This is a genomic window from Paenibacillus sp. J22P15, assembly GCF_056269345.1.
In genome coordinates, this window is sequence record NZ_JBWDNT010000002.1 from 519,043 (window position 1) to 749,728 (window position 230,686).

Annotated in this window: 181 protein-coding genes, 7 tRNA genes and 1 pseudogene (1 of these 189 cut by a window edge); 142 read left to right on the forward strand and 47 right to left on the reverse strand. The window is 43.3% G+C overall.

Annotation, left to right across the window (positions count from 1 at the left end):
* Window positions 1–688, reverse strand: the beginning of a protein-coding gene (locus tag AC0YN6_RS06980) for a response regulator (RefSeq protein WP_475745930.1). The gene continues 2,060 nt to the left of window position 1, outside the view; only the first 688 of its 2,748 coding nucleotides appear in the window; the start codon lies at window positions 686–688; its stop codon lies off the left edge, out of view.
* Between the two features lie 165 nt (window positions 689–853).
* On the opposite strand from AC0YN6_RS06980, the gene AC0YN6_RS06985 reads away from it, so the two are divergent.
* The 3 genes from AC0YN6_RS06985 to AC0YN6_RS06995 are packed head-to-tail and all read left to right on the forward strand — an operon-like array spanning window position 854 to window position 2,540.
* Complete coding sequence (locus tag AC0YN6_RS06985) at window positions 854–1,282, forward strand: DUF948 domain-containing protein (protein ID WP_475745932.1); 429 nt, start codon at window positions 854–856, stop codon at window positions 1,280–1,282.
* A 38-nt stretch (window positions 1,283–1,320) separates the two neighbouring features.
* Window positions 1,321–1,761: an anti-sigma B factor RsbW gene (gene rsbW, locus AC0YN6_RS06990; protein WP_475745933.1), complete on the forward strand. Its 441-nt coding sequence runs from the start codon at window positions 1,321–1,323 to the stop codon at window positions 1,759–1,761.
* Window positions 1,758–2,540: a sigma-70 family RNA polymerase sigma factor gene (locus tag AC0YN6_RS06995; protein ID WP_475745934.1), complete on the forward strand. Its 783-nt coding sequence runs from the start codon at window positions 1,758–1,760 to the stop codon at window positions 2,538–2,540. The genes rsbW and AC0YN6_RS06995 overlap by 4 nt, the downstream gene beginning before the upstream one ends.
* 496 nt (window positions 2,541–3,036) lie before the next feature.
* Here AC0YN6_RS06995 and AC0YN6_RS07000 read toward each other — a convergent pair whose 3' ends face one another.
* A complete protein-coding gene (locus AC0YN6_RS07000; protein ID WP_475745935.1) occupies window positions 3,037–3,393 on the reverse strand; it encodes a YtxH domain-containing protein in 357 nt (118 codons plus the stop codon).
* Window positions 3,394–3,751: 358 nt separating this feature from the next.
* On the opposite strand from AC0YN6_RS07000, the gene AC0YN6_RS07005 reads away from it, so the two are divergent.
* The 3 genes from AC0YN6_RS07005 (at window position 3,752) to AC0YN6_RS07015 (ending at window position 6,997) form a co-directional block, all read left to right on the forward strand.
* A complete protein-coding gene (locus AC0YN6_RS07005; protein ID WP_475745936.1) occupies window positions 3,752–4,333 on the forward strand; it encodes a GNAT family N-acetyltransferase in 582 nt (193 codons plus the stop codon).
* A 42-nt stretch (window positions 4,334–4,375) separates the two neighbouring features.
* On the forward strand, window positions 4,376–5,857 hold the full coding sequence (locus AC0YN6_RS07010) for a methyl-accepting chemotaxis protein (protein ID WP_475745937.1): 1,482 nt from the start codon (window positions 4,376–4,378) through the stop codon (window positions 5,855–5,857).
* Window positions 5,858–6,109: 252 nt separating this feature from the next.
* A complete protein-coding gene (locus tag AC0YN6_RS07015; RefSeq protein WP_475745938.1) occupies window positions 6,110–6,997 on the forward strand; it encodes a cation diffusion facilitator family transporter in 888 nt (295 codons plus the stop codon).
* Window positions 6,998–7,053: 56 nt separating this feature from the next.
* Here AC0YN6_RS07015 and AC0YN6_RS07020 read toward each other — a convergent pair whose 3' ends face one another.
* The 4 genes from AC0YN6_RS07020 to AC0YN6_RS07035 form a co-directional block, all read right to left on the reverse strand.
* Window positions 7,054–7,815, reverse strand: a complete 762-nt coding sequence (locus AC0YN6_RS07020) for an anti-sigma factor (protein ID WP_475745939.1) — start codon at window positions 7,813–7,815, stop codon at window positions 7,054–7,056.
* Complete coding sequence (locus AC0YN6_RS07025; RefSeq protein WP_475745940.1) at window positions 7,816–8,385, reverse strand: RNA polymerase sigma factor; 570 nt, start codon at window positions 8,383–8,385, stop codon at window positions 7,816–7,818.
* Between the two features lie 94 nt (window positions 8,386–8,479).
* On the reverse strand, window positions 8,480–9,145 hold the full coding sequence (locus tag AC0YN6_RS07030) for a cupredoxin domain-containing protein (RefSeq protein WP_475745941.1): 666 nt from the start codon (window positions 9,143–9,145) through the stop codon (window positions 8,480–8,482).
* Between the two features lie 10 nt (window positions 9,146–9,155).
* Window positions 9,156–10,775: a plastocyanin/azurin family copper-binding protein gene (locus AC0YN6_RS07035; RefSeq protein WP_475745942.1), complete on the reverse strand. Its 1,620-nt coding sequence runs from the start codon at window positions 10,773–10,775 to the stop codon at window positions 9,156–9,158.
* Between the two features lie 138 nt (window positions 10,776–10,913).
* On the opposite strand from AC0YN6_RS07035, the gene AC0YN6_RS07040 reads away from it, so the two are divergent.
* The 4 genes from AC0YN6_RS07040 to AC0YN6_RS07055 all read left to right on the forward strand — a co-directional run bounded on the left by AC0YN6_RS07040 (window position 10,914) and on the right by AC0YN6_RS07055 (window position 14,056).
* Window positions 10,914–12,038 (forward strand): NAD(P)/FAD-dependent oxidoreductase, encoded by a 1,125-nt coding sequence (locus tag AC0YN6_RS07040; RefSeq protein WP_475746289.1) that lies wholly within the window; start codon window positions 10,914–10,916, stop codon window positions 12,036–12,038.
* Between the two features lie 52 nt (window positions 12,039–12,090).
* Window positions 12,091–13,053 (forward strand): helix-turn-helix transcriptional regulator, encoded by a 963-nt coding sequence (locus tag AC0YN6_RS07045; RefSeq protein WP_475745943.1) that lies wholly within the window; start codon window positions 12,091–12,093, stop codon window positions 13,051–13,053.
* 78 nt (window positions 13,054–13,131) lie between these two features.
* Complete coding sequence (locus AC0YN6_RS07050; protein ID WP_475745944.1) at window positions 13,132–13,761, forward strand: type 1 glutamine amidotransferase family protein; 630 nt, start codon at window positions 13,132–13,134, stop codon at window positions 13,759–13,761.
* Window positions 13,762–13,876: 115 nt separating this feature from the next.
* Window positions 13,877–14,056: a hypothetical protein gene (locus AC0YN6_RS07055; protein ID WP_475745945.1), complete on the forward strand. Its 180-nt coding sequence runs from the start codon at window positions 13,877–13,879 to the stop codon at window positions 14,054–14,056.
* Between the two features lie 84 nt (window positions 14,057–14,140).
* Here the strand turns inward: AC0YN6_RS07055 and AC0YN6_RS07060 are convergent, their stop codons facing one another.
* Both AC0YN6_RS07060 and AC0YN6_RS07065 read right to left on the reverse strand, forming a co-directional pair.
* Complete coding sequence (locus tag AC0YN6_RS07060) at window positions 14,141–14,329, reverse strand: hypothetical protein (RefSeq protein WP_475745946.1); 189 nt, start codon at window positions 14,327–14,329, stop codon at window positions 14,141–14,143.
* Window positions 14,330–14,377: 48 nt separating this feature from the next.
* The gene (locus tag AC0YN6_RS07065; RefSeq protein ID WP_475745947.1) at window positions 14,378–15,016 is read right to left on the reverse strand and encodes a cell wall hydrolase; all 639 of its coding nucleotides are present in this window, start codon (window positions 15,014–15,016) and stop codon (window positions 14,378–14,380) included.
* A 211-nt stretch (window positions 15,017–15,227) separates the two neighbouring features.
* Here AC0YN6_RS07065 and AC0YN6_RS07070 point away from each other — a divergent pair, with 211 nt between their 5' ends.
* Window positions 15,228–15,455 carry a hypothetical protein gene (locus AC0YN6_RS07070; protein ID WP_102711598.1) on the forward strand — a complete coding sequence of 76 codons (228 nt, stop codon included), beginning with the start codon at window positions 15,228–15,230 and terminating at the stop codon, window positions 15,453–15,455.
* A gap of 287 nt (window positions 15,456–15,742) precedes the next feature.
* A complete protein-coding gene (locus tag AC0YN6_RS07075; protein ID WP_475745948.1) occupies window positions 15,743–16,450 on the forward strand; it encodes a hypothetical protein in 708 nt (235 codons plus the stop codon).
* Between the two features lie 456 nt (window positions 16,451–16,906).
* On the opposite strand, the gene AC0YN6_RS07080 is transcribed toward AC0YN6_RS07075, so the two are convergent.
* Complete coding sequence (locus AC0YN6_RS07080) at window positions 16,907–18,310, reverse strand: right-handed parallel beta-helix repeat-containing protein (protein WP_475745949.1); 1,404 nt, start codon at window positions 18,308–18,310, stop codon at window positions 16,907–16,909.
* 825 nt (window positions 18,311–19,135) lie between these two features.
* Entirely contained in the window at window positions 19,136–19,270 is a 135-nt protein-coding gene (locus AC0YN6_RS07085; RefSeq protein ID WP_475745950.1) for a hypothetical protein, read from the reverse strand.
* Between the two features lie 326 nt (window positions 19,271–19,596).
* Here AC0YN6_RS07085 and AC0YN6_RS07090 point away from each other — a divergent pair, with 326 nt between their 5' ends.
* The 4 genes and pseudogenes from AC0YN6_RS07090 (at window position 19,597) to AC0YN6_RS07105 (ending at window position 24,827) form a co-directional block, all read left to right on the forward strand.
* Complete coding sequence (locus AC0YN6_RS07090) at window positions 19,597–20,109, forward strand: hypothetical protein (protein ID WP_475745951.1); 513 nt, start codon at window positions 19,597–19,599, stop codon at window positions 20,107–20,109.
* A 217-nt stretch (window positions 20,110–20,326) separates the two neighbouring features.
* On the forward strand, window positions 20,327–20,791 hold the full coding sequence (locus AC0YN6_RS07095) for an NUDIX domain-containing protein (protein ID WP_475745952.1): 465 nt from the start codon (window positions 20,327–20,329) through the stop codon (window positions 20,789–20,791).
* 109 nt (window positions 20,792–20,900) lie between these two features.
* Window positions 20,901–21,608: pseudogene (locus tag AC0YN6_RS07100) on the forward strand (IS3 family transposase); the annotation flags it as partial.
* 597 nt (window positions 21,609–22,205) lie between these two features.
* Complete coding sequence (locus AC0YN6_RS07105) at window positions 22,206–24,827, forward strand: glycoside hydrolase family 3 protein (protein WP_475745953.1); 2,622 nt, start codon at window positions 22,206–22,208, stop codon at window positions 24,825–24,827.
* A 321-nt stretch (window positions 24,828–25,148) separates the two neighbouring features.
* On the opposite strand, the gene AC0YN6_RS07110 is transcribed toward AC0YN6_RS07105, so the two are convergent.
* Window positions 25,149–25,418: a hypothetical protein gene (locus AC0YN6_RS07110; RefSeq protein ID WP_475745954.1), complete on the reverse strand. Its 270-nt coding sequence runs from the start codon at window positions 25,416–25,418 to the stop codon at window positions 25,149–25,151.
* A gap of 48 nt (window positions 25,419–25,466) precedes the next feature.
* Window positions 25,467–25,763, reverse strand: a complete 297-nt coding sequence (locus tag AC0YN6_RS07115; RefSeq protein ID WP_475745955.1) for a hypothetical protein — start codon at window positions 25,761–25,763, stop codon at window positions 25,467–25,469.
* A gap of 335 nt (window positions 25,764–26,098) precedes the next feature.
* Here AC0YN6_RS07115 and AC0YN6_RS07120 point away from each other — a divergent pair, with 335 nt between their 5' ends.
* The 4 genes from AC0YN6_RS07120 to AC0YN6_RS07135 all read left to right on the forward strand — a co-directional run bounded on the left by AC0YN6_RS07120 (window position 26,099) and on the right by AC0YN6_RS07135 (window position 36,556).
* Window positions 26,099–30,319, forward strand: a complete 4,221-nt coding sequence (locus tag AC0YN6_RS07120; RefSeq protein ID WP_475745956.1) for a discoidin domain-containing protein — start codon at window positions 26,099–26,101, stop codon at window positions 30,317–30,319.
* A gap of 72 nt (window positions 30,320–30,391) precedes the next feature.
* Entirely contained in the window at window positions 30,392–35,221 is a 4,830-nt protein-coding gene (locus AC0YN6_RS07125; RefSeq protein ID WP_475745957.1) for a discoidin domain-containing protein, read from the forward strand.
* A 246-nt stretch (window positions 35,222–35,467) separates the two neighbouring features.
* Complete coding sequence (locus AC0YN6_RS07130) at window positions 35,468–35,773, forward strand: hypothetical protein (protein ID WP_475745958.1); 306 nt, start codon at window positions 35,468–35,470, stop codon at window positions 35,771–35,773.
* 84 nt (window positions 35,774–35,857) lie between these two features.
* On the forward strand, window positions 35,858–36,556 hold the full coding sequence (locus AC0YN6_RS07135; RefSeq protein WP_475746290.1) for an aspartate/glutamate racemase family protein: 699 nt from the start codon (window positions 35,858–35,860) through the stop codon (window positions 36,554–36,556).
* A gap of 87 nt (window positions 36,557–36,643) precedes the next feature.
* On the opposite strand, the gene AC0YN6_RS07140 is transcribed toward AC0YN6_RS07135, so the two are convergent.
* Complete coding sequence (locus tag AC0YN6_RS07140) at window positions 36,644–36,787, reverse strand: hypothetical protein (RefSeq protein ID WP_475745959.1); 144 nt, start codon at window positions 36,785–36,787, stop codon at window positions 36,644–36,646.
* A 372-nt stretch (window positions 36,788–37,159) separates the two neighbouring features.
* Here AC0YN6_RS07140 and csaA point away from each other — a divergent pair, with 372 nt between their 5' ends.
* The 4 genes from csaA (at window position 37,160) to AC0YN6_RS07160 (ending at window position 39,647) form a co-directional block, all read left to right on the forward strand.
* Window positions 37,160–37,489: a chaperone CsaA gene (gene csaA, locus AC0YN6_RS07145; protein ID WP_475745960.1), complete on the forward strand. Its 330-nt coding sequence runs from the start codon at window positions 37,160–37,162 to the stop codon at window positions 37,487–37,489.
* Between the two features lie 103 nt (window positions 37,490–37,592).
* Window positions 37,593–38,591, forward strand: a complete 999-nt coding sequence (locus AC0YN6_RS07150) for a phosphotransferase (RefSeq protein ID WP_475745961.1) — start codon at window positions 37,593–37,595, stop codon at window positions 38,589–38,591.
* Window positions 38,592–38,683: 92 nt separating this feature from the next.
* Window positions 38,684–39,046 (forward strand): nuclear transport factor 2 family protein, encoded by a 363-nt coding sequence (locus tag AC0YN6_RS07155; protein WP_475745962.1) that lies wholly within the window; start codon window positions 38,684–38,686, stop codon window positions 39,044–39,046.
* Between the two features lie 49 nt (window positions 39,047–39,095).
* Entirely contained in the window at window positions 39,096–39,647 is a 552-nt protein-coding gene (locus tag AC0YN6_RS07160) for a nucleoside-triphosphatase (RefSeq protein ID WP_475745964.1), read from the forward strand.
* 125 nt (window positions 39,648–39,772) lie between these two features.
* Here AC0YN6_RS07160 and AC0YN6_RS07165 read toward each other — a convergent pair whose 3' ends face one another.
* Window positions 39,773–40,888, reverse strand: coding sequence for a Gfo/Idh/MocA family protein (locus AC0YN6_RS07165; protein ID WP_475745966.1), 1,116 nt, complete (start codon window positions 40,886–40,888; stop codon window positions 39,773–39,775).
* A 172-nt stretch (window positions 40,889–41,060) separates the two neighbouring features.
* Here AC0YN6_RS07165 and AC0YN6_RS07170 point away from each other — a divergent pair, with 172 nt between their 5' ends.
* The 27 genes from AC0YN6_RS07170 to AC0YN6_RS07300 all read left to right on the forward strand — a co-directional run bounded on the left by AC0YN6_RS07170 (window position 41,061) and on the right by AC0YN6_RS07300 (window position 85,966).
* Window positions 41,061–41,906 (forward strand): helix-turn-helix transcriptional regulator, encoded by an 846-nt coding sequence (locus AC0YN6_RS07170; RefSeq protein ID WP_475745968.1) that lies wholly within the window; start codon window positions 41,061–41,063, stop codon window positions 41,904–41,906.
* Window positions 41,907–42,018: 112 nt separating this feature from the next.
* The gene (locus AC0YN6_RS07175) at window positions 42,019–42,777 is read left to right on the forward strand and encodes a sugar phosphate isomerase/epimerase family protein (protein WP_475745970.1); all 759 of its coding nucleotides are present in this window, start codon (window positions 42,019–42,021) and stop codon (window positions 42,775–42,777) included.
* A gap of 209 nt (window positions 42,778–42,986) precedes the next feature.
* Window positions 42,987–43,577 carry a PadR family transcriptional regulator gene (locus AC0YN6_RS07180; RefSeq protein ID WP_475745972.1) on the forward strand — a complete coding sequence of 197 codons (591 nt, stop codon included), beginning with the start codon at window positions 42,987–42,989 and terminating at the stop codon, window positions 43,575–43,577.
* Window positions 43,574–45,415 carry an ABC transporter ATP-binding protein gene (locus AC0YN6_RS07185; RefSeq protein WP_475745974.1) on the forward strand — a complete coding sequence of 614 codons (1,842 nt, stop codon included), beginning with the start codon at window positions 43,574–43,576 and terminating at the stop codon, window positions 45,413–45,415. Before AC0YN6_RS07180 ends, AC0YN6_RS07185 begins: the two co-directional genes overlap by 4 nt.
* 27 nt (window positions 45,416–45,442) lie before the next feature.
* A complete protein-coding gene (locus tag AC0YN6_RS07190; RefSeq protein ID WP_475745976.1) occupies window positions 45,443–47,206 on the forward strand; it encodes an ABC transporter ATP-binding protein in 1,764 nt (587 codons plus the stop codon).
* Window positions 47,181–49,064, forward strand: coding sequence for an ABC transporter ATP-binding protein (locus AC0YN6_RS07195; protein ID WP_475745977.1), 1,884 nt, complete (start codon window positions 47,181–47,183; stop codon window positions 49,062–49,064). The genes AC0YN6_RS07190 and AC0YN6_RS07195 overlap by 26 nt, the downstream gene beginning before the upstream one ends.
* Window positions 49,065–49,475: 411 nt before the next feature.
* On the forward strand, window positions 49,476–50,408 hold the full coding sequence (locus AC0YN6_RS07200; protein WP_475745978.1) for an AEC family transporter: 933 nt from the start codon (window positions 49,476–49,478) through the stop codon (window positions 50,406–50,408).
* A gap of 137 nt (window positions 50,409–50,545) precedes the next feature.
* Window positions 50,546–51,238, forward strand: coding sequence for an ABC transporter ATP-binding protein (locus tag AC0YN6_RS07205; protein ID WP_475745979.1), 693 nt, complete (start codon window positions 50,546–50,548; stop codon window positions 51,236–51,238).
* The gene (locus AC0YN6_RS07210) at window positions 51,222–52,247 is read left to right on the forward strand and encodes an efflux RND transporter periplasmic adaptor subunit (protein WP_475745980.1); all 1,026 of its coding nucleotides are present in this window, start codon (window positions 51,222–51,224) and stop codon (window positions 52,245–52,247) included. Before AC0YN6_RS07205 ends, AC0YN6_RS07210 begins: the two co-directional genes overlap by 17 nt.
* Before the next feature lie 90 nt (window positions 52,248–52,337).
* A complete protein-coding gene (locus tag AC0YN6_RS07215) occupies window positions 52,338–55,211 on the forward strand; it encodes an ABC transporter permease (RefSeq protein WP_475745981.1) in 2,874 nt (957 codons plus the stop codon).
* Window positions 55,212–55,214: 3 nt separating this feature from the next.
* Window positions 55,215–56,096 carry an ABC transporter ATP-binding protein gene (locus AC0YN6_RS07220; RefSeq protein ID WP_475745982.1) on the forward strand — a complete coding sequence of 294 codons (882 nt, stop codon included), beginning with the start codon at window positions 55,215–55,217 and terminating at the stop codon, window positions 56,094–56,096.
* Window positions 56,097–56,343: 247 nt separating this feature from the next.
* Window positions 56,344–57,984 carry an extracellular solute-binding protein gene (locus AC0YN6_RS07225; RefSeq protein WP_475745983.1) on the forward strand — a complete coding sequence of 547 codons (1,641 nt, stop codon included), beginning with the start codon at window positions 56,344–56,346 and terminating at the stop codon, window positions 57,982–57,984.
* Between the two features lie 75 nt (window positions 57,985–58,059).
* Window positions 58,060–58,965, forward strand: a complete 906-nt coding sequence (locus AC0YN6_RS07230) for an ABC transporter permease (RefSeq protein ID WP_475745984.1) — start codon at window positions 58,060–58,062, stop codon at window positions 58,963–58,965.
* A 93-nt stretch (window positions 58,966–59,058) separates the two neighbouring features.
* Window positions 59,059–59,883 carry a carbohydrate ABC transporter permease gene (locus tag AC0YN6_RS07235; RefSeq protein ID WP_475746291.1) on the forward strand — a complete coding sequence of 275 codons (825 nt, stop codon included), beginning with the start codon at window positions 59,059–59,061 and terminating at the stop codon, window positions 59,881–59,883.
* A 39-nt stretch (window positions 59,884–59,922) separates the two neighbouring features.
* Window positions 59,923–61,656, forward strand: a complete 1,734-nt coding sequence (locus tag AC0YN6_RS07240; protein WP_475745985.1) for a sensor histidine kinase — start codon at window positions 59,923–59,925, stop codon at window positions 61,654–61,656.
* A 13-nt stretch (window positions 61,657–61,669) separates the two neighbouring features.
* On the forward strand, window positions 61,670–63,361 hold the full coding sequence (locus tag AC0YN6_RS07245; RefSeq protein ID WP_475745986.1) for a response regulator transcription factor: 1,692 nt from the start codon (window positions 61,670–61,672) through the stop codon (window positions 63,359–63,361).
* 89 nt (window positions 63,362–63,450) lie between these two features.
* Entirely contained in the window at window positions 63,451–64,725 is a 1,275-nt protein-coding gene (locus AC0YN6_RS07250) for a Gfo/Idh/MocA family protein (RefSeq protein ID WP_475745987.1), read from the forward strand.
* 301 nt (window positions 64,726–65,026) lie between these two features.
* On the forward strand, window positions 65,027–69,442 hold the full coding sequence (locus tag AC0YN6_RS07255) for a DUF4855 domain-containing protein (protein ID WP_475745988.1): 4,416 nt from the start codon (window positions 65,027–65,029) through the stop codon (window positions 69,440–69,442).
* A gap of 520 nt (window positions 69,443–69,962) precedes the next feature.
* Complete coding sequence (locus AC0YN6_RS07260; protein WP_475745990.1) at window positions 69,963–70,724, forward strand: SDR family NAD(P)-dependent oxidoreductase; 762 nt, start codon at window positions 69,963–69,965, stop codon at window positions 70,722–70,724.
* Between the two features lie 351 nt (window positions 70,725–71,075).
* Entirely contained in the window at window positions 71,076–72,242 is a 1,167-nt protein-coding gene (locus AC0YN6_RS07265) for a GntR family transcriptional regulator (RefSeq protein ID WP_475745991.1), read from the forward strand.
* A gap of 259 nt (window positions 72,243–72,501) precedes the next feature.
* Window positions 72,502–75,600: an alpha-mannosidase gene (locus AC0YN6_RS07270; protein ID WP_475745992.1), complete on the forward strand. Its 3,099-nt coding sequence runs from the start codon at window positions 72,502–72,504 to the stop codon at window positions 75,598–75,600.
* Complete coding sequence (locus AC0YN6_RS07275) at window positions 75,597–76,508, forward strand: ABC transporter permease (protein WP_475745994.1); 912 nt, start codon at window positions 75,597–75,599, stop codon at window positions 76,506–76,508. The genes AC0YN6_RS07270 and AC0YN6_RS07275 overlap by 4 nt, the downstream gene beginning before the upstream one ends.
* A gap of 13 nt (window positions 76,509–76,521) precedes the next feature.
* The gene (locus AC0YN6_RS07280) at window positions 76,522–77,418 is read left to right on the forward strand and encodes a carbohydrate ABC transporter permease (protein ID WP_475745996.1); all 897 of its coding nucleotides are present in this window, start codon (window positions 76,522–76,524) and stop codon (window positions 77,416–77,418) included.
* Between the two features lie 59 nt (window positions 77,419–77,477).
* On the forward strand, window positions 77,478–79,157 hold the full coding sequence (locus AC0YN6_RS07285) for an extracellular solute-binding protein (protein ID WP_475745997.1): 1,680 nt from the start codon (window positions 77,478–77,480) through the stop codon (window positions 79,155–79,157).
* Between the two features lie 15 nt (window positions 79,158–79,172).
* Window positions 79,173–81,359: a hypothetical protein gene (locus AC0YN6_RS07290; RefSeq protein WP_475745998.1), complete on the forward strand. Its 2,187-nt coding sequence runs from the start codon at window positions 79,173–79,175 to the stop codon at window positions 81,357–81,359.
* A 79-nt stretch (window positions 81,360–81,438) separates the two neighbouring features.
* A complete protein-coding gene (locus AC0YN6_RS07295; protein ID WP_475745999.1) occupies window positions 81,439–84,564 on the forward strand; it encodes a GxGYxYP domain-containing protein in 3,126 nt (1,041 codons plus the stop codon).
* 199 nt (window positions 84,565–84,763) lie between these two features.
* A complete protein-coding gene (locus AC0YN6_RS07300; RefSeq protein ID WP_475746001.1) occupies window positions 84,764–85,966 on the forward strand; it encodes a benzoate/H(+) symporter BenE family transporter in 1,203 nt (400 codons plus the stop codon).
* Window positions 85,967–85,971: 5 nt separating this feature from the next.
* Here the strand turns inward: AC0YN6_RS07300 and AC0YN6_RS07305 are convergent, their stop codons facing one another.
* Window positions 85,972–86,484: an acyl-CoA thioesterase gene (locus AC0YN6_RS07305; protein ID WP_475746002.1), complete on the reverse strand. Its 513-nt coding sequence runs from the start codon at window positions 86,482–86,484 to the stop codon at window positions 85,972–85,974.
* Between the two features lie 452 nt (window positions 86,485–86,936).
* Between AC0YN6_RS07305 and AC0YN6_RS07310 the strand changes: the two genes are divergently transcribed.
* Together AC0YN6_RS07310 and lacZ are read left to right on the forward strand one after the other, a co-directional pair.
* Window positions 86,937–88,742, forward strand: coding sequence for an ABC transporter ATP-binding protein (locus AC0YN6_RS07310; RefSeq protein ID WP_475746003.1), 1,806 nt, complete (start codon window positions 86,937–86,939; stop codon window positions 88,740–88,742).
* 190 nt (window positions 88,743–88,932) lie between these two features.
* The gene (lacZ, locus tag AC0YN6_RS07315; RefSeq protein ID WP_475746005.1) at window positions 88,933–92,040 is read left to right on the forward strand and encodes a beta-galactosidase, LacZ type; all 3,108 of its coding nucleotides are present in this window, start codon (window positions 88,933–88,935) and stop codon (window positions 92,038–92,040) included.
* A gap of 49 nt (window positions 92,041–92,089) precedes the next feature.
* Here lacZ and AC0YN6_RS07320 read toward each other — a convergent pair whose 3' ends face one another.
* The 4 genes from AC0YN6_RS07320 to AC0YN6_RS07335 all read right to left on the reverse strand — a co-directional run bounded on the left by AC0YN6_RS07320 (window position 92,090) and on the right by AC0YN6_RS07335 (window position 94,899).
* Complete coding sequence (locus AC0YN6_RS07320; RefSeq protein ID WP_475746006.1) at window positions 92,090–92,779, reverse strand: AIM24 family protein; 690 nt, start codon at window positions 92,777–92,779, stop codon at window positions 92,090–92,092.
* Entirely contained in the window at window positions 92,776–93,240 is a 465-nt protein-coding gene (locus tag AC0YN6_RS07325) for a hypothetical protein (RefSeq protein WP_475746008.1), read from the reverse strand. The genes AC0YN6_RS07320 and AC0YN6_RS07325 overlap by 4 nt, the downstream gene beginning before the upstream one ends.
* Before the next feature lie 152 nt (window positions 93,241–93,392).
* Window positions 93,393–94,391 (reverse strand): aldose epimerase family protein, encoded by a 999-nt coding sequence (locus AC0YN6_RS07330; RefSeq protein ID WP_475746009.1) that lies wholly within the window; start codon window positions 94,389–94,391, stop codon window positions 93,393–93,395.
* Between the two features lie 145 nt (window positions 94,392–94,536).
* Window positions 94,537–94,899: a LytTR family transcriptional regulator DNA-binding domain-containing protein gene (locus AC0YN6_RS07335; protein WP_475746010.1), complete on the reverse strand. Its 363-nt coding sequence runs from the start codon at window positions 94,897–94,899 to the stop codon at window positions 94,537–94,539.
* Between the two features lie 166 nt (window positions 94,900–95,065).
* Here AC0YN6_RS07335 and AC0YN6_RS07340 point away from each other — a divergent pair, with 166 nt between their 5' ends.
* From AC0YN6_RS07340 to AC0YN6_RS07365, 6 genes are all read left to right on the forward strand, one after another.
* Window positions 95,066–96,157, forward strand: a complete 1,092-nt coding sequence (locus AC0YN6_RS07340) for a lactonase family protein (RefSeq protein WP_475746012.1) — start codon at window positions 95,066–95,068, stop codon at window positions 96,155–96,157.
* A 69-nt stretch (window positions 96,158–96,226) separates the two neighbouring features.
* On the forward strand, window positions 96,227–97,456 hold the full coding sequence (locus tag AC0YN6_RS07345) for an MFS transporter (protein WP_475746013.1): 1,230 nt from the start codon (window positions 96,227–96,229) through the stop codon (window positions 97,454–97,456).
* A 136-nt stretch (window positions 97,457–97,592) separates the two neighbouring features.
* Window positions 97,593–98,954 (forward strand): DUF2087 domain-containing protein, encoded by a 1,362-nt coding sequence (locus AC0YN6_RS07350; protein WP_475746015.1) that lies wholly within the window; start codon window positions 97,593–97,595, stop codon window positions 98,952–98,954.
* A gap of 35 nt (window positions 98,955–98,989) precedes the next feature.
* Window positions 98,990–100,234 carry an MFS transporter gene (locus tag AC0YN6_RS07355; RefSeq protein WP_475746017.1) on the forward strand — a complete coding sequence of 415 codons (1,245 nt, stop codon included), beginning with the start codon at window positions 98,990–98,992 and terminating at the stop codon, window positions 100,232–100,234.
* 331 nt (window positions 100,235–100,565) lie between these two features.
* Entirely contained in the window at window positions 100,566–101,543 is a 978-nt protein-coding gene (locus tag AC0YN6_RS07360; RefSeq protein ID WP_475746020.1) for an S-layer homology domain-containing protein, read from the forward strand.
* Between the two features lie 4 nt (window positions 101,544–101,547).
* Window positions 101,548–108,012, forward strand: coding sequence for an Athe_2463 domain-containing protein (locus tag AC0YN6_RS07365; RefSeq protein ID WP_475746022.1), 6,465 nt, complete (start codon window positions 101,548–101,550; stop codon window positions 108,010–108,012).
* Between the two features lie 69 nt (window positions 108,013–108,081).
* Here the strand turns inward: AC0YN6_RS07365 and AC0YN6_RS07370 are convergent, their stop codons facing one another.
* The gene (locus AC0YN6_RS07370; protein ID WP_475746023.1) at window positions 108,082–109,830 is read right to left on the reverse strand and encodes a glycoside hydrolase family 2 protein; all 1,749 of its coding nucleotides are present in this window, start codon (window positions 109,828–109,830) and stop codon (window positions 108,082–108,084) included.
* Window positions 109,831–110,223: 393 nt separating this feature from the next.
* Here AC0YN6_RS07370 and AC0YN6_RS07375 point away from each other — a divergent pair, with 393 nt between their 5' ends.
* Window positions 110,224–110,694: a hypothetical protein gene (locus AC0YN6_RS07375; RefSeq protein WP_475746024.1), complete on the forward strand. Its 471-nt coding sequence runs from the start codon at window positions 110,224–110,226 to the stop codon at window positions 110,692–110,694.
* A 156-nt stretch (window positions 110,695–110,850) separates the two neighbouring features.
* On the opposite strand, the gene AC0YN6_RS07380 is transcribed toward AC0YN6_RS07375, so the two are convergent.
* Window positions 110,851–112,011: an ROK family protein gene (locus AC0YN6_RS07380; RefSeq protein WP_475746292.1), complete on the reverse strand. Its 1,161-nt coding sequence runs from the start codon at window positions 112,009–112,011 to the stop codon at window positions 110,851–110,853.
* A 183-nt stretch (window positions 112,012–112,194) separates the two neighbouring features.
* Between AC0YN6_RS07380 and xylA the strand changes: the two genes are divergently transcribed.
* Both xylA and xylB read left to right on the forward strand, forming a co-directional pair.
* Entirely contained in the window at window positions 112,195–113,508 is a 1,314-nt protein-coding gene (xylA, locus tag AC0YN6_RS07385) for a xylose isomerase (RefSeq protein ID WP_475746026.1), read from the forward strand.
* A gap of 20 nt (window positions 113,509–113,528) precedes the next feature.
* On the forward strand, window positions 113,529–115,025 hold the full coding sequence (gene xylB, locus AC0YN6_RS07390) for a xylulokinase (protein WP_475746027.1): 1,497 nt from the start codon (window positions 113,529–113,531) through the stop codon (window positions 115,023–115,025).
* A gap of 83 nt (window positions 115,026–115,108) precedes the next feature.
* Here xylB and AC0YN6_RS07395 read toward each other — a convergent pair whose 3' ends face one another.
* A complete protein-coding gene (locus tag AC0YN6_RS07395) occupies window positions 115,109–116,014 on the reverse strand; it encodes a helix-turn-helix domain-containing protein (RefSeq protein ID WP_475746028.1) in 906 nt (301 codons plus the stop codon).
* Window positions 116,015–116,197: 183 nt separating this feature from the next.
* Here AC0YN6_RS07395 and AC0YN6_RS07400 point away from each other — a divergent pair, with 183 nt between their 5' ends.
* Window positions 116,198–116,608: a hypothetical protein gene (locus AC0YN6_RS07400; RefSeq protein WP_475746029.1), complete on the forward strand. Its 411-nt coding sequence runs from the start codon at window positions 116,198–116,200 to the stop codon at window positions 116,606–116,608.
* Between the two features lie 74 nt (window positions 116,609–116,682).
* On the opposite strand, the gene AC0YN6_RS07405 is transcribed toward AC0YN6_RS07400, so the two are convergent.
* Window positions 116,683–117,939, reverse strand: a complete 1,257-nt coding sequence (locus AC0YN6_RS07405) for a BaiN/RdsA family NAD(P)/FAD-dependent oxidoreductase (protein WP_475746030.1) — start codon at window positions 117,937–117,939, stop codon at window positions 116,683–116,685.
* A gap of 62 nt (window positions 117,940–118,001) precedes the next feature.
* Here AC0YN6_RS07405 and AC0YN6_RS07410 point away from each other — a divergent pair, with 62 nt between their 5' ends.
* The 10 genes from AC0YN6_RS07410 to AC0YN6_RS07455 all read left to right on the forward strand — a co-directional run bounded on the left by AC0YN6_RS07410 (window position 118,002) and on the right by AC0YN6_RS07455 (window position 125,594).
* Entirely contained in the window at window positions 118,002–118,838 is an 837-nt protein-coding gene (locus tag AC0YN6_RS07410) for a lysophospholipase (RefSeq protein WP_475746031.1), read from the forward strand.
* A gap of 118 nt (window positions 118,839–118,956) precedes the next feature.
* The gene (locus AC0YN6_RS07415; RefSeq protein WP_475746032.1) at window positions 118,957–120,621 is read left to right on the forward strand and encodes a two-component system sensor histidine kinase NtrB; all 1,665 of its coding nucleotides are present in this window, start codon (window positions 118,957–118,959) and stop codon (window positions 120,619–120,621) included.
* Between the two features lie 122 nt (window positions 120,622–120,743).
* Window positions 120,744–120,884 (forward strand): hypothetical protein, encoded by a 141-nt coding sequence (locus AC0YN6_RS07420; RefSeq protein WP_475746033.1) that lies wholly within the window; start codon window positions 120,744–120,746, stop codon window positions 120,882–120,884.
* A 15-nt stretch (window positions 120,885–120,899) separates the two neighbouring features.
* Entirely contained in the window at window positions 120,900–121,277 is a 378-nt protein-coding gene (locus tag AC0YN6_RS07425) for a DUF3905 domain-containing protein (protein ID WP_475746034.1), read from the forward strand.
* A gap of 103 nt (window positions 121,278–121,380) precedes the next feature.
* Window positions 121,381–121,815 carry a BrxA/BrxB family bacilliredoxin gene (locus tag AC0YN6_RS07430; RefSeq protein WP_054023327.1) on the forward strand — a complete coding sequence of 145 codons (435 nt, stop codon included), beginning with the start codon at window positions 121,381–121,383 and terminating at the stop codon, window positions 121,813–121,815.
* Between the two features lie 16 nt (window positions 121,816–121,831).
* Window positions 121,832–122,641: an ammonia-dependent NAD(+) synthetase gene (gene nadE / locus AC0YN6_RS07435; protein ID WP_475746035.1), complete on the forward strand. Its 810-nt coding sequence runs from the start codon at window positions 121,832–121,834 to the stop codon at window positions 122,639–122,641.
* Between the two features lie 103 nt (window positions 122,642–122,744).
* Window positions 122,745–123,146 carry a ribosomal maturation YjgA family protein gene (locus tag AC0YN6_RS07440; protein WP_475746036.1) on the forward strand — a complete coding sequence of 134 codons (402 nt, stop codon included), beginning with the start codon at window positions 122,745–122,747 and terminating at the stop codon, window positions 123,144–123,146.
* 55 nt (window positions 123,147–123,201) lie between these two features.
* Complete coding sequence (locus AC0YN6_RS07445) at window positions 123,202–124,836, forward strand: hypothetical protein (RefSeq protein WP_475746037.1); 1,635 nt, start codon at window positions 123,202–123,204, stop codon at window positions 124,834–124,836.
* Between the two features lie 70 nt (window positions 124,837–124,906).
* On the forward strand, window positions 124,907–125,305 hold the full coding sequence (acpS, locus tag AC0YN6_RS07450) for a holo-ACP synthase (RefSeq protein ID WP_475746038.1): 399 nt from the start codon (window positions 124,907–124,909) through the stop codon (window positions 125,303–125,305).
* 61 nt (window positions 125,306–125,366) lie between these two features.
* On the forward strand, window positions 125,367–125,594 hold the full coding sequence (locus tag AC0YN6_RS07455) for a hypothetical protein (RefSeq protein WP_475746040.1): 228 nt from the start codon (window positions 125,367–125,369) through the stop codon (window positions 125,592–125,594).
* Between the two features lie 71 nt (window positions 125,595–125,665).
* Here the strand turns inward: AC0YN6_RS07455 and AC0YN6_RS07460 are convergent, their stop codons facing one another.
* Window positions 125,666–126,022 (reverse strand): c-type cytochrome, encoded by a 357-nt coding sequence (locus AC0YN6_RS07460; RefSeq protein WP_475746041.1) that lies wholly within the window; start codon window positions 126,020–126,022, stop codon window positions 125,666–125,668.
* A gap of 168 nt (window positions 126,023–126,190) precedes the next feature.
* On the opposite strand from AC0YN6_RS07460, the gene AC0YN6_RS07465 reads away from it, so the two are divergent.
* The 5 genes from AC0YN6_RS07465 (at window position 126,191) to AC0YN6_RS07485 (ending at window position 131,267) form a co-directional block, all read left to right on the forward strand.
* A complete protein-coding gene (locus tag AC0YN6_RS07465) occupies window positions 126,191–127,072 on the forward strand; it encodes a helix-turn-helix domain-containing protein (protein WP_475746042.1) in 882 nt (293 codons plus the stop codon).
* Complete coding sequence (gene mutY / locus AC0YN6_RS07470; protein WP_475746043.1) at window positions 127,072–128,313, forward strand: A/G-specific adenine glycosylase; 1,242 nt, start codon at window positions 127,072–127,074, stop codon at window positions 128,311–128,313. The genes AC0YN6_RS07465 and mutY overlap by 1 nt, the downstream gene beginning before the upstream one ends.
* Window positions 128,314–128,341: 28 nt before the next feature.
* Window positions 128,342–128,974, forward strand: a complete 633-nt coding sequence (locus tag AC0YN6_RS07475) for a bifunctional 4-hydroxy-2-oxoglutarate aldolase/2-dehydro-3-deoxy-phosphogluconate aldolase (protein WP_475746044.1) — start codon at window positions 128,342–128,344, stop codon at window positions 128,972–128,974.
* Between the two features lie 17 nt (window positions 128,975–128,991).
* Window positions 128,992–129,918, forward strand: a complete 927-nt coding sequence (locus AC0YN6_RS07480; protein ID WP_475746045.1) for an alpha/beta hydrolase — start codon at window positions 128,992–128,994, stop codon at window positions 129,916–129,918.
* Between the two features lie 164 nt (window positions 129,919–130,082).
* Complete coding sequence (locus AC0YN6_RS07485; protein ID WP_475746047.1) at window positions 130,083–131,267, forward strand: transglutaminase domain-containing protein; 1,185 nt, start codon at window positions 130,083–130,085, stop codon at window positions 131,265–131,267.
* A gap of 77 nt (window positions 131,268–131,344) precedes the next feature.
* Here AC0YN6_RS07485 and AC0YN6_RS07490 read toward each other — a convergent pair whose 3' ends face one another.
* Window positions 131,345–132,493 carry a virulence factor gene (locus tag AC0YN6_RS07490; RefSeq protein ID WP_475746048.1) on the reverse strand — a complete coding sequence of 383 codons (1,149 nt, stop codon included), beginning with the start codon at window positions 132,491–132,493 and terminating at the stop codon, window positions 131,345–131,347.
* Between the two features lie 291 nt (window positions 132,494–132,784).
* Here AC0YN6_RS07490 and AC0YN6_RS07495 point away from each other — a divergent pair, with 291 nt between their 5' ends.
* The 3 genes from AC0YN6_RS07495 (at window position 132,785) to AC0YN6_RS07505 (ending at window position 137,041) form a co-directional block, all read left to right on the forward strand.
* The gene (locus AC0YN6_RS07495) at window positions 132,785–133,891 is read left to right on the forward strand and encodes an MBL fold metallo-hydrolase (RefSeq protein WP_475746049.1); all 1,107 of its coding nucleotides are present in this window, start codon (window positions 132,785–132,787) and stop codon (window positions 133,889–133,891) included.
* Between the two features lie 217 nt (window positions 133,892–134,108).
* Window positions 134,109–135,176: a Gfo/Idh/MocA family protein gene (locus AC0YN6_RS07500; RefSeq protein WP_475746050.1), complete on the forward strand. Its 1,068-nt coding sequence runs from the start codon at window positions 134,109–134,111 to the stop codon at window positions 135,174–135,176.
* A gap of 245 nt (window positions 135,177–135,421) precedes the next feature.
* On the forward strand, window positions 135,422–137,041 hold the full coding sequence (locus tag AC0YN6_RS07505; protein ID WP_475746052.1) for an ABC-F family ATP-binding cassette domain-containing protein: 1,620 nt from the start codon (window positions 135,422–135,424) through the stop codon (window positions 137,039–137,041).
* Between the two features lie 135 nt (window positions 137,042–137,176).
* Here the strand turns inward: AC0YN6_RS07505 and AC0YN6_RS07510 are convergent, their stop codons facing one another.
* From AC0YN6_RS07510 to AC0YN6_RS07520, 3 genes are read right to left on the reverse strand one after another with little or no spacing between them, the layout of a single operon-like run.
* On the reverse strand, window positions 137,177–137,989 hold the full coding sequence (locus AC0YN6_RS07510; RefSeq protein WP_475746053.1) for an ABC transporter ATP-binding protein: 813 nt from the start codon (window positions 137,987–137,989) through the stop codon (window positions 137,177–137,179).
* 40 nt (window positions 137,990–138,029) lie between these two features.
* The gene (locus AC0YN6_RS07515; protein WP_475746054.1) at window positions 138,030–139,076 is read right to left on the reverse strand and encodes a FecCD family ABC transporter permease; all 1,047 of its coding nucleotides are present in this window, start codon (window positions 139,074–139,076) and stop codon (window positions 138,030–138,032) included.
* A gap of 1 nt (window position 139,077) precedes the next feature.
* On the reverse strand, window positions 139,078–140,085 hold the full coding sequence (locus AC0YN6_RS07520) for a FecCD family ABC transporter permease (RefSeq protein ID WP_475746055.1): 1,008 nt from the start codon (window positions 140,083–140,085) through the stop codon (window positions 139,078–139,080).
* Between the two features lie 199 nt (window positions 140,086–140,284).
* Here AC0YN6_RS07520 and AC0YN6_RS07525 point away from each other — a divergent pair, with 199 nt between their 5' ends.
* The 3 genes from AC0YN6_RS07525 to AC0YN6_RS07535 all read left to right on the forward strand — a co-directional run bounded on the left by AC0YN6_RS07525 (window position 140,285) and on the right by AC0YN6_RS07535 (window position 143,842).
* Complete coding sequence (locus AC0YN6_RS07525; protein WP_475746057.1) at window positions 140,285–141,274, forward strand: ABC transporter substrate-binding protein; 990 nt, start codon at window positions 140,285–140,287, stop codon at window positions 141,272–141,274.
* 268 nt (window positions 141,275–141,542) lie between these two features.
* The gene (locus AC0YN6_RS07530; RefSeq protein ID WP_475746293.1) at window positions 141,543–142,445 is read left to right on the forward strand and encodes a cation diffusion facilitator family transporter; all 903 of its coding nucleotides are present in this window, start codon (window positions 141,543–141,545) and stop codon (window positions 142,443–142,445) included.
* A 338-nt stretch (window positions 142,446–142,783) separates the two neighbouring features.
* Window positions 142,784–143,842 (forward strand): C40 family peptidase, encoded by a 1,059-nt coding sequence (locus AC0YN6_RS07535; protein WP_475746058.1) that lies wholly within the window; start codon window positions 142,784–142,786, stop codon window positions 143,840–143,842.
* 343 nt (window positions 143,843–144,185) lie between these two features.
* Here the strand turns inward: AC0YN6_RS07535 and AC0YN6_RS07540 are convergent, their stop codons facing one another.
* From AC0YN6_RS07540 to AC0YN6_RS07550, 3 genes are all read right to left on the reverse strand, one after another.
* A complete protein-coding gene (locus tag AC0YN6_RS07540; protein ID WP_475746059.1) occupies window positions 144,186–144,830 on the reverse strand; it encodes a YqaA family protein in 645 nt (214 codons plus the stop codon).
* Window positions 144,831–145,225: 395 nt separating this feature from the next.
* Window positions 145,226–146,641, reverse strand: coding sequence for an NAD-dependent malic enzyme (locus AC0YN6_RS07545; RefSeq protein ID WP_475746060.1), 1,416 nt, complete (start codon window positions 146,639–146,641; stop codon window positions 145,226–145,228).
* An 83-nt stretch (window positions 146,642–146,724) separates the two neighbouring features.
* Complete coding sequence (locus AC0YN6_RS07550) at window positions 146,725–147,840, reverse strand: MGDG synthase family glycosyltransferase (protein WP_475746061.1); 1,116 nt, start codon at window positions 147,838–147,840, stop codon at window positions 146,725–146,727.
* Between the two features lie 204 nt (window positions 147,841–148,044).
* On the opposite strand from AC0YN6_RS07550, the gene kapB reads away from it, so the two are divergent.
* The 7 genes from kapB to AC0YN6_RS07585 all read left to right on the forward strand — a co-directional run bounded on the left by kapB (window position 148,045) and on the right by AC0YN6_RS07585 (window position 158,032).
* A complete protein-coding gene (gene kapB / locus AC0YN6_RS07555) occupies window positions 148,045–148,440 on the forward strand; it encodes a kinase-associated lipoprotein KapB (protein WP_475746062.1) in 396 nt (131 codons plus the stop codon).
* Window positions 148,441–149,117: 677 nt separating this feature from the next.
* Complete coding sequence (gene gltB, locus AC0YN6_RS07560; protein ID WP_475746063.1) at window positions 149,118–153,722, forward strand: glutamate synthase large subunit; 4,605 nt, start codon at window positions 149,118–149,120, stop codon at window positions 153,720–153,722.
* Between the two features lie 222 nt (window positions 153,723–153,944).
* Window positions 153,945–154,385, forward strand: coding sequence for a PilZ domain-containing protein (locus AC0YN6_RS07565; protein ID WP_475746064.1), 441 nt, complete (start codon window positions 153,945–153,947; stop codon window positions 154,383–154,385).
* Between the two features lie 48 nt (window positions 154,386–154,433).
* Window positions 154,434–155,816: a sugar phosphate nucleotidyltransferase gene (locus tag AC0YN6_RS07570; protein ID WP_475746065.1), complete on the forward strand. Its 1,383-nt coding sequence runs from the start codon at window positions 154,434–154,436 to the stop codon at window positions 155,814–155,816.
* 197 nt (window positions 155,817–156,013) lie between these two features.
* Window positions 156,014–156,229, forward strand: coding sequence for a hypothetical protein (locus AC0YN6_RS07575; RefSeq protein WP_475746066.1), 216 nt, complete (start codon window positions 156,014–156,016; stop codon window positions 156,227–156,229).
* Between the two features lie 95 nt (window positions 156,230–156,324).
* Window positions 156,325–157,245: an ABC transporter ATP-binding protein gene (locus AC0YN6_RS07580; RefSeq protein ID WP_475746067.1), complete on the forward strand. Its 921-nt coding sequence runs from the start codon at window positions 156,325–156,327 to the stop codon at window positions 157,243–157,245.
* Window positions 157,238–158,032: an ABC transporter permease gene (locus tag AC0YN6_RS07585; protein WP_475746068.1), complete on the forward strand. Its 795-nt coding sequence runs from the start codon at window positions 157,238–157,240 to the stop codon at window positions 158,030–158,032. The genes AC0YN6_RS07580 and AC0YN6_RS07585 overlap by 8 nt, the downstream gene beginning before the upstream one ends.
* Before the next feature lie 192 nt (window positions 158,033–158,224).
* On the opposite strand, the gene AC0YN6_RS07590 is transcribed toward AC0YN6_RS07585, so the two are convergent.
* Window positions 158,225–160,486: an O-antigen ligase family protein gene (locus AC0YN6_RS07590; protein ID WP_475746069.1), complete on the reverse strand. Its 2,262-nt coding sequence runs from the start codon at window positions 160,484–160,486 to the stop codon at window positions 158,225–158,227.
* A 351-nt stretch (window positions 160,487–160,837) separates the two neighbouring features.
* Between AC0YN6_RS07590 and AC0YN6_RS07595 the strand changes: the two genes are divergently transcribed.
* The 9 genes from AC0YN6_RS07595 to AC0YN6_RS07635 all read left to right on the forward strand — a co-directional run bounded on the left by AC0YN6_RS07595 (window position 160,838) and on the right by AC0YN6_RS07635 (window position 174,003).
* Window positions 160,838–161,767: an NAD-dependent epimerase/dehydratase family protein gene (locus AC0YN6_RS07595; RefSeq protein WP_475746070.1), complete on the forward strand. Its 930-nt coding sequence runs from the start codon at window positions 160,838–160,840 to the stop codon at window positions 161,765–161,767.
* Between the two features lie 24 nt (window positions 161,768–161,791).
* Window positions 161,792–162,574 carry an ABC transporter permease gene (locus AC0YN6_RS07600; RefSeq protein ID WP_475746071.1) on the forward strand — a complete coding sequence of 261 codons (783 nt, stop codon included), beginning with the start codon at window positions 161,792–161,794 and terminating at the stop codon, window positions 162,572–162,574.
* A gap of 11 nt (window positions 162,575–162,585) precedes the next feature.
* Entirely contained in the window at window positions 162,586–163,866 is a 1,281-nt protein-coding gene (locus AC0YN6_RS07605; RefSeq protein ID WP_475746072.1) for an ABC transporter ATP-binding protein, read from the forward strand.
* 20 nt (window positions 163,867–163,886) lie between these two features.
* The gene (locus AC0YN6_RS07610) at window positions 163,887–164,921 is read left to right on the forward strand and encodes a class I SAM-dependent methyltransferase (RefSeq protein WP_475746073.1); all 1,035 of its coding nucleotides are present in this window, start codon (window positions 163,887–163,889) and stop codon (window positions 164,919–164,921) included.
* 15 nt (window positions 164,922–164,936) lie between these two features.
* Window positions 164,937–167,171 (forward strand): HAD family hydrolase, encoded by a 2,235-nt coding sequence (locus AC0YN6_RS07615; protein ID WP_475746075.1) that lies wholly within the window; start codon window positions 164,937–164,939, stop codon window positions 167,169–167,171.
* 54 nt (window positions 167,172–167,225) lie between these two features.
* Entirely contained in the window at window positions 167,226–168,440 is a 1,215-nt protein-coding gene (locus AC0YN6_RS07620; protein ID WP_475746076.1) for a glycosyltransferase, read from the forward strand.
* Window positions 168,440–169,369 carry a glycosyltransferase family 2 protein gene (locus AC0YN6_RS07625; RefSeq protein WP_475746077.1) on the forward strand — a complete coding sequence of 310 codons (930 nt, stop codon included), beginning with the start codon at window positions 168,440–168,442 and terminating at the stop codon, window positions 169,367–169,369. The genes AC0YN6_RS07620 and AC0YN6_RS07625 overlap by 1 nt, the downstream gene beginning before the upstream one ends.
* Window positions 169,370–169,495: 126 nt before the next feature.
* Entirely contained in the window at window positions 169,496–171,901 is a 2,406-nt protein-coding gene (locus AC0YN6_RS07630; RefSeq protein WP_475746078.1) for a glycosyltransferase family protein, read from the forward strand.
* 951 nt (window positions 171,902–172,852) lie between these two features.
* Window positions 172,853–174,003 (forward strand): IS3 family transposase gene (locus AC0YN6_RS07635; RefSeq protein WP_475746080.1). Its coding sequence is split into 2 segments (ribosomal slippage): window positions 172,853–173,173 and window positions 173,176–174,003, totalling 1,149 coding nucleotides; the frame shifts between segments, so codons are not numbered across the junction.
* Between the two features lie 119 nt (window positions 174,004–174,122).
* On the opposite strand, the gene AC0YN6_RS07640 is transcribed toward AC0YN6_RS07635, so the two are convergent.
* The 9 genes from AC0YN6_RS07640 to AC0YN6_RS07680 all read right to left on the reverse strand — a co-directional run bounded on the left by AC0YN6_RS07640 (window position 174,123) and on the right by AC0YN6_RS07680 (window position 183,408).
* The gene (locus AC0YN6_RS07640) at window positions 174,123–174,269 is read right to left on the reverse strand and encodes an ATP-binding protein (protein WP_475746294.1); all 147 of its coding nucleotides are present in this window, start codon (window positions 174,267–174,269) and stop codon (window positions 174,123–174,125) included.
* A gap of 127 nt (window positions 174,270–174,396) precedes the next feature.
* Window positions 174,397–176,160: a hypothetical protein gene (locus AC0YN6_RS07645; RefSeq protein ID WP_475746081.1), complete on the reverse strand. Its 1,764-nt coding sequence runs from the start codon at window positions 176,158–176,160 to the stop codon at window positions 174,397–174,399.
* A gap of 94 nt (window positions 176,161–176,254) precedes the next feature.
* A complete protein-coding gene (locus AC0YN6_RS07650) occupies window positions 176,255–176,863 on the reverse strand; it encodes a phosphatidylinositol-specific phospholipase C/glycerophosphodiester phosphodiesterase family protein (RefSeq protein WP_475746082.1) in 609 nt (202 codons plus the stop codon).
* On the reverse strand, window positions 176,844–177,566 hold the full coding sequence (locus AC0YN6_RS07655) for a glycosyltransferase family 2 protein (RefSeq protein WP_475746083.1): 723 nt from the start codon (window positions 177,564–177,566) through the stop codon (window positions 176,844–176,846). The genes AC0YN6_RS07650 and AC0YN6_RS07655 overlap by 20 nt, the downstream gene beginning before the upstream one ends.
* The gene (locus AC0YN6_RS07660) at window positions 177,563–177,931 is read right to left on the reverse strand and encodes a GtrA family protein (RefSeq protein WP_475746084.1); all 369 of its coding nucleotides are present in this window, start codon (window positions 177,929–177,931) and stop codon (window positions 177,563–177,565) included. Before AC0YN6_RS07660 ends, AC0YN6_RS07655 begins: the two co-directional genes overlap by 4 nt.
* 2 nt (window positions 177,932–177,933) lie before the next feature.
* Entirely contained in the window at window positions 177,934–179,580 is a 1,647-nt protein-coding gene (locus AC0YN6_RS07665; protein WP_475746085.1) for an NTP transferase domain-containing protein, read from the reverse strand.
* A 21-nt stretch (window positions 179,581–179,601) separates the two neighbouring features.
* Entirely contained in the window at window positions 179,602–180,681 is a 1,080-nt protein-coding gene (locus tag AC0YN6_RS07670) for a class II aldolase/adducin family protein (protein ID WP_475746086.1), read from the reverse strand.
* The gene (locus AC0YN6_RS07675) at window positions 180,678–181,376 is read right to left on the reverse strand and encodes an HAD family hydrolase (RefSeq protein WP_475746087.1); all 699 of its coding nucleotides are present in this window, start codon (window positions 181,374–181,376) and stop codon (window positions 180,678–180,680) included. Before AC0YN6_RS07675 ends, AC0YN6_RS07670 begins: the two co-directional genes overlap by 4 nt.
* On the reverse strand, window positions 181,366–183,408 hold the full coding sequence (locus tag AC0YN6_RS07680; RefSeq protein WP_475746088.1) for a glycosyltransferase 87 family protein: 2,043 nt from the start codon (window positions 183,406–183,408) through the stop codon (window positions 181,366–181,368). The genes AC0YN6_RS07675 and AC0YN6_RS07680 overlap by 11 nt, the downstream gene beginning before the upstream one ends.
* A gap of 148 nt (window positions 183,409–183,556) precedes the next feature.
* Here AC0YN6_RS07680 and AC0YN6_RS07685 point away from each other — a divergent pair, with 148 nt between their 5' ends.
* From AC0YN6_RS07685 to AC0YN6_RS07730, 10 genes are all read left to right on the forward strand, one after another.
* Window positions 183,557–184,300: a sugar phosphate nucleotidyltransferase gene (locus AC0YN6_RS07685; RefSeq protein ID WP_475746295.1), complete on the forward strand. Its 744-nt coding sequence runs from the start codon at window positions 183,557–183,559 to the stop codon at window positions 184,298–184,300.
* 14 nt (window positions 184,301–184,314) lie between these two features.
* A complete protein-coding gene (gene rfbC / locus AC0YN6_RS07690) occupies window positions 184,315–184,872 on the forward strand; it encodes a dTDP-4-dehydrorhamnose 3,5-epimerase (protein WP_475746089.1) in 558 nt (185 codons plus the stop codon).
* A gap of 9 nt (window positions 184,873–184,881) precedes the next feature.
* Window positions 184,882–185,904, forward strand: coding sequence for a dTDP-glucose 4,6-dehydratase (rfbB, locus tag AC0YN6_RS07695; RefSeq protein ID WP_475746090.1), 1,023 nt, complete (start codon window positions 184,882–184,884; stop codon window positions 185,902–185,904).
* Window positions 185,897–186,754, forward strand: a complete 858-nt coding sequence (rfbD, locus tag AC0YN6_RS07700; protein ID WP_475746092.1) for a dTDP-4-dehydrorhamnose reductase — start codon at window positions 185,897–185,899, stop codon at window positions 186,752–186,754. Before rfbB ends, rfbD begins: the two co-directional genes overlap by 8 nt.
* Before the next feature lie 8 nt (window positions 186,755–186,762).
* On the forward strand, window positions 186,763–187,689 hold the full coding sequence (locus tag AC0YN6_RS07705; RefSeq protein WP_475746093.1) for a glycosyltransferase family 2 protein: 927 nt from the start codon (window positions 186,763–186,765) through the stop codon (window positions 187,687–187,689).
* A 113-nt stretch (window positions 187,690–187,802) separates the two neighbouring features.
* Window positions 187,803–189,209 carry an undecaprenyl-phosphate glucose phosphotransferase gene (locus AC0YN6_RS07710; protein ID WP_475746094.1) on the forward strand — a complete coding sequence of 469 codons (1,407 nt, stop codon included), beginning with the start codon at window positions 187,803–187,805 and terminating at the stop codon, window positions 189,207–189,209.
* Window positions 189,199–190,170: a glycosyltransferase family 2 protein gene (locus tag AC0YN6_RS07715; protein ID WP_475746095.1), complete on the forward strand. Its 972-nt coding sequence runs from the start codon at window positions 189,199–189,201 to the stop codon at window positions 190,168–190,170. Before AC0YN6_RS07710 ends, AC0YN6_RS07715 begins: the two co-directional genes overlap by 11 nt.
* Window positions 190,171–190,327: 157 nt before the next feature.
* Window positions 190,328–191,758: a cardiolipin synthase gene (cls, locus tag AC0YN6_RS07720; RefSeq protein ID WP_475746096.1), complete on the forward strand. Its 1,431-nt coding sequence runs from the start codon at window positions 190,328–190,330 to the stop codon at window positions 191,756–191,758.
* A gap of 130 nt (window positions 191,759–191,888) precedes the next feature.
* Window positions 191,889–192,071 carry a hypothetical protein gene (locus AC0YN6_RS07725; RefSeq protein ID WP_475746097.1) on the forward strand — a complete coding sequence of 61 codons (183 nt, stop codon included), beginning with the start codon at window positions 191,889–191,891 and terminating at the stop codon, window positions 192,069–192,071.
* Between the two features lie 53 nt (window positions 192,072–192,124).
* Window positions 192,125–192,307 carry an H-type small acid-soluble spore protein gene (locus AC0YN6_RS07730; RefSeq protein WP_475746098.1) on the forward strand — a complete coding sequence of 61 codons (183 nt, stop codon included), beginning with the start codon at window positions 192,125–192,127 and terminating at the stop codon, window positions 192,305–192,307.
* Between the two features lie 100 nt (window positions 192,308–192,407).
* On the opposite strand, the gene AC0YN6_RS07735 is transcribed toward AC0YN6_RS07730, so the two are convergent.
* Together AC0YN6_RS07735 and AC0YN6_RS07740 are read right to left on the reverse strand one after the other, a co-directional pair.
* Complete coding sequence (locus AC0YN6_RS07735; RefSeq protein WP_475746099.1) at window positions 192,408–192,719, reverse strand: dehydrogenase; 312 nt, start codon at window positions 192,717–192,719, stop codon at window positions 192,408–192,410.
* Between the two features lie 84 nt (window positions 192,720–192,803).
* Entirely contained in the window at window positions 192,804–193,250 is a 447-nt protein-coding gene (locus AC0YN6_RS07740) for a cupredoxin domain-containing protein (RefSeq protein ID WP_475746100.1), read from the reverse strand.
* A gap of 165 nt (window positions 193,251–193,415) precedes the next feature.
* Between AC0YN6_RS07740 and uptA the strand changes: the two genes are divergently transcribed.
* The 6 genes from uptA to AC0YN6_RS07770 all read left to right on the forward strand — a co-directional run bounded on the left by uptA (window position 193,416) and on the right by AC0YN6_RS07770 (window position 199,002).
* Window positions 193,416–194,024, forward strand: a complete 609-nt coding sequence (gene uptA, locus AC0YN6_RS07745; RefSeq protein ID WP_475746296.1) for an undecaprenyl phosphate transporter UptA — start codon at window positions 193,416–193,418, stop codon at window positions 194,022–194,024.
* Window positions 194,025–194,089: 65 nt separating this feature from the next.
* Entirely contained in the window at window positions 194,090–194,656 is a 567-nt protein-coding gene (locus tag AC0YN6_RS07750; RefSeq protein WP_475746101.1) for a thioredoxin family protein, read from the forward strand.
* A gap of 17 nt (window positions 194,657–194,673) precedes the next feature.
* Entirely contained in the window at window positions 194,674–195,327 is a 654-nt protein-coding gene (locus tag AC0YN6_RS07755) for an MBL fold metallo-hydrolase (RefSeq protein ID WP_475746297.1), read from the forward strand.
* Between the two features lie 23 nt (window positions 195,328–195,350).
* A complete protein-coding gene (locus tag AC0YN6_RS07760; RefSeq protein WP_475746102.1) occupies window positions 195,351–197,609 on the forward strand; it encodes a Tex family protein in 2,259 nt (752 codons plus the stop codon).
* Window positions 197,610–197,711: 102 nt separating this feature from the next.
* Window positions 197,712–198,158, forward strand: coding sequence for an RrF2 family transcriptional regulator (locus tag AC0YN6_RS07765; RefSeq protein WP_475746103.1), 447 nt, complete (start codon window positions 197,712–197,714; stop codon window positions 198,156–198,158).
* Window positions 198,159–198,327: 169 nt separating this feature from the next.
* On the forward strand, window positions 198,328–199,002 hold the full coding sequence (locus AC0YN6_RS07770; protein WP_475746104.1) for a nitroreductase family protein: 675 nt from the start codon (window positions 198,328–198,330) through the stop codon (window positions 199,000–199,002).
* Window positions 199,003–199,189: 187 nt separating this feature from the next.
* Here the strand turns inward: AC0YN6_RS07770 and cmpA are convergent, their stop codons facing one another.
* Window positions 199,190–199,336, reverse strand: a complete 147-nt coding sequence (gene cmpA / locus AC0YN6_RS07775; RefSeq protein ID WP_475746105.1) for a cortex morphogenetic protein CmpA — start codon at window positions 199,334–199,336, stop codon at window positions 199,190–199,192.
* Window positions 199,337–199,415: 79 nt separating this feature from the next.
* Window positions 199,416–199,778, reverse strand: a complete 363-nt coding sequence (locus AC0YN6_RS07780) for a hydrolase/acyltransferase (protein ID WP_475746106.1) — start codon at window positions 199,776–199,778, stop codon at window positions 199,416–199,418.
* Between the two features lie 131 nt (window positions 199,779–199,909).
* On the opposite strand from AC0YN6_RS07780, the gene AC0YN6_RS07785 reads away from it, so the two are divergent.
* From AC0YN6_RS07785 to AC0YN6_RS07830, 10 genes are all read left to right on the forward strand, one after another.
* The gene (locus AC0YN6_RS07785) at window positions 199,910–200,389 is read left to right on the forward strand and encodes a SprT family protein (protein ID WP_475746107.1); all 480 of its coding nucleotides are present in this window, start codon (window positions 199,910–199,912) and stop codon (window positions 200,387–200,389) included.
* Between the two features lie 27 nt (window positions 200,390–200,416).
* Window positions 200,417–200,492: transfer RNA gene (locus AC0YN6_RS07790), tRNA-Asn, on the forward strand.
* 5 nt (window positions 200,493–200,497) lie between these two features.
* A tRNA-Ser gene (locus AC0YN6_RS07795) sits at window positions 200,498–200,588 on the forward strand.
* Window positions 200,589–200,692: 104 nt separating this feature from the next.
* Window positions 200,693–200,767: transfer RNA gene (locus AC0YN6_RS07800), tRNA-Glu, on the forward strand.
* Between the two features lie 49 nt (window positions 200,768–200,816).
* Window positions 200,817–200,892: transfer RNA gene (locus AC0YN6_RS07805), tRNA-Lys, on the forward strand.
* Window positions 200,893–200,938: 46 nt separating this feature from the next.
* Window positions 200,939–201,023, forward strand: a tRNA-Leu gene (locus AC0YN6_RS07810).
* 179 nt (window positions 201,024–201,202) lie between these two features.
* A complete protein-coding gene (locus AC0YN6_RS07815) occupies window positions 201,203–201,520 on the forward strand; it encodes a hypothetical protein (RefSeq protein WP_475746108.1) in 318 nt (105 codons plus the stop codon).
* Between the two features lie 110 nt (window positions 201,521–201,630).
* Window positions 201,631–201,705: transfer RNA gene (locus AC0YN6_RS07820), tRNA-Glu, on the forward strand.
* 110 nt (window positions 201,706–201,815) lie between these two features.
* Window positions 201,816–201,900, forward strand: a tRNA-Leu gene (locus AC0YN6_RS07825).
* Between the two features lie 233 nt (window positions 201,901–202,133).
* Complete coding sequence (locus AC0YN6_RS07830; protein WP_475746109.1) at window positions 202,134–203,147, forward strand: Gfo/Idh/MocA family protein; 1,014 nt, start codon at window positions 202,134–202,136, stop codon at window positions 203,145–203,147.
* 187 nt (window positions 203,148–203,334) lie between these two features.
* Here the strand turns inward: AC0YN6_RS07830 and AC0YN6_RS07835 are convergent, their stop codons facing one another.
* Complete coding sequence (locus tag AC0YN6_RS07835; RefSeq protein ID WP_475746110.1) at window positions 203,335–203,673, reverse strand: L,D-transpeptidase; 339 nt, start codon at window positions 203,671–203,673, stop codon at window positions 203,335–203,337.
* A 305-nt stretch (window positions 203,674–203,978) separates the two neighbouring features.
* Window positions 203,979–205,277, reverse strand: coding sequence for a uracil permease (gene uraA / locus AC0YN6_RS07840; RefSeq protein WP_475746111.1), 1,299 nt, complete (start codon window positions 205,275–205,277; stop codon window positions 203,979–203,981).
* A gap of 141 nt (window positions 205,278–205,418) precedes the next feature.
* Between uraA and AC0YN6_RS07845 the strand changes: the two genes are divergently transcribed.
* From AC0YN6_RS07845 to AC0YN6_RS07920, 16 genes are all read left to right on the forward strand, one after another.
* Window positions 205,419–205,841: an NfeD family protein gene (locus tag AC0YN6_RS07845; RefSeq protein ID WP_475746112.1), complete on the forward strand. Its 423-nt coding sequence runs from the start codon at window positions 205,419–205,421 to the stop codon at window positions 205,839–205,841.
* Between the two features lie 12 nt (window positions 205,842–205,853).
* On the forward strand, window positions 205,854–206,780 hold the full coding sequence (locus tag AC0YN6_RS07850) for an SPFH domain-containing protein (RefSeq protein WP_475746113.1): 927 nt from the start codon (window positions 205,854–205,856) through the stop codon (window positions 206,778–206,780).
* Window positions 206,781–206,934: 154 nt separating this feature from the next.
* Window positions 206,935–207,228 (forward strand): hypothetical protein, encoded by a 294-nt coding sequence (locus AC0YN6_RS07855; RefSeq protein WP_475746114.1) that lies wholly within the window; start codon window positions 206,935–206,937, stop codon window positions 207,226–207,228.
* A 1,451-nt stretch (window positions 207,229–208,679) separates the two neighbouring features.
* Window positions 208,680–209,789, forward strand: a complete 1,110-nt coding sequence (locus tag AC0YN6_RS07860; protein ID WP_475746115.1) for a GntR family transcriptional regulator — start codon at window positions 208,680–208,682, stop codon at window positions 209,787–209,789.
* 366 nt (window positions 209,790–210,155) lie between these two features.
* Entirely contained in the window at window positions 210,156–211,538 is a 1,383-nt protein-coding gene (locus AC0YN6_RS07865) for an ABC transporter substrate-binding protein (RefSeq protein ID WP_475746116.1), read from the forward strand.
* A gap of 90 nt (window positions 211,539–211,628) precedes the next feature.
* Entirely contained in the window at window positions 211,629–214,547 is a 2,919-nt protein-coding gene (locus tag AC0YN6_RS07870; protein WP_475746118.1) for an extracellular solute-binding protein, read from the forward strand.
* 46 nt (window positions 214,548–214,593) lie between these two features.
* Window positions 214,594–215,514, forward strand: coding sequence for a carbohydrate ABC transporter permease (locus AC0YN6_RS07875; protein WP_475746298.1), 921 nt, complete (start codon window positions 214,594–214,596; stop codon window positions 215,512–215,514).
* A gap of 5 nt (window positions 215,515–215,519) precedes the next feature.
* Complete coding sequence (locus AC0YN6_RS07880; protein ID WP_475746119.1) at window positions 215,520–216,389, forward strand: carbohydrate ABC transporter permease; 870 nt, start codon at window positions 215,520–215,522, stop codon at window positions 216,387–216,389.
* An 18-nt stretch (window positions 216,390–216,407) separates the two neighbouring features.
* Window positions 216,408–218,471, forward strand: a complete 2,064-nt coding sequence (locus AC0YN6_RS07885; RefSeq protein ID WP_475746120.1) for a YIP1 family protein — start codon at window positions 216,408–216,410, stop codon at window positions 218,469–218,471.
* A 14-nt stretch (window positions 218,472–218,485) separates the two neighbouring features.
* A complete protein-coding gene (locus AC0YN6_RS07890; protein WP_475746122.1) occupies window positions 218,486–221,020 on the forward strand; it encodes a DUF5696 domain-containing protein in 2,535 nt (844 codons plus the stop codon).
* The gene (locus AC0YN6_RS07895; protein WP_475746123.1) at window positions 221,013–221,918 is read left to right on the forward strand and encodes a carbohydrate ABC transporter permease; all 906 of its coding nucleotides are present in this window, start codon (window positions 221,013–221,015) and stop codon (window positions 221,916–221,918) included. Before AC0YN6_RS07890 ends, AC0YN6_RS07895 begins: the two co-directional genes overlap by 8 nt.
* Before the next feature lie 21 nt (window positions 221,919–221,939).
* Window positions 221,940–222,896 carry a carbohydrate ABC transporter permease gene (locus AC0YN6_RS07900; protein WP_475746124.1) on the forward strand — a complete coding sequence of 319 codons (957 nt, stop codon included), beginning with the start codon at window positions 221,940–221,942 and terminating at the stop codon, window positions 222,894–222,896.
* A 94-nt stretch (window positions 222,897–222,990) separates the two neighbouring features.
* On the forward strand, window positions 222,991–225,762 hold the full coding sequence (locus AC0YN6_RS07905; protein ID WP_475746125.1) for an alpha-mannosidase: 2,772 nt from the start codon (window positions 222,991–222,993) through the stop codon (window positions 225,760–225,762).
* A 285-nt stretch (window positions 225,763–226,047) separates the two neighbouring features.
* Window positions 226,048–227,115, forward strand: coding sequence for an FtsH protease activity modulator HflK (gene hflK / locus AC0YN6_RS07910; RefSeq protein WP_475746126.1), 1,068 nt, complete (start codon window positions 226,048–226,050; stop codon window positions 227,113–227,115).
* Entirely contained in the window at window positions 227,112–227,978 is an 867-nt protein-coding gene (gene hflC, locus AC0YN6_RS07915) for a protease modulator HflC (RefSeq protein WP_475746127.1), read from the forward strand. Before hflK ends, hflC begins: the two co-directional genes overlap by 4 nt.
* A gap of 200 nt (window positions 227,979–228,178) precedes the next feature.
* Window positions 228,179–230,404 (forward strand): helix-turn-helix domain-containing protein, encoded by a 2,226-nt coding sequence (locus tag AC0YN6_RS07920; protein ID WP_475746128.1) that lies wholly within the window; start codon window positions 228,179–228,181, stop codon window positions 230,402–230,404.
* Window positions 230,405–230,686: the final 282 nt, after the last annotated feature.

Consider the following 230,686-nt stretch of genomic DNA (forward strand, 5'->3'; position numbering starts at 1 on the left):
CGGATGCGATATCATTGATTGATTTGACAACTTGATTAATCGTTTTGACAATCGCACCGGAAACGAATGACACGATGATGAAAGCGACAATAGAAACGATGAGCAGCATGAGATACAAGCTGATAATGAGAATGTCATTGCGACTTTTTAAATCCGCAATATGGTCTTTGGTTGAAGCAATTTCATTTTGACGCAAAGTTTCCAATTGCACGCGAAGCGAATCCATATCTTTTTTCCCTAGGTCATCATTAAAAAAATCGATAATCGCTTGGGTGTTGTTGCTTTTGCGCATTTCTACAGTAGGGTCTCCGGCGACATTAATCCAATTCTGAATGGTTAGTTTTATTTCCTCTAAATTTTTAATGGTTACTGGATCATCGGAAAGATACTGATAGAGCGCGTTATAATTTGCTTCCCATTCTGATTTTCCATGGAGATAGGGCTCCAAATAAATTTCATTTCCCGTAATGACATAGCCGCGTTGGCTTGTCTCCATGTTAACGGCATTATATCGGATGGTAGTAATCAAATTATGCACTTCGATGTCTCGGCTTGTGATCGTTTCAATCTCTGTTTGCAAGGATGAAATCCTCTCACTGACGATCAGGATAGATAAACCCAAGCAGCAAATGATAAGAAAATAGCCGAGTAAAATCTTTGATCGGATCTTGAAACGTAAATTTTGCAATATAATAAACTCCTTTATATTAAACAATTCTAGTAAAAGGTTATCTCTATTATAGCATGAACACTTCTAGGATAATTTTGGAACACTGAAATGTAGAAATGATTGTACTTGATTGTTTCAAATGATGAGCCAGCGGGTAACTAATGAAAAAAGGAAGTGATCACAATGGATTTGTTCATGCAAATTGGTATTACTGTTATAGCAATTGCTTTCCTTGTTCTCTTGTATTCACTTATTCAAACGTTGAAAGTTTTGCAAGGCGCTCTCGATGAGATGCGGAAAACAGTGGGTTCACTGCGGACTGAGGTTACACAAATAAGCGTCGAGGTGAAGGAGGCTATTCATAATACGAATGCGATGACGCTTGATGTAAGAACGAAGCTAAGCTCTCTAGATGTGTTATTCGCATCGGTCAACGATATTGGTCATGCCCTACACTCTTTTACTGGAGCGGCGAAGGAATCAGCGGCGAGTGTAGCAGCTTCTATTAAGAAGGAAAGCAATAAGCCTGCCGAAGAACCTGGGTTACTTAGTACGCTATATAACGGTGCAATCGCTACGATCAGGATTTGGAATAAAGTTAAAAAAATATGAGCTATAATAGGAACATATAAGAGAGGACAGAAGCGACTATGAACTCATTGATTCGTTTATCGATTCCAGCGAAAGCAGAATTTATTGATATCGTTAGACTTACATTGTTCGGTATTGCGAATAAAGCAGGTTTTTCCTATGAGGAAATTGAAGATATGAAGGTAGCGGTAACGGAAGCCTGCACGAACGTTGTGCTTCATGCTTACCGCAATGAGCGGCCTGGAATGGTAGACGTAACCTTTGAACTTGAGGATAAAGGACTGTTAATTCGAATTAAGGATGAAGGAACAAGCTTTAAATATGAGCCGTCTGCAAGCAAAAACGATTCGCTGCATAACAAAGAGCTAAGCGATGTGACTGCGGGGGGGCTTGGTCTATTTATGATGCACGCCCTAATGGATAAAGTTGAAGTGTTCTCTGAGAGGGGCACAGAGGTGATTTTGACCAAGTTCATTGGTAGGAAAGAGGAGATGGCATGAACGCTAATTCATCCTTCCTGACTCCACAAGAATTGATTGAACAAATGAAAATATATCAGGAATCGAATGACAATGAAATTGCAACGGTATTACTGCAGCACTTTGAGCCTATCGTAAAGATGGCTGCCGCAAAGATGTCTCGGAGCAGGCCGGATCTCTATGAAGATTTGTATCAGGTCGGTCAGCTGTCTATGCTGCGTTTATTTAGACAATATGACAGCTCCCGAGAAATCCCATTTGAGGGTTATGCCATGAAGAGCATCATTGGTCATCTGAAAAACTATTTGCGTGATAAGTCCTGGTATATTCAGGTGCCAAGGCGAATCAAAGAGAAGGGCTTGCTCATCCAGCAGGCTATTGATCACTTGACGGTAGAATTGGGGCATTCGCCAAAAATAGAAGAGATTGCAGTGCATCTAGGACTCTCTGTGGAAGAAACGATTGAGGTGCTTTCATGCAGAGAATCTTATCACTATGTTTCGCTGGATACACCATTATCCAGCGAAGGGGACAGTGCTGCTACCATAGGTGATCTCATTGGTTCAGACAAGGACGATTATCAGAATGTGGATAATCGTCTCGATTTGGAGGAAGCAATGGATCAATTGAAAGCGGAGGAGAAGAAAGTGCTGATGCTTGCTTATCATAATGGCAAATCTCAGCGTGACATAGCCGACCAGCTTGGAGTATCCCAAATGAGCGTTTCCCGCATACAGAAGCGGGCGATTGAGAAGCTGAAGGTGCTGTTAGCAGAGCATAGCGCGGATTATGGTACGTGAAGATGTTCCGGCGCTTTAGAGGCACATTGGCGGAATAGGCAGCATAATAGATCTAGTTTCTAGATCTATTTGTGTAGAATTAGTCGTTTTCAGAGAAATAAGTCTAGTTTCTAGACTTATTACTGATAATCCGGCGCTTTAGAGTCACATTGGCGGAATAGGCAGCATGATAGATCTAGTTTCTAGATCTATTTGTGTAGAATTGGTCGTTTTCAGAGAAATAAGTCTAGTTTCTAGACTTACTGATAATGTTCAAGGTTCAACCAAACGGAGCAGGTCGAATGATTCTGGAGAAGCGCCAGCGGTCGCCTTTGTTCGCGGATTCCTTCCTCGGCCCATTCATTCCAGGAATCCGATAACAACAGCGATCGGAAGAACATTCGACTGCGTAGTGAATTTAGGAACCACATTTGTTCTGAATAGAAGGGGCTATCCCATCGTCATCTTTGATGACTTATGGAACAGCCCCTTTTTTCGTCGTTCGGTTTTCTTAGCATTACCTCCCAGTGGAAGCAAGTCCATCCTTAACATCATCCTTAGCTGAGGTAATGGATTCCATAATATTGTTGTTCGATTTTTTAGCGTGATCGACGAGGTCGCCGGCTTCTTCTTTGATATTGTGGGCAATATCTTTTGTGTTTTCACTAACAGTTGAAGCAAATTCTTTTGTATTATTCCCTACCGTATGTGCGAGGTTCTTTGTTTTCTCACTGATGGTCTTGAACTTGTTGGAGAGATCTTCCCGAAGGCTAGCACCTGTTTTTGGCGCAAATAGCAGAGCTGAAATCGCACCGATAGCACCTCCTACAATTGCTCCAACCAATACGCCATTACTAGAGTTTTCTCGTGACATTTGACATCTCTCCTCATTTTTAATGTGTTGATCATGTGGACCAACGTTTTTTGTTTTCTTAGTTATATGTAAACGAAAACAGCTCATTTGAAACAAATGAATAAGGAAACTAGGAATTATGAGTTTTGAGAACGAGATAATCGATAAATTGGATAAATTTATAAAAAATCGACAAAGGAAGACTTTTACACCTCACAAATGAGTGATGTGAATGAAGTAATGGGAAAATATTTTGAAAATCGTAATAAATATTCTCTTAAAATGGTTAACAATTGAGTTAATTATTCCGATAAAATAATGCCTACTTATTTCACCTATGCAGAAAATAGAAAAAATAGAGAAATAGAGGAGAGGAATTATGTTTAAAAGAGTGGAGAATGAACTGGAACTGGCCATGTTTAATGGAATTTGGACTACGGTATGGATGGAGAAAGGATTTGAACTTGAGTTTTCGGAACAGGCTCTTGAGAGATTTGTCATTGTGACAGAGGAAGGACATTATGTAGGGACATCTGAAATTAAGCCCTACTCCTTAGTCTCAAGCTCAATTAATGATGCGGGCCCTTTTCGAGAGCATCCCAAAGTCATAGAAGCAGGCGACGCTGTGGCCGAGATTGACAAAATAGCTCTGCTCAAATCATATAGGGGACGACATATTTCGGATTTGCTCACGTCGGCTGTCTATATTGCGGAAAAGCTGCAAATGAAATACTTTGTTTCACTGCTGGAGCCTATTTTTTTGAGGGCGCTTCGAATTTCGTATCAAGTACCACTCGAAAAAGTAGGTGAGAAAGTATTTTATAAGGGGGATGATGTTGTACCTGTATTGTTCGATATGGAGCAAATGTATCGGAATAAGAGTCGATATGAATGGCTGATCTATCCGAACGAAGCGGTTCTAGCCACAACTGGAGCGGTAGGTACTGGACGAAACGTCTAAGCGATAGAAAATATTAGTTTACTCAGAAAAGGCGGAAATGTCATGAAAAAAGAATTAACAGAACTAGACAAACGAAATCGATTGTTAATAAAAATACTTTGGGGCCTTCTAGCTCTTGGGATCGCAACAGATCTTGCTATTGGACTTAGCATGGAGATGATTTTACTTCTTGCGGGTGTTGGTAGTTTTTTGTGCGGGGCAGCTACTTTCATGACATACCGGGGAATTTTTACGGGATACGTTAAGTTTGTCGTACCATTTATTTTGACAATCATCGTTACATTATTAATTGTATCCGATCCGAATCCTATTGTGAGTACGTATTTCTTAGTTTACGTTAATCTTGCTATCATTACCTTGTACGCAGATCATAGACCCATTATCGTTACGGGTATTTTGGGTGCAGCATTAAGCACTTATTTATTTTTTGATCCAGTACTTCAGCCGAAGCTATTTCCGAATGAATCACTTGTTTACTTATTTTTGTACCTAACGTTTGCGACGGTCGCGCTTGCGTTCTCAGCAGGCTTCAGCGGCAAGCTTCAGCGTCAGGTTGTGGACAAGCAGCTAGAAGCATTAGCTTCCAAGGATATGGCAGAAGGAATGCTAGTGAAACTGAATTCTTCTATTAGGGTTTTATCGGAGTTCAGCAGCAGCCAGCAGTTAAACGTACGCTCTACTGGAGATATCTCGAAAGAGGTAACAGCGACATTCTCTGAAATGTCGGCGGCAATTGAGAAGCAGTCAGGAACGATTATGAACATTAGCGAATCGTCGCAGGTCATTGATGCTTCTGTTAAGCAGCTTCTTGATGGGACAGCGCTTCTACAGCAATATTCTGCTGACAATGCAAATTTAACGGTTAAAAACCGCGAACAAATGACGACCTTATCGACAGAGGTGGAAAGTGTTCGCTCCATTATTGCACATACTGTGGAAATGATGATTGAGCTTAATAAACAAAATGATCGCGTCAGCTCCATCGTTGATACGATTAGCAGCATTGCTGAGCAAACGAATCTGCTCGCGTTAAATGCTGCTATTGAAGCGGCTCGTGCTGGTGAGCATGGCAGAGGTTTTGCTGTCGTGTCGGGCGAGGTTCGTAAGCTAGCGGATCATTCAAGATTGGCGACAAATGAAATTACACAAATTTTATCAGGAATTCGCTCACAAATCAGTGCTGTTCACGCGCAAGTAGAAAACGGCCAAACAGCCGTGACGACTAGCAGAGATGTATCTCGTCAGGTACAGCAGCTTATCGAACAGATCAATGAGAATACGGAGCTTGTAAAAAGGCATTCCGATTCAGTAGGCAGCTCAGCAAATGAACTGCATCTTCGTTATACGAGTATGTCAAATGAAATGCTAAATATAGCAGCTACAACACAGCAAAATATGGCCTCTGTTGAAGAGGTTCATGCCAGCATGGAAACACAGGATATTAAGATTCATACGATGGTTGAGGAATACGCACAGCTCGATCAATTACTTACAGAGCTCAAACAAATGGCTTCGAAAAACTAAGCCCATGTTGTATGAATAGGATGTTTTAGAAATAGGCATGGGGGTGGAGTTTATCCCTCATGCCTATTTTGCGCACGAGCAACATTATTAGTTGATTCAAACTCTATTGGTGTTCAATAAGAATTCTTACTTAAGGCAAGACTGTTTCTCTAGACCCACACGATTTTCATTTTGTATAATGTCACGGTACCTTTAAAGCTTATAGCAAATAAGGTCGTATATTAGGGAATGAGATGAGGACTAACTAATTTTATGGAATCAACAAGTAAACAATCAGCTATCGCGATTTGGTCAAGTCTGATTAGCAATATTCTTTTAACGGCCATGAAGCTAATTATTGGATTTCTTTTCAGCAGTCAGGTGCTTATCGCAGATGGCGTTCATAATGCTGGAGACGTTTTTGCAACAGCAGCCGCATTAATATCGATGATGATTTCAAAACGGCCGCCCGATAAAGACCATCCCTATGGACACGGCAAAGCAGAGGTTATCGGTGCTGGCATTGTAGCTGTTGTACTCGTATTAGCAGCTATCTACATGGGGTATCACTCGGTAATGGCTCTAATGGAGCCGCCTCATAAAGCAACGGTACTTGTTCTGTTCGCAGCTGGAATCTCATTAGTGTGGAAACAGTGGCTTTATGTGTATACCATGCGTATTGGCAAAAAAACGAATAGCAGCGGCTTGATCGCAACCGCTTATGACCATTTAGCTGATGTATACGCGTCCCTCGCTGCAGTGATTGGTATCGCTCTTGCTATGCTTGGAGAACATTACAATATTCATTTTCTAAAATATGGCGATCCCTTTGCAGGAATCATCGTAGCATATTTTGTCCTCAAATTAGCAATCCACATGGGACGAACCTCAATCGACGTATTGATGGAGAAAAATATAGATGAAGATAGAATGGACGAAATGCTAGAGCTGGTCAAAACGATACCGGAAGTGAAAAGAATTGATCGAATACGCGCTAGAGAGCACGGTCATTACATGATTGTTGATGTACGGGTGGGGATTCCTGCTGAATTAAGCGTTCAAGAGGGCCATGACATTAGCAGAAAAATAAAGAAGGTTATTATGGATCAAAATCCTATTGTTGAAGAGGTATTGATTCATTTGAATCCTTGGTACAAGTAGAAAAATAAATAGCGACAGCCATGGATGATGAAGTTGGCTGTCGCTGTTATCTAAAGCTAAAGTGTTTTTACCGAATAAGGAGCGCCATCCATTCCGAAAGCTTTAGTCCCGCGCGGCTGATCACCCTTCTCATCGGGCTCCAGAGTAATACCGATGCTATCAAAGGTTAATTGGTCTGACTCTATTCCCATGGCGAGCAGTCCTACTCCGGACTTGTCAACGCGGAACGTGCCTGCGCTCGTACGACTGCCATCTCGGAGAAGCCAGACCTGATAAGCTTCCTCGTTTTTCGTTTCTTGGGCTCCGAACACATAAACTACAAACTGCTTGCTCTTTCCATTGTCAACAATGCATGCGATGCCATATGCATGCTCCTTCTCAGTGGATTCCGCCTTTAGCCTCGAAATTTGTACAATCTCGGATGCTGGAGCAAATAGAGCTTTTTCAATGGTCTCTAATCGTGTATCCTGTTTTTTAATTAAAGGATTATCCCATAACGAGCCGCTGACAAAAATAAGCGCTGCCGCTGCTACGGCAATTGCTGGCTTCCATAGCTTTGTTTTACTCCGTGCTTTATGGCGTTTAGGCGATGCTTTGGCAGCAGACAAAATTTGCTCCTTCAAATCCTCTGGAGGTTCAATTCGTTCCATATCCAAGGGAAGCTCCTCCCATACGATTTGTAATTCGGCCAGCTCTTGCTTGCAAGAATCACAATAAGTCAAATGACGCTCGAATGCTTCCTTTTCCTCTTCGGAGCATGCACTAGAAAGATAATCGAGTATGAAATCGCAATCGCTGCTGTATGCTTCGTCATTCATTTAAAGATCCCCCTTTGCCACAAGATGCCTTCGCAATATTTTTAAAGTTTGATGAAGTCTGTTTTTGACCGTTCCGAGCGGCTGATCATACAGCTGTGCCAGCTCTCTTAAGCTATAGCCTTGCCAATAAAAATGCTCGATCAGCGTTTTCTGTGATTGAGATAAATGCTTGCATGCTTGCTGAATTTGTTCCCTTAAGGAATGCCTTTCAACATGTTCCTCGGGTGACAGGCTCAATTGATCTGGCAATTCATTGAACAGCCCCTCTGTTAGTTGTACAAGGCCGGAAGCGTCTCTTTTTTGTTTTCGAATATGATCCATCGTTATATTGCGGGTAACGGTAAGCAGCCAGCTTGTAAAACGTCCCTTATCCGGGTCGTATTCCGATTCTGTAGTCCATAAACGCATAAATACCGCCTGAGAAATATCTCTAGCGGTTGGCTCATCTCGAACTGCCTTGATGGCGAAGGAATACACCAAAGCGCCATACCGGTCATAAAGAACGGACAGCGCTTTATTTTTACCTTTTCTAATTAGCTGCATGAGTTCTAGATCGGTAAGATTATGCATCAATTTGCGCCTCCACAACAGGCTCTTTTTTTTAATGTTATCAGAAACAGGAGCAGCCTTAAACAACTGCTCCTAATCTTTTAATAAAGATAAATTATTTTGCCTTCACTACGATTGATCCTCTCATACCAGGATGAGGAATGCAATAATAGCCGAACTCACCTGCGTCTGAGAAGGTGACCTTCTTGCTTTCATCCTGGGCAAGCAACTCCGTATCGAATTGCTCATTATCAGCAGTTGCAGAATGTTTTACCTCATCCTTATTGATAAAGGTAACGATATCGCCCTGTTTAATTTCGAGCTTATCTGGTGAGAAAGCGAAATTAGTAATCTCAACGGTATGAACGGTTACCGCATCAGAAGGCTTTTCTTTGTCTTTTATCGGCTCCTCCGTTTTGACCGGTGTTTTAGGTGTAGACTTAGGTTGAGCCGGAGTAGCCTTCGGCTTCGTTTCTGTCGCATTCTCCGTTGCAGCCGGCTTCTGCGTTGCGGCTGGCTTCTGCGTTGCTTCAAGCTTTTCCGTCTCCTTCGGTTTTTCCGTTTCAACCGGCTCTTGGGATGGGGAGACTGCATCCGTTGGGCTAGGGGATGGAGTCGCATTCTCCGCCGCATACTCATCAACAGCTTCTGAGCTTAAGGGAGCATCTGTCGTATCCACTGCATTGCGGGCAGAAGTCTCGTTTGACTCCTGAGCCCCGCAGCCTGATAAGAAGAGGAGAAGCAGGATCAGCATCAAACACCCATAAGATATTTTTCGCATGACGTCACGCTCACTTTACGATGATTTGACCAGTCATGAAAGACTTATGCGGCTCGCAGAAAAAATTATAAGTACCTGGTTTATCAAAAGTTACCGTGTAGCTTTCACCTTTAGCGAGCAAAGGAGTGTTGAAGGACCCATCCAAAGCAACCGCATTATGCTTCATCTCGTCGAAGTTAGTGAAGATAACTTTGGAGCCTGCTTCCACAGTAAGAGGTCCACTACCAAAGGAGTACTCTTTAATGTCGATGTTGTAAGTCTTAAAAGTTGGTTCGGCTGGCTTTGTTGATGCCGTCGTTCCATTAAATTTGGCTGGATCTACAATATACCAAACATCATTGACGCCCTGCCCATTCAATTCTCCATGTGCCTTGTCTTTAATAAAATAGTAGAGCGGGAACCCTTTGAATGAAGCTTGCTTGCTTCCATCCGAGCGGGTAATCGTTCCGATATCGCTTCCTTTGATCGTAGACGGGACGCTAACGCTTGAGGATGAATATGCAGGCCAATTGACGAGACAATTACCTTCGCAAGCGCTTTTTCCTGATGTATCCTTGTCAAAATAATAAAGTGCTCTGCCATAATCGTCAGTCAAATAGTTGCCTGCTTCCTTCGAGGTGCCAAGCATAATCGCATAATCCGATTTCGCCGAAAACCATACTCCTCCTACGCCCTCACCGTTAACATCGCCGGGCTTACTATCTTTTGCAAAATAATAGAGCGGCCAATTTTTGTAAGTCAACTGCTTCGTGCCGTCAGTGCGAGTGATAGTGGCGAAGTCAGCTTTATTCAGCCACGCCGGGATTTGAAGATTGGCATCGTAATAGATCGGCCAGTTTTTCAAGCAATCTCCTTGACAGGAATTAACGTTCTCCGCGTCTTTCGAGAAGAAATAGAGCGCCCGCCCGCTTTTATCTGTAAAATACGTCCCGAGCTTGTCATTTTGCCCAAGTCCAATTCGCTCGCCTTGCGGCAATGTTGAACCGGGAGCAATAACTCCGCTCGCTTGCAGCGTATCAAAGAACAGCTTGCCGTCATTCGTATTGGCAGACAGTGCCTCGATTAGAGATGTTGCAAGATGTGCATTCTGAAGCGAAGACTTGCCGGCAATCTCTTTCAAGCCGTGCGAAGCTGCAAATGTTTCTGATTGTTGGTATGTAAAGTCTGATCCGGATTTATAACCGAGGTTCTCCAAAATCACCTTGTAAAATTGCTGAGAGCTGATCACTGCGCTTGGTTCAAAACGATTTTTACCCGCTCCCTGCCAGCCTAGCTCGGGTTTGCTCTTTAAGTATGCTAGAACGGATTGATTGGCTTTGCTTACCTGTGCAGCGTCGGAAAAATTAGATGTTCCTGTAAAAGCCTGAGCTTCCTTCAGTTTTCCATTAAGGCGGAGTGAGATAATAGCAGCTTGCAAGCGTGTAGACTCTTTACCCAAATAGGCAGTATCCACACCGTTGCCATCTCCAATAAGAAGCCCAAGCTCAAATGCCGTATCTGCATCGGAATTGATCGCGGGCGACGATGTTGTAGACGCTGCAGACTCTGCAGACGCTGAGCCAAGCGGAGTGGCAATGATTGTCGTGCACATTGCAGTAATCATAAACAGTTTCTTAAATCGTGTAAGCATTAATAATTCCTCCTTTATGGTCTATACATGTAGAGATAACGCTGGGGAGAAAGAATAGGTTTGATAAAAAATAAATTATTTTTTTACAGATAGGTTACTCGTTATAATGAGAAGAGAGATTACAGAAAGGGTGACATCATTATGAAGATAATTGTCATTGGAGCGGGGATTGCTGGAGCATCAACCGCCTACCAATTGGCTAAGCAGGGAGCAGATGTCCTCATCATTGATCGGAAAGATGAAGGACAGGCTACGGATGCAGCTGCTGGCATTATTTGCCCATGGTTGTCACAGCGGCGCAATAAGGCTTGGTATCGACTTGCGAAAGCCGGAGCGCGTTATTATCCTGTGCTAATTGAAGAGCTTGAAAGCGAAGGCGAAACGGAAACTGGCTATGCCAGAGTTGGGGCTTTAAGCATACATATGGATCCGGAGAAGATCGGCAAAATGGAAGAGCGTGCTTACAAGCGTATAGAAGACGCGCCAGAAATCGGTGAGATTACCCGGCTTGATGAACATAGAACCCGTGAGCTCTTCCCACTGCTAGAGGAAGGATATTCTTCCATTCATATTAGCGGGGCCGCCCGTGTCGATGGCCGGGCTCTGCGTGATGCTTTGCTTCGGTCTGCACAGCGGAACGGGGCTGAACTTATATCTGGGGATGCTAAGCTCGAGTTTCAATCTAACCGTGTAACGGGCGTAACAGTTGGGCCAAATCGCTTCCAGGCCGATAAGGTTATCGTTTGTGCAGGGGCGTGGGCAGGGCCGTTGCTGCAACCTTTAGGCATTGATTTTGAGGTAAGTTATCAGAAAGCGCAAATCATGCACTTGCAGGTGTCAGACGCCAAAAAAAATACTGGCAGCTGGCCAGTCGTTATGCCGCCTTCCGATCAATATCTGCTCGCCTTTGAACAGCAGAAAATCGTGATAGGGGCGACGCATGAAAATAATATTGAAGGCTACGATACGAGGATCACGCCCGGTGGAATGCACGAAATTTTAAGCAAATGCCTTACATTCGCACCTGATCTGGCAGATAGCACGTTTCAAGAAGTAAGGGTGGGCTTTCGCCCTTTTACAGCCGATTTTCTTCCGGTTATAGGGGCCATTCCAGATTGGGAAGGGCTACTTACGGTTAACGGTCTCGGAGCCTCCGGATTGACGATGGGTCCTTATATCGGAGTGCAGCTGGCTAAGTTAGCACTAGGAATGGAATTAGATATCGATCTTACCGATTATGATATTAGCAAAGCCATTAGCTGACCTGTTGGGTTATCACTAGAGCAACCTTAGGTTTATATAGAGGTGAAATTTTATGGCTAAAATTGATAATATGATGACGATTCTATGGATGTTGAATTCAGGCAAGAAAATTACTGCAAAACAAATATCTGAAAAGCTAGAGATGAATATAAGAACTGTTTACCGTTATATTGATGCACTTTCTGCCAGTGGTGTGCCGATTATATCTGACACAGGTCATAATGGGGGGTATACCCTGTTAAATAATTTTATTGAAAGTCCACTTTTTTTTGATGTTGATGAGCAAACTGCATTACTTCATGCTGCTGTTTTGGCGAAAGAAGCTGGCTATTTTTCAGGGGAGGCATTAAACAGAGCAACATCAAAGCTGAAAAGGTATTCAAACCAAGAGCAGGAAAGAATGATCAAGCTACATTTGGATGGGCTTGAAGTAATAAGTCCAATTGGAAAATCATCTATGGAGCCGACATTGAAGAAATTGGAGGAAGGTATAGTAAACGAATCATCTGTAGAAATTGAATACCATACAAGTCATGAAGAGCAGCCCACGCGTAGAATTGTTGATCCATATGGAATTGTTTATTGGAATAATAACTGGTATGTCATTGCATTTTGTCATCTAAGGAATGAAATCCGCAGTTTTAGAGTGGGGCGAGTTATCAGTATTATTCAAACCGAAATTACCTTCGATCGTCCAAAGTTATTTTCGGCGAGTGAATTTTTCATGAAAAACTTACTACCAGAAGTAAAAGATAAGCAAACACTAATCCCTTTAGTTATTAGTGGTAAGACAAGCGCGTTGGATAACTTATGCCAGCATTGGTTTTTAGGACATCATCTCAAAGAACGGACTTCAAATAAAGTGATTTTTCTACTAGAAGAAGAAGCAATTCTTACGTATGTGCCGTATCTGATTTTACCTTATGGCACAGCGATTCAAGTCATTGAACCAACAAGTTTGAAGCAAAAGATTATAGAAGTTCTATCTGAGTTAGTTAATTATTATCAAGTATAAAAACTTTACTGACTGAAGCTGTCAGTAAAGTTTTTTTATAATAGGGTATAACGATTAATTACAAAAGGAGTGTGTATTATGCATACAAAAAAAGTGTATCTTTATATATTTGATACGATGTCAGACTGGGAGGTAGGTTATTTAATTGCTGAACTAAACTCGGGAAGGTATTTTAAAAAAGGGTTAGCGCCTTTAGAGGTGATTGCGGTTGGCGTTAATAAAAATCCTATTACTACAATGGGAGGATTGAAAATACTTCCTAGTATTTCTATTGATGAGTGTATTTTGGAAAGTACTGATGTTTTAGTACTTCCAGGTGGGGATACTTGGATGGAATCGGTTCACGAACCTATATTGGAAAAGGTTTCTGAATTTTTAAAAGAAGGTACTGTTATTGCGGCGATTTGCGGTGCAACAATGGGACTTGCAAAGATGGGATTGCTGGACTCAAGAAGGCATACAAGTAACGATTTAGAATATATGAAGATGATTTGTCCTAATTATACTGGGGAAACATATTATGAAACGGAACCAGCAGTAACAGATGGAAATTTAGTTACTGCATCAGGAATAGCTCCGTTGGAGTTCGCGATGCATGTATTGGAAGTGCTAGATGTATTTGCACCAGATACATTACATGCATGGTTCAATCTTTATCGGACTCAAGAACCAAAATACTTCTTCGAGTTAATGAATACTATCAAATAGTTGATAATATACCCCTCTTTTGAGATCATTAATATTTAGTTTCTGTATGAGAAGCTATTACTTCTAGGAGGGTATTCTATTTAATTGTATTAATCCTAGAATAGGGGGGCTGTAAGTGAAACTATGGAGATTTTTCCTTGTAGTAGGCATTCCTTTTGCGGTGATTTTTGGAGTAAGTGGATTTATTAATAATGAAACTCCTTCATACTATAAATACTTAGGAATATTGGGATTGGTTTTCATTGCTCTTTCCTTATTTATTAAGAACTATAACAATAAAACGGGTCAAAAATAAGGGAATCAGTCACATATGACCCTTACATGCAAAACGAGCCTTAGAAGCGATTCTAGAGGCTCGTTTTTTTGTTGTAGTAACCAATTAAAGAAGTTCATCAACAGATCGTTTTTTTACAAAATCCATAACAAAAATTCCTAAATCATCATAACTCATTGTGTTTAATTTCTCTTTGAAAGCTTCCGGAATAGTCTCTTTGTCAAAAATTCCTTTGATAATATCAATTACCAGCTCGACTCTAGCCTGATGCCGATCATTAGTGTCAATGTTCATTCATTTGATCTCCTGTTCTAGATAAATGTCCTTCTCTCTTGGCTATACCTATAGCGTAAATTGATGATTGCCGATTTTCTTGGTCGCTGTACGCGTCTTGAACCAAGCGGATTTGGAGATAACCGGATTATAATAGAACAACGCATTGCCGGTCGGGTCCATCCCTTTTACAGCAGCTTTAGCCGCCTTGAATGCTGTTTGATTCGGAATAAGCCAGTACTGTCCGTCTTTTACGGTTGAGAAAGCATTGGGCTCCCAAATGACTCCTTTTACTGTATTCGGAAACTTTGAAGACTGAAGGCGATTCATTACGACCGCACCGACCGCCACTTGACCTTTATATTCTTCCCCTCTGGCCTCGGCATAGATGACACGTGCAAGCATGGAAAGCTCCTTTTTGTTGACCGACAATTTTTTGAGCTTTGCCCATGTTTTTGGACCTACAACACCATCACTTTGGAGCCCGTTATTTTTTTGAAAGCGTTGAACCGCACTGCGGGTGGCCTTACCAAAATTTTTATCTATGGGCAAATTGTAATAACCGATCGTCTGAAGCCGGAACTGCAGATCCGAAATGTCCTGTCCCTCGCTACCGTACTTCAAGACAGTTGAAGCTTCTACTTTGTGATTGGTTGTGGTTGCTGTAACTAGTATGAGTAGAGCGAATAGAGCCAGAAGTCTGTACATGATGATTAAATCCCTCCGTGTGTGAATAATAGGTAATTGAATGGCTTAGAGCGTTTATTCTAGCACAGCATGAACAGGATAATCTTGTTAATATTTTCTCATATACGTCCCCCCTGAAAGAATGGAAATGCTACGAATTATTATTATATTAACGAGGATTAACTACAAAAAATAATATAAAATCGCAGATCATGAATAGTAGGTGTGTACAATGCAGGGTGATATTGAATTAGCAATGGAAAAAATTGAACAGCTTAATTTTCGTAATCAAAGAGCTATGATGGAATTAGTAAAAAGAAGTCTAAAATTAAATGATGATGAATTTACTAAAGAATTGCTTGTAGCTTACGCTCATCAAAACCCTATACATATATTAGAGGTAGCAGTTGCACTACAGTACGAAGAAATCATTAAAGCACTTCCAGATAAATTTGCTTAGTCAAGGAATAGATTGTTTAGCACGCTTTTCTTTTAGTTTTGGCTAAATCCGCTATAGGGCAACGTTAATTGAACAACAAAAGAGTAGCTGCCGCGGCAAGCTACTCTTTTTCGATTCATTCAATTATTGTAGCCTGGGTTTTTCTGGGCAGTAACAGCAGCCTCGTTGAGCTAACTGGCAGGATAACGGAATAAATTCGTGAATACCTTTGGTATGGCGAATTTACGAAGTTCACGAAAAAGACGTTATCTGACATACTCGAGGTTCGAATTTGGAGGTGAACTTTTATGGTGGTAGAAGAATTTGAATTAGTTCATCATGAGGAAGGAACATATTTCCTTAGAGTAAATGGAAATATAATTGCAGATTACTTCTATAACTTAGAAGCTGAGTTTGAAAGTTTAATACAAATTGACGTTTGTAGTCGTTGTTATTATCCTGGGTGTTCAGACTTTGGGTTTATAGAAGTTATTGATTTTAATAAATATATTATATGGAAAGAGCCTTTGAGTTCAAAGTATGCTTCAAGTAATCGGGAATTCCAATACAATTTGGGGTTAAATCAAGGAACAATATTTTGGTCTAGAGCTAAATATATTGAATTTATTACTCTAATGAAACAAATGAATAGAAATACTGATGATTGTTTTGGGGCTAAACCTACACTTATTGATTTATATGAGTTATGGAGACTGGAAGGCTCCAAGATTTATAGCTCAGAAGGAGCTCCTACATATACACTCGATTATATCTATGAGAATAGAATTGGAATGTACAATGAAGTTTTGTCTGAGAAACAGTGCGAGCTAATTTTTAACCAAGCAGTGAAGGCAATAAATTCAGAAAACTTTGAAATACTTGAGATTAATTTTTTGATGAAACCAATAGTAATGATGTTTGATATTCCTATATATAAAGAATGGAAATGCCTATACATGATGAATGATGAGGTTTTTTATTCTATTGGGGAAGATCTAGTTGTAAGGATTTCATAGAAGTCGAATACGTCAGATAACACCGTATTCACGCTTTGGGCCATTCGGCCCTCGGTCTGCCCGAGAGATTTCGGATTAAGCTAACGGGAAACGATAGTTCAATAACGGACATTTGAATAAAGCACCCATTTTTATGAACGTGTATACACACAAAACCTTTTCAGAAGCATATAAACGGCCATACAAGTCATTTTATTTTTTAGGTCGAATTCATTAGAAGTGGAGGCATCCGTTCTACTTTGGATCTTAGATCAAATTGAGAGAGAAGAAACGTTATCGAGGTTTTTATTTCGTTGTGGGATTCCGGAGGAATTGCATCGATTGTATAAAAAATAAACAGAGGCCCGCGTAATGTACAGACCTCTTTTTGTTAAATAAAAGTAATGTCCTGACTAGCTGACAGCTAATTCTTAATTAGAGAAATGATTTTTGCGATAATCATAATTTACATGGATACTATCTTTGATCGCTTATTGTAGCATTGCTATTATTAGCTGATAATTGTGCTAGTGGATCATAAGGGGCACCCATTTGTGTTCCAGATAGTAGAGCGATATCTACCGCGTTCGCAGGAACTCCCCATGAGTTACCTAAAAAAACAAATACCGCTCCATCAACTACATAACCGCGAGTATTATATACAACATTGTTAAAGATATTACCAGTTGAATTTGGGTTTAAATATGTGGGTTGTCGAAGAGAGTAAAAGGTATTACCTTGTATTAATAGGTTGGTCGTATTGGATTGTGTAACAATTGCTCGGTTTGTCACCCAACCACTTGATGGAGGGAGTTGTTCAGGTCCGAAAATGGTATTATTTAATATTTGGTGGTTAGTCCCGGCGGTCTGAATAAATTCCTGAGGATAAGAAATATCACTTGTCATTGTTAAACCTTCCAAGGTTATGCTATCGCCTGTTACGAGGAAAGCGATAACATTTGCTTGTAATTCAATCAAACTTCCTGGAGTACCAAGTAGAGTTATTCCTTGTTTATTTACGGTAATTGTCGACGTAACGGGGTATGTTCCATCTAAAATATGAATAGTTCCCGTCGGGGCAATGGCTACAAGTCCATCTTGAATGGTCCCAAAAGGATGTTCTTGACTCCCATCTCCATCGATTGCTCCTGCCATGACATAAATGTTAAAAGGGTCTACGGTAATTTGGGCTATTGCGTTTAAGGCCCTATTCGTTACTTGCAAAGTTGAAATATTAGTTGAAGTAATCGCAGTAATTATGATCCTGTACGTGTGTGTACCGGGTGGGGGAGTATCAATCCATGTAATGTTTGGTGAAAACGTGTCTGATGATGTTACGTCTGAAGCAAATGTTCGAGTTCGGTTAATGGGGGCAGTTGTGATAGTAGCCGGACTTGTGCCAAGTCTGACTAGTTGGTAATTTACGTTTAGTGTATAGGTAGCAACGGCGATTGTTTGGAAAAATAACCTGAAAGTTGAGTCCAATTTTATTTGCTGGCCATCGGATGTCGTCAACGGAGGAAGGTCCATTGTAATGACGGGGGTTGTTAGCAGATTTACGGTATCCGTCGCCTGAATAGCAAAAAAGGTTGAACCAGTTCCCGATTGTCCTGGTGACCCCTGTTCACCCTGAGGTCCTATGGCACCTTGAGGCCCAGCCGACCCTTGAGGTCCCTGGAGTCCGTTAAATCCAGTTGCCCCTCTTAGTCCTCTCAGTCCTCTCAGTCCTCTCAGTCCTCGTATGCCTCGCGGTCCTTGCGCTCCTTTCGGTCCTACAGGACCGCGGCTGCCGTGAGCATTGATTCGCTTATTGACGATTGTTGGGCAGCAAGCTTTAACTGGTTTTTTAACACAACGTTTTTTACTAGATGAGTAATTCATGTAAAGCACCTCCTTCTTATTTGACGTATACTATGTTATTTCTCTAGTTGTTGCGTGGATTGATAGTTGATATTCTCCTAGATTTGGAACTAATATTTATGAAATTAGGGAAATAAAATGAATATTGAGGAACATGGGGGATGGACATGCCAACGTAAGGAAATGCGGTTACGGGGACTTGTCAGATGCTAATTTTGATAATAGTCGAACGATTTGCGATGGTTGTATCGAGCGTACAAAGCAGGATTCAAGAGATCGGGGCGCCCAGCAGTATTAATTAGGGGTTTATGTATATGGAGGAATAAGGTCTGAACCTGAGTTTCAAGAACTATGTCACTCTACGGAGGGACGTTAGTTCAATGAAAGACTCTATACAAACGATGAAGGAGCTGCTGCGGCAGCTCCTTTTTACATCTTCACAAAATATAGGTTTTTGTACAGATGTCCTTTGCGAAGTCGGTTTCGACGGTCTGGAATGGACAAAGATTCGGCAGTTCTTAACACTCCCCGAGTCCATCGACCGTGATGATTTCATTGAGTGTTCACACGTTGACCGTGGTCGAGAAACCCGTCCACAAGCTAGGTGAAGTCACCGCTATTACACAGATATAAATCGATCCTAATATTATATATTTACAGGACTTTAGTCCCTGTGGTATATTCTGTAAGACATAGTTTTAACCTTTTTAAAGCCATCTCCTACGGGTGTATTCATTTGGGATATGGCTATTTTTATTGTACGTAATAGGAGAGTGGAAAATGGTTCTTGAGAATAAAATTATAGAGGGCGATCGCCCTATAGTAGTCGAACCAAATGTGAGCGATTTAGTCAATGACAACGACTTGATAAGGATTACCCGAGAACTGCAGATACTCATGGACTATGCCCGTACCGTTATTAAAGATTACAATGCTAAGCGACTGAGCTGACCGTTTAAAGTCAGCTTTTTTTGTATTCAAAATTCTCCTAATGTCCACAACGTAATTCTAGCAACGTTCTGCTTCCGTTTTCCTTCCGTCATTCGTTTATAAATCAATTTTATCAGGTTAGTAGGGTAAAACCTCTTTGACTACAAAGAGAAAGTGGTAAAATAGAGCCTTTCTGTGTATTTAGAGCGTTTTGGCATGAGCTGATAATATCTGTACAAAATAAGATATTTTGTAGAGATGTACTGCTGGGCGTTAAGCTAACTGGCAGGATAGTTCAATCGTATTCACGAATATGTAAACCATTTAAGGTGTTTGCAAAGTTCGGAATATGACGCCATTTGAAAGGGGCGAAGAACGTGAATGCAATATTAGTGAACTCAAGTGAAGTAGAATATTACACTTTTCTTGGACCTATTTTTGAAGCGATTCAGAACAAACAATTTGATTATAATTGGCTGATTACTGAATTAGATTTAAACTTCATTCCTGATAATTTTCTTGAATATTTTGATCAACATCAAGTATTTGAGTCTTATTGGGATCGAGATAATAGATACTGGATTTCAGGTGATCAATTAACCAAGTTGATTAAAGATCATAAGATTCAATTTATTTGGGGAGTCCTTTCAGGATTCAATAAATCAGAACAGGTCGATATTAATAATTTATCTGTTGTACCGTTTGCTGATGGTAATAAGGCTTTTTGGAAGCCAGGAAACACTGTTCAACACCCTAAAGCAGATATTGAAATTGTATGTTGGGACTCAACGTTAACACTAATAATTTGCAAGGATCAATCAGCTGTGAACTACTTTAAGGCTTATTACAAAGATGCTAAAGACCTTGATGAATATAATTTAGAACCGTGATTATAGGTATTTCGAGAATCGCCCCATTATATAACACCATCTTCACGCATCGGGGCGTTCGGGTGTCGGTGCAAACCGAACATCATCACGCTAACGGGTAACGTTAGTTGAATACAACTTAATGTTAAGCAGGCTACAGAAGTCTACTCATTTTAAAACGGGGGGCAGCTTCCTTCAATAATTCAATTAATTTCAACTTCTAAAATGGGGGATGTATATGGGGAGGAAAATCAGAAATTCTGCAAAAGCATTAATTATTAAAGATGGGAAAATGCTCGCAACTAAGCTGAATGACAATGGTGATGTTTTCTATATTATGCCTGGTGGTGGACAGAATTCTGGGGAAAAACTCACAGATGCTGTTAAGCGAGAAGTAGCGGAAGAAACCGGAATAGAAATAGATCCAAAATCATTAGTATTTGTGATTGAGGGTGTGCAGGGTGAAGATTTCCATCGTGTAGATTTGGTTTTTTTATGCGAATACGTAGGCTTACTTGACGGATCTATCTTGCATGGGGACAAAAACCAAGTAGGATATGAATGGCTAGATATTCAAAATCTTATAAAAGAACCATTGTATCCATCAAAATTACGTAAGCAAATTCAAAGATTATTTAAGGGTGAAAAAACAGATGTGTATTTAGGAAATGAGGAAATTGGTGATCCTGAGTGTTTAGAATAAATGAGTAGATCGACATTCAACTAACGGGTAACGATAGTTTAATTAACCGCCTTTGACTGAACTGCACCCCAATTGTTAGACACCTAACAATTGGAGGTGCAGTTTTTCTATGACCAGGTTCAGTACAGCTGAAAAAATACAAGCTGTTATACGTTATCAAGAGGGATCAGACCGCCTGAAGACCATTGCGAAATCAATAGGTCTTCATCACTCTGTCTTTTTAAACTAGGTTAGACAATATGAGTATCATGGTGAGGAAGCTTATAAAAATGGCTATACATCATATTCCGTACAAGATAAACTAGACGTACTTAATCATTTGAACGAACGTGGGACGTCGGTTAGAGAAATGGCTGCGGTATTTAAAATCGTGAGTCATAGTACCATTTTAAGCCGGAAAAGAGGCTTAGAATTACATGGAGTAGACGCCCAGTAGAAGGTTCTTTAGAGGCATTACAAGCAGAGGTTGAACGTTTGCGTATGGAGAATGCGTATTTAAAAAGTTGAATGCCTTAGTTCAAAACAAGGAAAAATCACAAAACAAGACAAGCTACAAGTAGTCTATGAACTAAGGAATGAATTCCCGGTGAAAGCTCTCCTATAGTTAGCAGAAATCCCTCGCAGCACGTATTATTACGGGATAAAAACGTTCGATATGCCAGATGGAGATGCCGGGTTGAAAGGCGTCATTCAAGAGATTTATATGGAGCATCAGGGACGCAATGGTTATCGTCGTATTCGAGATGAGTTAATGAATCGCGGACAGCGTATGAATCATAAGAAGTTTCAGCGTTTGATAAAGGAAATGGGATTCCAACGAGGGGGCGAATCCCGGAGGTTAGTCCGCGCGGACGGAATGAAGTGAAAAAGCATTAGGAATGGGGAAGGTGCAATGCCTTCCTCTTATCTTTTTTGATCGAAAGGATAAATCAATTAAATGTCCGTAAACTACTTTTGTGTAACTTGGCGTTGTTCCTATACGTTTCTGGCTTGACCCCAAAGGCAGCTTTCGCAGATAAAGCCCTTGCTATTCATTATCAATTACAAATGCAAATCTAACGGTGTACCAAACCTTTCAAGTCAAATTGAATGGAACAAATCTTACTGATTTGTACGCCTTTGAAATTAATTTAACCATGATTCGAAGCAACTTCAGTTTATTAGCGTTGACAGCGGAAATTAAGGAGCCTACACTAACATTCAGGGCGATTGGCATATTAAGGGCCGAGGGAAGAACCTCTAAGCACCGAATGAAAATGTTGCTGAAATATCTCCGATTATCCATCATCGTGTCCACATAGTGCAAAATTAAGTCTTGTTTGGTCAAATACTAATATTGGTTGGGAGTTTATCATAATAAGAATACGCTATCACTAGAAAGAGTCAAGCATTCAGACAGCTAAAGGAGAAAACAATGAGTACAAGAAAAGACTTAAAAGATTACCCTTATATGAATAAGAGCTTGTCTATTGAAGAAAGAGTTGCGGACCTTTTATCTAGAATGTCTCTTGAAGAAAAGGTAAGACAGCTTGATATTTATTCTGGAAATGAAATTTCCGATTCAGTAGAAGGCTTAAATGCAGATTTGCTTAACTATGAAAAAATGGAAAAGGTATCTGCAGGAATTGGAATCGGATGCATCCAAAACCGAAATTCCAAAGCAGAGACTGCTAATAAAATTCAGGAGTATATCATCCAAAATTCAAGATGGGGGATTCCGGTACTCTTTAGTGAAGAGGGACTTCACGGTTTTGGGTGGAAGGGCTGTACAGTGCTCCCTCAGCAGGTTGCACTCGCATCAACATTTGAGCCAGAACTCGGATATAAACAAGCGAGAGTCATCGCTTCCGAAGCGCGCAGCTTTGGTATACATGAGGTTTGGGCACCTGTTCTCGATCTGGCTAGGGAAATCCGATGGGGACGAGTGGAAGAAGGATACGGAGAGGATCCTTATCTAGGGTCTCTGTTCGCGGAAAACATAGTAAAAGGACTTCAAACGGATGACCTTACAAGACCCGATGCCGTGGTGTCGGAACCCAAACATTTTACAGGATACGGTGCTCCTAGAGGAGGACACAATTGTGCTCCGGCCATGATGGGGCATCATGACAATGCCTTCTACTGTCTGCCTGTATTTGAGGCTGCATTCCAAGCGGGTGCAATGAATACAATGTGTTCCTACAACTCCATTGACGGCACTCCTGTGGCTAGCGACCATTCGCTGCTTACTGGTGTACTTCGCGACAAGTGGGGCATGAAGGGCTTCGTACGTGCGGATATGACGGCTGTCTCCATGTTGCATACGATGCACTTTGTTGCTGAAAACAATCGGGAAGCTATCAAAATGGGACTTGAAGCCGGCGTTGACATGCAGCTTTACGACTTTCCGCATGATATATACCAGGACAGCATTATTGACCTTGTAAAATCAGGTGAGGTGGACGAGAAGGTTGTAGACACAGCCGTAGGGCGTGTCCTTACAGTTAAATTTACAGTTGGAATCTTTGAAAATCCTTATACAGATATCGAACTTTCTTCGAAAGTTGTTCACAGTGAGGAGCACGTGCAGACGGCTCTCGAAGTTGCAAGAAAGTCGATCTGCCTGTTGAAAAACAGCAAAAATACACTTCCTCTCAAAAGAGACATTGGCAAGATTGCAGTGATCGGACCAAGCGCGGATGTTCCCCGTTACGGAGATTACAGCAGTCCAGTTGTGCCTGAGCATGCGGTCACGCTTTTGAAAGGCATCCAAAACATCGTTTCGGATAAGACCGAAGTTATCTATGCCAAGGGCTGCGAAATTCTGGAGTCCGACCTAATGACAATACCGGGCAAATGGCTCAAGGACAATGATGGCAACGACGGACTTGTAGGTGAGTACTACAATTCTCTTTCTTTTGAGGGAGATCCTGTTTGTGTACGAAATGACAAACAGATAAACTTCAACTGGATTTACACAAAACCTGCTGACGGCGTCAACGCAGATAACTTCACTGTTCGTTGGACAGGCAAAATTAAACCGTGCGATACAGTGGATGGTTACATTGGACTCAGCAGCATGGACAGCATGCGTTTGTGGATCGACGGCACGCTGCTTGTTGACGGTTGGGGCGACCTTGACTCCAATCAGATGGTTGCGTTTAAATTTGTCGAAGGCGAAGAGTACGATGTTAAGGTTGAGTATCTCAATGATTCACGTGGGGTAAGAGTAATCCTCGGTTACAGCCTTGGCAACGATTATATGGACGCAGCGGTTAAAGCAGCACAAGAGGCGGATGTTGCAATTGTTGCGGTGGGTGACAACGATCAGACTAGTGGAGAGAACCTGGACAGAGCGGACCTTAATCTTCCGGGCAGACAACTTGAACTCGTCAAGAGAATTTATGAAACAGGAACGCCTGTTGTTCTTGTCCTCCAAAACGGACGTCCGATGTCGATCACATGGGAGGCAGAGCATTTACATGCGATTATAGAGGCATGGTTTGTTGGAGAACAGGGCGGAAATGCTATTGCAGAGGTTATTTTCGGAGATGTCAATCCTGCTGGTCGTATTCCGATGTCTTTCCCAAGATCGGTTGGTCAGCTGCCTGTATACTATAACCGCACACCATTCTATGGACATAAATATGTTGAAATGGACTGGCTCCCACTGTACCCATTTGGGTTCGGGCTGAGTTACACAACATTTGCGTATTCGGATCTTGACATTTCAACAAAGGAAATTGCTCCGGATGGAACAGTGGATGTATCGTTTAACGTAACTAATACGGGAAATGTCGCAGGTGAGGAAGTTGCTCAGCTTTATATTAGGGATGAATTCAGCAGCACGGTCAGACCAGTCAAGGAGCTTGCAGGGTTTAAGCGAATTCACCTTGAAATAGGCGAAACAAAGCGCATCACGCTGACACTGGGATACAGACAACTCCGTACACTTACTAGAAGCCATGATTGGGTTGTGGAACCGGGTAAATTTGAGGTAATGGTTGGACCTAATTCGGGCGACGTTCCGCTAACAGGAGAGTTTTTCGTTCGGTAATAAATTTGGAAGAGTTACTAGTGCCGGTTTGATCCGGAATTAGGGAGGTAGTTCATTTGCTGCGTATGCTATTCATGCGTTAGCAATGAACTAGCTCCCTTTTATAACGTTCCATTTCCCTCCCGATTTTCGCCAGGTGGGTTCGCTAGGTATTGTTTTCTTATTCAGATGGTGGGCTTAACTAGGATGGCATACTTGTTCGTTATGCTAACGGGATATGATTGTTCAATAAACAGCGGCAGTCTAGGACATTATTTTCACGTCCCAGGCTACCGCTGTTTCTATTGTTAGGGTCAGTCTAATACTTATTTTACGAGGGTTTTATTGGGGACAACCATAAGGGGGTTCAGGCAAGCCTAAACGGTCTAAGTTGACGCATACCGTACTTTGCCAGTAGGCCAGCTGATCATCCAGCTCTTTCGCAGAATGCTGTTGAATGATTTCGATGTAGGCTGTAGCTGCCGCGACTTCCGGATTGAAGGATCTGGACCAGTAATCCGACCGATCATAACGGCCGATCCATTGTCCGTCAACGCCGAATTTTTGTTGATCGGTTGCACCGATGACGGCTCCGTCCGCTGTTCGCAGCAAAAGGAAGACGCCGCCGGTAAATCCGGTTAATTTGACGTTGTTTTTCGTTCAAGTAACGACATCAAGCTGGCCGGCAAGTGCTCCCGAGCGCTGTAGTGTAGCCCGTGTGTACATGTATCGCCCGCCATTGGAGCTTTGCCAGGAAGCCTCTGTGGTTAAAGAAGGAATTGTTTGGATAGAGGATGAAGGTGAAGTGCTCCCACCAGTGCTTCCTCCATCATAACCGCCGCCTCCGATCGGATCTTCCGACATCCGCGCAGAAACCGAAGAAGCAGGAACAGCAGCGAGCAGGGTAACAGCGGCAAGCATAAATGTTAACAATAAACCTTTCCATGTTTTCATCATAAAACCCTCCATATAATTGATTTCGTGTGGTTGCAACCCTCCATCATTATGGATTGAATACCCCATCCAAAAAGTACCAATTTTTTATAGTACTGGTGTAGATTTCGTTTATGGTTTAGTGATTAAATCACGGAATTGCATATGAACATGTTCACGCGACGGTACCGATGCTACGGTTCAATATTTTGTAATCTAATCGCGACGCAAATGTTGTTTTATAAGGTTTTGAACAATAGTAGAAAAACACATATTTAAAAGATAATTTTCAATTATTATTTCATTCGTTATCCCGTACACTTATAACTGCAGTGAGATTATAAAATTGGAGGTTAACCATGAAGCCTATGAATTCCAGCAGACCACAACGATGGCTTGCTACCATTCTGATCGCGACGACGGTGGGTTATCTAATGCCAGTATATCCGAATGTCCATGCGGCATCGGACGACGATTTGGCGCTGAAGAAGTCCGTCACGGTCTCATCGAACGAAACAAGCAACTTCACCGCACAGAAAGCGGTAGACGGCGATTCGGCGACGCGCTGGTCGAGCCTTTACACAGACGGGGAATGGATTTCGGTGGATTTGGGTCAAATCTACGAGATTAACGGCGTGAAGCTGAATTGGGAAGCAGCATACGGCAATGGGTACAAAATTCAAGTCTCAACGGACGGAAGTACGTGGAATGACGTGTTCACAACGAACGCGGGAGACGGCGGATTTGATTACATCACGTTTGAACCGGTTCGTGCCAAATATGTCAAAATGCAAGGAACAAGCCGTGCTACGAATTATGGATACTCTTTATATGATTTCGAGGTCCATCAACCGACGAATGAAGTATCAGGCATTCAAATGAACCAGACGAGACTCACGATCAAGGAAGGCGAGATTGGTCAATTGGAAGCGTTACTGCAGCCGTTTAATACGACCAACAACCAAATCAAGTGGACAACTAGTGATGAGTCCGTTGTGAAAATCGCGAACGCAAGCGGCAGCAAAGTTATACTGGAGGGCTTGAAGGAAGGTACGGCAACTGTGACTGCGGCAACGGCGGACGGCAGCAAGCAGACAACGGCGACCGTTAAGATCGCTAAGGAAATCATCAATCCGTTTAATCCCAATTACCGTGCATACGAGCCTCCACCATCCACTTACAAATACAATGAATTTCAACTCGCAGGCAGCGTGCAATTCGAGAAGAATAACGCACAAATTCGATCCGTTAAAAATAAATGGACCGTTCGCATACCAGGGCAGACCGTGAAGGACGAATTGGACTTAAGTGATGTTACCGTAACCGGACTGCCGAATGGATTAAGTTACGATTTGAAGAAAAGCTCCAGTGAGACGATCGACATCATCGTCAAGGGCAGCGCCGCCGTTCCGGTTCTAGACGATACAACCATCCAAATTTCCGTGAAGAAAAGTGCATTTGGCGGGGCGAAGGATCTCGATCCGATACAGGCCATGATTCATTATGGAGGACTTGAAATTCCTTCGTCCGTTCAAGTCGACTGGGCAAACCAAGAGATCGGGATGTTCATGCATATTAACCGTCATCCAAATGGTTCCGCACTTCCACCGTCGCAAATGACATTGTCAAAATTGAATACGGATCAATGGGCAGACGTTGCCGTAAGTTTAGGCGCGAAATATATGGTTGTCGTCATCAAACATATGGACGGGTTTGCATGGTGGAATTCCCAGGACAATGTTCTCGGTATCCATCAGACACCTTATGAAGACGGAAAAGGCGACGTCATGGCGGATCTCACAAAATCCGCGAAAGAGCGCGGGCTTAAGCTTGGATTCTATATCTCCCCGCAAGACAAAGCTTTTGGTGCCGGATTGGGAGGAACGATCAGCGATCCGATCAAAATGGAAAAATACGTTGATTATTATGTGCGCCAGCTGCAGGAATTAACGACGAAATATGGCGATATATTCGAAATCTGGTTCGATGGCAATTTGGACCCTCGTCTTGTAGAGCGCGTGAAAGAGACAATCGACCGCAATCAGCCGAATGCTATACAGTTCCAAGGCACATACAATCTGGTTCGCTGGGTAGGCAACGAGGGGGGAAGTAAACCGTTCAAGCCGTGGAATACTGTCTCTCAAGCTGGTCTGGACCGTTTCATGAACAAAGAGGGCGATGTGACAAGCAACTATAGCGATCCGAACGGGGTTTATTGGCTGCCGAACGAGACGGACACCAGTCTGCATGAAGGCGGAACTTACGAGGGGCAATGGTTCGGAGGCACGCCGAAGCCGCTAAATACATTGGTGAATGCCTTTTACAATTCCGTAGGGGAAGGTACGAATTTGCTGCTGAATGTATCACCGCAAACCGATGGTATGATCCCCGATAATTATGTTCAACGGGCGAAGGAGTTAGGGACAACCATATCGGACCGGGTCGGTTATCCGCTTGCTATCACCAAAGGTGAAGGCAAGTCGATCGAGCTCGACCTGAATGGTACCAAGGAGATCGACCATATCATTGCTATGGAAGATATCACATTTGGCGAGAGAGTACGAAAATATTCGTATGAAGGACAAACGGAAGACGGCACATGGATAAAGCTGGCGGATGGCGAAGCGATCGGCCACAAGCATATCATCAAAATCAATCCCGTTACTGTCAAGAAAGTTCGCCTGCAAATCAGCGAATCTGTTCTGACGCCGAAAATATCGAAATTGTATGTCACTAGAACGGGTATCAAAGACATAGATCCAACACCGCCAACGATTCCATCCGAATTGAAAGCCGAAGTGAAGGACGATACTTCCGTTACCTTATCCTGGAACGCCGCTGCCGATCCGGAAACAGGTATTAAACAATATTATATCTACCGTAACGGGATAAAGGTCGGGGAAACATCAGGCACGAATTACATCGATAATGGATTAACCGAATCGAATGAGTATACCTACCAGTTATCGGCTGTTAACGGTCAAGGCATAGAAGGAGAGAAGAGCGGTGCAATAACTGTGAATACAGCAGTGGATACGATTCCTCCTACAGTTGACAAAGTGGTATCTCTGCAAAGTGATAAAATTTCCGTTACATTCAGCGAGCCTGTTGATCCGCAATCCGCTCAGAATACAGGAAATTTCGTATTGAATACTTCGATCTCCGTGCGTTCTGCCGTGTTAGTGGACGACAAGACGGTTGAATTGACGCTGGCAGGACCGCTTGAGGAATTGAAAAGTTACATCCTCACGATTTCCGGGATAAAAGATCGTGCGGCTGCGCCGAACACGATTACAACGGATACGAAAATCACATTCACGAGCAATTCGAGCCTTGAACAATTTTTTCATTTCAACGAGAATCAGGGCAATACCGTGGTCGATAAAGTAACGGGCCACGCTAGCGTCATTCATGGTTCCGCTCCGGTCTGGGTTGAAGGTAAAGCTGGTAAAGCGCTCGACTTTAATGGCAAGGATCACTCGATCATTATTGATCCGATTGTAAATCGTACCAACTTCACCTTATCTGCCTGGATCAAACCGCGATCATACGATGATTACAAGATGATTTTATCGCAGGGACAGGAGAACAAATCGCCATATCAATGGGATTGGTGGATTTCGAAAGGCAAAATGTACTTCGAAATGACAAACGAGCTTGCCCAAGATTTCGGTCTGTGGGAGTTTGGTACGCCGGCAGGCTCCATACCGTTGAATGAATGGTCGCATGTTGCCGTTACACGCGATGGGAACAAATACAAGATGTTTATAAATGGCGAGCAGGCAGCAGAGAAAGTAATCTCTGGATTTATCGATCAACCGTACAACTCTTATCAATTCCGGATTGGATCCAGATCGAATGAGGACGGATCGAAATTGGTGAATGTGTTCGAAGGATCGCTTGATGAAATCCGGTTATACAGCAAGCCGCTATCAAACGAGGAAGTGCGCAAACTTTACGCGTCAGTGAACGTTGTTCCTTCTTTAGATCCGGCTGTCGTATTCTCCGGTGCGCAATCGGTTCAGGCGGGCGAGACCTTCAAGTTGAATTTGGGATTGGAAAGAGTCAAGGGGATTTATGCCCAGGATCTTGCTTTCGATTTCGATCCTAATGTGTTCGAATTCGTATCGGCAAAGTCGTTGCGGACGGGAACGGAGATCCTTAGGACGGTGAAAGAACCGCAGGGCAAGCTCCGATTCATTCTTGCAAGCCAAGGTTCTGACCAGGCTGTTGACGGGGATGCTCTCATGTTGGAACTAACGTTGCGGGCTAAGGATACGAATAAGGATACATCCGGGATAATTGCGCTAAGTCAGGCGATTTTAGGCAACGGAATTGGAGAAGAGACACTTCTTCCAAATATATACGTGAGTATCGACATTACCGCAACCGGTATGATCGAGGATGTGAACAAAGACGGGAAGGTCAGCGTTGGCGATCTGTCGATTGTCGCATTCCATTACGGCAAAAATCAATCCAGCAACGATTGGCAGGAAGCGAAGAAAGCCGATGCGAACCGCGATGGCAAAGTAGATATTTCCGATTTATCGATGGTTGCCAAGAAGATCATAGGAGGTTAATAAAGTCTATTTCGAAGGAAGTTCATATACGGTAAATACCATTATGCGAGATACGAGGAAGGAGAAAAGAAAATGAATGCAATGAATACGATGAAACGTATGATGGCAATTGCACTGGTATTGGCCATGACACTCTCTTTATTCGTGGGGGCGGTATCGGCGGCCGAAACACCTCCCGATAAAAATTTGGCACTGGGCAAAGTTACTAAGGCGTCTGGTGTAAGCGGTTTCGCCAAGGAAAATGCGGTGGATGGCAACACGGGTACCCGCTGGGCTCATGAAGTGGGCTCCGCCTGGATCAGTGTCGATTTGGACGCGCTCAGTGAGCTGGAGAAGTTGGAAATTGAGTGGGAGAATAATTCCATTGATATGGACTACTCGATCCAGTTTTCAAACGACAACGAGGTGTGGAGCGAGGCGATCACCAGGCAGAAGGTCGGTGTGTCGCACAGCACCATCGTATTGGACAGCGGCGTGTCCGCGCGGTATGTCAAGGTCAGCGCCAAGGTGACAAAAGGTTATCCGTCGGTTTCTATCCGCGAGCTGGAGATCTGGGGCGTTGCCCCCGACACTCCCCAGCCACCGAAGGAACTCAACCTCGACCCGGCGAATATCGCTCTGGGCAAAGCTGCAACAGCATACAAGAGCCCCATCAATTACTGGGGGCCAGATAAGCTGACAGACGGAATTGTCAACCGTAACGCCGACAAGCCGACTCAGTCCCGCTGGTCCAGCGAGTCGGCTGCGCCGGGCTGGGTTACCATCGACCTCAAGCAGCAGCAGGTCTTTGATCGGTTGACCCTCGAATGGGAGCAGAAAGTCGTCGAGGATTACCATATTGAGGTCTCGGACGACAACAAGACGTGGTCGAAGGTCTACACGGCAGATACAAACAAGGATGGCTATCCTTTTACCGATCAGGTCGTGCTGGAGAACTCGGTAACTGCGCAGTACGTCAAGCTGTCAATCGACAAGCTCAAACAGGGCGCATTCCCTAGCGTCTCCCTGTATGAAATCAAAATTTGGGCGCCCGATGTGTCTAGTATTAATAAGGCTCTTGGCAAAACGGCGAGCGCGTCGAAGGACGACGGCACGCACAAGCCCAATTTTGCGGTGGATGGGATTATCAATCGCGACGACAACAAGCCGTCTCAGTCCCGCTGGGCGAGTGAGCCGCAGGGAAAGGGCGCATGGCTCATGGTGGATCTCGGCGTGCCGCTGGACTTCAACCGCGTGGCGCTCGATTGGGAGACCATGGATATCAAAACCGACTTCCACATTGAGGTCTCCAACGACAACAAGACATGGGAGACTGTGTACACTGTAGGCACGCGTGAATACGCGCTGCATGAGGAATTCATGCTGGCGGCCATGATTAATGCACGGTATGTCAGGCTGGTGGCTGACAAGGTGGACGGCTATCCGTCGGTCTCGCTCTATGAGTTCGGACTCTACCAGGATCAGGACTTTGTTAGCGCAATCGACAAGGTCAAGGAGCAGATAAAGGACATCACTCTGAAGCCTGAGGACACCGAGCTCCCGATGCCGACCGGACTGCCAAGCGGAGTGGAGGTGACTTACGGAGGTACTGACTATGAACAGATCATCGACGCAAATCGCAAGATCCACAAACCGATGGTTGACACCGAGGTAGCGGTAGAGTTCAAGATCAAGTTTGCGTTTGGTAAGGAGACCGAACTGTACGAGGTCAAGCTAACCGTTCCGGGCAAGTACGACAGCGCGCAATCGAAGAATGCCAAGCCTAAGGTGCTGCCCGAGCTGCAGCAGTGGTTCGGCCACGAAGGCGACTTCATCATCGAATCGGCGAGCAAGATTGTAGTAGATCCAGCGCTAGGCCAGGCATATCAGGACATGGCACAGACCTTTGCGGTGGATTATAAGGAGATCACAGGAAATGCGATCACCGTGGTGACCGGCACCACACCCGCCGCCGGGGACTTCTACTTCAAGGCCAGCACGGAGAAGCTTGACAAGGAAACCTACGACATGGAGATTGGGGAATCTGTGACCGTCTCGGCCAGCGACAGTGTGGGCGCGTTCTGGTCCACCCGTACGATCTTGCAAATACTCAAGCGCAACGGCACCAGCATCCCGAAGGGGCTTGTACGCGACTACCCATTGTATGAAGTGCGCGGCTTTATGTTCGACGTGGGGCGCAAGGCGATTCCGTTAGATTTCCTGGAGATGTGGGTCAAGCAGATGTCATGGTACAAGATGAACGACTTTAACCTCCATCTCTCCGACGAAGCGTTCGACCTTAGCTACTGGGGCTTCCGCCTGGAATCTAATGTACCGAAACTGACCAGCACCGACATCTACTATACCAAGGATGAGTTCCGCCAGTTACAGATTGACAGCAAGGCCCAAGGCGTGAATATCGTGCCCGAGTTCGACACGCCGGGTCACGCTTCGGCCTATACGCACGCACGGCCAGATCTGGCGCGGCCGGGTAAGAGTAACTATCTCGACGTAGAGAACCCGGATTCGCTCAAATTCATGAAGGAAGTCTTCGCAGAGTACATGGAGGATGAGAACCCCGTATTCCTGCCGGATACTGTGGTACACATTGGAACCGACGAGTACAAGGGTGGCAGCCAGGCGGAAAAGGAAGCGTTCCGCGTGTATCAGGATGCGCTGCTCAAGTTTATCCGCGACGACATGCATCGCACGCCGCGCGTTTGGGGCTCGCAGACCGAGAACAGTGGAACGACCCCGATCACCGTGGAGGGTGTACAGATGTACATGTGGTATCCGGGTTACGCGAACCCGAAGGCGATGTACGACCTGGGGTACGAGATGATCAACATCCACGACGGTAACGTATACATTGTACCGGGCGCGGGCTATTACTGGGATTATTTGAGCAAGTCCAATATTCTTAAAAGCTGGAAGCCGAACAACATGATGGGCCTACAGCTCCCTGCGGGAGACCCGCAGGTCAAGGGCGGCTCCTACGCGCTGTGGAACGACAAAACCGGCGTTAAGAACGACAACGGAACCACTGACGTAGAGTTGTTTGACCGTATGTTCGACATCCTGCCTACTTTCAGCGAGCGGCTGTGGAGCAGCGCCAAGGATTACACCGTGGCAGACATTGACGCGCTAACGGCGCAGATCAAGTACGCGCCGGGGACCAACCCGACCTATGAGGTGAAGAGCAAGGAACAGGCCGTGCAATACTATGCCTTCGCCGAGGGCAAGGAAAAGGTAGACGCATCCTCAAACGGCTACAATCTTGAGGGCGATCCGATCAACGCGGCCTTTGTTGAGGGACGGGATGATCAAGTGCTCCAGCTTAAGGGCGGCGAAAGCTACGTGGAAACGCCGGTGGACAACATGCGCATCAACGCCACGCTGGACTTCTGGGTGAAGCGCACGGCAGATGACGACGACACAGAAAAGGTTCTGTTCGAGTCCGAAATCGGCGCGATCAAGGCTGTGCAGAAGGGAACCGGCAAAGTGGGCTTCTCCCGCGACTTCCGAGACTATTCCTTCAATTACACGCTGCCAAAGGACGAATGGGTGCGCCTGACGCTGGTGACGGAGTACACCAAGACCACGCTCTATGTTAACGGCACGAAGATTCATACGCTGGAGAGGACAGAGCAGGGCGGCAACAAATGGGCGTCGCTAATCACGCCGATGTCCCGCATCGGCAGCAAAACCAGCGCCTTCAGGGGTGAGATCGACAGCGTCGCGCTCTATAACTTTGCGGCCAAGGCGGAGCAAGTGAATAACCTGCCGGCGCCGGACATTATCCACACCATCACCTTTAAGACCAACGGCGGCAGTGCGGTTAGCGCAGCTACCGTAAAGGACGGCGAGAAGGCGGCGAAGCCCGTCGAACCGACACGTGAAGGGTATATCTTCGCTGACTGGTACACGGATATGGATCTGACGCAGGCCTATGACTTCAACACCAAGGTTACAAAGGATTTCATCCTGTACGCCAAGTGGGAAGTCCCGGGAATGGAACAACCGGACGCGCCGACTGCGAAGGATGTAACCGTCACCCTGCCAGCTGTAGACGCAGCAGTGGGCCAAACTCTGATTACGGTCAGCACTGCTTTGGAGTTTAGAATTATTAGTGAGTCCAATGCGGAAAAACAAGCTTGGACCTCAGGAGTAGGAGAAGCGCAAAAGACCTCGGCAACTCCGGCGCTCGTTGCAGGAGACAAGATCGAAGTTCGCGTGAAAGCAGCCGATTCTACCCCGGCAGGCGAGATTTACACCTATATCGTTGCTGCCGAGGACATTGGCAAAGAGGGGGAGAAATCGGATGCTGAAACGGTGCTAACCGGCCCGACTGCGGTTTCCGGGGATAAGACATTCACTGTTAACATGGGGCTCAATTATTTGAAGAATCCAGCTTATGCCCTGGATATTTCGCTGGCCTACGATGCGGATCGATTTGAGTTTATGTCAGCAGATTCGATTATGGAAGGAATCGATATCGTAGAATTGCGTCAGGAAGCGGAAGGGAAGATTCGTCTAATTGTCGCAAGCAGTGGCGCAGACCATGCTGTCGTTGATGACGCGCAGCTACTGGCATTTACCTTCAAAGCCAAGACGGTTGCAGAGAACACGGAGGGCAGCATTGCCGTTACTAATATGGTGTTTGGCGATGCGCAGGGCAATGAATATATCGGCAAAAATTCTATGATTCATATTGAGATTACAGGCGCAAATCCAGGTATTAAAGAGGATGTAAACGGCGATGGGAAAGTCAGCATTGGTGATTTGGCCATTGTAGCTTCACGTTATGGCAAAACTTCAGCCGATACAGATTGGGAAGAAGTAAAGCGAGCTGATCTAAACGGAGATGGATTCATTGATTTGCAGGATCTGGTTGCAGTAGCTTTAAAAATAGTTACTGAATAAGTCGCAAAGGGATATCCGGAAAAGTCGAATGACTACGGGATATCCCTTTTTTCTTTATAAGGAAATATATGGATGTCAACAGAAAATAAAGTATTTTCTTAGTGCTTAGGTTAAGATAAGTCCCCTCACTAAAAAGCTACATGTTTTGGATAGGACTATGAATCATGATGTTAACGTAGACATATAACGAAGGCTTATTGAACGTTTTTGAAGTATGATTACATTTTGAGGAAGGTGATATAAAAGGTGATCTACTCAGGGATAGTCTTGGCTTGCGTAATCATACAAAATATATATATTCTAATTACACAACCAGATAAATATAAACCATGGATTGCAGTATTTAATTTATTTGTAGGTATCATAATGACAATAATGGCTGTTATATATTATTTTGATGCTAATAAACCTAAAATAGGACCAGTAGGAAATGGACCCAATCATGATTTAATTTTGACCAATTTTCTCGTCATGATGTTTACGGGAGGAAGCTTTTTAATTATCGGTATTATCGGCGTTCACACTATAAGAAAGCTGAAGCACAAGAAATAATATGAGCAGCTATCTCGCTGAGTATGGGTTACGAGTCATGTATCCGGATGAAAAACAGCTAAAAAAATGGTAGAGGTGTTTACAATAAAAACAATTGGGCTAATAGGTGGAATGAGCTGGGAGTCATCCTTGCTTTATTACCAAATCATTAATCAGCGTGTAAAGGAAAAATTAGGCGGACTCCATTCAGCAAAAAGTCTTATGCTTTCGGTGGATTTTCATGAGATCAAGACTCTTCAACATGAAGGAAAATGGGATGAAGCCACAAAGATCATGATTGATTCTGCACAAAAACTCGAATCTGGCGGATCAGATTGCATTGTCATATGCACGAATACAATGCACAAGATGGCAAAAGAAGTAGAAGAATCGGTCTCTATACCATTACTGCATATAGCTGATGCAACGGCAAATGAAATTGTTGAATGTGGTATTAAAAAAGTCGCTTTACTCGGTACTGCTTTTACGATGGAACAAGATTTTTACAAGGGGAGACTTATTGAAAAATTTGGACTAGATGTTATCGTTCCAGATGAAGGAGATAGGAAGATTGTACATGATATTATCTATGAGGAGCTTTGTCTCGGAATTATTAATGAAAATTCAAAACAGTCCTACTTAAAGATCATTAATCGCCTTGTCCAAGATGGGGTAGAAGCCGTTATCCTTGGCTGCACAGAAATTACCTTATTAATATCTCAACTGGATTGCAGTGTTCCTATTTTTGATACAACGAAAATTCACGCTGAATATGCAGTGGATTTTGCTCTGGAAAGCACCTGATATATGTTTAGTAAATTTACTAGGCTAGTGATTTTGATAGGAAAGAATCACCAGCCTATTTTTGCTTTTCTCCATTTATTCAATTGATCAAGTTAGAGTTTTATAGGACTCACCAGCTGAGCCGTCTCCGTAGATGGCAAGCGCACCGTTAGTTGCTTGCAGATCAGCAGGCCCGATCATATCATTTGATCCTCGACGTCTCCAGAAGCCCCGCTGCTTGATAATTTTCACCTTGAATTTTCTGCATCTAAAAATCTTTTTCTTCAATTTTCTGTGGAATCTTCCCTTGCGTATGCTTTTTTTTCGTAAAACTGATTTTCGTTTGCATCTCAACATTGGATAAAATGCTCCCTCCAGCTATTTGTCTCAGTGTATGCGAATAGAGAAGACAAGTAGTGGTCTTGTGACTATTGAGGAGCCTATTTACCTCAGCTCATCCTCACGCCATCCTTTACAGTAAATGTTTTTTACAGGATAGTTTGATCATAAAAGTACTCTACCAGAGGCTGTATGGTAATATCTTACTAAGAACGTTTATCGTGTTCCAATTATCGGGCACGAAAGTTCAGGTGAAATAATGAGAACAAAGGTGGAGTCATGATCGTGGCAACAATTGAAGATTTGTTAAAATTAGATATGCGTGTCGGTACTGTGATTAAAGCAGAACCTTTTCCAAAAGCAAAAAAACCTGCAATAAAATTAGAAATTGATTTTGGCGACATAGGTATTAAACGCTCATCTGCACAAATAACGAAAAGATATGAACCAGAACAACTTATCGGCCAACAAGTAGTCGCAATAGTGAACTTTCCTGTCAGGAAAATTGCTGGTTTTGAATCTGAAGTGTTGGTAATCGGAGGCGTTCCAGAGGAAGGTGATGTCGTATTGTTAAAACCAGACCAACCGCTTAAAAATGGTACACCGATTGCCTAAAAGAGCAAACGTTTATAGATTTTCATTCAACTAAAAGGCAGCCCATATTATCGGTTGCCTTTTCCCCGTTGAAAAATAGAATAACAGAGGAACGTGATTAGGAATGAATCTGCAGCACGCTGAGAAAAAGGTGAAGGAATGGGCCGAATCAAATGCATATGTACTTGGGCTAAGCGGTTCGGAAATAGAAGTTAAATATATATGGAATCCTGGCGGATTTGTTAACCAATCCTATCGTATATCTGACGGTGAAACGATTAGGCATGTAAAGCTTGTACAAGAGCAAAGAGTTCCATATCTTAAAAAATGGGCTAGCATAAGTGACCATCTCACTACGAAATACAATGCCCCTCGACTGGTTGGAGAGGTGAGGCAAGAAATTGTACCTGATTATGGTTACGGTTTAGTGTTTGATTTTATCAATGGGAAAACATTAAGCTCCATTTCAAACCCAAAACCAGTAATTGAAAAAGTGTTGCTAGCGTTAAAGCAATTACATCGTGATAAAGAGATTAAAGAGGCAATCGTAAGTGAGGAAAAAATACATTTGTATTCCGACGCGTTTATTGAGGAGTATATTACACGATTCGAAGAAGATATGCAGATCATTAGAACGGGCAAGCATATACTTCATTTCGTGACAGAAAGCTCGTTAGATTGGTTCGATTCTGAAATAGCAGCATTAAGACAGATGGTAAGTGACAATCCTTCTTTTCAAAAACAAGCGACAGATGTCGTTCATAATGATATAAACTGGGAAAATGTTTTAGTAGATGGTAAATCGAATTTTTGGATTATCGATTGGGACGATTTAACCGCAGCCGGAGATGCTGCAATGGATTACTCTGTACTTCTTTGGCCTCTGTATAATTCAGATGACTGGCCATTCTGGAAAGATCAAATTATCAGTCTAGCAGGCGACGAAATGTTTGAAAGGATTGCGGTTTATTTTAGAGCAAAACTCCTTGATGACGTAATCGACGTTCTGGCTGATTATATTGATGCCGAGAATGTACCAGAAGTGAAAGAGAGGGCGCAGAAGCGGGCGAAAGAGATACATCTTCGTGCGTACCCTGAGTATATGAGATTGTATGCCAAGTAATAAATGATAATTATTTAATAGATAAGTCGTTTCTATTCGAAGTCTTTGAACCTGTGTAAATCGATAGATCGGCTATAGTAGGGGGACGGAACATGGAAAGTGAAGTTGCCTTAAAGAGTCAGTTGTGTGAGTTGGAGCAACAATTGTTGAAGCCGGAAATTCGTACATCCCGAGAAGCATTGTCTAAGCTGCTTGCAGATGATTTTTTTGAATTCGGCAGCTCAGGTGTAATTTGGCGTAAAAGCGATGGTATTGGTGAAGAGGGAATAGGTGTAGTAAACATGACGCTAGAGAATTTTGAAATACACCCATTAGCTAACGATACCGTGTTAAGCACGTACCGAATATTCAATCAAGTAAAAATGCAATATACGCTGCGCAGCTCTATCTGGAAATTTAGAGATGGAAGATGGCAAATGTTTTTCCATCAAGGTACACCTACTAAATCCGTATAGAATCCAAACAAAGTCTAAAATTTTGTTCACCGTCGAAGGAGTGAATAATATGGAAACATGTTTCTTATTGACTGGGAGACCGCGAGTGGGAAAATCAACAGCGATTATGCAGCTTATAAACCGAATTGGTAGTGAATATGTTGGAGGATTTTATACGGAAGAAGTCCGCGACGAGACGAATCGTGTTGGATTTAACTGTGTAACACTTAGCGGTGAAAGCAAAAGAATTGCAAGTGTAGATAGTACAAGTTCAGTACGAGTAGGGAGATATGGCGTTGATATAGAAGCCTTTGAGAATATCGCTCTAACGTCAATTAAACAATCTTTGAAGACAAAGAAGATCACTGTTATTGATGAGATTGGTTTCATGCAAATGTTGTCTGTTCCATTTCAAAAAATGATTTATGATATTGTTTCAAGCTCTCAGCATTTCATTTTAGGGACTATCTGTGTTGATGCACATCCCGATATCGATAAGATAAAGGAGCTGCCTGGCATCAAGCTGTACACAATGACTGAAGAAAATCGTGATTGGACAATCGAAGGATTGGAAACAGATATTCGCAGCAACATCCTTGGCGTTGGAATTTGTGAATCATAAGGATAGACGCTGGCACTGTAAAGCCCGATTCATTCGCGCACGGCGACGGATCGGGCTGCTTGCTTCCGAGCTAAGAGTGCTGTTGCTGAAAAACAATTAAGCTGTATCGATGGGAATGCAGCTGCTCAAAGGCTTTTCTTATGTACACGATCCTGCAGCTTCTGGTAGAACAAATCCTCGTCAAACGGAAAATCCACCCAGTCGTCCGTCCAAGTTGACAGCAACATGGCGTTGGAAAGCAAAAGTCCGTTGATGCCTTCTTCGCCGGGCGCGAGAAGCGGTTTGCCATACAAAATCGCATCAACCCAGTTTTGGGTAACTCCCTGATATCCGGAAATCGGTCCGTTAGTTGGGATTTTGCATTCCCAGCATTCCGGAGCCCCGAACATTTCCGTATGCTCCCGATTGAACTGCGATTCCGGCGTACGAAGACGCCAGAAAGTAAGCACACCGTTCTCGACGACCAGCTTGCCTCTGTCTCCAACTACTTCAAACCGGTTAGAGCCGGGGGTTTCGCCTGTTGTCGTAATAAATACGCCCGTGGCGCCATTTTCATATTCCACAAAAGTTGTGACCTCGTCCTCCACCTCGATATTGCGGTACTTGCCAAAATAGCAGAAAGCCCGCATCCGCTTTGGCATGAGTCCGGTGGTCCACTGCCATAAATCCAAATTATGGGGAGCCTGATTGATCAAAACCCCGCCGCCTTCTCCTTCCCAAGTCGCTCTCCAGGTGCCGGAATCGTAATAACTCTGGGTACGGTACCAATCCGTTATAATCCAGTTCGTGCGCCGTATTTCTCCAAGCTCTCCGGACATGACCAGATCTCGCAGCTTCTGATAAACCGGAAAAGTACGTTGATTGTACATCATGCTGAATTTTTTCCCGGACACGACGGCAGCTTCATTCATCTGCCTAACATGTTTGGTATATACGCCTGCCGGCTTCTCGCACAGAACGTGCAGCCCTTTACGGAATGCTTCAATGGCGATTTCGGGATGAGCATAATGCGGGGTGGCGATAACAACGGCATCGATAACGTTGTCGCGGAGCATCATCCTCCAGTCGGAGTATGTCTTAACCTGCTCGGACAGATTTTCTTTAACCCAGAGCAGTCGTTCTTCGCGAACATCGGAAACCGCCGCCAGAACGGCTCCGGTTACTTCGCCTCTTGATAGATAGGTCGCATGGTTCGTACCCATGCCACCCAATCCTACAACACCGATTCTAACCTGGTTCATATCGTTTCTCCTCCGACTCTTTGACTGCTGTGTTATGTTTTCTTGACGCTGTACCAGCATATCATTTTTGACAATCAACCACTTCTCTGGTATTAATGATTTTGACCTCCTATTTTACTAAAGTTGTCATCCTTAAAAATACGTAGATTATATGGAGCCGGGAGATGGTTAAATGGCGCATCACAACACTTCCCCATATCCGATTGAAGTCGGGTATTCCGAAACGATGATTCATGAAGCTGTATTTCATGCACACACCGAATATGAAATTTTTTATTTTCATCAAGGCAAGTGTACCTATTTGATCGGCGATCAGATCTATGTGCTGGTCCCCGGCGATTTGATCCTGATGCACGGCATGACTCTGCATTGCCCTAAAGTCGATTCCGCTTTGCCTTACCGGCGAACCATCATCCATTTCGATGCTAAATATGTCCAATCGATGCTGCGTGCCCCCTTTACGTTGAATGCGCTTGAACCGTTTGAGAAATTGTGCAATCACCGGTTCCATTTAACGGAGAACGATCAGGCGCATGTGAGGCAATCGCTGCGACAGCTCGAAGATTTGCAGAGTCTGGGACAAGGCGTAAGCCAACATCGTTTTCAGGCCCAGTTTCTGGATTTTCTTTATTTTATATACGGTTTATCTTTGAAGCCGATGGAGAATCGAATCAGCAGTTTATCTCAGAAGGAACATTATGTACAGCAAATTGTCGCGTATTTGGAACGCCATTACGAGGAGAAAATCGACCTGAATATACTGCAGGAGCATGTTCATATTTCAAAATATTACTTGGTGAAAATATTCAAGGAAGTGACAGGGTTTACGATTTTTAATTATTTGTATCAAAAACGGATCAATCAAGCCAAAGTGCTGTTTATGATTGAAGAGGGGATACCTGTATCCGAGGTCTGCTATCGGACCGGCTTCAAGAATCCGGCTCATTTCAGCCGGCTGTTCAAACAGATAACGGGCTTCACCCCCGATCAGTTTCGCAAAAACTTGAAACCGTCATAAAGAACAATACGAGTTAAGCTTGGCGGGATAATAAACAATTTCAAAAAAGCTTCCTTCCCTTAAGTATTGCTACAATAAAGGAGAGTTTGAATCTTGAGGAGGATGATGAACGTTGAGAACGAAATTTGCAGCTCAATTATTCACACTGCGCGCTGAACTGGAAAAGGATTTTATCGGTACGCTTCGCGCGCTGAGGGAGATGGGGTGGCATGCCGTACAAATATCTGGTCTTTATGGAAACGAACCCGCGGATATCGCCAAGGTTCTTCAGGAAACGGGACTGCGAACGGCAGGCATGCACATTGCGCTTGCGGAATTGCAAAACAACCTGGATGAAATATTGCGAAGAGCGGAGCTGTTCCGTACAAAGGATCTGGTCGTTCCCTATTTTCCGGAGGATCAGCATCATGAAGAAGGCTACAGGAAGCTTAAGCAGGAAATGAATGCAATTGCCGCCAAGCTTGCCGTAAAAGGGTATCGAATCAGCTATCATAACCATGCTTTTGAATTCGATACCGTCATTGACGGAAAGTCCGCCTTGGAATATTTGCTTGAACCTGCTCCGGGCAACCTTATACTCGCTGAAGTAGACGTATATTGGGTGAAGCGTGGAGGGCAAGATCCCCTTTCTTTCATACAACCGTATGCCAACCGTATGCCAATCATTCATCTCAAGGATATGTCGGATGACGAGAAACAGTCCACCGTGGAGGTCGGTACCGGTCAGATTGACTTTATGCCTATATTGCGCTGGGGGGAACAACACGGAATCGCGTGGTACGCCGTCGAACAGGATGAGTGCAGAAGAAATCCATTGGACTGTCTTGCTACTAGCCTGGAAAACCTCTGCACCATGGCTGCAAAACTGTAATTCAGCCGCAAGTTCAAGCCGGCTTTGGCTGCGTACTTATGAATATATTCGACCGGATAACCAGAGACAAGATATACAACATGTCTCTGGTTTTTGTGTATGTCATTTAATCGACAACGAGCGCTTTCAAAAGAAGTAATTGCCAGTTAACGATATATCGTATAGTATGTAAATTAATACGATATATCGTTAATGAAGGGGATTGCATAATGACGAAAGAATGGCAGCCAGAGGAACAATTATTTTTGCATCATGCGAATGAGAGAGAGGGGAGGGGCTCGGGCAGACGTTTTTTCAGCCGCGGCGGAGTCAAATATGCTTTGCTCGCACTGCTGGAACAGGAAGGCATGCACGGTTATCAAATGATGAAGGCGCTTGAGGATCAATCAGGAGGCACTTATAAACCGAGTGCAGGCTCGATTTATCCAACGCTGCAAATGCTCAGGGATCAAGGATTTGTTGAGTCCTCCAAACAAGACGGCAAGAAAGTGTTTGAAATTACTGATGAAGGCAGAGCTTATTTGCTTGATGAGAAAGATAATGATTCAACTGGAATGGAGCGCCCAGAGCATGGTGATACGGAAGAAGAAGGCGCTTCCTTTGAGAGAAGAAAGCCGAACCGTCGCTTAACGCCAGCTGGTAAGGAATTGCTGCATTTGCTCAAGGCTGCAGAACGAGCGGCTGTCAATGATGCCAGCAAAGCTGAGCGCTTACGCGCCATCCTAGAAGATTTTCGTAAATCCCTTCGTGAAATTACTGGGGAAGCGGAATGCGGTTGCAGCGAAGGTGGCGAGATATGAGAGAGCAGCACAATTCCGCACCCGCATTTCGGGGCGGAGCAGGTATGGGCGGGATGAGGAAATTCGGAACGGGCGAGAAGGTGAAGCCGGCCAGCATATATAGTATGTTTATACGAATATATGCACATGCGCGGACGCAATTGCCTTTACTGATTGCAGCAGTTGCCTGCGTCATTGCTATATCGCTGCTCGAATTCATCGTTCCGCAGCTAACGAGACTGACGATTGACCACATTATTCCGAACAAGCTTTTTAATAAGCTGCTGCTTATAGGCGGGGGAGTCATGGGAGCAGCTGTCGCGTTAGGGGCGTTACGTTATATTAGCTCCTCCCTTATGGCGTCTGTTGGTCAAAGGGTGCTATACAATTTGCGAAACGATTTGTACCGCCATATGCAAAGTTTGGACATTTCCTTCTTCGATCGTAATCGTACCGGTGATTTGATGTCTCGGGTCACGAACGATGTAAGCATTCTTCAGCAAATGATTTCCTCCAGCATGATGCAATTGTTTACCGATTTTTTCACCTTTACAGCTATTGCGGTTTATATGCTGTGGATTGATTGGAAATTGACACTTATGCTGCTTGCGACCTTCCCATTTATGATTTTGACGACTAGATTTTTTAGCAAAAGAATGCGCTCCTCGTTCCGCACGGTGCAGGAATCGGTAGCTGATGTCAGTGATCATTTGCAAAATACGCTAACTGGCATCCGCCTTATCAAAGCGTTTACTGCTGAGAGTTATGAGTCTGAACGTTTCTCCGAGCGAACTCAAAAAAATATGGATGCAAATATTCAGGTGACTCGCCTGCGAGCCGCTTATGAACCTATTATTGATTTTCTTAATTTTGTTGGTCTTGCAATCGTCCTTGTTTTCGGAGCATGGCTCGCGATGAAGGAACAGATGACAGTAGGTACGATTGTTGCTTTTATTGCTTACTTGAGACTGCTGCAAAATCCGGTACGACATTTTAGCCGCATTATTAACACGATTCAGCAATCGGCCGCCGCCTATGAACGCATTATGGAGGTTATGAACACGAAGGCTGAAATCGTAGAGAAGAAGGATGCCATGAAGCTTTCGCCAGTAAGCGGACATATTGTTTTTGATCATATTGATTTTGCTTATTCAAAGGATTCAACTGTGTTAAAAGATTTTCATTTGGAGCTAGAGGCAGGCAAGGTGACTGCGCTTGTCGGATCTTCGGGCTCTGGCAAAACAACGATCGCTCATCTCATCACTAGATTTTATGAACCTCAGTCTGGTGACATAACGATTGATGGTTATTCGTTAAAGGATATAACGATTGCTTCTCTTAGGGAACAAATCGGCATCGTATCACAGGATATCGTGTTGTTCAACGGTTCTATTGAAGAGAACATCAGGTACGGCAATCTGCATGCAACAGATAAGGAAGTTTTCGCTGCGGCTAAAGCTGCGAATGCTGCTGGCTTTATTGAATCGTTCCCACAGGGGTATGAGACGCAAATTGGCGAGCGCGGCGTAAAGCTGTCAGGCGGGCAGAAGCAGCGTCTTTCCATTGCTAGGGCGATTTTGAAAAACCCGCGTATCATTATTTTGGATGAGGCAACAGCTTCCCTTGATACGGAATCGGAGCAGCACATTCAGGACGCTCTCGCACAATTATTGCAAGGCCGTACATGTCTCGTTATCGCACATCGTCTTTCTACTATTCAGAAGGCAGATCGCATTTATGTGCTGGAGCAGGGAGCGATTGTCGAGCATGGAACACATAATGAGCTGTTGGATCTTCAAGGCCGTTACAGTCAGCTGTATGAGCTGCAATTTCCGCAAAAGGATGTTTCTGAACAATAATTTTGCAAAAGAGGAAGTGATCGCTTTTTGAAATCAAAACGGTTATTGACCGATTTTTTTCGGAAAACGTGGTATATCTACCTGTTCTCTCTCTTTTTCCATTTGATTTCTAACTTGATTAACGTCTTCTTTCCAAAAATACTCGGCCAGTTTACAGATAAGCTGCACATCGGCGGATTGACTAGCAAGCTTGTTATGGATTACAGCCTATTGCTGCTTATTATTGGTGTCGGCCATGTATTGTTTAACGGCATAGCGATGTATTTGGTTATGTATGTGGGAAGAAAGTTTGAATTTCTCGTTCGAAGAGGACTTTTCAAACATTTTACACAGATGGGTGAACGGTTTTATTCCAAGAATGGTGTAGGTAAGCTGCTAAGTTACTTTATGAATGACGTCACAGCGGTGCGCGAATCGATTTCCATGGGGGTTAATGCGACTGCTAATGCAACGATGCTGTTAGTGGCAGCCGTAACGATGATGATCATCAGCCATATTCCCTATTATTTGATTTTGGCTTCCATATTACCGCTGCTGCTTATTCCTGTTATCGTCGTATATCTCGGGCCTATTATTAGAAAACGGTCGCTTGAGGTGCAAGAAGCACTTGGGCATATGACAGAGACGGCAGAGGAGCAATTCGGCGGCATCCGTGTAACAAAGAAATTTGCAGTTGAAGAGATCATGAATGAACGCTTCGGCAAAACGGTAGACCAAATCAGAATCAATCAATTGCGCTTGGTACGCGTTTCGTCTTTCTTCCAAGCGTTGATTCCGTTTCTAGGAGCGATAGCTTTAATCGTGGCGCTTGCATTCGGCGGCTACTTGACGATTATAAAGCAAATTACGCTTGGCAACTTCGTCGCCCTAACGCTCTACATTAGAATGCTGATGAATCCGCTCCAGCAGATCGGCAATGTCATTAATTCCATTCAGCGTTCAAGAGCTTCACTTGAGCGATTGAATGACTTATTGTCACAGCAAACCGAAATTATGGAGCTACCGGGTGCTAAGGAAGTGAACCTAACGAACGCGGGCATTACGATTCGGAATCTTTCGTTTTCTTACGATCCAGTGTCTGCTCCCGTTCTGAAGAACATCAACCTAAGTGTTAAACCAGGCACGTCGCTCGGCATCATCGGCCGAACCGGCAGCGGCAAGACAACATTAATGAAGCTGCTGCTTCGTACTTACGACCCGCCTCCTGAGACGATCTGGTATGGGGAAACAGATATAAGAAGCATGACGCTTGAAAGCTTGCGAACCCAAGTTGCATACGTGCCGCAGGACGGTTTTTTGTTCAGTACAACGATTAGAGAGAACATTGCTTTCTCTAATCGGGAGCATGAGCTTGAAGCGGTTGTGCAGGCAGCGAAGCAAGCTCAGATTTATAACAATGTTGCGGAGCTGCCGGATCAGTTTGAAACGAAGCTTGGCGAGCGCGGTTTAACCTTATCCGGCGGTCAGCGTCAACGAACAAGCCTTGCTCGCGGCATGATCAAGAACGCTCCGATTATGATTTTAGATGATAGTGTCAGTGCTGTAGATGCTGTGACAGAGAAGGATATAATAGAAGCTCTCCAAACCGAAAGGCATAACAAAACGACGATCATTATCGCGCATCGAATTAGTGCAATCAAGCATGCGGATGAAATTATTGTGCTTGATGACGGTTTGATTGTACAGCGCGGTACTCATATGGAACTGCTGGCACAGCAAGGACTTTATGCGACGCTACATGCGATACAGGAGGAGGGAAGTCAACATGCGACCGGCACAAGCCATTCATAATTGGCAGGCAGATCAGAAGGGGGATCCGAATCAGCCGGAGAAGAAGCCGGAATATGTCTCGGCCTTTCGCACATTATCCGGTTATGCGAGACCTCATATATGGACCTTTATTGGTGTGTTTTGTTGTACGTTAATCGCGATTTTATCTGACTTGTTCCAGCCCTTCTTAATGAAAATAGCGATCGATGACAATTTATTATCTGGAAAAAATGATTTTAAAGGTTTACTTACGATTTGTGTCATTTATTTGGGTTTATCCGTATCCAGCCTGCTGTTTACTTATTTGCAAAACAATTTGCTTCAAAATATTGGGCAAAGCATCGTATCACGCATTCGCAAACAGCTGTTTGACCATATTTTAAAGCAGTCAATGCGATATTTCGACCGAATGTCGAGCGGGAGCTTAATTACTCACGTCTCCAGCGATACGGAGGCGCTGAACCAATTTTTTAATCAGGTGCTTCTGAGCCTATTTAGAGATGGTCTTACGCTCATTTTTATTATCGTGATGATGTTTCAGCTAGATACGACACTGGCACTTTACTGTTTGATTTTGCTGCCTATTATAATGGCGATTGCTATTACTTTCCGTTCTTTTATGCGCACGACCTATCAGCTTGCCAGAACGAGATTATCACGGCTCGTGGCGTTTGTTGCTGAGAACCTGTCGGGCATGAACCTTGTACAGGTGTTTCATCAGCAGAAGGAACAAGAGAAGCAATTCGATGAACTCAACAACTTATATTTCCGGGCGAATCTTCGAGAAATTCGGACGAATGTCGTATTTGGCAGAACCTTTGATATTTTGAGCAATTTATCGATTGCATTTGTTACATGGGTCGGCGGGAATGCTGTTCTTGGTCAGCAGCTGGAATTTGGCGTTTTGTATGCGTTTATTACGTATATCCGCCAGTTTTTTCAGCCAATTAATACGATCACGCAGCAATGGAATACATTGCAGTCTGCTACCGTCGCAGTTACGAGGATATGGAGCGTATTTGCGAATAAGCCGGATATTACAGATCGTGAGCATGAGCCGGATGAACGGTTAAAGGCGCATTGTGATGAAGAGGCGGATGAACGTCAGGCGTCCTTATCTACTTTGAGCTTGGAGCAGGTGAAGGGGCAGATCGATTTCAATCGGATCTCCTTCTCCTATGAGGAAGGAATTCCGATCATCAAAGATCTGGATTTGCATATCCATTCAGGCGAGATGATTGGTGTCGTGGGTACGACGGGAGCGGGCAAAAGCTCGCTGATCAGCTTATTATGCAGGTTCTATGATGTGAAGGAAGGCAACATAAGAATCGATGAGACAGACGTAAGAGATATACCTCAAGCGATCCTTCATCGCTTAGTCGGTCTAGTACAGCAGGAGCCTTATCTTTATTCGGGGAGCATCATCGAAAATATAAGAATGTTTGACGAGACGATTTCTCGCGAGGAGGTTATTCACGCCTGCGAATTTGTTGGTGCGGATACGATCATTCATAAGTTGAAGGACGGGTATGATACGAAGCTGTCTGAACGCGGCAGCGGCTTATCGGCAGGCGAGCGGCAGTTGATTTCTTTTGCGAGAATTATTGTGTTTAAGCCTAAGGTGCTTATTTTGGATGAGGCGAGTGCAAATTTGGATTCTCATACGGAACAGCTGATTCAGAATGCGCTTCAGGTCGTATCTCAGAATCGCACGACGATCGTCATTGCACATCGCTTATCGACCATCATGCAGGCTGATCGTATTATCGTTATGAGCCATGGTGAAATCGTGGAGCAAGGCAATCATCAACAACTGCTTGAGCATGATGGACATTATAAAGAGCTCTATGAGCATTCGCAGGGCAATATTGCAGTATAGCTTCATTGGTGCTAACACTTTGAGCTGCTTTAAGTCTATTTTCTAGACCTATTTCAATTAATTTGGTTGTTTTGGTTATAATAAGTCTACTTTTTAGACCTATTTCTACTTTTTTGGTTCGTAGACGATCAAAATGATGGGTTTTCTCCGAGATAGGTCTAATTAGTAGACTTATGTCGGAGGAATAGTCCTCATTTGTGCATATTAATCTATTTTCTAGACTTATTTCACAGGCTTCGTAAATAGTTGAGCATGTGTGTAGCAATCTGTGTTAAGGACAAATGATTGCAGCAACGAGCTTCATATGAATGCTTGCCTAATCGAGCAGGAACCTATTAGAATGAGTGAAGCGATTATCGTCGCAGTCATGCCCATTTCTCACACTATATATAGAAGAAAGCAGATGCAGCAATGAATATTTTCTTTCACATTTTAATGACAAACGTGCTTCCGATGGTCATCATGATTGGGCTTGGCATTATCATTCAAAGAGCGTTCAAGCTGGATATCAAAACATTATCCAAGTTGAATTTTTATTTGTTTTCTCCTGCTATTATGTTCGACCTCCTCTATAAAACCGATATTTCTGCCCAAGTCATTGGGAAGATTTTATTGTTTTTTGTACTGTTTATGATCATGCAGTATATCATCGTTGAAATTGTAATTAGAATTAGAGGTTATCAGCCAAGCATGAAAAGTGCGATGCGCAACAGCGTTCTATTCTATAATAGCGCGAATTATGGCATACCGCTCAATCAGCTGGCTTTTGCCGGCAACGAGAAAACACTGGCGATACAGGTGCTGATTATGATGACACAATCGCTTATACCGAACACTTATGGCATCTACAGCGTCAACGCACACAAAGCGGATATGCGGGCGATTTGGCGCACCATCATATCTATGCCGATTATATATGTCATTCCGCTCGCCTTCCTGCTTAGAGGGTTTGATGTTACGATCCCGCAGCCGATAGCTACACCAATAGGTTATTTATCAGCTGCGTTTATCGGTACAGCACTGATTACGTTAGGAGTACAGCTGGGCAATATGGAGTGGAAAATCTCGCGGTCACTCCTTATTGATGTGAGCTTATCCGGTATGTTAAGACTTATTGCCGGCCCTTTACTCGCATGGTTGATTGTATGGCTCATGGGACTTGATACGCTGACGGCAGCAGCACTTATCGTATCATCGTCAGTACCCACTTCACTGAGCAGTGTGCTGCTGGCGGTTGAATTCGACAACGAGGCAGAATTCGCCTCGCAATCCGTGTTTGTTTCTACTATTTTAAGTATTATCACAGTTACTGCAGTTATCTTTTTCTTGAACCTGAATGTATAAATAATAGCCAGTCTATCAGCCTATTAAATTAGTGGCTGATAGGCTATTTTTTTACCTTGTACAACATGAGATACGGGGGTAAAATGGAAAAAGATTCATATGCAATAGGATGATTGGAAATGGAGGTTGACCACTACATGCTGCCAATTACGCAAGATATCATTTATGCAAGCGCTTTAATTCGAACCTTCGGACGCGGAAATGGCGCAGTTACTGTCTTAAAGGGTGTTGATTTATCAATTCCTTCCGGGAAGCTAGTTGCGTTTAAAGGAAGATCCGGTTCTGGGAAAACGACACTTATAAATTTATTAAGCGCATTGGATCGTCCTACGGAAGGACAGATTATGTTTGCTGGACGCGACTTGACGGTAATGTCCGATAAACAGAGGGATATGGTGCGACGCAAGGAAATGGGACTTATCTTTCAATCTTTTGCATTGATTCCTCTAATGTCTGCCTATGAGAACGTTGAATTCATATTAAGAGTTTCGGGTATGGCAGCAAGCGGCCGTAAAGAAGCAGCTGTTGAAGCGTTGGAGAATGTAGGCTTGAAAAGCCGCATGCATCATCGACCGTACGAGTTATCTGGTGGGGAGCAGCAGCGGACAGCAATTGCGCGGGCAATTGCTCATAAGCCGAAGCTGCTGCTCGCTGACGAGCCTACAGCTGAGCTTGATACTCGAACAGGAATACAAATTATGAAAGTATTTCGTGATTTGGTAGAAATGTCAGGAATGACGATTATTATGACGACGCACGATCCCGCAATTATGGAAATTGTTGATCATGTGTATGAATTGGAGGATGGACAAATTGTCGCAAAAGCTTAAGCCGATACTCGGCTGGTCATTCGCACTGCTTCTTAGCGCTTCGCTAACGGGATGCTCCTTTTTTCCTTCAGAAGAAGAAGCATTGAAGCCTCCCCTTGTTAAACCGGCACAAGAAAATTATCGAACGGTTACGGTAGAGAAGGGAACGATTACACAAGAAATTAAAGGAAGTGGAAATCTGGAGTCGAAGCAGTCAGAGGTTTCACAGTTTACCGGCCCGGGGGGCCGTCTTGAAAAAATATTTGTTAATGCTGGGCAAGATGTGAAGAAAGGCGATGTTTTAGTACAACTGAGTGTGGATGGACTAGATCTTCAAGTGAAAGAACAGGAGCTTTCATTAGCAAGAGCTAAATATGCTCTCAAACAAGCGTCACTAACCGGCGATAATGATGCAATCGATATAGCCGAGCTGCAAATGGATATTGAGCAATTAAAGCTGGAACGATTGACCAAGCAATTCGACAGCAAGCAGCTTGTTGCCGAGATGAGCGGCCAAGTGACTTTCGTTGAGAAGCTGGAAGAAGGGGATATGGTTCAGCCCTATCAGACCCTTGTCGTTATTTCTAATCCGAAGGAGCTCCGTTTTTCATTAGCAGTTCAAAATAGTTCGGAAATTAGCGTTATAGACGTCGGTTTCCCCGCAATGGTTAAGTTTGGCAGCGAAGAAGTGATGGGGAAAGTCGTGCAGACGCCATCTTCTGCTCCAACTCCAATAAATGATCTACAGAAAGCCGAGTATGCGAATACATTGTACATCGATGTTCCAAAATTGCCCGATAGTGCTGAAATTGGAACGTTCGCTGATGTCACAATTTTTTTACAAAAGAAAGATGACATATTGAAAATCCCGCGCAGCGGCGTGCGCAGCTTCCTAGGCAGAACGTTTGTAAGAACGCTTGAGGATGGAAATAAAATTCGTGAGGTCGATGTCGAAACCGGAATTAAGGGAACGACTGAGATTGAAATTTCGAAAGGATTGGAAGAAGGAGCGATAGTCGTAATGCAATAATTACGGCAGAAGTCCGAATAGAACGAATGATGACCATCCATTTGTTCGACAGAGGTGATTATGAGCCGTTTACGCTTGGGAGGTTTTGGAGTGGCCTTGTTTATTATGATTATCCGTAAAATGGTGCAAAACAAATGGTTGGTCGCAAGTTTATTTATTGGCCTCGTCCTGTCCGTTGCGTTGGTCAGCAGCATGCCTATCTATTCGGAGGCTATCTTATCAAGAATGCTGGTCAAAGATTTGGAGTCTTTGCAGAACGCTAGAGGGGTGTACCCCGGCAACCAATACAATAGATTGTCTTATACGAAAGAAACGCCGGAGCAAGTGAATAAGGTTTATACTAAATTAGATGGTTACATGCGTGACACGGCTCAATTCAACTTCGGCATACCTGTAAAAGAGCTTGTCGTTGATATGCAATCCAAAACGTTGAAAATGAGACCGAGTAACGATTCCAGTGGAAATCCCTTGAGAATGACGCTGCATTCTTTCTCTGATCTTGAAAAGCATGTTACGCTAACTGACGGAAGAATGCCCGCTGAACAGCAGCCTGTTAATGGTGTTTTTGAGGTACTTGTTACTGAGCGGAGTCTTGTTCAATTTAAAACCGTTCTCGGCACAGAGTTTGTCGTAAAAGATGATAAAATTGCCGGGGAAATAAAGTTTAAACCAGTAGGTGTATTCAAAAAATCACAGGATGACGATCCTTATTTCAAGGATACAGATCTAAGCGAGCTCAGCGCAAGCTTTGTCATTAGTGATAAGATGGCGAAGCAATATTTCATGAGTGAGAGCCAAATTCCTGTTAATTCTGTTGGTTGGTTTTTTGTACTGGATTACACCAAATTGGAGTTAAGATTAGTAGACGGATTTCTTGAGGCGACCAACAAAATTCGCAACGCCATGCTCAATAGTGTAACGCTGTACCAGGTTGTGAATGAAACACCTGCGCTTGAAACAATCTCGAAATATTTAATAAGAGCTGAGCAGTTAAAAACGTTGATGTGGTCGCTTAATATTCCCGTATTAATTATGCTCGGTTTTTATATGTTCATGGTATCGAATCTTATCGCTGATCGGCAAAAGAATGAAATTGCTGTCCTGAGAAGCAGAGGCGCAGCAAGATGGCAAATCATTACATCCTACGGCGTTGAGAGCATTATTTTATGCGGAATTGCATTTGGTGTTGGTCCATTGCTCGGTGTCGTGTTGACAGAAGTGCTCGGTGCTTCGAACGGATTTCTAGAGTTTGTTCAGCGCGTTAGATTGCCGATCAGACTTTCGAAGGATGCCTTCCAATATGGGGCATATGCTGCCGGCAGCTGCTTCGTTATTATACTTATTCCCATCATCATGGCTACTCGCGTTTCAATTGTTGGTCATAAGCAGCAATTAGCGAGACTGCTAAAATCGCCGCTATGGCACAAAATGTTTCTAGATGTGATTGCGTTAGTGATAGCCTTTTATGGCTTGAATACATTCCGTAAACGGTTGGCTGATCTGCAAAGCTTGGGATTAAATGCTACGGATCTAACGATTGATCCGCTGCAGTTTGTCGTACCAGCCCTTTTTATAATGGGCGCAGGCTTGTTCTTGCTTCGTTTGTATCCATGGATACTTCGGCTTATTTATTGGGTTGGCAAGAGGTGGTGGTCTCCTTCTGTATATGCAACAATAATTCAGGTTGGACGCTCCAGCTCACAATATCAATTTTTAATGATTTTTCTTATTATGACGATTGCTACAGGTGTATTTAGCGCTTCAGCAGCAAGAACGATCAACAATAATACGGAAGACCGAATTAGGTATAGTGCTGGCGCAGACATGGTTCTGTCGACAAAATGGGATAATGATGCACCGCCGCCTCCGGTACCCGGACAGCCATCGACTCAGGCAGAAGAACTAGCTAGGATGAAGCCGGTCAATTACATGGAGCCGGCATTTGAACCGGTTAAAAATATTAAGGGCGTAGAGTATGCTGCGAAAGTATTCAAGAAGGAAGTATCGTTCAGCGTTAATGAAAGCAGCGGTCCTGCAACCTTGATTGGTATGGATTCGGACGAGTTCGGAGAAACGACCTGGTTCCGAGACAGTTTGCTTGACTATCCGCTTAATGACTACTTGAATTTGCTCGCAGGTGATCCAAAGGCTGTACTCATTTCGAAGACGCTGGCGGATCAGAATAATGTAAAGGCCGGGGACACGATCTGGGTGGGATGGAGCGACATACCGCAGCAGCCATTTGTTGTGTACGGCATTGTTGAATATTTTCCAACCTTCAACCCGAATCCTCCCGTTGGCAGCGTGAATGTAAGCGAGGATACTGAGGGAGGAAGAGCTCCTATGCTGATCGTTGGCCAGTTGCCGCGCATTCAAGTACAGCTGGCGCTTGAGCCTTACGATGTCTGGATCAAACTAAAGCCAGAGGTCAGTACATCAGAGTTTTACGAAGGACTCAAGGAGTCGAAGGTTCCGGTTACGAAAATTGTTAATACGAGGGAGAGGCTGGTCAATGCCAAAAATGATCCATTCCTAATGGCGCTAAACGGCATTTTAACTTTGGGCTTTGTCCTATCCATTATCGTAAGCTTTATCGGTTTTTTATTGTATTGGGTACTGTCACTACGAGGCCGCACCTTGCAAAATGGTATTTTGCGCGCCATCGGCTTGTCGCTGAGACAGCTCATTGGAATGCTGGCAATTGAGCAGCTGCTTACATCGGGCGTTGCTGTTTTAATCGGAATTGTTGTTGGTAATATCGCAAGTAAATTGTACGTACCAAATTTCCAAATTTCTTTCAACCCAAGCAGCCTAGTTCCGCCATTCAGAGTAATTTTTGATGGTACCGATTTGGTACGGATCTATGTGCTAGTGGGCTTGATGTTATTTGTTGGACTTAGCATATTAGCCTACATGCTCTCTCGACTGCGTGTCCATCAAGCGATAAAGCTAGGGGAGGATTGACGGATGATTCATTGCGAAGGGCTAGTCAAAATATACAAATCAGCCGACCTAGAGGTATTCGCCCTGCAAGGCCTCGATCTTCATATCGAAAGCGGCGAGCTAATGGCCATTATCGGCAACAGCGGCAGCGGCAAATCGACGCTGCTTAATATGCTTGGCGGCTTGGATAAACCATCAGCTGGTAAGCTGACCATTGACGGACGAGATATGCTGAAGTTTAAAGAGCGTGACTTCGTTCGTTACAAGCGTGAGAGTGTCGGCTTCGTTTGGCAAAATAATGCAAGAAACTTGATTCCTTATTTGACGGCGCTTGAAAATGTAGAGCTTCCGATTTTGCTAACGGGCAGCCGTAAGCGCTGGAGAGCAAAGGAACTGCTCGATGCAGTCGGACTGAGCCACCGATCTTCAAACAAGCTTTATGAATTGTCAGGGGGAGAGCAGCAGCGCGTTGCCATTGCCATTGCCCTTGCGAATCATCCTAAACTGTTGCTTGCCGATGAACCAACCGGCTCAGTAGACTCAAAAATGGCCAATCAGATTTTGGACTTATTTCGTGAGCTGAATCGAACGATCGGCATTACAGTTGTTATCGTTACACACGATCCAGATCTTGCGAAAAAAGTTGATCGTGTAGCGGCAATCCGAGATGGGAAAATTTCATCTGAAATGCTGCGCAAACGATCATATGCTGAAGAGCTGGCGGAGCTTAAGCAGGAAGAAGAAGAAAACACGCATGTCGAGTATGCTGTGCTTGATAAAGCGGGTCGATTGCAGGTTCCTTCGAATTATTTGGAATCCATAGGTGTAAAAAACTCGAATAAGCTGCGCGTAGAGCTTGGAGAAGGCAAGATCATTCTGCTTCCTCCTGAGGGAAAAGCGGAGTAGGTTATCCAAACGTAAAAGGGCTGTGCGAGGTCAGTGATGACCTTTGCACAACCCTTTTTATTCTATAGCAGACCAATGATGCAGCATCGCTTAATACAAGCTGGAGCTCGTCGTAGTCAAGAGGTGTATACGAAAGTAAAGACTAGTATATGGATGAAGATTGTTCAACTTTCTATACTGGAAATAGGAAGGAAAGCTGCATGAATGCAGCCGCATTATCAATATGAACACCATGTGGAGGGGTAATATGAAGACGAAAAGGAAGGCGCTCTTGAGCATCGCATTGGTTCTTAGCTTGGCCGTTGCCGGTTGTGGTAAAAACACGAATGAACCGGAAACACCGTCAAACACACCTGTTGAAAAAGGAAATGAAGTGATTGAAGTATCAACGGTTTCGCCAAGTGATCAATATTTGAAGTTTGATGAAGGCGAGAGCTTCGAGAAAAACGCCGTTTATGATGCGTATGAGAAAGACATTGGCGTCAAGATTACGAACAAATGGATTGCAGATACGAGCCAATTCAAGGAAAAGGTGAAAATTACAATTGCATCGGATGATCTCCCTGATTTCCTCTTGGTTAATGCAACACAATTGAAAGAGCTGACCGAAGCGGATATGATCATGGATTTGACCAAAGTGTATGACGAGAATGCCACAGATGAAACGAAGAAGTTTTTGACGATGGATGGCGGCATGCAGATGAAAACAGCGACGTTCGACAACAAGCTAATGGGTATTCCGAGCTCATACAATCCGTACCAATATCAATTTTTATATGTGCGTACGGACTGGCTGAAGGAACTGAATTTGCCTGAACCGAAGACGATGGCAGATTTTATGGCGATTGCTGAAGCTTTTAAAGCCAAAGATCCTGGCGGCACAGGTACATCATACGGGCTTGCAGTGAGTAAAAATCCATTCACTATTGACACAGGGGTAACGGGATTGCGGGCATTCTTGAATGGCTATCATGCCTATGAAAATATTTGGATTGAAGATGGCAAAGGCGGTTTGGTCAATAGTGATATTCAGCCGCAAGTAAAGGAAGCGCTCGCTGCACTGCAGGATATGTTCAAAAAAGGGCTGCTTGATCCTGAATTCGCTGTAAAAGATGTGGAGAAAGCGGCTGAACTCATTTACAACAATAGTATTGGCATGGTTTATGGCGCATCATGGACACCAGCACAGCTTGTTAAAGGTGCTGTGAAGGACGGAAAAGTAGTACAGGAGTGGGGTGCATTCCCGATTCCTACAGTGGACAGCAACCCGGCATTATCGCAAATCGGTCTAGGTGTTGATGAGTATTATGTGATCTCTAAGAAAGCGAAGCATCCAGAAGGCGTCATCAAATTGTTGAACCAGTGGATTGCCGTCGATAATCATCCAACAGATGAGCAGAAGGTATATGAATTCGGTAAAGACTTGAAAGAGAAAGGCAGCAATTACTGGCTGCTTAATCCGCTTCGCGTAGGTAAACAATTGGATAACAACGGCGAAATACTGCCAAAAGCGATTGCAAATAAAGATACTAGCATTTTGGAAACGAAGGATCATAAAACGCGGTATGAGCGGGCAATGAAGTATGTTGACGGTGACACGAGCATGTGGTGGGAATATTTGATTTCAGGTCCAGGCGGCGCGTTCTCACATGTACCGAATATTCAGAAGAATGAGCAATATTTGCAAAATAAATTTTATGGTGCGCCAACTCCAACTATGGTAGACAGACAAGAAATTTTGCTCAAGAAGCGGGATGAGGTATTCTTCAAAATCATTATGAATCAAGTATCGGTGGATGAATTCGATAAATTCGTCGAAGAATGGAAAAAGCTTGGCGGCGATGAAATTACGAAAGAAGTAAACGAGTTTTACGCTGCTCTGAAATAATCGCAAAACAGATGAAAGAGGGATTGGGCGAAACAATCCCTCTTTTTATTAACCCATTACAACGAGGTGAATGGCTTGAATGTACTAACACGGATGTGGAAGAGGGAATGGCCGCTTCATCTGATGCTGATTCCGGGAATCGTATTAGTTTTGATATTTTGCTATGTCCCAATGGTAGGCATCGTCATGGCTTTTCAGAAATATATACCGAATAAAGGGTTGCTCGGCTCACCCTTTATTGGCTTAAAAAACTTTAAATTATTGCTCGATTATCCTGATATCGGGCGTATATTTTTCAACACCGTCTATATTGCCGTGATGAAAATCGCAGCAGGTCTCATTGTACCGATCACGATTGCGATATTGCTTAATGAGCTGCGGAGAGAATGGATTAAACGGACGTTTCAGACGCTCGTTTACTTGCCGCACTTTCTATCGTGGGTTCTGCTAAGCGGGATTATCGTTGATGTTTTTTCTCCATCCTCAGGTGTTTTCAATCAAATACTTGGCTTATTCGGGATAAAGCCTATTTTTTTCTTAGGGAGCAATGATTGGTTTCCGTATGTTATGGTCGCCTCGGACGTATGGAAGGAGTTTGGATTTGGTACGATTGTTTATTTGGCTGCGCTGACGGGCATCAATCCCTCGCTTTATGAGGCAGCAGAAATTGACGGCGCAGGGCGCATCAAACAGACCTTTCATGTCACACTGCCTGGAATGATGCCGATTATCGTGCTTATGTTTACGCTTAATATCGGTAATGTACTCAACGCTGGCTTTGAACAAATCTTTAATTTGTACAGCCCCCCTGTCTATGAAAGTGCGGATATCATCGATACTTTTGTTTATCGCATGGGTGTGCAGCAAGCGCAATTCGGATTTGCCACAGCTGTTGGCTTACTGAAATCTATCGTCTCTTTTATATTCATTTCTCTTTCTTATCTCATAGCCTATCGTGTAGCGAATTACCGCATTTTTTGATGATGCGTTCGTAATTCAGAAGGGAGACATAACGTGATTACAAACCGATCACTCGGCAGACAACTATTTGTAGCGTGCAACTTTACTTTTCTAATGCTGACATCCTTCTTATGCCTCATGCCTATCATTCATATTTTGGCGATCTCATTCAGCTCTGGAGCAGCCGCAGCTGCTGGCAAGGTCATCTTATGGCCGGTTGAATTCACCACTGCAGCTTATGATAATGTATTTGGAAAACCGGAATATTTGCGTGCATTCTGGGTATCGGTCCAGCGTGTTGTTCTAGGAACATCCATTAGTATGTTTTTAATGATTATTACCGCTTATCCATTATCCAAAGATCCTCGTCAATTTCGGCTTAGAACCTTTTATGCATGGCTATTCGTATTTACGATTTTGTTTAGCGGGGGTCTTATCCCTTCCTATTTGACTGTAAAATCGCTAGGTTTGATTGATACGATGTGGGCGCTCGTATTGCCAACAGCTATTCCGGTGTTTAATGTTATTCTATTGCTTAATTTCTATCGTAATTTGCCTAAAGAACTTGAGGAATCCTCGCGCATAGATGGTGCAGGTCATTTCACTACATTATGGAAAATATATGTACCGCTATCCTTGCCAGCCTTGGCAACGACGGGACTCCTTACGATGGTGGGACATTGGAATAGTTGGTTTGACGGGATGCTGTATATGAATCATACTGAGAATTATCCGCTGCAGACGTTTCTGCAGACTGTGATTATTAAGATGGATTTCCGCTTTATTAAAGCGGAGAATGCCGAATTAATGCTCAAGCTGTCTGATCGCACAAGCCGAGCGGCACAAATTTTTGTTGCAGCATTTCCGATTCTGATTGTGTATCCATTTTTACAAAGATTTTTCATCAAAGGAATCGTAATGGGGAGCGTAAAAGAATAGTGCCGGAATGGTCTACTACTACTTGCAGGAGAAAAAACGATGAAAAACCCATTCATTTTCCACGATTCATCCATATTCAAAAAAATTATGGCTGCCTTTCTGGCGGCCTTGCTGCCGCTGATGGGGATTACTTGGATGATTGTTGAGAAAGGCTCGGACAATATCCGCAGCGAAATCTCAGAATCAATACTGAATACGACAAGGTTTTATATGGACTCGCTCGATAAGGAAGCGGATCGTATTAGCCGTTATTTGCCGAACTATGTGATGGACAAAGATTTGATGGAAATTGCAACAACGGGCAATGATATGAGCTCTTATGAGCGTGCACGCAAAATACTGGATATCCAGCGGCGGCTCGAGCTTATGAAAAATTCAAGCCCGTTTATTAAAGAATCCAAGGCCTATATTCCATTAATTAAACGAACGATTTTGAGCAATGATTTTGAGACCTATTTGAATGAACCTGAGTATATAGCCATGCAGTATAATTTGAAATTGTATGAAGAACCGTTTATCTACTGGGAAAATCGACTGTTTATTACGATGCAATATCCTCTAAATACGGTCAAAAAACCGTTATATGTCGTTGGGGTTGAATTATCTGCCACCAAGATCAAGGAAACGTTAGCGCAAATCGGCGGTACGCGAGGCGGACAAAGTGTGCTGCTTAATTTGGAGCGCGGTTGGGAAATCGAAAGCGGAGTAAACCCGGATTTGCTGGGTCAAATGAAAGCTCTGGCTGTTGAGAAGCAGGAGTCGAAGTCCAATGAAGGTTACGAAACGATTATTTACAATGGTAAGCGCTTTCTTACGGTATATAAATATTCTACGCTTTGGAATTCCTATTCCATCACTTCTATTCCCGAAGAGATGGTCCTCGGCTCATTGCAGATGTATCGAACCTTATTTTTGTGGGCATGTGCGCTTTCAGTTTGTATCATTTTATTTTTCACTTATTTTCTATTACGCTTTATCTATCGGCCGCTGATGAAGCTGGTTCATTCCTTCCGCCGTGTTCAGCAGAACAGGCTGGAGCCGATTGTGATTGACCGTGGAGCCGATGAATTCGGTTATTTATACCAAGCTTTTAATGATACGGTGCGATCGCTCAATACGTTAATTAAGGAAAATTACGAGCAGCAAATTCGGAATCAGCGCTCAGAGCTGAAACGGCTGCAATCGCAAATTAATCCTCATTTTTTATATAATTGTTTTTTTGTATTATGCCGATTAATTAAATCAGACAATCAGAAGGAGAAGGCATATCAATTTTGTTTATATATCGGGCAATATTTCCAGTTCATTACTCGTGATGATGAGGATGAGATCCCGCTCGAGCTTGAGGTGGAGCATTCTCGTACTTATGTTGACATGCAATCGATCTGTTATGGAGAACGGATACAGGTTTCTTTTGCAGGGGATGTTCCAGCCATTCACGTTCCAAGATTGATTTTGCAGCCCATTATCGAGAATGCCTATAAGCACGCTTTAGGCAATATGGTAAGTCCCGGCGAGCTAAAGGTTCATAGTGTCCGAACGGACAATGTATTCATGATCTATGTTGAAGATAATGGCCAGAGCATTACGGATAAAGAGATTGACCTGCTTCAGAAGAGGCTGCGGCATTCAACGAATCATATCGAGGAAACGACAGGAATTATTAATGTGCATCGTAGAATTCAACTGCGTTACGGAGAGGATTACGGCCTTGCGCTGTCACGATCTGATTTAGGCGGATTGATGGTCAGAATCAAACTGAGTGCAAGCTAGAGGAGGAAGCACCATGTACAGACTGCTAATTGTAGATGACCTGCCCATTATTGTCGATGGTCTAGTTGAGCTGTTCGAGCAGACAGACCATTTGCAGCTCGAAGTGATGAAAGCTTATTCGGGGGAAGAAGCATTGGAGGTATTATCCCATCATCGCATTGATATCGTCGTATCGGACATTAAAATGCCGGGTATAGAAGGGATCGAGCTGTTGCAGGAAATAAGGGCACAGTGGCCTGCTTGCAAAGTTATTTTTCTAACCGGCTATAACGATTTTCAATATGCTAGAAACGCCATTACTTACGGTGGTTTTGATTATATTCTGAAAATAGAAAGCGACGAGAAAATCATTCAGTCTGTCGAACGAGCCATCGAGAAAATTGACGAGGAACAAGATCAAGTACAGATGATCACGAGAGCGCAAACCAGTATGAGACTGGCATTGCCCTCGCTGCAAAAAGAGTATATGTGGGGACTTCTGCAGGGCAAGCAAGCAACGGAGTCTCAGTTAAAGCTGGCCTTCAAAGAATTAAATATTCCGCTTGATGCAGCCTTGCCGGTTTATGTACTCATTGGAAGGATCGATGTCTGGAAAGAAATGTTCACTACGCCGGATAAGGCTTTATTGACATACGCGCTGCAAAATATTTGCGAAGAGTATTTGTCTGTACAGGTGAGAAGCTATTCCGTTGTATTCGAGATGTCTAAGATCGTCTGGATGATTCAACCGAAAAATTGTGAGGAGTCATCTGCTGATTCCAGTTCCAGCAATTTGGATTTTGGTAGAGCCTATCGTTATACGAGCGGCATATTGGAAACGATTCAAGGTACATGCAAAAGGCTTCTGGGAACTACGGTTTCTTTTCTCCTTGGAAGTGAAGTGACCGCTTGGAATCATTTATCGGATCGTTTTCACGCGAGCAAATATGGTTTGGTGCAAGGACATGGATTATTTAATGAGGTCATAATGACCGATAAGGACATTCAGAAAGAAGAGTCCGACGATAAAACGGGAATCACTCATGATAGTTTTTATCATGCTAGAGTTCAACTGCTCATGAGCTGTTTAGAAAATAACCATCGGGAGCAATTCAATAAGCTCTATGCGGAGCTTACCGCAATCTGGAATGTTCCGGGAACACCGAGTGAGCGGAAAATTGAAATGTATCATTCGCTCTCGGCGGTGTTTCTGTACTATATTCACAAAAACCGGGACATACGGGATTACATGAATACGCAGCTCGATTTGGATAAGTTATACCGGTATGGGGATTCGACCTCATGGACGGAACTGATTCAATATTATAGGCAAATGGCCGACTGTTTTTTTGAATGGAATACGCTGCGCGGTACGCAATTGCCGACAGAGGTTGTTAATAAAGTACATCGCTATATCGAGGAGCATTTGTCTACCGATATTTCCTTAACCGCTTTGGCTGATTACGTAAGCTTGAATCCTTCTTATTTGTCCAGACTTTATAAGCAAATGACAGGCATAGGCTTATCGAAATATGTGAACGACTACAGGAATTTGGTTGCCAAAGACATGCTTTTAAACACGTCGATGAAAGTAAATGAAGTCGCGGCTGCGCTCGGATACAATTCAGCGCTTGCCTTTATTCGGTTTTTCAAAAAGCAGAACGAAACGACGCCGCAGGATTTCCGTATGGCAAGATGCCAATCGCAAATACAAGGTCAAGAATAGTATATGGATTGTAAACAACGATCTCTGTTTCCTCCTGAGCGCTCCCCTTACAATTGAAGTATAGAAGGCGCACAAGAGGAGGAAAAATCGTGAGAACATTGACAGCCGTATTACTAGGCGCTGGAAGCAGAGGGAGATATATTTATGGGCCTTATGCGGAGAAATTTCCGAATGAATTAAAAATTGTTGCTGTAGCTGAACCGAATGATGAACGTAGAAAACGGTTTGCAGAGATACATCAAATCGACCAAGAGCATGTTTATGATAGTTGGGAGAAAGCATTCGAGCAAGGGCGTATAGCAGATGTCATGATTATATGTACACTCGATCGGATGCATTATATACCGGCAATGAAGGCGATGGAGCTCGGTTATCACGTCATGCTTGAGAAGCCGATGTCTCCTTCGCTTGCGGAATGTATCCAGCTCGAGCAAGCATCACTACGATATAAAAGGCTGCTTGTTGTTACCCATGTTCTTCGGTATTCACCATTCTGGTCTGGGATCAAAAAATGTATCGAAGATGGCGAGCTCGGCACGGTAGGTACGATTCAATTAACGGAGAATGTTGGTTATCACCATATGACGCATAGTTATGTGCGCGGCAATTGGCGAGATTCAGAGGAGACGAGTCCAATGATTTTGGCCAAATCCTGTCACGATCTGGATATCATTTCTTGGCTTATGGATCAGCCTTGTACAAGCGTTAGCTCGTACGGTTCTTTGCTGCATTTCAGATCGGAGAATGCTCCAGATGGCTCAGCGGAACGCTGCATTGATGGCTGCGCAGTCGAGAAGGAATGTGCTTTCTCAGCGATAAAGATGTATTTGCAGGCGCCGGATCACGCTTGGGCGCGCTATATGACGGATGATTTGTCACAAGAGGGCATTTTGAAAGCGCTGAAAGAAGGACCGTTTGGACGTTGTGTGTACCGCTGCGATAACAATGTTGTCGACCATCAGCTTGTGAATATGGAATTCCAGAATGGTGCGAACGCATCGTTTATTATGTCAGGACTGACACAGAGCGGTACACGCCGTGTTCAAATTATGGGCACCAAGGGCGAAATTATTGGCGATATGGAGAAGGGTGCTTTTACTTTATATCGTTATGCGACTGGAGAGCAGCTTGAGATTCGCTGCAGCGTCCAAGGGGATGGCCACGGAGGCGGCGATGAACGGATGGTAAGCTCATTTTTACGAAATGTTTGCCAGTTTGACAGCAATCCTTCTCATGGCTTGACCTCTGCAACGGCGTCGCTGCAAAGCCATCTGATGGCATTTGCAGCGGAGCATTCGAGACTGCATGAGGGGCTTGCTATAAAAATTTCGGATATGCATAAGAAGCAAGAGCTGCCCGCATAACAACCGTTAGATCGTCCCTGAAGCAGATGATGGCTGCTTTGGGGATTTTTTTTGCTCATGCAAAGCAGGGTGGATTCGTTATGAAAAGAGACAGGTAAACAATTGTATATCAAAGTCATAAGTTATCTCTTTGAAAGAAGGGGCAAGTTTCTTAAAGTAACAGTAAGAACATTGTTATAAGCTTCTGCATCTATCGTGATGGAATTGTAGAGAGGAGGAGAGAATCTCGCAATAGGCTTGAAGAGAAGCACATCCTATTTAATTGTTCCTTTAGTCAAAAATAGAAAGGGAGCTATCATTTATGAAATCGAATAAAAGATGGATTGCCATCGCATTGGTTGCAATCATGTTGTTGACACTAGTTCCGGCGGTGCAGGCAGAAGAAGGTCAGGGAGATGGACAGGCGGCGTTCCGGAATCTTGCTGCGGGGCTCGGTTATGAATGGTCCGAAGAGCCGGAAGCCAAGTACCCAGATGATCATAATAAGCTGACAGATGGCATATATGGCCAATTGAATATGTCGGACCCGGCATGGGTAGGGCATGTGAAAAAGATGACACGCGAGGTTGTATTTGATTTAGGCGAGAAGAAGTCTATCTCGAACATTAAGGCACGGTTTATGCAGGATTGGCCAACTAACACTATGCTTGTGCCATTAACGGTCTCGATGTACGTTTCTGACGACAAAGAAAATTGGGGAACGCTCTCACACAATTCAACCAAGCTGCTTTGGGGCGATGGACCGCCAAGAGAAGAGGTATATGAATGGGATGGAAGCAGAGACGGCATCAAAAGCGGGAATTCTGATGCGGAAATGGCTTATGCCCGCTATGTTAAAGTAACCTTCTCGATGCATACGAGAGCTTGGACCTTTATTGATGAAATCGAAATTTGGGGCGCAGATGGGCAAGTGGCAGGTGCGGAACAAGTTGCCGCTGAGCAGCCGGGCTTCTTAGAGACGGGAGAAGCAACGGCTGGCATTCGTAATCTTGGATTGCTCTATAACGGACAGTATGCGAATGACAAGGGAACTTGGACGAAGGATCGGATTATTCCGAATATCAGTTACGTAGATCGGACTGGGGAACCAGTGGATTGGCTTTTTGACGGAGTTCTTTATCTTGGACTTACATCGCCTGCCGGAAATGATTTTGGCGGAGGGGCTACACTTGTGGACTGGAAATGGTATCTGGATAAAACATTTGCGGAAACAGGAGATATGCAGCAGCTAAACGAAGCGGCCATCGAAGTTGGAAGCAAGCTGAATCAACCAGATCATAAGGTGAAGGTTGTTTTAATGATTCCAGATCCAGGTGAGTATGTGAACGATTTCGGAGATATTGACGGTGATGGTGTATCTGAAAGCTTCAATGCTTCTAAAGTCGGAGAATTGAAAGCGTATGCAAACAGAGAGAAAGCGATACAGTGGTGGTTAAATGAAGCGGAACAAAAATGGGCATTGAATAATTACTCTCATCTTGAGCTTGCCGGCATGTACTGGCTGGAGGAACAAATCGGTATAAGCGCGACAGGGCCGGATTTAGTTCGTTCGACGAGTAATAAAGTGCATGATCAGAACTTGAAGTTTTTCTGGATACCGCACTTCTTAGCTTATAAAAGCCATATGTGGAAGGAAGTTGGGATAGATGCTACAGCCTTCCAGCCAAACTATTTTTTCGAGCAATTGGATGTGGATCGTCTGGAAGACGCCACGAACATAGCTAAGCAGTACGGGATGGGCGTTGAGCTTGAATTTGATGATCGTATGTTGACAGATGGTGTGTTTAGAGAGCGGTATGTTGATTATTTAAACAGCGGTGTCCAAACCGGTTTTATGCAAGAAGGCTTTAAAGCCTACTACCAAGGTAATAATGCCGTGTATGATACTGCGGTAAGTTCTGATCCTGCAACACGTATTTTGTACGATTGGCTCTATCAGTTTATGAATGGAACGTATCAAATGAACAACGCTGCCCCTCCAAAGGCAGAAGTGCAAATGAATGGGCAAATGCTTCAAAGCGGAGCAGTCGTTTCTGAAAGGGAGCCTCTTTCCTTTACGTGGAAATTAATCAATGATGATGGAAGCGGGCTTAGTAAAGTAACGGCTAGCTTTAACGGCAAGCCTTACACAGAAGGAACCGTTATTAATCTGGCTGGCAAGCCAGGAAAACATGAGCTTATCATCACCGTATCAGCAGGCAAATCGGAGAAAACAGCTTATGTGATTGAGGCTGGAACTAACGCTTCCGATTTGAAAGCTTTAATTGAAAGCTATAAGGAAGCTAAACAAATCACGAATGATGAAGCGGCTCGTTCGCTGATCAATTATTTAGAGATGATGAGCCGGTTCGAAGGAAGCGATGAGGCGAAGTTTACTAGGTATTTGAAAGGCTTTAATGCGAAGCTGGAGCTTCTGAAAAAAGATCATATGATTACTGACGGGGCTTACAGCGCGCTGAAGGAGGACGTCTATCATCTGCTTGGAAATTTGGCGCTGAATAAAGCTGCGGAAGCATCTACAGTGGAAGCCTCCAGTCCAAATTATGCTCCGGGGAAAGCTGTTGATGGATTCCCATCATCAAGATGGGCAAGTGAGCTGCTCAACAATACGTGGTTCCAGGTCGATCTCGGTGAAGTGACGGAGATGGACACCGTAACCATTGATTGGGAGTACGCTCGCGCGAAAACCTACAAATTACTCGTTTCTGATGATAAGCAAAATTGGACCAGTGCGGTAAAGGAAAATGACGGTGTAATTACGGCGAAAGACGGCAAAGGAACGGTTCATTTTGATCCGATCAAAGCTAGATACATTAAGTTTGAAGGGATTGAAAGAGCGACATTCTACGGATATTCGTTCTATGAGTTTGGTGTTTATCACTTATCGGGAGCAGAGCCAGTCAAGTCCATTGAAGGCATTCAAACAACGGTAGATGCGGCATCGAAAAAAGTAACTTTAGATGGTCTGGTGATGAACGGCGATCTTGCAAACGTAAGTTTGAAAGTCATCGATCCACAAGGCAAAGTTCACTATGAAGCGAAGACTGCGAGTACAGAAGCTGGAAACTTCCAATTCGCATTTACACTGACAGGTGAATTAGAAGGTACCTATGAGGCGTATCTATCGTTAGAAGATATGAGCGAACCTGAGAAGATTACTTTTGAGTATAAGAAAGAAATTGAGGTTATTAAGACGATTGAAGGTGTAAAAGTCGGAATAGACGCTGCAACAAAAAAAGTAACGATCGATGGGTTAGTGGTGAATGGCGACCATGCAAAAGTGAGTTTGAAGGTGCTTGATCCACAAGGCAAGGCTCATTACACAGCGGAGACGACGAGTACAGAAGCTGGAAACTTCCAATTCGCATTTACACTTACAGGTGAATTAGAAGGCACCTATGAGGCGTATCTATCATTAGAAGAAATGAATGAACCTGAGAAGATTACTTTTGAGTACAAGAAAGAAACGTCTGGCGGAGGAGGCGGGGGCGAAGGCACGGTAATCTCCACTCCTGACTTGTTCCAGCTGCAAGCGGATGGTTCTGTCAAAGCGGAAATGAACACAAAACTTGATCCGAGTGGAACGATGGCAGTCGGTGTGGTCAGTGAACAAGACCTGCAGAAGGCGATAGCTCGGGCGAAAGCAGATAAAGATGGAAAGCTGAAAGCTGCTATTGTGCTTAAGAAAAACGGCGAGGCAAGGAAATATGCTTTGGATCTGCCTGTATCTTTCTTGTCTGAGCATCCTAACTTACTTATTGAATTAACGACTCCTAAAGCAACGATCTTGCTTTCTGGACAGATGCTAGTGAAGTCAGCTGAGCTTGGCAAGGAACTGCGTCTTATCATTGGCGAGCGGGACCTTAAAACATTGAAGCAGGACGTACAGACTCAGGTAGCTGAAAGAGCAATCATTGAGCTGTCGGCATTATTGGATGGAAAGGCTTTTGCGTGGACAAATGCTAAGGCACCGATTACCGTTACTGTTCCGTATTTGCTAGCAGGTAGTGAGACCGCGTCAAGAATCGGTATTTTGTCCATTAATGATCAAGGAACAGCTTCAGCAATTGCGGAAGCAGCCTATTCTGATTCTGATAAGCACATCAGGTTCCAAACAGACCGAATGGGCACATTTGCGGTATTTTATAAACAGTCAGCAGTGCCATTTACAGATCTCGATAAGTACTCTTGGGCGAAGGAGGCTGTTGAGAAGTTGGCTGCTTTGGGTATTGTAAAAGGAACATCGGATACAACCTTCAGTCCGGCAGCGCAGGTGAGCCGAGCAGACTTTATTTTAATGCTTGTTAGAGCGTTAGGTTTGAAAGCAACGGTAAGCGATGCATTCACAGATGTTCAGCCGCAGGATTATTATTACGACGCAGTAACTATTGCCAAGAAGCTTGGCATCGTTACCGGCATGGAAGATGGACGATTCGAGCCGAAGGCGAAGATTACAAGGCAAGATATGATGGTAATGGCAGCGCGGGCATTGAAGGAAGCGAAAGCGTTAGAGCTATCAGGCGATATTGCATCGCTCGGCAGCTTCAAGGACGCAGACAAGGTGACGGATTATGCAGCCAGCAGCATAGCGGGAATGATCGAGCAGGGGCTTATTCAAGGGGATGGAGGTATGATTAAACCGCGCAATCATACGACTCGCGCTGAAACAGCTGTATTCCTGTACCGGCTTCTGAATTTCTTGTCGGACAAAGGATAGGTCATGATTACAGGATATCCGGCTATAATAGCGGAGTCCATAAAAAGAAGAGGCCGTCTCAAAAGCGGTAAACTTTTTAAGTTAATTACGATTGAGTCGCCTTGAACTATCTCGAAAACGGCCCTGCAGGTCTAAGCCCGCATGGCCGTTTTTGGATTTTTATCGATCGTTTGCTTTTAAAATTTTCAAGGTGCAACCAAACGGAGCAGGTCGAATGATTCTGGAGAAGCGCCAGCGGTCGCCTTTGTTCGCGGATTCCTTCCTCGGCCAATTCATTCCAGGAATCCGCGAACAACAGCGATCGGAAGAACATTCGACTGTGTAGTGAATTTGGGAACCAAATTTGTTCTGAATAGAACGCGGCTATCCGGGCTATCCCATCGTCATATTTGATGACTTTTGCTTGTATACAAATTCATTTTTTTTGGATAAGCTTTATAGAATGTTTATTTATTTGGTAGCGTAATTATTGGTAAATGAAATAACAAATCAGTTTCGATAAAGAAAGGTGACTTTATTCATGCAAATTGATCTTTCTAATAAAACAGCGTTAATTACTGGAGCTACTGGAGATTTGGGGCGAGTTATGGCGCGTACGCTGGCTGGCTGCGGCGCTAACATCGTGCTGCATTACAATAATAACGAAGCTAAAGCAAAAGAATTACAGACGGAAATTGCCGCAATGGGCAGAAAAGCGATGATCGTGCAAGCTGATGTAACGAATGAGCAGCATATTAATCAGATGAAGGCGAAGGTGTCGGAAGAGCTTGGCCATGTAGACATCATTGTCGCTAACGCGGTCATTCAGTATCAATGGACAAGCATACTTGAACAACCTATCGCAGATTATATCAGTCAATTTGAATCTTGTGTGCTGCAAAGTGTTTACTTAGCCAAAGCTTTCGTTCCCTCAATGATCGAGCGCGGGGGCGGCCGTGTGATTGGGATTAATACCGAATGCGCGATGCAAAATTTTGTGAACCAATCTGCATATACAGCGGGCAAACGCGGGATGGACGGCATTTATCGCGTATTAGCCAAAGAGGCTGGGGAGCATCAAATTACAGTTAATCAGATTGCGCCTGGATGGACGATCAGTGATCGCGATCGTGCAAGCGGCACAGAAGAAAACATCGGCTATTCGCAAAACGTACCGCTGAAGCGCAGAGGGACGGATCAAGAGATTGCGAATACGGTCGCTTTTTTGGCATCGGATTTGGCTAGCTTCATTACAGGCGCCTACATTCCTGTGAACGGCGGGAACGTCATGCCTGCCATCTAGCAGTATAAGGGAGGCCAAAAGTCTCATATAGGAAGAGGAATTAGGCAGCCGTCGAGACAGGGATGGCTGCTATTTTTTATTTTCGAAGGCATATTTGGAATAATCATTCCCTCTATGAATACAATTGAACAAATGAGTAATTATATATATTCTATATGTATAATTGACATTATTCGACAAGGAAAGCGGACAAAAGGCACTGTATTTCTAAAAAATAGCAGGAATCAGACTGTTTTTCTAGTTCTCAGGAAGGGGTATATACTTTATTCGACATTTAAGCAGCTATTGCTTAATAAGGTGTAACCATATATTATATATTACAAATATCTATATGGAATTTGGTGATTGCAAATGAATTCAACAGTCCGTACGCCTCTTTACCAGCAAATCCAGGATCATATCCGCGAGCTAATTGTTTCCGAGGGCTTGAAAGCGGGGGACCGCATTCCGACTGAAAAAGAGCTGATGAAGCTTTTTAATGTCAGCAAAATCACGGTAGTAAACGCAATGGTCGGATTAGCGAATGATCGAATTATTACGCGTGTGCCTGGCAAAGGCAGCTTCGTAAGCGATGGTCATACAGCTGAACCGGAAGAGTTAGAAGAAGTGGTGCCGGCAGCGGCCATAGTCAGCGCGGAGCGACCGGTAATCAAGAGCAAAACGCGTATGATCGGGCTAGTGATGCCATCAATTTTCGATTATTTTGCCATTCGTTTAATTGAGGGTGTGCAGCAGACGATTCGAGAAAAAGGGTACCAAAGCATGATATTGCTGTCTGATGGTAATGTTGACAAAGAAAAACAAGCAATAAAAACACTTCAGGATATCGGAGCAGATGGCTTATTGGTCTTCCCAATTGATGAAGAAAATTATAACGAAGAGATTTTGAATATGAAATTCAATCGCTACCCCTTCGTCCTGATTGACCGTTTTCTTCCAGGAGTAGAGACCAATTACATCGCTGCGGACGGCAGATTAGGCACTAGCCTCGCTGTCGAGTATTTATGGGAGCTTGGACATCGGGAAATTGCAATCTGTTCGGATTCCCCATTGCAAACGATAACGGTGCAAGAGCGAATAGACGGATACATGAACGCTTTAAAAAGCAAAGGAGCGCTCATTAATCCCGCCCATATGATTACCGATTTTAAGATTGACAGCCTAAAGGACGCGGAGAGGCATCCGTTATACCGTTACATACGTAATCGGATGGCAACAGCCTATGTTACGCTTAACGGAAGGTTGGCCGTTCATATTTATCAAATGGCTCGTCAAGCGGGTCTGCGCATACCCGAGGATTTGTCTATTATTAGCTTTGATGATCCGACCTCCGTCGTTGAGGAGTTCAGTATGTTTACGCATATTAAGCAGTTTGAGTATGATATGGGCTACCGTGCTGCAAGCACACTGATCGAAATCATTGAAGGTGGATCGGACCCAAGCAATAAATATAACAAAACGTTAATCAATCCTGAGCTGGTTATCCGGCAGACGACAGGTCCCAAACCCGTTCAATAAATAATTATAGCTGCTCATTTGAGAATCTTTTCCTAACCGGAAAAGATTTTTTTATTTATATATTGAATATATTGAATCTATATATTATATTATGAGTAAGCCAAATGTATAAACAAGGGCTCAAGCATAGAAATTGTGATTCGAAGTTTAGGATGTAAATAAATAATTTAAATGTAAACGCTATCATATTTTGTTGCGATAAGCAAACGTGGAATGAAAAATAGTAACGATACGACTCGATGAAAAAGGAGACCTGCAAATGCCTTACGAAAAAGTGAAAACGGAGTCATTAAAATCGTTGCTGGAACGATTGAAGGACGAAATCTATAAGCCGCTCTTAGATTTGAAAGTAACGGCTTGGGTGACGCCGGAGCCGGTACCATTCGAGGCAAGGGAGTCGGGCCGGAAAATCGAACTAGCTGCTGGAGAGCGCTGGGGAAACCTTTGGGATTGTGCGTGGTTCCATTTCAGCGGGAAGGTGCCAGAGGAAGCTAAAGGCTCTAAGATCGTGCTGCTCATCGATGTGAATGGAGAACTTTGCCTTGTAGATGAAGAGGGAACCCCTACACAGGGATTAACAAATATCAATTCCGAGTTTGATTACAATCTCGGGCTTCCGGGAAAACGGGTTGTACATATTAGCCCGAGCTCTTCAGGAGAAGAAGAAATCGATTTGTGGGGCGATGCAGGGTGCAATGACCTGTTCGGCTATTTCCGCAGCGGTACGCTTAAGGAAGCGCAAGTCGCGATCTGCCACGAGAATATCCGCCAGCTCTATTATGACGCTGAGGTGCTGCTGGAGACAGCGGATCGTTTACCTGAAGGATCGGCACGTAAAGCGCGTATCTTTCAAGCCTTGTATGATGTTTCCCATATCTTGATTTCATTAACGGAAGAAAGAGTTGCCGAGGCATCACGAATACTGCGTGAGCAGCTTGATAAACGCGGCGGCGATCCAGCTCTTATGATTAGCGCCGTAGGCCATGCGCATTTGGATTTAGCTTGGTTATGGCCGATTCGCGAAACGATTCGTAAAGGTGCTCGAACCTTTTCAACAGTACTGCGGATGATGGAGCAGTATCCTGACTACATTTTTGGCGCGAGTCAGCCTCAGCTATACGACTGGATGAAGATACATTATCCGAAGCTCTATGCGAGCATCAAGGAGCGAGTTCAGGAGGGGCGCTGGGAACTGCAAGGCGCGATGTGGGTCGAATCGGATACGAACGTACCAAGCGGGGAATCACTTATCCGTCAAATTCTTTATGGGAAAAGATATTTCCAAGCGGAATTTGGTCAGGAGATGAAGTCACTTTGGATGCCTGACGTATTTGGATATACAGCAAGCTTGCCTCAGATTTTGAAGAAATCAGGTGTTGATTACATGATGACTCAGAAGCTGTCGTGGAGTGTTTACAATCGTCATCCCCATCATACGTTCCACTGGGAAGGAATCGATGGCTCGCGAGTATTGACTCACATGCCGCCGGAGGATACCTATAACAGTCCGGCAGCTCCGAGATCGATTGTGAAAGCAGAGAATGAATATCTGGACAAAAACGTATCGGAGAATTGCCTCATGCTGTTTGGAATCGGCGACGGCGGCGGCGGTCCGGGCGAGGAGCATCTAGAGAGATTGCAGCGGGAGAAAAACTTGCAAGGTCTCAGCCCAGTCGTTCAAGAGCATTCCTCTAAGTTTTTCGAGAAGCTGGCAATAGGCTCAGAACGTTATGAAGCTTGGTCCGGAGAGCTCTATCTGGAAAGGCATCAAGGAACGTTGACGAGTCAGGCACGCAACAAACGCTTTAATAGGAAGCTGGAGAAAGCGCTGCGCGAGCTCGAATATGCGGCCGTTTTGGCAAAAGTGACTACAGGAAACCTTTATCCTGCTGAAGAACTAGAGCGCATCTGGAAAGAAGTACTGCTCTATCAATTCCATGATATTTTGCCAGGTTCCTCGATTAAGCGTGTGTATGACGAGTCGCTTGAACGTTATGCGAAGCTGCTAGAACAAGTCGAGCAAATGATTGAAGAAGCCTATACCGCGGTTGCGGAAGTTCTTCCGGCTGACAAGGGCTCGGATGTTTTATTCAACTCCTTGTCGTGGGAACGTGAGGAATGGGTTCAGCAGGGCGGAGGCTGGCAGAGTGTTAAGGTTCCTGCAATGGGGTATGCCTTAGTAAATAGTGATCAACCTTCAACGGTGATGGCTGAGACAGCAGCAGCTGAAGTTGGGGCAGAAGTAGAGGTCATCAAGACGAAAAAGAAAGAAAAAGCTCTTGCTGTTTTTCCTGAATTAAGGGCATCGGCCATTGACCGCATCTTGGAAAATGATTTGCTTGAGGTAACCTTTGCTGAAGATTTCACAATCGTATCGATTATGGATAAGGAGTGCGGCAGGGAAATCATTCCTATGGGACAGAAAGCGAATGAATTGAGCTTATACCATGACGAGGGTGATGCTTGGGATATTAAACAAGATTATCGTCAATCGGGTGGAGTGCCGCTTCAGCCGTCTGAATCATCAGCGTTTCAAGACGGTCCAACTGTAGGTTTACTGCTCGTATATCGGTTCGGACAATCAACTTTGACTCAGAAGGTCATCTTAACGCATGGCAGCCGCCGCATCGATTTCATTACGACAGTGGACTGGCGGGAATCTGGTAAAATGCTGCGTACATCCTTCCCGGTTAACATCCGGTCGGAAAGTGCGGCTTGTGAAATTCAGTTCGGCTACTTAAAACGCCCTACGCATCGCAATACGTTGTGGGATTATGCGAAGGATGAAATATGCGTGCATCAGTGGATTGATCTTTCGGAGCCTGATTACGGCGTAGCGCTCTTAAACGATTGCAAATACGGACACCGAGCATGGCAAAATGTGTTGGATTTGAACCTTTTGCGGAGCACGTCCTATCCCGATCCTGAAGCAGATTTGGCTGAGCATTCCTTTACGTATTCCTTGTACCCGCATAAAGGCGACCATGTTCAGGCGGAAGTGTATAAGAGAGGTTATGAGCTTAACGTACCGTTACGTTCGGTTCAAATGGCCGCTAGCGATTCATATGGGAATCTGCCGGAAGCAAAATCATTTTTTGGCATAGATCATTCGAATGTCATGTTCGAAACGGTGAAGCAAGCCGAAGATAGCGACGACTTGATTATCCGTTTGTATGAAACAGCGGGAACACATCTTAAAACAAGACTCATCGCAGATATTAATCCAACGGAAGCATGGCTTACTGATTTGATGGAGGTTCCCATCGATAGAATCTATGCGGAGGAAGGGGCTTACCACCTAGCCTTTACTCCATTTGAAATCAAAACGATCCGCTTGGCAAGGAGGCATGGCATATGACCGAGTCAGTACTGTGGAAACGAATTTGGCGGCACAAAGTATTTTATTTGTTCATGCTGCCGGGCATCATCTGGTTTTTTCTTTTCTCCTATGTTCCTCTCTTTGGTGTACAGGTTGCATTTCGTGATTTCATGTTCTCTGGGGGCTTCACTGGAAGCCCCTGGGCAGGATTTAAGTACTTCGAGCAATTTTTCTCCTACTATCAGTCATTCGAAATTATCCGCAATACAATTCTCATCAGTCTCATGAAACTTATTATCGGATTTATGATGCCAATCTTTTTGGCCATCATATTAAACGAGGTTCGAAACGTTAAATTTAAGAAAACGGTTCAAACGCTTTCTTACTTACCATATTTCGTTTCATGGATCGTCGTTGTTACACTGATGCAGCGTCTTTTAACTCCCTCTGGCGGTCCGATTAACGAGCTGCTTGGTGTCTTCGGAGTAGAGCCCATTCAGTTCATGAATAACACGACTTGGTTTTATCAAATTATTGTAGGCTCGGATATTTGGAAAAACATCGGATGGAACTCTATCATTTATATGGCAGCAATCGCCGGCATTGACCAGCAGCTTTATGAAGCTGCCAAGATTGACGGTGCAGGGAGATCTCGCCAAATGTGGCATGTAACGCTTCCAGGGATACGCAATATTGCTGTTATCTTGTTCATACTCTCGGCGGGCAGCTTAATGAGCGCCGGCTACGAGCAACTACTCTTGCTTAGCGGTCCGGCTACCGCGGCAATCGGCAGCGTTCTCGATGTGCATGTCATCAGCGCCGGAATAGGCGAAGGTCGATTAAGTTATGCGGCCGCAGTAGGATTGTTCCAAAGTGTTATTGCATTCATTCTTATCGTATCTGTCAACCGAATTGCTCGCAAAGTTAGCGACGTATCCCTGTTTTAAGGAGAGGTTTGATATGGCGAAGCGCCAATTTTCTCTATTTAATTTTTTTAACTATATCTTCTTGACGTTATTCGGCTTGGCGATGATCTATCCGTTTATTTACATTCTGGTCTACTCGCTCAACGATGGAAAAGACTCCATGATGGGTGCGCTTTATTTCTTCCCTCGTAAATTTACATTTGACAACTATGTTGAGGTTTTCGATAATGCTCGGATTTGGCAGGCGTACAAAATCACGCTGCTCCGCACCGTAATCGGTACGTTAGCGCACGTATTGCTTTGCACGCTGATGGCTTATGCGCTTTCCAAAAAAACGATGCCAGGTCGAACATTTTTTACGTATTACATTTTCTTGCCGACGATCTTCAGCGCTGGCTTCATTCCGTATTTCATCACGCTGCAGAAGCTGCATCTTATCAACACTTTCTGGGTGTACGTTATTCCGATGCTGTTCAGCTTCATGCATATCGTTATTCTCCGAACGTTCCTGCAAGGTATTCCGGAGGAGCTGGAGGAATCGGCTCGTATTGACGGATACGGTGACTTACAAATTTTCATTAAAATTATATTACCGCTGTCGGGACCGGTTCTTGCTACAATTTCTTTGTTTATCGGAGTTTCCCACTGGAACGATTGGTTCACCGGCGCCTATTATGTGTCGGATAAAGATATGATTCCCGTTCAAACACTGCTTCAAGAATTGTTAAATGAAGCGGAAGCGCTTTCCTCCTCGATGCAGAGAGCGGCGGAGCAGGGCGGACAGACGGTTAATGTCAACATGGATGGGGCAACGCCGGAATCTCTTCGAATGGCACTGCTCGTCATTACGGTATTTCCGATTTTATGTATCTACCCGTTCTTACAGCGTTATTTCGTCAAGGGCGTAATGATTGGCTCGGTCAAAGGATAATTGTCTGAAATCAGGACTTTATCATATTTAATTATATTACAGTTCACGGGAGGGTTTTTATGAAGAACAAAAGAGGGAAAAGCACTTCGACATTGATCGCAGTAACTCTGATGGCGGTTACACTGTTTGGGTGCAGTGGTAACAACAACGGCGGCGCCGTCAATAAGCCGTCGGACAACACAGATACTCCAGACAGCGGTAAAGAACAAAAAGAGGTGACACTCAAAGTTCTTCACAACTGGAACGGCTCCAGCGGCAGTGATCAAGATACGACGGCTATCGAGAAAGTAATTAAAGAGAAAACAGGAGTTACGATTAAATGGGAATATACAAAAGGCAGTGAGGTCGAGAAGCTAAATACGATCTTCGCGACACAGGATTTGCCGGATATTTATACAGGCCCAGCTTGGGGCGGAGAACTAGATGGCATCATAAAAGCGGCTAAAGAGGATCAATTGGTCGATTTGACCGATAAGCTCGACAAATATCCGAATCTTGCAAAAGCAATTGAGAAGGACAATGTTCCTCCTGCGCTTTACGAGAAAGCCTTCGATGCTTACGGCGGCAAGAAATTTTTGCTTTACCAGAACCACCCAGCAACGCCTGAGGATGCAACAGATTGGCTTTATGGCTTCTACGTCCGCAAGGATATTGCCGAGAAGATCGGTGTAGATCCGCAATCCGTTCGTACGAAGGAAGAACTGTACAGCTTCCTGAAAAAAATCAAGGACGCTGACCTTAAGGAGAGCGGCTTGCCAGTGATCCCGCTTGGAGGTTTCCATAACGGCTGGGCTGTTGGTATCGGCAACACGATGTTTTATGGCTCCGGTTATATGGAAAAAGAAGACGGGACGCTGGAGAACAGCTTCTTTAACAAAGCATACGAGGACTACACGCTCTATTATCGTAATCTGATTGCTGATGGTCTACTTGATAATGAAGCGTTCACACAGACGGATCCAATTGCAAATGAGAAAATTAAACAAGGCCGCATTGCCGTGCTAGCCGCTCATTATCCAGCAATTCTGGATGCTTCTAAGGATTATGTGAAAGCACATCCAGGTTCTGAGTATGTACCACTAGGTCCATTGGAGCGTGCCGGTGCTGCTGCAGACCGTCCAGCTGACCTTTCAATTCAAGGAAATAACGTAACTGTTATCACGAAAAAATCGAAAAACGTTGACGCAGCACTTCGTTTGCTGGATTATCTTGCTTCTGATGAAGGATTCTTATTGGTACGCTACGGAGTTCAAGGCGTTCATTGGGATATGGAGAATGGCAAACCAGTAGCTAAGAAAGAATGGTTCGATAAATTCACAGAAGATACAACAGGCAAGTTGAAGAAAAAAGAAGGCATGGGCATCGGCCTCGAAGGCATGTCAGGCCAAGACCGTATCAATTCGTATGGCGGCGGCGACATTTGGGCAGATCAGACTCGTCTGGCTGCTATGGATAATGCCCGCAAAATTCTCCGTCCTAACGGCATAAGCGTAATTTCAGCTTATAACCCAGGCGATGTCATGATGAAGTCTCCGCAATGGGAAATGCTGAAACCGTCTATGGACAAAATCGGCGATGTTTGGAAGGAAGCAATCTACGCGAAATCGGATGAAGCAGCACTCAAGATCATTAATGATCTTCGCGGACAGATGAATAAAACAGGATATGAGGAAGCAATGAAGTATACAAATGAAAATCTGAATGGCAAGGAACCTGTTCTGTTTGGAATGCCTAACTAAGGGAGGATTCTCGATTTGAGCAAGCAGCTGCAAGGGAGGTCGGAATGGACCGGCTTCCAGGAATTGAGGCCTTATGGCCCGAAGTATGATTTGCGAACCGACTTTGTCATGGTATACGGAATTTCTAATGATCTGCCTGCACGAATAGAGGGCTGGAGAAATGCCGGTTATACGATCCATCTGATGACGGGTGTATCTTGGGGAGAATATCAGGACTACTTGTACGGCCGCTTTGACGGACGAGAGCACTGGGATGAAGCTCAGATGGACCGCAGCGGCAATCATCTGCTTCATGGTAAAGATGTCCCTTATATGGTTCCGACCATTTCTTTCGCTGAGTATTTGGCGTCTCACATTAAACGAGCGATCGATTTCGGAGCAGAGGCCATTCATTTGGAGGAGCCAGAGTTTTGGGCGGCATCCGGTTATTCGGAGGCGTTCAAGCGCGAGTGGTTGAATTATTACGGGGAGGATTGGATTCCTCCCCACTCCTCGCCGGACGCGCAGTATCGGGCTTCTAAGTTGAAGGCGGCTATGTATTACCGAGCGCTCGACCGTCTATGCAGTCAAATGAAGGAGTATTCGCTTGTAACCTATGGCAGAACTGTGCGTTTCTATGTTCCGACTCACAGCTTGATCAATTACACGCAGTGGAGAATCATCAGTCCCGAAGCGCTGCTTGTTTCTATGCCGGGCTGTGACGGCTTCATCGCCCAAATATGGACGGGAACAGCGCGTACACCCAACGTGTATAAGGGACTGCGCCGAGAGCGAACCTTCGAGACTGCCTATCTGGAATACGGAATCATGCAGGAGCTGACGAGGGGTACAGGGCGCGAAATGTGGTTTCTTCACGATCCGATTGAAGATAACCCTAGATACAGCTGGAGCGATTATCGCAAAAACTATCGTTCTACCGTGGTTGCTTCCTTGCTGCACCCTGAGGTTAAGCAGTACGAGGTATGCCCATGGCCGCGTCGCGTGTTTGAAGGCAGCTATCCAACTGAGGATGGGAAAGGGAAAGAAATGATTCCGGGTGACTACGCGACCGTGCTTCTGACGGTAATGAATGTACTGCGCGATATGCACAATCATGAGGAAGTTGCAGGAGAAGATGACTATACTTCTGGAATTGGTCTATGCTTATCCAACTCCGCTATGTATCAACGAGGAGACGTTGTCAGTGAAGGAGAGCAAGAAGGCGAAGTCGTTAAATACGATGGAACCACCACGACCGAAGCGTTGAGTGATGAGCAGAAGGAGCTTCTTGATTGGTCCGCATTTTACGGATTAGCTCTTCCGCTCGTTAAGTCAGGCATTCCGCTAAGGCCCGTGCAGCTCGACAATATTTTAACCTTTCCGGGGTATTTGGATGGATACAGGGTGCTGCTGCTCAGCTATGAGTTTATGAAGCCGGAGCATCCGGGCATTCATCAAGCGATCGGACAATGGGTAAGGGAGGGCGGCATTCTCATCTATGTCGGTGATGGTATGGATCCATATCACTCCGTACGTGAATGGTGGAACCGCGAGAATAGCCGTCGTTCCTACGCTCGTCCTGAAGAGCATTTATTTGAATCACTGGGCTTGAACCGTAATCCGGAGGAGGGGGAATATCAAGTAGGCAGCGGTGCCGTGTTATTCTTCAAAGAAAGCCCAGCAGTATTGTCTCGTACCGATGCTGGGGCTGAACTCGTCAAGCATGCTGTAAGACGGTCGCTTGAAATCCGCGGAGAATCGGTTGAGTACAAGGAAAGCTCCTCGCTTCATATTAGACGCGGACCCTATGTCATTACTCATGTGCTCGACGAGACGGATGCGGAGGGATCAGTTACCCTTCAGGGCCTGTTCGTTGATTTATTTGAAGCCAGCTTGCCGGTGATGCATTCGGTGGAAATCAAAGCGGGCGAGGACAGCTTGCTGTTTGATTTGAATTACTCGAACAAGGCGCAAGAGGAATCGAGTATTCTCGTTAGCTCATCTCGTATTCGCGATGAGGTGATGAACGCCAATCAAATCTCGTTCGTTTCAGAGTCACCGTCTGACATAACCGTCAGTACGCGACTTCGTGTACCGAGCGAGCCGCGCAGTGTCACAGCTGGTGCGAGTGCTGCTTCATTCGAGTATGACGTCGATTCAGGCACGGTACTTATTCGTTATCCAGGCGTACCTGAAGGAATTGCTGTCAACATGGAATTATAATACGACTTATTCAAGAAATGCCGGCAGCATACATGTGTTGCCGGCATTTCTGTATTCTGAACCTACTTAAAGGAGGATCATGATGAGAAAAAGTATATTATCTTTAGCGTTATCGTTTTGCTTGATCGGCTCTATGCTGACAGGTCTAACCTCTATAGCAGCCAAGCCCCGTCCTGATACGGGTCCAAAGGATACTTATTACGAGAAAGCGGCATACAAGGCAAAGAAGCTGAACGTGATCAAGCTCGCTGATATGACGGTATCAGAAAGTGTAATGATCGCAACACTCCAAGGACTCATTGCAAATAAGACGGACGAACAAATTTATATTTTGCCGGAGTCAGGAAATTATGGGGTATGGCTGAAGGATCTCAAACAACATTATGGCGTTAAAACAAAGGAATTTGATGATCCATGGAAGCTTCTGAAAAAATATAAAAAGGAGTTCAACGGTTATTTGCTTTGGAAAAAAGGGGACAGCTCCATTAACGCAGCTTCCTCGCTAGCCCATATCAAGGATGCAGTGCTCGTTGAAGAGGGTGATGTGAAGAAGGCAAAGGATTATAAGCGAGTGATGGACCTTACGGGTAAAGACGAAGCATGGGTGAAGTCCAATTATTGGGATAAGGTCAAACATAATCTCTTCATCGAGCAGAAGGAGGAAATGGGGCCAAAGCTTAGAGATTATGCTGCAATGACAGGAGCTTTTACGTTTTATGATGGGAACAGCGAGTTCCGTAAAACGGTGATGGCTGACGCTGATCCAGACTCGGTTGTTCTCGGTTGGGGCGATGCCTCAAATGGGGAAGAACGCTTCATTATGCCGAGCTCGGAAGAGGGGCTCTTCACACTGCCGGCGGATCATGCCTTTAACTTGTCGGTACTCAGCGGCTTTAAGCTGAATGATCTCAAGCAGAAAGCTTCTACGCTGCCAGCGGTGGAGGACAATGTCCATTATGTTTCATTCGTTATGTCTGACGGCGACAATATTCAGTGGATGCTGAACGATCTTGCAGAGAAGGACAAGCCGTGGTTCGGCAACGCAAATCGAGGCAGCTTCGATATGGGCTGGGCCATATCGCCAAGCATGATCGATCTGGCTCCTACCGTCGCAGAACGTTACTACAAGGATGCGACCGAACGAGACGCTTTTGTAGTAGGACCGTCAGGCGGCGGTTATATGTATCCGAGCCGATATCCTGCAGCTGAACTTGATCAGCATTTGAACAGTCTTAACGATTATATGGGCAGAATGGATTTGGGACTTGTAGAGGTTATCGATTTTAACGCTTTTAACAATGCTGAGCTTTGGGACAAATATACAGCGCAACCGAATGTGGACGGTATTGTTTATTTGGAATACAGCAATCATAAAGCGCTGAATGGCGCGATTAAATGGTCGAATGGCAAACCAATTATTACACCAAGAGAGATGTTATGGGAAGGTAACGCAGGCAGCGATAACGCGTCCGTTGTTAATCATATCAATGCTGCGCCTCGCAATCCGAAGAGTGCCGCAGGCTACTCGCTCGTTCTTGTACATGCTTGGTCCAAATCGATGGACGATGTGAAGGCGGTTATCGATCAACTGGGTGACGATGTTAGAGTGGTGACACCAGTGGAGATGGCGGAGCTTATTAAGGAGCAAGTGCCGCAGACCAGCGCTGAAATACCGAACAAGGTGTATCAGGCGGAGACGGATTTTGGGCATCAAACCGGCAAGCAGGACGGGGACGGCTGGCTGGCTAATGCAACGGAGCATACGGCAGGACATATGCTGTTTGGCCCGGGCGCTGCGGATATTCAGACCGGACGCCATCAGGTAAAGATCAAGGCGATGATCGACAACCGTGATGCGGACAATAATCGGATTATGAATATCGATATATTTGATGCAACTGACAATAAAGTAGTAGCGGAGAAAGCGGTGTTGCGATCACAATTTCAAAAGGCAAATGCTTATCAGAATTTTGCCTTGGAAGCTGATTTCGTTTTAGGACATTCCTATGAATTCCGAGTCTGGTACGATGGCAATGCGAGCGTGAAGCTTGATAGTGTATCCGTCTTTATGGAAAGTAATCTTGCACAGAAAATCTATGAAGCGGAAAATGATTTTGGACACAATACGGGGAAGCTGGACGGAGACGGATGGTTAGCCTTGACGGATCAGCATGGTCAGGGTCATATGCTTTACGGTCCATATGTAGCTGATATTCCGAATGGAGTCCATGACGTTACGTTTAAGGCGAAGATTGGAAGTGCTGCGGGAGCAGACGCTCGGGTCGCGCTTCTGGACATTTACAGTCCTACTTTGGATCAGGTAGTCGCCTCGAAAGCGTTAATGCGAAGCGATTTTGCAGCTGCGGGCGTTTATGAGGATTTTACGCTTATCGATGTTCCATTCTCGCTTGGGAGCACTTATGAATTTAGAGTTTATTTCGACGATACTGCAGACATCAAGGTGGATCATATCCGTTTGGACATGCCCCAGCAGGTGATATCCGATACGGATGGCCTATACTTTAAGTTCGGCGGAGGAGACGTTCAGTCGTTGACACTTAGTGCAGACTCCGGAGAGAAGCTGCTTCAAGCGTGGGGGAGAGCAGTTCAGGACGGGAAGCCAGACGTAAATCTGACACTTGATGCGGCCTGGTCGATCGCTAGCGGCAGCGAAGTCGCTCGTATTAGTGAAGATGGAGTGTTGACGGTGCTTGGTAGCGGCGCAGCGACTGTTAAAGCTGCATATAACGGACTAGAGGCAGAGCTGCCGATAAGAGTCTCCGATCAATATGATAACCGCATATTTGAAGCTGAGAGCGCGTTTGGCCATAATACCGGAGCAGCTGACGGAGACAGCTGGTATGCTAACACGGCGGATCACGGTCCGGGTCATATGCTGCACGGTCCGGGTGTGTCCGATCTGCCTTCCGGCGGTCACAAGGTTAGCTTCAGGATTAAGATAGATGCGAATACAGGCGATTCAAATCGTGTGTTGAACCTGGATATTTTTGATGGGACGGGCAACAAGGTGGTTGGCGAGAGAGCGATTCTTCGAGGGGATTTCACCTCTGCTGATGCCTATCAGGACTTTGTGATTGAGGCTGATTTTGTAGCAGGGCATGCCTATCAGTTCCGCGTTTGGTACGATGATCGGGCGACCATTCATGTGGATCATGTGTCTGTTCGGATTCCAGCGACACCATAGTCATTGAAGGGGGTGTGCCAACGGTAGAGATATCTACTGGAGGTGCAACCTCTTTTTATAAGATTGTGTTAGTCGGATTCAGCAACGGATGATTTTATTTTTTTGGTGAGTGGATGGATACAAATCGAGCTCAAAAGGTTATACTTAAGCACTCGAACAACTACGAATCAGTATAACTATAAGAGGAAGCGATTTGATTATGACACAACATGCAAAACTGAATCAGCAAAATCTATTTACGGGTATCTTATCTGCATTGCTCGCTTGTACAGGTGGGGCGGTTCTAATTGTAAGCAGCGCGGAAAATGCTGGTTTTACGACGGTAGAGCTCATTTCATGGTTGTTCGCCGTTTATTTTTTTGGTGGACTATTGAATATCGCCTTGACGCTAAAATACAAAATTCCGTTTGGCGGCGCCCATTCCATCACAGCGTCCGCTTTCTTAAGTATGTCTGCTACCCAGTTTTCAGTGCAGGAGCTCGCTGGCGCAAGTATTTTAACTGGGATCATAATCGCAGTATTTGGATTATCTGGTTTATCTGACAAGCTGCTTGCCGTATTGCCAAAGCCGCTTATGGACGCGATGTTAGCTGGATTAATTTTCAGCCATATTGTGAAAATCGTTCCTGCAATGAAGGACGCACCTTTTGTTGGATTTATGGCAATGCTAGGTTTCTTTTTATTTCCACGCTTGTTTAAGGGATGTCCTCCCGTGCTGGGCGTTGTTTGTATGGGCTTGCTGGCCCTTTGGATTGGCTATGATCTTCCGGCGATGGCGTCGCTGCCGTTCGCGATGCCCCATGTGGTTCAGCCCGAATTTTCATTAAACGGTTTGTTATCCTTGACGCTGCCCATGACAATGCTCGTGCTTAGCAATGATTTATTCGTAGCCTTGGCAGCACTTCGGAAAAACGGCTATGAGCCTCCTGCTTCCAAAACGATAGCGATAACCGGTGTTGCCACCGCGGCTGTCGGTTTCTTGGGCGGACATACTGCAAATATAGGCGGAATGATGAGTATGCTGTGCAGCAGCGAAGAAGCAGGTAAGAAGGAATCTCGTACTTATGCTGCTATCGTCTCAGGAGTGCTGGTATCTATTTTTGGAATATTCGCATGGAAAGTTATCGCCTTTATTAATATACTTCCGCTATCTTTTATTTGGATGCTAACGGGCTTCTCGCTAATGGGCGTATTTATTCAAAGTCTTCAATCTGCATTTTCGGAATCGACTTATCGGTATTCAACAGCGTTCACATTTGCGATTGCGGTAGCTAATATTTCTTTCCTTGGTATTTCTGCTCCAGTGTGGTGCTTAGTTGTCGGTATTGTAACAATGAAATGGCTTGGCGAGGGAACGCGCAGCAATCCTTCACTTCGAACTGAACAAAAGTTAAAGGGGTAATCGGCTCATTCCCAAGGATACTTCGTCAGCAAATAATCGGCGAACTTCTTGCTCGCCTCTCTGCGCTGCTTCCGCATAGCCGTTCGATGCTCTGCCGTTTCATATAATTTAATTTCTTCTTCTGATTCAGGGACAATACGAGGTACAAGTATTGTCTCATTTTGTTCTTTCAAGGCTACAAAAGTGAGAAAAGAGGTGGCTGCGATTTTGCGCTCGCCGCTTTTTAAATCTTCTCTAATTACTTTTACAAATACCTCCATTGAGCTTTTGCCTGTCCATGTAACGAATGACTCCAAGGAAACGGAATCCGTTGGCCGGATAGGGTGCAGGAAATCGACGGAATCGGTTGACGCCGTTACTGCGGTGACACGACATAATTTGGAAGCGGATATTGAAGCGATATCGTCGATATAAGACATAAGCTTGCCGCCGAATAATGTATTATGATTGTTTACATCCGTTGGAAATACTCTCGAAACTTTAAAGCAGCGTGTTTCTTTAACGTATTTATTATCCAAAGTACTCACTCCGCTTTCTAAAGGTTTGCTGCCACTTGGGTATTTTCCCCTGTATATGTTGCAGTTATGCTGCTATTATCAATTTGGTCAAAAAAAGCTCTATTGCAGATTCTGCAATAGAAAGCTTACATGAACGTGAACAAGGCGGTCTACGTTGTATTAATGCAATAGAAAGCTGCTTATTTCCTTCGGATATTGATGGAACAATCGATTCTATTGTACTAACTACAGTGTACGTAAGAAGCAGCCAGCTTGAAGTGAATTCTACTGCACAAACTGCAACGTACTGTGCTCTTGCTTAAACACCGTTAATCACTCACAACAAAATCGAATAGAAGATGTACAATATTATTCATTTACAGGAAGCGAAAATGAGCGTAATATGATGCGGTAGCTTATCGTATACAGAACGGAATTTCATCATGCAGAGCTGCAGAAGGATGGAGAAAACAATGTCAGAGAGGGTTGTAAAAACTCAGCTTGGTGCTGTGAAGAGTCTAGGGAGCACGTTTGAGAATGCTGCACTAGAAGAAAACACCAGCCCATTAAAATTTTTATTGTCTTTGTATAAAGGCAATTTCGGAAATCTATTCGTTTCCTTATTATTTTTGGTCATAAAGAGCGCCCCTGTTTATGTGCTGCCAATCGTAACGGCTAATATTATTAATATTGCAACGAATCCAGCCAAATATCCGCTTAGCGGGATCTGGATTAATTTTGTTATTATACTGATCGTTATATTGCAAAATATACCGACGCATGCTGCTTACATTTCCTTTTTGAGCCGTGCGGTACGTTACGTAGAAGCGGGACTGCGGAGCGCGCTGGTGCGCAAGCTGCAGCAGTTGTCTATTAATCAACATCGCGAGCTGCCTGCGGGCAAGCTGCAGTCCAAGGTTCTGCGAGATGTTGAAGCGGTTGAGATGATGTCGAAGCAATTCATGCTAGCGCTCGCGCCGGCTGTCGTGAACATCATTGTCTCCTTTATCATCACACTGAAAAGCAGCTGGATGGTTTCATTATTTTTTGTACTGACCATTCCGATGTCTATAGCCATTGTGAACGTATTCCGGCGCAAAATTCGGAAGTCGAACAAGGAATTCCGCAAGGAAATCGAGCAGATGTCGTCACGGGTGTCGGAGATGGTTGAGATGATTCCGATTACGCGCGCGCATGGTCTGGAGAAAGTTGAGATTGCGCGTATTGATTCGACGCTTCGCAACATTCAAGGCAAAGGTTATCGGCTTGATTTGGTAGAGGCTTATTTCGGCTCGACAAACTGGGTGACATTTCAAGTATTTCAGGTGCTTTGCTTAATATTTACCGCGTATCTAGCTTACAATGGAGAAATTCAGGTTGGCGATGTCGTCATGTACCAAGGCTTCTTCGCGATGATACTTGGTTCTGTTACCGGTCTTATTAATATTTATCCGCAAATTGCAAAAGGGCTTGAGTCCATTCATTCGATTAAAGAAATATTGCAGTCTACCGATATTGAGAATAACAGCGGTAAAAGAAAGGTTCCAGATGTGCGCGGTGAATTCTCCTTCGAGGGCGTTGAGCTGTCGTATCCAGGGAGCGAGCACCATGTGCTTGAGGACGTTACTCTCAACGTTGAAGCGGGCGAATGTATCGCTTTTGTCGGTGCGTCCGGTGCTGGCAAATCGACAGTACTTAATCTAGTTATAGGCTTCTTGCAGCCTACCGGCGGCAAGGTGCTAATGGACGGCATTGATTTGGCGGACATTGATTTGCGCAGTTATCGCAAGCATTTGGCAGTCGTGCCGCAGACGAATATTTTGTTCTCGGGTACGATTCGAGATAATATAACATATGGTCTTCGTGATATTACCGATGAGCAAGTGAGGCGTGTCGTTGAGATGGCTAATTTATCTGAATTTATCGGGCAGCTGCCGAATGGTTTAGACACAATGGTAGGCGAGCATGGCGGCAAGCTGTCCGGCGGGCAGCGTCAGCGAATCGCGATTGCCCGTGCGCTCGTACGCGAGCCCAAAATTATTATTTTGGACGAGGCGACTTCTGCGCTTGATAATGAATCGGAATTCCATGTTCAGAAGGCGATGCAGGAGCTGATTAAGGGTCGGACGACGTTCATTGTCGCTCACCGCTTGTCAACGATACGGGATGCAGATCGTATTGTCGTTATGAAGCATGGACGTATTGTCGAGGTTGGTACATTCGATGAGCTCATGGCGAGCAAAGGTGAATTTTATAATTTGAAGCAGCTGCAGCTATAACGGTTAGCTGATTTGAATAGACGAATAAAGGTTGATTAGGCATTTTGCCTGATCAGCCTTTTTTCTATGTTTAGTGTGTTAAATGTTCATATTTTTATATGTGATGTGAATATTGTTTATTACTCTTGAAAACGGAATGACTTATAATTTGAATATAATATAAATTAACAGTGATGAGGTGCTTGATTTTATGCGTAAGAAGCTAATCTATACACCGCCGGCCAACGGTTATCCGGAGTGGAACAACAATCCTGAAATTTATCGACTGAACCGTTTGGATGCACATGCATCTTTAATGCCATTTGATACGATAGAGGAAGCATGGGAAGGCAGCCATAACAAATCTTCGAACTATTTGCTGTTGAACGGACAATGGAAATTCGCGTTCGCTCCGAATGCGGAATCCCGAATTGCGAACTTTTATGAAGCTGATTATGATCTTAGTCAGTGGGATGACATTACAGTTCCAGCTCATTGGCAGCTGCAGGGCTATGATTATCCGCAATATACAAATGTGAAATATCCATGGGACGGCAACGAGGACATAAAGCCGCCGTTCGCTCCAACTGCCTATAACCCCGTCGGCTCTTATGTACGTACCTTTACGGTTCCTGAACAATGGAATGGCAAGCCAATATTCATTAGCTTTCAAGGTGTGGAATCGGCTTTCTATGTGTGGCTGAACGGTGAGCTTGTAGGGTTTAGTCAGGATACCTTTACGCCCTCCGAGTTTGATCTCACTCCTTATCTTACAAGCGGCGAGAATAAGCTGGCAGTTGAGGTTTATCGATGGAGCGATGCGAGCTGGCTGGAGGATCAGGATTTTTGGCGCATGAGCGGCATTTTCCGTGACGTCTACTTGTATTCAACACCAGAAGCACATATTTACGATTTCTTTGTGCATACGGAGCTTGATGAGCAGTACCAGGATGCAGAGCTTATTATTGACGCGAAGCTGCTTAATTATTTTGTTAGACCGCTGGGTGAGATTACGGTGGAGGCAGCTTTGTATGATTCAAATCGAGCCCCCGTATTCCCGAAACCGCTTACGATTCAGTCAAAGGTGGAGGGTGAGGAGTTAACTGCTGCACAACTTCAAGGCACTGTACGTAATCCGTTAAAATGGAGCGCAGAGCAGCCGAATTTATATACGTTGATTTTAAGCTTGAAGTGGGAGGATGGAACGCTTCTTGAAGCAATAAGCTGCAAGGTCGGCTTCCGTAAGTTCGAGATCAAAGACGGCTTGATGCAAATCAATGGACGCCGCATTATGTTCAAAGGAGTAAATCGTCATGAATTCGCATGCGACACCGGCCGTGCCATCAATGAGTCAGATATGCGCAAGGACGTAGAACTAATGAAGCAATACAACATTAATGCTGTACGTACTTCACATTATCCGAACAACTCGCTTTGGTACAAGCTCTGTGATGAATACGGTTTGTATGTTATCGATGAGACGAATCTGGAGACTCATGGTTCTTGGTCTTATGGACAGAAGGAGCTTGGGGAAGCAGTGCCGGGAAGCAGGCCGGAATGGACCGGAGCGGTGCTGGATCGCTGTAATTCGATGCTGCAGCGGGATAAGAACCATCCATCCATTGTGATATGGTCGCTTGGCAACGAATCCTTTGGCGGAGACAACTTTATAAAAATGCATGATTTTCTTCGTGAAGCCGATCCGTCACGTGTCATTCATTATGAGGGAGCATTTCATTTCCGTGAATCGGATTCCTCTTCTGATATTGAAAGCCATATGTACACAAGTCCGCAAGGCGTTGAGCATTACGCAAGAAATAACCCGAAGAAACCTTTTATCATTTGTGAATATAGTCATGCCATGGGTAATTCCTGCGGAGGCTTGCATTTGTATTGGGAGGTTTTCGAGAAATATCCGATATTGCAAGGCGGCTTCATTTGGGATTGGATAGATCAAGCTATTCGAATAACGGACGACAGCGGAACAGTGAAAATGCTGTACGGTGGTGACTTCGGCGAATCACCGCATGACGGCAATTTCTGTGGGAACGGCCTTATTTTCGCAGATCGTAAGGTGTCGCCTAAGCTTCAAGAGGTGAAGAAAGTTTATCAAAATGCGAAGTTTGAGGCGATTGATTTGAAGATCGGACAAGTGAAGGTGAGCAACCGTCATTTGTTCAGCTCCTTAGATCGCTTTACGCTCGCATGGCAAGTTGCTATCGATGGCATTACGGTCGAAGCAGGGACGGCAGACGCCGTTGCAGCACCGGAAACGGAAGAAACATTAACTATTCCATATGCGCTTCCGAAGCTTACAAGCGTTTCATCCGAAGCTGTTTTAACTGTACAGCTGCTGCTTAAGGAGCAAACTCTGTGGGCAGACGCTGGACATGAAATAGCTTTCGAGCAATTTATATTGCCAGCGCCTGTTGAGCTTGTCATCGGCCCGGCAGCTGTTAAACCAGCCATTAAAATTGAACAATCGGCGAATACCTTGCTCGTAAGCGGTGATTCCTTTCAAGCACGATTCGATTTAACAAACGGAAATCTTGCATCCTATGAATGGAATGGATCAGAGCGGTTATCGCATGGGTTAAGACCGAATTTCTGGCGCGCCTATACAGATAATGATCGCGGCAATCAGCAGCATATGCGCTGCGCGACTTGGCGGGAAGCGGGTGCGGAGCGTGTTCTGCAAGCTATGACTTGGGAGATTGAGGCGAGCAGTGTGACCGTTAGTGTACAGTACAGCTTGCCTACTACGTCTGAGTCCCTGCTTTCCATGATTTATACGGTAAGCGGAGATGGAGAGATTAATGTATATGAGAAGCTGCAGCCTGGGGAAGCCTTACCGGAAATACCGGAGATTGGCGTTCTATTCCAAATGCCTGCACAATTTGATCAACTAAGCTGGTACGGCAAAGGTCCGGATGAAACGTATTGGGACCGCCAAACGGGAGGCAAGCTGGGGCTTTACGCTGGCAAAGTTCAGGATCAGCTCGTACCCTATATTCGGCCACAAGAATGCGGCAATAAAATGGACGTCCGCCATGCAGCGATTACGAATGCACAAGGGGAAGGGCTCATCCTGAAGGGCGCACCGTATTTTGAACTGAATGTATTGCCATATACTCCTTTTGAACTGGAAGCCTTTGACCATATTCATCTACTGCCAGAGAGCAGCAAAACGGTCGTTCGCGTCAATCATAAGCAAACAGGCGTCGGTGGTAATGACAGCTGGGGACAACGACCGGAACAACAATATACGTTGTTTGCGAATCAAGCCTATACACATCGTTTTTCATTAAAAGGGATTTAAATAAAGAAGAGGCTGGTCTTCCGTCTGCTGACGGTAGGCTAGCCTCTTCTTACTTAATATAGATGCCGCCAAATGGCAGCACTTCACGAAGAATTCTTTTGATAAAACCTCCGTTTTGCAGCTGTTCTTCTAAATCGGAATCACGTGAGCCCGTCTGAATAAGTACAGGGCCGGTGCCGCGAATTTCCCACTGGACATTCATATGCTGGCTTGCAAGCTTATTGCCATAGACAGACAGCTGGATGGATGCATGCTCAGGATATGCTACGAGTGCTCCAGTCTCTACATAAAGCGGGCGATCCGGTTGAAGCTGAATTGATTTCACATCACCAGCTGATATAATACCGAGCAAGCCAGGTCCTGAAAAACGCATGCGGACAAATTCCTTTGTAATCCACACGTTTTTCATTTTCTGAACGACAGACTTCAGCTTCATTCCATCCGAGAAAAAGAGGATATGCCGGAAGTCGAACAATAAATCGCTTTTCTCATGGATATGAATCGTTTCAAGTGAACAGCCCGCGGGCAAGCCGACAATAAATTCGGAGGGTCCCGAAATTAGGGAGCGGATCCATCGTTTCTTACGGTACATGCCGGCGAAATCCATGAAACGATCCTCGCGGTTCTGCGGGTCGCCTTGATAGGCAATAATTGATTTGGGGTGCAGCACATGCAGCTTGTCCGCTTCATCAAGGCTGAGATGCACGTGCCCGACCTGGGAGGGAGTGGTTATATTCATCCGCTAATTCCTCTGCTGCCGCTGCTGCGCTGCTTACGCCATACAATATAACGCCAGACTCGTATGGATGCGATATAAGCTGCAAAAACAACGACGATAATAATGACAGTATTAATAAGTTTGCTTATAAAGGATTTCTTGTCCTGCTTCATGGCATCCATCTCAGCTTGCAAATCTGCATTTTGTGCCATAAGCTGCTCGTTTTGGGCAAGCAGTTCTTTCTGTTTAAGCGCATATTCTGCGGCAGTCTTTGCGGATTCCTCGAGCTGACGCTGTTGCTCTGCCAGAGCTTCCTGTGCTTCAATGTATTGTTGTTGAAGCTCGCTTATTTTCTCGGGAGTATTATAAATGTCTTTGATACGGTCAAATATACCTGCGTGGACAGCCGGTTGTGGAATGACGATGAGAATAAAAGCTAAGAAGCTTGTAAGTACAAGTGCTTTCCAAATCGTATGAATCATTATAATCTCCCTTCAGTTTTCGACATTAGAGGAGCTGATACATACATTTTACAGCCTTTCTCGACAATAGTCACCCTTGTCCTACATTTGGACGGAAAAGCAGATAAAAAAAAGGATAGCAGCGACAACGCTGCTATCCTTTTGATCAGTAATTATTTTCTAACGTACAAACGGCTTGATTCTTCCCAAATTCCGCCTGGCTCAAGTGAGACAAGACCGATTTGCTCAGCCGGCAAATTCACATTCGGCGCATTGACTAGATTAAGCTGCGGCTCAGGACAGAAGAAGCCCGGCGTGGCGTTGTTGTTCCAAATCATCCACTGCTTATAAGCCGTTCCGATATCGTATACAAGTGTTACATCATTGCGTGTATCGGTAAGTACCATTGAATTACGGCCGTTTTGCGGCTCAGTAGTGTAATGGTTGTCCATCGATTCCCAGAAAGGTGAAATACCTGTTATCTTCATCGCTTCCTCATCCGCTACAAGCGGCTGGTATTTGCCTGTCGGAAGCATACGCTCATTCAGCTCCCAACGCTTACCGGTTGTGAGTGTGAAGCGATAGTCTTCGGACGTACTGTTCGAAGCGAATGGTGCGTTGATCGTCGTATGGAAAGCGATCATACAAGGCATTGCTTCCGTTCCTTCATTATGTACCGATACGTGCTGCAGTAGTCCCGTATCATTCAGAGCGTAACGAAGTTTTATGGTGAACCGATGCGGCAAGTATTTGTAGATCGGGTGGCTTTCATCGATAGAGATTTTGAGTGATACATAGCTTTCCGTTTTGTTTGTGCCAAAATCCTCGACGCTCCATGCAGCGGTATGGAAAAATCCGTGCAAATGGTTGCCTGTTTTCGCTTCATTAACAGGGAAATTATATGTTCGGCCGTTCCAAGTAAAGGTACCGTCTTCATAGCGGTTGGGAGGGAACAATACAGGGATGCCATGGATGCCCGGATTTTCTCTAAAGCTATCCATTTCCTCTAGTGATGGTTCACGCAGAAAGGTGTAGTTATTTACTTTGTCGCGAAAAGCGATAAGGTTAGCGCCAACAGCCGGCAAAACAGCGGCTTCATAAGCGCCCCATTGCAGCCATACAGCCTGTTCATCATTGAATAATTGTTCGAATGCTTGTCCTTGCGTCGACATGGTAGTCCTCCTAAAATTTAATAAGAATGAGTTTGATCTTTACAATAAATGTTTGGAATATTCAACTTTAGAATAGCAGGACAGCGCGCAACAAACAACCGCCCTATTCCGATAATAGCGGAAAATAGAGCGGTTGTATGTACAACTATGGAGTTATACGTAAATCTTTGTTGGAAGTTCGTTGTGAAAACAGCTGCTGGATGACAAATTGCTTGCGGCGATTGACATGTAGTTGCTTTGAATCGGAGATATCGGAGTCGAAATGAATCGTGCCAGCATCGATCATCTTGATTTTTCCGATATTAATGTAGCAATTGGAGCTGATTTGATAGAAACTGCGTTCATTCGTCAGCTGGTTAATTTGCTCGGCAGTCATTCTTTTCTTTATTCTATAGTTCCTGCCATGGAAGCTTACGAGTTGTTGCATACCGAGCTTGAAGTACAGCACATCCGATTCCAATTCGAAATCCTCATACACATTCCGTTCGCTCATTACAACATTCACCATCTCAATTCCCCCTTTAGAAATGTGAATCGCTGATTTGTTAGCGCTTACATTGTAGCATGTCACAATAGTATTTGTGAAGTCTTTTATAAAAAAAAGACATTGTTTGATAAAGCGGCATGTGCTATGGTCACAGTAATGCTAAAAAAAGTAAGAGAGGATGATAAAGATGAGTAATAAAAATGGGCAAGCAGCATCGAGTAAGTTTCTTTATGTTGGGTCATATGGAACAGCGGAAGAGGCTACCATTCATGTGTGCACGTTCAATGAGGAGACATGTGAGCTAAGCATTATTCAGCGTCTGAGCGGCTTAGAGAATGCTTCTTATTTAACGCTGAATTCTGATGGCGGCAGTTTGTATGCAGTTAGTGAAACAGATAGGACAGGAGCTGAGCCGGGCGGTTCGATCGCAACGTACTCGATAAATAAAGAAACAGGTTTGTTGAGCGCTGCAAGCAACCGTCTTCTTACTCACGGCGCAGATCCATGCTACTTAAGTACGGACCCGTCTGGGAATATGCTCTTCACTGCTAACTATACTGGCGGAAATGTTGCTTTATTCCCGATTACAGCTGAGGGAGCTTTAGAAGAAGCCTCTTCCGTTCAGCAGCATTCCGGGGAGCTGGGTCCTAACGCAGCAAGGCAGGATGCACCGCACGCACATTGTATCGTGCCGCTCGGTTCATCTTTTGTATGTGCTGCCGATCTGGGCATCGATGCGATCGTAACTTTCCGCTATGATGCGGAGCAGCACACGCTTACTCCTCATGGCATTAGTAAAGTTCATCCTGGCGCCGGTCCGCGTCACCTGATTTTTCATCCGAATGAAAAGTTCGGTTACGTTATGAATGAGCTGGATTCTACAATTACACAATTGAAGGTCGATGCTGAGCAAGGTGTATTAACAGCAGGGCAGACGATTTCGGCATTGCCGGCTGATTACAACGGATATAATGACTCCGCGGATATTCATTTAGGTGTTTCGGGACGTTATTTATATAGTTCAAACCGCGGGCATAACAGCATCGCTGTATTTGCAGTTGATCAAGAAAGCGGAGAGCTTGAACTTATTCAGCATATTCCTTGCGGCGGCGAGATACCGCGAAATTTCGTAATTACACCAAGCGGTGACCATTTGCTTGTTGCCAATCAGAAGACGGCTAATATTACTGTATTTACGATAGATGCGGAGAGCGGGCTGCTCTCGAAGCTGGATTCGGAGCTTGAACTGCCAAGTCCTGTTTGCATGAAATTCGCTTAAGAATAATAACCTGCGTACTGCAGCTTTGGAAGTCATGGTTTTCGTCAAGAAAGGCAGGTCCTGCTTAACATGTCAGCACCGTTAGAAATGAGAAGCATAAATAAAGAAGCAATGAAATCTGCTACTGTATATTCCATATTAATTTGCATTAGTTCGGTTCATCTCATGAATGATATGATGCAATCCGTTGTCTCAGCTTTGTTTCCCGTTTTAGAGCAGTCACTGCGACTAAGCTTGGCGCAAATTGGCTGGATTGCTTTTACGCTCAATATGACCTCGTCGGTTATGCAGCCAGTTGTCGGCTTGATCTCGGACAAGAGGCCTGCGCCTTGGATGCTTCCTATCGGTATGCTCTCCAGTATGGTTGGGATGGTTGGTCTTGCCTTTGCACCGAGCTTCTACACGGTTCTTCTTGCTGTTGTATTCGTGGGCCTTGGCTCAGCGGTGTTCCATCCAGAGGGGTCGCGAGTCGTACATTTAGCAGCAGGCAATCGTAGAGCCTTCTCCCAGTCGATCTATCAGGTTGGCGGCAATTTTGGTCAGATGCTCGGTCCATTAATGACAATGTTAATTTTCTTGCCGTTTGGACAGAAGGGTGCCATATGGGGGACTCTGCTAGCTGGTTCAGCGATTATTATTTTGATGAAGGTCGTTCCTTGGTATAAGACGCAGCTCGCTGTGCACGATGGGAAAATGCAGCAGCGGAAGGCTGCAGGTAAAGTAAAGGCAGCACTTGCGCCCAAGGTTGTCGCGTTTGCACTTTCGATTCTGTTTATGATCGTTTTTGCACGTTCTTGGTATGCGGCTGCTATAGGTAATTTTTATCAGTTTTATGTGGTGGAAACGTATCATCTAACGATCAAGCAAGCGCAGATTCCATTGTTTTTATTTATGGCAGCGGGCGTGGCTGGAACTTTCTTAGGCGGTATATTAGCGGATCGTATTGGACGAAAAAAAATGATGCTGCTTTCAATTCTCGGCGCAGCGCCATTCGCACTCATTCTTCCGCATCTGCCGCTGCCATGGGTATACCCGTTGATTGCTGTGCTTGGATTTATTTTGCAATCTGGATTCTCGGTCAGCGTCGTATATGCGCAGGAGCTTATGCCGAGCAAGGTGGGAACTGCTTCAGGACTCATTACTGGACTTGCTTTCGGTATGGGCGGTCTTGGCGCGGTTATACTCGGATATTTGGCGGACGCGCGCTCGCTTAGCTTTGTAATGATCGCATGCAGCGTATTGCCGCTGATTGGTTTGCTGGCAATTCTGTTGCCAAAGGATAGGAAAGAAGCAGCATAATAGAATGACATGAAGAGAAGTCGCTTTAAGGGAAATCCTTAGGCGGCTTTTTTTGTTTCTCGTTATTGATAAAAACCAAACATAATCATATAATGTTTATTAATTAAACAAACGTATATGAGGAGTGTTTGGTTATATGGAGAATGATGAGAGGTTTTGGTCTGCTTCGATTGAAGAACTGAAGCAAGGTTATGTGTACGAGGAAGCAGAAGGGTATTATTATTGCCTCATTTGCGGAACTCGCTTTGAGGACGGGGAAATTTTTCGGGATGAGCATTCTGGACGTTTTTATGAGGCTCGCAAATATGCAGCACATCATGTACAGCAGGAGCATGGCTCTATGCTGAATTATTTACTTGAACTTGATAAGAGAAAGACGGGACTGACCGATTTGCAGAAGGAGCTCATTCAAGGGTTTGCTGATCAACAGTCCGATAATGAAATGATGAGTCGTACTGGAGTAGGCAGCGCTTCGACGATTCGGAATCATCGCTTCGTACTGAAGGAGAAGGCGAAGCAGGCAAAGCTGCTGCTCGCTATTATTGAGATGATGGAGCAGGGGAATATTGCTGCACCGCGCTTCGTTCCTGTGCATCGCACTGCTACGCAGGTGGATGATCGTTATGCCATTACAGAGGAAGAGTATGCATCGCTGTTAAAGCAATATTTTCCGAAGGGGCCACAAGGTCCGTTGGCTTCATTTCCACGTAAGGAGAAGCGTAAAATTGCAGTGCTTCGTCATATTGCTTCTTATTTCCAAAGCGGTGTCCGCTATACCGAGGAAGAAGTAAATGAGCGGCTAATTCCGTTTTGGGAAGAGGATTATGTCACACTTCGCCGCTATCTGATCGAATATGGATACTTGGATCGCAAGGACGATGGGCGTGCTTATTGGGTGAAGGATTTAGTCAGTAAGAAGCAAGAGCTTGAGCAGCAAGATCGGGCTGAACAGGGAGAGCAACTGATTACGACGAAGAAGTCTTCAAAGGGCAAGCAAGGGAAACAGGGAAAGCAGAAGACTCAGGCAAACATACAGGAGAAAGCAGATGATCGAAAGGGTGAGCCCAAAATGGATAAAGCAAAGCGGAAACAGTTGACCGCCGATTACCAAGAACGCGAGCGAACGATGGGTGTGTTTCAAATCAAAAATAATGTTAATGGAAAAATATATATTGGCGGATCGACCAATCTAGATGCATTTTGGAGTAAAGAGCAGTTTGTGCTTAATTTCGATGGGCATGCAAACAAAGAGCTGCAGAAGGAATGGAAGCAATTTGGAAGTGAAAATTTTTCTTTTCTCATTCTCGAGACCGTTAAATTGGACCAAAAGATTCGTTATGATTATAAAGATGTATTGGACCCAGAAGGTAGGCAGCCGGTTGACATAGTGAGACAGTATAACAAAGAGGTCAACGATTTAAAGGAATTTTGGGCCGAGAAGCTGCAGCCATACGGTGAGAAGGGCTACCATAACCTGCCTGAGATGGCTGCAGACTAAAAAAGAGCAGTGGGAGAAGGAGAGTGTTTATTGAAATGTCTGCATCTGGAGTAGCACAAGCGCAAGAAAGCTTGTTCCGCAACAAATTTTTTCAAACGATCTTGTTTTCAAACGTTTTGCTGCAAATCGGGATTTGGGTACGAAACTTTGCTATTCTGATGTATGTAACTGACAAAACAAACGAGAACCCGTTTGCGATTAGTTTGATGGGCTTCGTAGAATTTTTACCGATTTTCGTATTCTCGTTTATCGGAGGAACGTTCGCGGATCGCTGGAGGCCGCGTCTTACGATGATTTGGTGTGATTTCTTATCTGCGTTATCGGTGTTTATCGTGTTGATTACGCTTCTATACGGTTCATGGCATATGGTCTATTTTGCCACGTTTGTATCCGCGATTCTGTCGCAATTTTCACAGCCCTCAGCGATGAAGCTATTCAAACAGCATGTTCCAGCTGAGCAATTGCAATCCGCAATGGCAATGTTTCAATCGCTTATGGCGATTTTTATGGTGCTGGGACCGTCACTTGGTGTCATCTCCTATCAAAAGTTTGGCATCGAAATATCAATTGGCGTGATGGGTGTAGCTTTCTTACTTTCCGCTGTCGTGTTGTTCCGAATTCCGCGTGACCGTGAGGTTGAACGAGTAGACGCCGCTTCGAAGCGTCATTTTTGGCAGGAATTGAAGGATGGTTTCGGTTATGTATGGCGTAGTCCGGTGTTGAAGGCACTCGGAGGAACGTTTGCATTAGCTGGAACAGCAGTAGGCATAGCTCAGACGCTTGGTTTGTTTATCGTTCTGGAGCGTTTGGGGCAGCCAAAGGAATTTTTGCAGTATATGTTAATGGTTAATGGAATTGCGATGCTTGTTGGCGGTGGGGCCGTCATGGTAATAGCCAAAAAGGTTTCTCCGCAAAAGCTGCTAGCCATCGGTTTGTTGGTTAGCTCGCTTACTATGATTGGCGTAGGCTTGTCGACAAGTATACCCATTACGCTGGTGCTGCAGTTTATTAGCGGTCTAGGCTTCCCTATGATTCAAATTGGAATCAGTACGATGATTCTGCAGTGGTCAGAGGAAGCATATACAGGGCGAGTGAATGGTGTGCTGACACCAATGTTCATGGGAATGATGGTCATTATGACGCTCGTTGCTGGCCAGCTTAAGCTGGTATTCCCGTTAGTCGGCATTTATTGCGTTGCCGGTTCAATTATGTTTTTGGGAATGCTGCTCCTTATCCCTTTATTCAAGCATAAACCGCTTGTTGCCCAATCTAGCACGTAATTAGCTGGTGGATATTGACAGATTCTCTCTTGTGAAGTAACATTTGCTTTAATTGATATGATCGATAGCGAAGCACGCTTATACCCTCGGTAGAGGGAGGGGCGTGCTTTTTTTGTTGTTGCATCGGGAGTGTCTCTTGGAGAGTGGCCTGCTGATGGGGGAAGTGATGCTGTCGAAATACAGCAGATGATGGAGGCAAAGGGGATGAGAAAAAAAGGAGAAGGTAACGCACAACAAGAATAACTACGAAGATGCTGTAAAATGTTGTGAGATAAATGCTGTTCGCCCACTTATGAGTTTTATATAACATTAAATATGGGAGTGGTTAAATATGCAAAAAATAGGACGAGTGATGCTCGCGTTAACACTACTTATGACAATTTTGATTAGCGCCGAAACGGCTGCGGCAGCGGCTGCTTTTACCGATACGAAGACACATTGGGCAAAGGAAGAGATTGCGAAAGCTGTTAATCAAGGCTGGATCAATGGTTACGATGCCAAAACATTTAAACCAAATTCGAATATGACTCGTGCTGAGTTTTTAAAGTCGCTTGTGGCAGCAATGAAAATCAAGGCGGAAGATATAGATACGCCATTTGTCGATGATACGGGTTGGTTTCGTTCTTACGTTGCTGCTGGATTGAAGCTATCAATGATCAAGGTTGAAGATTATAAAGAGAATATGTTTGAACCGAACCTTATGATTACGCGCGAGGAGATTGCTCGGATGACGATCCGTGCGCTGGGTAAGGAAGCTGAAGGTGTGAAATCGGGTTATTTGGCTATAGCAAAAAAGTTGGAAATCATGAAGGGCTATCCCGATGGAACGATGGGCGGGGAAAAGAACGCTACTCGTGGTGAGGCTGTGGTGATGATTCTGAATACGTTGACGGCGAAGAATGGGAAGCTGGTGGCTTATCCTAAGACGAAGGAGCAATTGAATACTTTGATTCAGTCTTTGCCTAGTTTTTCTGGAAAAACAATGTACAGTCGCGAAGAGGTAGGAGTCAATCTAAAGGGATCAGAGGTCTTCGATGATTATTTATTGTGGATTGGCTACAGTAGTACATTGAAAAGAACCACAATCGATACTTATTCTTCAACAACTGAAATGAAAGCATTAATCAAAGACTTATTAAAACAATACTATCCAAAATCATACGAAAAGGCTTACAACAATTACATTACAGTTGATGGTAAAAAAGATAATGATTCTGGAAGGAAATTCGAAACAAATTATGACGGTAGAAGTTTCCTTGTCTATAAAGGTAAAGATATTGATGGAGTGTCTATTTGGATTGGGGGTTAATTAGTTGAATAAGATACTTATTAAAAAGCTATTAGTTCTAATAGCTTTCTTATTATCAATAACCTCATTACCGATATACGAAAAAGTGTCAGCTGCTACAAACTGCCCTGCACCTGACAAATATGGTGATGATGCAAAAGGATATATTGATTATTACAATATTCCTATAAAAAGCAAAAATAATAAACCATTAAGTGAAAAGTTTTTATTGAATCAAGCTGGTATAGGTGAAAAAGTTATAGTTTACGGTTGCCCATCCGATGTATCAGATAATGAATTTGATCAAGGTCAGTATCGCTATCTTGGTTGGGATGCAGAGGGGAATTTATATCGAAATTGGAGATTTCGTAGTGACTCAAGAGCTACTTTACACGTTGCTAAAAATTGGGTTATCACACCATGGGCGACTACGATAGGAACATCAAAGGAAATACGACAAACAAATTTGTCACGTGATCCGAACGCAGCATCTTGGCTTGAAAGAATCGTAGATCCATATAAAGAGTCCCCTACTTTTCTGCAAAGCTATAACAAACGTAAAGGTACGAATTGGACTGGCGATACTTTGCTTGATTATTCAATTATTCAACAAAAACCTACTAAATTCAGTCCAGGTGTCGTTCAAATGTGGAATATTTGGCAGCCCGACGGCTCTTGGTGGTATGAAATGTTTATCATACCAGCGGATCCAATTAACGAGCCACCATCAAAACCGGATCTTCTCATTAGTCAGATAGTTAATCCGGCAGACGCTTGGATTGGTGATTCAGTCCCAGTTAAGATCACAACAAAGAACAAAAGTACAAAGGCAAGCAGCGGTCCCTTCACCGTCGGCATCGTAGGAACAAACATCAAATCAGAAGTCATCTCAAATATACCTCCCGGCCAAATCAAAACCGTTACCGTCAATGTATCCTCGACCATAAGCGGCATTAATACCTTTGCAGCAAAAACGGATTTTGGAGAAGCGGTAGCTGAATCTAACGAAAGTAACAACTTAAAAGAATTTAAAATTGCTTTCAATAAGAAAAACGAACCAACAACACCCATTGCCATCATCTCTCATAAAGAGGGAGATCATCGAACAACCTCCGAAATAAACATGAAGCCGGCAGCAGAGCCGATGCTTGATGACAAACTCTCCTATTCACCAGGTAAGGAAGCCATCACCATCAGACAGTGGAAATACAAGACGCCAGCAGGGAAAACGATAGCATCAAAGCCAGTAGCCAAAGATTTTGCTGCAGAAGGAGAATATCTTGTTGAGTTGCGAGTAACCAATTCTGCTAAAAAGGTATCAGAATGGGCGCAGCTGGTCGTTAATGTAGGAGAATTGGCAACACCAACTCCTTCAGCTAGTCCAGAACCAACGCCTACACCTCGACCAGATCTGAAAGCAGGCATTCGTTTCGAGCCTAATACAATATTGGCTGGAGGAACTTCCTCCTTGCTCAATAGCTCTGACGGATTTGATAGCTTCGAATGGACCTTTTCTAATAGCTTAGATCCTATATTTACAGACAAGAGTAAATATGAGTACCACAATCAAACATTCACAGAACCAGGCGTTTATCGTGCCAAAATCAGAGTCAGTGACAGCAGCGGATCGGCCACGGCTGAAGCTACTTTAACGGTAATCGATACCAAACCCGTAGCTATTGTTTCTGGCCCGATGCGATTAATAGAAGGAAGACCTTTTCCTGCTCCATATCACCTAGACAACTCCTATTCACGGTTAGAGGATCGCGGCGTTACCATTGATCACAGTAAAGATGAAAAGCGGTTTAAAAGAGTTGGCGATACTTCATATACTACTAACTTCCCTATCGTAAATAATCTTTCTTTAGGTCAATATAGTTTTGAAGGGAAGGTATATGATACAACAAGTAGGGTAAGTGATTGGGCAAACCTTATCGTCGATGTTGTACCAGATCAACCACCGACGATACAAGTTATTGCTCCCGAGGGAACGTATCGTAATAACAAATTTATGCTCTATATGGAAGCTGATAGTCCCGATGGGGATCTTTTAGATCATCTTCTTCTTGAAGAAAGATTTGATCGCAACGGCAATGGCAATTTTGATGAAGAGACATGGACAAAGTTATATGATGGAGCATACAAAACCACTCATACTTTAAACTATGCAACCGTAGGAAAACGACAATACCGAGCTACGGTCACGGAGAATTACGGAAAAAAAGGAACTTCGTCGCTTGCTGCAACAGACGTACTCAACTATGCTCCTTCTGTAAACTTTAATGTATTCGGAACTACGGAACAGCCAGGGCAGGGGGGAGAGAGCGGCCCGCCAGTTGTTAGCTACTCGCCGGAATCTATTTTACGGTCATGGGTTCTAAAAAAACCATACACGGGTGGTAATGCAGATAAAATTGGCTGGAAGGCAGATTCCTCTGCTATATCTACTAAAAACGCTATAATGGCAAATTTCGCAGTAGGTTATCCCAATTCGGGGAATGGATCGAACTCTAGAACTAAACATGTTTTAGCTCCTGATATCGTGGCTAAACCTTATTGGACAGCACCTTCGGGATTATTTAAGAAAGTTTATGCTGGGAACCGAATGTATGCTATTGAAGTTGCTGACGCAAACACGAAAGTTATCAGGGAATTAAACTCAATTACTGGCGTAGAATTGCGTAGATTCAATATTTATTTGAATTCTGGATACAAACTTATGGAAATTTCCCATGATGAGAAATTCTATTTCGTAGATCAACGTTATGTCGAAAGTGATTCTTCTATAAAAGTTATGGTTTTTGATAAACTGGGAAATCATATAGACACTCTTTGGATTCCTTCTCAGATAAGTTTAAAGGGTCCTATAGGGTTGTATACCAAATTAGATTTGGAATTAAGTCCTGATGGTCAAGATCTCTATATCGTAGCCAGACATATTCCAAGTGGCTATAACTTTACAAGTTATAATGTTCAATATGAATACTCGAAGTATTCATTACGTACAAAATCACTTGTCTGGAACACTATTGACGGGATCGAATATGATAGGTTCTATCAAAATGGTTTGAAATTAACAATAGCGGATAATGGTGATGTTTACTATTCATACGTTTTTGAGACTCCCAACGGTTTCGGTAACGCTCGCGTAACAAAAATTACATCCTCGGGTATTAAAACTACTTTGATACTTGGCGGTAATTATATAAGTGAGTTAACCATTTCCGATGATCAACAAATTGCATATGTCACAATTGTTTCTATTAACTACGATAGAACAAATTCAACGACAAGGTTCGTTCCTTTAAACATTGCAGGAACTGGCTTAACGCTTTACGGATGGGGAGGAACGACGATAGGGTCGCATGAAGATAATTGGGGAATGTCCGGCTGGGAACTAGATGGTGTTGCGAACCCAATAGTAAGACCTGACAGCAATTTACAAGTATTTGATATTGTAGAAATATATCACTCGTATTTATTCTCTAGAACTGGTTCAGGTCCTCAAGGTACGTTCAACGGATATCAACCAGCAAATGTAGGGAAAGCATTCTTATATCCAAATGGAACTACTGTTTATCCTTCAGTGGGAAATATATACAATGGCACCGAATGGCAAGTAAATGCTTTTTTATATGACCAAACAAATAATAGAATTATAGCTAGAACTCCGACTAGAGGTAATGAGCACCGTTTTACATCGTCATCTACTCCGATACTACCTGATGGATCATTGTACATGTTTGGCAATGATGATGTTTACCCTTTCGTTAGTGCTAGTGCTAACTCAGACATCAAACCTGTTGACTCAAACACGGTGGAAATCATGAATGATGACTGGGGCGGTTTGCTCTACGATGCGGGAAATCGGATGAAAAACTATAATCTGGAGTTCAATGTTAGTGTCAATGAGATTAGTAATGCAAAAACAATTGGTGCAGGCTTTCAAATTCAAAATGAAAAAAATATGTTTGCAGCTGAATGGACAAACAATACGTTAGCTTTATACCGCGTCGTTAATGGGGCTAAAACTTTATTACAGTCTACCTATTTAGCGCGGACTGCTTATGTCACATACCCGTTCAAGGTTGAGTCTATAAACGGCATCCAACATGTATATGTGAACCACGCTAAAGTGTTAGAAGTTGCAGATGGTACTTATACGAGCGGGTACGCTGGAATTATGTCTTTAGGGCAGCCAAATGCTGTTTATTCAAGTGTGAAAAAAACTAACTTCGGTGACACCTATACGCAGCAGACGTATGATACTGTTCTCGTTAATGATCCTATATCTTACGAGAAAATATTTAATGATATGGAAAAAGATTCGTTAGGTGCGGAGGAGTGGAGTTATAGCCATAATCCAAACTTCTTTGAAAATCCGGAAGGGTTGAGCGTTTACAACGGAAACACCTATGGATCTACGATCAATGCACTTGAGAGAGCAGGGGTATATGAAATTACCTTCCGAGCAAAAGACAATCCTGGTCTAGCTGCTTATAGCAAATGGTCGGAGCCAGTGAAGAAGCTGCTCTATGTTCATCGCAGACCTGTTGCACAGCCTGACGTAAGATTTACAGGCAGAGTATTTGTGGAAGGCGAAGCGCTTGATTATGAAACGCATGACGCGTCTTATGATCCGGATATGGCACGTATCTTGTCCGACAAGGTGTTCCGAACACGCTATGCAGATCAAAGTAATTGGAAGGCAGGGAAACGTGAATATTATAACCGCCCTGGTGTCGAGCTGATCGTACAGGAGCAAGTGAGGGATATACACGGAGCTTGGTCCTACTGGGGACAGTTCATTGTCTATAAGCCAGCAATTCCAACGATCAACCAAACGAAACCTGTAATGACCATCACGTTTCCTACAGGTACGACAGCAGCTCTTCCAACCCTACTCACCAAAGAACCAACCATTAGATGGAATTATTACGATGCCGAAAATGATCTACAAGAGCAGTATCGACTAGCGCTAACGTACGTTGACAATAACGAAGTGGCCTTATCTATCGAGCACGAGGGCAACGCGCTTACTTATGCGATGCTTGCGGGGACGATTGAGGCTGGAAGGACAGTTAAGGTTCAAGGTCAGGTGTATTCGGCTGGAGTATGGTCGAATTTGAGCAACAGTCGATTTTTCAAGCTGGATTTGCCGCCGCTAACCCATCTGCTTTCGTTTAACGGAATGAACGCTGCTGATCCTGTATATACAAAATTCAATCGTCCGCTTTTAGAAGTATTCACGATTGATCCAGAGAATCACGCGATAACAGCAATCGATTACGAGGTTTTTCGAGCATCCAATGGTGCTAATGTGACGAATACAAACTCGGCGACGTCGGCTTCAAGTTATAAGACTAATGTACTCGCTGAAGGGCTCCATTATTGGCGTGCAAGAGCATACGATGGGCTATTATGGGGGCCGTACTCGAATAACGGTTTCTTCTTTGTAGATTCGATTAAGCCCGCAGATGTAAACGAACAGTTAGAAGTTGAGCCTACGGCGGTCACGGTAAAATTTAATGCTTTTAGCGATGCCGAGCCATCCTCGGGACATGCCGCGCGAATTTTCTATTTACAGAAGGTGAATGCAGATGGCAGTGTAACGAACATTGATTTGGATGGTGATGGATCTACGGAATATAGCACACTGCTGGCGAATAATCGTCAATCTTATCGAGTGACGGGTTTAATGGCGGGACAGGAATATCGACTAACCGTACTCGACTACGATGTTGCTGGGAATGAAGGGCATTATCAATATATTCATTTCGTGACCAATAGGCCGCCGACCGCTGCTTTTGATTGGACGCCAAAGCCGGTGTATGAAGGGGATATGACTTCGTTTCTATCGAATGTGTCAGATGCAGATGGCAATGCGCTAACGATCACCTATGAGCTGACAAGTCCGCTTGGTAAAAAAAGCAGCTATTTCTATACCGTTAACGGTCCTGATTATCCGGCAAAGGGGCCTTCTTTGAGAATGACAACGACGGGGCTTTGGAGTATGAAGATGACCGTTAGCGATGGCATCGCAGATCCCGTCAGCTTGACCAAATCGTTGCAGGTGCTGCCGCTGCATATCAACGGGTATGTGCGCCATACGGAGCTGTGGGATCAATATCGCAAAGCTTACAATTTAAAAGAATCGGGAGACGAGAATGAGCCTCGCGGCTATTCTGTATTTTGGGCAGGCGAGAAATTTATTCTGGAGGCAGATACCACAATAACGGGAACTGCTGTAAAGGCGGATCGTGTAGTCGTCCGAATGGGCAGTTACGAAGCTGCGCTAGTGCCGTTAAGTGTGGCGCATACAAGCTGGAGAGGTGAGTTATGGGATGCTGAATTAGCAAAGCTGGCTAAAGGGGAAATCACCTTTACATTTACCGCTTATTACAATAATGGCACCATAAAAACGAAGTCAGTAGTCGTGAAAATCGATGATCAAGCGATAGATCTTGTCGGGGTTCATCGCGTGCAATAAAGCAGGAAGACCGGATCAAGTGCTGGTCCGGTCTTCCATACTTGCAAAGATGAGCAAACGATCTTTCGGCTAATCCTCGATTGCAGCTTTTTTGCTATTGATCGCTTTAATTAGTTCCACGTCGAACTTAGGTTTTCGGTCATACGTATAAAGCCCGTTAACTTCTTGTTCTACGTCATATAGCTGTGTATAACAGAAACCGAACATATTAGGATTTTCAAGAAGCGTACTGGTTAAGCCGTCGTATCTTGCAATAAATTCGTCCAAGCTTTTTGGACGATCGCCGTAGCCCCAGCTTTTCTCATCCGTCTGATTAGGATTCCACCAAATGCCGCCATATTCACTTACAAAATAGGGCTGTCCGTTATAAGACTGTCTATCTGGGAACGATACCCATGCTTCGCCATTGTCAGCAAAGGATTTATAACGTTCGCGGAATGTTTCAGGGTTCTGATCATAATCATGGACGTCAAAAATATCCGTTACTACATGGAAATTACCGCTTGTATCGATAACGGGACGCGTTGGATCGATGGCCTTAGTCGTCTCGTAAATGATACGAAGTACGTCATTGTCTTGACGAGTACCGCGGGGGGAGTCCCATGTTTCATTAAACGGACACCATCCGATCAAGCTTGGGTGGTTAAAGTCGCGCTCTACGCCTTCGATCCATTCCGGTAGAAAGTGAGCGATGCTCGAAGCAGTTGAAATATCGAGGCCCCAGTTTGCATGCTCGCCCCATACTAAATATCCAAGCTTATCCGCCCAATACAGGAAACGAGGCTCGAACATTTTCTCATGCAATCTTGCCCCGTTGAAGCCAACTGCAAGTGAAAGCTCAATATCTTGTTTTAAAGCTTCGTCGGTCGGAGCTGTGTATATTCCATCTGGATAAAATCCTTGATCAAGGACAAGGCGTTGGAAGACGGACTTGCCATTAATACGGAATGCTTTTCCATCTAATTGGATGGAACGTAGTCCGAAATAGGATGATGCAGCATCCAATACTTCGCCATCTCGAATGAGCTCAAGCTCCAGATCATAAAGCACAGGTGAATCCGTACTCCATAATTGGATCTCGGAGAGGTTCAAAGTAAATGAAATCGACATCGAGCTTGCTTTGACCGTTTGCTGTCCTACCGCCTTGCCGTCAAGCAATGCATTACAGCGGAATTGAACATTGTTCGTATTGCCAATCAGCTTAGCAGTTACATGCAAGCAGCCATTCTCAGGGTCTGGAGTAAACCGGCAAGAGTCTATATATGTTTCTGCAACATTCTCAAGCCAAACCGTTTGCCAAATACCAGTTGTACGAGTATAGTCGCAGCCTTGCGAATGATATGAACCGCTTTGCTTGCCGCGAGGCTGTAAGCCAGACCGTGTATCATCCTCTGCATATACAGTGACCGTATTATCACCTTTCTGCAAAGCATGAGTAATATTGAAGGAGAACGAGCTGTAACCGCCGCGATGCTTGCCGACGTGTTGGCCGTTAACCCACACCTGAGCCTCGTAATCTACTGCTCCAAAATGTAATATTGTATGCTCGCCGCTCCAATTGTCAGGAAGCGTAAAGCTTTTTTTATACCAAACGGCTGGAATGAAATCGGTATGCCCGATGCCAGAAAGTCTGCTTTCCGGACAGAAGGGAACGATTATAGTTTGTGTAAGTTTTTGGTCGTCTTGGTTTAATCCCCGCGAGATGCCGCTTTTTCCGGGGTCCATTTCAAATTGCCATTCACCGTTTAAATTAATCCACGCCTCACGAGTAAATTGTGGTCTTGGGTACTCAGGACGTGGGATGTGCAGGTTTTCCATTTCGACTTACCCCCATTAAATTAATTTAAAAGTTAATAATTAAGTGACTTATACCTAATTCTAATGATTTTTATGTTGAAATGTCAATATAATTTAATGGATCGCTTAATTATATTAACTTTTAAATTAATAATTTGTTGGTGAAACTGAGTAAAGCCCTTGAAATAATAATCGCTATTTACTTTAATTTTTTTAAAACTGATAAGGCGACAGGAAAGGTGATTAAGGACTTCTATAAGGAAAAGGAAATCTTTAGTGGGGAAGTTGCCTCAGAAGATACTATTCCAATGGGACTCTACTGTAACTTGTGAAACCTTAATTATTCACGGGACGTCTGATTTATAGACGTTCCGTGTTTTCGTTAATTATTAATCAGAAACGAGGGAGTTGTTAATGAAACAAAAGGCAATTACCTGTTTGGTTTTAATATTTACCGTGTGGTTAGTGTTAACAATTGTAAACAATGTGACTCCTGTTATGAGAGGTAATGCAATTGCAGAAGAGTTTTTTGAAAATCTAGTGAACGAAAAATATCCCACTGCATCACGGTTCATTGAAAGTAATGACAAAGAAGAATGGATAAGCAATTTGTCGAAATTAGAGGACGAGGGGATCTCTTTATCAAATTATAAAGAGCTAAAGGTTAGCTTGAATGATAATGTGATAAGGGGTCAGACGATCATCAGTCTGATGAAGAATGGGGAGAAAAAAGATTATCGGATATTCATTAGTTTTGGGGGTACTCGATATTCTCCATTAGTATCTAATTTACAATACTTAGTAGCGGAACATGCAAATGATGAAGGCTTGGACAAATGGATTAAGGCAATAGACGCGGGGGCTATCACAAGAGACGATTCATGAAAAATTGCGGTATTCGTTACATTAACAAGACCGACATGTAAAAATGACGATATATATCCCAAAATATCAATAAAACAGCAGCAGTCTAGGACTTTGTTTAGGTCCAGGGCTGCTGCTGCTGTTTTATTGGAGGTCAGTTTTGCACCGAAGAGCGGCTTACTGTCCGCTTTTGATTTTTGTGAAAAACTTACTGATGGCGTAATGTGCCGCGCCGCGAACCGCAGATTGCTCCTGAAGCTCTGCGAATAATATTCGCATACGCTCTCGATGATATGAGAGCGTACGCTGATCGACGGCTGCTTGTACGGCTGGCTCAAGCCACTTTGCAGCACGGCTCATGCGATTGCCAATGATGACAACGTTTGGATTAAATACGTTGACGATATTGGCAATACCTGCACCTAAATAATCGCCTATTGCGCTTATGTGAGCGATAACTTGCTCGTCGCCGGCTGTCGCTGCCAGCAGCAGCTCGTCCAAGTTCTCGAAACCTAAGGATGCAGTGCTCTCAAGCAAAGCATTCTCAGAAGCATATAGCTCCCAGCAGCCGCGATTGCCGCAGCTGCAGGATTTGCCTCCATACTCTATCGAGAGATGACCAAGTTCCCCGGAGAAGCCGGATGCCCCCTTATATAATTCCTTATTCAAAATAATGCCCGTGCCAATTCCTATTCCTACGCTGACATAAATTTGGTTTGGAATGCCTCGTCCTGCACCGTATTTCTGCTCCCCTTGTGCTCCTGCGTTCGCTTCATTGTCAATGGTAATCGGCAAATTGAAACGCTTCTCGAGCAGTTGCTGCAGCTCAACCTGACGCCACTTCAAATTTGGTGCAAACAGAATAGCGCCGTTATCATCAACGATACCTGGCACGCCGACGCCAATTCCGACAATTCCATAAGCGCTGTTCGGTGCTTCATTAACAAGCAGCTCAATACAAGCGATTAACTGCTCGATTACATGAGCGGCATCCTGCTGCTTCAGATCGCGCTGGTGCTCGGCAATAACATTTCCCTCCAAATCGACCAGCATGCCGCGAATATAGTTGACGCCAAGATCGACACCGATTGCATAACCAGCTGTTCCTTTGAATAGCAGCATGACGGGTTTTCGTCCGCCGCTGGATTGCCCAGGGCCGTTCTCCACGACCAGATGACCATCGATCAAATCCTGAACAAGGCTGGAGACGGTTGCTTTATTTAGTCCTGTACGCTCGGATATTTGCGCTCGCGAGAGCGGGGCATGGGAGAGCACGGCTTCGAGTACAATGGCTGTATTTATTTTTTTGATGAGCGCTAAATCGCCTGTTGGTTTCATTTTCAAAAAAGAAAGCCTCCGTCCAAGTCACAATATTTATCATTGTATCATGAAAATTATATGTTCATTTATTTTAACACAAATACTTAGTTTGTTTAATAGACAAACTAAGTTAATGCATGTTATTCTTTATGTAAGCACTCTCAAAAATAGCGAATTCCATGAAGGAGGATTTTGATTACGATGACTTATTTTAAAAATATTAACACAATCCAATTTGAAGGTAAGGGCTCTGATAATCCGCTTGCATTCAAACATTACGATCCAAACCAAGTGATCATGGGCAAAACGATGGAAGAGCATCTTCGCTTCGCGGTAGCATACTGGCATACATTTAATGCGAATGGTTCGGACCCGTTCGGCTCAGCTACAATGTTTCGCGATTGGGATCAATATACCGGCCTTGATCGTTCGAAAGCACGCGTTGAAGCTAACTTTGAGTTTATGAATAAATTGAATATTCCTTTCTTCGCGTTCCACGATGTGGACATTGCGCCTGAGGGCGAAACGCTGCAAGAAACGAATAAAAATCTTGATGTTATCGTAGCTTTGTTGAAAGATAATATGAAATCCTCCGGCAAAAAGCTGCTTTGGAATACGGTTAATATGTTCAGCAATCCTCGTTATGTTCATGGGGCTGGCACAACGTGCGATGCTGACGTCTACGCTTATGCTGGTGCACAATTGAAGAAGGGTCTTGAAGTCGGTAAAGAGCTCGGCGCGGAAAACTACGTTTTCTGGGGCGGCCGCGAGGGTTACGAAACGCTCATTAACACCGATATGGGCTTTGAGCTGGATAACCTTGCTCGTTTGTACCACATGGCTATCGCATATGCGAAGGAAATCGGCTTTGACGCTCAGTTCCTCATTGAGCCGAAACCGAAAGAGCCGATGAAGCACCAATACGACTTCGATGCAGCGACAACCATCTCTTTCTTGCAAAAATACGGATTGAAGGATCACTTTAAGCTTAACCTTGAAGCGAACCATGCTACGCTCGCAGGCCACACGTTCGAGCACGAAATTCGTACAGCTGCAATCAACGGCATGCTAGGATCTCTTGATGCGAACCAAGGCGACCTGCTTCTTGGCTGGGATACGGATGAATTCCCTACTGATCTATATTCGACTACACTAACGATGTTTGAGGTATTGAAAGCTGGCGGCATCGGCCGCGGCGGCGTCAACTTCGATGCGAAGGTGCGCCGTGCATCATTCGAAGCAGAGGATCTGTTCCTTGCTCATATCGCTGGTATGGACAGCTTCGCATGGGGGCTGAAGGCAGCTGCGAAATTGACAGAAGAGAAAATTCTCGACAACATCGTCGATAACCGTTACCGCAGCTTCAAAGAAGGTATTGGCGCGGAAATCGTGTCGGGCAAAGCAACACTTGCTTCACTTGAACAATATGCGCTTCAGAACAACCCAATTAAGAACGAGTCAGGTCGTCAGGAACGAATTCGTCTTATCCTGAGCGAAGTTATTTTCAGCGTTTAAGTCGGGAGGAACTCTGACAAATGAGCTATGTAATTGGAGTAGATTTAGGAACGAGCGCTGTAAAGGTGCTGCTCATAGACCGCGACGGTACGGTGGCTGGAGAAGTGTCCCGCAGTTACCCGCTGTTCCATGCGTTTACCGGGTGGAGCGAGCAGCGGGCAGATGATTGGGTAGATGGAACCGTTGAAGCGCTGCATGAGCTGACTTCAACAGCGGGAATCGACGCTAATGCTATCGAGGGAATCAGCTTCTCCGGTCAGATGCACGGACTTGTGCTGCTAGATGGTGAAGGGGACCCTGTGCGGAACGCTATATTATGGAATGATACACGCACAACGGGGCAATGCCGTGAAATCGATCGTACGCTTGGTGATAAGCTGCTTAGCATTACCCGCAATCCGGCTTTGGAAGGCTTTACCCTTCCCAAAATCCTTTGGGTTCGCGAGAACGAGCCGGAAGCCTTTGCGAAGGCGAAGCTGTTCCTTCTGCCGAAGGATTATCTTCGCTATCGCTTAACTGGCGAGCTGCATATGGATTACTCGGATGCAGCAGGCACGCTTTTGCTTGATGTAGCAGGCAAAGCATGGAGCAATGAAGTGCTTGAAGCATTCGAGCTTCCAGCGAGCTTCTGTCCGCCGCTTGTGGAGTCGCATGGACTAGTTGGCACTTTGCTGCCGAGGTTTGCTGACCTCACAGGGCTGCCGGCAACGACAAAGGTATTTGCAGGTGGAGCGGACAATGCATGCGGAGCGATTGGATCGGGTATTTTATCCGAAGGCTTAACGCTTTGCAGTATCGGTACATCCGGTGTTATTCTCTCCTATGAGAATGACAAAACGAAGGATTTTGCGGGCAAGGTGCATTTCTTTAATCACGGCAAGGAGGATTCGTTCTATGCGATGGGTGTGACACTTGCTGCTGGCTACAGCTTAAGCTGGTTCAAGAAAACATTCGCACCTGATGAATCCTTTGATCAATTGCTCCAAGGTGTTGATACCGTGAAGCCGGGAGCGGGCGGACTGCTGTTTACACCATATCTTGTTGGTGAACGTACCCCACATGCGGATTCAGTTATTCGTGCAAGCTTCATCGGAGTTGATGGTTCACATGAACGTATTCACTTTGCTCGCGCGGTTATGGAAGGGATCACTTTCTCGCTTAATGAGTCAGTCGATTTGTTCAGACGTGCAGGCAAAACGGTCGATACGATTATTTCCATCGGCGGCGGCGCACAAAATCCAGTTTGGCTGCAAATGCAGGCTGATATTTTTGATGCTAAGGTAGTAGCACTGGAAAACGAGCAAGGACCTGGTTTAGGTGCTGCTATGCTTGCTGCATATGGAGCAGGCTGGTTCGACAGCTTGGAGTCCTGCTCCAATACATTCGTTAAACATGCGGATTCGTATTCTCCGCAGCCTGAAGCGGTTGCTGCATATGCTGGCCTATTCAAGGTTTATCAGCAAGTATATGAGCAAACGAGAAGCTTGAATGAGGCACTTGCGCCTTATCGCGGCTAAACGATAGAAAAAGGAAGGACCATTATCCTCTATTGAAGGGTGAGGGTCCTTTCTTTTTTCTTGTTCGAGCTAGGGTTATACTATTAACGTTTATAACTGCTCCATATCATTTCGGGTTTTACGCCCAGCTCTCCGGCGATCAATTCAGCCGTTAGACGCTGAGGCTTTTTTATTTTTCCGTTGCGAATTTTGGAAATGGTCGTAAGAGAGATAAGCGTAGATTGTGCAAGTGAGGTCACAGATATATTTTTACTAAGCATGAGCATGCGAAGTTTATAAGAGGGGTCATCCTCTTGATCGTTCATATGAAGGCTGGTCAATATGACGACAAAGTTTTTTAAGCTCCGATTGCCATTGTAAAAAGGCTGAATCACCGCATCGGCGTTATAGCAGCGGTCTCCAAGCTTAAGCTGGATGTTGATAGATTCAGATGTTCGGTTGTTTTTGGCATATTCAAGTACTTGTTTCACCTTATTTTGTTCATGATCTGGCACCAGCTCGAATATCGTTCTGTTTACATATGAAGAGGAGGGCTGCTGCACAGGGGCATAATAATGCTTAAAGCTCAAAATATTATAACGTTCATTTACAAGAGCAGAGATCATAATTTTATGCTGCAAAATATAATTATCAATCCATTTTTCTTCACGTAAATCCTTGCATATGATGACATAAACGATGCGCTCATCAAGCTGCAACATACGGCAGGACAGGCGCACGTCCGCTGGAGTCGAGAACTTGGTGACTAGTGTACACTCAAGCAATGGCGAGAGAGCTTGCTCATCGGCAAGCTGATGGATGGCATCATCAAAGGAGAGACTCGTTTCCTGTGTCGAGATGATTGTTGATGGATCGAGCAGTAAGAGATCCGATTTCTTAAAGCCGGAAAAGGCTGCAAAAGCTTGATTGACATCGCGAATAGACCAACGGGATTCGTCGTACTCGACGATAAGCATAGGATCCGATAGCAAATAAAATAAATGATTCATCAATGACACCCTCCCCATCAATTAGCATAGGCGGTACGTTTATGGAATGATTATGTCACAGAACCTAACGTAATGACATGGTTATTTGTGATTAAATATGTTCTTATCATTTCACTATATTTTTTTACATGATTTTTAATGAATTGGGTATGTTATACAAAACGTTAGAAAGGATGATCGCTGTTGTCTACGAATTCAGCTTTACTATTTGATTTTAACGATGCTCAGAGTGCAGCTCTCGCTTGCGAGACGCTTAGGGAGCTCGGATACGAGACGGTTCTTCATGAGGGAAGCAGTATGCATGTACATTTAGAGAGAAGCGATGTCACATCGGCACTAGAAATTGCACAATCGCATGGAGGGCAGCTCGTCGAGCAAGCTAATATTGATGCGGATGCTGTAACAGGTAGTGCCTATTCGCTTGATACGATAGCCATTCCAGCACATCTCGTAAATGAGGATTGGGCGTCGTCTTATAGTAAAGGTGAAGAAATAGAGGGGCTGCACAATCGTGACGACGCAGCAGATTACGATGAGGAGTTTCTACCGGATCCCGGGACGTATGATCATTTCTCAGGTGATGTGCGAATTTAACATTCAAATACATACACATCAAAAAAAGGCTGTCTCAGCGTCAAATGACGTTTTTGACAGCCTTTTTGTATCATTTATTGAAGTACAGCATTTAATCCAGCTGTATAGCCGGTCGAGAAAGCTGCTGTAATGTTATAGCCACCGGTATAGCCATGTATATCCAATATTTCTCCGCAAAAAAATAGTCCGCTCATGAGCTTGGATTGCATCGTTTTAGGATCGATTTCCTTTAATTGAATGCCGCCTCCGGTTACGAATGCATCTTCAATGGACAAAGAGCCGTACACTCTAATCGGAAAATGCTTGATTAGCTGGGATAGGGCTATCCAATCTTGTTTTGGAATATTGTCATAAGTAAGGCTCTCTGCTAAACCTGCTTTCTGAAGCAGAATCGGAATCATTTTTTCAGGCAAGCAGCTTTTAAGTACATTTTTAATCGTTTTTTTGGATTCGAGTTCAGCGAGCTTCAATGTTTCTCTATAAACCTCATCTTTGCTCTTATCCGGCATCAGGTCGATCGCAACTTCAATATTACCTGTCTGAAATTGCTTCAGTGCTTTCACTACAAATTGACTGCATCGCAGTACGATTGGGCCCGAGATACCGAAATGGGTAAAGAGCATATCGCCTTGATGCGAAATAATCTGTTTGCCTTTAGGGTTCCAGACGGACAGAGCAACGTCTCGCAGCGAAAGACCTTGCAGCTCCTTACTTACGATAAATGGTTCATTCGATGTGAGCGGCACTTCGGTTGGAAATAGCTCTGTTATGGAATGCCCAGCCTTCTCTGCCCAGGCGTATCCGTCACCGGTTGAGCCGGTCTGGGGTACAGATTTCCCGCCTGAGGCTACGATTACACTGCTCGCACGGAATGTTTCACCAGCTTTTATACGCACGCCTGTGACTCTTCCGTTATCATACATGATATGATCGACGGGAGCGTTCAATATGATCTTAACGCCTTGTTTGCGTACTTGATTAATAAGCGTATCAACTACAGTCTTTGCCTTGTCGGATACAGGGAACATTCGGCCGTTGTCCTCTTCCTTAAGAGCAATCCCGAGGTTCTCGAAAAACGCGATAATATCTTTGTTATTGAAGTTGGAGAAGGTACTGTGAAGAAAACGCCCGTTACCGGGAATATGCTTGATCAGCTCGTCCAACTCTTTATTATTAGTTACATTACATCTGCCGCCGCCGGATATGCCGAGCTTGCGGCCTAATTTATCACCTTTATCCAGCAGCAGCACCTTAGCGCCATCCTTGCTTGCGGCAATGCTAGCCATTAGACCCGCAGAACCCCCGCCAATTACAATTGCATCATATTGCATCGCTTTCCACCTGCTATTTTATTAGTAGTATTATAATACCACAAAAGAAAGGCGGCGTTTGAATGCTGCGTGACGAATGGAAGATAACTGGCGCAAAAGGGTCAGAACTATTTCTAAGGGAATGGAAATCAGAAACAGAGGAGACGAAAGCGGTTGTCTGTCTCGTTCACGGGATGGGGGAGCATGGTGATCGTTATGGTCATGTAGCCGCACAATTTACAGCTGCTGGGTTTGTTCTAATCGCGCTGGACCAGCAAGGTCACGGCCGCTCATCAGGCAAACGAGGACATCTGCATTCGCTTGGTGCAGCTGTTAGCGATGCTGCTCTAATGATTGAAGTGGCTGGCAAGCGGCACCCCGGTAGTCCGATCTTCTTATATGGTCACAGCATGGGGGGCAATGTGGCGCTTAACTGTGCATTACGTCTGCTGCCTCCGATTCAAGGTCTCATACTCACAAGTCCTTGGCTGCGTCTAGCATTCAAACCGCATCCTGCAGTGGAGTGGTTTGGCCGGAAACTAGCTTCCGTTATTCCAACGATGCATCAATCAACAGGCTTAAATGCTGCTGATCTATTTCGTCCAGGTTATGATCAAGCCGCTCCGATCGTGGAGGATCCATTATGTCATACAAAAATTACGCTCCATACCTTTACGGAAATTACCGAAGGCGGTGAGTGGGCTATTGCTCATGCATCAGATCTGCAAGTACCTCTCCTGCTCATGCATGGTACCTCGGATCGAGTTACTTCACTAGATGCAAGTGCTCTGATAGCCGAGCGACTCGGAGACCGAAGTTCCTTTAAACGTTGGGACGGTGGATATCACGAACTGCACAACGATTTGGAAGGTGAGCAGGCTATTCAATTGATCATAAAGTGGATAGAAGAGCAATTGTAAAAAGCTAAAATCTATGTTTTAATCGGATTAATAGATTGTTATAAAAATCCATGTTTTTACATGATAAAACCTTAATAAAATGATATAGATTCACGCATAGTAGGGGGATCGGACGTCTGTGTTTAAAGAATTGCTCTTACAATTCATTGTGTCCTTATTGCCTGTCTTTGCCTTTCAGCTTTGGTTTGATAAAGATCAAAGATGGAAGGGATTGCCGATCTTTATGAGCGTATTTTGCGGCATATCCATGATATTATGCATGGTGACTGCACCAAACTTACATGGCCATGAAGTCGATTTCAGGCTGATTCCGTATATGATCGGATCACTTTATGGCGGTGTGCCCTCATTAGTTGTTCTTTCGATCATTTATCTCGTTGTGCGAATCCCAATGCTCGAAAGCACATGGGAAACGATCAGCTTGGTCATTTTCCTCGTTGGTTTTATTCCACTTATGCTGGTGTCCATTCCTTCGTTCAGGCCTTCCTCGGTTCTCTGCAAGGAGCGGAAAGAACAGAAGGGCTTGCTGATTATGGCGATTTTGATTTTGTATTATATTGTAACCATTACGGGTTTCATGTTAGTACATGGCAAGTGGTGGTCAATTGATATGGTGCAGACTCAGCTTCTTTCTCTTTCTGCTTCATTAGTAGCAACATGGATCTCTATTTTTATTATAGAGAATGTTAAGGAGAAACAACTGCTCTACGATGAAGTAAATCTAGTGTCAGCCAATTATCGTAACGAAGTGGAGAAGCTGCAGCATTTTATTGATGAAACATTATTTGGTGTAATTATTATTGATAGAGAAGGTCGAATTACGCACATTAATGAAATGGCAGAGTCGGTGCTCAGTCTTCATACAAGGGATAAGAGGCTGCTTGGCACAACCTTTCCGATTGTTTTTCAGGATACGAATGATTTGTGTATAAAGCTGCTTTCTGAGGCGTTAAATGGTGAGAAGAGCTCACTTGTGCCTTATGTTAACGCTGACAAAATGCTGCTTCTGACAACTATTTTGATCAATTCATCGTTAAATGATCAGAATGCAGGAGCGGCGCTTATCGTACAGGATGTAACAGAACTTCGTCAGCTTCAGAGTGAGGTTGGCCGCATGGAACGACTAAGCCTAGTTGGCCAAATGGCTGCGAGCATTACTCATGAAATACGTAATCCGATGGCGGTTATCCGAGGTTTTGTTCAACTGATTCAAGAACGGAGTCCAAGAAACCAAGAGGAGTACTTTGGGATTGTAATTGATGAGCTGGACCGTGCAAATATGATTATTAGTGATTTTTTATCACTTGCTCAGAATAGAGAACTCACGATGGAGCTGTCCTCATTGCATGAGGTTGTTAATGAAATCATCCCATTAATTAGTGCTGATGCGAATTTACGTGGTCAATCGATTGAATTAAGCCTTTGCGAAAATTTGCCTTTGATAATGATGAATGATAGAGAGATTAAGCAGCTGTTTCTTAATATTGCTCGTAACGGAATGGAAGCTATGGGCAATAAGGGAACATTACATATTAGTACCCATAATTGGGGGAATAAAATCGAACTGCGCATTGCCGATCAAGGTGTCGGCATACCTTCCGAGCAGATGGAGCATTTGTTCGAGCCCTTTTTCTCGACGAAGACACAAGGTACGGGACTAGGCCTGCCATTATGCTTAAGTATCGCTCAGCGGCACAATGGACGAATCGATGTTGAATCGAAGGAAGGGGAAGGCACTGCTTTTATAGTAACCTTCCTCCTGCCGGAAGAACGCGCAAGTTAAAGGCTCATACTTAATAAAGTAGCTATCTCAGGATTTATAAGGAATGCCATTGCTGCGCATACTACCTTCGAAAGATAACCGGCTAAAGCGGTTAGATTTTCTGATGGAAGGAGGCGTTACCGATGACACAGCATAATGAAGAAAAGGGTCGTTCGGCTGAGCAAGCTAAACAAGCTGCCAATAATTCGGGGGCTAAAAGCAAGTCGCCAGAGTCGGCTGGGTTTGACAAGAAATTGGATGGACCTAATCGTCCTTCAACGTAGTGCGGGGGTGATCATATGACGGATCATACTCAGAAGAGTGAAGGGATACATCCGAAAGATGATCCCGCATTAGATCCTTATGAAATCGAGTTTTTGCCGCAGTTTCGTGAAGGGCGGGGAGGCCGTGCGCCGTTTGTGAACTCGCATGGCGTTGTCATAGGTGATCATGATTATGAATCTCCTAATTCACCGCTGTCACAGTGGAGTGAGGATACTGATCCTGCTGTTATGGCAGGTGACGAATGGGTGCATCCATTTAAGGATGTGGGCTTTCTAACGGCGGAGAACCGGGATATTTTTGAGAAGGGCCTTCCGCCGCAAGGAGGAATATTTACTCATCCCGACAAAAACGCGGCGTATGGTTTGGACAAGCAGAAAGATTCTCCCCAATAAGCTGAAAAAGAACAGCCGGAGTGAACGCGCTCCGGTTGCTTTATTTTGACTACGGACGGTATAATAGTAGCTAAAATAAAGTAATTAAAAGGAGTGTGTTTCGATGTCGATGTCATTCGAACGATACATGTTAGATATGGTGCAGCCTATGAGAGACGATCTTACTCGCATTGGTATTCAGGAGCTTCGTACACCTGAAGAAGTAGAAGAGAAATTGCCAAACGCAAAAGGAACAGCACTTGTTGTTATCAATTCCGTTTGCGGCTGTGCAGCTGGCCAATGTCGCCCAGGCGTAGCTGATGCGCTTCAGCATGATATTACTCCTGATCATTTGTATACAGTATTTGCAGGTCAAGATAAAGAAGCGACTGCAAAAGCTCGTGAATATTTTGCTCCTTACCCTCCATCTTCCCCTTCAATTGCTTTGATGAAGGACGGAGAGCTAGTACACTTCATTGAGCGCCATCAGATCGAAAATCGTTCCGCAGCGGATATTGCAGCCGATCTGACAGACGCTTTCGATCGGTTTTGCCGCTAACTTAGGACGGTAAACTATGAGCTTACAACAAGAAATCATTGAAAGATTAGGCGTTCAGCCCAAAATTGATCCGGATCAGGAAATTCGTAAACGAGTTGATTTCTTGAAGCAATTCGTGAAGCAATCGGGTACGACGGGCTTGTTAATCGCGATTAGCGGCGGCATAGACAGCGCGGTTGCAGCGGGTCTTTGCAAGCGGGCAACGGATGAGCTTAGCTCAGAGACGGGCCGCGAGTATATGACACTTGGCGTGTTTCAGCCTTATGCCCAGCAATCCGATATTGCTGACAGCTATGCAGTTGCGGAAGCTTTCCAGTTGAAGCATCGCGTGGAGACGAATATCGAAGAAGCTGTCGATGAAATTACGATTGAGGTAGAGCATGGCTTTAAGTCGTTAGGCATTCCGCGTCATTTGAGCCGCGGAGGCAAAGGCAATATAAAAGCTAGAACGCGAATGGTCATGCAATACGCACTCGCGTTCGACCTGAATCTAATTGTAGTCGGAACGGATCATGCATCTGAAGCCATTACTGGTTTCTATACCAAGTGGGGCGATGGTGCGGTTGATGTAACTCCGCTTAGTACGCTTAACAAACGGCAGGTTCGTGAGCTTGCATCCCATATCGGCGTGCCGCAAAGCGTGCTCGACAAAGCACCGACAGCAGGCCTGTGGGACGGACAAACCGATGAGGATGAGCTTGGTATCACTTATGGTGATAATAGCGATTATCTTGAAGGCAAGGAAATCGCCGACGAGGCTCGCGAGAAGCTTGAGAAACAATATTTAAAAACCGAGCACAAGCGCTCCCCTATTCCGGGTATTTAAGCATTAGTGAATTGATTAAGAGACTGTTCCTTAAACCGAGAAATCGGCGGGGGCAGTCTTTTTAGATTATCCATACAAATATGGTTTAGAAGGTGAGCACGCATTGAAAGCGAGGATACCGTACATTATCGCAATGACCATTACGATGGTGCTTGGATACAGCTCTAGGTTGTTTGCTGATTTCCTGCCAGTGTTCGTGGCGGAGCATTTTGGTGATGCGCTATGGGCGAGCATGATTTATTTTGGCGTTCGCACAGTGTGGGTACGTAAGAGAATGTTTTGGGCTGCAGTAGTGAGCGTTATCTTTTGTTTTGGCATCGAGCTTAGTCAGCTGTATCAGGCAGAATGGATCAATGAGATTCGAAGTACAGTTTTGGGTGCGTTAGTGCTCGGGAGCGGTTTTTTAACTGTAGATTTGATCAGGTACAGTGCAGGCATACTGGTTGCTTTGGTAATGGATAGATATCTAATGAAAGTTCGCATGCAACGAAGAGGTTCCCCTTAGTAATGAAATTATATATGATAAGAAGAAAAAATAGTCAATTGAGGAGACGCGTCTAATGAGCTTTACAGCTAATCAAAATGAAATTATTCAGAAAATCGCGATAGCAGCGCAGCAGCAGCAGCCAATCTTAAGCAGTGGAATATGGTTTCATCACGATATACGCGATAACTTTTATTATGCATCGTATTTGTTCGCAGCTTCTGTTGATCTATCCTTTCAGTTGCCATTCGATAGAGAAGCCGCCAAACAAACCGCAGCAGCTGTTCTGCTTGAGGTTCTTGCTCTTCAAGATCAGAAGGGAGACAGCGACACCTATGGTCACTGGCCGCTGAGGCTGGAGCCGGTTCTCAAGGACTCGAAGCCTAATACACTGCCAGTTGAGCTGATGGGCAGCTTGATGGCCTTTTTTGCTAACCGTTACAGGTCTTATTTTGATGATAAGCTCGTACAGGCATTCGATACTGCGCTGGTACATATTTATCGAAGCGGTTTTTACAATCAGAAAAATGTTTTTGGTCATCACGATGCTAAATATACAGCTGCGAAGCTGATTTTCGGGCAATTGTTCGATGACGCGGAACTACTGGCGGACGGTCGGAACAATCTTCAGCTAACTTTGGCTCATGTTCGCAAGTATGGTATGTCCGAATACAGCAGCTTGCCTTGGTTCTGGCATTGGGTGCAGGCATTCACCTGTGCTTGGCATGAGATAAACGATTCAGCAATTAAACTAGAGCTGGCTGAGATGCTGGATTTTCTCTGGAACGAGAGAGCGGCATTCTACTTGAAAGGCGCTTATGTCGGTGCGCATTGCCGCGGTCAGATGCATGATCTCCCGCTAGACAGCAATGTTCTGCACGACTATGTGCAATTCGGTGATTTTGAGCTTCCTGCACAATTGCCTCGTACGGAGTATGCGGGATTTCTATTTTATGAGGCACCAGAAACAGCCCGCCTTACAGCAATGAATCGATGTGAACCAACCGAGGTGAAAAAGGTGATCACGAAGCTGACAGACGAGTCGACATATAAGCTCCACAGCTATGCCTACATTACATCGGATTTTGCGGCAGGGGGAATGTGGGAACGATTCACGGAGTTTGACAATGAGCAGCATCGTTGGGATATTTCTTTGCCGTTAGGGCAGCAAAACGGCGTGAATCAATTGTATTTCTTCCATCCGGCAGAGTCGAACGCAAAGGATGATTTGAGACATCAAACGGAGCATACAGAAGTTCTATTTTATAAAAATACGATTGCAGCGCTATATCCTATTCCATCAGGTGCAGCTAATCAAATTATAGGAGTATTGCCGTCTATAGCTTGGCAGCAGGAGTCTGGTATTTTGCTCGGCCAGACCGATCATGTTTATTTGGCCGTATATTTGATGCAGCCCTTTGAACTGCAAAATCTTTCTGACCGGTATATTGTGACAAGTGAAGGCTCTCGGAACGGTGTAATTGTTGAGGCAATTAGTCATAGTGATGCTCGGAAGAGAGGCATAAGCAGCTATGAGGCATTTGTTGCTGAGGCAAAGGGAAATATGCCAGCATGGTCATCTGAGAATGAGCTAAGCGTACGCTATGTGTGTCATGATAAGAGTGTACTCGAGCTAAGTGCAGGTAAACAGGGTGGCAGTGAAAAATCGATCAATGGTGAATTCATTGATTTTACGGAATATAAGCTTTAAAAATAGGCAAAGCTTGACTTCATTTGATCCTTCTGCTAATCTCACTTTCAGGGAAAAGGCGGGTGTTAGTATGATCATCGGCATCGGACATGACTTATCTGATATTACACGAATAGCGAGAGTGTTAGACGGACCTACAAGCGGCAAGTTCTTGGAGCGTATTCTGTCAAAGAGAGAGCGAGAGCTGGCTTTACAGTACTCAGGTGAAAGGCTCAATCAATTTACAGCTGGTCGCTTCGCAGCGAAGGAAGCAGTCGTGAAAGCTTTTGGCTGCGGGATTGGGAATGTGATTGGTTTTACGGACATTGAAATTTTGCGAGGAAGCTGCGGCAAGCCCGAGTGCAGCTTAACGGCGGCGGCTTGGAGGCGCTTAGCGCTTGATCCTGAAGCTGTTCGCATTCATGTGACGATTACACACGAGCGGAAGCTAGCTTCTGCGTTCGCTGTTGCGGAGCGGATATCGGAGTAACCTTTTGACTATACTTGGAATGTAATATACCAAGGTAGCTAGTCGAGAGGGGTTGTCGACGATGGATGAGCAGCGGCTTCAAAAAACGAAGCGTCGGTTTAAAACTGGGCAGTGGGTCGAGTTTGACGGCTTGTATTCGGATGATTGGGGCGGAGATTTAGTATTGGTGCAGGGTGATTTGTTTCCGATACACCCCGAAATGGGCGAGACACATTGGACATACGCCGGCCAAGCCGAGCTTCATTACACGAAATCTCCAAAAATAAACGGTCATCATATCGGCTATTAGGCGATAACAAGTAAAAAAGATGCCAGCAGCAGCTTCATCTGCTAAGGCATCTTTTTTTTGCTTGTTTTCTGTTATTTTTTGCTTGCTAACCAATCGGAGAGTCCGGCAATTTGTTCAGCAGTTAAGCGATCCTTAAAGGCAGGCATAGAGCCCTCGCCCTGCTCAATTTGTGTTGCAATATCTGAAGCACTCATGCGTTCTCCAATTTTCTGAAGATTTGTTGCTGGACCAACTCTGCCTTGCAGTCCCGTACCATGACAACTGACGCAATTTGCCTTATAGACTGAAATCACTTCAGCAGGCCCTTTAAGTTCATTCTTTTTTTTGGAAATGCCATTTTCCTTTTCTCCACAGCCTGTTATAGAAATTAGCACCATCACGGTAATCAAAATTGTTGTTGCAATTGAAAAGCTTCGAACCTTATTCAAAAATATCATCCCTTCTTATTGATTTATATTGAAAATATAGGACTTATCTGGATATTCACAAGACTTCCATATGAATTTATATCGTTAGTTCGTATAATAGAAAAGATAGTTAACCATTTGCAACGCAGATATAGATATTATATCTCAGATTTGATTATAGGAGAATTCATGAACCCGACAATAGAAAGTATTTTGCAAAATCAGTTGAACAACATTCAAGCCGAGGTTATTATGACCGCCTATACAGAAAAAGAACCTGGCTGGTTCGTGCAAAAATCTGAACCGGATTTTTTCCGTTTCTGCTATACGGATAAGGGTCAGGCCTGGCTAAACATAAAAAATGAACGTTATATTTTGAAACCAGAAACGCTGTATCTACTGCCTGCGGGTGCGCAGCAATCGTTTGGCACAGAAGGAAATGAACATTTCGGATTTTATTGGTGTCATTTTCGTTTAGAACTGAGTGATATTCAAGTGATAAAGTCGTTGCAGCTGCCGCTGTTTGTTTACGTGCAGGACGGGCAGATGATGAAGGAGCTTTTTGCCAAAATGAACGCGCATCAACATTGCACCTCTATTACGAGAGAGCTGAGGCTAAAGTCCACGTTGCTCGAGCTTCTTGCCTTTTATTTAGATGAAAGTCACGTGCAGAGACAAACGGTTCAGCGGCCTTCTTTTGAGGTGAAGTGGAATGAGGTGCTCGCTTACATTGAAGAGAATTTGCAAGAGAACATTCAAGTTGGTGATCTGGCGAAAGTTGCTTTCCTCCATCCAAATTATTTCATTACATCATTCAAAAACATTATGGGTTGCTCACCGATCCAATATGTGACGAATCGCCGAATATCACTTGCAAAACAGCTGCTCATGGAAACGGAGCTTCCAGTATCTATGGTTGCGAAGCGAGCTGGGATGCAGAATCACTATTTATCCAGACTTTTCAAAAAATACACAGGTATTACCCCAGTTCAATACAGACGGATCGGAAAGATTAGCGGCGGTAATCAAATGAATCTCACAACGAGAATGAACGAGGAGAAGAACAACTAATGGGAGCAATAGATGCAAAAACGTATTTTAGTACAGAGCTTCTGAGCTGGTATAGGCTTATTAAGCGTGATTTGCCTTGGCGGATGAATAGAGATCCTTACCGAGTATGGGTGTCAGAAATTATGCTGCAGCAGACGAGAGTGGATACGGTTATTCCGTATTACAACCAGTTCATGAGTAAATTCCCTACCGTTAGAGCGCTTGCCGAAGCACCTGAGACTGAGGTGCTCAAAAGCTGGGAAGGACTAGGCTACTACTCACGCGCGCGAAATTTGCAAGCAGGAGCGAAAGAAGTAGTCGAGCGTTATGGCGGCATTGTTCCAGATGATAAGCCATCTGTCGCTGGATTAAAGGGCGTAGGTCCTTACACTAGCGGAGCCATTATGAGCATAGCATTTAACCGTCCAGAGCCGGCAGTTGATGGTAATGTTATGCGTGTGCTCTCACGTTACTTTTGCTTAGAGGACGATATTGCGAAGACTTCTACACGGGTTAACATTGAGAAGCTGGCAGCCTCGCTTATTCCGGAAGGCGCTGCAGGTGATTTTAACCAAGCGCTGATGGAGCTCGGGGCACTTGTATGTACACCGAAGTCGCCTAGCTGTTTGCCATGTCCCGTGATGGAGCATTGTGAAGCTAGACTTGCGGGCAGAGAAATGGAATTGCCTATTAAGACAAAGGCTAAGCCGCCTCGTCCAGAGTTTAGAGCGGCAGCAATCGTTGTCGGAAGCGGGGAGAATGCAGGCAAAGTACTCGTTAGGCAGCGTCCGGATACAGGGCTGCTTGCACAAATGTGGGAGCTGCCGCATTTGCTGTTGCCTGCGGATAAAGTGAAATGGCTGGACGATGCTGCGCCGAAGGAACAGGGAGAGCTGGCGGAGATGATCGGCCGGATGGTTGAGACGGACACCGGATTGCTAATTCGTCCGCGCAGCTGGTTTATGGATGCTGACCATATTTTTAGCCATATTCATTGGAAAATGCGATTTTATTTGGCGGATTTAGGAGACCAGACTTATTCACACAAAGACGCAGCTGCTGCTATTGCATTGGATAATAATTCTATTGCTGCTGAAGCGGTTTCAGAATATGACGCTAATCAAAAATCGGCTGTTAGTACTGCTTCTGCACCGGCAGAAATGACGCCTTCAGGCACTTATCGTTGGATAACGAAGGAAGATATGAATACATTGCCGTTTCCAAATTTATTTTTGCGCATTTTGAAGCAGTTTTGGGAATAAATGAATATAAGAGTCGGAGGAGAAGCGAATGGGCGATATGCTAGAGCTGCTGCTGCAGCACAAAATTGTAGCAATTTTACGAGGGATTGAAGATCGACATGCAGATGCAACCGCGCAAGCTTTAATAGATGGCGGTATTCATATGATGGAGATCACGATGAATACAGAGGGTGCTGCAGTCATGATTGATCGTTGGCGCACGAAGTTTGACGGGAAGGCAGCTGTAGGTGCCGGTACGGTAACGGATGTAGAGCTTGCTATGCAAGCTGTTTCTGCTGGCGCGCAGTTTCTCATCTCGCCTAATTTGGACGAGGAAGTTATTGCTTACGGCCGCGAGCGCGGCCTCTCCGTTTGGCCGGGCGTGATGACGCCAACCGAAATTGTGAAGGCATGGAAAGCTGGAGCGGATGCGGTGAAGATATTCCCGATGGGTACGCTTGGCATAGGCTACTTGCAAGAAATTCGCGGTCCGCTGAACGATATACCGATGATTGCAACGGGTGGTGTAGATTTACATAATATTTCCGATTACTTTAAAGCAGGGGCAAATGCTGTTGGAATGGGCGGCAAACTCGTCAATCTGGAATGGGTTCGCGAGGGGAAATTTAGTCAAGTAACGGAGCGGGCACGACAATTTGTAGAAATCGTACGAACGTTATAGAGCAAGGAGGTTAATGCATGAACTCAATCTCATGGATAGTAATCATCTTCTTCATAATTGTTTTGTTGATCACCTTTTTAATTTGGAAAATAGGCGTAAGAAGCCAGAAGCCGCGGAGAATTGCGAATGCGGATGCTCCTAATGTTGACACGCAGTGGGAATCGATTTCCTTCACAAGTGATGGCTCTAAGCTTACGGGCTGGCTGCTTCAGCCAGCTTCCTTTGACTTGTCAATTGAAGGGCTCAGTCCACTTATCGTCATCGCGCATGGCTGGGGCTCGAATCGAACGCGAGTGCTTCGGTATGCACGACCCCTTTATGAAGCGGGATTCTCTATATTAATGTATGATGCGCGTAGTCACGGCAACAGTGATTCTATTTCCGCGCCATCAGCGCTCATGTTCCGGGATGATGTGCGAGCTGCGGTAGAGACGGCCAAATCAATTCATGGCGTTGATCCAGACCGAATAGCGGTGCTTGGCCATTCACTAGGAGGCTTCGGTGCGCTGCTAGCACTCGATAAAGGCATGCAGGTGCGCGCGGTCGTAACGGACTCGATGCCCGTTAGATTCGAAACGATGATGAAGTCAGAGCTGCGACGCAAAAATATACCGCTTTTTCCATTAGCCTATCTCATACCGAAAATATGGCTTATTCGCTCAGGTATATCTTCGGCCGAGTTCAAAGAAGCAAGTATTCCATTAGTACTCGCTAAACATGCGGGCAGCGCGGACATTGAACGGACGCCGGTCATGATGATTCACTCGAATGGTGATGGGTTTATAAGTTCAGAGGATCTGCGGGAATTAAAGGATCAAATGCCTAATGACATGATACATACATTATTCGTATCGACCGAAGGACATAGCACATCGGAACAAGATCCTGTCTTTTGGGAGAAGGTTATTCCTTTTTTGCTCGAATCGGTCGCCTATGCTGCCTGAAAAAAAGGAAGCCTGCGGCACGAGGCTGCAGGCTTCAAGAGAGAATATATAATAAAGGGGGGTCATGAATTTATTATATAAGCATAAGATGAAACCAAGATGAGAGAAATATTACAGTTTGATTACATGGCTGAAATGTGTAAATAGTTATTTAGGAGGTTCGAATGCGTAGAGTAGCTTCCAAACTGTTGGCTGTTTTTATTGTCGTAGCAGCTGCATTATACCTTGACTTCAAGCTGGATTTATTTCCTGCCGCAGCAGAGTCGGAAGAGGTGACCGCCATGGATGAAACGAGTAAACTTGAGCGATTGGAGCTGGAGCTCGCTAAGCAGTTCAAAGCTCGGTCCGAGCGGTTTTCGGTAACCTACACGGGGGACAAGCAGGAACTATCGAACAAGATGACGGAGGTCATTCGCGCAGCTCTAAAGCATGATGACTATTCAGCCTACATACTTGAATCCTACATCTACACCATTCGCAGCTGGGGGAATAAGTCTACGATCTCTCTTGAAACGAGATATCGTGAGACACTTGAACAAACCGCCGTGGTAGATCGTCAAGTAGCAAAGGCGCTTCAAACGATTATTGAACCGGGCATGAACGAGCATGAGAAAGTAAAAGCCATACATGATTGGGTTGTTAGTCATGTGGAGTACGATCAATCGTTGAAGCATTATACAGCGTATGATGCGGTGACGTTAGGAGAAACGGTGTGTCAAGGTTATTCTTTGCTTGGCTACAAGATGCTGAAGGAGGCAGGCCTAACGGTCCTCATAGCTGAAGGCACTGTAAATACTGGCGAACACGCTTGGAATATGGTTAAGGTAGATGGCGTATGGTATCATCTAGATCTGACTTGGGATGACCCGGTTGCGGTTGCAACAGCAAGTGAAAAACCATCTGCACAAGCAAATCAACTAGGTGAGAGTACGATTCGTTACAACTATTATTTGAGGTCGGATGATGAGCTTCGAGTCGATCATCAATGGATCAAAAAGTATCCTGCTGCAACTACCGCTTATGCCGATACCATTCGTGAACTAGAGAAGCAAGGCGAGCAGACAGAGCGGAATCGCTTCAGCAAGCTGAAGCTCGCACTTGGGCTGCACTGGCTTGAACCGGAATATACGGTGTCTAGCTCGGAGCAGCTTAATCAAGTGATTCAGTCCGCGCTTGATTCGAAGGCTGGCAGCTTAGAATTCAGGTATGAGCAAGGCGGCCAATTTCCAGAAGCGTTGAAGGCTGCCTTCGAACGAATAAATATAGCCGTAGGCTATCGGGCAAGCTATGAACCATATGCTGGAGATGATTCTCTTCTTGTTCACTTAAAGCTAGAGTATGCGAAATAGTTCGTTGGTTTAAAATAAAGCGTACAACACAAAAAGGGGTGCAGAGATGCACCCCTTTTTGTATTGTACGATGCAAATTATTGCTCGCCATTCCTTGCCGCGGTCATTTGCTGCCATACAGAGCCTGCGGCTTCTTCACCGCGTTCAATCCGCTCAAGCGCCATTTTGGCTTGCAGCTGAATTTCAAACTCGCTATCCTTCGCAGCTTCGCGGAGTGCTTCAATTGCAGATTCATCTCCTGCCTCGTATAGAAAGCGTGCCGCACGCCAGCGGACAAGCTTGTTTTTGTCGCGAAGCGATTCAATCATTGGTCCTACTGCAGCCGAATCGCCAAGATCGGATAAGGTATCCCCAGCAGTCCGTCTGACGGAAGTTGAGGAGTCGCGAAGTGCAGTAAACAAATAGGGCAGAGCTTCAGACGATCGCAAATCTCCAAGGTATATAACAGCAAGGCGGCGAATCGATGTATTCTCATCCTTAATTGCCTTTGCAAGCAAAGGCAAACCTTCGATTGAGGAAACGAACCGCTCGAGTGCAGCATAACGAACTTGCCAATCTGGTGAGGCGAATTGCTCTTCTGCTTCGTCGAGTGTTAGAGGAGCGGGCCTTACAACAGCTGGTACTGCTTCCTCTGTAATAGAATTTCCTTGTTCGATGGCAGCTTGCACGAGAGTGTCTAATCTTTCACTCGGGTAAGAAGCTTCCAGCTCGCGTACAATTTCAGCGGCAATTTCCTCGGGCTCACCGTAACGGATACCAAACTCCTCGAGCTTCCGTTCGCGAATCATGCCAGAGCCTGCAGCAAGGCTGACCGCTTCGCCAAACTGCGAGGGAAGCGCTGAGCGAGCTTCGCTGTCCCCCATGCGTACACGTACTTGCATCGGAATTCCGCGATACATTTGAACGAGAACTTGCGCTTCTCCGTAGCTTGTTGAGGGTCCTTTATCGCTGCCTTGCTGCCCATCATCATCCTTCTGAAGAAGCTGTCCTGCTTCAGCTAATATAGTTGCCCAATCTGCTCCTGGCTTGCGGTCAAGCGCAATAAAGTCAGCTGTACGGAACAGGCTCCGTACACCATTAATTTGCAAAAGCTGCTGAAGCACTTCGGGAGCATCGCTTGCTTCACTTGCTTTATAAGTAAGCCTGCGGCCGCGGGGCAGCGTCTCATCGACATTCAGTTTCATTGAATTTGGACTTGGTGTTGGTTCTATAGAAATTAGTTTCATGAGGAAACCTCCAGGGAAAAGTGATGTTATTAGTGTAAATCCGTTGTATTTGTGTAACAAATACTGCGTCGAAAGCGTAGTCTTATGTGTAAAAGCTATATGAGCAAGTGTAACTGATTTCATGTTCGGATGCGAACGAGGCAGCGGTTGGCTGCTATATTTTATTGTTTTTCTGATGTGTCAGCCAGGCTGGAACTTGGAAGACTTTCGTATAAATAACATATTTGCATGTGTGATGCTGACTTGGTATCTTATTAAAGCAACGAATGATTGCGAAGGAGGGAAGGACGGTTGAAGTTAAAACGATTTGCAAACATAGATCCTATTGAACAGCACACTTCTTTGAAGCAATTCAAAAGATGGCGTAAGGAACGCATTCGCAAGCTGAGAATGAAGGATTATTCATTCACCGTTCCGAATGTTGAACCTGATATCGCATACTTGGAGGATAACAGAAAATGGCCCTCTATTACTTGGGTGGGACATTCGACTTTTTTCATTCAGCTCGGCGGGTTGAATATTATTACGGACCCAGTATGGTCGACTCAAATGGCTCTCCAGAAGAGACTTTCGCCGCCGGGTATTAAAGTTGAGGACGTACCTCCAATTGATGTTGTGCTCATTTCTCATTCACATTATGATCATCTAAATATAAATTCGCTGCGCAAACTGATTGGAAGCAGACAATTGCTTGTGCCGGCAGGCCTTGGTGCTAAGCTTCGGAAGAAGGGGTTCCTCAGAATAAAGGAGCTGCATTGGTGGGAATCCGAAATTATTAACGGGGTTAAATTCACGTTTGTGCCTTCACAGCATTCAACGCGCCGCAATCCTTGGGATATGAATAGCTCGCATTGGGGCGGTTTTGTCATTGAGCGTCCAGTGTCACGAAGCGAAAAGCTGGTGAGCGGCGCTCGCGGAGATTCCCCGCTGATATCTAAGGAGGAGAAAAATGCGGAGCCGAAAGCTCAAATCGCGAGTACAGCAGAAGCGGTAACCGCCAGGCTGCATCCTTTTTTCAGTGAGCGAGGTGTTGTAGAACGACCGGTTGTGTCGGATTTTCCGACGATTTATTTCGCAGGAGACAGCGGGTATTTTCAAGGCTTTAAGGATATTGGTCGTCGCTTCACAATTGATGTAGCGATGCTGCCAATCGGAGCCTATGAGCCGGAATGGTTCATGGCGCCGCAGCATATTACGCCGGAGCAAGCGCTTCAGGCGTTCGACGATTTGGATGCCAAGTGGTTCGTGCCGATGCACTATGGAGCCTTCAAGCTCGCTGACGATACGCCTCGCGAGGCACTCGATCGGCTGGAGGCTGAGCGCTTAAAACGTTGTATTGCGGATGAGCGTATTCTAGTACTCCCGCACGGTGAGACTTGGCGGTTGTCCGGAAAATAACAAATGAAGCTAAATATTCGCCAAATCCGCACAATGATGCGAGTAAGCTAAAAACGTTATACTGATCATATAATGTAATGAGAATATTTGATTAAGCTTGGCTTAGCGTATGCTAGTTCAAGCTTAATCTTAAGAAGCAAGGTTTGCATGCGCAAACCTAAGCATAATCTTACGAAGCAAGGTTTGCATGCGCAAACCTTTAAGGAGGAATCAGTAAATGACTCACGCAAATATCCGACTTGGTGTTATTGGCGCCGGTGCAATCGGAAGTATACATATGCAGACGTTTAAAAAAATTGAAGGTATCGATGTAGCGGCCGTTTCGGATGCTTACCTTCCGCTTGCCGAGCAGCGTGCTGCTGAGTACGACATTGAAACGGTCCATGCAAGTCCGCAAGCATTGCTTGAGGATTCTTCTATCGATGCTGTGGTTATCGGTGTACCAAACCAATTTCATGCTGAGCTTGCAATTGAGGCGCTAAAGCAAGGCAAGCATGTTCTACTGGAGAAGCCGATGGCCATTAATTCTGATGCGGCTCGCTTGATTGTAGAGGAAGCTGAAAAATCCGGCAAAATATTAATGATGTCCCATCAGATGCGCTGGACAGGACTAAGCCGTGCGCTTAAACAGAAGATTGACAGCGGCAAAGTAGGACATATCTATAATGCGAAGGCAGGCTGGTTCCGCAAGAAGGGCATTCCCGGCTGGGGCTCGTGGTTTACACGCAAAGACCAAGCGGGCGGAGGTCCGCTTATAGATATTGGAGTTCATATGCTTGATCTATCGCTCTATTTAATGGGGAATCCGAAGCCGATCTCTGTATACGGCTCAACTTATGCAGAATTCGGACCTAAACGTCTCGGCACAGGAACGTGGGGAACACCGAATTGGGATGGTTATTATGATGTTGAGGATCTTGCCTCGGCATTAATTAAGCTTGATAACGGTGCGACATTGTCGCTTGAAGTAAGCTGGGCAGCACATTCTGCCTTGTTGCCCGAAGACCCTTTCATTCATTTGATGGGAACAATGGGCGGTGTGGCAATTGTTGGAAATAGCGGCAAGTATGTCACGCATGAGAACAACGAGGTTGTTGAAAGTGACATTACGCCGCTTGAAGGTGAAGAGGATCGTATTCTGATGAGCCGTCATTTTGTAGATTGTATCCGTGAAGGCAGACAACCGATTACTTCCGCGCTATCTGGCTATACGAATAATCGTATTCTTGACGCGATTTATGAATCATCCCGCACGGGCAACGAAGTTAAGCTCAATTGGAATTAACGTATTACATTGTCAGCTTTTCAATATCTCATTAGTTAAAAAAAGGCCTTCCCTCACACGACAACGTATCTTGGTCGCATAGGGGAAGGTTTTGTTGCGCTGCCATCTATGACCGAAACATGCTCCTTAATTTTGGATAGCCGATCGAAAGGCAGGAGAAGCAAAAGAAGGTTCGGTTTCCTTGCATACTGTGCTATAATAGGTCAAGATAAAGTGATTTTGTAGTGAAGGACGGGATTAAACGAATGATTAGTACAAGTGGCATAACGCTCCGTTACGGGAAGCGTGCGCTTTTTGAAGATGTTAGCATTAAGTTCACGCCAGGCAACTGTTATGGCTTGATCGGCGCTAACGGCGCAGGTAAATCGACCTTTTTGAAAATATTATCCGGTGAAGTTGAACAATCGCACGGAGAAGTGCATATAACGCCGGGTGAACGGCTTGCCGTTCTGAAGCAGAACCATTATGAATACGACGAGTCCGTAGTACTTGAGACGGTTATGATGGGTCACAAGCGTCTTTATGAAGTAATGAAGGAAAAGGACGCTCTGTATACGAAAGCGGACTTTACCGATGAGGACGGCATGCGTGCGGGTGAGCTTGAGGCTGAATTCGCTGATATGAACGGATGGGAAGCGGAATCCGAAGCAGCAGAGATGCTAAACGGACTAGGCATTACTCCTGACCTGCATGACAAGAAGATGGCTGAGCTTAGCGGTAACGAGAAGGTTCGCGTATTGCTGGCTCAAGCTTTGTTCGGTTCGCCGAACATTCTATTGCTCGATGAGCCTACCAACCACTTGGACATCGAGTCCATCCGTTGGTTAGAAGACTTCCTTGCTGATTACCAAGGTACTGTAGTCGTTGTCAGCCATGACAGGCACTTCCTGAATACCGTTTGTACGCATATTGCGGACATTGACTTCGGTAAAATTCAAATGTATGTCGGCAACTATGACTTCTGGTATGAATCCAGCCAGCTAGCTTTACAGCTGATGCGCGGAGAGAACAAGAAGAAGGAAGACAAAATCAAAGAATTGCAGGCGTTTATTCAACGTTTCAGCGCGAATAAATCGAAAGCGAAACAAGCAACTTCTAGACAGAAGCTTCTTGAGAAAATTTCACTTGATGATATTCGCCCATCGAACCGTAAATATCCGTTTATTCTTTTCAAAGGTGAACGCGAAGCAGGTAAGCAGTTGCTGCTTGTTGACGGCTTGACCAAAACAATCGACGGCGAGAAAGTAATCGACAACCTGACGATTGCGCTTAATAAAGGCGATAAAGTCGCTTTCGTTGGTCCGAACAGCTTGCCAAAAACTTTGCTTTTCCAACTGCTTGTTGGTGAGGTTGAAGCGGATGCTGGAAGCTATTCATGGGGCGTAACAACGTCGCAGGCTTATTTCCCGAAAGATAACTCACCGTATTTTGACGGTGTGGATTTGAACTTGGTGGAATGGCTGCGTCAATATTCGAAGGATCCAGATGAAACGTTTATTCGCGGCTTCCTTGGCCGTATGCTCTTCTCAGGCGATGATGCGATGAAGAAAGCAAGCGTATTGTCCGGGGGCGAGAAAGTTCGCTGCATGCTCTCCAAGATGATGCTTGAGGGCGCGAACGTATTTATTTTGGATGAGCCAACGAATCACTTGGATCTTGAATCCATTACGGCTTTGAATAATGGTCTGACAGATACGGATTGCACGGTTTTGTTCACATCGCATGACCATCAGTTCGTACAAACGATCGCTAACCGCATCGTTGAAATTACACCTAACGGTATAATTGACCGCATGATGACTTATGACGAATACCTTGAAAGTGCTGAGGTTAAAGCGCTTCGTGAGCGGATGTACGCGGTTTAAGCCGCAATGAATATAGAGCGTCTGCCTGTAAGGGAAACCTTTCAGGCAGGCGTTCTTTTTCTGGATATAAGGTTTATTAAACGAAAAAATGGTGGAACAGGAGTAATCCTGCTTCACCATTTTTTTTTCGTTTGGTCACGCTTGGTTCTGGGCAAGTGGAAGTTTGCGACCTTTGCCGTAAGGGATGCAAAGAGGAGTTCCGAAGATAGGGTCAGCTGTAATTTGGCATTCCATATCAAATACGGCACGGATAAGCTGTTCGTCCATAATCGCTTCTGGCTTGCCTTGCGCGTGTATTCGGCCGTCTTTTACCGCGACGATATGGTCGGCATAACGACATGCCAAATTGATGTCATGCAGTACCATTACGATCGTACGATTCTCCTGCTCGTTTAAATCGAAGAGCAAGTCAAGAATTTCGATCTGATGCGCCATATCGAGATAGGTTGTAGGCTCATCAAGTAAAATAGTTGGTGTATTCTGAGCCAGCGTCATCGCAATCCAAGAACGTTGACGTTGGCCGCCGGATAATGAGTCCACCGAACGTGTGGATAGCTCGTCCATATGCGTGACTTCAAGCGCTTTTTTGACCATTTTCTCATCTTCATGCGACCATTGCTGCAGCCAGCTTTGGTAAGGATAACGTCCTTGTTTCACGAGCTGATGTACGGTCAGCCCTTCCGGAGCGATAGGGCCTTGCGGCAAGATGGCTAGCCTTCTTGCTACTTCCTTGCTTGAGAGCTTGGCAATCTCGGCACCGTCAAGCAGGATCGACCCTTCCTGCGGCTTTAATAGACGAGCAAGGGAACGCAGCAGCGTTGATTTGCCGCAGCCGTTGCTTCCGATAAATACTGTAATTTTTCCGGGAGGGATAAGTAAATCGAGATTGTTGAAGATCGCTTTTTGTCCGTAGGATAATGTGAGATTTTTCGCTTGAATGGAGGACACGATAACCACTCCCCTTTATTTATCAGTTTAGTTTATATTGTTAGGATCCATTTCGATGACGATACAGTAAATAGATGAAAAAAGGTGCGCCTATTGCCGCGGTAAAGACACCTGCGGGAATGTCGAGCGGGAGAAACGCAATTCTTGCGATCAGGTCTGAGAGCAGTAATACGAGCGACCCTATCAAAGCAGATACAGGAATAACGCCTCCATAAGCTGGCCCAACAAGCTTGCGTGCAATATGCGGAGCCATAAGGCCAATGAAGTTGATGGCGCCTCCGATAGCAACTGCTGCGCCTGCAAGCGCTACGCTGATTATAAGAAGAATGGTCCGCTTCACTTGGACAGAGCTGCCTACACTTGATGCTACGTCATCCCCAAGCTCCTGCACATTAAGATGTCTAGCGTAGATAAGGGCTATAGGAAATAACACGAGTAGCCAAGGAAGAAGCGTCCAAAAATCTCTTTCCCATGAGACACCGTATATGCTGCCTGTCATAAACGTAAAGGCTTTGACAGCTACAGCGGTAGGTGTGAATGATGATGTAAGGATGAGCATATAGGTAACGGCCGTTAAGGCAGTTGCCATCCCAATGCCTATTAAGACCAGCCTAAGCGGTGTGACCCCTTTGCGGTATGCGAATAAGTAAATCAGGAATGCAGCGGCAAAGGCCCCTATAATAGCACTCAAAGGCATGAAGCGGATGCTGACATGCGAGAAATACAAAATGAATACAACGGTTCCAAGAGAAGCACCGCCTGTAATGCCGATAATGTCCGGAGACGTCAACGGATTGCGTACGATACCCTGCAGCAAAGCACCGGATACGGCGAGTGCTGAACCTACCATCACTGCAATTAATACACGCGGCATTCTCAGTGAAAATATAATCATCCAATCGGAGGAATCGCCTCTCCCAAAAATAGTACGTATAACATCGATAGGATTTATCGTCTTGCTGCCAAGGCCGACACAAATGATAATAGCTGCTAAATTGGCAATAAGCAGTGAGATGATCACCATTAAGGTTCGGCGGTTTAGCTGAAAGGAGTGGTTGCGGCCTCTCAGTGTGATCCATTTGTTCATATTAAGAATGGCCTCCTCTTCTAGCGATAAACACGAAGAAAGGAACACCGATAATAGCCGTCATGATACCAACGGGAACTTCCTTCGGAAACGAGATATATCTTGAACCGATGTCAGCAGCCAGAAGCAATATGCCGCCATATACCGCGCAGTATGGAATTACCCATCGATAATCAATACCAACTAGATATCGCATGAGGTGTGGAATAATAATTCCAACGAAAGCGATAGGACCAGCCATAGAGACAGAGCCCCCTGCAAGCAGAACAACTATAATCCCAGCAGCTAATTTGATATACACGGTTTTTTGACCGAGTCCTACAGCTACGTCCTCACCAAGTGCAAGTACGTTCATATGTCTAGCCAGCACGATCGCTGCGATTAAGGCGATTCCCATATAAGGAGCAGCGGCTGTTAATATGTTCATATCGCGTCCAGCTACGGAGCCTACAAACCAATAGAGAACTTGATCGAACGTTTGACCGCTCGTCAGCAACACGCCTAGCGAGAGTGAAGAGAAAAAAGCTGTCATAGCAGCGCCGGCTAAGGTAACCTTGAGCGGCGTCAATCCGTCGTTGCCAATTGAGCCAAGCGTATACACAAGGGTAACCGTGAAGGCTGCTCCTATAAAGGCGAGAGTTGCGAAAGTCGTCATCCCGCTAGCTCCGAAAAATGCTGAGCCAATGACAATGAAGAAAGCAGCTCCTGAATTAACACCGAATATGCTCGGAGAAGCGAGTTGGTTACGGGTAATTCCTTGCATAAGGGAGCCGGCAACGGCCAGACTTGCTCCGACTGCAGCAGCAATGAACGCGCGCGGGACTCTAGCGGTTTGAATAATAAGATGCTCTTGCGAGCCGTCGAATGCGGTAAAAGAAGCTAATATGGTTCGCCAGTTGATATTCGTTACTCCAAAAGTGATGCTGCAAATGATACCAACAGCAAAGAGGAGCAATCCTGCAATGAGCCCGAATGTTTTATGAGCCCGCGTTTTTAATAATGTATCCATAATCTCCTCTTCTCTCGATGTCAAGAATGAACGTTTGTATAGATGAATGACTACTAAAACATTTTAGGATATCAGTCGAATAGTGTCAATGAAGTTGAAAATCATTATCATTAATTATTGACTTTTTTTGATATGGCTGGTATAGTTTCGTTTGAGATACTACTGAGAATGATTTTCATCATGAAGGGGAGAAAAATAAATGTCTTTTGTACTAAAAAAGAAATTCACTTGGACAGCATCCGCCCTATTACTTGTACTAGCTGTAATTGTTTCGGGATGCGGCCAAACAGGCTCAAAAAATAACAATGGCAATGCTGAAGGAACAGGTACTTCGAACACAGAAGATGCTAGAGTGATCACACATGCAATGGGTGAGACCAAAGTTGCTGGCAAACCTGAACGTATCGTCGTCCTTACCAACGAAGGAACAGAAGCATTACTGGCACTGGGCATTAAACCGGTTGGCGCGGTGAAATCATGGACAGGCGACCCGTGGTATGATCATATTAAAGCGGACATGGAAGGTGTAACCGTAGTAGGTGAAGAGAGTCAGCCTAACATTGAGCTGATTGCGAGCCTTAAACCTGATCTTATTATCGGTAATAAGTTACGCCAAGAGAAAGTTTACGAGCAGCTTAAGGCTATTGCACCAACTGTGTTTTCTGAAACGCTTCGTGGAGCTTGGCAGTCTAATTTTATGCTGTACGCTGATGCGACGGGCCTGAAGGCTGAAGGAGAAAAAGTTATTGCTGACTATGACAGCCGCGCAGCAGACTTTAAAGGTAAAGCAGGCGATAAACTTAACCAAAAGGTTTCCGTTGTTCGTTTTATGGCAGGTAAAACCCGTATTTACTTAGAGGATACTTTTACAGGCATAGCATTCTCTAAGCTTGGAATTACACGTCCGGACAGCCAAAAATATAAAGATACATTCGTTGAAGAAATTACGAAAGAGCGTCTACCCGAAGTAGATGCGGATATGTTATTCTATTTCACTTATGAGACTGGTGACGGTAAAGGCACTCAGATGGAAGAAGAAATGTTGAAAGATCCATTGTGGCAAAGCCTGAACGTAGTTAAAAACAATAAGGCGATTAGAGTGAGCGATGCAATCTGGAATACTGCAGGCGGAGTCATTGCAGCTAATTTAATGCTTGATGAGCTTTATACGATTTATGAAATCAACTAAATAATCGAGTATAGAAGCAGCCGGTTAATATAACGGCTGTTTTTTTGATTTCTATCGTTTCCAAAGAAGTGTTTTTCTTGAAATTGCGGGTAACTTAATTAGAGTATAGTGTTCAACTCCAAGCAACGAATTGTTGCATTCATGCATAAAAGTGCGTACCTGGTAAACACTGTTTCTCTAGACCCACATAGGTTCGTTCCGTTATGATACCGTTAGGTTGTTTATTGGGTAAAAAATACATAGCATTTTTGTTTGGGAGGTAGTAAAGCTGAATCAGTATGATGAGATTAAGCAGGGAGAGAAGGGTGCCTGGGTCAGTATCGCTGCCTACTTGGCACTATCTGCTATAAAACTAGGAGCAGGCTACTGGTTTGTGTCAGGAGCTCTCGTTGCAGACGGCTATAACAACCTAACGGATATAGTTGCATCCGTGGCCGTATTGGTTGGTTTGCGAATCTCGCAGAAGCCGCCGGATAAAGATCATCCGTATGGACATTTACGTGCTGAGACTATAGCTGCGCTTATTGCTTCTTTCATTATGGCGACGGTAGGTATTCAAGTATTAATTAGCGCAGCAAAATCATTATTTGCTACTGATCATCATGTTCCGAATTTGATGTCGGCATGGATTGCTCTATTTGCGGCAGTATGTATGGGCGGCGTCTATATTTATAATCGAAAGCTAGCCCTTCGAATAAAAAATCAAGCTTTACTAGCAGCGGCTAAAGATAATTTATCGGATGCTCTTGTAAGCATAGGGGCAGCTATAGGAATTATTGGGGCACAGTTTGGTTTGCCTTGGCTCGATCCGGTAGCGGCAATAGCTGTGGGAATTATTATTTGTAAAACGGCATGGGAAATATTTTATAGCTCCACACATGCGCTTACAGATGGGTTTGATGAGAATGAGCTTACTTCCTTGCGGAAAACGATTGCCAAAACGAAGGGTGTTAAATCAATAAAGGATATTAAGGCTAGGGTCCATGGAAGCCACGTGCTTGTAGATGTGATTGTTCAGGTTGATCCTGAGCTAACCTTGATTGAAAGTCACTGTATATGTGACGAAATAGAGCAGCGTATGAGTCGCAAGCACAATATTATGAGTGTTCATGTTCATGTTGAACCGCATGAGTTGATCGAGAATACTGAAGTAAATATGTCTGAAAAGTAGTAAAAACATTCGGTAATTGTTACCAATAAATTTGAAAAATAGATTTTATAGTTCAAATGGCACTGTTGGTTTTTGTTACCAATAGTTCCAATTGACTATATTAAATGATATAGTTTATTCCAACCAAAACTAATATTACTAATTAAGATAGGCAAAAAGACACTTCCTTTACGGAAGTGTCTTTTTTTGACTAAATATAATTGATTAGTGGTTCAAAACACCCGATTTATTGAAGCGGCAATTAGGAAGAATGGACGATACTTGTCTATTCTAATCGAATTTACAATGGAACAGAACCGTGAAACTTAAACTGTTTACACACCAAGGAGGCGTAATGATTGCAATACACCATGAAACAAAGGATGGCAACAGCAACGTTAACGGCAGCATTATTGTTTAGTTCGATTTCAGTACCAGCAGTATTGGCCGCACAAGAAGTGCAAGCGACGCAAGCTGCAGAGATACAGTCCAGCGTAAATATGCGTACTTCACCTTCCACATCCGCATCCATTATTCGGAGTTTAAAGAAAGGTGAAAAAATTACGGTTATCGAGAAGGTTAATTCATATTGGTATAAAGTAACCGATTCCTCGGGAAAAACAGGTTACATATCAACCTCTTCAAAATATGTTGAGCTTCAAGTATCAGCTCCTTCACAAGATAGCAATGCGATCGTTAAAACTTCGGTTTCTTTCCGCAAGACAGCTTCGACTTCGGGCGAGCGTATTCGTTATTTGAAGAAAGGCGAGAAAGTAAATATTATCGCCAAAACAAACAGCTATTGGTATGAAGTACAGGATAGCAGCGGTGTGCGCGGTTATGTTAGTACGCAGGCTGCATACCTTAGTATAACGGGCACGATACCTGGTAACAGCACAGGGAACGCTGGCGGGAACACTGACGGGAACACTGGCGGAAATAACGGCGGCACAGTGACTGAACCTGGCGAGGCTGAGGACAAGCTAATCGAGCAAGTGATTACGGCAGGGATGAAGTATTTAGGTACGCCTTATGAGTATGGCTCTGACCGCAACACAACGTTAACTTTTGATTGCTCAGATTTCGTAAGACAAGCTTTTCTTGACGGCGCGAAGCTGAAGCTTCCAGCAGATTCTCGTCAGCAAGGACAATATGTGAAGGACAAAAATTCTACGACAACGAAATTGTCAGAGCTCAAACGCGGTGACATCGTATTTTTCATGTCCTATAAAGGAACAAAGGCTTCAGCTTATAGCGGGATCGACAAGTCTAAAGCTACAATTACCCACGACGGCATTTATTTGGGTGACGGCAAAGTATTGCACACCTATTCCAAAGAGAGTGGCGGTGTAACCATCAGCAATATGAAAGGTACGCATTGGGAGTACCGCATGCTGTTTGGCGGAAGCGCACTATAGTAGGGTTGATGAAGAAATTGGTGAAAAAAGAAATGGCGGTGTTGGGGTGGTTATCCCTGCACCGCCATTTCTGGCTTTTGGTCGATTGCCGCGCAAATTGGCGGAATAGGCAGCATAATAGATCTAGTTTCTAGATCTATTTGTGTTGAATTGGTCGTTTTCAGAGAAATAAGTCTAGTTTCTAGACTTATTACTGATAATCCGGCGCTTTAGAGGCACATTGGTGGAAGTGGAATAGGCAGCATGATAAATTTACATTTGTTCTGAATAGAAAGGAGCTATCCCATCGCCATCTTTGATGACTTTTGGTATAGCCCCTTTAACATGCTGTATATTGATATGCTTATGAATCTATTTGGATTTTCGTACTTTCAGTATGTTTGACAGGCTCGTTCTTGGCTGCTTCGGCTTGTTCGCTCTCAAGCGCTTTCTTTTTATTACGTCTCTTGCGAAGTAAAAGATAAACAATTAGAATCGGTACAGCTCCTAAAAAAATATATAAGGAAACGTCTTTTACCATGTTTTCTGCAGCACGGCCATAGAAATAAAATAAAAGACCGACAATATAAAATTTCAATCCTCGTCCAATAGCCGCATATCCGATTAATCTCCATAATGGAAAGTTTAAGCAGCCAGACAATATGGTAAATACTTTAAATGGAATAGGTGTGAATGAGCCGATTAGAATGGCAGCTTCACCATTTTTCTGAAACTTATCAGTAGCTGCGTCAATCCATTCCTTTTTTAAAAATTTGTATAGGACTGATTTGCCCATTACCTTACCCAAATAGTACCCGACAGGAGTGCCTAAGAGACATGCGATATAGCCCACAGTGGCCAGCCATAATGCTGTAGAGGGATTGAGAATACTTAATGAAACTTGAAGGAAGAAGGCAGGAATGGGAAATATTACGGCATCTAGAAACGCATGAACAAACAATCCGAGTGGCCCGAAATCCTTTAAAAAATCGACTACCGCTTGAAACATTACCAGGCTCCCTTTCCATCAACTAACCTGCACACAAAGCCTGCTAAACGAGATATACCGTTTGTAAACTCCCCAATATGCTAACATATGCTGCAGCTTGTTGAAAAAGCGCTTTAGCGCTTAATATTTTAATTATAGCATAATTATTCGGCTTAAGAAGATGATAGTTGTCATGTGTTTTTAATGACTTTGTTTTTCTTCAGACCTCATACCTAAATACGAATACGTGGTTACCTGCGCTCAGGTTTCAATCCTTTTAAAAAAAAGATAATGGTAAGCAGCTTAATTTATCGTGCTCATTGTCTAATTTGGAACAATTTATGAAGTTTAAAAATAAAAAAAACGCTTGTTTACGGGTGGCCGTAAACAAGCGGAAAGAGCTAGAAGCTGAGGAGCTACTCCCGGATATGACGACGAGATACAGCGCTTTGCTGCGCTGCTTGAATGACGCGGCGGCGTACCTCTTCAACGACCCTGGAATTGAAGACGCTTGGAATGATATACATCGGGCTAAGCTCTTCGTCACTAATGACGGAAGCAATAGCTTCCGCAGCAGCGAGCTTCATCTCTTCATTAATCGTTGTAGCGCGACTGTCTAATGCTCCGCGGAATATCCCTGGAAAACAAAGGACATTGTTAATCTGATTAGGATAATCAGATCGCCCCGTAGCAAAGACGGCCACAATATCCTCGGCAAGCTCAGGTCGTATTTCAGGTTCGGGATTAGCCATTGCGAAAACGATCGGTTTTGGCGCCATCTTCGAAATATGTTCACGCGTTAAGATGCCTCCGGCTGATACACCAATAAATACATCCGCACCGTTAAGTGCTTCAGCTAAACCTCCGATGCGACGCTCTTCATTCGTATTCTCAGCATACCACTGCCATGTGGAATTGTCGTAAGCCTTATCAGCGGTCAATATACCGTCTCGATCTACGCCAATAATATGTTTAGCTCCTCCTGCAATCAGCATTTTTGTACAAGCGGTTCCTGCTGCTCCAATTCCGCAAATTACGATTCGAGCCTCCTGCAAGCTGCGGTTGGTTAGCTTAAGTGCATTTAGCAGACCTGCATACAAAACGACGGCCGTTCCGTGCTGATCGTCGTGAAAGACGGGGATATCCAGCTCCTTCTTCAATCTTTGTTCGATTTCAAAGCAGCGGGGAGAGGAGATATCCTCAAGATTAATGCCTCCAAAAGCCGGTGCTATGTTTTTGATGGTTGCAATAATAGTCTCTGTATCCTGCGTGTCGAGGCAGATTGGAAAGGCATCAACATCGGCAAATTGCTTGAACAACATGGCTTTTCCTTCCATGACTGGCATTGCTGCATACGGGCCGATATTGCCTAGTCCGAGCACTGCACTGCCGTCGGAGACGACGGCGACCATGTTTCTTTTTACGGTTAGCGTATAGGCTTTAGAGGGCTCCTCAAAAATAGCTTGGCAAACTCTGGCTACATCCGGTGTATAGACACGGGACAAGTCATCGCGGTTTTGGATTGGCGTTTTGGGCTGAATGGAAATTTTCCCTCCCAAATGGAGGAGGAAAGTACGGTCGGATATATGAACTAACCGAATGCCCTCTAATGATTTTAGTGCTGTTGTCAGTCTCTCGGCTGCGCCATGCTCCGATATTTTTACCGTTAAGTCGCGCAAGCTTTTATTCTTGTCAGTATGTATAACGTCAATGGCGATGATGTCGCCTTTGACTTTCTCGATCGCTGTTGCTGCTCGACCGAACTGAGCAAGATTTGTATCGATTTCCAACCTTAAAATAATCGTTTTCCCATCTGTCATTTTTGAACTCATAATAAACAGCTCCCTTCATCAGTTATACTATGTGGATAAGGGCATACAATTTATGCTTCATTCTTAATTGAAAAAGAAAACCGTCACTGCATTAGGCGCAGGACGGCGTTAGGACAACTCATGGGGTCGTATTGTTGGTTGCGTTTGGTTAGCAGGCTGTCTCTATGCTGGTCTGAAGCATAGGGCTCATGGATGAGTGAAAACCAACGATCGACGGTATCGTTAGAGTCAAGCATTTCGCCAAAGCCGTTATTGATGAAGTATTCACAATTCTCTTCCTCTTGACCGGGTATTGGCTCATAAAACAGCATCGGGATTCCTTTGCTCATTCCTTCGGTGCAGGTCATACCCCCGGGTTTCGTAATGAGTAAATCCGATACGTCCATGAGCTTGTTAACCTCACGGGTGAAGCCGAGGATACGGATGTTCGGATGTTGGAAAAGAGGATCAGCAAGCATTTTTTCCTTCATCTTTTCATTTGAGCCCACACAATATATGAGCTGAGTGCTCTCCCGCCATTTGGTCATATATTCAAGGGCGTTATCCTCGTACAGAATTCCCCATCCGCCTCCCATAATAAGTACAGTCGGCATATTTTTTAATTCAAACTGCTCTCGAATTTCTTCCTTATCGTATGTATGCCAGAAATTGGGGTGAACAGGTATTCCTGTAACTTCAATTCGGTCTGTTGTAACCCCTTTTTCCATAAGCCGTTCTTTCACTAGCTCGCTGGAAACGAGGTATTTGTTGACTTCTTGGCTTACCCATGACCCATGTGCATCATAGTCAGTAATTAGTGTATATAACCTGATGTCTAGTCCTAACCGTTTGAGCCTAGCGACAACAGCATTCGGTCCAGGATGCGTGCATACAATGAGATCTGGTTTCAACTGTGATATTACCTGTGACGTTTGGGTATAAAACATACGGTGAAGTGCAAGCTGCATAAAGCGGTTAAGCGATTTTTTATAATTGCTGCGGTACATAAGACCGACCATCTTTGGTTGTTTGCTTACCGTTTTGCGATATGCAGATATAATCCATGGACCAAGCACCGGATTAAGAAACTTCCCCAGCTCGATGACACGGGTTTGGACCCCCGGACATAACTGCTTTAGTCCGACAGCGAGCGCATAGGCAGCTTGAGTATGACCGGAGCCAAAGCCTTCAGAGAGCAGAAGCACTCTTTTCTTACGCATTCATTCCACCTACTTTTCTAATTCCATATTACGATGCAAGTGCGACTAACACAAGTTTTATCCGCCGGGGTTGCGAATATTACAGTAGATAATTTATCCTAGAAAGAAATAGTGCATATTGTTATGATATGTATCTGTAGTGCTAACTATATTTACATATATTTTACAAGTATATAATAAATAATAAAGTGAGGATGAACTAATATGGATCAAGCTAATCAGAATAATGAAAGTTTGAAAATAGGGGATAATGTTCGTGCAGAGGTTCGCTCCGGTCATTATCTAGGTGAGCTCATTGAAATCAACGGGCCGCGAGCTCTCGTAAAGGTGCTCGCTGTATTAAAGCATCCTGAGCAAGGAGATCTCCACAATCCTTATAACCCAGATGTGCCCATGTTTCACGAGAGACGTGCGCTCAGCTTTACGGAAAAAACGACTGTCCTGATGCGTGATGTGAAGCGTCATACAGGCTCTATTCCTGATTACAACTCCTCATTAAGAGCTGCTGCTGAAGCAGAGGCTGCTTCGCTTGATCGATTGCAGCGCTGGGCTGCAAAAGGACTTGAGCAAATGCAGCAGCTATTGAAGGAATATAAATAGCGTAATATTATTTATTAATGAAGACGGAGTGAATGGCAAGCGCTGCGGTCTGCTCATCGGCGTTCCACTTGGTGGCAGCGCCTAATGCGCCCATTAAGCTTCGTAATTCAGCTCCGTTCTCTTTTTTTCTTCATGACTTGGTTACTTCCCCATATTACTTCTGATAATCAACTTTCCATTGCGTTATTAGTACAAATGCGATCATGATTGAAACCGCCTTCCGAAGTGTCACCTTCCTAAACTTACTATATAACAATCCCTCACTCCTCTGATAAAATATAAGGAAATAATAGTTGTAAACTAAGTTATGCTTACACTCCACAAAGAAATGAAGGATAGCTCTTCATAAAAAAGATGTTTTATGTCCGAATCAGTAGTCAAAAAGTGCAAACAATTATGAAAATATTAAATTGATTCCGCTTTGGCCTAATGATAAAATATTAGAATAATCGCAATGTAGCGGTATAGAGGCCGGGTTTGGTCAATTAGACGCAAGCGCTCGTATTTAGAGCAACTTCCGTTAGCTAATGAATGTCAAGGAGCAGGCCGGTGTGCCTCGCTGACTTCCATTCTATGATAAAACAAGTCAAAAATGAAGCGTAATGCGTATTCATCGGTGCTTATTTTCAACACGTTCACGCTTACCCAAAAATCTTCTCATAGAAAGGTTGCATACAATGAAAGAAAAAATTTTGGGATTGCCGCCGAAGCAGGGGCTCTATGATCCGCAGTTTGAGAAAGATGCATGCGGCATGGGTTTTGTGGCCAACATCAAGGGAATTAAATCGCACAAGGTCATTCGCCAAGCGTTGACGCTGCTCGAGAACATGGAGCATCGCGGCGGTCAAGGCAGCGAACCGAATACGGGAGACGGAGCTGGTATTTTGCTTCAAATTCCGCATACATTTTTTGCAGCTGAATTAAAGAAGCAAGAAATTGAGCTTCCCGCCGAAGGACACTACGCCGTAGGTATGATTTTTATGCCGCAGGATGAAGAGGCTCGCAGCGCAATTGAGCGTGAAGTGGAAACGATTGTTCAAGAGGAGAACCAATCGGTTATCGGTTGGCGTACAGTACCAACGGATGATAATAAGTTAGGTGAATCTGCATTAGCGGTTAAGCCATATGTTCGTCAGCTGTTTATCGGCAAGAACGATAGCCTGAAGGACAACATGGCATTTGAACGCAAATTATATGTGATTCGTAAGCGCGCTGAGCTTGCGATTCGTTATGCCGGCAAAGAAGGCGGCAATATGTTTTATTTCTCGAGCTTATCATCAAGAAAGATTGTATACAAAGGCATGCTTACGACGGAGCAGGTTCGTTCATTCTACGTCGAGTTGAATGATGAATCGGTTGTATCGGCGATGGCGCTTGTACATTCCCGTTTCAGTACGAATACATTCCCTAGCTGGGAACGCGCTCATCCATTCCATTATATGATTCACAACGGAGAGATTAACACACTTCGCGGTAACGTGAACTGGATGCATGCTCGTCAAACGTTATTTGCTTCTGAATTGTTCGGTGATGATATCGAGAAAATTAAACCAGTTATTAACCCAGACGGCTCCGATACTGCAATGTTTGACAATACACTGGAGTTTCTATTCTTGTCCGGTCGTTCCATGGCTCATGCTGCAATGATGATGGTGCCAGAGCCTTGGTCCAACCATGAGAGCATGAGTGACGAACGTAAAGCTTTCTATGAATACCACAGCACATTGATGGAGCCGTGGGACGGACCAGCTGCGCTTGGCTTTACTGACGGCGTAAAGATTGGTGCGGTTCTCGACCGTAATGGTCTTCGTCCAGCTCGTTATTACGTAACGAAGGACGATCATATTATACTTGGATCCGAGGCTGGAACAGTTGATATTCCGGCGGAAGATATTTTATACAAAGATCGTTTGCGTCCAGGACGCATGCTGCTTGTTGATACAGAGCAAGGCCGCATTATTTCTGATGAAGAAGTGAAAGCGGAAATCGAGACGGAGCATCCTTACCGTGAATGGCTCAATGAGCATCTTGTGGATTTGGAGGATCTGCCAGAAGCACCTGAACTGCCAGAACCGAATCATGCGACTGTTCAAAAGAGACAACAAGCGTTCGGATATACATTTGAGGATATTCGTAAAGTGCTTGAGCCGATGGCTGGCAGCGGCATGGAGCCTATTTCTTCAATGGGTTACGATGCACCGCTGGCGGTATTGTCAGAGCGTCCGCAGCGTCTATACAATTACTTCAAGCAATTGTTTGCTCAAGTGACGAATCCGCCTATCGATGCCATTCGTGAGGAAATTATTACTGCAACGGGTACAACGATTGGTCCTGAGCGCAATTTGCTGAACCCTGAGCCGGAGAGCTGCCGTCATATCAAATTGGATACTCCGATTTTGTCTAACGAGCAATTCGCAAAGCTGCGCCATGTACGCCGTCCAGGTTTCCGTTCCATAACACTGCCGATCTTCTTCCTTGCAGATGAAGGCGAAGCGGGCTTGCGCGCTGCACTTACACAAATGTGTGAAGCGGCTGATCGTGTCATCGCTAAAGGGCATAATTTACTTATTTTGTCCGATCGCGGCGTAGATAAGGAAAATGCTGCAATTCCAGCTCTGCTTGCAGTAGCGGCTCTGCATCATCATCTTATTCGTCAAGGTACACGTACGAAGGTATCTATTTTACTAGAGTCAGGCGAACCGCGTGAAGTGCATCACTATGCGTTGCTGCTTGGTTACGGCGTAAATGCTGTTAACCCGTATCTTGCATTTGAAACACTTGACGATATGATTAAGCAAGGGATGCTTCGCGGTATTTCGCATGACAAAGCAGTGAAAAACTATATTAAAGCCGCAACTAAAGGCGTTGTAAAAATATTGTCCAAAATGGGTATCTCGACCATTCAATCTTACCGTGGTGCACAAATTTTTGAAGCACTCGGCTTGAAAGAAGATGTTATTAACGAGTACTTCACATGGACACCGTCCCGTATCGGCGGTATCGGACTTGATGTTATTGCTGAAGAGACGTTGAAGCACCATAACCGTGCATTCTCCGAGCAAGAAGGCGGAGAGAAGGAGCTTGATTCCGGCGGGGATTACCAATGGCGTAAAGATGGCGAGGATCATTTGTTCACACCACAAACGATTCATACGCTGCAAATGGCTTCTCGTTCAAATGATTACAAGCTCTACAAGAAGTTCTCTACGCTAGTACAAGGTGAGGACAAGAAACATTTGACGCTTCGTTCTTTGCTGAAGTTCAAGGAAGGACGCCAAGCCGTTCCGCTTGAGGAAGTTGAATCGCTTGAATCCATTGTGAAACGATTCAAAACAGGTGCGATGTCATTTGGTTCGATCAGTAAAGAAGCTCATGAGAGCCTTGCGATTGCGATGAACCGTTTAGGCGGCAAATCGAATACGGGCGAAGGCGGAGAGGATCCTGCGCGCTTCATTCCAGATGCGAACGGTGATTCAAGACGCAGTGCGATTAAACAAGTAGCTTCGGGACGTTTTGGCGTAACGAGCAATTACTTGGTTAATGCTGATGAGATTCAAATCAAAATGGCTCAAGGCGCTAAGCCTGGTGAAGGTGGTCAATTGCCTGGTCTTAAAGTTTATCCTTGGGTAGCAGAAGTTCGCGGCTCGACGCCTGGTGTTGGACTTATCTCACCGCCGCCGCATCACGATATTTATTCCATTGAGGATTTGGCTGAGCTTGTCCATGACTTAAAAAATGCTAATCCACGCGCACGAATTAACGTGAAGCTGGTATCTGGTGTTGGCGTCGGCACGATTGCGACAGGAGTTGCTAAAGGCCGTGCTGATGTTATTATGGTCAGCGGTTATGATGGCGGAACAGGTGCTTCACCAATGGGCTCGATTCGTCACGCTGGCTTGCCGTGGGAGCTTGGTCTTGCTGAAACACATCAAACACTAATGCTTAACAAATTGCGTGATCGTGTAGTTCTTGAAACGGATGGAAAAATGATGAATGGCCGTGACGTTGCGATTGCCGTGCTCCTCGGAGCTGAAGAATATGGCTTCTCGACTGCTCCACTTATCGTGCTTGGCTGTATTATGATGCGTGTTTGCCAATTGGATACATGTCCGGTAGGCGTTGCAACACAAAATCCGGAGCTTCGCAAGAAATTTATGGGTGATCCTAGTCATGTCGTTAACTATTTGCGCTTTATTGCTGAAGAGCTGCGTGAGATTATGGCAGAGCTTGGCTTCCGTACCATTCAAGAAATGGTTGGACGTGTCGATATTTTGGAAACGAAATATTTGCATGAGCATTACAAAGCGAAAGGTATTGATCTCACTGGCTTGCTATATGAGGCTGAGCTTCCGCAGGATGCAGTGCGCTACAATATTCAAGAGCAAAACCATGGTCTTGAATTGTCGCTAGATATGCAGAAGCTAGTTCCGCTTGCAAAGGCAGCGATTGAGAGCGGCGAGCGCGTACGCGGCACATTCCCTATTTTGAATACGAACCGCGTTGTCGGTACGATTCTAGGCAGTGAAGTTACGCGTAAATACGGCGCAGCTGGATTGCCGGAAGATACGATTTCATTCCATTTTGTCGGAACGGCTGGACAAAGCTTTGGTGCATTCGTACCGAAAGGAATTACGTTATCGATCGAAGGCGACTCCAATGACTATTTTGGAAAAGGTCTCTCTGGCGGTAAAATCATTGTAGCTCCGTCACCGAAGGCAACTTTTGCAGCTGAGGATAATGTAATTATCGGTAACACTGCACTGTATGGCGCTACTAGCGGTCAAGCATATATCCGCGGTACAGCAGGCGAACGCTTCGCTGTTCGGAATAGTGGAGCCAATGTTGTTGTTGAAGGCGTAGGCGATCATGGCTGTGAATATATGACAGGCGGTCGCGTCGTTATACTTGGCAGCACCGGTCGTAACTTTGCAGCAGGTATGTCTGGCGGCGTCGCTTACATCTATGACGAGAAGGGCGATTTCTACAACCAGTGCAACTTGGAGATGGTATTGCTCGAGCGTCTTGAAGACTCTTCAGATATCGCTGAGCTTCGTGGACTTATTGAAACACATGTTCAGAATACAGAGAGTGCGATTGGTTCCCGTCTATTGAATGAATGGGATGTATCGCTTTCGAAATTTGTAAAAGTCATTCCTAAGGACTACAAACGTATGCTTGAACAGATTCGCAAGGTCGAAGATAGAGGATTAGTTGGCGAAGCGGCACTTCTTGCAGCTTTTGAAGCAAACAAGAAGGAACTCGCACGCGCAGGCGGCAAATAAATTATTTTAAATTTACAAAATCATAGGTAACAATAAAGGGGTTGTCCCTGAAGTAGATCGAACTACTTCAGGCGACAGTCCCTTTTGTTTTTCGACAAAATGCCACCAAAATAGAAGAAAGCCGCACCCATTAACCGACATATTCCATTCGAGGACTCAAGTATAATGATGTTAATATATCTATCATTAGTATGGTTATTAGGTATGATGGAGGAATTACGCATGGCGACGGATTCAAATAATGCCTCGCGCGCCCACATTAGGCTCCGCTTCACAGAAGGCGTTAAGGCAGAGCTCAGGCTACTCAGTACTGATGGACAATTGCTAACACCATCTACGACCACAGTGCTTCTGCTTAATATAAGCCCGCATGGTTTATGTTTCCTATCAGGCTTACAGTTACCGATTCAGCATAATTATTTAGTGGAATTTCGAACGACGATTTCGAATGTGCAGCTTATCGTTCGCGGACGTATCGTTTGGAATTTACAGCAAGATAATCAACATGCTCATGGTGTGTTATTTGAATGCTCCAATACAATGCGTTCGTTAATTATTGGCATTATGAACCAAGAGTTATTAGAAAGTCAGCCACAGCAGCAAAAAATACATTATTTATATAGCAGAATATTGAACAGAAATCGTTTAGACCATAGCGGTTAAATGGTAGTTATATAGAGAAATAACAATTTGAAAGAAGGGGGAGATGCTTTGAAAATAATATTGTTATCCGGCGGATCTGGGAAGAGATTATGGCCCTTATCTAACAGCAGTCGGGCCAAACAATACTTATCTGTGCTGCAAGCTCCAAACGGCGGTATGGAATCGATGCTGCAGCGGATATGGCGTCAACTCGATGAGTGTGATTTGCAAGAGCATACTCGAATTGCGACTTGTCGCGAGCAGGTGGAGCTCATACAGAGGCAAGTAGGGACCAAAGCACCGCTCATCATTGAGCCGGAACAACGTGACACATTTCCAGCAGTTGCACTATCCGCCGCATATTTATATTCAATCGCAGGAGTATCCTTAGGTGAAACGATTATTGTGATTCCTGTAGATTCATATGTTAGTAATGATTTTTTCTCATGTATTAGGGGGCTCCCAAAGCAGCACAGAGAAAGCAGCTCTGATCTGCTTATGGTTGGGATAAAGCCGAGTTACCCGTCAGAGCAATATGGATATATCGTTCCGGAGGCTAATCGACATCGTGATGATGAGGGTATGTACGAGCGTAAGGTACATACATTCAAGGAAAAGCCGTATGAGGCTGAAGCGAGTTCATTTATTAAAGCGGGAGCATTATGGAACAGCGGAATTTATGTCTTCCAGCTTGATTTTATGATTAATATGCTTATGCAGCGCGGGCAGGCCATTCATTATGAAGAGCTATATAAACAATATTCTAAAATGCCCAAATCAAGCTTTGAAGTTGAAGTTACGCAAAAAACATCCTCCCGTTCCGTTATCGGCTATGATGGTGAATGGAAGGATCTTGGCACCTGGAAAACGTTATCGGAGGAACTAGCCTTCGAACGTTTAGGCATGGGCGAACTATCTGATGATTGCGAGCAATCTAAGCTAATAAATGAACTGGATATTCCGATCTCCATTATTGGTTTGACGAATGTAATTGTTGCAGCTAGCCTAGACGGTATTCTAGTGACAAGCAAAAATGCTGGTTCAGAGCTGGATGCGAAGCTTAAGCTGATGAATGAACGTCCCAAATATGAGGAGCGACGATGGGGACACTCCAAAGTCGTTGATTCAGCAATTCTGTCATCAGGAAAACATTGTGTAACAAAACGAGTTTTTATTGCTGCTGGACAAAATTTCAGCTATCAAATGCATTTTAAGCGAAGAGAGACATGGACAATATTATCAGGGGAAGGAGTGCTGATTCTAGATGATGTGTATCGACACATCGAGCCGGGTGATACCATATCTATTCCAGAACGAACTAGACATAGCATGCAAGCCATTACGGATGTAGAGCTAATTGAGGTTCAAACTGGCAATCAAATTAATGAAGATGATATTATTAGATTGGGCACCACTTGGGATGAGATTACAAGTCAGCTGAATGTTGTATAGATTGATGGTTTAGATGCATACTTAATCGACGTTATGATAGAACTTCTGCCATTTAACGCTAATTGTCGTTTTTAATGTTGAGGTTGTTACAGTCATTACGAAAGAGAGAGGGAGCGATCTATCGAATGATATGTTCAAAGGACCGTTTTTATTGTGTTAGTTGCGGGGAGATGCTTTTAAGTCCTGAGGCAGATATTATGTTTCGAACAGGATTTTTCCGAGTGGTACATCCAATGGGTTATTGCTTAACATGCAGCGTAGAGCAAGATAAGCTGGATGCTAGAGTAGGATCGCCGGGTAAGACCAGTAACTATGACTATAAAATGTTCCTTCGTGCAGATGCAAAAGTTGCCGAACATGTTATACAGCCCTATCGTACAAATGATAATGAGAGCCTCTGCCCTACAGTTTAACTGTAGAGTGGAGGTGTATTTTTTTGTAAACTTCCATTTGTTTCCTTAATCGTTTATAATAAATAGAATTTGGATTTTTGAAGGAGGGCATAAACATGGATCAGCCTATTGTTAAATTGCAAAATGTAACAAAAAAAATTGGCAAAAGAACCATTATTGATCGATTGACGCTCGATATACCGCTTGGAGAAGTATTTGGTTTCCTAGGACCCAATGGATCAGGCAAAACAACTACGATTCGGATGATGGTTGGCTTAATGTCGCTAACAGACGGTGAGATAACAATCGGAGGACATAGCATCACGAAGCATTACGAGAAGGCGATTCGCCATGTTGGCGCTATAGTAGAGAATCCCGAAATGTACAAATATTTGAGCGGCTACGATAATTTACTTCATTATGCACGTATGATTCCTGGCATTACGGAGCATCGTGTGCATGAAGTCGTTAAGCTTGTCGGTCTTGAAGGGCGAATTCGCGATAAAGTCAAAACCTACTCGCTAGGCATGCGTCAGCGGCTTGGTGTAGCACAGGCCATTCTGCATAAACCGCAGCTGCTTATTTTGGATGAGCCTACGAATGGCTTAGATCCTGCGGGTATACGCGAGCTTCGTGATTATTTACGTTTGCTTTCTAAGGATGAAGGCATAGCTGTATTCGTATCTAGTCACTTATTATCTGAAATGGAGCTTATGTGTGATCGAGTGGCAATTATTCAAAGCGGCAAGCTTATAGATGTTCGAACCATTCGGGGCGAACATGCAGCGAAAGTACATAACCGAGTGGTAATAGAAGTAAACAGCCAGCAAGCTGCGATGGATGTGCTTTTCACTTCTGGCTTTACCGCGGAGCTTGAAGGACATGATGCCATAGTGATTCAAGCTGACAAGGACACCACAGCTGCGATTAATTCAGCTCTAGTATTAGCCGGAATAAAGGTTTATGGCATTCGGGCACAGGTTAAGACTCTTGAAGATCAATTTTTGGAAGTGACAGGAGGGGAACGAATTGGGTAATTTTTTGCCGCTTATTCAAAATGAGAATATGAAAATTTACCGTCGTCCTCGTACATGGGTGATGTCAGGTATATTAGTAATGTTAGTTTTGGCGATTTCGATATTATGGCTTATATTCGGTGGAAGAGATACATCGATGTGGGATGTTGTATATTTGGAATCATCCATTTTGTTTCTGCTCGTAACGATCTTTACCGTTGTTATCGCTGCAGGCGGGGTTGCTGAGGAGTTTACGAGCGGTACCATTAAGCTGCTTCTCATTCGTCCATGGTCACGCTCAAAAATATTGTTGTCTAAATATATTTCAATCATGATATTTGCCATATTACTTGCTGTAGTCTTATTTACAACGACAATATTCGTGAATTGGATATGCTTCGGCATTAATGCATCAGCGGATATAAAGTCAACCTTCATTGGATCAGACGGAAAAAATCCAGTGTCCTATTTGCTTCAATATTATGGTTTGACATTAATTTCACTAGTCGTGACCGTTACGCTAGCATTCATGCTCTCCACTGTTTTCCGGAGCAGCGGCTTAGCAATCGGGATGGCATTGTTCCTCTTGCTTGGTGTTAACAGCTTTGTTGCTCTAATTGCGATGCTGGATTATAAATGGATTGATTATCTGTTGTTTATTCATTTGAATCTAACGCAATATTTGGATACTAACCCGATGCGAGAAGGAATGAGTTTAGGGTTCTCGCTGGGAGTGCTTGCTGTTTACTACGCTATATTTATAGCGATAACTTGGTATGTCTTTAACAAGCGTGATGTTGCTTCATAATTGTTAAGTATATTGTGAAAAAAAAAGCCGTTTCTGCTCGCATTGCTTCTTCGGAAGTCATATACGAGTGGAACGGCTTTTCATTTGAAAATAAAACATGCCATAAAACTCGTATGAAGAAAGAAAGACTGCTCGCAGCACATCCATTGTGCAAGCGGGCAGTCCTCTGGTAATTGAATAGTTGCAGCTGATTTATTTGGCCGAAGCAAGCTCTACTTGAGCGATTGCTTGCTCAATAGCCGGTGTCATAGCGAAGGCACGGCCTTGCTGCTGCTCAGCTGGAAGAGTGGCCAGTTGATCTATTCTTCTTTTAATTTCATTTGAAAGATCGCTGACGCGCTGAGCATACTCTTGTGCTTTAGCGTCATTTTTATCCGTAAGAGCTGATTGGTTTGCTTTTGCATAGGAAGTTATCGCAGCTTCATAAAGATTGATGTCCCATGGGAACTTATTAATACCTTCATCAATCGTTGCAAGCGACTCCTCAAAAAGACCCTTTTCTTGCAGGAAACGATATTCACTCATAAGAAGACCTCGATTATAGGGATCATATTTTCTGCCTTCCTTAATTAAGCTAAGAGCCTCATCTAGAAAGCTGACAGTGTTCGTTTGCTGGTAGGCTTGATCGAGCCAATTAGCTTTCGTTAATCTAAATTGAGAATGCTTTGGCGAAGTTTCAATCGCATCATCTAATATCAATAGCAGCTTATCTAAAGAGGTTTGTTGTTGAACCGCTAGATCGATGGCCTTGTCATATTTTTTGATAGCACTTGTTTCTCTAATCGCCACTACTAGCAGGACTAAAGACAAGAGCGCGATCACCGCAGGGTAAGCAATTTTTGACCAAATCTGATCAAGCTTACCCTCCAACCGCTTAATAACTAGCTTGTGAGAGTAAGGTGCAAGCATACAACCAAGAGAGATAAATACGAGAGAACTAATAAATAAGAAGCTCATATCAAAATCTATCACGCTATGGACAAGCATTGTTAATGAAAAAATGAAAAAGATAAAATGGCTGCCTCTAAGCTCAGGATAACGTATAAATGAGCGGATGTACAAGAAATAAACAAGCGCAAGCAGTCCTACGACTGCGATTAAACCGAGCCAACCGCTTTCAACAAGTACTTGAACATAGAAGCTATGTGCTTGTCTGCTCCAATAAGGGTTATTCTGATATTGTTCAAACATGGCCTGCCAGGCGCCGCCTCCGCCACCGAGCAGGGGATAATCTTCTGCTACGCGAAGACCGTCTTTGTAGAAGGTAAAGCGTTCCAAGACGCTGTGCTGTTGAAGGTTAATATTTTCAAAACGTGCAGCAATTTTATCTGGAAGCATACCGCGAATGGCGCTGCTGCCTAAAAGCATACCTGCGGCCAATGCTGAAAGAACGATAGAGACAGCAGGGACAACTGCGAACGACCATTTATAGGATGAAAGCTTAGCTAGCTTATTCTCCAGGAAAGCAGCGGCTTTGGCATGATAGAGCATGATAAGGCCAGTAGTAATGATGAGACCGAGCAGCAATAGTCCCCAGCCTTGCATAGGCAATGAGCTGAACAGCGAGATTGGACTTGGTGCTTTCTCTGCAGTAGGCTGTACTAATGTGGCAATTGAATCGACAATCGTCGTTAGCTTGCCAAGTATAGCCATGGAAACCACTACAGATATGATCATAAACACTATGTATGTAATTTGTTTCGTTAAACGCAAGAATGGCAATACAATCAGCAGCATAACCGGAATAATGACAATTGCACCGCGTGAATAGGTGAGCATGAACGAAATCCAAATCGGTACAAGCATTGCAGCATGAACCAATCTTGCAGAAGGACGTATGCAATGAACAGCATAATAGAGACTAACTAGAAACACCGCAACTAAGAAACTAGAGTATGTATTTGAGTATTGAAATACAGATGAAAGACGGTAACCATCATGCGCAAGCCATAGGGCATCTTTATAATACATCTGACCGAATAGATTTAGTAATCCAAATAGGACGATTAAATAAGAAGAGAGCATAAGCGCATATTCAATTGTTTTGCGCGCAAGTTTGTTTTCTGCAAAATAAAGTGCTCCTATAAATAGAGCTGCTAGCAGGAAAAAAACAAGAGTCATAAACTTCGCATAGTAGTTTGATACTGCTTGAAATGAGGACAACCAATAGATGAACGGAAGAAGCATGACGGCAATCGACAAAATTCCCCGATAGCTGTTCATCTGCGTGCTGCGGTAAATGTAGACAGCGGTGAAAGCGAGCATCACGTATCCGAAGATGAGAGCTCCATAAATGGGTCCATCAAAGCTTAATTCATAGCCGTTGAACAATGCTCTCTCATAAGGAAAGATAACTAAAAATAAAGCAATCCCAATCGTCCCAATCCACCGTAGCAGCGCAAAATCAGCATTTAAAGCGGTCGTATTACTTTTTGATTTGTTTCGTGCACTCATTCGTAAGTACTCCTCATCTATCGTTATGTAGATATGAAGCAGATTGCTTCTTTAGTATTTTAGCAAATGAGAGAGTAGATTACTATATTTAGAAGGAATGATTTGTATGAAGTTTACAAATTTGTTTGCATTGGGGTTTTGTCGAAATTGAGATCGATTCGGAACAATTCTACAAATTAATCAGTGATAGGGTAGAATAAGGTATTAATATGGAAGGAATTTTGGTAATATAACGAGGGTAGAGTAGCGAAATTAATGGAGTTTTAACAAAATTATTTAATCAGAGAATAAGAATGATTTTAATCATTTTTTTATGCTTTCAATAGAATATAAATACGGAGGGAAACTAATATGAATATAATAGTTACTGGTGGCGCTGGGTTTATTGGTTCTCATATAGTTGATTTGCTAGTCGAGAACAATCATTCTGTTATGATAATTGATAACTTATCAACAGGAGAAACTAACAATATCAATCAGAGAGCCACATTCGTTAAAAATGATATCCAAGAAAGTCTCGAATATGAATTTAAGGAGTTTAGACCTGATTGTGTTATTCATCATGCTGCACAAATAGACGTAAATACTTCCATGATTGACCCGATATCGGATTCTAAAACAAATATTGTTGGAACTATTAATTTATTGGATCATTGTATTAAGTATAAAACAAGAAAAATAGTGTATGCATCTTCTGCGGCCATTTATGGAGTACCTCAATATTTAAGTATTGACGAAAATCACCCCATATCCCCACTCTCTTGTTATGGTATATCTAAGTTCACTCCAGAACAATATATTAAGACATATTCTTCTTCCTTTGATTTGGATTATACGATACTAAGATACTCGAACGTGTATGGTGAGAGGCAGAGCTCAAAAGGTGAGGGGGGAGTAGTCTCAATCTTTTTGAAAAAATTACTCTCAGGAGAGATTCCAGTTATACATGGTGACGGTGAGCAAACAAGAGACTTTATTTATGTTAAAGACGTTGCGAGAGCAAATCATAGTGCCATTCAACTTGGGAGTGGAAAAACGGTAAATATTTCGACAAATTCAAGAGTTAGTATCAAAGCCCTTTTTGATTTGTTAACAGCTTCAATGGGAAGTAGTAAGATAGAACCGTTAAGCACAGATAGTAGAGTGGGAGATATTTTACATAGTGTTCTTGATAATAAATTAGCAAAACATGAGCTAGGTTGGTCGCCTAACTATACCTTGGAACAAGGCATTGAAGAAATTATTAATTATTATAAAAGAGAACTATCTCTTAGTTTATAGAATGAAAAATGGATGGTTGATAAAATGAAAAATTTGAAAAATGTAGGTAGATTAATTTTTGAGCTTTCTAAAAACGATTTCAAAGTTCGCTACGCAGCTTCATATCTAGGAATCGTCTGGGGCATAGTGAATCCTTTAATAACTTTGCTAGTTTATTGGTTTGTGTTTGAGATTGGTTTTAGATCGGGCGCAAGACCTGATGGTACACCATTTATTGTGTGGCTTGCATGTGGGATGGTTATGTGGTTTTTTGTTTCCGAAAGCGTCTCTACTTCCAGTAACAGTTTTCAGGAATATAGTTATTTAGTAAAAAAGGTGTCTTTTAGAATAGGTATATTACCTATTGTAAAGATAATTTCCTCACTGTATAACCACATAATATTTTTAGTTATTTTGGCTATCATTTTAGTGACAAATGGAGTTAAACCAGATATTGTGAATATTCAATTTTTGTACTATCTGTTTTGTAGTATTTATTTATTAACAGGTATAGGACTAATTACTTCTTCGCTAGTTGTTTTTATTAGAGATATTGGTCAATTAGTTGGAATTGCTATTCAGATGGGGTTTTGGTTAATTCCAATTGTTTGGTCGGCGGAAATAATATCAGATAAATATATTTTCTTATTTAAATTAAATCCTGTTTATTATCTTGTAGAGGGTTATCGAGATACATTTATAGAAAATGTTTGGTTTTGGCATAGATATAATCAATCGTTCTATTTTTGGTTTATTTCTACAATAATATTATTTATCGGTTTTAAGCTATTTAAAAAGCTGAAACCACATTTTGCGGATGTTTTATAGTGGAGGATATAATGAGCGAAATATCAATTCAATTAAATAATATATCTAAAAAGTATAAACTGTATTCAAAACCTATTGATCGACTTTATGAATCATTTGTAGGAAAAAAGAAACATGTTGAATTTATGGCTCTTAATGACGTTTCGGTTAGTATAAAAAAAGGTGAAACATTAGGTATCATTGGGGAAAATGGCTCTGGAAAGTCGACATTACTAAAAATTATTTCTGGAGTTTTGACTGAAAGTACAGGAACTAAAAAAGTGAACGGACATGTAGCAGCACTCTTAGAACTTGGAACGGGATTTAACATGGAATATACAGGGTATGAGAATATTTTTCTTAATGGTACAATGCGTGGATTTACAAGAGAAGAAATGAATGGAAAATTAAAACAGATTATTGAATTTGCGGATATTGGTGATTTTATTAATAGACCGGTTAAGACCTATTCGAGTGGAATGTTCGCTAGATTAGCTTTTTCCGTAATGATCAGCTTTAAACCGGAGATATTGATTGTAGATGAGGCTCTATCGGTGGGAGATGTGTTCTTTCAGCAAAAATGTAATCGATATATGAAAGAAAATATGGATGATGTTACTAAAATACTAGTTTCACATGATCTTTCCTCTATTGCCAATATGGCTGATAATGTAATTGTTCTATCAAAGGGTGAGGTTGTATTCTATGGTGAGCCGTTAAAAGCTATTGAATTTTATACTAAAAGAGTGCATTCTAAAGTGTTTCAAAACAGCAGTGAATCTATTCAGAAGGATCTTGTTCAGATAAATATTAATCATAATGACGATTCTAAATGGACTACGATTGACAAGGAATCTTTAGGGGGAGCAGGAGAAGTTGTAATTAACTCTATTAGATTTATGGTCAACGGGGAAGAATATAAAGGATATGTTGCAAAAGGATCAACTGTGGAAATTAATATGCGAATTACTTGTTTAAAAGATACAGCTGAATTAATATTCGGATATTTGGTTAATGACAAATATGGAAACGCCATATTTGGGGAAAATAGTATGAGCTCTAATCTGAAAGTAGGTAAACTGCAACATAATCATGATTATGTAGTTAAGATGAATCTTATTTGGCCAGAAATTCAAGAAAACGATTATTTCATTACACTCGGTATTGGTGAAGGATTTCATGAATTACAACATACTATTCAATGCTGGGCACACAATATTATTCAAGTCAAGAATATAACTACTGAAACGGTTCACGCAATTTTTAATAATAAAATTAAGGAGATCAGTATAGAAAAAATAAATATATCTTAATGATTATGGAGTTGATTAAATTGTCACAATGGAGACTAAGTGATCCGATATTCGAGTCTGAGAGATTAAATAATAAATTACGGGTGGCTCCTTGGGAAGGGCATCGTAAATTTGCATATGATTTTATTGAATATTTAAAACCAGTTAATATCGTAGAACTAGGTAGCCACTATGGTTGCTCTTTGTTTTCATTTGCTCAATCGATAAAAGATCACAATTTAAAAACTCAGTTGTATGCAGTCGATACTTGGGGCGGTGATGAGCAAGCCGGTTATTATGGAGAAGAAGTAATAAGTGTTGTAAAAGAAACGATATCTGCCTACTTTAATGATATAAATGTCATGTTACTTCGTAAATCATTTGATGAAGCATTAGTTGATTTTGAAGATGAATCGGTGGATATTATTCATATTGATGGTTTGCACACCTACGAGGCAGTCAAACATGATTTTACTACTTGGTTACCTAAACTAAATAGTAATGGAATAATTTTATTCCATGATGTACACAGTCCACTAGAGTATGGATCGAATATATTTTGGCAGGAGATTAAATGTCTATATCCTCACTTTGAATTTACGCATAGTTGGGGACTAGGAATGTTATTTCCAAAAGGTAGAAATAACTATGATAAATTAGAACATGAAAATTTCAAAGATATAGCTTTAATATATCAATATAAGGCACTATTTGAGTTTGAGAAGATTAAGAACGATGATCTGTCTGATATGGTGAAGGAAAGAGATGAGCTAATTACCAATAACGAAAAGTATATTTCAAATCTTAAAACAACCATCATTGATATCGAAAAGTTAGTGAATGAAAAAGATAATGTTATAAAAGCAACGGAGAGATTAGTAGTAGAGCGAGATATTGCATTAAAAGCAACGGAGAGATTGGTTGTTGAGCGAGATACTGCACTAGTCAATAATGAAAGAATGGTAAAAGAAAGAGATGAAGAGTTAAATGAACTGACAGAAAAGAATGCAAAACAAAGCGAATTGATTAATTATTATAAATCAAAAAAAATCATTTTCAATTTTAAAAAGAAGTAAGAAACTAGGAGTGTAATGATGAAAGAATCTATTAAACGTATATCAAATATTAAATCATTGAAATATGTTTTCTTTGATATATTTGATACTATTCTACTCAGGAAAGTGCACCCCGAATACACAAAGATGATCTGGGCTAAAAGAATAAGTATTCAACTAGCTGGGAGAATTACAGCTGAAGAAATTTACAACATCAGAAATAGAATAGAAGCCGAAACTTGTATTAACAACGAACGTGGAGGGAAAGATAAAGAGTTTACTTATGACCAATTAATTGGTAATCTATTTGTCATTTTTAAACAAGAAAAACTATTTGCAACTGAAGTGGATTATCAGAATTTTTATAATTTATGTTTGGATATTGAGATTGACGTAGAGACAGCAGTGCAATATGTTGACCCTATGTGGTTAGAAACGATAAAAGAAATAAAAAATATGAAAACGTTAAAAGTAATTTGTGTTTCTGATTTTTATCTACCGGAGGAAGCTATCCGAAGATTATTTGTATATCATGGAATAGAAGAATATATTGATGATTTTGTAGTTTCGAGTGAGTATTTGCTTACTAAAAGAACGGGACGCTTATTTGATTTTGTAATGGAATCAAAGGATATTCGATCAACAGAAGTAATTATGATTGGTGATAATGAGGTATCAGATCATCAAGTACCCCAGAGCAAAGGCATTCAGACACATTTGATCAATCGTACAAAACAAGTAGCTTTCTATGAAAAATTTATGAAAGATAATAAATTTCAGAACGAGAAGGAGATTTCGAACGAGTTATTAACCTTAGCAAAGATCAACAGATTAAAATCTCCATTTAATAACTTGATATTCTCACTCTTTTATTTCACAAAAAAATTACATGAAGACTTAGTTAGCAAGGGTATAAAAGATGTGTTCTTTTTATCTAGAGAAGGAGAATACTTGAAAGTTTTATTTGATAAATTTCAAGAGACTGAAGGATTTAAAGATTCTCGACTGATCCATTCTCATTATTTAAAAGTTTCTAGAAAGTCGACATTTTTACCTTCATTAAATGAATTGGGTCAGGAAGATTTTCACAACCTCTTTAGACAATATAGAAAAATTAGCTCATATGAATTCATGTCAAGTTTAAACTTTGATGAGGAATTTATTAATAGCATAGCGCTGAGTCTGCAAATTAATTTACATAAAAAAGAGGATGATTTCCCGACAAGCGAATCGTTTCGCCTTTTGTTAGATAACAAGACGTTTCAGGATTATTATGAAAATGTTAGAGCTGAACAAAAAAAACTTTTTAAATTATACGTAAGCAACTTAAGTGGTAAGAAGAATATGGATTCTTTGCACATTGTAGATGTTGGCTGGAAGGGAACAATTCAAGATAACATATATAATATTTATGATGGACAGGTTTTAATAAACGGTTATTATGTAGGCCTTGTCGCTTCTGGGAACATGAAAGTAGATAATGATAAAAAAGGTGTTGTGTTTTCGACAATATCTTATAAGAATGATCAAACTGCAGTATTTAATGAAAACAGAGCGCTATTTGAAATAATGCTAGGTGCAACTCATGGCAGTGCTGATCGCTATATTAATAAAGACAATAATGATGTAGAAGTATTAACAATTCAAAATGATAAAGAAAAAGAGATATTTGAAAAAATAGTTCAACCGGCGCAGGCTGCAATGTTAGACACGTTTAAAGATATTTGCGAAATATTCTGTTTAAGGAGTTTGGATATAGATAAATTCATGAGACAATTTGCACTAATTCATTCTGATTTAGTACTTTCGCCTACAATGAAAGAACTTTCTTTCTTTGATAAACTTTATCATTATGAAAATTTTGGTGTGTTTGAATTTACAGAATTCAATACTGTACAACAGAAGCATACTATAATGTATAGATTAAGTAACGCACGACATCTTTTAAGAAATCCACATGGCTTTTTTTCAAATAGTTTTTGGGCTCCCATTACACTAAAAGAAAAGGGGCTTGCTATACTGATTCCCCTTTATAGTTGGTATAAGAAACGGAAATATTTCGATAAAATAGAGAAAACTCATAAAGAAACCGATAATTCGTCTGCAACGATTCATAATTTTGAAAGTATGATCAAGGATAGAGATGAAGCAATTAAAAGTATGACTCATATGATAGATGATCGAGACGATGCAATAAAGAGCATGACTAACATGATTGATGAGCGAGATGCGTTGATTAAGCATCTATATAGTGAGATCGATAAGTTGTAAACCCATTAGCAATAGTTCTAATACGAATGAAGGCAATGAAGGAGAGGGAACAAAATGAAGTGGGCAATATTACTAGGGTCTCCTGACATAAGTGGAGGAAGTTATGTCATATTTGAGCATGCAATAAGAGCGAAAAAAAATGGAGAAAATGTAACCATCATTACTGAAGAAAAAGTAAATATGGAGAGGTTACACTGGCACCCTGAAGCAAGGATATTAAACTGGAAAACTTATGATGAAGCTCTGACGGACAATTATGATATTTGTATTGCAACATGGTGGAGAACGGTATATGAAATTACTCGTATCACTGCGAGTACATACGCATACTTTGTACAGTCCATTGAGTCACGCTTTTACGATCTTCATGAAAAACCATTGAGACAACTTGTTGAATCAACCTATCATTTACCCCTGCATATCATAACCGAAGCCACATGGATACAGTTGTATCTAAAAACGGTATGTAATAATTCAGCGTATCTCGTTAAAAATGGAATTCGCAAAGATATCTATTCCACACAGGGCGAAAGATATGCTGAAAGGAAACAAGGACAACTGAGAATCTTAGTTGAAGGACCGATAGATGTTGGATTCAAAAACGTTCCTAAAACCATTGAGTTGTGCAGAAACTCCATGGCAGACGAAATATGGCTGCTTACCTCGAGCCCGGTAGATAAGTATCCAGGAGTCGATAGGGTGTTTTCAAGAGTACCGATATTTGAAACAGCAAAAATATATAGATCATGTGATGTTATTATAAAACTTAGTTATGTAGAAGGAATGTTTGGTCCACCACTTGAAATGTTTCATTGTGGAGGAACATCTATAACGTACAACGTAACTGGACATGATGAATATATTGTTTCTGACTACAATGGTTTAGTTGCAGAAAAAGACGATGATAAGAAAATTATTGAATATATCAATATGTTAAAAGAAGATTCTACTAAATTAATCGAGCTAAAAGATAATGCTATGAAAACCGCGGAGGATTGGCATAATTGGGATGAAGCAGCGGAGCAATTTGTAAACGCAGTTTATGACATCATTCAAAATAAACCACATGTTAATAAGGAAACGCTTAAGAAAAAGCACCAGTTCTTCTTCGATTGGTATGTAATAGCGGAAGATTATAAGAACGATAAATTGTATGCTTCAAGGTCAATTATTTTCGAGAAAATAAAAAAACATGTTAGAGTTAGATATCCTAAAATTCATCAGAAGTTGAGAGAAATAAAATTTTCCTTAATTGCGAGAAAAGGTTAATGTTTAACGTCCAAGTACTAATGTCGACGTATAATGGTGAAAAGTATATTAGTGAGCAAATACAAAGTATATTAGATCAGGAAAATGTAAATGTTCATCTTTTAATTAGAGATGATGGTTCTACAGATAAAACAATTGAAATAATTAATTCATTTATGAAAAAACATAGTGATCGAATAATGTTTTATGCTGCTGAAAATATTGGAGTGAAAGAGAGCTTTTTAGAACTGTTGAAAAATAGTAATCAAAAGTTTGATTTTTTTGCATTTTCTGATCAAGATGATTTTTGGCTGCCGAATAAGCTTTTTGCAGGGGTCAATTATATAAGCAATTCTATGGAAGATGGTCCAATCCTATATTGTTCAAGAACAACCATGGTTGATGAGGATTTAAATCGATTGGTTGAATGGCCTCCCGTACCGAAGAGACCGTTGAAGGTTAATAATTCTCTTGTAGAAAACGTTGTTGTTGGTTGTACGATGATAATCAATTTACCTGCAAGACAACTTTTGATTAAATTAAAACCCAATTCATGTAACATTATTATGCATGATTGGTGGATGTATTTATGTATTTCTGCATTTGGTAAAGTTTATTTTGATAAGCAATCAAACATATTATACAGACAACATTCAAATAATTTAATAGGTGGAGAAAGATCGATAATTAAGAAATGGAGCCAGAGATTTAAGAATGTTTTCCTAAAATTACATAATAATATAAGATCATTACAAGCTCTTGAGTTTAATTCTGTATTGAACCGAAATAAAGTAAGTTTTAGCGAGTTTGAAACACTAACGGAGTTTAATACTTATATAACTTATTCTGTATATAAAAGATTGAAATATTCGTTTAATAATAATTTATATAGGCAATCTAAAATAGAAACTGTTTTACTTAAAGTACTGCTACTGATAGCTAGAGTTTAGTTGTTTTTTAATAGACATCATTTCAGTAAAGAGTATGAAGTGACATCTAATCCCTTGAATAAACAAAATAAGAAAAGCAATTTGAGAAATGATAAATAGATTATTATTTTTAGTAGGAGAAGTGATATGGGACAGTTATCCATTCTTCGAGGGCGAGGGAAAAAGGCAGCAAAGTGCTTAATCGAATTTCTATTGTGGGCTTTGGGTTCTATTATTTTTCTCTTTATCATAACTGGAAAAAAAGAGAATTTATTGTTAGTAGACGATAATTATACTCAATGGCTACCTGTACTAGACATGGCATTTAATCATTTACTAAAAGGAGAGTTAGCATATATTAATCCGTATCAATTCTTAGCAATTGATATTATTAGTGTTGGTTATTACAGTATTCTAAATCCGTTTATGTTCATTTCTTTTTTGCTAAACAAGCTGATTAATCAAAACACAATAACCGTATACATATATATGATGTTTGCTCTGGGAAACTATACAACTGTGATATTACTAAAAGCATTAAATTTAAGATGGTACTATTACTTCCTTATAACATTCTCGTATGCGGCAATTTGTCCGTATATTCTACATGGTCATTGGTATTATGTATTTAATATTTACTTTTTATTGCCTCTAATGATCTATGCAATTTTAAAAATTTCGACAAATGACTTAAAAAACTTTAAAAATTTCCTTCCAGGAATTATATTATCGTTGAGTGTATTCATGGGAAATATTCAGTACTCAGTGTATATGATAATGGTTTATATTGTATTAATGCTTGGATTGTTTCTTTTGAAAAGAGAATCTAAAAAGAAAATAGCTATTCTGACTATACTAAATTCAATAATTACATGCATACTAGCATTACCACAATTTATACTTTTGAACAATGTATCTTCACAATCATTTGATTTTTCAAATGATAACAATCAGTTTTTTGATCTATATATGGGTTTAGGGAAATTGATTATTAGTATGGTATTACCATACCAGAATTCATTATTTAGTGAAATCTTTAGTAACTTTAAAGCAGAACATGGTGAGTATACTAGTTATAGCTTGTATTATATGGGTTCAATTATACCGATATCTATAGTTGGATTATTTTACACAATAAAATACAAGAGTAAAAAGTCGGATTTGTTTATATTATCCATTTCATCTTTTTTCATTATTGCAATAGCAGTTGCTGTTGCTGCTAAAACTTTTATTAGCACTATCTTGTTCTATATTCCTGTTGTAAATCAATTTAGGTTTTTGTTTAAATGGATTTTCATAATCCCTCCTTTATTAATTATTCCTAGTGCACTGTTTTTTAAGTTATGTAAAAATAAAATAGTTATTAGTGTTGTTTCTGCAATAGTATTAGTATTTAGCTTAATGGGTTTACATCAAATTCATAAAGTTATGAAGCTATACTCGTATGCTAATATACATGAAAAATCACAAATAATTACACAAACAGATCTTAATTTAAATGATTATAGAATAATAAGCGTCTTATCAGAGAAGGATTGGTTTAAAGATAGTTTTGATCTAAAAACTAAGCTTTTTAGGAATGGAGCAACATACGAAAAAGTTTATTCAATTGGCGGATATCATATGGGGCTGGATAAGTATAGGAGTTCATTAATTACACCTATTTACGGACAAACTGATAATATTTATAATGGATTAAACGAAAGATCACCAATATTTTATACAAAAGATCAATTAAAAACCTCAGAATTTATTTATAACGAAAAAGAAAGATTATTTGTATCAAATCAAAAAAATGGAACTATTCATTATTTAAAAAGGAGTGATAATGCACCTTTCATAAAAGGTGCAGCTGACGAACGTTCCACAGACTATTTTAAAGATCAATCATTTGTGTTTTATAGGAATGATGGGAGTATTATTTCAAAAAGCTTAGGTTTAAAAGAGGATGGTAGTATAATAGGATATGAACATGATAACGAGTCTTTTTGGACTTATAGTAATAATAAACTGAATTTTTATCATAAAAACTATTATTACTATCAAGATGTTGAGAAAGCTATTATTAATCTATCACTAAAATATATAATAGTTGATAAATTCGATAGTAGAAAACAAAACATAATTGATTTTATTAATAATAGCAATAAATTAAGTATTACTCAAATTCATGAATATACAAAAGATCAGGAAATAATTGAAATCAGTAACGTTAAAAAAATAATTTCATCTATAAATGATGAGCTTAAGTGGATGGCCACACCTTCCGGTTTTGAGATTAATAAAGAGAAAACAGGAACTGTAATTTCCTTGCAATTTGCGTATTCGGATAAATATAAATGCAAATTGATTACTAAACAAAGTAACAATGAGTGTCATATTACTAATGATGAAGGATTTATGAAACTCAATGTAAGTGATGACTACATAGGGGGAATTAAATTATATTACAATGACATATGGATTCTTCTTGCCTACCTCTTCTCGATAATTACATTTTTTATTTTTATTGGTATATTGTATTCGAATAATAAACTTAATAATATCGAATAAATCACAAGTTTTGAATTGGAATATTTTTTAGCCAAAACATATTGATGGAATGTGCTGAACATAAAGTATGCAAAATGAAATTGTAAAATGAGGTTAACTAGCTAAGTCAGGATAACCTCATTTTAGTACGTTCAGTATGTAACTATAAAGGGGGATTGGCCATTCATTTTTAGAGTACTGTCACAAAGCCCATTCGTTACATAACCCTAGTAGTGAGCTGTTACCGCAAAAGAACATGATCCAATCATGTTTTTTGTATAGTCAGATGAATAAGATCACTGTGCGAGTAGTACCTTACAGAACGGGTCTTGTGAATCCTCTCATAAGTAAGACTGACACAGTAGAAAGTCATCCTTCTAATTATCGAGGTAGCGTAGAAATGATTCTGGATACTCTTGAAAGTTCTAAAGAGCGTGTAAGTATTATTATTGTTGGTAGTTCGAGAAATGTAGCTGCAATATAATCGTAACCCTGCCTTTTTAGGCCAATATATAAGCAAGAAAGACATTGATGAGTTGTATAGTGAAAACCGTAATCTGTGGTGCACTTTTGTTTTTCAAACTGTCTTAGGGGTGTACGATCGAGATTTATTTGATAATAAACCAGTTAATCTAAATCTTACTGATGAAGGATACCCAAGATATGGGCAAGGTCATCGGATAATGCAATTGACAGTGAAGAATGTTGATAATTGCACCTATGACAGAAGAAACGAACTACATATTTAAGCAAATTTAGAACTGACAAATTGAGACCGTTGCAAGAGTAGTATTTTTGAAAAAAATTTAAGAGAGTCAAATATGACTGAACTGACCCAAAACGTGAGACAAAATAAAACACCTTCAAGTTGTACGACGGAACTGACCCCATAACGTGAGACAAATCAAAACACCTTTAAGTTGAAATTACGAGTGTTGTAAAATACTTGTACAACTTGGAGGTATTTTTTACGTGGGGACAAGGGTCAGTTATCCAGTAGAGGTGAAAATGAAGGCAATCGAATTGCGATTAGCGGGGGTTCCTGTAAAAGAGGTTATGGAGCAGTTGAACATCATGAATTACAAGCAGCTAAAGGTGTGGATGAAATGGTATCGGCAAGGTGAAGTTCATCGACTGGAGCAGCCCGTGGGCAAGCAGTATAGCTATGGGAAAGGGCCTGGATATGATTCAGAGACAACGGGACTGGAAACTGAGAATCGCTTTCTGAAGCAACAAATTGAACTCTTAAAAAAGTACAACACCATGAAAAGGAGTTGGTCATCCCAGAAATCATAATCTCATTTATCGAGACTTCCAAGTCACAGATGAGTATTCAAGGTTTATGTGAACTCTTGGGCGTCTCGAGAGCAAGCTATCATCGTTGGAGAAAGCAGCCTGTGAAGAAGAGCGATGAGCGTCTTACAGAACGTATTCGGACACTCTGCGTTGAACACAAGTTTCGCTATGGCTATCGTAAAATTACGGCTAGTTTGTGTGAGGAGACCCCTGTCAAACATAAAGTGGTTCAACGTATCATGCAGCGAGAAGGCTTGCAATGCAGGGTGAAAGTCAAGAAGCGTAAACAAACAGGGGCACCTACTTATGTCGCGGATCATCTGCTCAAACGTAATTTCAAAGCAGACAAGCCCCTACAAAAGTTAGTTACAGATATTACCTACTTGCCATATGGACCTAAAATGCTGTATCTTTCTAGCATTCTCGATTTGTTTAATGGTGAGGTTATTGCTGCAACGATTGGAGATACACAAGACACAGCGTTTGTCCTGGATACCTTAAACCAGCTTCCAACTTTTCCTGAAGATTGTATGTTACACAGTGATCAGGGTTCTGTGTATACCTCTTCCGCATATCAACAAGCGGTAAATGGAAAAGGCATTACCATGAGCATGTCCCGTAAAAGTACGCCCGCTGATAATGCCCGCATCGAATCGTTTCATGCCACCCTTAAGTGCGAAACGTTCTATCTCGACCGATTGACCTGCACAACGACGGCAATCGTTGAACAGACGGTCACAGACTTCATTGATTATTATAACAACATTCGTATCCAAACGAAACTAAATAACCAGTCACCTAGTAAGTACCGGCAACTGGCTGTTTAGTTAAGGTATTTTGATCCTTGTCTCAAGAACGGGGGGGCAGTTCCAAAATACTCGTACAACTTGGAGGTGTTTTTGCTTGGAAACAAGAGTAAGTTACCACATAGAGGAGAAAATGAAAGCTATTGTCTTTCCGTTAAGTAAGACTTGAAGAATCCAGTTTTTTTCTTTTCTTTAATCCAGTAGCTCTCAACTTCGATGTTTATGGTTAATGAATTATGTAGGAGACGATCTAGGATTGCGGTAGAAAGTACCGTGTCACCAAATATCTAGCCCCAAGAACCCAAAGATCTATTGGAGGTGATGATGATAGAGCCTTACTCATATCGTTTAGAGATAATCTGAAAGATGAAGTGAGCGGCAGTATCCATATATTAGTCATACATTTATCTTACGCTAATGGTTGTTCAATTTGTCCATTAGTATAGATTTTTTATATAATAAGACTGCAAAAGCTATCATTGACACAACAGAAAGAGTAAATATAAATGAAGATTGCAACGTAGTATTTCCGTTGAAATATAGATTTAAGTAAGATGTAATTTTATAATTCCATCCTAATATTCTGCCGATATCACCGGAGTCTGAAAAAATATAACTTGTAAGTACGATACTTGATAAAACAAAAATAATTACTTTTTGTAGTGAATTACTAAAAGCATAAAGCAGAATAAAGGCTACAGTTGTATGCAATAGTGTAGATGGAGTATGCATCATAGATGCACTAAATACAAAAATAATACAAGCCGTAATAAAAAAGTAACTAAGAATTGAATCATTTTTTGATTCAGTACCTCTTAATTGAAACAAGTATAACATTGTAATCAATAAAATTATACCTGGTGTAAAATATACAAATAGATCAGGTGCATACTGTAAGACTGTAAACCATATTCTATCCATCTGATCAAAGTTGTCCATCAATATTTTTAATGGAGCGTCATTCATTTTAGGAAATATACTTAATACAAAAAATAGAATGGCAAACGTTCCTCCAAATTTCATTGTATCAAATGTTTTTCTTCGGATCTCGCTTCCATTAAACACCATGATAAGTGTAATTATTATAAAAGGAAAAAGTATTAATATTTGGCTTTTCATACTAATTCCTAAAGAAATTAGTAATGCACTTAATAAAAGATGTTTTTTTGTCTTATTAAGTAATAGCACACCTATTGTTATTAAATACAAAGGTACTGTATCTAAATGTATATATAACACGGCTATATAAAAACTTATCGGGTTGAAAAAACTTAAATAATAAATTGTTCGTATTTTCTTATGGATATAATTATTTTCGATTAGAAATGAGAGTACGCTTAGTATAGTTAATAAGAGCAGTAAAATATTAAAGAGTTTGAAAAGAGATACTTGGATATATGGATACCCATTAAAAAGTGGTGCAGCTTCAAATATTCCTCCTACAAACTTATATGCAAATCCCCAAAACAAAACTAATGTTGGGTTGTAAGGAAAACTATAGAATGGGAAGTTAGTGTATTTTTGATCATTTATCTGAAACTGATATAAATCTATATTATGATTATATAACTGAATCATATTAAAGAATCCTACTACGTCTGAACCGACAACTATAAATAAAGTTAAAAAGAAGGTTGATAGTGTAAGGATTATATCTCGCTTTTTTAAATGACGAAAAACTGCTGTAGAGTAAATAAAGACAGAAAAATCACCATGTAATCTTCTGTAGATAAATACCGTCAGAGAGAATAATAAAGCAGTAATCATTGCTATAACCAATATTTTTATAAATCCACTGTTATGATCATTCATTAATTCAATAGAGTAATAATGATTATAGTGGCCTAAACTTGAAATGTCAGATATTTTTACTAATGCATTGGATAAGTCTATTTTATCTATATAAATACTTGTTATTACATTTGAATCCATCTCTACTGTTAGACTCTTTTTTTTGTTATTATGATCAATAATAGTTTCATATTTTGAATTTGTCTTTTTTACAAATTCAAAAGTGGTTTTTTCGCTATAAATGGTACCCGTAACTTTCTCGTTATTAGTATTTAGTAATACTTGTAAGTTAGGATTTTGAAATTTATATAGCTCATTAGATATATAGGTACAAACAAATAATGAAAAAATAATTAAAGCTATTACAATAATTTTTCTCTTAATCATATCTCGAAGTACTCCTTTCATGTATTTCACAAGTTAGCACATTAGAAACAAAAGCCCGAGGGAAAACATCCTTGACTTTTATTCAGACCTACCTCTAGTTGGAGATTTGTAAATTGCCTTGCCAAGCTGTTATATTAGGGATTTTCGTACAAATAGCATCAAAAACGATATTACTCTTTTCTAAGTAATGTTTATAGTTTGAGATTTCTTCTTTGCGTCCCTGTAGCTCTGGTGAAACTAAGCAAAGTTTAAATCCGTTTTCTTTTAATAATGTATAGGATTCTTGAGAAATGGGGAGTTTTGTAAAACAATCTATCCATACCCACCTTACTCTATTTTTAAGATTTAATATGGTGTCTAATCCTTCATATTCAGAAAACCTAACAGCAATATTACTCTCACCATTTTTAGATAGCAAATAAATCATTGGAAAGGAAGAATCCAGGAAAAAATACTCAGTAATATTATATTGATGAATGAGTTCTAGAACTTTATGTTCAATTCGTTCACTTTTAATATTTAATATCATGGTACCATGACTATAATGTTTTAAGTATTCTTCAAAGTCTTCCCCATCACTGAAAGGATCATGACTAATAATTAAACGATCTCCACGATCCCTTAAGTCTAGCTCGACACCATATTCTTTAGGTACTTGTTTCAATTCCTCTATGGTGTTTATTCTATGAGCGATGTACTCCATTTTTCAATTCCCCTTTGAGTTTAATACTATATTGTAATGTCCGTTTAATGAACTTCCATTTGCTAGAGAAGCCTGTATTCCAACTTGATTGCCCGTGGATCCTATTCGGGAAAATTACATCAAATCGGACCACGTTTATTTTTTTCTTTTTTGCCATATATAGTGAAAATAAGTCTAATGAGAAGTCATATGGTGGATTATCCCACGAGTCAAAAAAACTACGATGAAACACATTAGGTTGAGCATTAATGTCATATAGGGTTTTACTCATATATATAGATTCAAACAAACTCATACCGAAAGTGAAAAATTGATCCATGAAAGGACGATTTTTGCGTGTTCCTTTAATATAGATATCTGTTGGATTTTCTCTATCTTCTATTAATCGAAGAGCCTTAAGCAAATCTTCAGGGTCAGTCTGCAGATCGGCATGGGTCCAACCAATATATTTTCCCTGAGCGTGGGATAAACCGAATAGTATGCCGAAGCCATAACCTTGATTTTGTTGTACATGTACAGTACGAGCAAAATAATAGTTGCCAATTAGATTATTTAATACAGCTTGACTATCATCTGATGATCCATTATTCACAAGTATGACTTCTATATCATCCCTATCAATACATGCTGCAAAACGATCTAAAATTAATGGTATATTTTTTTCTTCGTTATAACAGGGTACAACAATTGATAATTTTATCATTTTTTAAACACCCACCATTTTTGTCCAATGAAATTCAGAACGGTACTTGTACCGGTTGCAGAGATAAAAGCTAAAAGATACGCTTGAGGGACTAATAATAATCCACATTTATTAACTAAGACATTGGCTGATAATGTGAATGAATACAAAAGAGCGAATCGAATCACTTTTTTCTTTTGATGAGCCTTCTCTTCAAAAGTCCACTGTTTATTAAGTATATAAGCTACGATAGTACCTAAACAAAAAGATATGCCTTTGGCCGCAGACGGCGACACAAAGGCTTTAAGTATAAAATAACTAGAAGTATCAATCAATACAGCAAGTAGTCCGACAATTAGAAAACGATATGCTTGCGTTTTTAGCATGTTTATTCGTTTTCTTGTGCAAAATCAGAGTAAATATTAATTAATTCATTTAATTTATCTCGGTTCACTGTTGGATCAAGATTTAAGTTATAAGGATGCCAGAAACATTTGTGGAAAAAGCTTTGCCAGTAAACAAATGTTCTATAGTCATTGGGTGTTCCCCAGCAAATATAGTCACTTGTTTCAAGAACCTTTATATTTAGGCCCATTTCAATTAACTCATTTATTGTTGAATCTACATAAAATTCACCATTCACACGAATGTCCTTTTTTCGCATGTTATCAAGTGCATCAATTAGATAACGAGATTTTTTAAAGTAAAATGAGCCAACTACTGCATGATCATTTTTAGGTTCATCACTAATTGGAACTTTTACACTTATCTTTGTAACATTACTATTTTTATCGGTATCTACCCAACCATACATTTGCGGATTGGTTTGGCTAGATATATGATTTCTAAAAGTCCATACAATAGCATCAATTTTTGGATCATTGAATAGCTCGTTTAAATGATGATGATCATAAATCATTCCATTATCACATGCACCAATCATTACAGGTTTATTTAAATCTTCATCCTGTAGGCCTAATTCACAAGTACATGCTTGTCCCTCGGTTAATTGATTTATTGATACAATCTTTGCATTTGGGTATTCTTGCAATAGTTGTTCACGCAACGGATATTGCTGTAGGTGCTCTTCAAGGCATACGAAAATATTATGTTTATTGTTAGGAAGACTTTTTGCAGCTTGAATTATCATTGGTTTTCCAGAAACTTCTATCAGCGGTTTTGGTACAGTATAGCCTTCTTTAACGAATCTACTTCCGGCACCTGCAAGCGGAATGAGATTAATTCCATCATGCTGAGCAATAAACGACTTATTTTGTTTAACAATGTTGGAAAAGTACTGTGACCATTCGTTATACTCTGCAACATCCTCAGGTGTTCCCCATTGAAGCATATGTTGGATTTCGTAAATGGAGACGCTTAGACGGTCCTGTAACAGTAAGTTATACACAAGACTTACATAAAACTCATCGTTTAAATGAATATTTTTATCCATTAGTAAATTAAAATATTTTTTTACGTAAGATCCTTTTTTAAAATAATAAGTACCGTCAGAAGCATATTCGTTCATCCGATTATCTGTAAAAGGTTCTTTTTCTTTAATTTCAAGCATCCATTGATTATCATCACGCATAAAAGCATAATTTGTTTTTCCAAGCATGTGCGGATGGTAACTTTTGTAAGAAGGGAGTGCTCCATCTGCATTTCTATTGCGAGTATGTTTTAGGAAATCATGATAATCCCAATAGCAAGAGAAGTCGCAATAATTCACAATAACTTCTTCCTCATCATCAATTAAATCATAAGCGAAGGAAACCGCATAAACAGGTCCCTTTTTATGAGGAGGGATAGCAACAATATTGCCTTCTGGGGCTATACGGTTTAAGATCTGCTCCATGTTTGTGTTTTTTAAATGATCCTCATTACAAATAAAGGTGAACTTATTTTCACCGGGGAACATATTAACTACATGTTCAATCATGGGAATTCCATCTATTTCAATTAATGATTTCGGAATCGTATAGCCAGCTTTCAAAAAACGGTTACCAAAGCCTGACATAGGAATTACTATATGCATAAGTTAGTTCAATCCTTTATATTATAGTTTTTGTCGAAATTTTTCTGCTTCCCAGTTACCTAAGTATTTTAGTTCTTCTATCGGCAACAAATTTATTTTCCCTGGGGAATATTGAAGGCCCATCAAATGCAGCTTTAAGACGTCTTCCATCTCTTTTGCTTTTTTTACATTGGATGCTACAAAGTAAATATGATTATCATAAATAATGACTTTAGGATGGTCTTGATATTTTTCAAAGTAATTATGTATGTTAGATGATGCAGTTTCATTGTTAACGATAAGCGGTTGGTATCCAAGAAATACAAGCCCGTCAGGGAAGTAAGGAGTGTATTTTAGGAGATCAGGGTTTTTTTCTATTAAACTCGTTATTTGATTGTCTTCCGTTAAATAAGTAATAATAGGTTGAACATCATTAAATTTATTAATAATATGTGATAATTGATTTGTTAAACGGTAACGTTCCAGGTCAATGTTCAATACTTTCTCTAATCGAGAGGTGACAGAGTCTGTGATAATTTGAATGTCTTCATAGTTGTCAGAACTGATTATAAGTCCATGATTTTGGAGGAAGACAATCTTCGGTTGGCAACTGTTTATTTGAATATAAATGTCATATTGCTCCTTTAAATGCAGTGCAAGCTCGACACCTGGAGTCTCATAATTAACTAGTAATATTTCAGATCCAAAAATTTCAAGTAATAGTTCCTTCCAATTATCTAAACAAGTAATTGCATTTACTGCGACAGGGTGTGTGTGTAGCGTGTATTTAGAAAGTATTGCATGAAGAAAGGTCTCAATAGAAGGTCGAGACTCTGGTGTCAAAATCGTTTTTTGCAAAAACTGTGCAGAGATATTTTCACGTTCTTTTTTTGAAGAAGCGTTTAAAACTTGATCTGTAGATAATATTTCACATACCATATTGTTATTGACAATAGAGTAACCACGTGTAGAACTTAGATCAGATAGAAGATAGCCGGAGGCTTTAATGGCCATTCTGCCATCATCAAATTTCACTGATGAATTACCACCGCCTGCTTGAATTAAATCAAATCTTTCTCCAGCGTACTTAGACATTAACACTAATAAATCTAATTCATTCATATTAAATAACCTCGCAGTTCATTGAATTGTTTGATCTCCGTTATTCTATCAGTTGTTGGTATAACTTTACTAGAATGATTTATCCAAAACGCTCGGATATTCATGTTTAAAGCTCCTTTAATGTCTTTATTATATGAATCACCAATCATACAAACTTGTTCAGGGCTTAGTCCACATTTCCGAAGTGCTAATTCAAATATATGGGGATGAGGCTTTTCGCAACCTGCTTCCTCACTAGTAACAATATAATCAAACAAGTTTTCTATCCCTAACTGTTCAATTTTTTTGAATTGAACATCTGCGGTTAGATCAGTCACCATGATAATCTGTATGCCTTGTTCTCGTAAATCACTGAGCAAGCTAATCACATCATCAAAAAGATCTATGTTATTAATAAATGCATTCCAATATGAAGAGTAGCAATGATTTGCTAAACTAATGGGTGATTCAGGATTTTTAGGGAGTTGTTCAATTAATTTTTGGAAATATAATAATCTATTATGCGAGGCAGCATAACCATGCAGAGAGATATGAATAGGTGTTTTTGCTGCATGATATCGATTTAATAAATCAGCATAACCTAATCCTGTTTTCTGCGCTAATATGTTGATAACCTTAGATAAAGCAAATTCATGGCATCGATTATAGTCATAAAGTGTATCATCAAAATCTATAAATATGCCTTTAATATTCAATGTTATCCTCCTTCATTTTATCAGAAATAATTATAAGTATTACGATTTGTACTAAACCTCTCATCCCATTCAAAAAAGTCGCATCCGTAGAGATGATTTCCTCTCGATTAAGTACAAGCTTATCTACCCATGAATTCACTTCTAATATATTTGATTCCTCATTTATAGTAAGGTACTGGGTTTGTAGATTCTCAGAATAATCATGATCAAATTGAGTGCCTGAACGTATCAATTCTATAACAAGAGGCTCTAAATCAATATTCGAATCCAAAGTAAGTTTCACTAGAGTACGTGGATCATAATGAAGATTTCCAACTATAAATTCATCATCAGAGAAATAAGTAATAATTAAATCAGCATATAACTTTTGAGGATGAATATATTTCTGAGCATCTGGCAGTCTAGCATTTATTTGCTCGATCACTTTTTCTTTGGAATAACCTCTCTTAGCTGTATCTCTCAATATTTTCCAATGACATCGAAGGTCGTCTTCTGTTTCAATATAAATCTTTAAATCAATGTTTTTACGCATTTTTGGCAAATAAAAGGGATGAAGGCCGGATAATATAATAAAATCATTTGATTTTGTTATCATCGGTGAAGTAAAAGTGCCTGTATCATGATCATAGATAACTCGTTCTACATGTTCTCCTCGCTTCAATGCAGTCAAGTGATCAGATTGACGGTGTAGGAAGTTAGCCTTTGGATTAAGATGGGTATATGTTTCCCAGTTGACATCACCGCGTTCCCACTTGTGATCACCATCACCTTCTATTTCCAAAAGACGTTTATGATACAAAAGGAGTTTCAGATCTTGAAGCAGAGTGCTTTTCCCTGAACCACTATCTCCCCCGATACCTATAGCAAAAGCAGCGTATTTCTTTTTATAAATTGAATTACTCCTAACTCCATGGTTATAAAGATAATAAACGACTGCAAGTAAACAACTTGTTAATATTGTAAACGTAACATTTTTTAATTGTTCGCTACTAAATTTCAAATCTAAAATGTGACCAATTAGTATAATGTCGTTATATTGAGTATGATGAAACACGATGAAGTAAACTAGATATGATACTGATAGTATGCCATCTAATATGAATACTTTTTCGTTAGAGGATTGATAAGCATTTATAAAATAAATACATAAAAATGGCACAATCCATATGTACCATCCAGGCATTGGTGGTACGAAAAGCAAAAAGGCTGAAAATAGAAGACCTGTATAACTAAACAGCAAATCATTATTTATTTTCTTGTAGATAGAGAAGCGTATGTATATAAGAAGGACAACAAACAGTGACAAGTATATTTTGATTCCTGCAATTGGAAACGATACATTAAAGATCTGCATTTGCTCTTTGTTTCGTAAAACGTACTGGATAAATCCGTCAGAGAACAAAAATGGTGAAGACAGAATAAAGTAGATTAATGGAGAAAATGCCATATAAATTAATGATCGATTCGATTTCCTCCAAAGAAATATTATGATTAAAGGAAGAGCTGCAATAACATGAAACTTTGTGCTTATTGCTAGTCCAAAGAGAATCGCTGCAAGTAGACCCTTCTCCTTTATAAGGTAAAACATAGATGTGAGTAGAAAAGCTGTTGGAATCAGATCGAGCTGTGAATGTATATAACTAGCATAAATGATGATGGGAGATGAAAAATAAAAAATCAAAATTTCTTTGGATTTTGTTGGAAACAGTTTGTAGAGAAATACTAATATAATGATGTCTGCTAATAGTAGTGGGAGTTTGAATATAAAGTTGCTTATCACCCCGGAAGTGAAGATTTGTGCAAACACTTGAAAAAAAGATAATAAATAAAGCATACCTGCAGGATAAGGAAAAGGGTTTGGTAATTTTTGTGTGTAGTAATAATTCCATGGATTGGAAATATGGTTAGTGAAATAATCTACAAATGGAACAAATAACAGATCTTTATAGTCTGAAGAAAATAAAGCTAGTAAAATTAACTTGATGAGAAGAATAGCTAGAAATAGTTTGTTTTTCAGAAGAGCTTTTGTCATTAGTAGTTACACCTTCAATTATATTTGATATGCTTAATTTGAATATCTTTACTATTATATACGATTTCTTTCATGAAATTGAAGTTAAATGTCGAAAGGTTTATTAATTATGTCGAATCAATTAACAGAATCGATGGTGATAGATAATATGAAAGGTATCATTTTAGCTGGTGGTACAGGTTCAAGATTATATCCGTTAACAAAAGTAACTAACAAACACTTACTGCCAGTAGGTAAATATCCTATGATTTATCATTCAATTGCAAAGCTAAAACAATGTGCAATACACGATATCCTCATCGTTACTGGCAAAGAACACATGGGCGACGTAGTAAACTTGCTCGGAAGCGGCCATGAATTCGGCGTATCTTTTACATATAAAGTTCAGGACGAAGCAGGTGGAATCGCACAGGCACTCGGATTGGCAGAAAACTTTGTGAATGGTGACCAAATGGTCGTTATTCTAGGCGATAATGTGTTTGATGATAGTATTGCTCCGTTCGTCAGCAACTTTAAAGAGCAAAATAAGGGTGCAAAAATACTTATTCAAGAAGTTCATGATCCACAACGCTACGGTGTACCTGAGTTGGATGGAGATAAGATCGTTTCTATTGAAGAGAAACCTAAACAACCAAAGAGTAATTATGCAGTTACAGGAATATATATGTATGATAGTAATGTTTTTGAAATCGTTAAAACGCTTAAACCATCAGGTCGCGGAGAGCTTGAAATTACGGATGTAAATAATGCATATATTGAGGCTAATGAGCTCAGCTATGATGTTCTTGAAGGCTGGTGGACAGATGCAGGAACTCATGCTTCATTGACAAAAGCAAATGAGCTTGCAAAGGATCTTACGTTTGGTGAGGAATTTGGTAAACTAAAACTATAACAAAAAGGTGACTTATGAAAATATTAGAATCAAAGCTTCCAGGTGTTAAGCTGCTAGAGCCTGTCGTATTCGGTGATCACCGTGGTTTTTTTATGGAAAGCTACAATGAAGAAATTGCGCATGCGAATGGAATTCCGTTCGCTTTTATTCAAGATAACCATTCCTTATCAGTAGAAGCTGGGGTACTTCGCGGTATGCATTATCAATTATCTCCAAAAGCACAAACAAAGCTCGTTCGTGTTACTAATGGAGCGATATATGATGTAGTTGTTGATATTCGTAAAGGCTCACCAACATTTGGACAATGGCAAGGTTTTATTCTGAGTGCAGCTAATAAACGCCAATTGCTTGTTCCACAGGGTTTTGCACACGGCTTCTGCACTCTTGTTCCAAACTGTGAAGTTCAGTATAAGGTTGATGCCCTCTACTCCCCCGCTCACGACCGAGGCATCGCATGGAATGATCCTGCACTAGCTATCGACTGGCCGACATCGAGTCCGATTCTATCGGATAAGGATGGCAAGCATCCAGTGCTTGCAGATGCGGAAATCAACTTTGTATATGAAGGGTGAGTTAGACTCGTGAAATTACTAGTTACCGGCGGAGCAGGCTTTATTGGCAGCAACTTTGTTCTATATATGATTAAGAACTATCCAACTTACGAAATCATTAATGTTGATGCGCTAACCTACGCGGGCAACCTTGAAAACCTGCGATCGATTGAGCAGCATTCTAGCTACTCATTCGTGAAAGCAGATATTGCGAAGCGAAGCGAATTAGAGCCATTATTCCAACAAGGCATCGACGCCGTTATTAACTTTGCAGCTGAATCGCATGTGGATCGCAGCATTTTGCATCCGGAGATTTTCGTGCAGACGAACATTCTTGGTACGCAAACACTGCTTGATCTTACTAAGCAATATAATGTAAATAAATTCGTCCAAGTATCTACGGATGAAGTGTATGGTACACTCGGCGAGACAGGTCTCTTCACGGAAGATACTCCAATTGCGCCTAATAGTCCGTATTCGGCTAGTAAAGCTGGGGCAGATCTGCTCGTTAGAGCTTATCATGAGACGTTTGGTCTTAATGTCAACATTACGCGATGCTCTAATAACTACGGGCCATATCAGTTCCCTGAGAAGTTAATTCCGCTCATGATTCAGAACGCGCTTCAAGATAAGCCGCTTCCTGTGTACGGTGATGGATTGAATGTACGGGATTGGTTGTATGTTGAGGATCACTGCAGCGCTATTGATTTGGTCCTTCATAAAGGCGTCAATGGTGAAGTGTATAACGTCGGTGGACGGAATGAGCGGAATAACCTGCAGGTTGTTCGTACGATTCTTGAAGAGCTGGGCAAGCCGGAGTCACTTATCTCTTACGTAAAAGATCGTTTAGGCCATGATCGTCGTTATGCGATCGATGCGGATAAGATTCGTAATGAATTAGGCTGGCAGCCGAAATTTAATTACGAGGACGGGATCAAGGAGACAATTCGGTGGTATCTAAGCAATACGGAGTGGATGGAGCAAGTTGCTTCTGGTTCTTATCAGCAGTATTACGACACGCAATATAAGGATCGCCTGGAGGCGAATGAATAAGATGTCGAAAACGAAAATCATCATAACAGGTGCAAACGGACAGCTTGGACGTGAATTGACAGCGTGGTCAACAGAAACGGCTGAAATCATTGGATTAAGCCGTAGTGAGCTTGATATTACAAATCTTCAAGCATGTCGAAATCAATTTGCGCTTCATCGCCCTGATGTTGTGATTCACTGTGCTGCTTATACAGCTGTAGATAAAGCCGAGTCCGAACCGGACGAGGCTTTTCGTGTGAATGCGGCAGCTACACGAAATGTTGCAATTGCAGCTCGCGAAGTTGGCGCTAAGCTATGTTATATAAGCACGGATTATGTTTTCGATGGAAGAGGTACAACTCCATACAATGAATATGATCAGATAAATCCACAAACGGTTTATGGAAAGTCGAAGTATGCAGGTGAACAGGCGGTACAGACATTGCATGATCGTTTCTACATCGTACGTACTTCTTGGGTTTACGGGAAATACGGCAATAACTTTGTAAAGACGATGCTGAAAATGGCTGGAGAGCGGGATAAGCTCAAAGTGGTAGCGGATCAAGTAGGATCGCCAACTTATACGTATGATCTTGCTGCTTTCTTATTAGAGCTTGTTCAAACAGATTATTATGGTATTTACCATGCATCTAATAGCGGAATATGCTCATGGTTTGAATTTGCTAATGCCATTTTTGAAGACAGCAACACGGCAATCCTAGTTGAACCTTGTACAACAGCAGAATTTCCGAGACCTGCACCGAGGCCTGCGTATTCAGTCATGGATCATTGTGCCATTCGGAGTAATGGACTAAATGTGCTGCGGCCGTGGAGAGAAGCTTTGAACCACTATCTTAAAGACAGTGAGTGATAAATGTTATGCCTACAGTAAGTGTTTGTATCGTAACCTATAATAGTGCGAAAGACATTGCAACGTGCTTGGATGCGGTTCTGAAGCAAACCATTCCGATTGAGCGCATTATCGTGATCGATAATGCCTCAACAGATGGAACGGATGAACAAGTAAAGCCCTACATGGAGCATGTTCATTTTATTGCGAATAAAGTAAATAACGGGTTTGCCGGCGGTCAAAATCAGGCTATCCGTGAAACCTCCGCGGATTATGTTCTTGTATTAAATCCGGATGTAACGCTGGATCCGAATTACATACAAGAAATAATTAGCTATATGGAGCAGCAGCCGACGGTTGGAAGTGCAACCGGACGGCTTGTTTTTGCGTCTAATATAGAAGTAATGGATAGCGCCGGTTTAGGAATGAAACGGAATAGAAATGCATATGATCTTGCCACTGGCGAGCCAGCAGCTGACTGGAAGAACACACAACCTGTTTTTGGCGTGTCAGGTGCAGCGGCGGTTTATCGAACGGCTATGATTCGTGATATCGAATTTGAAGGCGAATTTTTTGATGAGCATTTTTTTGCATATAAGGAAGACGTAGATGTTGCATGGCGAGCGCATAAGCTTGGCTGGACTTCTTATTACGTACCCGCCGCGAATGCGGTGCATCATAGAGGGTGGAAGAAGGGCAACAGAAGAAATGTGCCGTTGTTCGTACGTAAACATTCCTATCAGAATCGGTTCTTCACCCTTTTAAAAAACGAGCCTATTGGTTGGCATTCCCTATTAATTGGGCCAGTAATACTGGCAACTGAAGCTGCAAAGCTCGGTTATATTATTTTGCGAGAGCCTGGATTGTTAAGCTGTTGGCCTACAATATTTCGATTGCTGCCAAACATGCTCAAGAAACGCAAATGGATTCAAGATAAAGCTAAACAAAAACAATAGTTTGTTTTATGATCATATATATAAGTTGTAAAATAAAGGGTTCTCCTCGTATTCTATTTTTGGTACAATGCAGATAGAGTCGAAATTTAAGAGAATGCGGGTGAACACGGCGAATGTTAAGGCAAAACCAACGGTTTTTGACACAATTATATATGTTGGCTGATCTATTCTGTACATTGGTCGTATTTATGGCCGCGTATTGGCTTAAATTTTACAGTGGACTGCTGCCAAGCTTTAATTCCGTATCGTTCTCAACCTATGTATTATGGGGAACGATTTATTCATTTTCGGCAGTACTGATCGGTTTTTACTTTCAGTTTTACTCGCCCAAACGACGTAAGAACTATTCCTATGAAGTGCTCCGAATTTTACAGATTCAAACCATTAGCTTTCTTGGTTTACTCAGTTTGTTCTTCTTTACACGCGAAGTACATATTTCCCGGGAATTTCTTGCGATTTTCTTTTTAATGAATTTTATTGCCATCGCAGCTTACCGTTATTTGGTGAAAAACATACTCGCTTCATTCCGTCGCAAAGGATTTAATAAACGTTTTGTCCTCATCGTAGGGGCGGGCTCAGTGGGACGCAGTTTTTATGCGAACCTGCAGCAGCATCCGGATCTTGGTTATGAGGTTGTCGGTTTTCTTGATGATTATCACGAGGAGCACGCAGCAGAGCATCGACATATGAAGCCAATTATCGGCAGACTCGATGCGCTTAGGTTGAAGCTGGAACAGATGCCTATCGATGAAGTAATCATCGCGCTGCCTCTTGATGCGCATGCGAAGTATGCGGAAATTATTGAGGAGTGCGAGCGGACGGGTGTAAAAACGCTTATTATTCCTGATTTCTTTGATCTGCTGCCGGCTCGGCCGTTTTTCGATAATTTTGCAGGAATCCCTCTTATTAACGTAAGAGATATTCCGCTGGACGAGCTGAGCAATCGTATATTAAAACGGTGGTTTGATATCGCTTTTTCAATAGTTGCCATTATCATAACTTCTCCAATTATGCTGTTCACTATTATTGGACTTAAGCTGACCTCGCCTGGTCCGATTTTGTTCAAGCAGGAACGAATGGGACTCGATCGCAAAACGTTTCATATGTTTAAATTCCGATCGATGCATGTTTCATCGGATAAAGTATCTGACACGCAGTGGACAGTGGAAAATGATCCTCGCCGCACCAAGTTTGGCAGCTTCCTCCGTCGAACGAGTTTAGATGAGCTGCCGCAGTTCTTCAATGTACTGCTCGGTCAGATGAGCGTCGTTGGTCCACGGCCGGAGCGTCCTTATTTCGTGAATCAGTTTAAAGAGGAAATTCCGAAATATATGGTTAAGCATCAGATCAGACCTGGGATTACAGGCTGGGCACAAACCAATGGTTTAAGAGGAGATACCTCGATACAGGACCGCATTATGTTGGATATTTTTTATATTGAAAACTGGACTTTTTTCTTTGATCTCAAAATTATTTTCAAAACGGTACTGAAGGGCTTGATTAACAAAAATGCTTACTAACAGCGATTCAGCATACCGAGTATCGGTTATTATTCCTACATTAAATGCAGGGCCAGAGCTAGAAGAGCTATTAGAGAGATTGCAGCGGCAGTCACTCCCTCCCTTTGAAATTATCGTAATGGATTCCTGTTCGGTTGACGGAACGCAGGAGAGGGCGCTGAAAGCAGGTGCAACTGTCATAAATGTGGAGCGAAGTGAATTCGATCACGGCGGGACACGCAACCTCGCAGCCTCGCATGCTCGAGGAGATATTCTCCTCTTTATGACACAGGATGCTCTTCCTTATGACGATAAGCTCATAGAGGAGCTGACTCGCTCATTACTGTCCACGAATAATGTTGCTTATACTTATGCAAGGCAGCTCCCAAGACCCGGTGCTAACACGCTGGAGCGTCTAGCAAGGCAGCATAACTATCCGGCTGAGTCTCAATTGAAAGCATATGAGGATATTGAGCAGCTCGGTATAAAGACGTTTTTTTGCTCTAACGTCTGCTCGGCGATATGGCGTGAGACGTTTGAGAAGATGGGGCGCTTTCAGGAGCCAGTCATTTTTAATGAGGATTTGTTTATGGCTGCCAAATGTATTTTGACAGGTTATAAGGTTGCCTATTGTGCAGATGCTGTCGTGTATCATTCGCATGAGTATACGATTAAGCAGCAATTCAAACGTTATTTCGATAACGGAATTTCAATGCGATGCAATACCTGGATTACGCCTTACAGTGCGGTTGGCAAGGCAGGCTCAAAGCTCGTTAAGCTGCAATTGCACGAGCTTCATCGTACCCGTCAATGGCATCTTGTTCCTAAGTTGGTCGCTGAATCGGCTGCCAAGCTCATTGGATATAAGTTAGGCATGCGATATCGCCTTTTGCCATCATTTATAACTAGAAGACTAAGTATGCATCGTCTGATCCTAACTCATATTGAAAATAACAGCACCGGCGTGACCATGAAGCAATAATCCAGTTTTATAACGACTATAACTACTCCGAAGCCTGTCCGATTAGATTTAATCGGCGGGCTTTTTTTTCATTTCATAAGAATACGTTTCTATGCCTGCGCTCAAACTAGAGGGACTTGTAAGATTCCACAAGGTAAGGAGAAACAGAGGTGTTCTTTTGGCTATAGGATCCATTTGGCTGACGGCATTTTTAATTGTATATATTCTACTATTAGCGGCCGTTCTTGTTATGGAGCATCGTCGACCAGCACAGTTGACCGCATGGCTGCTGATCACCTTTTTGTTCCCGGTTATAGGCTTTATTGCCTATATCATGCTAGGGAAAGATTTTACAAGACGTAGGCGTATGGAACGATTTAAACAGGAGACCATGCGTTACGCGAATCAAATATCGTCAAAGGTCGTAAGGGCTGCGGATATGGGGAATGAGCAGTTTGAGCGGCAAGAGAAGCTGTATGCCATGCTTACAGGTCTAGTTCCGTTTCCGATTACTCGAAATAATGAAACATTAGTGCTGACGAATGGCCACGACACGTATGAAGCCATATTAGAACAGCTTGAGCTGGCAGCCCATCATATACATATGGATTATTACACTATTCGAGATGATGAAATCGGCAGACGTTTTTTGCAGGTGCTTACGCGAAAAGCAAGGGAAGGTGTGGAGGTTCGGATCGTATATGACGGAATCGGCAGCTTGCATTTGAGCAAGGATTATGTGAATAAGCTTCACAATGCAGGGGTTCGAACAAGCTGTTTTTTACCGCCAAAAATCGCCTTTTATGATAGAAAATTAAATTATAGGAATCATCGCAAAATCGTTGTTGTAGACGGGGTGGTTGGTTTTGTCGGCGGCATTAACGTTGGTGATGAATATTTAGGCAAAGACCCTAAGCTCGGTTTTTGGCGGGATACGCATTTGCGTTTGAAAGGGGACTCTGTGTATTACTTGCAGGAGCTGTTCATGAACGATTGGGCTTTTGCGGCAAAAGAAGAACTGGATGGCGAAGCTTATATGCCGCCGCATCATTGCCTAGGAAATGATCGTGTCCTCATGGTATCGAGCAAGCCTGGACAGCATGATCACAAAATTGTTGAGACGATGTTTGCAGCTATCACTGCAGCATGCTCTAGAATTTATATAAGCACTCCGTATTTCATTCCCGATCCGAGTTTGCTAATGGGACTTAGAACGGCTGCACTCAGCGGAATTGATGTAAGGTTAATCATTCCTGGCATTGCGGATACCAAGCTCGTTCTGCTTGCTACGTTATCCTATATACAGGAGATGCTTGAAGCGGGAGTAAAGGTTTACCGTTATGAGAAGGGTTTTATTCACGCGAAGGTGATGATTGTTGATCAAATGTTGGCAACCGTCGGCACAGCGAATGTGGATATGCGAAGCTTGCACAGCAATTTTGAACTGAATGCAGTTTTATTTGATGAGAGGACCATTAAACGGCTGGAATCTGACTTCATGGAGGACTTGAAGGATAGCCGTGCACTAGAGATAAAGTCATTCATGAAACGGCCCACTCGCCAAAAAGCGGCAGAAGCTTTAGTTCACATGTTATCGCCGCTTCTTTGAACGATGCATGCGGAGCTGTATTTTCGGGCATATTTTTCGAAGGTGGCCAAAACATGTAGTCATCACCGCGAATGCCAGCACAGCTTTATGAGCTGTATGTATTCGCAAAAACAATGGGGAGGGTATTACTGTGAGCGATGCGAACAACGAGCAAAAACAAGAGGCCGTAGAACCGAAGCATGAGGGACGAGATGACTATTTTATGGATATCGACAGGATGGTTAATGAAGGATTGGGCGGAGGTAATGTAACGCTCCAAAATGGTCTTATTGACGAATCAACGACGGATACGATGGAGCCGGAAGCGAGATAATTTTATTTATGAAGTTGCTGTTAATTTGAAAAAATGCAGGAGGGATAGACGAAATGGACACAACTCGCGCGAAGCAAATTTATGAATCCGACCAGACGTTTAAAGTGTATCTCGATGAGGACTCGGTCTGGATTGAAAATGTGGATGAGGCGAATGGGATGGCGACCGTTATGGTGGGCAACAATCCCGTGAATGCAAAAACCGTATCCTGTGATCGTTTGAAGGAAGAGAGCTAGCAGACGCACACTCATTCAGCAACAACAAAGAGAGGCACCCCGAGAAATGACGGAGTAGCCTCTTTTTGCTGACTATTGGCTTATTCGAACATATATAGCTTTAGCCGCCGTACGCTTCTCTGAAAGCAATACAGAGCTGTGTACGATCCGTTTCCCACAGCTCCGCAATTTCAGCACTTACGTTCTCTTCCCACCAATCGCATTGGATCTTCCGGTTGTTTTTATTTTCATGGACCCAAATCAGGTTGACAATCACTTTTTTAAAATAAAGAGCTTCAGCCTGCTCCATCTTCTCCTTCGATACCCAAAGCTTCATCCGCTTCACGGTGCGGTACAGCTCGTTGCTGCAGGCTCTGCGAATTTTACGCGCAGTCGGATAGCCGGCTGTATGTTTTGGCGCGTTAGTTTTCATTGTAGACCGACTCCTCTCTAACCCATATGTATGCGTCAGGGAAGGAGGAGGTCACTCGTTTGACACTTTAACTGCTTGTCGAAATTAATCAACAGTGATATAGCCAACCATGGGGCCGCCGTGGCGCATATCGGTATGGGTCAAGCATAAAATAGGATAAGTACCTTCCTCTTTGGCTGTGAATCGTACAATCGTGGTTTTGCCTTTTACGACTTCCCCGCTAATGCCAAGACCTTCCACAACAAAGGGATGGCTGTTTCCGCTCACGCCGCTAATATGCAGCTCGGTAGGCTCGTCTTTTTGGACAACAATTTGGCCTGGATCCCAGCGGTACATTTCATGCTCCTTGCCGTCAGCGGTCTTTGATTTGTATTCGACAGTTACAATCTGGAAGATTTGCGGCTCCGAAGGAGGTGCGCTAACCTCTCTTGATCTGTCCCAGCTTAAGTAAACGCCAGTTATAACGATTAGCACAGCTACTAAAATAAACATTTGAATCTGTCGCTTACTTACGATTAATACCTTTGACATGAAACGCTCACCTCATCTTTTCGTATCATTTAAGGCTAGTCTATGCAGGGGCTTGTCAGCACATGACAAAAGTGGAAGGTTGTCTGTATCGTATGTTAGAATAGCTTCAGCGCAACAGATTAGTGAAAGCTATATTTTATGCAGGAAGGCGGATTGAGAACAGCAATGGATTTTATTCATGAAATTTTGGACAATGTATTGCAATGGGTTGAAAGCTTGGGGTATTTTGGTATTTTGATCGGATTATTAATTGAAGTTATTCCAAGTGAAATTGTATTAGGCTTTGGGGGTTATCTCGTATTTAAGGGGGATATTTCCTTCTGGGGCGCTGTAGCGTTCGGTACAATTGGCGCGATCGGACAAAACTGGATTTTATATTGGATTGGAAGATATGGCGGACGTCCAATCGTCGAGAAGTACGGGAAATATATTAAAATCAAGCAAAAGCACGTTGATATTTCAGAAAAGTGGTTTAATAAGTATGGAGTAGGTATCGTGTTCACCGCTCGCTTTGTTCCAGTTATGAGACAAGTTATTTCAATCCCAGCGGGTATGGCAAGAATGAATTTTGGTCTATTTACACTTCTAACTGCACTTGCTTCACTGCCATGGTCTATTTTATTTGTATATTTGGGCAAATCTTTGGGCGAGAATTGGGATAAAATCGATGAGAAGGCTGCGCCTTATGTACAGCCAGCCATCTTGATTGCAATTGCGCTGCTTATCGTATATGTACTATTCAAATTTGTACGCTCACGCGGCAAATCGGTATAATGGAACAGTCAACCTTGCATTTTTTTGTGATTAGCAACCATTAAATAGACGAAAGAGGGATCAATATGAGCAAAAGTATCGCAGATAAACTGGGCAAAGGTATAAGCCCGCAACAATTTATTGACGGCATGACCAAAAATAAAGAGCAATTTTTAGACTGGTCGGAAAAATTCGCTTGGACCGATGAGAGTGATAAGGAATACTTCGAATCGTTGAACAATCGTGACGATCTTCGTGTTTCGATCTTGATGGCGGATTGGTGCGGCGATGTAGTACGTAATATTCCAGTCGTTTTCAAAGCGCTTGAGAATAGCGGAGTACCAACCGAAGTACTTATTATGGAAGATCATCTCGATACGATGGATCAATTTTTGACAATGGGCGGCCGTTCCGTACCGGTTGTTATTATCGCGGATACTGGCGGAGCTGTACTGGGACAATGGGGACCTCGTCCAAGCCATGTGCAGGAAGCAATGATTGCATTTAAGAAAGAAAATCCAGATCGCGAAGCAGCGAACTATCAAGAGAATCTTGCGGTTACTAGGCAAGAAATTGATCGTCGTTATGGTGAAGGAACAGCTTACCAGTCCGTAATTGTGAAAGAGCTCCGTACTTTACTGGAGTCGTTATAAGAGTTATGAGTGAAAATATGCGAATTGAGACGTTTACACTTGGCCCCTTGCAAACAAATGCTTATCTCATCACGGTAATGGAGCCTGCTGCAAGCGAAGGTGAAGAACCTAAGGAACGTGCCATCGTCATTGACCCTGGCATGAACCCGCGCAAGCTGCTTGAGCGCCTAAAAGGAGTCAAGGTGGAAGCTATTCTGCTGACTCATGCCCATTTCGACCATATGGGCGGAGTAGATGAATTACGCAAGTCTGCTGGTTGTCCTGTCTACATACATGATTTGGAGGCGGATTGGTTAACCGATCCGCGTAAGAATGGTTCAATGAGATGGCAGGATGTAACGCCTCCACTCTCAACGGATGAAGCCGAATTTGCATTAGCGGAGGGACAAACCTTATCGCTGCTTGGTTTGTCTTTCAAAGTCATGCATACACCAGGACATTCTCCTGGCAGCGTGAGCTTCCTGCATGGCAACCATTTGTTCTCAGGCGATGTGCTGTTTAAAATGTCCGTTGGCCGAACAGATCTGCCAGGTGGACGTGAACGGGATTTGTATGATTCCATTCGCTTGAAACTGTATAAGCTAAGCCCAGATGTCATTGTATATCCGGGGCATGGCGGACGTACGACGATAGGTTATGAAATGGCGAACAACCCGTATACGGGAGCATGAAGCATGAGGAAGGGGCATGACGTTTGGCAGATACAAAGGTACAGCATGTTGTAGAGGATTCAGAAGAGAACTCAGGGAAATCGAAGCTGACTGCAGAGCAGAAAGCAGCTGAGAGTCAACGAATCATTACCGGCATTGCCGCGCAGCTTACGATTCCGGTAACTAAGGTTAAATCGGCAGTAGGTTTGCTTGATGAAGGGAACACCATTCCATTTATCGCTCGTTACCGTAAGGAAATGACCGGTGAGCTTGATGAGAATGATTTGAGGGCTATTGAAGAGAAGCTGCAATATATGCGAAACCTGGAAGAACGCAAGCGCGAGGTAATTCGTCTTATAGACGAGCAAGGCAAGCTAACTGACGAGCTGCGCTCAGCGATTACGCAATCGGCCAAGCTGCAAGAGATCGAGGATTTGTATCGGCCTTATCGGCAAAAGCGTAAAACACGTGCCAGCGTCGCGAAGGAAAGAGGGCTCGAGCCTCTCTCGGAATGGTTATGGTCGCAGCCGCGCAGCGGTGATCCGCTTGATGAAGCCGCTCGTTATGTGAATGTGGAGAAAGGTGTACCGACAGCTCAGGATGCTTTAAACGGAGCATCGGACATTATCGCCGAAAATATTGCCGATGACGCGTCCATTCGTGCTTGGGTACGCAAATATACGTTTGATCAAGCGCTTCTTAAGACAGAAGCTAAAAACGCCGCTGAGGAAACGGTTTATGAAATGTATTACAGCTACCAAGAGCCCGTTAAGAAGCTGCCTCCGCATCGTGTACTTGCGATTAATCGGGCTGAGCGTGAAGATGTGCTGCGCGTTACATTCGATGTTCCTGCAGATCGTATCCATGACCATATTCAGCGGAAGCTGCTTAGAAACGGTACGGTACAATCTGTACGAGATGTCCTTGTTGCTGTCATTGAAGACTCGTACAAGCGTCTTATTTCACCGTCTATTGAACGCGAGGTGCGCGGTGAACTAACTGAAAAGGCTGAGGAGCATGCGATCTCGATTTTCTCTGAAAACTTACGTAATTTGCTGCTGCAGCCTCCTGTTCGGGGCAATATCGTACTAGGAGTTGACCCTGCATTTCGTACAGGCTGCAAACTTGCAGTCATTGACGACATAGGCAAATTGCTTGAGGTTGCGGTATCCTATCCTACACCTCCAAATAACAAGGTTGTTGAAGCAGAGAAACTTATTAATGGATTAATTGATAAGTACAAAGTGGAATTGATTGTCATTGGAAACGGTACGGCCTCGCGTGAAACGGAGCAATTTATTGCTGGCCTGATAGGCAAGCGTAAAGCGGCTGGAGCGGGCGGCCCGGAGCTGAAGTACATAATCGTCAATGAAGCTGGCGCAAGCGTGTATTCGGCCTCCAAGCTCGCTCAGGAGGAGTTTCCAACGCTTGATGTGGCAGAACGCAGTGCAGTATCGATTGCCCGCAGATTGCAGGATCCGCTTGCTGAGCTTGTGAAGATCGAGCCAAAGGCAATTGGAGTTGGTCAATATCAGCATGACGTCAGTCAGAAGCGGCTCGATGAAACGCTGGGCGGCGTAGTTGAATCAGCGGTTAACCATGTTGGTGTCGATGTGAACACCGCTTCAGCATCACTGTTATCCTATGTAGCTGGCATAAACGGTACGATAGCGAAAAATATCGTGAAATACCGTGATGAGAACGGACGATTTGTGAAAAGGAACCAATTGCAGAAGGTGCCGCGTCTCGGTGCCAAATCCTATGAGCAGTGTATCGGCTTTTTAAGAATTGCTGAACCTGTCAACCCGCTGGATAGCACTCCGATTCATCCAGAGTCCTATGAGGTGGTAGACAAGCTGTTTAAGGAGCTTGGTCTTAGTCTTAAGCAGTTAGGATCAGAGGAGCTGAGAACGAAGCTGGCAGAGCTTGACGTCGATGCAGTTGCTCCTACGCTTGGCGTGGGCGTTCCAACCTTACGGGACATTATGGATAGCTTGCTTCGACCGGGGCGTGATCCGCGCGAAGAGCTGCCTCCTCCGATTTTTCATACGGATGTGCTGAACATTGAGGATTTGGCTCCAGGAATGGAGCTTCACGGAACTGTCCGTAACGTTATCGATTTTGGGGCATTTGTCGATATTGGGATCAAGAACGACGGACTCGTTCATATTTCCCAACTAAGCGATAAATTCGTTAAGCGTCCGATGGATGTCGTGTCTGTTGGTGATACGGTAACCGTGTGGGTACTCAGTGTCGATTCGAAAAAAGGCCGTGTTAGCTTGACTATGCGCAAGCCTAACTAACGCTTTCCATTATAAAGGGCTTGCCTGTCATGAGGCAGGCCCTTTATAATTTATTAAGTTCATGGGCGTCGCCCACTACCCTACAAAAGGAGTGAGCTGACTATGAAAGCAGAAAAAACAAACGGATCGGCTCATTCAAAATGGTTTGGACTTGCACTGCAGGCACTCGTTATTTTGTCGCGTAAGTCAGAGTCATACCCAAGTGCCGCTATTGCCGATTGCTTGAAGTCAGAAGCGTCACAATTACGCAGAGTGCTGGCAAAGCTAGCTGCAGGGCAGTTGATTGAAACGAGAGAAGGCCGTGACGGAGGCTATAAGCTGAAGCGTCCGCCTGAGACGATAACATTAGCTGAGGTATACATTGCCCTCAAAGTAGGAGAACCTCTTTGTAATGGGATGCTGGACACAATAAGCTTACATGATTCTGGGATGAGTATGAAAGCGGCATTTATGGATATTGCGAATGAGGTTGAACAGAAGACGATCGAAACACTTCAGCAGTTTACAATCGCGCAGCTCGCAGAGAAAACATTGCCGAATTACTCATAGCTTATTTTTAACAAAGATAGTTAATTGACAAAAGTAACGACACGCCATATACTGTGTATATAAATTGTACAGTTCATGTTTTTACTGTGCTAAACAATGCACAGTATAGTTATGTTTTTAACTGAGTGAAAAACAGCACAGATAAAAATTATCCTTGGAGGGAAATCTAATGACCACAAATCAAACGGCTACGCAAGAAAAGATCCAAACGAATGAGCAATCGAATGCTGCTTTCTTCAACGTTCTTAATGATCGTCGTTCTGTACGTGAATATGATAGCAATGCAGTAATTTCTGAAGAAGAAATTAAAGAAATATTAGAAATCGCGACAAAAGCTCCTTCATCCTCTAATATGCAGCCTTGGCGTTTTCTTGTTGTAACAGATCCGGAACTGAAGCAGAAGCTGCTTCCAATTGCATTTAATCAAAAACAAATTTCAACTGCATCGGCGATTATTATCGTCCTAGCGGACCTCGAAATGTATACTTTGTCTGAGAAGATTTATGGCTCAGCTATCGAAGCGGGCTTTATGACGGAGGAAGTGGGCAATAACTTTATTGCGAACTCAACGAAGATGTACTCGTCGTTGCCGGCAGAGCGCTTGAAAGAAGTCGTTGTATTTGATACGGGTCTTGTAGCGATGCAAATTATGCTTACGGCACGTGCTAAAGGCTATGATACAGTTCCGATGGGCGGCTATAACCGCGATCAATTGATGGAGCAATTTAATATTTCGGATCGTTACTTGCCGACCTTGGTGCTTCCAATCGGCAAAGCATCTGCTGAAGGACGCGAAACGACTCGTCTATCCGTGGATGATGTTACTTTTTTCAACAAAATATAAGATTTAAGCATCAGTAATAGCAGCAAAATAATAAAAGCGACCCTCAAATGATGGGGTCGCTTTTGTTATTTCAATTATAAGTAGTTAGGAGTGCTCAATGATATTCTGCTTTCATTTCACCGCTTAAACGAGCTTTAACCCTAACAGGGATTGCAGCCGTCTTGCTATGTGGTTAAGCAGCAGTGATTCATAACTGAAATTCAGTGCTGTTTTCTTGATCCTTCGGACTTTGCTTGTTTCGGTAGAAATACCAGCAGTCATTAAGCAGTTTTATTTGTCTGCGATCTTTTTTCTGAAAGGCACGCATCATTTGATTGCAGAGCCACTGTGGCATACCTATCGTCCTCCTCCCCAGGCCTAACTTGTTGTAATACTACAATATGGGGAAGGGCGTGTGTCCGTGCAGGTCCTAACTATATACTATGTTCTTCTTCGTACTCTTCATACCACTGTTCGAGCTGTGCTTGCAGAGCGCGGATTTCCGTCAAAAGTGAAATAAGCGGGTAGGATTTTTCTTGTACGCCGGCAAAATCCTTCTCAAGGCTGTTGATGTAATCAAGCCCTGATATGATGGAAATCGATGGATCATGAAGCTCAACATCGTTGCACTCAGCTACTGCATAAGGCAAGCTTGGAACATGCTCAGCCGTTAGTTTATCGATTTCTTTATGAAGTCGCAGATTAAGTGCGCTTAGCTGATAAGCATGCGTCTCTGGCATTTCGACGAAAAAGATGCTGTTATTCTGTTTCAATAGGACATAGCGCATAATTGCCATATTAATTATTGATCTCCCCTCGGTACGTTACCGTACTTCATCTGTAAAATTTTCTGCATGTTTAATAATTCCTACTTGACAGTGTAGCCTATCGCGGCTTTAAAATTCAAGTAGTTGGGGGAGAATAATGTATGGATAATGAGGCATTGCAGCTTTGGGTTGAGCAAATTTCTACAACCTTTTTTGGGCGTCCTTTTTTGCATCGAGCGACATTCAATAGTCGTCTGAAAGCAACTGGAGGACGTTACTTTACGCGTTCGCACAACATTGAGATCAGTCCTCATCAGCTTTCGGCTTTTGGACCTGAAGAAACTGAGAAAATTATAAAGCATGAGCTTTGCCATTATCATTTGCATATATTGAAGCGGGGGTACCAGCATCGCGACGTTGAATTCAAACACTTGCTTGCGCATGTAGGCGGCTCTCGCTATTGTCAGTCGCTTCCCGAACGCGCGCAGCGTAAGCCTCAGCCATTTCGGTACAAGCTAATATGCACGAAATGCGGGATGGAATACTTACGCAAGCGAAAGATTGACCCGGCCAAATATGCTTGCGGAAAATGCCGCGGAAAATTATTGTTGAAATTGGTTGACAATCAAAGTAGTACGTGATATATTATTTCTTGTCACTTTTACTTTTCCCTGATAGCTCAGTTGGTAGAGCACTCGACTGTTAATCGAGTTGTCACAGGTTCGAGTCCTGTTCGGGGAGCCAGTTTTGGAGAGATACCCAAGTGGCTCAAGGGGACCCTCTGCTAAGGGGTTAGACTGCGTAAGTGGTGCGAGGGTTCGAATCCCTCTCTCTCCGCCACATTTTTTTACAAGTGCTGCAACGGGAAGACCGTTCATCCGGTCTTTTTTATTTGCCACTGAGGTTGCATCTTAGTGAAATACCTTGTTTGAAATGTTTTACATGGCCCGTTGGTCAAGTGGTTAAGACACCTCCCTTTCACGGAGGTAACAGGGGTTCGAGTCCCCTACGGGTCACCACTATTCTCAAAGTGTGCTAGCTTTACGGAGCTTGGTTGCAATACAGCGAGAGCCATTAGCTCAGTTGGTAGAGCACCTGACTTTTAATCAGGGTGTCGAAGGTTCGAGTCCTTCATGGCTCACCATTTTCTTTATGGAAATGGGAGTGGAGGATATTCGACTTATAAATGTGCGGTAGTGGTGGAACGGCAGACACGCTATCTTGAGGGGGTAGTGTCCCATGGACGTGCAGGTTCAAATCCTGTCTACCGCACCATAACTTAATCTTTGCCGATGTATATAGGTGAACTTAGAAGGTGTCATTTTAATACACTTTTCTGATAGATGATGCCACTTTATATTCAGATCATAAATCTGACTAGAGGGTGGTTTTTTCGTTATAAGTTGCTCGAGCCGTGAAAACAGATGCATCATTAGAGATGAGGAGCTGTAAACATGAAAATAAACTTAAACTTTACGAACAAGGGACAAGCCGCGATTAGCAAATTTAACAACGAGGAATTGCTTGAGATTTTCGGACGCTACAGCAATACCTTAATGAAAAAATACTCAATCGAAGTCACTGTACCGGCTGAAGGTAATGAAGCGATTATCGAAAAGGGTACACTATCCGTATTTGTAGACAAAATCGAATGTGACGTTGAAACCTTCTTCAAAGAATTGGGAAGAGATGTTAAGGTTCCATTGAAGAAAAGACTTACGCCTGAGGACAAGTTAGACAACGTTTTTAAAGCCGAAACGATTGAAGCGTAGAGTCAATTTAGCACTTTTAAAAAAAGAGAAAAAAATGCTTGTACTTCTGATGATATGGTGATATAATCATTTATGTTGTCCAAGCATGAATCTTCTCAAAGGTTCCAGACGGCCCGTTGGTCAAGTGGTTAAGACACCTCCCTTTCACGGAGGTAACAGGGGTTCGAGTCCCCTACGGGTCACCATTAATCCTCAAAGTGTACAAGCTTTATGGAGTTCGTTGCAATCATTGCATAAGCCATTAGCTAAGTAAGCTAATGCGAAATTAATTGCAGAAGCTTTCAACTTATAATGTGCGGTAGTGGTGGAACGGCAGACACGCTATCTTGAGGGGGTAGTGTCCAATGGACGTGCAGGTTCAAATCCTGTCTACCGCACCAATAGTAATAAATCGTACGCCTCTAATAATAGGGTCGTTTTTTTTGTATATTCTAACAAAATAGTAAATAGATAATGTATAAGCTAGAACAAGAGGATGCCCGCGGAGGTGTCCTCTTTTTTTATTGCTACTCATGAAAACAACAAAGTAACGTTATTTTCTCACAATCCATGAACACATTTGCGACCGTATTCTTGGTAAGCTGGTTTCATCATAACGTAGGAGAATGAAACGATGCTTAACGTAGCAATTATTGGTGCCGGGGCTATTTCTAACGCTCATATAGATGCTTATTTAAAGTTTCCAGAGCGGTGCCAAATCGTGGTGATCAGTGATATTTTTGTCGAGAAAGCAGCAGCGCGTAAGAAGCAGCATAAACTGAATGCGATGGTTATATCTGATTATTTGGAGCTTTCGCAGCACAAGATTGATATCGTATCCATTTGTACACCTCCCTATACGCATGCGGAAATTGCCATCGCATTTCTTGAAGCTGGTGTACATGTCCTTGTGGAGAAGCCGATGGCATCTTCCTTGGAGGAATGCGATTTGATGAATGAAGCGGCAGCTCGGAGTGGAAACTTATTGTCAGTCGTTGCTCAGAACCGTTTCAAGTCACCGATGATGAAGCTGAAATCGGTGATGGATAGCGGTTTAGCCGGGAAAAAAGTTCATGCGCAGATTGATTCTCACTGGTGGCGAGGCCATTGTTATTATGATCTCTGGTGGTGCGGTACTTGGGAGAAGGAAGGCGGGGGCTGCACTTTAAATCATGCTGTTCATCATATCGATGCTTTGCTATGGATGATGGGGCGTCCTGTCGGCGTACAAGCGCTCATGACGAATGTGTCGCATGATAATGCAGAGGTTGAGGATTTATCAATTGGTATTCTACAATATGATGGCGGTGCGCTTGCACAGGTTACGAGCTCCGTCGTACATCATGGGGAAGAGCAGCAGCTTATTTTCCAAGGGACGAAGGCGCGTATTTCTGCTCCGTGGAAGGTAAAGGCATCAACTGCCTCTTCAAACGGCTTCCCAGAACCGAATCTGCAGCTTGAGGCAGAACTGCACAACTACTATGAGGCTTTGCCAGAGGTGGCCTACGAGGGGCATGTAGGGCAAGTAGACAATGTACTCACCGCAATAGAGACAGACGCACCGCTGCTTATAGACGGTTTAAGCGGCTGTCAGACACTAGAGGTCATTGTCGTGCCTTCGTTAACAATTAAAATTTCGATGCCTTGATGAGCGTGAAAGGTACCTTGATATTGCTCGGGATTATCGCTAGCACGATTGTATGCAAAGTAAAGCGGCACCTCTCGAAGATCGATGTTATGGATGTAAGACAAATCAAGCACATCCTCGCTTAAAAAATAGTTGGCATCTACTAGTTTACCATAATAGAACGAACTATTTTGCCTGCAAAGCTGAGCTAAGGACGTATGGTAACGCGCGTATTGATGGGCACTAGTTTGGACAATGCCAGCACGTCGTCGTTATACATTCGAATGCAGCCATGTGAAACGACATGACCAATAGAGGATGGATCGTTAGTACCGTGGATGCCATAATGAGGCTTGGAGAGTCCCATCCAGAATGCTCCGAACGGTCCGCCGGGATTGGGCTGCTTGTTTATAATCGTAAATTCGCCGGTAGGTGTTTGGGTGAGCATTTTACCGATGCCTACGGGAAAGGCTCGCGTGACGATGTCGCCGTCCAGCAAATATAGCTGTCGATCGGAAAGATCGACGATAATACGGTAGTCAGGCATATTAAATTCACTCCTTTTCTGCTATGGTATGTGGAGCAGCGTAGGTTTGCTTCATTGTTTTTCTGCCTTGATCGCTGCATCGTGTGCTTTGGGGAGGTTATCATTTTGCAGGAGCTTGTTGGACACTGTGAGGCATGTAAAAAGCATGTATATTGCAATGATGGATTTATTAACGGCATCGTACTGGAGGATAAAACGTTAATCTGCTTTGAATGTTCCGAGGATAAGCTTCATCAATTACTTGATGAAATATAGCGCATGCTGCAAATAGTAAAAGGGCTCTCCGAGGAGAGCCCTTTTACTATTTAATGACCTGATGATTCGTGGTCGTTAGACAGCTTAAGTACGTCAAACAGTTTGAATAGTAAGCTAAGTACAATAGCTACGACAGTTGCGAGAGCCATCCCCGAAAGCGAGAAGTCTCCGATCGTAAGCTTTACGCCGCTAAGACCAGTAACGAGAACGACTGTAGTTAAGAATAGGTTAGTTGGCTTGCTGTAATCCACTTTGGATTCAACAAGCATCCGAAAGCCGGAAGCAGCGATAACGCCGAAAAGCAGCAGAGACACGCCGCCCATAACCGGTGTTGGAATGCCTGAGATCAGTGCAGAGAACTTACCGGAGAACGACAATATGATCGCTATAACAGCAGCTCCCCCAATAACAAAGGTCGAGTATACCTTCGTTATTGCAAGTACGCCAATATTTTCTCCATAGGTCGTGTTAGGCGTAGAGCCTACGAAGCCCGATAGGATGGTAGAAATACCGTTACCCAGCATTGAGCGATGAAGACCAGGGTCTTTTGACAGGTCTTTGTTAACAATATTTCCAGTAACGACAAGATGACCGATATGCTCGGCGATAACGACTAGTGCCGCAGGCGCGATCGCTATAATAGCCGTCCACTGGAATTCAGGGAAGGTGAAATGCGGTAATTGCACAAAGCTATTCTCAGCAAACTTGCTGAAATCTGTGAAGCCCATGAAGTAGGCTAATACATATCCTGTAATAATACCGAACAGAATCGGTATGATACGCATGAATCCGCGGAATAGCACGGAGCCAAATACCGTTACGGCGAGCGTGATGGTGGAGAGGGCAACGATTTTTGGATCAGGGGTCCATATTGCTGCGTCCGCATCAGTAGGGATTATCCAGCCTGCCATCCGAGCTGCGACTGGAATAAGCTCTAAACCAATAATCGCAACGATAGCGCCCATGGCCGCTGGTGGAAATACGACGTTAATCCAGCCGGTGCCTGCTGCTTGAATAATAAGCGCGACGATGGTGAAGATGACGCCTGATATAATAAATCCGCCTAATGCAGCTGCATAGCTGCCGCCAGCCGCATGATTGGCAATAACAGCGCCAGCCGGAGCAAGAAAGGCAAAGCTTGAGCCTAAATATGCCGGAATCTTATTGTTGCATATCCAGAGGTAAAGCAGCGTTCCGATCCCGTTCATGAGTAAACAGATTGCCGGATCAACACCGAGTATATTCGGTACGAGCACGGTAGAGCCAAACATTGCAAATAGATGCTGCAAGCTAAGCAATAAGCTCTGCAGGGTGGGCGGTCTTTCGTGAACGCCAATAGCGTTTTTCATGAGAATGAACTCCTTCGATTCGATAGGTCGTATATTTTTTGCACTAATCGATTTTACTTAGTTCAGTATGGGTTGGCAAGTGTTTTCTTATCATAGGATGGTCATAAACGAATACATTAATGAGTAAGAGGAGGTGAAAGGATGGAATTGTGGGTGATTTGGCTCATTCTCGCTGGCATATTGTTAGTCATTGAGATGCTAACGCTTACTTTTTATTTGCTTTGGTTAGGAATTGGTGCTGTTGTTGCGGCTATCATTGATTGGTTCTGGCCGGGCTCCTTTGTTCTTGAACTAGTCGTTGGTTGCATCGTGGTACTAGTATTGACTATATTTACTGGTCCGATAACCCGTCGCTTCCATTCCTCTCGGGGCTTCAAGGATGCGGTGGACGAACTCGTCGGCAAGCAAGGGATCGTGCTGGAGGAAATTTCAGCGGAAGCTCCTGGTATTGTCAAAGTAGGAAATGAAACGTGGAGTGCAGTATCAAATGAACCATTGATGAAAGGTGAGAGCATTGTTGTCGTCAGTCGTGGAAGTGCAGTGCTACAAGTTGAGAAAGGGTGAGGCTAATTGGATATGGGTTTGATCGTAGCGTTTATATTATTAGCTATCGTCATCGTATTTGCGGCGTTATCCATCAAAATTGTACCGCAGCAAAGGATAGGAGTTGTGGAGCGTCTCGGAAAGTTTAATCGACTGCTGACGCCTGGTGTTAACATTCTTATCCCAATTATTGATCATGTACGTACCTATCATGATTTGCGTATTCAGCAAGCGAATGTACCGCCACAAACGGTAATTACAAAAGATAATGTTCAGGTGAAGATCGATACGATTATCTTTTATCAGGTGACGGGCCCTGAGCAGGCTACATATGGCATATCCGATTATGTATACGGGGTGCGAAATATTAGTACGGCTACGATGAGGCAAATAATTGGTAAGATGGAACTCGACGAGACGTTATCAGGACGGGAGAAAATATCGTCCGACATACGGATTGCGCTAGATGAAGCGACTGAGAAGTGGGGCGTTCGGATTGAGCGAGTAGAGGTCATTGATATCCAGCCGCCTGTGGACATCCAAGATGCGATGGATAAACAAATGAAGGCGGAACGAAGCAAACGAGCGATGGTCCTTGATGCAGAAGCAGCGAAGCAGGACATGATATTACGCGCTGAGGGTGACAAGCAAAGTAAAATATTGAAGGCTGAAGGCGATAAGGAAGCCCGAATTCGTCAAGCAGAGGGACAGCGTCATGCACAGGAGCTGGAGGCGATGGGGGAAGCGAAGGCCATCCACACCATTGCGGAAGCGGAGAAAAACCGGATCGAGCTCATTCGCTCCGCTGGCCTCGACGAGAATGTGCTGACGTACCGCTCGCTCGAAGCGCTCTCTGAAATTGCTCAGGGAGCTGCGAATAAAGTGTTCATTCCCACCAGAGCAATCGACACACTTGGCAGCATTGGAGCGATAGGTGAAATGCTCAAGGCAAGCAAGTGAGATGAGTGAAGATATATAAGCAAATGAGGTTGTCTCAAAAGGTTATCAGCCTTAAGAGACAACCTTTTCTTATGCGGGTAGCATGTGTGCGGACGGGTGGCGTGTGGTTGTAAGCACGTATGTGCTCTTACAAAGAAGAAAGTAGCTAAGTTTGTTGGCTATAAGCGCGTATGTGTGCTTACAGCGTCCATTCGGAGTGTGCGGGCGGGTGGTGTGGGGCTGTAAGCACGTATGTGCTCTTACAGAGAAGAAAGAAGCTAAGTTTGTTGGCTGTAAGCGCATAGGTGTGCTTACAGCGTCCATTCGGAGTGTGCGGACGGGTGGCGTGGGCTGTAAGCACGCACGTGCTCTTACAGCGAAGAAAGTAGCTAAGTTTGTTGGCTATAAGCGCATATGTGTGCTTAAGGCGTCCATTCGGAGTGTGCGGACGGGTGGCGTGGGGCTGTAAGCACGTATGTGCTCTTACAGAGAAGAAAGTAGCTTTTGTTGGCTGTAAGCGCGTATGTGTGCTTACAGCGTCCATTCGGAGTGTGCGGACGGGTGGCGTGGGGCTGTAAGCACGTATGTGCTCTTACAGCGAAGAAAAGTAGCTAAGTTTGTTAGCTGTAAGCGCATAGGTGTGCTTACAGCGAAGAAAGTAGCTAAGTTTGTTGGCTATAAGCACAAATGTGTGCTTAAGGCGTCCATTCGGAGTGTGCGGACGGGTGGCGTGGGGCTGTAAGCACGAATGTGCTCTTACATCGAAGAAAGCAGCTAAGTTTGTTGGCTATAAGCGCGTATGTGTGCTTACAGCGTCCATTCGGAGTGTGCGGACGGGTGGCGTGGGGCTGTAAGCACGTATGTGCTCTTACATCGAAGAAAGCAGCTAAGTTTGTTGGCTGTAAGCGCGTATGTGTGCTTACAGCGTCCATTCGGAGTGTGCGGGCGGGTGGCGTGGAGCTGTAAGCACGTATGTGCTCTTACAGCGAAGAAAGTAGCTAAGTTTGTTGGCTATAAGCGCATATGTGTGCTTACGGCGTCCATTCGGAGTGTGCGGACCGGTGGCGTGGGGCTGTAAGCACGTATGTGCTCTTACAGAGAAGAAAGTAGCTAAGTTTGTTGGCTGTAAGCGCGTATGTGTGCTTACAGCGTCCATTCGGAGTGTGCGGACGGGTGGCGTGGGGCTGTAAGCACGTATGTGCTCTTACAGCGAAGAAAGTAGCTAAGTTTGTTAGCTGTAAGCGCATATGTGTGCTTACAGCGTCCATTCGGAGTGTGCGGACGGGTGGCGTGGGGCTGTAAGCACGTATGTGCTTTTACAGCGAAGAAAGTAGCTAAGTTTGTTGGCTGTAAGCGCGTATGTGTGCTTACAGCGTCCATTCGGAGTGTGCGGACGGGTGGCGTGGGGCTGTAAGCACGTATGTGCTCTTAAAGCGAAGAAAGCAGCCAAGTTTGTTGGCTGTAAGCGCGTATGTGTGCTTACAGCGTCCATTCGGAGTGTGCGGACCGGTGGCGTGGGCTGTAAGCACGCACGTGCTCTTACAGCGAAGAAAGTAGCTAAGTTTGTTGGCTATAAGCGCATATGTGTGCTTACAGCGTCTTACAGTGAAATAGAGCGGTGTAAAATAAGTACTGGCAAGCGTAATAACAAGCGAAAAACCCTTGATTTTTAAGGATTTTTCGTTTTTTTTGGCAGTGCGCCCAAACGGAAGGTCTGATGAGCTTATACGAAGACTTAGTATTTAATATACCAAATTTGCGGTGAAATTCTTTAATTTGATATAATAAATATGAATATCGAAATAAGACGGGAAGCTGCCTGAGTGAGAGAGCATCTTGAGTTATCAGCCTTAACTGTTCATACACTAGATAATTATGTATACTCTCTTTACAATGTACAAAGCAGAAAGGAGGCTAACTATGTCGCAAGATGACGTACCGCTGTATAAAAGGATATATAATGATTTAAAGAACAAGATTGAATCCGGGGATTACATCGTAAACGAACAGCTCCCTACTGAATATGATCTCGCTGAAATGCACGGAGTAAGCAGAATTACATCAAAACGTGCACTTATCGAATTGGAGCGGGATGGGTTGATCTATCGAAAAAGGGGAAGCGGCAGTTTTGTAAAAAAGATTGATAACCGCTCACTCTCGTCGATATCCGGTGGCAAGATCATATCGATGATTTTACCTTATGTAGCGGACAACGGTTTGTTAGGTTATATTCATGGGGCAACGGACTATTTGGAAGACAAAGGGTACTATCTCGCGATCCATTCGAGCAAATGGAGCAAGGATAAAGAAAAAGAGTTGATCTATAGTTTGCCCAGGAGCGGAATCTCAGGCATACTTCTCTACCCGGTCAGTACCTTGAAGAATCTAGACGCCGTGTATTCGTTGCATATGAACCGGTATCCGATTGTGACAATCGACCAGTATTATGACAATGTGCCGGTGGGAAGTGTAACTTCTGACAACTTCAAAGGCGGTTACTTGGCTGCATCTAAGCTTATTGAATTGGGTCATAGACGTATTGCCTTTGTTTCAAGCATTAATCTTCAATACAGAAGTTCTGTTAGGGATCGATTCTATGGTTATTGCAAAGCGCTGCAAGATGCAGATGTTTCAATTGATGGAGAGATCATCGTTGACGATTTTATAGATGAATACGAAACTTTAGCTAAAACGGAATGCGTTCAATCGCTAATAAAGCGATTGTTGGAGAAGGGCGTTACTGCGATTCAAGCAGAACACGATCATTTGGCCGTAGACTTAGTGCGCACTGCTGTAGAACAGAAAGTAATGGTACCTGAAGAACTATCAATTGTCGGTTTCGATAACCACGATATTTCCGCAAACATTGAGATCCCTGTGACAACGATAAAGCAAAATTTTTATGAAATCGGCAAGCAAGCGGCCGCTATGCTTGTGGATCAGATCGACCTGGGAATCTTGCAAAAGCAAAACAAAGTGGAGATTGAAGTGGAATGGATCGGCCGGCAATCAACAGGGCTTGCTGAGTAGAACGGACCCAAAACTTTGCGGTTTATCTAATAAAACTCACAAAAACAGCCATTCATCCCTGTCCTGAAAGAGGAAGGGGATGAATGGCTGTTTTTACTAAAGGTATATCAATTATTATAAAAATTAAAATTTGTCATACCAATATATTTACAAGGAACATTAATACGAATATAATGGAACAAATCCCCAGTAGTTGATATACTAAATTTCCTTGGGGACTGCACTTTAACTTTTCAATGCGCAGAAGGCGGGAAGCATTCGACATCATGAATGCGCTTACACCGAATGGGAGGTGGAACGAGAAAGGCAAGGAAAGAGCAGGTCATTTGAAGTGCATTCTAAAATTACGTTTAAAGGGGTAATCGTATGTCAAAAATGAAAGCGCTTAATTTATTTTCTATCATCCTTGCTTTTGTACTTGTTTTCTCGATTGTAGGTTGCAGCAGCAATAGTAACGGTAATGGCACTGGGGATGCAGCAACCGCAACAAATACGGCGACTGAAGCAACCAATGCTCCTGCGGAAGAACCAGCCGAAGAAGTAATCGACATGCAGGGCAAACCGATCAAGATCGCAGCGTGGTGGAGTGCCGATCCGCGAGCGGTCGCAGAAGCAGAGCGCGACGCTTATACTCAAAAATCGATCGAAGTGATCGAGCAGGTTGAGAAGAAGTACAATACGAAAATCGAGTTTGTGACACTTGATTATAACCAATTCGTAGAGCAATTCACGACGACATCCTTAGCTGGAGAACCGATTGCAGACATCGTTCGCTTGGAATTGTTCTGGATGTTCCCGAAGCTTGTGAAGGATGGCTTTGTAGGTCCGCTTGAAGATTACATGGATATTGACCCTGCGAAGGTTCCTGGGTGGATGATCGAGGGCGGCACGTACGAAGGGAAACAATACGGACTTGTAGAGAGCGCCCCTTCTGGTTTTGGTGTTTGGTATAACAAAACATTGTTCCAAAAGTTAGGTCTTGAAGATCCTTACCAGCTGCAGCAAAAAGGGGAATGGACTTGGGATAAATTCATAGAAATTGCTAAGAACGCAACGAAAGATTCTGACGGCGACGGCAAAGCGGACACCGTTGGTTTGAGCGCTGGAGCTAGAGATCTTTTCAATATGTTCGTCTATACAAACAACTCTTCGGTAGATGTAGCGGAAGACGGATCTCCGAAGTTCTCGTTGGATAGCCCGAACGCGATGGAAGCCGCACAAACTTTCTATGACATGTACAATACGCACAAAGTTGTTGATACCACTAACGAGCCGTTTGTAAATGGTAAGGTTGCGATGACGATTCACTTTACTTGGGAAATTGGAAACTACAAGCAAAATATGACGGATGAGCTTGGTTTCGTGTTCTTCCCGAAAGGTCCGAAAGCAGAGAAATACACGACTCATACACCGTTCGGCAACATGTGGGCTGTATCGAAAATGTCCAAAAACGCGGAAGTTGCCGCGAAGATATTGGACGAAATAACGTTGTGGAGAACCGTTTATCCGGATGTTCAAGAAATGGTCGATGAATCGCTGCAAGCAACGTATCCTTCTGCTGAGATTATCGACACTGTTCGGCAGATGGGGCAAAACGTGGAGTACATCAACTACACGGTATATCCAGAAGCTACTGCCATTCTAGATGAAGCTACAAAGAACATGTCCGAAGGAAAAGAAACGCCTGCAACATCAATTGAGAAGATTAAGCCGTTATTGGAATCTTCGATGAAGCAAATTTTGGAGTAATTTTGAGGTAAGTACCATTTAAGATCTCTTGCGTAGCACCTCTATGCAATCACGATAGAGGTGCACGTGAAAGAGGAAGGGGAGCTTCAATTGCACCAGTCAACTAACATTAAAAAGTTTCTAGCGATCTTCTGCTCTGCAGTGTTGGCGATAGGGTTGTTGTCGGGTGCGCCAGGCATTTGGGCTGAAGAGAAGCCGGCCGAGACTGGGGAATCATCATTGGCAGTCGAGAAGGCATTTAATAAAAACGGATACGGCGGTTATCTCGAAAAATATAAAGATGAGGCGAGGCCAAAGCAGGCCATTCGGGTCGAAGCTGAGCATTACGAGGCGGTTGAAGGGATGGATGCAAGGCCATACGAGGATGGAAATGGGAATAGCGGCGGAGCCGTGCTTGCCGGTGAAACAGGCACCATTCGCTGGAAATTTGAAGTGAAGAACGCGGGGCTTTACAACATCAAACTCCGCTATTTCAATATTCCTGGGAAAAACTCGGATATTGAACGTGAACTTCGTATTGATGGGCAAATCCCGTTCGAGGAAGCGAACAGTATTTTTTTGCAACGTACATGGAAGAGCGAACAGAGTACAGTGGAACGAGATGAGCGCGGCAACGATATCCGGCCTAATAATACGGAAGAGTCGGTCTGGCAAGAGGTCGTGCTTCGGGACATAACTGGATATTATGAAGAGCCTTATTTTGTTTATTTTAGCGAGGGCATTCATACCCTATCATTAACATCATTGAAAGAACCGGTAGTGATCGATTGGTTCGAATTATTTCAGACTGAAAAAATGATTGATTACAAGGATCAATTGGACGTATATAAGCAGAACGGTTATGAGGAAGCTTCCAATGCATTCGTGAAATTACAGGGTGAAGACGCCGTACTCAAGTCGAGTTCGACGCTTTATCCGATCATGGACCGTACTCCTGCCACTGAGCCATATCACGTTTCGAAAATGCGCATGAATGCGATCGGCGGCACGAATTGGAGAATGCCTGGGCAGTGGATGGAGTGGGAGATCGAAGTACCGTCAAGCGGCTTATATCAAATTGCGCTGAAAAGCAAGCAATCTACTAATAGAGGGCTTTCATCAACAAGGGCGCTATACGTTGACGGGAAAATTCCATTTAATGAAGCAAGTAGGCTTCCATTTGAATTCAGCAGTGATTGGCAAATGAAAGTGCTGGGCTCGGAAGCCAAGGAACCTTATTTGTTCTATCTATCGCAAGGGAAGCATCGCCTGCGGTTAGAAGTCACGCTCGGGGAACTTGCTCCGATATTGCGGACCGTGGAATCGAGCGTGTTAAATCTGAATTCGCTATACCGTAAAATCATTAGTTTTACCGGTGTGGTGCCGGATCCATTTCGGGACTATCAATTAGAGAAACGGATTCCGGAGTTAATTGACGGTTTGCTTCTACAGAGTGAGACGATCGATGGCGTAGCCGCTTTACTCAAAGGTTTTGATGGGAAGACAAGCGATAGGACAGCGCTTCTCCAAACATTATCCTATCAGTTGAAGGATATGGCTAAACGTCCTGAAACGATTCCGTCCCGTTTGGAGCCTTTTAAAACGAATGTTGGCTCACTCGGTACATGGATGATGCAGGTGAAGGAACAGCCCTTGGCTATTGATTATTTGTTAGTGACAGCGCCCAGAGCGGATTTGCCGAGAGCGAAAGCAACCTTATTTGAAAAAATTGTTCATGAAAACGCTTCATTCTTTGCTTCGTTCTTCGAGGATTACTCCAGCGTCAGTACGGTTGAAAATGAAGAAGAAGCTATTTCTGTATGGGTATTAGCAGGAAGAGACCAAGCTCAAACATTAAAGAAAATGATCGACAATGATTTTACATCAGAAACGGGCATCCCGATTAATCTTAAGCTTGTTTCCGCTAATGTACTGCTTTCCGCAACGCTTGCGGGTAAAGGTCCGGATGTGGCGATACAAGTGGGGAACGATGTTCCGGTCAATTTTGCGATGCGCGGCGCACTTCAGGATTTATCAGCTTTTGAAGACTTTAATGAAGTGACTAAGCGATTCCAGCCGAGTGCGATGGTTCCATACGAATATTTGGGCAAATACTTTGCGCTGCCGGAGCAGCAAATTTTTCCGGTGCTTTTCTATCGAGAAGATATCCTTCATGAGCTTGGGCTAAGTGTTCCAGATACATGGGAAGATGTTTACCAGATGATCCCGGTGCTGCAAAAGAATAACCTGCAGTTTGGTTTGCCGCAGGCGTCGCTCGATGCGTCGGCAGTAACGGATCAAATGCCGCCAAATCCGACATATGCCATGATGTTGTATCAAAGTAACGGAAAGCTATACCAGAATGGCGATAAATCCAGTGCCCTTGATACGGAAGTATCGATCCAGGCGTTTCAAAAGTGGACAGAATTGTATGCGAACTATAAGCTGCCCATCACGTTTGATTTTCCAAACCGATTTAGAACCGGGGAAATGCCGATTGGGATAGCAGATTATTCGACGTACAACCATTTAAGTGTCAGTGCGCCGGAGATCCGAGGCTTGTGGAACTTTGCGCCAGTACCAGGCGCTCTTATGGAAAATGGAGATGTACGCCGTGAAGCACCAGGACGCGGATTCGGCGTCGTCATGTTTAAAGATGCTGAAAACAAGCAAGCTGCGTGGGAATTTATGAAATGGTGGACCGATAAAGATGCTCAGGTTGATTTCGGCCTTGAGATGGAAGGGCTGATGGGCATTTCAGCTCGTTACCCTACAGCAAATATTGAGGCGCTTCAAAAGCTGCCATGGCAGGCAGCCGACTTGAAAAAGCTGATGGGTCAATGGCAGTGGGTAGAAGGAATTCCGGAGGTTCCGGGAGGTTACTTTACGGGCCGACATCTAGATAATGCGTTCCGGAGAGTTGTTCTACAGGGGGATGACGCAAGGGAGACGATTGATCAATACGTACGATATGTAAATGAAGAAATAACGATCAAACGAAAAGAATTTGGGCTTCCAATAGAGAAATGAGGGGAATCTTATCCAAAGCACAGCTCGTGAACGTTCAGTCGTGAACGTGCAAGCCCAGCCAAAGCCGTCGAAATTGAAAACCTTAGTTCAAGATATAAAGTTAAGCAAGCATTCGTATATATTGTTGGCACCGTTTTTTATCATTTTTTTCATGTTCACTGTGCTTCCCGTCATGATGTCTCTGACTCTTAGCTTTACGAATTTCAACATGCTCGAATTTCCGAGGTGGACTGGATGGGACAATTATGTACGGCTATTCGTGAAGGATGACGTGTTTTTAATTGCATTAAAAAACACGTTTTTATTCGCCGCGATTACTGGTCCTATCAGTTACATTGCTTGCTTTATTTTCGCATGGCTTATCAATGAACTGCCTCCGAAAATCAGGGCATTCATTACGCTAATTTTATATGCGCCGTCTATTGCGGGCAATGCGTTTATGATTTGGCAAATTATGTTTAACGGAGACTCGTACGGGTACTTCAATTCATTTCTAATGCAGTGGGGCTTCATCACAGAGCCGATCCTTTGGCTTCAAGATCCTGAGTACATGCTTGGTATCGTTATGGTTGTTCAGCTTTGGTTAAGCTTAGGCACAGCGTTCCTTGCGTTTATCGCTGGTCTCCAGGGCATTGATCAGACGCTGTTTGAGGCGGGGGCCATGGACGGGATTCGGAACCGTTGGCAGGAGCTTTGGTTTATCACGCTTCCATCTATGCGTCCGCAGCTCATGTTTGGCGCGGTGATTCAATTGACGACTTCTTTTGCGGTTGCCGAAGTCAGTATGTCTTTGACGGGCTTCCCGAGTACGGATTATGCAGCGCATACGATCGTCACTCACCTAATGGACTTCGGTACCATTCGTTTTGAAATGGGATACGCTTCAGCTATAGCCACTGTGCTGTTCGGGCTAATGTTAGGAATGAATCTTGTGACACAGCGGCTTTTAAAGAAAGTGGGGGAATAAGCACAATGATTCTTCGGTGGTTGTTGCCTAAGCGTCTTAATCGTTCGATCAGTGTGGACATTTTGCTTTTTCTAATGATCGGCGGCGTAGCTGCTTTCATGGCCTTGCCTCTTGTTTTTGCCATTAGCAATGCGTTTAAGCCTATGGATGAAATTTTCGTGTTTCCACCTAGATTTTTTGTTAGAAATCCGACTTTGGACAACTTTTTTGACTTGTTTCAGCTGTTTACTGATTCTTGGATCCCGTTTTCCAGATATGTGTTCAACACGGTGTTCGTTGCAGTAGTAGGGACAGCGGGCCACGTCATTCTGGCATCTGCTGCAGCTTATCCGCTTGCGAAACATCATTTCCCTGGTAAACAAATATTGTTCAGCTTGGTCGTTCTCTCACTCATGTTCTCGCCGCATGTTACGTCAATTCCGAACTACATGACGATGTCATGGGTGGGACTCATCGACAATTATGGCGCTTTAATATTGCCGGCTTTCGGATTTTCGTTAGGTTTGTATTTGATGAAGCAATTTATGGATCAAATCCCAGATGTGCTGCTTGAAGCTGCGAAGATCGATGGCGCATCCGAATACAGGATTTTCTGGACGATCGTCATGCCGATGGTCAAGCCGGCTTGGCTTACGCTCATTCTGTTTTCGTTCCAACGTTTGTGGGCAGCAAATGCAGGCGCGCAAACGTTTATCTACAGCGAGCAGCTGAAGACGATGGATTACGCATTCAGCCAAATCGCTCAGGGCGGGATCGCCAGAACGGGAGTTTTCGCGGCTGTAACGTTTCTAATGATGACAGTCCCTATCGGAGTTTTTATTTTGACGCAAAGCAATGTAATGCAGACCATGTCGACCTCGGGCATGAAGGATTAAAGAGGGAGGGGCAACGTTTTGAAAATCAAAGGCATCCTAGGGGTCCTCATTGCCCTGCTGCTGTTTTCAGTTATTCCAACGGAAGCTTTCGCTTCCACGCTTCCGGGGTACACCTATTCCTATGACAATGAGGCTCACCCTTCCCCCTTGCCGTATATTTCGTCCAGAACGATCGACGGTAAGCAGTTGAAGGTGGGAGCCTTCCGTTCGCCAAATGACATTTTTATCAATAAGGACGGGTCTTTGTACATTGCTGATACCGGTAACCACCGAATCGTTATCATTAACCAGAATACGGATCAAGTCAGGGTAATCGACCGGTTCCAAAATAACGGAACGGAGGACAAATTTAACGAGCCGCAAGGCGTGTTTGTGGACTCGGAGAATGGGCATGTTTTTGTAGCAGATACGTTAAATCGGCGCATTGTCGAACTGACGGAGGCTGGAAGTCTCGTCAATATTGTTCAAGAGCCTAAGTCAACGCTCATCCGGACAAACTTTCAATTCGCGCCTATTAAGCTTGCGCTGGATAAGGCAAAGCGAATGTATGTTGTCAGCAAGGGATCGTACGAGGGTCTTATGGAATTCGACGGGGACGGAAAATTTGTAGGGTTTATCGGGACGAATCGAGTGAAGTTCAACCCTATTGATCTCCTCTGGAAGCGTATCTCGACAGAAGCACAGCGGGAACAAATGGTTATGTTCGTTCCGCTCGAGTTTAACAATGTTGATATTGATGAACATGGTTTTATGTACACAACGACATCGGAAGTCGGTTCGAATGAGCTGGTGAAAAGATTGAATCCTTCCGGGGTCGACATTTTGCGGCGCGAAGGTTTTCATCCTCCGAAAGGCGATATACAGACTACGCAAACCGGAAGCGTTACGGGGGGCTCTACATTTATCGATGTAGATTCCGAGCGGGCAGGGATTTATAACGCTCTCGATTTTAAGAGAGGCCGTATTTTTACATACGATAAAGATGGTAATTTATTATACCAATTTGGCGGAATGGGCAGTCAGATGGGAAGGTTTAAAGCTCCATCAGCAATTGACTCGTTCGAAGACAACATCTATGTCTCGGATCGGTTGCTTGGAACCATCACTGTGTTTGAACCGACAGTTTACGGTAAAGCCGTTCGTAAAGCAGTCACATCCCATTACGAGGGAAACATGGAGCAGGCTGAAGAAGCATGGAACGAAACGCTAAGGCTGAATCGAAATAATGAGATTGCCTATATCGGCATAGGGAAAGCGTTGTTAAAGCAAGACCGTTACGTCGAAGCGATGGCCCACTTTGAATTGGGCAACAATCGCAGCTATTATTCGGAGGCATTCAAACAGAACCGTGAACTGTGGTTGGAAAGAAATTTCGGATATATAGTAGGAATCCTTGCGCTTGTGGCCGCTGTTTACCTATTTGTCAGAAAAAGGTTCAGAACCGCATCCACGGTCAATTATACGGATTCGAGCATTTGGAAAAATCCGTTCTACACCGCTGTCCATCCATTTAACGGATTTTGGGAGATGAAATATGAGCAAAAGGGCAAGGTAGGTATTGCATTTGGCATACTGCTCGGACTTTTTGTTACGATCATTTTGAAACGGCAGTTCAGCGGATTTATAGTAAACCACAACGATCTCTCTGAATTTAATAGCTTTGATGAATTGAAATTTGTTGTACTCCCGTTTCTGCTTTGGTGCGTGGCCAACTGGTCGTTAACGACACTGATGGAAGGCGAGGGTTCCTTCAAGGATATTATCATGGCAACCGGTTATGCTCTTCTTCCTTTAATTATCGTTTATTTACCGCAGCTTGCATTGAGTCATGCCGTGACCGCTGAAGAAAGCACATTCTATTACCTGCTAAATACAGTTGCCGTATTATGGTCGCTATGGTTATTATTTGTGGGCACAATGACGGTGCATCAATATACGCCAGGTAAAACGATTGTTACTATGCTTCTTACCATTGTCATGATTGGTATTATTCTGTTCTTATCCTTACTGTTATTCAGCGTAATGCAGCAAATGCTTTCCTTCGTAATATCCATATACAACGAAATTACATTCCGCATGTGAAAGGGGGGGATAGCGTGAAAAAAACCGGAATTATGCTATTAGCCGTCTGTGTCTTAGCGTTTGGGGTTGTAAGCTGGGAATATATGAAGCGGCAAAACGCCGGTTCTAATCATCAAGAAACCCTTGCCGTTTCAGCAGATGCGGAAGGTAACGCAGCAACAAATAGGGTCCCCTTATCCGGTACGGCTTTGGAAAATGGCATGATCGAAGCGGCAAAAAATGAAGCTCTCTCATTGTACATTCATCCGGTAACGACCGAAATTGCTATTCTTGATCGGGCATCGAACGAAATGTGGTACTCGAATCCCCAAGATTTGAAGTCCAATGAGAAACTTACACCGCTTTATCAATCATTGCTATCATCGCAGGTGAAGCTTTCCTATTATAACGAAAAGGGGCAAGTCAGCACGTTTAACAGTTTTGACGACAGCGTTAAAAAAAACCAATTTGAAATCGGGAAAACGGACCAAGGCGTTAAAGTAACTTACACGCTTGGTAATGTGGTCAAAGGATTCGAGATTATTCCGCTCGCGATTAGCGAGAAGCGATTTCAAGAGGAAATTATTAAAAAAATTGAAGACGAAAAGACTCGGAAAAGTATCATTTATAAGTTTTCATTCGATAAAGACAATAAGGTTTACACACCTAGGCAGATGCAGCCATTCGTGGTAGAGGAAGTTGCAAACATTTTAGAATCCATAGGGTACACCAGCGAAGACGCAGCTTCTGATAATAAGGAAAACGGAATGGAATCCATTTCGTCAGCGAAATCGATTCAATTCAAGGTTTCAGTTGTCTACTCGTTGGAAGGGGATCGTCTTCTTGTTTCTGTTCCGACTAAAGAAATCGTCTATCCTGAAAAATTTCCAATTCTTTCTCTTAATGTCTTGGAGTATTTCGGAGCTGCAGGCTTGAAGGATCAAGGTTATATGTTCGTCCCGGATGGATCGGGTGCGCTTATTCACCTGAATAACGGGAAAACGACGACAGATCCTTACAAAGCAGCAGTTTACGGTGAGGATGCTGCGATCGTGCATAAAGAGAAGATCCAATCGAACATGCCGATCCGCATGCCCGTCTTCGGGGTCGTTAAAGGACAACATGCAATGATGGGTGTCATTGAAGAGGCGGAGGCGTTTGCAAGTATCACAGCAGATGTAAGCGGCCGGAATCACACCTATAATTATGTGTCCACTCAATTCGATCTTATGGCAGCGGACCAAATTTCACTGTCCTCCGGAGCAGATAAAAGCGCAATTCCTGTCTTTCAATCCCGCATTTATGAGGGAGATCTTAAGATCAGTTACAGCTTTCTGAACGGAGAGTCAGCATCTTACTCCGGTATGGCCAAGCTTTACAGGGAAAGACTGGCGGATCAATACGATTGGGAGCGAATCTCGAAAAATACGCAGCTTCCTTTTGTATTACAAGTTGAAGGGGCATTTCCTCGGAAGCAATCGTTTCTTGGCGTCCCGTATGAAAGCCTTGAGCCTTTAACGAAATACAAGGAAGCGGCTGAAATCTCAGAGCTTTTGCTGCAAGAAGGGATATCGAATATTCATCTTCGCTACTCAGGATGGTTTAACGGAGGTATTCGGCACGAATCTCCGAAAGACATTCAATTGGAGTCGAAGCTGGGCGGAGGCCGCGGCTTTGAGGAGCTAAAGAAATTTTCGAGTGAAAACGGAATTACGTTGTACCCCGATGTTGCTTTTCTAAATAAGTATAAAGGCTCATCAGATGCAGCAATGCTTTTAACCAAAAAGAAAGCCAAGGTCTATGAATATAGCCCGGTATTTTATCTTGAGGACAAAAGCCGATTTTTGCACTATGTGCTCTCGCCTTTGGCGCTTGAGCCAACAGTAGAAGCTTTCACCAAGCAGTATAACGATCTCGGGGTAACAGGATTGTCGTTAAGTGACCTTGGGTCCGAAGTCAATTCCGACTTTAAGACGGAAGCGATGGTCGATCGGCAGCAGTCGAGAAACTTTGCTCAGCAGCAGACGAAAAAATTAGGATCGAGCGTGGATCGGATCATGGTCTCTGGAGGGAACGTGTATGCGGCATCTTATGCAGATATCGTCGTCGAAGCACCTCTTCACAGCAGCCGGTATGCGATTCTTGACGAAGATGTTCCGTTCTACTCAATGGTGCTGAATGGATATGTCGATGCAGCAGGAAATGCATGGAATATGGATATGCAAGAAGGCCGTCAAAAGCTGCTAAAGGCGCTGGAGACGGGTTCAGCTGTTTATTATGATTGGTTTTATGCTGAGCCTTCTGTTGTTAAAGATACAAAGTACGATTACTTATTCTCTGCCTATTATAAGGATTGGTTGAACGAGGCTTCAGAGTTATATGAAGAAGTGAATCGGGTTTTACAAAACGTAAGAGGACAAACCATTCAATTGCATGAGAAGCTTGCAGATCAAGTATATCGAACGACTTACGAGAATGGATTCGTGATTATCGTAAACTACGGGGATCAAGCGGCTACGATTGACGGTATTCGAATTGACGCTGAAGGTTACTGGGCGGGAGGTGAGTAAATTGTTAAAGAAAAGTATGTCTTTGGAGCAAAGAAAAGCATGGTACGGCGTCTTGTTTGCGGCCCCGTGGATGATCGGATTTACATTTCTGTTCTTAATCCCGCTTTTCCAGTCTTTCCGGTTCAGTATAAGCACATTAAAATTAGCAACCGGCGGTTTTATAACCGAATACGAAGGACTTGCAAACTTTAAAACATTATTGTTTACTCACCCATCGTTCAATCGAACGCTAGTGGAAGCGGTAAGTAAGATGTTGGTCAATGTGCCGATCATTATTATTTTCAGTTTGTTCGCAGCCGTTCTTCTCAATCAGAAGTTTAAAGGACGCACGTTGGCCCGCGCAATCTTCTTTCTACCGGTTATTATAGCCTCATCAGCTATAGCGGGATTGGAAACGAATAATTTCATTGCTAACGTTATGCAATCGAGTGGGGCAGCAGAAGAAGGCGGCAATTTCCTGCAAAGCTTTGAGCTTGAGAAGATGCTGTTGGAATCGGGTATGGCTAAGATTTTCGTCGTTTATTTAACAAGTGCGGTGGATCGGATTTACGAGATTATAAGTTCATCCGGCGTGCAAATCTTAATTTTCCTAGCGGCACTTCAATCCATCTCTCCATCGTTATACGAATCTGCGAAGATGGAGGGCGCAACTGGGTACGAAATTTTTTGGAAGATTACGTTTCCGATGATGTCTCCGTTAATTTTGACGAACACCATTTATTCCATTATCGATTCATTTAATAACAATGCAATGAGCGGGTTAATCTCTAAGACCGCTTTTGCACAATTCGAATTCGGTCACAGTGCGGCAATGTCATGGATCTATTTCTTAATCATCTCCTTGCTATTGCTCATCATTGGCTGGGTCATCTCTAAGCGAGTATTTTACTACGACTAGTTCGACAGGGAGGTGTGGGCAATGCAAACGAGATTACAAATGATTCAGAAATCGATCAAGCATGCGAGTCCGTTAGAGACCGTCAAGAGGTGGGGCTGGATCGCATTTCGTGCACTGCTTGTCACAGGCTTGTGTTTCATTATTTTGTATCCGCTGATCCAGAAATTGTCTGTTGTGTTCCGCAACAGGAGCGATATGTATGACCCGACGGTACTATGGATTCCAAAAAGCTTCACATTGGACAACGTAATTAATGCGATGGACACCATGAATTATTGGGTTGCTTTTAAGAATACGCTTTTCATCTCCGCAGGCACGACTATCCTGCAGGTGCTGTCATGTGGATTGGCGGCGTATGCTTTTGCTCGCTTGCGTTTCTGGGGCAGCGAGGTGCTGTTTTTCTTAGTCATCTTTACGATTGTTGTTCCGCCGCAAACTCTGATGATCCCAACGTATTTAACCTATCGTTACTTTGATTTCTTCGGGATTCTTGGGTTGTTCGGGCTGGATGGCGTCAATTTGATTGATACGGTATGGCCGTTTATTATGTCGTCTTCATTAGCTTCAGGATTGAAAAATGGTCTTTATATTTTCATTTTCCGCCAATTTTTCCGAGCAATTCCGAAGGAACTGGAAGAAGCGGCTTATGTGGATGGCTGTGGAGTAGGAGCCACATTTTTTCGCATCATTATACCGAATGCAGTATCGGCGGGCATTACAGTCATCCTGTTCTCATTCGTATGGCAATGGAATGACAGCTACTTCGTATCGCTTTTCTTTAATAAGGAACAGGTGCTCTCGACTCAAGTGTCTGCCCTAACCGCGCAAATTTTTCAAACGATTACGCATGATCCGCTGTATGTGTCGATGATCTTAAATACCGGAACGCTGCTTGTCATGACGCCATTAATTATTATGTATATTTTCGTACAAAGATATTTCGTGGAAAGTGTTGAACGAACCGGGATTGTCGGTTAAGCATCACAGGCTGTCCCATAAGTTCCAGACTTGGGGCAGCCTTTTTTAACATGGATAGATAAGGGACATTTAATCTAGATTGGAGAAGGTTAATTTGACAAAGTCCAATACCGTGCATATCATTTCACACACCCACTGGGACCGTGAATGGTATTTGCCCTACGAGAAGCACCATGTGCGGCTAGTTAAACTAATGGATTCATTACTAGAGACGCTGCAGCAGGATCTGGATTTTAAAAGTTTCCATCTCGATGGTCAGACCATCATTCTGGAAGATTATTTGCAAATTCGTCCGGAGAAGCAAGAGATTGTTGAGCGGTTCATTCGCGAAGGCCGTATTCATATAGGCCCTTGGTATATTTTGCAGGATGAGTTTTTGACGAGCAGCGAAGCAAACGTACGTAATTTATTGTATGGACACAGGGATGCCGGGCGGTATGGAGCGATTGCTAAAGTCGGCTATTTTCCAGATTCGTTTGGGAATATCGGGCAAGCGCCTCAACTGATGCTTCAAGCAGGTATCGACAATGCTGTTTTCGGCCGCGGCGTAAAACCGACTGGCTTCAATAATGAGGTATCGAAATCCGAGGCATACGAATCCCCTTTCTCCGAGATGATTTGGGAAGCGCCGGACGGTTCGCGGGTGCTAGGCATTTTGTTCGCTAATTGGTACAGCAACGGTAATGAAATTCCTGTTGAGCGTGAAGCGGCTTTGAATTATTGGAACCGTAAGCTGAAGGACGTTTCTGAATACGCTTCAACACCTCATTGGCTCATGATGAATGGATGCGATCATCAGCCGGTTCAGACCGATGTTGCGGAAGCGATCCGGACAGCGCAGGAGCTTCTGCCGGAAATGAAATTCGTCCATAGTAATTTCGATGATTACATTGAAGCTGTCAAAGATTCACTACCCGAACGGCTATCAGTCGTGAAGGGAGAGCTTCGGAGCCAGCATACGGACGGCTGGTCAACGCTGGTCAATACGGCATCATCGCGAATATACATTAAACAAATGAACCAACTAGGCCAAGCGCTGCTGGAGAAAGTAGCAGAGCCTGTAGCGGCATTCGCTTACTTAACCGGACAGACTTATCCGCACCATCTGTTCACTTACGCATGGAAAACCTTAATGCAGAACCATCCTCATGACAGCATTTGCGGCTGCAGCGTGGATGAGGTTCATTCCGAGATGGTGACCCGCTTTGCCAAAAGCAGGCATATTGCCGAATCGATTATTGAAGAGAGCCTCTCAGCACTCGCGCCGAAGATCGACACAATCAGCTTTGCTTCATTCGGAGAAGCGGTGATGCCTCTTCTCGTAACCAATACGACCGGTTGGGTACGTACCGGCATCGTAACGGCAGAGGTTGAATTGAAGCGCATCTATTTTAACAGCGGAATGGGCTTTGATGCCATGAAACAAGAGCTGAAGGAGATCCAGACGGAAAATCTGCTCCTTGTTGATCTGGAAGGCCGGGAGGTCAACTGCAGTATCGAGGATCTTGGGGTACAGTTCGGCTATGATCTTCCTGAGGACCGATTTCGCCAGCCTTATTTTGCAAGAAAGGTTCAAGTGCGGTTTGAAGCCGTTCAGGTGCCGGCTCTCGGTTATAAAACCTATGCATTGATTCGGGGCAGCAGCTCTAGCGCGCTGCCGGGAAATGAGGGATCCCTACTTACAGGAAACCGTACGATGCAAAATGAGCATTTGTCTGTAACCATTGAGAACGATGGGTCTCTAACGATTACCGATAAACGGACGGATACCATACTGCAAGGCTTATGTGTGTTTGAGGATACAGGAGATATTGGCAACGAATATATGTATCGTCAGCCGGATGAAGATGTGTCTATTAACACCAAAGGTCAGCATGCTGGAGTTAGAGTGCTTGAAGATACGCCATATAGAGCGACATTTGAGATCAGTCATACGATAATGATTCCTAAGTCGGCAGATTCCTTGTTGGAGCGGGAGAGACAAGAGCTCATCTGGTTCACTGGAAGAAAATCGGGAAGATCAGATGTTCTAATTCCATTTCAAATAACGACAAAGGTGTCGCTGGACAAAGAAGGCTATGGAGTACAGGTAGAAACCACTTTCAATAACCAGGCTCACGATCATCGTTTACGCGTCTTGTTCCCAACGGGCTTCAATGTCCGAAGTCATTTGGCTGATTCTATATTTGAAGTGGTGGAACGGGGGAATACGCCTTCGCAGGAATGGAAAAACCCGAGTAATTGCCAACATCAGCAGGCCTTCGTCACGATTACCTGCGACAAGCAGGGATTGACGATTGCTAACCTTGGATTAAATGAATACGAGGTGCTTCAAGACGGGAGCGGTACCATTGCGGTTACCCTGCTCCGTGCAGTAGGAGAATTGGGGGATTGGGGATATTTCCCGACGCCCGAGGCCCAGTGCACCGGGGAACATACAGTAAAGTTTGAAATCATACCTTTCCCAGTGGAAACGCCGGCAGGTAAGGAGGAAGCGATTTGCTGCGGCGCTGCAGCATCGATGATGGAAGCCTATCAATTCCAGGTGCCATGGACAGTAAAGCAAATCGGGATTCAGAAGGGAGAACTTCCAGCGGTTCATTCCTTCATGGAATGGCAGGGAGAGAAGCTGGCATTTTCCTCTCTTAAAGTATCGGAGGAAACGGGTGATGTGATCGCGCGTTGGTATAATCTATCCGCCGACCCGCAAAATTTATCAGTAATCCCTTCGTTTGAAATGACGGACATAAGCCGGAGCAACATTTTGGAGCAGCGTTTAGAGAAAGCCGATTTGAGAGACGTGCTGGTTCGACCAGCTGAAATTGTTACGTTAAGCTTAAGCGTTCAAAAGGATCTATTCATTTAATAAGCTAGAAATTAGGACCAGACCACTTTTACTAAGTGGTCTGGTCCTATTGGATTTATCGCCCGGGAATTTAATCGCATCATTTGAAAGAATGGGCATAAATTCCTCTAAGGGGATAGTCGTTCGAGATTTATGGAGTGGACACGATTAAATTGGAGAAAAACGAAGGGAATCATTGTTTATAAGGATATTTAAGAAAAATATGACAAATTCGGTGACCTTTTCCGCTCTTTTGCGTATTATCCCTTAGAGTTATACATAGTACGCTTGAAAGGGGAGATTTCATTGAGCTTTAATGATCAAAATCAGAATTTGGGTGAGAATCATAGTATGAGCGGTCGCAGGCCGCCGGAGCTGCAGCTAAGTACGGTGAAGAAAATCGTATTCGGTGTCATTGCTGCTATTGTTGTCATTTATTTGGGAACCACATCTTTTTACACGGTGCAAGAGCAAGAACGTGCTGCTATTCTTACTTTTGGTAAATACTCGAACGAAACGTCAGCAGGTCTTCATTTTAAATGGCCTTATCCGATTCAAGAGGTCATCACAGTAAAAGCGGAGCTGACACAACGGATTCACATTGGTTACCGTCAAGAGGGATCGGAAGCGATTCCTGTAGAAGAGGAAGCAATGATGATCACTGGCGATGAAAACATCGTATCAGCAGATGCGGTTGTTCAGTGGAAGATTAGCAACATACATGATTATTTGTATAATATTTCGGATGCCGAGCAGTTTCTGCGTAATGCGGCAAGCTCCTCGATTCGTGCAGTAATCGGCTCGGAGAAGCTTGATTATGCGATTACGGACGGTAAAACAGTAATCCAAGACAAAGTTCGTGAGAAGCTGATTGAGCTGCAGACCAAGTACAAAACAGGCATACAAATTATTGATATTAAGTTCCAAGATATTGAGCCGCCAAGCGGTCAAGTGGCTGAAGCCTTCCGTGAAGTTACGAATGCGCGTGAGGAGAAAAGCACAAAAATTAATAACGCCGCGAAGTATGAGAACGACCGAATTCCGAAAGCGCGGGGAGAGGCGCAAGCGCTTCTTGAAAATGCCGAAGGACAGAAGAAATCTCGTATCCTGAATGCGGAGGGTGACGTAGCTAAGTTTAATGCGATATTCGGTGAGTACAAAAAAAATCCGAATGTTACCCAAAGCCGTCTGGTGCTAGAGACGCTTGAAAAAATATTGCCGAACGCCAAAATCTTTATTACGAATTCAAATAGTGATACCGTCAACTATTTGCCGTTAAATGAATTGCTGCGCAGCGGATCGGGCAGCACAACAACGCCGCCGGCATCAACGCCGCCTGTTGCAGAAGCTCCGCAAGGAGGTGAAGCACAATGAAAAGAAACCAATGGTTAACGATCATTATTGTGCTGGTTGTCGTTATTTTGGGCTCAGGCTCGATGTATATTGTGAAGGAAGGCGAGTATAAGGTCGTGCTTCGATTTGGAGAGGCAATGAGAGCTGTACCAGAGCCAGGCCTTAAATTTAAGCTTCCGTTTATTGAGAACGTATCAACGCTACCTAAATATCAAATGACATATGAAAGTACTCCGACAACGATTCTGACGAAGGATCAGAAGCCTATCGTAGTAGACAACTATACGGTATGGCGCATCACGAATGCATCGCAATTTTTAAGAACGGTGCAATCGGTTAGCGGCGGTATTCAGCGGATCGATGAGGCAGTGTACAACTCTGTTCGACGTAAGCTATCAGAGGTCAATTACGATAATATCATTAGTGAGAACACAGCCCGTGGCAATATTAACGATGAAATTACGAAGGATGTTGTAACGGCGCTGACACGTGATAATTATGGTATTGAAATTATCGATGTTCGCATTAAACGTACTGATTTACCGGAGGAAAATAAGCAAAGTGTATACAATCGGATGATTTCGGATCGCCAATCGATCGCAGCGCGCTACTTGTCCGAGGGTGATGAGGAGTCGCGCAAAATTACTTCCAAAGCAGATCGCACGGCGACGGAGCTATTAGCACAAGCACAAGCTGACGCGAAAAAAATCGTTGCTGAAGGTGAACGTGAAGCTGCAGTTATCTATAACAAAGCTTACGGCACTGATCCACAGTTCTACAATTTTTACCGAACGCTAGAGAGCTATGCGACTACTTTAAAAAATGAACCGGTCATCATGATACCAATTGATTCTCCGTATGCGAAAATTTTATTAGGTCAATAGTGGCTATCCCCTCTCGCCGATGCGAAGGGGGATTTTTTCGTTTGTTCTTCAAATTTATCATATTAAAGAAAAAAATAGCCAATAATCAGGATAATTGTGCATTGATCAGAAATATGTGTATCAAAATGTTAGTGGCAAGAAGTTCCATGCATGCTAAACTCGAAGAAACGGTAATGAATAAGGAGGATATTATACCAATTATGCCTATGAAAAAAACATGGTTCAATAAGCTGTTATTTTCTTACTTGCCCGTATTCCTCATTATCATTTCGTTTCTGATTGCCGTTTCTTTCTTCAGTATGGGAGAGTTGACGCGCAGAGCCGCGCTTACCGTCAACGAGGGTTCCGCAGCCTACGCGCTGGAGGTCGTGGATCGTGAGCTGCAATCGATTGAGAAAATGATGATTAAAGAGATGATGGAGACAGGCGGAATACAAAATTATTACAACAGAACACTCAAAGATGATCCTTATAAATTGATGTTAATCCCTTCTAAGAAATTAGGGGATATTGCTACCCGATATACATCTATTCATTCCATCTATATGGTCCGCTGGGAGGATAGCATGGTATTGAGCAACAACGCGACTATTCCACTAACCGAATTCGGGGACAAGCGGTTTATTCAATCCTTTCTTGAAACGGGCCAAGGCTCCACATGGACAGGCCGCCGAATGTATAGTGAGCTGGCTAACCAGCAGCCGATAGGCGTTGTATCACTAGTGAAGCGAACGCCGCTTCCGGCCGGTGACCTCGGCATTGTTGTTATCAATGTCAGGATTAAGGCTTTGCAGGATATCGCGGGGGAAATGCTTGGAACCAAGTTCATCCAAAGCAAAATAATCGACCGCGAAGGAAACTTGCTGCTGGCAGTTCAGGAAGGCTCCGAAAATATTGAGGGAATTACCGAGATGCGGTCGGACTACACAGGATGGATTATTCAAAGCAACTTTGGAGGGAAAGGCTTCTACTACTTAGCATCAGGCCTCAATTATATCCTCCTCTGGAGCGGCATTGTTGCCATTATGGTTGCGGTAGTCTACATCGTCTACATTTCAAAGCGACATTCCCGGCCATTGGAGGCGCTGATCAACCGACTGCGGGTGTACGCCGAACTAAAGGCGGAACAACTGCTGAAAGGTGGAGGGAAGGATGAATTTACTTTTATCGAAAGCGTTCTAGATGGCATTATTGAGCAAGCCGACGAATTGCTGAACCAGCGCGACGAACACTTGCGCATCCGCAAGCGGCAGTGGGTCATGGAAACATTGGAGGGAGAATTCCATAACTCTGACGGCTCCGACTGGCTGCACATTTCGAAACGATTCGGATGGAAGCAAGATAGCGGCAGAGCGGTGGCCGTTGTCATTGAGATTGACCGGTATACAGAGTTTTGCAGCATGTATACGAAACGCGACCAGTCACTACTGAAATTTCTGCTAGCCAATGTAGCAGCGGAAATTGTGCAGCATCAGAACATCGACATATTCGGTGAATGGCTTGAGGTGAACAGATGGTGCGCATTTCTGCAAATGGATGAACGAAAAACAGTGGAGGATGCTGCGATCTGTGTCCAACAGATTTTGGAGTGGATTCAGGGCAATGTCGATTTCGCGATCACTATTGGATTAGGGACCTTGGCGGAAACGCCGGATGAAATTAGCACTTCCTATGAATCTGCGCTGCATGCGCTGCAATACAAGATGACGCTGGGCATAAATCGAGTGATCGCGCAATGGGAAATCCCCATTAGCAACCATAGCGTCAACCGCGTTGCAGTAGCGGATATTCGGAGTATCGTCCATGCCTACAAGCTCGGTGAGCCGAATTGGGAAGCCGCATACGACCAGTTTATGAATGAGCTTCGCAGCTATGTCGCGCCCAGAACGGAGCTTCAGCATCAGATCGATTATTTGATTTACCAAATATCAGGGGAAGTGATGGAAATGCACGCTGAATACCAGAGCATCTGGTTTAATGAAGCGTTGCCTCAAATCAAGCGGCTTGAAAAATTTGAAACATTTGAGGAACTGAGAGACGGCGTCAAAATCGTTATGTGCGAAGCAAGCGCAAAGATGACCGAATTACGGAGAAGCCGCAACTTCTCCGGAGTCATGAAAGATGTCCGCAACTATATTATTGCAAATTATGACAATCCGGACTTGTCACTGAATCACTTGAGCGAAGCTTTTGCATTAAATCCGAAGCATGTTAGCCATATGTTTAAAGAAGAGTTCGGTGAAAAGTTTGTTGACTATTTGGCGGGTATTCGCATCGAGAAGGCGAGGGAAATGTTGGAGAACAGTTCGCTGCCAATTCAAGAGATCGCGGTCAAGGTTGGCTATCTCCATTCGTTTTCATTCATACGAGTATTTAAGAAGCTAACCGGCATGACGCCCGGAGACTTCAAAAAGCAATTGAAATAATCCCGAATCGCTTTTACGGTATTTCGTTATGAACTGCAATCCACGGAAAAAGGTGTATTACTCGTTTTGACGCAGCCAGGATACCGCTAACAGGGCGGTATCTGCCTCAATCTGAAAATTGTGTACGTGAAAGAATCACGCGGATTGCAAAGCCAGTCTGCTGGCCGTATTGTGGGAATATAGATCGCGCAATCTGTAATATGAAACTGAAAGAGGTGAGTCACTTGAGTACGGTGGAAGAGTCAGCGATACATCGCGTTGGTTGGAGTCAGAAGCTAAGCG

Bases quoted from the DNA above. Each gene is read 5' to 3' on its own strand.
- AC0YN6_RS07515 (WP_475746054.1), bottom strand. From the start codon at position 139,076: ATGAACAAATGGATCACACTGAGAGGCCGCAACCACTCCTTTCAGCTA.
- AC0YN6_RS07430 (WP_054023327.1), top strand. From the start codon at position 121,381: ATGTCGATGTCATTCGAACGATACATGTTAGATATGGTGCAGCCTATG.
- AC0YN6_RS07755 (WP_475746297.1), top strand. From the start codon at position 194,674: ATGCGAATTGAGACGTTTACACTTGGCCCCTTGCAAACAAATGCTTAT.
- AC0YN6_RS07375 (WP_475746024.1), top strand. From the start codon at position 110,224: ATGAAACAAAAGGCAATTACCTGTTTGGTTTTAATATTTACCGTGTGG.
- AC0YN6_RS07105 (WP_475745953.1), top strand. From the start codon at position 22,206: ATGAGTACAAGAAAAGACTTAAAAGATTACCCTTATATGAATAAGAGC.
- AC0YN6_RS07580 (WP_475746067.1), top strand. From the start codon at position 156,325: ATGGATCAGCCTATTGTTAAATTGCAAAATGTAACAAAAAAAATTGGC.
- AC0YN6_RS07030 (WP_475745941.1), bottom strand. From the start codon at position 9,145: ATGCGAAAAATATCTTATGGGTGTTTGATGCTGATCCTGCTTCTCCTC.
- AC0YN6_RS07120 (WP_475745956.1), top strand. From the start codon at position 26,099: ATGAAGCCTATGAATTCCAGCAGACCACAACGATGGCTTGCTACCATT.
- AC0YN6_RS07285 (WP_475745997.1), top strand. From the start codon at position 77,478: ATGAAGAACAAAAGAGGGAAAAGCACTTCGACATTGATCGCAGTAACT.
- AC0YN6_RS07205 (WP_475745979.1), top strand. From the start codon at position 50,546: ATGCTGCCAATTACGCAAGATATCATTTATGCAAGCGCTTTAATTCGA.
- AC0YN6_RS07020 (WP_475745939.1), bottom strand. From the start codon at position 7,815: ATGAATGACGAAGCATACAGCAGCGATTGCGATTTCATACTCGATTAT.
- AC0YN6_RS07225 (WP_475745983.1), top strand. From the start codon at position 56,344: ATGAAGACGAAAAGGAAGGCGCTCTTGAGCATCGCATTGGTTCTTAGC.
- AC0YN6_RS07025 (WP_475745940.1), bottom strand. From the start codon at position 8,385: ATGCATAATCTTACCGATCTAGAACTCATGCAGCTAATTAGAAAAGGT.
- AC0YN6_RS07900 (WP_475746124.1), top strand. From the start codon at position 221,940: ATGCAAACGAGATTACAAATGATTCAGAAATCGATCAAGCATGCGAGT.
- AC0YN6_RS07410 (WP_475746031.1), top strand. From the start codon at position 118,002: ATGCTGCGTGACGAATGGAAGATAACTGGCGCAAAAGGGTCAGAACTA.
- AC0YN6_RS07650 (WP_475746082.1), bottom strand. From the start codon at position 176,863: ATGGAGTACATCGCTCATAGAATAAACACCATAGAGGAATTGAAACAA.
- AC0YN6_RS07195 (WP_475745977.1), top strand. From the start codon at position 47,181: ATGCGACCGGCACAAGCCATTCATAATTGGCAGGCAGATCAGAAGGGG.
- AC0YN6_RS07005 (WP_475745936.1), top strand. From the start codon at position 3,752: ATGTTTAAAAGAGTGGAGAATGAACTGGAACTGGCCATGTTTAATGGA.
- AC0YN6_RS07235 (WP_475746291.1), top strand. From the start codon at position 59,059: ATGCTGACATCCTTCTTATGCCTCATGCCTATCATTCATATTTTGGCG.
- AC0YN6_RS07160 (WP_475745964.1), top strand. From the start codon at position 39,096: ATGGAAACATGTTTCTTATTGACTGGGAGACCGCGAGTGGGAAAATCA.
- AC0YN6_RS07185 (WP_475745974.1), top strand. From the start codon at position 43,574: ATGAGAGAGCAGCACAATTCCGCACCCGCATTTCGGGGCGGAGCAGGT.
- AC0YN6_RS07155 (WP_475745962.1), top strand. From the start codon at position 38,684: ATGGAAAGTGAAGTTGCCTTAAAGAGTCAGTTGTGTGAGTTGGAGCAA.
- lacZ (WP_475746005.1), top strand. From the start codon at position 88,933: ATGCGTAAGAAGCTAATCTATACACCGCCGGCCAACGGTTATCCGGAG.
- AC0YN6_RS07320 (WP_475746006.1), bottom strand. From the start codon at position 92,779: ATGAATATAACCACTCCCTCCCAGGTCGGGCACGTGCATCTCAGCCTT.
- AC0YN6_RS07080 (WP_475745949.1), bottom strand. From the start codon at position 18,310: ATGAATTACTCATCTAGTAAAAAACGTTGTGTTAAAAAACCAGTTAAA.
- AC0YN6_RS07670 (WP_475746086.1), bottom strand. From the start codon at position 180,681: ATGAATGAATTAGATTTATTAGTGTTAATGTCTAAGTACGCTGGAGAA.
- mutY (WP_475746043.1), top strand. From the start codon at position 127,072: ATGGGAGCAATAGATGCAAAAACGTATTTTAGTACAGAGCTTCTGAGC.
- AC0YN6_RS07260 (WP_475745990.1), top strand. From the start codon at position 69,963: ATGCAAATTGATCTTTCTAATAAAACAGCGTTAATTACTGGAGCTACT.
- AC0YN6_RS07420 (WP_475746033.1), top strand. From the start codon at position 120,744: ATGACACAGCATAATGAAGAAAAGGGTCGTTCGGCTGAGCAAGCTAAA.
- AC0YN6_RS06995 (WP_475745934.1), top strand. From the start codon at position 1,758: ATGAACGCTAATTCATCCTTCCTGACTCCACAAGAATTGATTGAACAA.
- AC0YN6_RS07785 (WP_475746107.1), top strand. From the start codon at position 199,910: ATGGATAATGAGGCATTGCAGCTTTGGGTTGAGCAAATTTCTACAACC.
- AC0YN6_RS07165 (WP_475745966.1), bottom strand. From the start codon at position 40,888: ATGAACCAGGTTAGAATCGGTGTTGTAGGATTGGGTGGCATGGGTACG.
- AC0YN6_RS07150 (WP_475745961.1), top strand. From the start codon at position 37,593: ATGAATCTGCAGCACGCTGAGAAAAAGGTGAAGGAATGGGCCGAATCA.
- AC0YN6_RS07310 (WP_475746003.1), top strand. From the start codon at position 86,937: ATGTCAGAGAGGGTTGTAAAAACTCAGCTTGGTGCTGTGAAGAGTCTA.
- AC0YN6_RS07750 (WP_475746101.1), top strand. From the start codon at position 194,090: ATGAGCAAAAGTATCGCAGATAAACTGGGCAAAGGTATAAGCCCGCAA.
- gltB (WP_475746063.1), top strand. From the start codon at position 149,118: ATGAAAGAAAAAATTTTGGGATTGCCGCCGAAGCAGGGGCTCTATGAT.
- AC0YN6_RS07405 (WP_475746030.1), bottom strand. From the start codon at position 117,939: ATGCAATATGATGCAATTGTAATTGGCGGGGGTTCTGCGGGTCTAATG.
- AC0YN6_RS07605 (WP_475746072.1), top strand. From the start codon at position 162,586: ATGAGCGAAATATCAATTCAATTAAATAATATATCTAAAAAGTATAAA.
- AC0YN6_RS07255 (WP_475745988.1), top strand. From the start codon at position 65,027: ATGAAATCGAATAAAAGATGGATTGCCATCGCATTGGTTGCAATCATG.
- AC0YN6_RS07325 (WP_475746008.1), bottom strand. From the start codon at position 93,240: ATGATTCATACGATTTGGAAAGCACTTGTACTTACAAGCTTCTTAGCT.
- AC0YN6_RS07245 (WP_475745986.1), top strand. From the start codon at position 61,670: ATGTACAGACTGCTAATTGTAGATGACCTGCCCATTATTGTCGATGGT.
- AC0YN6_RS07300 (WP_475746001.1), top strand. From the start codon at position 84,764: ATGACACAACATGCAAAACTGAATCAGCAAAATCTATTTACGGGTATC.
- AC0YN6_RS07850 (WP_475746113.1), top strand. From the start codon at position 205,854: ATGGGTTTGATCGTAGCGTTTATATTATTAGCTATCGTCATCGTATTT.
- AC0YN6_RS07770 (WP_475746104.1), top strand. From the start codon at position 198,328: ATGACCACAAATCAAACGGCTACGCAAGAAAAGATCCAAACGAATGAG.
- acpS (WP_475746038.1), top strand. From the start codon at position 124,907: ATGATCATCGGCATCGGACATGACTTATCTGATATTACACGAATAGCG.
- AC0YN6_RS07270 (WP_475745992.1), top strand. From the start codon at position 72,502: ATGCCTTACGAAAAAGTGAAAACGGAGTCATTAAAATCGTTGCTGGAA.
- hflC (WP_475746127.1), top strand. From the start codon at position 227,112: ATGAAAAGAAACCAATGGTTAACGATCATTATTGTGCTGGTTGTCGTT.
- AC0YN6_RS07350 (WP_475746015.1), top strand. From the start codon at position 97,593: ATGGAGAATGATGAGAGGTTTTGGTCTGCTTCGATTGAAGAACTGAAG.
- AC0YN6_RS07630 (WP_475746078.1), top strand. From the start codon at position 169,496: ATGGGACAGTTATCCATTCTTCGAGGGCGAGGGAAAAAGGCAGCAAAG.
- AC0YN6_RS07345 (WP_475746013.1), top strand. From the start codon at position 96,227: ATGTCAGCACCGTTAGAAATGAGAAGCATAAATAAAGAAGCAATGAAA.
- AC0YN6_RS07710 (WP_475746094.1), top strand. From the start codon at position 187,803: ATGTTAAGGCAAAACCAACGGTTTTTGACACAATTATATATGTTGGCT.
- AC0YN6_RS07490 (WP_475746048.1), bottom strand. From the start codon at position 132,493: ATGAAACTAATTTCTATAGAACCAACACCAAGTCCAAATTCAATGAAA.
- AC0YN6_RS07455 (WP_475746040.1), top strand. From the start codon at position 125,367: ATGGATGAGCAGCGGCTTCAAAAAACGAAGCGTCGGTTTAAAACTGGG.
- AC0YN6_RS07445 (WP_475746037.1), top strand. From the start codon at position 123,202: ATGAGCTTTACAGCTAATCAAAATGAAATTATTCAGAAAATCGCGATA.
- AC0YN6_RS07170 (WP_475745968.1), top strand. From the start codon at position 41,061: ATGGCGCATCACAACACTTCCCCATATCCGATTGAAGTCGGGTATTCC.
- AC0YN6_RS07425 (WP_475746034.1), top strand. From the start codon at position 120,900: ATGACGGATCATACTCAGAAGAGTGAAGGGATACATCCGAAAGATGAT.
- AC0YN6_RS06985 (WP_475745932.1), top strand. From the start codon at position 854: ATGGATTTGTTCATGCAAATTGGTATTACTGTTATAGCAATTGCTTTC.
- AC0YN6_RS07115 (WP_475745955.1), bottom strand. From the start codon at position 25,763: ATGATGAAAACATGGAAAGGTTTATTGTTAACATTTATGCTTGCCGCT.
- AC0YN6_RS07265 (WP_475745991.1), top strand. From the start codon at position 71,076: ATGAATTCAACAGTCCGTACGCCTCTTTACCAGCAAATCCAGGATCAT.
- AC0YN6_RS07865 (WP_475746116.1), top strand. From the start codon at position 210,156: ATGTCAAAAATGAAAGCGCTTAATTTATTTTCTATCATCCTTGCTTTT.
- AC0YN6_RS07525 (WP_475746057.1), top strand. From the start codon at position 140,285: ATGTCTTTTGTACTAAAAAAGAAATTCACTTGGACAGCATCCGCCCTA.
- AC0YN6_RS07180 (WP_475745972.1), top strand. From the start codon at position 42,987: ATGACGAAAGAATGGCAGCCAGAGGAACAATTATTTTTGCATCATGCG.
- AC0YN6_RS07125 (WP_475745957.1), top strand. From the start codon at position 30,392: ATGAATGCAATGAATACGATGAAACGTATGATGGCAATTGCACTGGTA.
- AC0YN6_RS07295 (WP_475745999.1), top strand. From the start codon at position 81,439: ATGATGAGAAAAAGTATATTATCTTTAGCGTTATCGTTTTGCTTGATC.
- AC0YN6_RS07660 (WP_475746084.1), bottom strand. From the start codon at position 177,931: ATGCTAAAAACGCAAGCATATCGTTTTCTAATTGTCGGACTACTTGCT.
- AC0YN6_RS07815 (WP_475746108.1), top strand. From the start codon at position 201,203: ATGAAAATAAACTTAAACTTTACGAACAAGGGACAAGCCGCGATTAGC.
- AC0YN6_RS07065 (WP_475745947.1), bottom strand. From the start codon at position 15,016: ATGTACAGACTTCTGGCTCTATTCGCTCTACTCATACTAGTTACAGCA.
- AC0YN6_RS07015 (WP_475745938.1), top strand. From the start codon at position 6,110: ATGGAATCAACAAGTAAACAATCAGCTATCGCGATTTGGTCAAGTCTG.
- AC0YN6_RS07200 (WP_475745978.1), top strand. From the start codon at position 49,476: ATGAATATTTTCTTTCACATTTTAATGACAAACGTGCTTCCGATGGTC.
- AC0YN6_RS07835 (WP_475746110.1), bottom strand. From the start codon at position 203,673: ATGCCTGACTACCGTATTATCGTCGATCTTTCCGATCGACAGCTATAT.
- AC0YN6_RS07340 (WP_475746012.1), top strand. From the start codon at position 95,066: ATGAGTAATAAAAATGGGCAAGCAGCATCGAGTAAGTTTCTTTATGTT.
- AC0YN6_RS07730 (WP_475746098.1), top strand. From the start codon at position 192,125: ATGGACACAACTCGCGCGAAGCAAATTTATGAATCCGACCAGACGTTT.
- AC0YN6_RS07095 (WP_475745952.1), top strand. From the start codon at position 20,327: ATGGGGAGGAAAATCAGAAATTCTGCAAAAGCATTAATTATTAAAGAT.
- AC0YN6_RS07645 (WP_475746081.1), bottom strand. From the start codon at position 176,160: ATGATTAAGAGAAAAATTATTGTAATAGCTTTAATTATTTTTTCATTA.
- AC0YN6_RS07735 (WP_475746099.1), bottom strand. From the start codon at position 192,719: ATGAAAACTAACGCGCCAAAACATACAGCCGGCTATCCGACTGCGCGT.
- AC0YN6_RS07035 (WP_475745942.1), bottom strand. From the start codon at position 10,775: ATGCTTACACGATTTAAGAAACTGTTTATGATTACTGCAATGTGCACG.
- AC0YN6_RS07705 (WP_475746093.1), top strand. From the start codon at position 186,763: ATGCCTACAGTAAGTGTTTGTATCGTAACCTATAATAGTGCGAAAGAC.
- AC0YN6_RS07740 (WP_475746100.1), bottom strand. From the start codon at position 193,250: ATGTCAAAGGTATTAATCGTAAGTAAGCGACAGATTCAAATGTTTATT.
- AC0YN6_RS07330 (WP_475746009.1), bottom strand. From the start codon at position 94,391: ATGTCGACGCAAGGACAAGCATTCGAACAATTATTCAATGATGAACAG.
- uraA (WP_475746111.1), bottom strand. From the start codon at position 205,277: ATGAAAAACGCTATTGGCGTTCACGAAAGACCGCCCACCCTGCAGAGC.
- AC0YN6_RS07655 (WP_475746083.1), bottom strand. From the start codon at position 177,566: ATGATAAAATTATCAATTGTTGTACCCTGTTATAACGAAGAAAAAAAT.
- kapB (WP_475746062.1), top strand. From the start codon at position 148,045: ATGGATCAAGCTAATCAGAATAATGAAAGTTTGAAAATAGGGGATAAT.
- AC0YN6_RS07505 (WP_475746052.1), top strand. From the start codon at position 135,422: ATGATTAGTACAAGTGGCATAACGCTCCGTTACGGGAAGCGTGCGCTT.
- AC0YN6_RS07485 (WP_475746047.1), top strand. From the start codon at position 130,083: ATGCGTAGAGTAGCTTCCAAACTGTTGGCTGTTTTTATTGTCGTAGCA.
- AC0YN6_RS07480 (WP_475746045.1), top strand. From the start codon at position 128,992: ATGAACTCAATCTCATGGATAGTAATCATCTTCTTCATAATTGTTTTG.
- AC0YN6_RS07665 (WP_475746085.1), bottom strand. From the start codon at position 179,580: ATGCATATAGTAATTCCTATGTCAGGCTTTGGTAACCGTTTTTTGAAA.
- AC0YN6_RS07280 (WP_475745996.1), top strand. From the start codon at position 76,522: ATGGCGAAGCGCCAATTTTCTCTATTTAATTTTTTTAACTATATCTTC.
- AC0YN6_RS07370 (WP_475746023.1), bottom strand. From the start codon at position 109,830: ATGGAAAACCTGCACATCCCACGTCCTGAGTACCCAAGACCACAATTT.
- AC0YN6_RS07595 (WP_475746070.1), top strand. From the start codon at position 160,838: ATGAATATAATAGTTACTGGTGGCGCTGGGTTTATTGGTTCTCATATA.
- AC0YN6_RS07680 (WP_475746088.1), bottom strand. From the start codon at position 183,408: ATGACAAAAGCTCTTCTGAAAAACAAACTATTTCTAGCTATTCTTCTC.
- AC0YN6_RS07355 (WP_475746017.1), top strand. From the start codon at position 98,990: ATGTCTGCATCTGGAGTAGCACAAGCGCAAGAAAGCTTGTTCCGCAAC.
- AC0YN6_RS07920 (WP_475746128.1), top strand. From the start codon at position 228,179: ATGCCTATGAAAAAAACATGGTTCAATAAGCTGTTATTTTCTTACTTG.
- AC0YN6_RS07685 (WP_475746295.1), top strand. From the start codon at position 183,557: ATGAAAGGTATCATTTTAGCTGGTGGTACAGGTTCAAGATTATATCCG.
- AC0YN6_RS07335 (WP_475746010.1), bottom strand. From the start codon at position 94,899: ATGGTGAATGTTGTAATGAGCGAACGGAATGTGTATGAGGATTTCGAA.
- nadE (WP_475746035.1), top strand. From the start codon at position 121,832: ATGAGCTTACAACAAGAAATCATTGAAAGATTAGGCGTTCAGCCCAAA.
- rfbC (WP_475746089.1), top strand. From the start codon at position 184,315: ATGAAAATATTAGAATCAAAGCTTCCAGGTGTTAAGCTGCTAGAGCCT.
- AC0YN6_RS07520 (WP_475746055.1), bottom strand. From the start codon at position 140,085: ATGGATACATTATTAAAAACGCGGGCTCATAAAACATTCGGGCTCATT.
- AC0YN6_RS07620 (WP_475746076.1), top strand. From the start codon at position 167,226: ATGAAGTGGGCAATATTACTAGGGTCTCCTGACATAAGTGGAGGAAGT.
- AC0YN6_RS07010 (WP_475745937.1), top strand. From the start codon at position 4,376: ATGAAAAAAGAATTAACAGAACTAGACAAACGAAATCGATTGTTAATA.
- AC0YN6_RS07220 (WP_475745982.1), top strand. From the start codon at position 55,215: ATGATTCATTGCGAAGGGCTAGTCAAAATATACAAATCAGCCGACCTA.
- AC0YN6_RS07000 (WP_475745935.1), bottom strand. From the start codon at position 3,393: ATGTCACGAGAAAACTCTAGTAATGGCGTATTGGTTGGAGCAATTGTA.
- xylB (WP_475746027.1), top strand. From the start codon at position 113,529: ATGAGCTATGTAATTGGAGTAGATTTAGGAACGAGCGCTGTAAAGGTG.
- AC0YN6_RS07050 (WP_475745944.1), top strand. From the start codon at position 13,132: ATGCATACAAAAAAAGTGTATCTTTATATATTTGATACGATGTCAGAC.
- AC0YN6_RS07860 (WP_475746115.1), top strand. From the start codon at position 208,680: ATGTCGCAAGATGACGTACCGCTGTATAAAAGGATATATAATGATTTA.
- cmpA (WP_475746105.1), bottom strand. From the start codon at position 199,336: ATGCCACAGTGGCTCTGCAATCAAATGATGCGTGCCTTTCAGAAAAAA.
- AC0YN6_RS07540 (WP_475746059.1), bottom strand. From the start codon at position 144,830: ATGTTTCAAGCGGTAGTCGATTTTTTAAAGGATTTCGGGCCACTCGGA.
- AC0YN6_RS07845 (WP_475746112.1), top strand. From the start codon at position 205,419: ATGGAATTGTGGGTGATTTGGCTCATTCTCGCTGGCATATTGTTAGTC.
- AC0YN6_RS07625 (WP_475746077.1), top strand. From the start codon at position 168,440: ATGTTTAACGTCCAAGTACTAATGTCGACGTATAATGGTGAAAAGTAT.
- AC0YN6_RS07465 (WP_475746042.1), top strand. From the start codon at position 126,191: ATGAACCCGACAATAGAAAGTATTTTGCAAAATCAGTTGAACAACATT.
- AC0YN6_RS07830 (WP_475746109.1), top strand. From the start codon at position 202,134: ATGCTTAACGTAGCAATTATTGGTGCCGGGGCTATTTCTAACGCTCAT.
- AC0YN6_RS07380 (WP_475746292.1), bottom strand. From the start codon at position 112,011: ATGAAACCAACAGGCGATTTAGCGCTCATCAAAAAAATAAATACAGCC.
- AC0YN6_RS07780 (WP_475746106.1), bottom strand. From the start codon at position 199,778: ATGGCAATTATGCGCTATGTCCTATTGAAACAGAATAACAGCATCTTT.
- AC0YN6_RS07765 (WP_475746103.1), top strand. From the start codon at position 197,712: ATGAAAGCAGAAAAAACAAACGGATCGGCTCATTCAAAATGGTTTGGA.
- AC0YN6_RS07395 (WP_475746028.1), bottom strand. From the start codon at position 116,014: ATGAATCATTTATTTTATTTGCTATCGGATCCTATGCTTATCGTCGAG.
- AC0YN6_RS07880 (WP_475746119.1), top strand. From the start codon at position 215,520: ATGATTCTTCGGTGGTTGTTGCCTAAGCGTCTTAATCGTTCGATCAGT.
- AC0YN6_RS07045 (WP_475745943.1), top strand. From the start codon at position 12,091: ATGGCTAAAATTGATAATATGATGACGATTCTATGGATGTTGAATTCA.
- AC0YN6_RS07615 (WP_475746075.1), top strand. From the start codon at position 164,937: ATGATGAAAGAATCTATTAAACGTATATCAAATATTAAATCATTGAAA.
- rsbW (WP_475745933.1), top strand. From the start codon at position 1,321: ATGAACTCATTGATTCGTTTATCGATTCCAGCGAAAGCAGAATTTATT.
- AC0YN6_RS07565 (WP_475746064.1), top strand. From the start codon at position 153,945: ATGGCGACGGATTCAAATAATGCCTCGCGCGCCCACATTAGGCTCCGC.
- AC0YN6_RS07275 (WP_475745994.1), top strand. From the start codon at position 75,597: ATGACCGAGTCAGTACTGTGGAAACGAATTTGGCGGCACAAAGTATTT.
- AC0YN6_RS07060 (WP_475745946.1), bottom strand. From the start codon at position 14,329: ATGAACATTGACACTAATGATCGGCATCAGGCTAGAGTCGAGCTGGTA.
- AC0YN6_RS07475 (WP_475746044.1), top strand. From the start codon at position 128,342: ATGGGCGATATGCTAGAGCTGCTGCTGCAGCACAAAATTGTAGCAATT.
- AC0YN6_RS07715 (WP_475746095.1), top strand. From the start codon at position 189,199: ATGCTTACTAACAGCGATTCAGCATACCGAGTATCGGTTATTATTCCT.
- AC0YN6_RS07070 (WP_102711598.1), top strand. From the start codon at position 15,228: ATGCAGGGTGATATTGAATTAGCAATGGAAAAAATTGAACAGCTTAAT.
- rfbD (WP_475746092.1), top strand. From the start codon at position 185,897: ATGAATAAGATGTCGAAAACGAAAATCATCATAACAGGTGCAAACGGA.
- AC0YN6_RS07575 (WP_475746066.1), top strand. From the start codon at position 156,014: ATGTTTCGAACAGGATTTTTCCGAGTGGTACATCCAATGGGTTATTGC.
- AC0YN6_RS07360 (WP_475746020.1), top strand. From the start codon at position 100,566: ATGCAAAAAATAGGACGAGTGATGCTCGCGTTAACACTACTTATGACA.
- AC0YN6_RS07240 (WP_475745985.1), top strand. From the start codon at position 59,923: ATGAAAAACCCATTCATTTTCCACGATTCATCCATATTCAAAAAAATT.
- AC0YN6_RS07590 (WP_475746069.1), bottom strand. From the start codon at position 160,486: ATGAGTGCACGAAACAAATCAAAAAGTAATACGACCGCTTTAAATGCT.
- uptA (WP_475746296.1), top strand. From the start codon at position 193,416: ATGGATTTTATTCATGAAATTTTGGACAATGTATTGCAATGGGTTGAA.
- AC0YN6_RS07075 (WP_475745948.1), top strand. From the start codon at position 15,743: ATGGTGGTAGAAGAATTTGAATTAGTTCATCATGAGGAAGGAACATAT.
- AC0YN6_RS07545 (WP_475746060.1), bottom strand. From the start codon at position 146,641: ATGAGTTCAAAAATGACAGATGGGAAAACGATTATTTTAAGGTTGGAA.
- AC0YN6_RS07500 (WP_475746050.1), top strand. From the start codon at position 134,109: ATGACTCACGCAAATATCCGACTTGGTGTTATTGGCGCCGGTGCAATC.
- AC0YN6_RS07600 (WP_475746071.1), top strand. From the start codon at position 161,792: ATGAAAAATTTGAAAAATGTAGGTAGATTAATTTTTGAGCTTTCTAAA.
- xylA (WP_475746026.1), top strand. From the start codon at position 112,195: ATGACTTATTTTAAAAATATTAACACAATCCAATTTGAAGGTAAGGGC.
- AC0YN6_RS07550 (WP_475746061.1), bottom strand. From the start codon at position 147,840: ATGCGTAAGAAAAGAGTGCTTCTGCTCTCTGAAGGCTTTGGCTCCGGT.